Below are 227507 nucleotides of genomic sequence, written 5' to 3' on the forward strand. Positions count from 1 at the left end.
CCCGGAGTTCGAGGTGGTGGGGCAAGCCAGGGATGGCGAGCAAGCCCTGGCCCTGTGCGAGCAACTGCGCCCGGACCTGGCCATCCTCGATATCCGCATGCCCCTGCTCAACGGCCTGGGGGCCGCGCGCCTGCTGCAACAGCGCCAGCCCGAGGTCAAGGTGGTGATCTTCACCATGGACGACAGCCCCGATCACCTGGAAGCCGCCATGGCCGCCGGCGCCGTGGGCTACCTGCTCAAGGACGCCAGCCGCGAAGAGGTGCTCGACGCCCTGCAGCGCGTGGCCCGCGGCGAAGAGGCGCTCAACAGTGCGGTCAGCGCCCGCCTGCTGCGGCGCATGAGCGAGCGCGGCAACGGCCAGGCGCCCCAGGCTAAGGCCCTGACTGCCCGCGAGCGCCAGGTGCTGGGGCTGGTGGCCGGCGGCTTCAGCAACCGCGAGATCGGTGAAAAGCTGGGCATCACCACCGGCACCGCCAAGGCCCACGTGGAACGGGTGATCGGCAAGCTCGGCGCCGCCGATCGCACCCAGGCCGCGGTGCGCGGCATGGCCCTGGGGCTGGTGGCGCAACCTGCCGGACAGTGGCCGTGAACCTGCTCAGCGCCCGGCGCTGGGCCGACCTGCCGCTGCGGGGCAAGGCGCTGGTGGTGATCTCCCTGCCGCTGGTGATCCTGCTGCTGTCGCTGGTGCTGATCTACAGCACCGAGCGCCAGACCGCCCGCGCCGAGGAGGACGTGCGCCGGGTGCTGCTGGTGCAGGGCGATATCCAGGCGGTGCACACCCTCCTGGCCGAGGCCGCCGCCAGCGTGCGTGGCTACCTGCTGACCCGGCGCGAGGACTTTTTGCCCGCCTACCTCCAGGCCCGGCCGCAGATCGAGGCCGCGCTGCAACGCCTGGACCAGAATGTCCAGGACCCGCGCATGCGCGACTACCTGCAAACCATCACCCCGCTGATCCGCACCAAGCTCGACGGCCTGGTGGCCCTGCGCAACGGCAGCCGCGACGACGCCGCCACGGTGACCGCGATCCTGATCGACAACAAGCAGGTACTGGACGTGCTGCGCGAGCAGATCAGCGCCATGCGCGTGCGCGAGGATGCGCTGCTGGCCGAACGTAGCGCAGCCGCCGCGGCAACCCGCATGCGCCTGCTGTTCGCCACCTTGCTGGCCGCCGGCTGCGGGCTGTTCGGCGCCATCGTCGCGGTGCTGTTGCTGTCCCGGGGCATCGTCACCCGGGTGCAGCAGGTACAGGGCAATGCCCAGCGCCTGGCCCTGGGCCAGCCGCTGCGCCCGCAAGCGCCGGAACAGGATGAAATCGGCCAGTTGGGCACGCGCCTGGTGGAGGCCGGGCAACTGCTGGCCGAGCGCGAACGGGCCCTGCGCGACAACGAGGAACGCCTGCGGCTGATCATCGACGGGGTCAAGGACTACGGGATCTTCGCCCTGGACACCGCAGGCCGGGTTACCACCTGGAACGTCGGCGCGGAACGGATCAAGGGCTACAGCGAGCAGGAAATCATCGGCCGGCATTTCTCCCTGTTCTACCTGCCCGAAGAGTGCCCCCAGCACCCAGACATGGCCCTGCGCGAGGCCACCGCCCACGGCCACTACATGGAAGAGGCCTGGCGCTGTCGCAAGGACGGCAGCCGCTTCTGGGCCAGCGTGGTGATCACCGCGCAGTACGACGCCAGCGGCGCCCTGCGCGGTTTTTCCAAGATCACCCGGGACATCACCGATCGCCGCGCCGCGGAAATCGCCCTGGGCACCGCCCGCGAGGAAGCGGAAAGCGCCAGCCGCGCCAAGAGCGAATTCCTCTCGCGCATGAGCCACGAACTGCGCACGCCGCTGAACGCCATCCTCGGCTTCGCCCAACTGCTGGACATGGATTCCAATGCCGGCCAGCGGCCCCAGGTCGGGCATATCCTGCGGGCCGGGCAGCACCTGCTGGGGCTGATCAACGAGGTGCTGGACATTGCCCGTATCGAGGCCGGGCGCCTGCCGCTGAACGTCGAGCCCATGGCCCTGGCGGCGGTGCTGCACGAAGCCCTGACCCTGGTGTCACCCATGGCCGCGGACGCCGGCATCACCCTGGCGCCGCTGCCGGAACTGGCGGCGGACAGCGGCGTGATCGCCGACCGCCAGCGCCTGATCCAGGTGCTGCTCAACCTGCTGTCCAACGCCATCAAGTACAACCGCGCGGGTGGCCGGGTCAGCATCGACGTGGCGATCGAGGCATCGCGCCTGCGCCTGAGCGTGCTCGACACCGGGGCCGGCATCACCGCCGAGCGCCTGGAGCGCCTGTTCAAGCCCTTCGAACGCCTGGACGCCGACCCCAGGGTCGAAGGCACCGGCCTGGGGCTGGCCCTGAGCAGGAGCCTGCTGGAAATGATGGACGGCAGCCTGGGCGTACAGAGCACCCCGGGCAGCGGCAGTTGCTTCACCCTGGAGCTGCCCTTCGTGCGCCTGGCCGCTGCAGCCGCCGTGGCGCCCTGCAACGCCCCGGCGCTGAACGTGCCGGCGCCACTGCCCGCAAGCCGCTACCAGGGGAAGGTGCTGTGCATCGAAGACAACCTGCAAAGCCTGGCGCTGATCGAAACCCTGCTGCAACGGCGCCCGGGCATCCAACTGCTGTCGAGCATGCAAGGCCAGATGGGCCTGGACCTGGCCCGCCAGCACGCGCCGCAGATGATCCTGCTGGACGTCAGCCTGCCGGACCTGCCCGGCCTGGAGGTGCTGCAACGCCTGCGGGCCTCCAGCGCCACGGCCGACACCCCGATCCTGATGATCACCGCCGACGCCAGCGAACCGACCCGGCGCGCCCTGCTCGACGCCGGGGCCACGGCGATCCTGACCAAGCCCATCCACATCCCGGTGTTCTTCGCCCACCTCGATGCCTGTCTCCCGGAGTTCCTATGACTGCCGATCTGCGCATCCTCATCATCGATGACCAGCGCCCCAACCTCGACCTGATGGAACAGCTGCTGGCCCGCGAAGGGCTGCACAACGTCCTCAGCAGCACCCAGCCGCTGCGCAGCCTGGAGCTGTTCAACAGCTTCGAGCCGGACCTGGTGATCCTCGACCTGCACATGCCCGAGTTCGATGGCTTTGCCGTACTGGAACAGCTCAACCGACGGATCCCGGCCAACGACTACCTGCCGATCCTGGTACTCACCGCCGACGCCACCCGCGACACCCGCCTGCGGGCGCTGGCCCTGGGCGCCCGGGACTTCATCAGCAAACCCCTGGATGCCCTGGAAACCCTGCTGCGGATCTGGAACCTGCTGGAGACCCGGGCCCTGTACAAGACCCTGCGCACCCTGGTGCCGCCGGAGCGCATCGAACTGCTGCGCCCATCAAAGGCCTGACCTGCCGCGCCTGTCGCACCTGCCGCACCTGCCGCACCTGCCGCACCTGCCGCACCTGCCGCACCTGCCGCATCGTCGCACCCTGTAGCCGCTGCCGCAGGCTGCGAACGGCCCGAAGGGACGTAGGGTTCTTAAGATCGATAGAGGTTCGACGGGAGATCGTCAAGCAAGGTCCTGCGGACCTTTGCGCAGCTTCGCGGGCTCAGCAGCGGCTACAGGAATCGCGGGGGCTCAGAGGTCGCGGAAGAACTCGCCGGGCGTGGCATCGAACTGTTGGCGAAACGCGGCGATAAACGCCGAGGTCGAGTCATAGCCGCAGGCCAGGGCCACATCGGTGACCCGCTCGCCCTGCTCCAGCGGGGTCAGGGCGCCGAGCAGGCGCAAGCGTTGGCGCCAGGCGCGAAAGGTCAGCCCGGTGTCCTTGAGAAACAGGCGGCTGAGGGTCTTCTCCGTCACCCCGAGCTTCTGGCTCCACTGGCCCAGCGTCGTGGCCTGCTCCGGGTGCGCCTGCAGGCTGCGGTAGATCGCCCGCAGGCGCACGTCGTGGGGCAGCGGCAGCATCAGGTCCAGCTGCGGCGCGGCGGCCAACTGGTCCAGCAGCACCTGGGCCAGGCGCCCGTCGGCACTGTCCTCGACATACTCCACCGGCAATTCACTGAAGGCGCGGATCAACTCCCGCAGCAGGCTGCTGACCGCCAGCACCTGGCAGCTGTCTGGCGCCGCCCAGGTGGTAACGCTGCAATCGAGGTACAGGCTGCGCATCTCGGTGCGCGGCGAGCTGAACACCCGGTGCGGCACCCCGGCGGGAATCCACACCGCGCGCTGCGGCGGGGCGATAAAGCGCCCGCCGCTGGTCTGGATCTCCAGCACCCCGGCAATGGCGTAGGACAATTGCACCCACGGGTGGCTGTGGCGCCGGGTCAAGGCGCGATTGGGCAAGGATTCGGTGCGTCCGTACACCGGCCGCGGTAGGCTGGGCAGCCCGGGAATACTGCGCCGGACGATCTTTTCATGTCCTTTAGGCGGCATTAACTGGCTCCTTGGCGTTAGTCGGTAAAACGCAGCCACGTTAGAGTCGCCCCACTGCATTTGGCAACCCCCGGATGATCCCGCTATGACTCGCTCGCGTCTTTTGCCCGACAACTTCACCCTGACCCTGATCGGCGTGGTGCTACTGGCCAGTTTCCTGCCGGCCAGCGGCCAGGTGGCCATAGGTTTCGGCTGGCTGACCAACATCGCCATCGGCCTGCTGTTCTTCCTCCACGGCGCCAAGCTGTCGCGCGAGGCGATCATTGCCGGGGCCGGCCACTGGCGCCTGCACCTGTTGGTGTTCAGCCTGACCTTCATCCTCTTTCCCGTGTTGGGCCTGGCGCTCAAGCCGCTGCTGTCACCGCTGGTGGGCAACGACCTGTACATGGGCATGCTGTATCTGTGCGCCCTGCCGGCCACGGTGCAATCGGCGATCGCCTTCACCTCCCTGGCCCGGGGCAACATCCCGGCAGCCATCTGCAGCGCTGCGGCGTCGAGCCTGTTCGGGATCTTCCTCACCCCGCTCCTGGTCACCCTGCTGCTGAACGTGCACGGCGAAGGCGGCTCGACCCTGGACGCCATCCTCAAGATCAGCGTGCAGTTGCTGCTGCCCTTTATCGCCGGGCAGATCGCCCGACGCTGGATCGGCGCCTGGGTCGGGCGCAACAAGAACTGGCTGCGCTTCGTCGACCAGGGCTCGATCCTGCTGGTGGTCTACGGCGCCTTCAGCGAAGCGGTGAACGAAGGCATCTGGCACCAGATCCCGCTGTGGGAACTGGCCGGCCTGGTGGTGGCCTGCTGCATCCTCCTGGCCCTGGTGCTGCTGGCGTCGAGCTTTCTCGGCAAGCTGTTCGGCTTCGACCAGGAAGACCGCATCACCATCCTCTTCTGCGGCTCGAAAAAAAGCCTGGCCACCGGCGTGCCCATGGCCCAGGTGCTGTTCGCCGGCAGCACCATGGGCGTGCTGATTCTGCCCCTGATGCTGTTCCACCAGATCCAGCTGATGGTCTGCGCGGTGCTGGCCCAGCGCTACGCCAAGCGCCCGGAATCGGTGGCCGAGCTGATGGGGCAAGTCGACCCGTAACCTTGGCTGCCTGGCAGCGAGGATTGCGCAATGGCATGATGCCGCGGCGAAAATCATCAAGGACCGCTGATGTTTCCCCACCGAATTCATGCCCCGACCCGGGAAGACCTGACACTCAAGGTCCAGGCTCATCTGGAAGCCGACCCACAGGCCCGGGTCATCGTCCAGTTCGAGCGTGGCGCGCAATATGACGCGCAGCTGCTGAACTCACTCGACACCCTCTGCGCCCACTACGGCGAGCGCCTCAACGTGCGTTTCTACAGCCACTATCCGGGCAGCGCGTTTGACGGCCGGACCTTGCTCGCCCTGCCCAATGCCCACTCCCTGAGCCTGGATTGCCTGGACACGCTGGAACACTTCGAAACCATTGGCAGCCTGCACAAGCTCAAGGATTTCGCCCTGCAAGTCATCAGCGCCGACCTGCCGGGCCTCCTGGCCCTGCCCAACTTGAGGTGGTTGCGAACACTGCGCCTGTCCCTGGACAAAGGCCCGGCCATAGACCTCGCGCCCCTGGCCACCATGGCCGAGCTGCACACCCTGTCCCTCAGCGTGCAAAGCCATCACCTGGACGTACTGAGCCAGTGCCCGAGCATCAGCCACCTGGACCTGCACCGCATGCCGGCCAAGACGCCCCTGGGGATGGTCGCCGGCATGAGCGGCCTGCGCAGCCTCTCGGTGACCTTCGGCAGCCGCGAGCAGATGCCGGAGCTGCGCAACCCGCAGGTCAAGGAGCTGGAGATCATGCGGGTGCGCGGCCTCAATCGCCTGGACCTGGACGGCTTTCCACAGCTGGAAGCGCTGAAAATCGAGGACCAGGCGCAACTGAGCCAACTGGACCTTGGCGGAGCGTCGCAGTTGCGCAAGATGAGCCTGATCAACCTCAAGACCCTGGGGGAACTCAGCGGCCTGAAAACCTCGAACATCGCTGACCTGCGCATCATCAAGGCTCCTCAGCTGGATGCACTGACACTGATCGACAGCCAACTGCCGCCCAGCGTGCAGCACCTCAAGCTCATCAGTGGCAAACGCGCCGTAGACAAACAGCTCGACGCCCGGCAACAGCAGCTGGGCATTCCTGAACCCCGCGGCCCCTATTGACCCGCCCTTGTAGGCGCGAGCTTGCTCGCGAAGGACGTCAACGATAACGCGCACTGGCAGGGAAGCTGCGGCGCGTTGGAAATCATCGCGAGCAAGTTCGCTCCTACAGATTCACCGCCCCTTCCGTGATCACCCGCACCCGTGGCGCGCATCGGCACTCCACGGCTGTGCTAACGTTCGCCACCCCCAAAGCTTGAAACCCTGCCCCATGTCCATCACTGAAAATCTCCTGGCCTTCACCCTGGCCGCCACGCTGCTGACCCTGACCCCGGGCCTGGACACTGCCCTGGTGCTGCGCACCGCCACGGTGGAAGGCCGGCGGCAGGCGCTGCGCGCGGCGTTGGGCATCAATGCCGGCTGCCTGATCTGGGGCGCGGCTGTGGCCTTCGGCCTGGGGGCCTTGATCGCGGTGTCGGAACTGGCCTTCAACCTGTTGAAGTACTGCGGCGCCGCCTACCTCGCCTGGCTGGGACTGAACATGCTGCTGCGCCCGCGCCACTCGTTTGCTTCCACAGGCGCGAACAGCGACCCCGGCACCAACTGGTTTCTCAAGGGCATGCTGGGCAATGTGCTCAACCCCAAGGTGGGAGTGTTCTACGTGTCCTTTCTGCCGCAGTTCATTCCCCTGGGCCAGCCGTTGGTGGCCTGGACCTTCGGCCTGGTGAGCATTCACGTGGTGCTGGGGCTGGTCTGGTCGCTACTGCTGATCGCCGCCACCCGGCCCCTGGCCGGTGTGCTGCAGCGGGAAAAGGTGATCCAGTGGATGGACCGCACCACAGGGATGATCTTCGTACTGTTTGCCGCTCGATTGGCCTTGAGCAGGCGCTGAGAAGCCGCTCCCAGCCACTGCCAACGCCCCCGACAAACTCACGAGATCACGCCAAGGCCGCCACTCAGGCTTGCGCCTCGCTCCTAAACTGTTGCCACTGTTCCCAGCAGTCCTCGGCCACCAGATCGCGGTAACCCCGCTGGTTTTCCATGCTCAGCGCCACGGCCACCGGCAACGCGATACAGGCGGCGTTATCACGAATCTCCAGCACTTCGGCCTCGGTCAGGGGCGTGCCCTTGGCGCTTTCGGCATTCAGCAGCAACGCCACCAACGCGGGCACGAATACAAGGCAAAGCTGATCGGTCATGACTCACTTCCAGGGGCTAGGCAAAGGTCGAAAAGCCTACACAAATCGCACCCACGCAACCATCGAACGCGGCCGGGAGGTCCATTCACCCCTCAGCCAGCACCGCCCCCCGCTCCTCCAGCAGCTTCACAAAACTGCTCAAACTCTGGGACACGGTGCCGCGCCGCCAGACCAGCCAGGTGCGCAGGAAGCGAAAGCGTGGCGACAACGGCCAGACGCTGACCGTAGCGCAGCCGGGCATGCTTTCCAGCATGCTGCGGGGCATCAGCGCCAGCCCGGCGCCGGCGCTGACGCAGGCCAGCATGCCGTGGTAGGACTCCATTTCATGGATCTTGCCCGGCACCGCGGCGTCCTGGGTGAACCAGCTTTCGAAGTGATGACGGTAGGAGCAGTTGGCGCGAAAGGCGTAGATGCTTTCGCCGTTGACCTCCCGCGCCCGGGTAATCGGCGCATGGCCCAGCGGGGCGATCAGCACCATTTCCTCCTCGAACACCGGCAGCCCTTCCAGGGCCGGGTGGCGCACCGGGCCGTCGACGAAGGCGGCCACCAGGCGGCCAGACAGCACGCCGTCGATCATGGTCCCGGAGGGGCCGGTGGACAGGTCCAGTTCCACCTTGGCGTACTGCTGGTTGTAGGCCGCGAGCAGCGCCGGGATGCGCACCGCCGCCGTGCTTTCCAGCGAGCCCAGGGCGAACGGGCCCTGGGGTTCCTCGCCGGCCACGGTCAGACGCGCCTCGGCCACCAGGTCGAGAATGCGCCGGGCGTAGTCGAGGAAATTCCAGCCGGCGGGGGACAGGCGCATGCGGCTCTTCTCGCGGATAAACAGCTCCACCCCCAGGTCCTGCTCCAGTTGCTTGATCCTGGTGGTCAGGTTCGACGGCACCCGGTGGATCAGTTGCGCGGCGGCGCTGATGCTGCCCTGCTCGGCAACGGCCTTGAAAATTTCCAGCTGGACCAGATCCACAGCATTCTCCAAACGTGAACGACTTGCTCAATATTATTCAGTTTTCAGCAAATATCCAGCGCCGTAACCTGCTGCCATTCCCACCCGAGCAGGACGGTGCCATGAGCCTTGTTTCCAGCCACACCCACGCCTTGTCGATCAACCCCGCCACTGGCGAGCAGATCGGCGCCTACCCCTACCAGTCCGAGGCTGAGCAGGACGCCGCGCTGAGCCGTGCCGCCGCTGGTTTCGCCCAGTGGAAACGCCAGAGCATCGCCGAGCGCGCCAGCCGCCTGAACGCACTGGCCCAGGCCCTGCGGGACAACAGCGAGGCCATGGCGCGCATGATCAGCCTGGAAATGGGCAAGCCCCTGCCCCAGGCCCGGGGCGAAATCGAAAAATGCGCCCAGCTGTGCCTGTGGTACGCCGAGCACGGCCCGGCCATGCTGGCCCCGGAAGCGACCCTGGTGGAAAACAACAAGGCACGCATCGAGTACCGGCCACTGGGCCCGATCCTCGCGGTGATGCCGTGGAACTTCCCGATCTGGCAGGTGCTGCGCGGCGCGGTGCCGGCGCTGCTGGCGGGCAATACCTACGTGCTCAAGCACGCCCCGAACGTCATGGGCAGCGCCTACCTGCTGCTGGACGCCATGCAGCGCGCCGGTTTCCCTGAAGGGGTGTTTGAGGTGCTCAACGTCACCCCGGACGGCGTATCCAGCGCCATCGCCGACCGCCGCATCGCCGCCGTGACCCTCACCGGCAGCGTGCGCGCCGGCATCGCCATCGGCGCCCAGGCCGGCGCCGCGCTGAAGAAATGCGTACTGGAACTGGGCGGCTCCGATCCCTTTATCGTGCTTAACGACGCTGATCTGGACGAAGCGGTCAAGGCCGCGGTGATCGGCCGCTACCAGAACACCGGCCAGGTCTGCGCCGCCGCCAAGCGCCTGGTCATCGAGCAAGGGGTGGTCGCGGAGTTCACCCGCAAATTCGTCGAAGCCACCCGCGCCCTGGTCATGGGCGACCCGCTGGCCAGCGACACCTACCTCGGCCCCATGGCCCGCTTCGACCTGCGCGACGAACTGCACCAGCAAGTCCAGGCCACCCTGGCCGAAGGCGCCACCCTGCTGCTGGGCGGCGACAAGGTCGAAGGCGCCGGCAACTATTACCAACCCACGGTGCTGGCCAACGTCACCGAGCAGATGACCGCCTTCAGGCAGGAACTGTTCGGCCCGGTGGCCGCCATCATCAGCGCCCGGGATGCGCAGCACGCCCTGGAACTGGCCAACGACAGCGAGTTCGGCCTCACCGCCACGATCTTCACCCAGGACCTGGAACGGGCCCGGCAGATGACCGACGATCTGGAGACCGGCGGCGTGTTCATCAACGGCTACAGCGCCAGCGACCCCCGGGTGACCTTCGGCGGAGTGAAAAAAAGCGGCTTCGGGCGCGAGCTGTCGCACTTTGGCGTACGCGAATTCTGCAATGCGCAGACGGTGTGGCTGGATCGCCGTTGAGGCTCGGAGGCCACGTCATAGGCTGAACGACCCCGGTGAAAAGCGGACCTGGATCAGGTCCGCTTTTTAATCGGATTAGAGGCCGGTTCTGGTGCGAATCAGAACTTTTCTAATGAAAAAGCGCCGTTTTTTTCATTCTTTTAAGAATTTTCTTGAAGCAAGCAAGCCTGCCTCATTCTTATGATGCTGCTCTTTGGCATGACTCTGAGGTCCGCTATGTGCTCCTCCCTGCAAAAGTTCATCGTTCGTCTCCCAGGCGACCTGCACAACCAGCTCAAACACATTGCCAAACGAGAAAACCGCAGCATGAACAATGAAATCGTCGATCGCCTGGAAAAGTCCCTGGTCGTCGATGAAACCCGTGAGATGAATGAGAAACTCATCAGCCTGCTGCTGCGCAAGGTCGATTCCATGGAGGAGCGGATCAAGTGCCTGCAGATGGGCCACCCGGAGCCCGAGCAGGATTGCCCACCGCCGTGTTACGCAAGGACTTGAAGCGGCCATTCCCGCCACGCGCTCTTCTGCCTCTTCCGCCTTTACCCCCTCGCTGCAGCTTGTATGATGGCGCTTGCCCGACAGTACCCAGCGGCAACCGCCAGGCCCTGGCCTGATGCCCGCAGGGCTCCCCCGCTGTTCCTCACTACACACGCAGGTCGACGCTCCTAGCCTTCCCAGGAACCTCCCCCGGCTTCTGCCATGGGGCCGCGTCGCCTTCTAGGATTGTTCATGAGCCCGATTCACCCGACTGCCCCCGCGCGCACCTGCAGCTCAGCTTTGCCCCTCAACCGCCTGACCCTGGGCCTGCTGCTGGCCGGTAGCAGCGCCGTGGCCAACGCCGCGGGCACCCAGTTGCCGACCCAGACCGTCAGCGGCGAACAGCCCTACGGCTATCGCGTCGACAGCGCCTCGGTGGGTGGTTTCAGCGAAGCGCCCTTGCTGGATACCCCGGCCTCCATCAGCGTGATCAATGAAGACATGATCCTCGACCAGCAGGCCCGCCTGCTCAGCGACGTGCTGAAGAACGATGCCTCGGTGGGCCAGAGCTACGCGCCGGTGGGCTATTACGAAAACTTCGAGGTGCGCGGCTTCTCGCTGAATGCCGCCAGCAGCTACAAGATCAACAACCGCACCATCACCGGCGAGCAGAACGTCGCCCTGGAAAACAAGCAGCGGGTGGAATTGCTCAAGGGCCTTTCCGGCCTGCAAAGCGGGGTCAGCGAGCCGGGTGGCTTGATCAACTACGTGACCAAGCGGCCCACGGATATCCGCTCGGTCACCGTCTCCACCGACGATCGCGGCAGCGGTTACCTGGCCACCGACGTGGGCGGCTGGTTCGGCAGCGAACAACAGTTCGGCCTGCGCGCCAACCTGGCCCATGAAGACCTGCACTCCTACGTCGAGCACACCAACGGCCAGCGCGACTTCGCCTCCCTGGCCTTCGACTGGAACATCAGCCCCGATGCCCTGCTGCAACTGGACATCGAATACCAGAACAAGCAGCAGCGCTCGGCACCGGGCTATCAATTGCTGGGCGGCTCCAGCCTGCCCCACCACGCCTCGCCGAAAAAGCTCCTGGGACACCAGAGCGGCTCCAAGCCGGTGACCAATGAGTCGCTGAACATCGGCGGCAATTTCGAGTACCGCTTCAACGATGACTGGAAGGGCAACCTCAGTGCGTCGCGCAGCAAGGTGGTGATCGATGACTACAGTTCGTTTGCCTGGGGCGGCTGCACCACCGGCTGCATCAATGCCAACGGCAACTACTTCAGCCCCGAAGGCAACTACGACATCTACGACTTCCGCAGCCCCGACGACACCCGGCGCAACGATGAGGTGCAGGCGCTGCTCAATGGCCGCTTCGACGCAGCGGGCCTGGGCCATGAGTTGAGCGTGGGGACCAGTGCGTTTCGCCGTGTGGTGGACCGGCGCGAGTCCATCAATCAATGGATTGGCACGGGCAATATCCAGAGCGAGCCGGAGAACTTCAAGCGCTACGACGGCGCCCTCAACGACACCCACAAACGCCTCGACAGCCGCCAATACGGCCTGTTCCTCAGCGACCGCATCAGCTTCAACGAACAGTGGCAGACCGTTCTCGGCGGGCACGAAGTACGCCTCGACGAAGAGAGCTTCGACAAGGGCGGCGTGCGCGATCGCCACACCCAGCGCTATGTATTCCTGCCCCAGGCCGCGCTGATCTACAAACCGATCAACAACATTTCGCTGTACACCCAATACAGCAAGGGCCTGAGCCTGGGTGGCCAGGCCCCCTGGTTCGCCAGCAACAATGGCGAGACCCTCGCCCCCACCGTCTCCCGGCAGATCGAAGCCGGGATCAAGTACGACTGGCAACGCATGAGCTTTACCGCCGCCCTGTTCCAGATGCGCCAGGCCTACCAGTACTCGCGCCCCGATGCCTCCGGCGGTTTCACCTACGTCCAGCAGGGCCAGCAAAAGAACACCGGCCTGGAGCTCTCCGCCAACGGCTGGGCCACCCAGCGCCTGCAGATTGCCGCCAGCGTCGCGGCGATTCGCTCCCGGGTCGAAGGCACCGGCACCCCGGCCTACGAAGGCCACCAAACCCTCAACGTCCCCCGCCTGCGAGCCAGCCTGCAGGGCGACTACGCCCTGCCCTGGCTCGACGGCCTGGCCCTGCTGGGCGGCATGCAATACAGCGGCAGCCAATACGCCGACCGCCAGGGCAACGTCGCCACCGGCGCCTACGCCATCTTCAACATCGGCAGCCGCTACAGCACTCGAATTGATGGCTACGACACCGTGTTCCGCCTGACCGTGGACAACCTCTTCGACAAGCGCTACTGGCGCGACGCCGGGGAATACATGGGCGACGACTACCTGTTCCAGGGCGCGCCGTTGACGGCGCGGTTGAGTGCTTCGGTGAACTTCTAAGGCAGACGGCCCCTACGGGGTCGATCGCAGCCTGCGGCAGCGGCTACAACGCCCACGAAATCCCGGGCGTTGTGGCTTGCCGGAAAAACTGCAGCGCCGGCACAGGCCAGCCATCAAAATCTCGACAAACACACCTTGCGCGTCTCCCGCCCATCCTTGGCGACGAGTCGCCACGGACAGCGTCACTGAGCGCACAGCCTTACCGGCGTTCATATCGGCAACCGCCTTAAGCAAGTCCTCCTGAAACAACCGCATTTCCTGGCCCATGGCTACGACCTCTCTGCGTGGGATACGCCCTGGTATCGATCAGTACGTCCAGGGTTGCGCTGATGGTTATCCCACAGAACAGCAGCGCAATCAGCGCCTCCAGCCCGCCTTACAGAAAAGACAGACCCTTCCTACATCCACCGTAGGAGCCGGCTTGCCGGCGAAGACGTCCTCAAGCACGCCCTCGCCGGTAAAAAGCACACCCAACGATTGAGCAAACAAAAGGTCGGCCCGCCTCTTTCCAATGCCAGTGTAAAAGTCTCAATCGTCCAACACGCTGTTGGACAATTAGCGCTCCCCCACGCCCATGCAGGCCCACACCACAGAACGGCCGCTGGAGCACTACCGGGTGCTGACTTGGTCGCTTACTTGGTCGGTTTGTTGGGTGGCATGCCCAGGCCCCGGGAAAGATCAGCAGTCCAACCACCAGTTCAACAGCGTCTCGTCCTCATCGTCGTCGAGGTTTTTATAGACATTGGCGTAGTACCACTCAATCCCGGTTTGCTCGCGGAAGCGATCGAACACCGCATTGATACGGTCCATGCCATTCCTTGCAGGAACAGCGAATGACAGGCTCCCCTCGAACAGCCCATCCAGGGTTCCGCTCAGTTCACCAGCGACCTCGTTTTCAAGCGCACTGATCACCGTAGGATCAATGTAATCGGCATAGATCTGAATGCAGAAATTCCCGCCGCGCTTCAGCACTTGCGCCGGCGCATCGGGATTGCGGATGGAAACGATATCGCCCCGCGCCAGGTTTTGCGCCAGGCCCGGTGAGGAGAGCAACTCGTAAATATCCTCATCGATGCGCCGCGCCAGCAACTCCTCGCGAACGGCGCCATCGTCATCGGCCATGTACACCTGAATCAGCACAGGGGCTTGCTGGTCATCCATACGGGGCTCCACAGTTTCCACGTTCAACACCTGATCCTTGTTCTGTTACCCAGCGCTTCCATCCCCTGCCTCAGGGCAACGGCTCAAAGCGCCCACTGCCCGCATTCCACGCAAACCCCGGCAACTTGCAGTCCTGAAAGCCAATCCGCAGCTGCTCCCCCTCAGCCTGCACCTGCAAGGTATCCACCCCCAGGTTGCGACACCCCGGCGCCGCAACAGCGAGGCTCTGCAACAACTTGCCACTGGCCTTGTCCATCACCTCCACCGTCGTGATCCGCTGATCATTGCCCGGCATCGGCACCTGGAAATACCAGCGTTTGGTGGAAGCACTCTGCAACAGCGTGGTGACCGGCTGCGGCCACGAACGATCCGAATCCACCAGGCCCACCAGCTTCAGCGCAATGGGCAAGGTCTTGCCCGTGCGATAACTGGTCCAGGTGCCGCGCACCTGCTCCTGCTGGCGAGAGTTCAGCAAGTCATTGAACTGCAGACGTGCCACCGGCAAGCCCTGCTCGTCCAGCTCATCCATGGCCAGCGTCTTGTTGCTGTAGCTGAAGGTCGGCTTGAGGCGGATCGGCGTGCGATAGCGCTGATAGGCATAGGTGCCCTGGTAGACCGCATTCTGGCTGCCCAGGGTCAAGACAATCGCCTGCTTGCCCAAGGTCCCCTCATACACCCCATGGGACGCCTGCGCCGGCAACAGCCACAGCGCCAACACCAGCACCACCAGCCCCCGAGCAAGATCAAACCCGCGCATCAGAAACGCTCCTCGCCCGACGACAGATATTCCAGACGCTCAGGGCTGATCACCCGGTAATAATCCCAACGCCGAGTGCGCTGGTCGTAATTGATGAAGTCCTGCTTGCTGAATTCCATCTGGCCAATGGGGGAAAAGCGCAGATCACCGTCCGCCGCGAACTGCTCCATCTGCGGATGGCGCAGGTATTCCCGGCCTTCGCGGTTGAACAGGTAATACTGAGTGGGCGAACACCACTGCCGGCCATCCGCCTCCGTCAGGCGATAGCTCTGGGCCCGGAAATCCATGCGTGCCCCTTCCTGGAAATGGCCAAAGGTCAGGGTCTTGATGCCCACCGGCGACAGGCACCACTGCCCACGAATCTCCTGCACCTGCCTCCCGGTGTTACGACTGATCACCCGGATACTGTCCACCTGCCCGACCTCCTCCCCGGCCTTGCGCGCGGCATGCACACTGAAATAGAAATCCCGATCGAACACCGGCTGCAACAACTCCCCCTCAAACGCCTCCCGCTGACTGCCGCCAAAACGCGTCACCCGCTGCAACTGCAACGGCTGCTGCGTGCCCGTGCGCAAATCCACCAGACTGCCCTGCAACGCATCCGCCCCCTCGGCGAACGGCTGCAACGACACCGCCGTCGCCGGCAGGGTCGGGTTGTCCATGATGTTAATCAACAGCGCGGAGCCGGGATGGAAAGGGGTGGATTCCAACGCCATGGGCAGGCGCTCGGATTCGGAAAACCAGTAGCCGGACATACCGCCGCCGTATTGGGAATCGTAGGTGAGCGCCAGTTCAACCGGGGTGTCGCCGAGGGCGCCGCGGTAGGTGGTGGTGGGGTTGGCTTGGGCGGTTGGGGTGATTAGCCCGAGGCCGAGCAGGAGGGCTGGGGCAAGGAGGTGTGGCAGGTGACGCTGTTGGCCAGCCCTTGTTTGTGGACTGCTGCCAATGGGCTGGGTCATGCCTGCGTTCCTTGCGGTGGGGAAAAGGGGGGCAGGATAGCAAAATCGATTGAAGCTCAGATGGTTTTACCGAGGCCTGGCCAGAATCTGAAATGGTCCAACAGGCTGTTGGACAATTGCCGTGGGGCCACAATCTGCTGCTGATCACCAAGCTGAAAGGCCCATACAGCCAGTGTCAGGCACAGCGGATATGAACTCCCTGGAGAGTTCAGCCGGTCCTTACTCGCAATAGAGACCGCTCCTACAGAAGCGCCATTGTCCGGGATCTGCCCTGTCCCTATAGTTTTCTCGTTCGCTGAATTTTGTCAGCGACAGGGTTTCGCAGCCCAACAGAAAGATTCAAGCAACACAGTCACTGCCAACTCAGGCAAACTTCGCCTGCGTTTCGTTTATGGCAGCTGTGCGTGGGAGACCTTCGGGTCTGCCGGGTTTGTTTCTTTCCTCGGTCTGCGAACCCGCGTACAGCTGCCACCTAGTTGATTCGCAGCAACAGGTGGCGATTTTTCATTTTCTTGGAAGAAACGACACCATGAATACTCAAGATTTATCCGAACGATTTATTCCCATGACCCCAATCGCCAGCGATGGGCCGGTGCTGTTTGTCGACAGCCAGGCGCCGTTGATGGATTTGCATGCGTGTGCGAGTGAGCGCTTGGTGACTGCGCTCGACTTTCTGAATCTGATGGCCTGCATTACGTTGCGTGATGCGAGTGATAAGGACATGGGCACGGTGACCAATACCGCCAGGTTATTGCTGCAGGATGTGCGGGATGTGTTGGGGGTGATGGAGACAAGGGCGTTTAGCGAATGATTTAAACGCTAAGGAAGCCGGCCATAAGCCGGCTTTTTAATGCCTGAAAGCCAAGCACAATACGGGCCGCACATAAAACGCCATCTTTGCCCCACACCCAAACGCTGGGCTAGCCGCTGCTCAATATCGAATGAACATCTGCTTTCAATGAAGCGCGGGCCAGTGATGCCGTTCAAACACGCTAAGCATTCACCGGTCCGCGCCTGTGGCAGCAATGGTCTACACGGCTGTACCTGACAGCCTCACTCTCGAATCGTTACACTGCGCGCACTTTGTCAGGCCGGAGTTTTCCGGTTCGGCCATTGCCCACAATGTTGCTTGGGCAGTAAACCCTAATTCAGGTAATCCATAGTGATCACAGGCGCCATTAAATCCCAAGTTGACCAGATCTGGAATGCGTTCTGGAGCGGCGGTATTTCCAACCCCATGGAAGTCATCGAACAGATGACCTATCTGCTGTTTATCAAACGCCTCGACGAGTTGCAGACGGTTAAAGAGCGTAAGGCCGCACGTATCGGGCAGCCTATTGATAATCCGATTTTCAGCCCCAACCAGGCGCATTTGCGCTGGACGGCGTTCAAGGCACTGGGTGATCCGGCCAGTTTGTACACGCTGATTGCCGACGAAGTATTCCCTTTTATCAAGTCGCTGGGTGGAGAGGATGGCGAGTCCACCTACGCCGCGCATATGAAGGATGCGCGCTTTACCATCCCCAATCCGGCGTTGCTGGCCAAGGTGGTGGACATGCTCGACGCCATCCCCATGGAAGACCGCGACACCAAGGGCGACCTCTACGAATACATGCTCGGAAAAATCGCCAGTGCTGGGCAGAACGGTCAGTTCCGTACACCCCGGCACATCATCAAATTGATAGTCGAGATGATGGCGCCCAAACCGTCGGACACCATTTGTGACCCGGCCTGCGGCACCGCAGGTTTTCTGGTGGCGGCTGCCGAGTATCTCAATACTCACCACAGCCACGAGTTGTACCAGGACGCGGCCAGCACCAAGCGCTTTAACCACGACACTTTTCACGGCTTCGACTTCGACAGCACGATGCTGCGCGTCGGCTCGATGAACATGCTGCTGCACGGCGTGGAAAACCCGGCGATTGAAAACCGTGACTCGCTCAGCGAAGGCCATGCTGGCGTCGAAGGCCAATTCAGCTTGATTCTGGCCAACCCGCCGTTTGCCGGCAGCCTGGACTACGAGGCCTGCGCCAAGGATTTGCAGCAAATCGTTAAAACCAAAAAGACCGAGCTGTTGTTTCTCGCCCTGTTCCTGCGCCTTATGAAGGCCGGCGGCCGCGCGGCGGTGATCGTGCCGGACGGCGTACTGTTCGGCTCCAGCAAGGCGCACAAAACGCTGCGCAAGATGTTGGTGGAAGAACACAAGCTGGACGGCATCGTCTCCATGCCGTCGGGTGTGTTCCGCCCCTATGCCGGAGTGTCCACCGCCATTCTGCTATTCACCAAAACCAACTCCGGCGGCACCAACCACGTCTGGTTCTACAACATGCAGGCTGACGGCTTCTCGCTGGACGACAAGCGCAACGAGCTCGATGCGAGCAAGCACGAGTGCAACAACCTGCCCGACGTCCTCGACCGCTGGCACAAGCGAAACACCAGCGCCGGCCTCGACCGCTCCGCGCAAAGCTTTCTGGTGCCCAAGGCCGAGATCGTCGGCAACGACTATGACCTGTCGATCAACCGCTACAAGGAAGTGGTGTACGAGGAAGTGCAGCACGAAGCGCCACAGAAAATTCTGGCTGAATTAAAGACGCTGGAGGCGGAGATTATGCGAGGGATGGATGAGTTGGAGGGGATGTTGTCGTGACCTCAGCCAATTTCACTCGACTGGGCGATTTCGCCAAAGAGGTAAGCAGAAGGGCTGCTTCAGAGGCGAACCTTCCCGTTTACTCAGTAACTAAGCATCAAGGATTTGTTCCAAGCCTTGAATACTTCAGAAAGCAGGTGTTCAGTCGAGACACTAAAGGGTACAAGATGGTTGCTGCGGGTGAACTGGCCTATGCAACTATACATTTGGATGAGGGCTCTATTGGGGTTTGCCCTGAAGCCTCACTAATAAGTCCGATGTATACGGTATTTAGTGTCGACGAAACTAAAGCAAACGCTAACTACCTTGAGCGCTTTTTGAAGTCACCACAGGCTCTTTCAGCTTACCCAGCATTTGCGAAAGGATCTGTACACCGGCGGGCTGCAATTTCATTTGGTAGGCTTGCCGAGCTACCTGTTCCGCTCCCTGCACTCCCCGAACAACGCCGTATCGTGGCGATTCTGGACAAGGCCGACGCGCTGCGCGCCAAACGCCGCGAAGCCATCACCAAGCTCGATCAACTGCTGCAATCGGTATTTCTTGAGATGTTTGGCGACCCAGTGACGAATCCGAAGGGCTGGCGCATGGCCACTTGTGAAGACCTTTGTCGGACTCGAGATGATATTAAGTGTGGTCCATTTGGAACGCAGTTAGCTCAGGCAGAGTATCAAGCGAGCGAAGGTGTTCCTTTGTGGGGCATAAAACATGTGAATGTCAACTTTCAGGTGGCGACTCATGAGTATCTATCAGAGGAAAAAGCCTCAAAACTCTCTCAATACAGTATTGAGTCTGGTGATTTGGTCATGACGCGAAAAGGAACGGTAGGGAAATGTGCCATATATCCAGATGATGCACCTCCAGGAGTTATGCATTCTGATCTTTTACGTTTTCGAGTTGATAGAAAAATTTGCAATCCAATATTTCTGCGTGATCAATTCCGGATTAGCCCTTTGGTTAAAAGCCAGCTGGAGGTAATGAGTTCGGGGGCTATCATGCCAGGGATAAATGTATCGAAACTCAAAAAATTATCTGTTTTCGTTCCTGATATTGAGTTTCAGGAAACTTATGCGAAAGTGGTAACCAGAAGTATCAATGATCTTTCCACGTCTTGGGCAAAATCTATTGAGGCGACTGATCGTTTATTTTTCTCTCTGCAGCATCGAGCGTTTTCAGGGAAGTTATAAACTAGCCAGTAGGGTGGATCACGCTTCACCGGGGGGGCGTCACGGCGGATGAAAAAGGCGTCATCCACCCTACTAACTAGAATCCGCCACTAACCAGTGCTCCGGCACGCCAAGGAACAGGCAATCCAAATGGCTCAATTCTTCCCCTCCCGCACCACCTGCCGCTTCGACACCCCTGGCGAGCGCCGCCTCGCCGAGCGCCTGGAGAGGAAGCTCGAAGACGACTACCTGTGCTGGTTCAATATCCCGGTCGGGCCGAAAGCCCTGCAGCCCGACTTTGTCCTGCTGCATCCGTTGCGCGGGTTACTGGTACTGGAGGTCAAGGACTGGAAGCTCGATACCATTCAGAGCATGGATCGCAACCAAGCGAAAATTTATGCCGACGGGCTACTCAAAACGCTGAAGAACCCCATGCTGCAGGCACGGGCATATGCCATGGAAGTGGTGATGATGTTGCAGAGGGACCCAGCGCTGAAACAGCCCGCCGGTTCTCCATATGCTGGCAATCTGATCATGCCCTTCGGCTGGGGTGTGGTAATGACCGCGATTACCCGCAAGCAATTTGAGGGGACTAACCTGGCCGAGGTGCTGAACCCGCAACAGGTACTGTTTCAAGACGAAGTAACCGAGACAGTTGATCCCGAAGTCTTCCAACAAAGACTCTGGAATATGTTCCAGCATATTTTCCCTTGCCAGTTGAGCCTGCCCCAGATCGACCGCGTACGCTATCACCTGTACCCCGAGGTGCGGGTGAACGCGGTGCCTGGACAGTTCGGTTTGTTCGCAGAACAGCACGCTCCCCTCCCAACGTTAATCAAAGTCATGGACTTGCAGCAGGAGCAACTGGCGCGCTCGCTGGGTGAGGGCCATCGGGTGATTCACGGCGCTGCTGGTTCCGGCAAGACCATGATCCTCGGCTATCGCTGCGCGCACCTGGCGCAGGTGTCGAGTAAGCCGGTATTAGTGCTCTGTTACAACAAATCCCTGGCTGGCCGCTTGCAACAAGTACTGGCCGAGCGCGGCCTGAGCGATAAGGTCAAGGTGCGTAATTTTCATGCCTGGTGCTCGGACATGCTCACCGCTTTTAACGTCGATCGTCCGGCACAGAATTTGTCGATCAACGTGAAGATGGCGCAGATGGTTGAGAACACCATCGACGGTGTCGACCGCGGGCAAATTCCACGCGCTCAATACGCGGCGGTGCTGATCGACGAGGGCCATGACTTCCAGCCGGAATGGTTCAAGCTGGTGGTGCAGATGATCGACCCCGAGAGCAATTCGCTGCTGGTACTGTATGACGATGCACAGTCTATCTACCGCGGTAAGAGCGGGAAAAGTGGCATGGATTTCAGCTTCGCCAGCGTCGGTATTCAGGCACAGGGGCGCACTACCATCTTGCGATTGAACTACCGCAATACCGTTGAGGTGTTGTCGGTGGCACGAGCGTTTGCCATCGAGCTGCTGACCGCCCGCGATGCCGCTGAGGATGGCGTGCCAATTGTCGCGCCACAAAGCGCTGGCCGTCGGGGCGCGTTCCCCGAGCTGCTACGTTGTGAATCCGATTGGCAGGAATACAACTGCATCGTCGAACGCATCCGCGACGAGCAAGGTCGGGGCCGCGCGCTGGATGACATGGCAGTGATCTATCGCAGTACCGCCCAGGCCCAACGCATTGAACGGGCCTTGAGTGAGGCCGGTATCGCCTTTGCCTCGGGCCAATCGGCCAAGGGCCGTAGCGCGTTGTATGGCAGCGAAGATGCAGTCAAGATTGTCAGCATGCACTCTAGCAAGGGCCTTGAATTCGGCCTGGTGCTGATTCCCAGTCTGGGAGACATGCCGAAAAAGGGCGAAGACGAGGCCGACGAGGCACGCCTACTGTATGTGGCCATGACCCGTGCGATCGATCGGTTGGTAATGACCTACCGTGAACCATCCAGCTTTACCCGCAAAATTCAGGAATCAATCGGCAGCGTGCGCCAGCACCTTGACGAGATGGACTCACAGAAGGCAGCCGGTTGATATGAGCAACTTTGGATTTCTCATCCCCGAGTTTAAAGCACTGTTTGAGCCGGCCAAAGGCGCGGAGCAACTGGTGTATTCCGACCCGCGTGCCTGTTGCATGCGTACCCGCCATGCACTGGAGCAGGCGGTGCATTGGCTGTACGAGCATGACCGCGACCTGCGCATGCCTTACGACAACGGCCTTAATCTGCTGCTGACTCAGGTGGAGTTCGTTCGCCTGCTGCCCCCGCAAATTCATCAAAAGACGCGTTTGATTCAGAAGTTTGGCAATCAGGCGGTGCATTCCAATCAAGCGATTGGCTACAGCGATGCGATGAGGCTGGTACGCGAGCTGTTTCACGTGTTGTTCTGGCTGGCACGCACTTATACCCGCGCCAGCGACCCAAAAAGTATCGATGCTGCGTTTGACGAAAAACGTGTGCCTCAGCTCGTTAGCATGAATGAGGCCGTCGCCTTTACTCGTGCGGAACTGAAAAAGCAGGAAGCCAAATTCCAGGAGCAGATTGCAGCCCAACACGGCACCCTTGAAGCCCGCGAGGCGGCGATTGCCGAGCAAGCCGCAAGCCTAAGTGAGCGCGAGTCGCTGTTGGCGCGACTGGATGCCGAACTGGTCGCCACACGTGCGGCGCTGGCCCAGGCCAAGGCGACCAATATCGCTGTGCCAGATAACCATGATTACGATGAGGCCGACACCCGTCGTCTGTTTATCGATGTGTTGCTGCGTGAGGCCGGTTGGGAGTTGGGCAAAAACGCTGACGCCGAAGTGCCAGTGAGCGGCATGCCCAACGGGCAAGGCGAAGGTTTTGTCGATTACGTGCTGTGGGGTGCCAACGGCAAACCGTTGGCTGTGGTGGAGGCCAAGCGCAGCCTGAAAGACCCGGACGTGGGGCAGCAGCAAGCCAAGTTGTACGCCGATTGCCTGGAAGCCGAGAAGGGCCAGCGGCCGCTGATTTTCTACAGCAACGGTAACCACACCTGGCTGTGGGACGACCGCCGTGCGCCGCCACGCGAAGTACAGGGTTTTTATACCCGCGATGAGCTGGAGTTGGCGATTCAGCGGCGCAGCCTGCAAACCGACTTGCGCGAACTGCCGATCAATAGCGAGATTGTTGAGCGGGCGTATCAACACCGGGCGATTCGAGCGATGACCGAATCACTGAGTCAGGGCCGCCGTGCCGGCTTGCTAACCATGGCCACCGGCACTGGCAAGACGCGGATGTCGATTGCCTTGATCGAATTGTTGATGCGAAGCAACTGGGTTAAGCGCGTGCTGTTTCTCGCTGACCGGGTAGCCCTGGTAAAACAAGCCGCAAATGCCTTTAAGGAGTTCCTACCGGACTCCAGTCCGGTCAATCTGGTTACCGACAAGAACGGCCAGGGCCGGGTGTATTTGTGCACCTATCCGACCATGATGGGCTTGATCGAACAGATGGAGGGTGACCGTCGCAAATACGGCGTTGGCCACTTTGACCTGATTGTGATCGACGAGGCACACCGCAGTGTGTACCAGAAGTACGGCGCAATTTTCCGTTATTTCGACAGTTATCTAGTGGGCCTGACTGCCACTCCGCGTGATGAAGTCGATCGCGATACCTATCACCTGTTCGGCCTGGAAACCGGCGTACCGACCGATGCCTACGGTCTGAATGAGGCGGTGGATGACGGTTATCTAGTGCCACCCAAGGCATATTCGGTGCCGATCAAGTTTGTCCGCGAAGGCATCCGTTACAACCAGCTCAGCGATGATGAGAAAGCGCACTGGGAGTCGCTGGATTGGGGCGATTACAGTGCCGAAGGTGATGCACCTACCGAGGTGCTAGCGTCTGAGGTCAACAAGCAGCTATTCAACGAGCCAACCGTTGACCTGATGCTAAAACACTTGATGCAAAATGGCCTGACCGTGGAGGGTGGAGACAAGCTCGGCAAGACCATTATTTTTGCAGTGAACCAAAAGCACGCCGAATTTATCGCCCGGCGCTTCAATCATCATTACCCGCACTTTAATGGGGAGTTTGCGCGAGTTATCACCCATGCGGTGAGTTATGCGCAAACCTTGATTGATGACTTCAGCAGCAAGCTCAACAAGCTGCCGCAGATTGCCATCTCAGTGGATATGCTCGACACCGGAATTGATGTGCCCCAGGTTTTGAATTTGGTGTTCTTCAAGGCCGTCCGCTCAAAGGTTAAGTTTTTGCAGATGATTGGTCGCGGCACGCGACTGTGCCCGGATCTGTTTGCGCCGGGCGTGCACAAGCGCGAGTTCGCCATTTTCGATTTCTGCGCAAACTTCGAATACTTCAACGAAAACCCCAAGGGCGCACTGGGAGGTATGGCCGAGCCGTTGGGTAAGCGTTTGTTCAAAGCGCGGCTGGATTTGCTGTCGTTGTTAGCCCCGAAGGCCGTTCCCACGCCTGGTGATCTGACGGAAATCAGAGGCCAGTACGATGCCTTTGTCGAGCTGCGCACTGAGTTAACCAATGAGTTGCACGGCGAAGTCGCGACGATGAATAAAGACAACTTCATCGTCCGTACCGAGCTAGAGCACGTGACCCACTTTGCCGAGCGTGAAGTTTGGAATGCGCTGGATGATGCAGCGTTGAGTGATCTGCGCAGTCATGTCGCCGGCTTGCCAAGTGAGCGCGCTCCTGAGCACATCACCGCTAAGTTGTTCGATCTGCTGTGCCTGAATTTGCAGTTGGCATTACTTCGCTCGACCAGCGACTTCGTGACGTATCGTGACAAGGTGGTCGAGTTGGCCAGCCAGTTAGAAGTGATGGAGAGTATTCCGGCAGTGCATGCTGAAGTTGCGTTGCTTCAGGATGTGCAAACCGAAGAGTACTGGCAGGACATCCGCTTGCCGATGCTTGAGCAAATGCGGCGCAAGATGCGTGAGCTGATAAAGTTCATCGAACGCCGTCCGAGCAACCCCGTTTATAGCGTGCTGAGCGACGAGATTGGTGAAGCGACTGTAGTCAACCTTAAGGATTTCAATACCGGCATCAACCTGGAACAGTACAAGAAAAAGGTTGAAGCCTATATCCGTAGCAATGAGAACCATGTGGCCATCGCCAAGCTCAAGTTTAACCGGCCGCTAACGCCGAGCGATCTGAGCGAGCTGGAGCATTTTGTCTACGAGTCGGAACCGGTTCAGAGTCGCGAGCAGTTCGAGCAGTGCTACGGCACTGACCAACCGCTGACACTGCTGATCCGAGCATTGGTAGGCTTGGATCGCAATGCCGCAAAAGAGGCTTTCGGTCAATTCCTCGACGAGAACCGCTACAGCAGTCAGCAGATTCGGTTTGTTGAAATGATCATCGAGCGTCTAACCCGGCAGGGCGTGATGGACGCTGGTCAACTATATGAGCCGCCTTTTACCGCGCTGCACCACGAGGGATTAGACGGTGCGTTTGGCGATGCGGATGCCAATGCGATCATTTCCGTGATCGTTGCAATCAAACGCAGTGCAGCAGCTTAAAAGCTCAGAGCCATTCGTGGGCATGGAAGAGGAACGCACACTTCCATGCCAGGAGATACCTACCACCGTCGACATAATTCTTGTTGGCCGGACCTCATATCCACCCCCACTTTCCATCCAGTACCTGCCATCTGGCTAGAGCCTACCGAACAGACTAAGAAACTACGGGCCATATTTATCAAATGGATAAATCATTTAAAACCTATTCACACGCCCGCTTTCTCTAGCCCATCAAATTTCTTCCGACAGCGCCGCCGTCCAAACCCGCTTCAACGGCAACTCTGATTTGATCCCCTCATCCAGCCGGTCGTAATACATAAACAGCTGTTCCAGCAGATCGTCCTGGTTCCATAAGCGCAGGCGGAAGAAACTCGACGCCAGCTCTTTTTGTACATTCGAGCGATAACCACCCCACGCCACGAATAGCCCCTGACCAGCATTGAACTTACTCATCGCACCTAGCAGTTTGTCGACAGTTGGTCGATCAACCAAACCCGTGCCCGACTTCACTTCAACGCAGATGGCTTGCCCGCCAAAGCCCATCACGCCGTTACTGGCCAAAATATCAACGCCGCCATCGGCGCCTTCGGGGCTTTGCCAGACACTGAAGCCTTGTGCACGCAGTATCGCCGCCACCAGGGTGGTCAGCCGGTGCCCTTTAAAACGTCGCTCAATCAGTCGAACGATATGGTCTTTACCTGTACGTTCTAGATCCGTTTCGGCTTCTTCAACAGCCACCTCATCCGATGCAGTAGCGGTATCACACACCAACTGCTGCAACGTCTCGGGCTGCCAATTGTGGCTGGCCATGGAACGAATGCGTTCTTCTGCGTTATTACGCTGAATGCGGCAAATGGTCATAAACGCGCCGAAGCTGTAGAGCAGGTCTTGGGAGAAATTGGAACGAGGGATTGCTTCGCCAATCCACTCAACCGCTCGCCAATGAAAGAATGGATCAGGGCCAGCGCTGGAGAACTGATAGCCCTCGACAAGTTTGCCGATATAAACCACCGGCTGGGTTTTGAGCGGCAGTATGACCAAATCTCCAGCTTGCATACGTTGAGCGAAGGGCCAAATCTGGCTGCTCCAATTCTGCAGCGTTTTCGGCTTCGACTCTGGGTATCGTACCGACAACTCTGCCTGGACTTGTTCGCGACTCTTGAGGGTGCTCAAGTCGACATTCAGCCCATCCCACGTCACATAGACGCGGCGCTCGCTGATGAACTTGTCCTCAAACTCGCCTGCAGATCCTGCCCGGACCAGCCATACGGCCATTGGTGTTTCTCCCTGTTTGTTGTTCAGAGCCACTATCGAGCTGGTTCTTGCTAGCGCAACTAACCGATACGTATGTGCTCTTTGAGTCATCTAACTCGGCGGATGACCTTTGGTGCGTAGAGCTGATACCTGACGATTGGATCAAGTGCAAGGGTTGGATGGCGTTTTGTTGTCGCTCAATAGCGATTCCTCAGCTTGACTCAACTCGACTGGCGCAAGATCAGCACTCTATTTACAACTCCGCGTAAGGCTAGTCCCTTTCTATTGAGCGACTTTTCCTAGAGAATCCAACCCGCTTGCGCCTGATACTTCGGCTGGCTAGGCTCGGTTCATCACTGCATATCAGTGATCGGGTTTAGCAGCTCGATTCATCACATTGGGCGCATCGACGTCACCTGTTGGCAGAGTTTTTCTTCTGCTTTTTATGGTAGCTGTGCGCAGGGCACCTTCGGGTGCGCCGGTTTCCAATGTGACCGGTCTGCTAACCTGCGTACAGCTGCCACTCCTTCGTTTAGCAGCGATCGCTGGCAGCTCCATTCACATTGGAGATGCACCATGAAAAAGCTCGTTCCCGATCCGCCCCTGTCCTTACCTGGACAATTCAGAACCCCCGAACACGATATCGACACCCAGCGCATTCGCTTGGCCTTGGCGGCGAGTAACGCTGAGACTTCGATCCTGAGTAACCTGCAAGACACCGTGCCTACGTCCGTAGGTCATCAATCGATGTTCAGTGTCCGCCCCGGCATCAATGCCGAAGAAGCGTTGGTGCATGTGTCGTTGCTGCTGGACTGTGCGGTACAGGTCAGCGATGAAATCACCGAGCGCGCCAGCGGTGTGGAGCGTGGGTTGATTTGGTCGATGATCCATTCGGTAGAGATGGCTAGAGCGGTGGTGGATTCGTTGCTGGATGCCAATAGACCGGCAGAAAACATTCAGCAAAGCTGAGGAAGGAGAAAACGGGGTAAGGCGTGACTTACCCCGTTGCCATCTGACTGAAGCGCTAAACAGCTGCGACTAAAACTCAGTAACCGGCTTCTTTCTGATGCCGAAAGGCAAGTATGTAAACAGCATCGTCCGCACGCTCATACCGATAAAGCGCGACATAACCCGAATCACCGAACTCGATGATCAGCTCGCGCAGCTCCGGCAGTTCTGGAAAGGGACGACCGATTTCTGGGTCTTCCTCCAGTCGAGCGATTTGACGCTCAATCACTTGGGCAGCTCGTTGAGCGATCAGCGGGCCTTTCTCGACTAGAAACTGGCGACAACGCTCCAACCCTTGCGCAGCACCTTCGGTGAGCATCAATCGTGGCACTTAGGCAGCTCCGCCTCAGCCTCGGTACCCCAGGTATTGAGCCAGGCCCGAGTTTCTTCGCCGGTCAGATGCCGACCCGTTTCCTGATACGCCGCCCAAGACGCCAAGGCTTCTTGTTTGAAGCCCTCACGGGCTTCCTCGCGCTCGACGTACTGCGCTATTGCTTCGCGCATAATCCAGTGGGACGAACGTTGACGCAGTCCCGCCAGATGCTGAATGCGCTTTTTCAGCTCGTCATCAATCTTGATAGAAGTGGCCATTGCCGAACCCTTGTTATCTAAAGGTATTACCTTTCGATAAGGTATCAGGCACCCAACGCAGCTGTCCATGCGCCGAAGGCGCGGATAATGTCACGCAGCACTGGCCTGGGAGGACACGTGGGGAGACAGATATGTATTTAAAAATAAGCCTGATTTACCCCGTCCCCATCTAACTTCTGCTGCTCGCAAGAACAGGCTGTTCGACGATCAGGCGCTTGATATAGCGCTCAAACGCCTAACCACCAGCAGCTTCAGACCTGAACTGGCTGTCTGTTGAATAGAGCTCAGGCGGTCTTACGGCCGCCTTCGCTGGCAAGCCAGCTCCTACACGGGCCGGCGCCAACCTATGGCTGTGCGGTGTCAGCGAACGTTGCGATACAACATCAACCGCGCCCCCTCATGCATCCCCCGGGTCAACTCCAGCAACCGTTCAAACTCCTGCGGATGCTCCTGCGCCATATCCTCACGCGGAGTGTTTGATGCTAGGTCATGCAAGGTCGCGCCACTGCCGTCATGCTGCATATGCAATAGAAAATCCTTGGTCACGCCGCCAATCACCGGAAAGGTCCCTTCCCTCAATACCAGCGGCACCACCCGCTCCCCCTCCGGCGCTGGCTGCTGAATATCCCGCCCCATGGCGCCATTGGTGAAGGGCATCCCGGCCATGCCGGCCACGGTGGGCAGCAGGTCGGCGAGGCCGACGGCGTCTTCGATCACCTTGGGCTGTAGCATCCCCGGGGCATGAATCAGCAGCAGTACGTTGTTGCTTTCCAGCCCTAGCTGTCCCACTGCTGAACTCCCAAACCAGTTGGGAAAAGAATATCCTTACGACCTCTTACGCTGTTTCGAACAGCAAATCGGGAAACCTACGGACAGCTCCCGCATGCCCCCTGCACCTACCCGCAATCAATCCACCCCTGCTTGCAGCCGCGACGAGCTCGTTCTTGCCGTGAACCTGTATCTCCTTTACCGCGACGGTTTGCCCGGTAGGCACCAACCTGATTTGAAAGTGGATACCTGCCCATCCTGATCGCCTGACACCGACCATGCCCGCTTGGTGCTCCGGTGCTGGCTTTCCAGCAACCCATTAGAGAAATCCATATGAACCCCAATCCGACAATCGATAACGTATTACGCGTCGCGTTGGTTACAGGATCCACTTCCGGTATCGGCGCAGCCATTGCACGTGTACTAAGCCGGGCAGGCTATGCGGTGGTGCTCCACTCACGAAGTTCTGCGGATACAGGACGCGCTATGGCTGCCGAAATGAAGCAGGCTATTTACGTGCAAGCTGATCTTGCTGTCGAAGCTGACAGGGTCAGGCTTATTAACGAGGCGATCGCCGCGTGGGGGCAGCTCGACGTATTGGTCAATAACGCCGGTATTAGCAAAGTGATTCCCCACGGCGACCTTGCCTCGGCCAACTCGACGGTGTGGCACGAACTTAACGAGGTGAATGTCGTGGCGCCGTTCCACCTCGTCACATTGGCCGAGTCGGCATTGCGCGATGCCGCCCGTTGCCGACGAGCAGGTTGCGTCGTAAACATCAGTTCGCATGCTGGTATTCGTCCTAAAGGTGCATCGATTCCCTATGCGGTCAGCAAAGCCGCGCTTAATCACATGACCCGCTTGCTCGCGTTATCGCTGGGGCCAGACATTCGCGTAAACGCTGTGGCGCCTGGCTTGGTCGACACGCCTATGACCGCAGAGTGGACGGGTGCCCAAGAGTTGTGGCGAACTCGCGCCCCTATGCGCAGGGCCGCTAGCCCAGACGACATCGCAAAAGCTGTTGTCATGCTGGTCGAGTCGGACTACTTAACCGGCGAGATACTCCTCTCAGACGGCGGGTTGAATCTGACCTAGGTTTAGCGTGCTCCGGTGTACCAGGTGAGTAGCCGAGCCACTCTGTTTCACCGACTCGCCCAAAGGACGGACACCATAGCTTTCAGAGCGGGCTAAAGGACACCGGCGGGCGGATACCCTATCGATTCAAGTACCGCGGATGACCCAGGTTTATTTGAAGCAGAGGAAGGCAAAGTTCTCACTCGGGTGCATCGGGTACGGGAAAGAGACAAGAAAATCGTTAAGCGCAAATCAGAGTGGCTGGTTGGAAGCTTTGGTGGCGATCTTGCTGACACCTTCGCCGGCAAGCCGGCTCCTACAAACGCAATGACAATCAGGGAGACACACATGGCCATGCCGGAACGGCTGAAACCAACCCCCGCGACGCCAAAAATACGGGCGCTGATGAAGGACTTGCTCAAGCAGATCCTCGACCGGATCTGGGACAATCAGGAACGGGAAAGCCCCGAGATCAGTGCGCTGATCCAGCAGTGGAACAGCCACGCCGGCCGGCCTTTCGAGTTCCACGAATTTCGCGATATGCACAGCCATACCAGCGCGGCGAACTTTCTGCGCACCGCCTTTCATCAGGAACGCTACGTTGACGACCTGAGCTTCGCCGAGGCCTGCGCCGTGGCGGATTTCATCTGCCAGTGCGAAGGCACGGAGTCTGATACGGACTACGCCCTGAACCTCCTGGAAACCAACTTCCCCGAGGCCAATGCCTCGGACCTGATCTTCTGGCCCAACGAGTGGTTTGGCGATCAAGACCTGTTGCATATCGAGCTGAGTTCGGCGCAGATCATCGGTTATCTGATGGCGCAGTCTTCGCGGCAACTGCAGGACGCACCGCCGATCACCTTGCCCTACCCCATTCCACCGCAGCCATAGAGGCCCTCGGGCTGGCCAGCTGCATAAGCACCGCCGTGGCCAGCCACCGGTAAGGGCGTCCAGTTCGCCCCTCGTTCAGCCCTGATCGCCGCCGCCCACCGGCAGCACCGTGCCGGTGATATAGGAGGCTTCGTCGGAGGCCAGGAACAGGATCGCCGCCGCCTGCTCGTCAACGCTGCCGTAGCGGTGCATCAGGCTGCTATCCAGGGTCTGGTCGACGATCTGCTGGTACCAGGCCTGCTCTTCGGTACTGGGCTCGGCGCTGTTGCGCGGAATGCGCCGCGGCGGGGCTTCGGTGCCGCCGGGGGCGGTGGCGTTAACCCGCACTCCGCGGCCGGCGGTTTCAAAGGCCAGGCACGCAGTCAGTGCGTTGACGCCGCCCTTGGCCGCGCCGTAGGGCACGCGGTTGAGGCTGCGGGTGGCGATGGACGAGACGTTGACGATGGCGCCGCGGCCCTGCTCCAGCATCTGCGGCAAGGCGGCGTGGCAGCACCACAGGGTGGGGAACAATGAGCGGCGCACTTCGGCTTCGATCTGCGCCGGCTCGTAGTGCTCGAAAGGCTTGGCCCAGATGGTGCCGCCGACGTTGTTGATGAGGATGTCGAGGCGGCCGAAGTGGGCGATGGCGGCGGCCATGATGCGGCTGCATTCGCTGTACTGCTCCAGGTCGGCGGTCAGGGCCAGCACCGGGTAGCGGGGGCTGAGTGCAGTGGCCAGTTCGAAGACCAGTTCGGAGCGATCCACCAGCACCACGCGGGCGCCCTCTTCGGCCAGGCGTTCGGCAACGCGACGGCCGATGCCCTGGGCGGCACCGGTGACCAGGGCGACTTGGTTGTGGAAACGGTTCATGCAGACCTCGTGAATGCAAAAAGATGGGGAGAACGCCACCCGACGCAGGAGCCGGCTTGCCGGCGAAGGGGCCCTTGAGCCTTGCAGCGCCCTTGTCGACGCCTTCGCTGGCAAGCCAGCTCCTACAGCGGCGAGGCGCTCTTCAGGCGGCGCTGGCGGCGAACTTCTCGTAGTAGAAGTTCGCCGGGGCGATGCCCTGTTCGCGGATGAACTGGCTCACCGCCTCCACCATTGGCGGCGGCCCGCACAGGTAGACATCCACATCGCCCTGGTTGAGGTGCGCCGGTTCGATGTGCTGGGTCACGTAGCCCTTGCGCGGGTACTGGCTCTCGGGGTTGGCCACGCAGGCGCTGAAGCTGAACTGCGGGATGCGCGCGGCAAAGTCTTCCAGGCGCTCCAGTTCCACCAGGTCGAAGTCGTTGGTCACGCCGTAGATCAAATGCAACGGGTGCTCACTGCCCTGCTCGGCAATCTTCTCCAGCATCGCGGTGAACGGCGCCAGCCCGGTGCCACCGGCCAGCAACAGCAAGGGTCGGCGGATGTCCCGCAGGTAGAAGCTGCCCAGGGGCCCGGCCAGGCTCATGCTGTCGCCGGCTTTGGCGAGACGGGTGAGGAAGCTGCTCATCAGGCCGCCAGGCACGTTGCGAATCAGGAAACTGACCTCGCCATCACGCTGCAAGGAGCTGAAGGAATAGGCCCGGGTCTGCTCACTGCCGGGTACGCCGAGGTTGACGTATTGCCCCGGCAGGAACGCCAGTTGGCTCAGGGCCTCGCCCTTGATCGACAGGGCAATGGTGCTGTCAGACAGCTGGTGCACCGCGCTGATACTGGCCTGGAAAGTACCCTGCCCGGCGCGACAGACCTGGGACGAGGCCGGCACCCGCACCACGCAGTCGCTCAAGGCGCGCATCTGGCAGGTGAGGACAAAGCCCTGCTCGGCCTCATCGGCGCTCAGCGCGTCCTCGATGTAGTCCTCCCCCAGCTCGTAGCGCCCGGCTTCGGCCAGGCACTTGCAGGTGCCACAGGCGCCGTCGCGGCAGTCCAGGGGAATATTGATGCCCTGGCGGTAGGCGGCGTCGGCCACGGTTTCGCCCGGGTTGGCGTTGACGAAACGGGTGACGCCGTCTTCGAAATTGAGTGCGATTTGATGGCTCATGGCAGTCGCCTCAGAGGTGGTAGATATCGACGACCTGGCGAACGTAGTCGTTCTTCAGGATGACTTTCTTGGCCAGGATCAGCGGGTTTTCGCCGCGCAGGTCGAGGGTGTAGAAGCTGCAACCGAAGTAGCTGTCCACGGTCTTGTAGCGAAAGCTCAGGGTGTGCCAGTTGAAGCGCAGCTTGCACTGGCCGTCGCCCTGCTCCAGCAGCTCGATATTGCTCAGGTTGTGGGAGGTGCGGGTGTCGGGAATGCTGGCGCTGGAGCGCTCGGTCTTGATGCGGAACACCCGGTCTTCCAGGCCGCTGCGGTTGCCGTACCAGATCAGCGAGATTTCCCGCTGCGGGTCTTCGGTCAACTGGTCGCTGTCGTCCCAGGAGGGCATCCAGAAGGTCGCGTCCGGGGCGTAGAGCTCCAGCCAGCTGTCCCAGTCCTTGTCGTCCAGGTAGCGGGCTTCGCGGTACAGGAAATCGCGCACGGCGTCGTAGGAAATGGTCATTGCACGGCCTCCACGTCGATCCGGCGAGAGGCTTCAAGCTCCAGGGCCGCGAGCATGGTTTGCTGCCAGTACTTGTGCTGCATCACGAACAGGCCTTCGTCCTCGGTGCGCACCCCGCTGAGGATCGGTTGCAGGTCGATTTCTTTCGCTGCGTCGTCCGCCCCCTGGACCCAATGCTCGGCGCCGCGGGACATGTCGTTCCAGGCCGTGGTGCTGCCCTGGTAGCCGAGCTGGCAGGAGCGGAATTCCTCCAGGTCGTCCGGGGTGGCCATGCCGCTGACGTTGAAGAAGTCTTCGTACTGGCGGATGCGCCGGGCCCGGGCTTCGTCGCTCTCGCCCTTGGGCGCGATGCAGTAGATGGTGATTTCGGTGCGGTCCACGGAGATCGGCCGGGCGATGCGGATCTGCGAGCTGAACTGGTCCATCAGGTAGAGGTTCGGATACAGGCACAGGTTGCGCGAGTTCTCGATCATCCAGTCGGCGCGGGCCTGGCCAAAGTCCCGGGACAGCTCATCGCGACGCTCGTACAGCGGGCGGTCTTCGGGGTTGGACCAGCGGGTCCAGAGCAGCATGTGGCCCTTGTCGAACGAGTAGAAACCGCCGCCCTGCTTGGCCCAGGTGCCGGCGCTCATGGTGCGGATGTCTTCCCCGGCCTCGCGCTGCTTGCGCTGGTTCTGGGTGGCGGCGTAGTTCCAGTGCACCGAGCTGACGTGGTAGCCGTCGGCGCCGTTCTCGGCGGTGAGCTTCCAGTTGCCTTCGTAGATATAGCTGGAAGAGCCGCGCAGCACTTCCAGGCCGTCGGCGGACTGGTCGACGATCATGTCGATGATCTTCGCCGACTCCCCCAGGTGCTCGGTCAGAGGCAGCACGTCGGGGTTGAGGCTGCCGAACAGGAAGCCACGGTAGGACTCGAAGCGCGCGACGCGGGTCAGGTCGTGGGAGCCTTCGCAGTTGAAGCTGGCCGGGTAGCCGGCGGCGGCCGGGTCCTTGACCTTGAGCAGCTTGCCGGTGTTGTTGAAGGTCCAGCCGTGGAACGGGCAGGTGAAGGAGGCCTTGTTGCCGGTCTTGTGCCGGCAGAGCATGGCGCCGCGATGGCTGCAGGCGTTGATAAAGGCATTGAGCTCGCCGTTCTTGTTGCGCGCGATGAACACCGGCTGCCGGCCCATGGTGGTGCTGTAGTAGTCGTTGGGGTTGGGGATCTGGCTTTCGTGGGCCAGGTACAGCCAGTTGCCTTCGAAGATGTGCTGCATCTCCAGGTCGAACAGCCGGGGGTCGGTGAACATCTCCCGCTTGCAGCGGTAGACGCCCTGGTCGGGGTCTTCTTCAAGCAGGGAATGCAGGTATTCGGGTCGCAGGGACATGGCCGCCGCCTCCATTGTTTTTATTCAGGCAGGGCCATGCTAGGGCGGGCTTGGAACGGGCAATAGCCAATGCCTGCAGACCTGTATCCGTTTTCTGCAAAAGCGCCGACGTGGCCTGTGTAGGAGCCGGCTTGCCGGCGAAAAGGCCCTTGGATGGGGTGCTGAGCCTGCAGGCCTCTTCGCTGGCAAGCCAGCTCCTACAAGAGGCCGATGCCAGAGGATCAGTGCCGACGCTTGAGGGTGTCGGAGGGCAGTTCGCCGTATTGCTGGCGGTAGCTTTGGGCAAAACGCCCAAGGTGCAGGAAGCCGAAATCCAGGGCCAGTTCGGTGACGTTGCGCACCGGGCTGTGCGGGTCGCTGAGGCAGGCGTGCACCCGTTGCAGTTTCTGCTGGCGGATGTAGTTCTTCGGCGTGGTGCGGGCGTTGCGCTCGAACAGCGCGTACAGCGAGCGCAGGCTCATGCGCGCCTGTTGCGCCAGTTCTTCGCAGCCGATGTCGTGCTTGAGGTTGCGTTCGATGTAGTCGGCAATCCGTTCGAAGGTCGCCGCCGAGGCGCCCAGGGCACCGCGCTGCACGTTGGTCTGCATCAGCCCCAGCAGTTTGCCCACCAGGATGTGCGCGTAGTGCTCCTGGACCTTGGGCATGCTTTCCAGGGCTTCGGCTTCCTGGCACAGCAGGCTCAGCAAGGGCACGAAGCCTTCCAGTTCCTGCAGTTGGTAGCGCTGGCGCAGAAAGCGCACGCCCTGCCCCGGGTACTGCCAGCGCTGTTCCTGGCAGGCGTTTTCCACCAGGTGGGTGGGAATCTTGATGATGAATTTTTCGCAGTCGTCGGAATAGGTCAGGTCCACCGGGTCGTCGGGGTTGATTAGCAGCAGTTCCCCCGGGGCGAAGTAGTGCTCCTGGCCCGGGCCACGCCACCGGCAGTGGCCGCGCAGCAGCACTTGCAGGTGGTAGATGCTTGCCAGGGCCGGCGAGGTGACGCGCACGCTGGCGCCGTAGCTGAGGCTGCACAAGTCCAGGCTGGCCAGGGCTCGGTGGTTGAGGCTGGCCTGGGGTTGGCCGGCCCGAGGCAGACGGATGCAGTGGCTGCCCACGTGCTGATTGACGTAACCGGACACGGCATAGGGATCGGCTTGAACAAACACGCGGCTGCGTTCACTCAACAGATGCATTTGCATGATCGGGTCACTCTGATGGTTCTTATTGGGTCTGCGCTTCAGGCACGCAACGCAGTCTCGTCAGGCCCGGCATAACGGCAAAAGCCACGGGCACCTGGGTCGGTGCTCCGTGGCCGGGTCAAGCAGGGCCGGCGTTTCAGTCCTCCAGGGCACGCACCCGCTCGTGGCGCTGCTGCTCTTGCGGCTGGGCCGAAGACAGCAAGGTGAAGTCGAACTCGATCTCGGCAAAGCGCCCGCTGACCCCCAGGGCCTTGGCCCGAGCCTGGTCTTCGCTGAAGGTGATCTGGGCGATCAGCTCGTCGCGAGTGGCGTAGGCAAAGTCGTCGTGCAGGTACTGGTCGCCATCCAGGTTGATCTGGGTGGTCAGGTGGCGATGGTCATCGGCCGAGATGAAGAAGTGGATGTGCGCCGGGCGCTGGCCATGGCGGCCCAGTTGGTCCAGCAGTTGCTGGGTCGGACCATCCGGCGGGCAACCGTAGCCGGACGGCACGATGCTGCGAAAGCGGTAGCGGCCCTGGGCGTCGGTGACGATGCGCCGGCGCAGGTTGAACTCCGACTGGCTGCCGTCGAAGTAGGAATAGGTGCCGCCGGTGTTGGCGTGCCAGACATCGACGATGGCCCCGGCCAGTGGCTCGCCGGCGGTGTTGCGGACCTGCCCCTGCATGAACAGCACCACCCCCGGGTCGACGCCGTCGTCCAGGCGCGCTTCGCCCTGGCTCAGCGGTGCACCGGCCACGTACAGCGGGCCTTCGATGGTGCGCGGGGTGCCGCCGGTTTTGCCCACCTGTTCGTCGGCGGCGTCCATCAGCAGGTCCAGGTAATGCTCCAGGCCCAGGCCCGCGGCCAGTAGCCCGGCTTCCTGGCGGGCGCCGAGAACGTTGAGGTAGTTGACGGCCTTCCAGAACTCTTCCGGGGTGATCTCCAGGTCTTCGATGATGTTCACCGAATCCCGCAGGATGCGGTAGATGATGGCCTTGGCCCGGGGGTTGCCGCCCTCGGTGAACTGGCCGCTGGCTTCTTCAAGAAACTGCTGGGCGCTGGCAGTGTGGGAAATTCTGACGTTCATGATTAATCCTCATCTTGTACTTATTAGAGTGGTGAACGGGCTGGCACGGGCTCAGCGGTCATCCTCATGAATGGACGAAGGATGCCTGCACATGGCATCAACTTCGATGGCCATGTAGGGGTACAGCGGCAATTGCATCAGGGTGTCGTGCAATTCCTGCACGCTGTCGACGTCGAACACGCTGTAGTTGGCGTACAGCCCGGCGATGCGCCACAAGTGGCGCCACTTGCCTTCGGCCTGCAGGCGTTGGGCCAGGGCTTTCTCGTCGGCTTTCAGTTGCGCGGCGCGCTCGGGGTTCATGTCGACCGGCAGGTTCACGGTCATTTTCACGTGGAATAGCATGCAGCCCTCCTCAGGTGTGGTGCAGCACGGGGGTGGTTTTGTCGCGACGGAAGAACGCCAGGCGTTCTTCGTCCAGGCTCAGGCCAAGGCCCGGTGCCTTTGAGACATGCAGCTGGAAATCCCGATACAGCGGCGGCTCGGCGAGGATGTCCTCGGTCAGCAGCAGCGGGCCGAACAGCTCGGTGTCCCAGCTCAGTTTGTTCAGGGTCAGGAAGGCGTGGGCCGAGGCCAGGGTGCCGATGCCACCTTCGAGCATGGTGCCGCCGTACAGGCCGATGCCCGCCGCCTCGGCAATCGCCGCGGTGCGCAGGGTGGCGCGAGGACCGCCGTTCTTGGCGATCTTCAGGGCGAACACCGAGGCCGCCCCTTCCCGGGCCAGGTTGAAGGCGTCTTCCACGCACTCTATGGATTCGTCGGCCATGATCGGCGCCGGGCTGCTGGCATTCAGGCGCACCATGCCGGCGCGGTTGTTGCGCGAAATCGGTTGTTCGATCAGGTCGATGCCATTGCCGCCGAGGATGCGGCAGGCGCGCAGGGCCACGGCTTCGTCCCAGGCCTGGTTGACATCAACCCGCACGCTGGCGCTGTCGCCCAGGGCCTTCTTGATGGCGATCACGTGGGCCAGGTCACGGTCCACTTCACCGGCGCCGATCTTCAGCTTGAAGATGCGGTGGCGGCGCAGGTCGAGCATCTTCTGCGCTTCGGCGATGTCCTTGGCGGTGTCGCCGCTGGCCAGGGTCCAGGCCACTGGCAGGGCATCGCGCACCCGGCCGCCCAGCAGTTCGCTGACCGGCAGCCCGAGGCGCTTGCCCTGGGCGTCGAGCAAGGCGCTTTCGATACCGGATTTGGCGAAGGTGTTGCCGCGGATGCTCTGCTCCAGGCGCAGCATGGCGGCGTTGATGTTGCTGGCGTCCTGGCCGATCAGCAGCGGCGCGACGAAACGGTCGATATTGGTCTTGATGCTGTCCGGGCTTTCATTGCCATAGGCCAGGCCACCGATGGTGGTGGATTCGCCCAGGCCTTCGATGCCATCGGCGCAGCGCAGGCGGATCAGCACCAGGGTCTGGTTCTGCATGGTGTGCATGGCCAGCTTGTGGGGGCGGATGGTCGGCAGATCGACGATGATCGTCTCGATCGATTCAATGGCAGAAGCGTGCATTTCCATACCCATCAGGTTCTTGAAGTTCTGCCAGCGATTCTGTCCCGGCTTTTTCCGGGGTTCCAATATAGAATTGGTCTGGCTTGATACCTTTAAGGTATGTACTTCATCACTGGGGAGCTGTCATGGAACTGCGTCATCTGCGCTATTTCCAGGTGCTGGGGGAAACCCTCAATTTCACCCGTGCCGCCGAGCGCCTGCACATCGCCCAGCCGCCGTTGAGCCGGCAGATCCAGCAACTGGAAGACGAGTTGGGGGTGCTGCTGCTGGAGCGTGGCCGACCGCTGCGCCTGACCGCCGCCGGGCGGTTTTTCTATGAGCACTCCAACCGGGTGCTGGAGCAGTTGGGCAAGGTCTGCGACAACACCCGGCGCATCGGCCTGGGGCACAAGACCTGGCTGGGCATCGGCTTTGCCCCCTCGACCCTGTACGGTGTGCTGCCGCAACTGATCCGCCGCCTGCGCAGCAACGAGACCCTGGAGCTGGAACTGGGGCTGTCGGAAATGACCACTCTGCAACAGGTGGAAGCCTTGAAGGCCGGGCGCATCGACATCGGCTTCGGGCGTATCCACATCGACGATCCGGCCATCGTGCAGAAGGTGCTGACCGAAGACCGCCTGGTGGTCGCCCTGCCCGCCGGCCACCCGCTGCTGGGGCAACCGGTGAGCCTGGCGCAACTGGCGGACGAGCCTTTCGTGCTGTACCCGGCCAACCCGCGCCCGAGCTACGCCGACCATGTGATCGCGCTGTTCAACGCCCGCGGCCTGAACCTGAAGATCGCCCAGTGGACCAACGAACTGCAGACCGCCATCGGCCTGGTGGGCGCCGGCATCGGCATTACCCTGGTACCGGCCTCGGTGCAGGTGCTGCACCGTGACGACATCGGCTTCTGCCCGCTACTGGAGGCCGAGGCCACCTCGCCGATCATCCTCAGCCGCCGCATCGGCGAGCCCTCGCCGGGCCTCACCCACTGCCTGCACCTGATCGCCCAGTTGCGCAGCGAGATCGGCCGCGAACACCCCATTGTCAGCTGAAAGCACAACCGCCGGCCCCATCGAAAGACGGGCACCGGCGGCTCTCTTGCAGCTTGGAACGGGCGGCTGCCCTTAGAAGGTCAGGCCCACCTTGAAGCCATACTCGTTACGCTTGAGCTTGGTGTTGTCAGCCACCGGCGTATCTTCGTCCAGCTTGTATTCGGTGCGGGTGTAATAGACCCCGGCCATGACCGGCAGCGAGCCGTTCTGGTTCATCAAGAAATTCACCTCGGCGTAGGGGTTGGTGCGGTCTTTGAGGTCCACGGTGTCGCTGCCGACGTCATCCACCTTGAGCCGCGCCTTGCCGTTGATGGTGTGGCGCGCACCCAGCTCGACGCGCATGGTCAGGTCGTCGAACTGGTGGTTGTAGCCCAGGGCAGCCTTGGCGAAGGGCGACTTGTTGGTGAGCTTCATGTCGTAGTCGCCGGTGTCCGGCTCGTAGCGGGTCCAGGTGTAGCCCCCCCCCACCAGCACATCGACAAAGTTGCGTGCATCCAGGGCGGCGCGCCAGCCCAGGTCGAGGTCGGCCTGGCCTTCCTTGAGTTTGTTGTCGTGCTTCTTGCCGAACTTGGCCTCGACCCCGGCCTGGTAGATCAGGCCCGATTCGGCGGTCATCTTGTTGCCGAAGTTGTAGAACACACCCCCTTCACCCAGGTGCTCCTTGTCGCTTTCACTACCGCCTTCGAGCTTGAAGTCGTTGTAGCTACCGAGGATACCCAGGGTGGAAATCGGCCCGGTGGCCGGGGCGGCCATGGCGCTGCTGGAAAGGGCCAGCAAGGTGGCTGCAGAGGTGCTGGCCAGAAGGGTTGCGAATACCTTTGACATCGTGTGTAGATCTCCCTGTTTGAATAAGGCAAATGCTGCAGGAGCCTTTTCGAGGGAAGTCGAAAGCAAAAGGTTCTAATTATTTTTCACGTTTTTTTCACATCCCTGTGAAGCCTCGCCCCCGCGGGGGTTTTAGGCCTTACAATAGGGCGCTCAATACAGGGCGTAGTCTTTGGGGCAGTGCATGGAAGTATCGAGAGCCGGCCTGATCATCCGGCGCATTCTGGCTTATCTGGTCGACGGCCTGCTGGTACTGCTGCTGTGGTTTGTCCTGTGCCGACTGGCCGAACGCCTCCAATACCCGGATATGGAGCAATTCTCCACCTGGTGCCTGCTGGCCACCTGGTGCCTGTATTTTCCCCTCAACGAATACCTGTGGCGTGGCTACACCGCCGGCAAGGCTCTTTGCGGCCTGCAAGTGATCAATGGCATCGGCCAGCCCCCCTCGCTGTTGCAGGTATTGATCCGCTCGGCGACCCGCCCCTTCGAAGCGGCCATCAGCCCGGTAACCCTGCTGATCTGCTGCGAATCCAGCCGCGGCCAGCGCATCGGCGACCGGCTGGCGCGCACCTATGTCATCCCGCGCAAGGATCTGGCGCGGCTGCGTGGCTTGATGGCCGCTCAGCCGAACCTGCCTTGAGCATCCGGCGTAACCCATTCAGTCTTGCGCCCTGGCGTGGCGCTTTTTCCGGGAGTCTTCATGGCAATCGATCAACACCCGCATGAACAGGCCTTGGTCACGTTTCTCGAACAGCGCCCCGAGCTGCGCGAACAGCTGGACAACCTCAACCCCCTGGAAGCCCGGGCCCGGGGCGAAACCCCGGCGCAGTACCGCGCAGAACGCCTGCATGAAGCCTTCGAGGCCGAAGCCGAACGCCTGGGGCTGTTCGCCTGGGAACTGAGCCTGCAACTGACCGCTGCCAGCCCCGAGGAATTCCACGCCCAGCGCCTTGAAGTGCACCGGGAAGTGGCGGAGATGGCCGGCATGCCGTGGGACGAATACTGCACCCTGCACCACCTTGCCCCTCGGCCTTGACCCGCACGCGCCTCTAGCAGTCCCTGTTCAGGAGAACCGACGATGTTGCCTTCGACTTCCACGCAATCGGCCAGCGCAGCCCTGCAGCACACGCAGAAATGGCGCGGACGGGTCGGCCTCGGGCTGGTGGCCTGCCTTTCGGTGCTGGCGGGGATGACCGACGCCATCGGCTTCATGGCCACCGGGGATTTCGTTTCCTTCATGAGCGGCAACACCACCCGCATGGCCGTGGCCATCAGCGATGGCGAACCGGGCCTGGTACTGCGCCTGCTGCTCCTGGTGGCGACCTTTATCGTCGGTAACGCCCTGGGCGTGGTAGTCAGCCGCCTGGCCGGGCACCGTGCCCTGCCCTTGCTGCTGAGCATCGGCGCGTTGCTCTGCGCCTCTGCTGCCTGGCCTTTCGAGCAGCAACTGCCGGCCCTGCTGGCGGCCATCATTGCCATGGGCATGCTCAACGCCGCGGTGGAGGAAGTGAACGGCCTGCCCATCGGCCTGACCTACGTCACCGGCGCCCTCTCACGCTTTGGCCGCGGCCTGGGGCGCTGGATGCTCGGCGACCGACGCAACGGCTGGCGGGTGCAAATGGTGCCCTGGAGCGGCATGTTCGCCGGGGCGGTGCTGGGGGCCTTGCTGGAACAGCACCTGGGGCTCAAGGCACTGTATGTCAGCGGGTTGTTTGCCGTGCTGCTGGGTGTGGCGTCATTGAAGATCCCCCGCCGCTGGCAACTGGGCTACAAGAACCGCTGACATTGAGCATGGCTATCAGCTGAACAGGCCGCCGCTGTCGGTATCGATCACGATCGACGACAGGCTGATATGCCGCGGCCGGGTCAGGGCGAAGATCACGGCCTCCACCACATCACGGTTGGTGCCCTGCTCGCCCTTCTGCCGCGCCGGAATCTGCTGCCAGGCCTCATCCAGCGGCGAGACATCTTCCAGGTACGGCGGGTGCACGCACAGCGAGCGCACCGGCGTGCCCCGGAGCATTTGCCGCAAGCCATCGGCCAGGGCCAGTTGCCCGTGCTTGGCCGCGTAGAACGGCAGCGACACGCTATGCAGCGGAGCATTGGGCAAGCCGCTGATGGAGCCGATGGTGACGATGTCCGGGCGCTTGGAAGCCTTGAGCACCGGCAGCAGGCCCTGGGTCAGGAGGAAGGTGCCGCTCAGTGCGGCGTCGATCACCCCGGTGACTTCAGCGGCGCTGTGGGGCTGCTCGCTGGCCTCCAGCCACATGGCGCCGTTGTTGATCAGGATGTCCACTTGCGGGTGGCGGACGTGGATCTCAGCCAGGGCGGCCTTGACGCTGTCGCTGCTGGCCAGGTCCACCACCACCTGATCGGCGGGGCTGCCGGTACGCGACTCGATGGCCGCGCTGACCTGCGCCAGGGCCTCGGGGTTGCGCCCACAGAGAATCAGCTTGCAGCCCTGGTCTGCCAGGCTGATGGCCAGCGCGGCTCCCAAGCCCCTTCCGGCCCCCGTGACCACTACCACCGCCGAATTCAGATCCATTATCCCTTGCTCCTTGTCCCCGGTTAAATGAAGGCGCGAGTCTATCCCTCGCTTCGCGGTTTGGGGCCGGGCAAAGCTTTACCCGATATGTCCTGCATGCCTGGAACCAGAGCCCCAGGGGCGAAACGGGTTTAGCCGATGTTCGGAGAAAGCTTTATCATGGCCGCAGTTTTATCCATCGAGTCCGTCATGAAGTTCGCCATCGCCCTGTTCTCTGCCGCCCACGCGCCTTCCTCGCGCCGCGCCCTGCTGTTCGCCCAGGCGGCGCTGGCGGGCGGGCATGAGATTGTCCGGCTGTTTTTCTACCAGGACGGCGTCTACAACGCCGCCAACAGCATCGTCACGCCCCAGGACGAACAGGACCTGCCTCGGGAATGGCGCGAGTTTGTCGGCCAACATCAACTGGACGGCGTGGTGTGCATCGCCGCAGCCCTGCGCCGAGGTGTGTTGAATGCTGACGAAGCCCAGCGCTATCAGCGCACGTCGGTGAGCGTCGAAGCCCCCTGGGAGCTCTCGGGGCTCGGGCAATTGCATGACGCGGCACAGGCCGCCGACCGCCTGATCTGTTTTGGAGGGGCGTGACATGGCCAAATCCCTGTTGTTGATCAGCCGTCAGGCGCCGTGGTCCGGCCCCGGCGCCCGGGAAGCGCTGGATATCGTCCTGGCCGGCGGCGCCTTCGACCTGCCCATCGGCCTGCTGTTTCTCGATGATGGCGTGCTGCAACTGGCGCCCGGGCAACAGGCCTCGCTGCTGCGCCAGAAAGACCTGAGCGCCAACCTGCAGGCGCTGTCGCTGTTCGGCGTCGACGAACTGTTTGCCTGCAGCGCCAGCCTCGCTGCCCGCGGCCTCGACCCGGCGAGCTTGAGTCTTGACGATGTACAGCTGCTGGACGCCCCGGAACTGGCCGGGATCATCGACCGTTTTGACCAGGTGATTACCCTCTGATGTCGACCTTGCATGTGTTGTCCCACTCGCCCTTCACCGACACCCGCCTGAGCAGTTGCCTGCGCCTGCTGGGCAGCGCCGACGGCCTGCTGCTGTGCGGCGACGCCGCCTATGCCCTGCAACCGGGCAGCGCCATTTGCAGCGAACTGAGCACCCGTAGCGGCTTGAATCTGTACGTGCTGGAAGAAGACCTGAATGCCCGCGGCCTGCCCCTGCCGGCCTGGGCCCGCGCGGTGGACTACCCGGGCTTCGTCGAGCTGTCCCTTCAGCATGACAAGGTCAACACCTGGCTATGAATACCTTGACCGTGGGCGTTCGCGCCATCGAACTGGACAAGGACGGCTACCTGGTCAACCTCGACGACTGGTCCGCCGACGTGGCGCAAGCGCTGGCCGCCAACGAAGAGCTTGAGCTGAGCGCGGAACACTGGGAAATCCTCGAACTGCTCCAGGGCTTCTACAGGGAATTCCAGCTGTCCCCGGCCACCCGCCCGCTGATCAAGTACACCGCCCTCAAGCTGGGCCCGGACAAGGGCAACAGCCTGCACCTGAACCGACTGTTCAAAGGCACTCCCGCCAAACTTGCCGCCAAGCTGGCGGGCCTGCCCAAGCCGACCAACTGCCTATGAACGATTTCGCCCCCCTGCTCACCCAAACCCCGGAAGAACACCCTTTCGCCCAATTCGTGCGGATTCTCGGCAAGGGCAAGCGCGGCGCGCGCAACCTGACTCGCGAGGAAGCCCGGGAAGCCATGGGCATGCTGCTGGACGGCAAGGTCGAGGACACCCAACTGGGCGCCTTCCTCATGCTGCTGCGGCACAAGGAAGAAAGCCCGCAAGAGCTGGCGGGCTTCACCGAAGCCTTGCGCGAACGCCTGAACGCTCCGGCGATTGCCCTGGACCTCGACTGGCCGACCTACGCCGGCAAGAAGCGCCACCTGCCCTGGTACCTGCTGGCGGCCAAGTGTCTGGCACAGAACGGCGTGCGCATCCTGCTGCACGGCGGCGGCGCCCACACCGCCGGGCGCCTGTATACCGAACAATTGCTGGAGCCCCTGGGGATTCCCCTGTGCCGTGACTGGTCATCGGTCGGCAAGGCACTGGACCAGGGCAACCTGGCCTTCATGCCGCTAGGCGACTGGGCGCCACAGCTGCAACGGATGATCGACTTGCGCAACATCCTCGGCCTGCGCTCACCGATCCATTCCCTGGCGCGCATTCTCAATCCCCTGGGCGCCCGTTGCGGCCTGCAGAGCATCTTCCACCCCGGCTATCAGGCGGTGCACCGCGATGCCAGCGGCCTGTTGGGGGACAACGTCATCGTGATCAAGGGTGACGGCGGCGAGATCGAGATCAACCCGGACACCACCAGCCATCTGTACGGCAGCACGGGCGGCGTCAGTTGGGACGAGGAATGGCCGGCACTGTCGGCGCAACGCCATGTGAAACCGGCCAGCCTGGAACCCGAGCACCTCAAGGCGCTGTGGCGCGGCGATGTAGAAGACAGCTACCCGCAACTGGCCCTGCTGGCGACCATGGCCCTGGCCTTGCGCGGCTTGGGCACGCCGCGGGAGCAGGCCTTCGCGCTGGCCCAGCAGTATTGGGATGCCCGAGACAGATCGATTTAATCGATCAAAACCGCCCATGCTTTGCGCTTTTTGTTCGAACCCAGGGGCATAGACTGCACTCCAACGCAAAACAGCCGAGGAGCATTTCATGGGTCTGCTGATCGAAGGGCGCTGGCATGACCAGTGGTACGAAAGCGGCAAGGACGGCGCTTTCCAACGGGAACAGGCGCAACGTCGCAACTGGGTCACTGCCGATGGCCGCCCCGGGCCCAGCGGTGAAGGCGGCTTTGCCGCCGAGGCCGGGCGCTACCACCTCTATGTATCCCTGGCCTGCCCCTGGGCCCACCGCACGCTGATCCTGCGCAAGCTCAAGGGCCTGGAACAGTTGATCGACGTCTCGGTGGTCAGCTGGCTGATGCGCGAGAACGGCTGGACCTTCGACACCGCCTACGGCTCCAGCGGCGACCCCCTGGACCCCTTCGACTTCATGCACCAGCGCTACACCGCCGACACTGCGGACTACACCGGCCGCGTTACCGTACCGGTGCTGTGGGACAAACAACGCCAATGCATCGTCAGCAACGAATCGGCGGAGATCATCCGCATGTTCAACAGCGCCTTTGACGGCCTGACCGGCAACGCCCTGGACTTCTACCCGCAGCCGTTGCGCGCACGCATAGATGAACTCAACGCACGCATCTACCCCGCGCTGAACAATGGCGTGTATCGCGCCGGGTTTGCCACGTCACAAAAGGCCTATGAGTCGGCGTTCGATGATGTCTTTGCCGAGCTGGACGCTTTGGAAGCGTTGCTGGGTAAACAGCGCTACTTGGTCGGCGAGTACCTGACTGAAGCCGATGTGCGGCTGTTCACCACCCTGATCCGCTTCGACGCGGTGTACTACAGCCACTTCAAGTGCAACCTGCGGCGGATTGCCGATTACCCGAACCTGTCGAACTGGCTGCGGGAGCTGTACCAGTGGCCGGGGATTGCCCAGACCGTGGACTTTACCCACATCAAGGGGCACTACTACGCCAGCCACACCACCATCAATCCGACGGGGATTGTGCCGAAGGGGCCGTTACAGGACTTCAGCCGCGGCCATGATCGGCAGCGGTTGAGTGGGCAAGGGGTTTGGTGCAGGGGTTGAGGACGCTTTCGCCGGCAAGCCGGCTCCTACAACAGCGGGATGTGTAGGAGCCGGCTTGCCGGCGAAGCTTTTCAGACCTCGGACTGAGCGCCTTCGAACCAGGCCAGCTTCTCGCGTAGCTGGACCACTTCGCCGACGATCACCAGGGTCGGTGCGTGCACCTCATGCTCGGCCACCAGCGCAGGCAGGTTGCCCAGGGTGCCGGTGAAGACCCGCTGGTTGCTGGTGGTGCCCTGCTGAACCAGGGCCGCCGGGGTGTCGGCGCCGCGACCGTGCTTGATCAGTTGCTCGCAGATGGTCGGCAAGCCCACCAGGCCCATGTAGAACACCAGGGTCTGGGCCGGCGCCACCAAGTCGCTCCAGGGCAGGTTGCTGGTGCCGTCCTTGAGGTGACCGGTGACGAAGCGCACTGACTGGGCGTAGTCGCGGTGAGTCAGGGGAATCCCGGCATAGGCCGAGCAACCACTGGCCGCGGTAATCCCCGGCACCACCTGGAACGGAATGCCGTGGGCCGCCAGTTCTTCGATCTCTTCGCCGCCCCGACCAAAGATGAACGGATCACCGCCCTTCAGGCGCACCACCCGCTTGCCTTGCTGGGCCAGGGTCACCAGTTGCTGGTTGATCTGTTCCTGGGGCACGGCGTGATCGGCGCGACGCTTGCCGACATAGATGCGTTCGGCGTCGCGGCGGCACAGTTCGAGAATCGCCGGCGCCACCAGACGGTCGTAGAGCACCACGTCGGCCTGTTGCATCAAGCGCAGGGCGCGGAAGGTCAGCAGGTCCGGATCACCCGGGCCTGCCCCCACCAGATACACCTCGCCCGGCGCATGAGGCGCCTTGCCCGCAATCTTGGCCTGCAACAGACGTTCGGCTTCCGCCCCCTGCCCCGCCAGCTGGCGATCGGCGATGGGGCCCTGGAATACATCCTCCCAGAACGCCCGGCGCTGCTGCACATCCGGAAACAGGCCTTTGACCTGGGCGCGGAAACGCGCCGCCAGCCCGGCCAGTTGGCCGTAGGTGGAAGGAATCCAGGTTTCCAGCTTGGCCCGGATCAACCGCGCCAGCACCGGCGCATCGCCGCCACTGGAAACCGCGATGACCAGCGGTGAACGGTCGACGATGGCCGGGAAGATCACGCTGCACAGGGCCGGCGCGTCCACCACATTGACCGGCACGCAACGCCGATGGGCATCGGCGGAGACCTGGGCATTCAGGGATTCGTCATCGGTGGCGGCGATGATCAGGGTGCAGCCGTCGAGGTCCGCCTCGACATACCCGCGCGACAGGGACTCACCGCCGCTGGCGACGATCAGTTCCTGCAATTGCGCTTCTATTTCAGGTGCGACCACTCGCAGCTGCGCACCGGCATCGGCCAGCAGACGGGATTTGCGCAAGGCAATCTCCCCTCCGCCGACCACCAACACACGACTGCCGCGAAGGTTGTGAAACAGCGGCAGATATTCCATTTAGCCGATGACCTCAAGGCCACCCATGTACGGCTTCAGCACATCCGGCACACGGATCGAACCGTCGGCCTGCTGGTAGTTCTCCAGCACCGCCACCAGGGTGCGGCCCACGGCCAGGCCGGAACCGTTGAGGGTGTGCACCAGCTCAGGCTTGCCGGTTTCCGGGTTACGGAAGCGCGCCTGCATGCGGCGGGCCTGGAAGTCGCCACAGTTGGAGCACGAGGAGATCTCGCGGTACTTGTCTTGGCTCGGCACCCAGACTTCCAGGTCGTAGGTCTTGACCGCGCTGAAGCCCATGTCGCCGGTGCACAGGGCCAGTACGCGGTACGGCAGTTGCAGCAGTTGCAGGACTTTTTCAGCGTTGGCGGTCAGGCCTTCCAGGGCTTCCATGGAGGTCGACGGCTCGACCACTTGGACCATTTCGACCTTGTCGAACTGGTGCTGACGGATCATGCCGCGGGTATCGCGACCCGAAGCACCGGCCTCACTGCGAAAGCACGGCGTGTGGGCGACGAACTTCAGCGGCAGTTGCTTGGCGTCGAGAATCTCGCCAGCGACGATGTTGGTCAGGGACACTTCGGCGGTCGGGATCAGGTACAGATCGGCTTCGCCTTCGCGAGTGATCTTGAACAGGTCTTCCTCGAACTTCGGCAACTGGCTGGTGCCCACCAGCGCCGGAGCCTGCACCAGGTACGGGGTGTAGGCCTCTTCGTAGCCGTGCTCACCGGTGTGCAGGTTGATCATGAACTGCGCCAGGGCGCGGTGCAGACGGGCGATCGGGCCGCGCAACAGGGCAAAACGCGCGCCGGACAGCTTGGCGGCGGTTTCAAAGTCCAGCCAGCCGTGGGTTTCGCCCAGGGCCACGTGGTCCTTGATCGGGAAATCGAAGGCGGTCGGAGTGCCCCAGCGGCGCACTTCGACGTTGCCGTCTTCGTCTTCGCCCACCGGCACCGACTCGTGGGGCAGGTTGGGAATGCCGAACAGGATCGAATCCAGTTCGCTCTGGATGTTTTCCAGCTCCGCCTTGCCGGAGCTCAGCTCGTTCCCCATGCGCTCAACGTCGGCCATCAGCGGGGCGATGTCTTCGCCGCGTTGCTTGGCCTGGCCGATGGACTTGGAGCGCGCGTTACGTTCAGCCTGCAGTTGCTCGGTGCGGGTCTGCACGGTCTTGCGCTGTTCTTCCAGCGCTTCGATGCGTGCCACATCCAGGGCAAAGCCGCGGGATGCCAGACGATCCGCTACGTCCTGAAGGTTGCTACGTAACAGTTTGGAATCGAGCATGTCGTTCTCTCGTTTATCAAAGTTTGGTCAAGGACAGGCCGGCCCAGGTAGCAAGCAGCCCGCCGAATACACTCAGTGCCGCGTAGCCCAGGGCCAGCGCCACTTGTCCGCTTTCCAGCAGACGCACGGTATCCAGTGAAAAGGATGAAAAAGTCGTCAGGCCACCGAGGAAGCCCACTATCAATCCGGCACGCACTTCGATCGGCACTTCCGGACGGACCAGGAACAGCCCGTACAACACGCCGATCAGCAGGCAGCCCACGATATTAACGGCCAGCGTCGCGGTATAGAAGTGCCGCGGCCAATTGGCGTTGATCCAGTTGCCGGTGGCAAAGCGCAACAGGGTGCCAGCCACACCGCCGGCGGAGACTGCGAGGATCAGGGGGATCAAGGTTTTCTCCGCTGCAAGGGGCTGGCCCGGTCCAGGGCGGCCAGGTGCTTGAGCTTCTCGCCGATCTTCAGTTCCAGGCCACGGGGCACCGGTTGATAGAGCGGCAAGGGTTCGAGTTCTTCGGGGAAATAGTCTTCACCGGCGGCGTAGGCATCCGGCTCGTCATGGGCGTAGCGGTATTCGTCGCCATAGCCCAGTTGCTTCATCAGCTTGGTCGGGGCATTGCGCAGGTGGATCGGCACTTCCAGCGAGCCGTGCTCGGCAGCAGCGCGCATGGCGGCCTTGAAACCCATGTACACGGCGTTGCTCTTCGGCGCACAGGCCAGGTAGGTGATGGCCTGGGCCACTGCCAGCTCGCCTTCGGGGCTGCCCAGGCGCTCCTGCACATCCCAGGCCGCCAGGCACAGGCTCAGGGCCCGCGGGTCGGCGTTGCCGATGTCTTCGCTGGCCATGCGCACCACGCGCCGGGCCAGGTACAACGGGTCGCAGCCGCCGTCGAGCATGCGCGCGAACCAGTACAGGGCGCCGTCGGGATTGGAGCCGCGCACCGATTTGTGCAACGCGGAAATCTGGTCGTAGAAGGCTTCGCCACCCTTGTCGAAACGCCGGCGGGTATCGCCCAGCAGGCTTTGCAGCAGATCGACACTGATCTCGCCACCGTCTTCCGCCAGGTCCGAGGCGTTTTCCAGCAGGTTGAGCATGCGCCGGCCATCGCCATCGGCGGCCGACAGCAGCATCTGGAAGCCTTCATCGCTGAGGCTCAGCTGGCGCTTGCCCAGCCCCCGCTCCTCGGTCAGGGCGCGCTGTACCAGGGTGCCCAGGGCCGCTTCATCCAGGCTCTTGAGCACATAGACTCGCGCTCGGGAGAGCAAGGCGTTGTTGAGCTCGAAGGACGGGTTTTCCGTGGTGGCACCGATAAAGATCAGCGTGCCGTCTTCCACGTAGGGCAGGAAAGCATCCTGCTGGGACTTGTTGAAGCGATGCACTTCATCGACGAACAGAATGGTTCGCCGACCGTATTGCCCGGCCTGCTGCTTGGCGATTTCCACCGCCTGGCGGATCTCCTTGACCCCGGCCAGCACCGCCGAGACGGTTTCGAAGTGGGCGTCCGAGACTTCCGCCAACAGCCGCGCCAGGGTGGTCTTGCCGACCCCGGGCGGGCCCCAGAAGATCATCGAATGCAGTGCGCCCTGCTCCAGGGCCTCGCGCAGCGGCTTGCCCCGGGCCAACAGGTGCTGCTGGCCAACGTACTCGTCCAGGTTGGTCGCACGCAGGCGTGCGGCCAGTGGCTGGGCAATCGGGGCACTACGAAACAGGTCCATGGACTACCTTCGAAACCTCGCGGTTGCGGCTGCTTACTCTTGGATCACATCGGCACCCTTGGGGATGTCGAACTTGAACTTGGACGCCGGGATGGCTTCGTTGGCCTTGACCCCGGTGAACAGGATATTGGTGCGCTGGCCAACGCTGTCGATCAACTGCATGTCGTTGATCATGCCATTGCGAAACGACAGGCGCAGGCTGTCGAACAGCGTGTCGCGGGTTTTCGGCTTGAGGGTGAAATCCATCACGCCGCCGGCTTCCTTGGAGGTGATGTCGAAGCTTTCGCTGATCTTCGACACGTCACCGGAGAGCAACAGGGCCGGGGTCTGGGTCAGGCGCTGGTCAAGCTTCTTGATGGTCACCTGCTCCAGGTCCGGATCCCACAGGGAGACTTTCTGGCCGTCGGAGACCATCAGCTGTTCTTGTGGCGCATCGGTGTGCCAGTAGAACAGGCCCGGGCGCTGCAGGGACATCTCGCCGGCGGTTTCCTGCAACTGGGTGCCGCTGCCGTCCAGGGTCAGTTGGGAGAAACGCGCGGTCAGGGTCTGGGACTTTTCCAGCAACTGGGTCAGGCGCGCCACGTCTTTCGGGTCGGCGTGGGCCGATAAGGTGGTCACAGCCAATACCGGCAGCAGCAACATGCGAATCAGGCGCATGGAATTCCTCATTAATTGGATGGGTATACGAGCGGCGTGATTTCACGCCGCTGCAAGCGAAACAAGGATCAGTCGCGCGTCGGGCCCGGCGCCAGCACTTCGCGGGAGCCGTTGGTGTTCATCGCCGTCACCACCCCGGCCATTTCCATGGCTTCGATCATCCGGGCGGCGCGGTTGTAGCCAATCTTCAGCTTGCGCTGTACCGCCGAGATCGAGGCCCGGCGGCTTTCCAGGACGAACTGCACGGCTTCGTCGTAGAGCGCGTCGGCTTCCGGATCATCGCCGTCCCCCCCGCCGCTGCTGCCTTCGAAACCACTGCCCGCCTCTTCGACACCGTTGAGGATGTCGTCGTTGTATTCCGGCGCACCGCGCAGCTTCCAGGCCTCCACCACGCGGTGCACTTCATCATCGGAAACGAAGGCGCCGTGGACGCGGATCGGCAGGCTGGTGCCCGGCGGCATATAGAGCATGTCACCGTGGCCCAGCAATTGTTCGGCACCGCCCTGGTCGATGATGGTCCGCGAGTCGATCTTGCTCGACACCTGGAACGCCATGCGGGTCGGGATGTTGGCCTTGATCAGGCCGGTGATCACGTCCACCGATGGGCGCTGGGTGGCGAGGATCAGGTGGATACCGGCGGCACGGGCTTTCTGGGCGATACGGGCGATCAGTTCCTCAACCTTCTTGCCGACGATCATCATCATGTCGGCGAATTCGTCCACCACCACCACGATGGTCGGCAGCTTGGTCAGCAGCGGCGCTTCGTCGTGGATGCTTTCGCGGTTGTACAGCGGGTCGGCCAGCGGGGTACCGGCTTCAATCGCTTCCTTGACCTTGGCGTTGAAGCCCGAGAGGTTGCGCACGCCCATCTTGGCCATGAGCTTGTAGCGCCGCTCCATCTCAGCCACGCTCCAGCGCAGGGCGTTGGCCGCGTCCTTCATGTCGGTCACCACCGGGCACAGCAGATGCGGAATGCCCTCGTAGATCGACAGTTCGAGCATCTTCGGGTCGATCATGATCAGCTTGGCGTCTTCCGGGCCGGACTTGAACAGGATCGACAGGATCATCGCGTTGACCCCCACCGACTTACCGGAACCGGTGGTACCAGCCACCAGCAGGTGAGGCATTTTCGCAAGGTCAGTGATGATCGGCTTGCCGCCGATATCGTGGCCCAGGGCCAGGGTGACCGGGGATTTGAAGTTGTCGTATTCAGGGGTCGAGAGCACTTCGGAGAAGCGCACGATCTGCCGGTCTTCGTTGGGAATCTCGATGCCCACGGTGGTCTTGCCGGGAATCACTTCCACTACGCGAACACTGGTCACGGCTAGGGAACGCGCCAGGTCCTTGGCCAGGTTGGCGATCCGGCTGACTTTCACCCCCGCCGCCGGCTGGATTTCGTAACGGGTAATCACCGGCCCCGGGTGGATCGAATCCACCGAGACTTCGACGCCGAACTCCTTGAGCTTGATCTCCAGCAGGTGGCCGACTGCCGCCAGGGATTCGGGGGAATAGTTCAGCTGTTTCTTTTCTGCCGGGTCGAGGATCGAGATCGGTGGCAAGGTGCCTTCCACCGCGCTGTCGACGAACAACGGCACCTGTTTCTCTTTCTGCACGCGCTTGCTGGGCTCCGGCGCCTTGGTGGCGATCGGCGTGATCACTGGCGGCACCTGCTTTTCGCGCTCGGACATGTGCTTGCTCAGGGCCTGCTCGCGCTCGATAAGGCGCTCCTTGACCTTGGCCTGCTCGCGCTTGTCGGCCACGTTCGGGGTCACGACTTCATCGACCCGGGCATCCACTTCGCGCAGTTGCGCCACCAGTTGCTTGCGCTCCACGCGCGCATCCCACCAGCGGTTGGCGGCGCCCTGGAACAGTTCGAACAGGTCGAGGGTGATCTTGCCGGTCACGTCCATCACCTTGAACCACGACAGGTCGGTGAACACCGTCAGGCCGAACAGGAACAGGGCAATGAACATCAGGGTGCTGCCCTGCACGTTCAGGGCATTTTTGGCCAGGTCGCCCAGGCTTTCGCCCAGGGCACCTCCGGCACCGGCCGGCAGGCCCGTGGCGGCATGGAAATGGATATGGGCCAGCGCGGCGCCCGACAGCACCAGGAACACCAGGCCGATCAGCCGCCAGGAAAACAGCCAGCCGCTCCACTGCCAGGGCTCATGGCGCTGGCGGAAGATCTGGTAGGTCTTGATCGCCAACAGCAGCGGGAAGATATAGGCGAAGTAACCCAACACCATAAACAGGATATCGGCGCTGTAGGAACCGGCCGGGCCACCGAAGTTCTGCACGTCTTCAATCTTGCTGTTATGACTCCAGCCCGGATCATCTTTCCCATAGGTCAGAAGTGCCATCATCAAGAACAGGCACAGGGCGCCAATGGCGATCAACGCACCTTCCTTGAGCCGGTAGTGCAATTGTTGACGCCAGAGCGGAACAACAGGTTTAGGTGCTGCGGTGGATTTCTTCAAAACGCGTCTTTTCCTGCGCCAAGGGCGCGTCCAACGGGTGATTGACTACAAGATACTGCTCAATCCGAGCAGGTAAATAAAGTTGACCGGCGTAACTGGGGCTACTTTTAACACTCTGCCCCTTGCTTCTGAAACAGTGCAATTCTGAATAAACCCGGTACAGCGTCGTATTGTACGGGTTTGTTCACGCCATGCCACGTCGGAACCCTCCGACCAGCATAGTCAACGGCCTGTTACGCACTGTTCAATTGGAGCATGCATTCTCTTTTGTGACAAAGGCTTATGAGGTGTTTTTATGAACGATGCGAAGCATTCACGCCTGATCATTCTGGGCTCTGGCCCTGCCGGTTACAGCGCTGCCGTCTATGCCGCTCGGGCCAACCTCAAACCGACGGTGATCACCGGTTTGCAAGCCGGCGGCCAACTGACCACCACCACCGAAGTCGACAACTGGCCCGGCGATGTCGAAGGCCTGACCGGCCCGGTGCTGATGGAGCGGATGCAGAGACACGCCGAACGCTTCGACACCGAGATCGTCTATGACCACATCCACACCGCACAGTTGCAGCAGCGGCCGTTTATCCTCATCGGCGACAGCGGCACCTACAGTTGCGACGCGCTGATCATCGCCACCGGCGCCTCGGCGCAATACCTGGGCCTGCCCTCCGAAGAGACCTTTGCCGGCAAGGGGGTTTCCGCCTGCGCCACCTGCGATGGCTTCTTCTACCGCAATCAGGTGGTGGCCGTGGTGGGCGGCGGCAACACCGCCGTGGAGGAAGCACTGTACCTGTCGAACATCGCCAAAGAAGTGCACCTGGTGCATCGCCGCGACAAGCTGCGAGCCGAGAAGATTCTCCAGGACAAGCTGTTCGACAAGGCCACCAATGGCAATATCCGCCTGCACTGGAACCAGCACCTGGAGGAAGTGCTGGGCGATGCCAGCGGCGTGACGGGCGCCCGCCTCAAGGACAGCCACAGCGGAGAAACCAAGGATCTGGCACTGGCCGGGGTGTTTATCGCCATCGGCCACAAGCCCAATACCGATCTGTTCCAGGGCCAGCTGGAGATGCGCGACGGCTACCTGCTGGTGCGTGGCGGCAGCGAAGGCAATGCCACGGCCACCGGCATCCAGGGGGTATTTGCCGCCGGCGACGTGGCCGACCACGTCTATCGCCAGGCCATCACTTCGGCCGGCGCCGGCTGCATGGCAGCGCTGGATGCGGAAAAATTCCTCGACGACAACTAAGCCCTCGCCCTACGCTTGTGGCGGGCCCGCAATGGCTCGCCACCGCCCTCCCCTGCCGCAAGTCTGGATACCATGCTGACCTGGTTACAACGCAACACACTCGACTTCCCGCCGCTGGAAAAGGCCATGCGCGAGCCCAATGGCTTGCTGGCCGCAGGCGGAGACTTGTCTGCCGACCGCCTGATCCAGGCCTATCGTCACGGCTGCTTTCCCTGGTTTTCCGAGGGCCAGCCGATTCTCTGGTGGTCCCCCGATCCGCGCACGGTGTTATTCCCGGACGAACTGCATGTCTCCCGCAGCCTGGGCAAGCTGCTGCGCAAACAACGCTATCAGGTGACCTTCGATCAGGACTTTGCCGCAGTCATCAGCGCCTGTGCAGCGCCTCGCGCCTATGCCGACGGCACCTGGATCAGCGAAGCGATGCAACGTGCCTACCTGCAACTGCATCAACGCGGCTACGCCCATTCGGTGGAAGTCTGGGATCAGGGAGTGCTGGTGGGCGGCTTGTATGGACTGGCCATGGGGCAGCTGTTTTTCGGCGAGTCGATGTTCAGCCGCGCCGACAATGCCTCGAAATTCGGCTTTGCCACTCTGGTGGAACGCTTGAAGGCGTGGGGATTTGTGCTGATTGACTGCCAGATGCCCACCGAACACCTGCACAGCCTCGGCGCCCGATCCATTTCCCGGCCAGAATTCGCGAATTACCTGAAACACCACCTGGACCTGCCGAGCCGCGCCATATGGGTTTCCTAGGCGGGTTTGCCGGGGGTGGCTTACACTTAATTGCAAAGCTTATTCCGAGGGTTGACTCATGACCGAGTTGGCGCGCCTGAAGTTCTATGCCACCCAACCCCACTCTTGCAGCTACCTGCCCGACGAACAGGCGACCACTCTGTTCCTAGATCCCAGCCAGCCCATGGACGTGCATGTCTACGCGGATCTGTCGGAAATGGGCTTTCGGCGCAGCGGCGATCATCTGTATCGCCCCCACTGCCAGAACTGCAACGCCTGCGTGCCGGCGCGCATTCCTGCTACACAGTTCCTGCCCAGCCGCCAGCAAAAGCGCATTCTCAAACGCAACAGCGACCTGACCGTACACGCGGCCAAACCCTGCTTCAGTGAAGAGTATTTCGACCTCTACCAGCGCTACATCGAGCAACGCCACGCCGATGGCGACATGTTCCCCCCCAGCCGCGACCAGTTCTCGACCTTCCTGGTTCGAGACCTGCCCTTCTCGCGCTTCTACGAGTTCCGCCTGGACGGCCGCCTGCTGGCCGTGGCGGTCACCGACCTGCTGCCCAATGGCCTGTCGGCGGTCTACACCTTCTATGAACCCGACGAAGAGCGCCGCAGCCTCGGGCGCTTTGCGATCCTTTGGCAAATCGGCGAAACCCTGCGCCTGGGGCTGGATGCGGTGTACCTCGGCTACTGGATCAAGAACTGCAAAAAGATGAACTACAAGACCCAATATCGCCCCATAGAGCTGCTGGTTAACCAGAGATGGGTGATCCTCAACTAGAAGGTCTTGGCTTAAACCCCACTTTTCGGGCACAATGCACGCCGCTTTTGCCTGGCGCAGTTGCACCGGGCCATTCATTGGACACCGAGGGCTTTACTGCATGTCGAAAGAAGACAGCTTCGAAATGGAAGGCACTGTCGTCGACACCCTGCCCAACACCATGTTTCGTGTGGAGTTGGAAAATGGGCACGTCGTAACCGCGCATATTTCCGGCAAGATGCGCAAGAACTACATTCGTATTCTTACCGGTGACAAAGTGCGCGTCGAGCTGACGCCCTATGACTTGAGCAAAGGGCGCATCACTTACCGCGCTCGCTAAGCAAGTCAATACAAGACGCCCGGTTATGCCGGGCGTTTTTGTTCGTCTGCAAAAAACGTTTCAAACGCCAGATAGCACAAAGGCACCTCCCGGTGCCTTTGGCTGTACTGCTGCGTTATGCGGCGATCAAGCCATTTCCGCCGTGGTCTCGAAATCGAAGGTCAGCTCGCCATCCTTGATGTCGATGTGGACCACACCGCCATGGTCGGACAACTCGCCAAACAGGATCTCCTCGGCCAGGGGACGCTTGATCTTGTCCTGGATCAAGCGCGCCATCGGACGGGCGCCCATGGTCACGTCGTAACCACCGGCGGCCAGCCAGCTGCGAGCGGCATCGGTCACTTCCAGTTGCACGCGCTTGTCTTCCAGCTGCGCCTGAAGCTCGGTAAGGAACTTGTCCACCACGCTCTTGATCACTTCGTGGCTCAGGCGACCGAACTGGATAATGGTGTCCAGACGGTTGCGGAACTCCGGCGTGAAGCTCTTCTTGATCACTTCCATGGCATCGGACGAGTGATCCTGATGCGTGAAGCCGATGGAGGCTCGCGCCGCGGTTTCAGCACCGGCGTTGGTGGTCATGATGACGATCACATTGCGGAAATCCGCCTTGCGCCCGTTGTTGTCGGTCAGGGTCCCGTGGTCCATCACCTGCAGCAGCAGGTTGAAGACTTCCGGGTGGGCCTTCTCGATTTCATCGAGCAGCAATACGCAATGCGGCTGCTTGGTGATGGCCTCGGTCAGCAAGCCACCCTGGTCGAAACCGACATAGCCGGGAGGCGCACCAATCAAGCGCGAGACGGTGTGCCGCTCCATGTACTCGGACATGTCGAAGCGTACCAGCTCGATCCCCATGGCCTTGGCCAACTGCCGCGCCGCTTCGGTCTTGCCAACGCCGGTAGGCCCGGCGAACAGGAAGGAACCGACCGGTTTGTCCGGCGATTTCAGGCCCGCACGGGACAGCTTGATCGCGGTGGACAGCGAATCGATCGCCGCATCCTGGCCAAACACCGTCAGCTTGAGATCGCGCTCAAGATTGCGCAGCAGCTCTTTATCGGAACTGGTGACATGTTTTGGTGGAATCCGCGCGATTTTCGCCACGATGTCTTCGACCTGGGCCACTTCGATGCGCTTCACGCGCTTCTCCGCCGGCTGCAGGCGCTGATAGGCCCCTGCCTCGTCGATGACGTCGATGGCCTTGTCCGGCATATGCCGGTCATTGATATAGCGCGAGGCCAATTCTGCAGCGGCACGCAGGGCTTCATCACTGTATTCGATACTGTGATGCTGCTCGAAACGCCCCTTGAGGCCGCGCAGGATGCCAATGGTGTCTTCAACCGAGGGCTCGGACACATCGACTTTCTGGAAGCGCCGCGCCAAGGCCCGGTCCTTCTCGAAAATGCCACGGAACTCCTGGAAGGTAGTCGAGCCGATGCAACGGATATCACCCGAAGACAGCAACGGCTTGAGCAGGTTCGAGGCGTCCATCACCCCCCCAGAGGCCGCACCGGCACCGATGATGGTGTGGATTTCGTCGATGAACAGGATCGCCTGAGGGCGTTTTTTCAATTCGCCCAGCAGCGCCTTGAAGCGCTTCTCGAAATCGCCGCGGTATTTGGTACCGGCCAGCAACGCCCCGAGATCCAGCGAGTAGACGACGCTGTTGACCAGCAGGTCCGGCACTTGATTGTCGACGATGCGCTTGGCCAGGCCCTCGGCAATCGCGGTCTTGCCCACGCCTGCCTCACCCACCAGCAGCGGGTTGTTCTTGCGCCGGCGCGCCAGGATCTGCGCTACGCGCTCGACCTCCTGCTCGCGCCCTACCAACGGATCAATGCGCCCCTGACGGGCCAGCTCATTGAGGTTGCTGGCATAGGCATCCAGAGGATTGCCCGAAGAAGACGACTCACCACCCTCTTCGTCCTGCATATCCTGTTCACCTTCAGAATGATCGCCATGCCCGGGCACCTTGGAGATGCCATGGGCGATGTAGTTGACCACGTCGATACGGGCAACGCTCTGCTGTTTCAGCAGGAACACCGCCTGGCTCTCTTGCTCACTGAAGATTGCCACCAGCACATTGGCACCGGTGACTTCACGCTTGCCCGAGCTCTGTACGTGAAAGACAGCACGTTGCAATACACGCTGGAAACCCAGGGTTGGCTGAGTTTCGCGATCCTCGTCGTGCACGGGAATCAGCGGCGTGGTGGAGTCGATGAACTCCTGCAGGTCGTGCTTGAGTTTGTCGAGGTTTGCTCCGCAGGCACGTAAAACGGTGGCGGCGGCCTCATTATCCAAAAGAGCCAACAGGAGATGCTCGACGGTCATGAACTCATGACGCTTCGAACGGGCCTCCTTGAAGGCGAGATTGAGGGTGACTTCGAGCTCGCGGTTTAACATAGCTTCACCTCATACCCAAGTGGTCGGCGTTAACCGTCCTTCTCGATTTCACAGAGTAGCGGATGCTGGCTTTCCCGGGCGTACTGGTTGACCTGCATGGCCTTGGTCTCGGCGATGTCGCGGGTAAACAATCCACACACTGCCCGCCCTTCGGTATGGACGGCCAGCATGACCTTGGTCGCCAGCTCGCGATTCAGGTTAAAAAACATCTCGAGCACTTCGACGACGAAATCCATCGGCGTGTAGTCATCGTTGAACAAAACCACCTTGTACATCGGCGGCGCCTGGAGAGCAGGCTTAGCCTCCTGTACTGCCAAGCCAGCGGAATCGTCGTCGTGCAAGTCCGGGCGATCCTGATTGAATGTTAGTCGAATCTGGCTGATTGCATGCATGGAAAGAAAGGTTCGTCAGTTGTGCAAATACAGTGGTGGGGGCGCCCTGGAAGGATTTCAACTCCGACCGCCGGGTCAACTTGACTATCGGCAAAACGGTGTTACAACCAATAGGGCCCACATTGGGTAATAAACGTCCGCGGCGTCAACCTTTTTACCAAGCTTGGCGGCGGATGAACTGGATGATACTCCAGTGATGGAGTCTGTTGCAGAGGGATATGAGTATGGCTAGCGGTAAGGTCAAGTGGTTCAACAACGCCAAGGGTTATGGCTTTATTAATGAGGAGGGCAAGACTGACGATCTGTTTGCCCATTACTCGGCCATCGATATGGATGGCTACAAGACCTTGAAAGCCGGACAGGCTGTGAGCTTCGAGATCATCCAAGGGCCCAAGGGCCTGCATGCGATCAAAATCAGCGCGTTGAAGGTGCCCGGCGAAATCGTCACCGCCGAGGCCCAGCCCGAAAGTGCCCTGAGCTGATCCAACCAACATCCAGTCATAAAAAAACCGGCCGACTCAAGGGATTGAGTCGGCCGGTTTGCTTTGGTCACCGTACAGCTTACATGTGCGAGATCAGCGCATCGCCGAAGGCCGAGGAAGACAGCAGGGTTGCACCGTCCATCAGGCGTTCGAAGTCATAGGTCACGGTCTTGGCCGAGATTGCGCCATTGGTGCCCTTGATGATCAGGTCAGCCGCTTCGGTCCAGCCCATGTGGCGCAGCATCATCTCTGCGGAGAGGATCAACGAACCCGGGTTGACCTGGTCCTTGCCGGCATACTTGGGCGCGGTACCGTGGGTGGCTTCGAACATGGCCACGGTATCTGACAGGTTGGCGCCTGGTGCAATGCCGATGCCGCCCACTTCCGCCGCCAGGGCGTCGGACAGGTAGTCACCGTTGAGGTTGAGGGTCGCGATCACATCGTATTCGGCCGGGCGCAGCAGGATCTGCTGGAGCATGGCGTCGGCGATGGCATCCTTGACGATGACGTTCTTGCCGGTTTTCGGGTTCTTGAACTGCATCCAGGGACCGCCGTCCAGCAGGGTCGCGCCGAACTCTTCGGCAGCCACTTCGTAGGCCCATTCCTTGAAGGCACCTTCGGTGAACTTCATGATGTTGCCTTTGTGCACGATGGTCAGCGAGTCGCGGTCGTTATCCACTACATATTGCAGCGCCTTGCGCGCCAGACGCTTGGTGCCCTGCAGGGAAACCGGCTTGACGCCGATGCCGCAGTTTTCGTCGAAACGGATCTTGGTGACACCCATTTCCTCCTTGAGGAACTTGATGACCTTGGTGGCTTCTGCCGAGCCGGCTTTCCACTCGATGCCGGCGTAAATGTCTTCGGAGTTTTCACGGAAGATGGTCATGTCCACATCGCCAGGCTTTTTCACCGGGCTGGGCACGCCTTCGAACCAGCGCACAGGGCGCAGGCACACATAGAGATCGAGTTGCTGACGCAGGGCCACGTTCAGGGAACGGATGCCACCACCGACCGGAGTGGTCAGCGGGCCCTTGATGGAAACCACGTAATCCTTCACTGCGTCCAGGGTTTCCTGAGGAAGCCAGGTGTCCTGGTCGTACACTTGAGTCGCTTTTTCCCCGGCATACACTTCCATCCAGGAAATCTTGCGTTCGCCGCCGTAAGCCTTCTTAACCGCAGCATCGACAACCTTGATCATGACCGGGCTGATATCAACACCAATACCGTCGCCTTCGATGAAAGGAATAATCGGGTTGTTAGGAACATTGAGAGAATGGTCTGCGTTGACGGTGATTTTGTCGCCGACTGCTGGAACCTGAATCTTCTTGTATCCCATGCTGAACTCCGTTGTGTGGATTGAACATCTGGCTGCGTTCGAGCGTACCCCAGTTGAATCTGGACGGGAACCTCATGTTCCACCCATATGCCGTGAAAGCTGCACAGTTCGCGGCCTACAAGCCTGAAAGCAAAGGGAAAAGTGCCAAAGTAAAGCACCCCGAGCGACTCTACGCCTGCACCCTGCCTGCGACCTTTAGACCAATGGACGAGAACGGGCACCTATGAAGCATCGGCGTTTTGCTAGCTACCTATGTATAATGCCGCCGCTGACCACAGAGTCACGACGGCCGAACGCTCTGCTACCGAATAAAACAAGCCGAGAATGGCCGCCCAAAGCCGGGTTGTTACCGCAGCCCACCCGCTTGACGCTCGACTGATGCACCCAACATCACCGCGAAGAAACCTCGACATTCGGCTCATGGATGACCTTTGAACGAAAGCGCTTACCCGGCGCACCTCGAGTTTCTGCGCACGCTTTAGCAAAGAAGAGAGTTAATCCGAATATGCCCACCCGCTCGAAGATCATCTACACCTTCACCGACGAAGCCCCGGCCCTCGCCACCTATTCCCTGCTGCCTATCGTAGAAGCCTTCACCGCTTCGGCTGATATCGCCGTGGAAACCCGCGACATCTCCCTGGCCGGCCGCATCCTCGCCAGCTTCCCTGAGCAGTTGGGTACCAAAGCGGTGCCGGACCACCTTGCCGAACTGGGCGAGCTGGCGGTCACCCCGGAAGCCAACATCATCAAGCTGCCGAACATCAGCGCCTCGGTCCCGCAACTGCAAGCCGCGATCAAAGAGCTGCAGGCCCAGGGCTATGCACTGCCGGACTACCCAGAAACCGTCACCAGCGACGCCGACAAAGACGCCAAGGCCCGTTACGACAAGGTCAAGGGCAGCGCCGTGAACCCGGTCCTGCGTGAAGGCAACTCCGACCGCCGCGCCCCGCTGTCGGTGAAGAACTACGCGCGCAAGCACCCGCACAAGATGGGCGCCTGGGCCAAGGACTCCAAGTCCCACGTTGCCCACATGAGCAACGGCGACTTCTACGGCAGCGAAAAAGCGGCCCTGATCGAAGCAGCCGACAGCGTCAAGATCGAACTGATCGCCCAGGACGGCACTGCCACCGTCCTGAAGGAAAAGACCGCCGTGCAAGCCGGCGAGATCCTCGACTGCGCCGTAATGAGCAAAAAGGCCCTGCGTGCCTTCATCGCCGCCGAAATCGAAGACGCCAAGAAGCAAGGCGTACTGCTGTCGGTGCACCTCAAAGCCACCATGATGAAGGTCTCCGACCCGATCATGTTCGGCCAGATCGTTGCCGAGTTCTATCAGGATGCCCTGAGCAAGCACGCCACCGTGCTGCAGGAAATCGGCTTCAACCTGAACAACGGCATCGGCGACCTGTACGCCCGCATCAAGGCGCTGCCGGCCGACCAGCAAGCTGCGATCGAAGCCGACATCCAGGCCGTCTACGCAGCCCGCCCTGCCCTGGCCATGGTCAACTCCGACAAAGGCATCACCAACCTGCACGTGCCGAGCGACGTGATCGTCGACGCCTCGATGCCTGCCATGATCCGTGACTCCGGCAAGATGTGGGGCACCGACGGCCAGCTGCACGACACCAAGGCCGTGATCCCGGACCGTTGCTACGCCACCATCTACCAGGCCGTGATCGAAGACTGCAAAGCCAATGGCGCGTTCGATCCGACCACCATGGGCAGCGTGCCGAACGTTGGCCTGATGGCGAAAAAAGCCGAAGAATACGGTTCCCACGACAAGACTTTCGAAATCAAGGCTGACGGCGTGGTTCGCGTCACCGACAGCAAAGGCAGCCTGCTGCTGGAGCAGAAAGTCGAAGCCGGCGACATCTTCCGCATGTGCCAGACCAAAGACGCGCCGATCCAGGACTGGGTCAAACTGGCGGTCAACCGTGCTCGTGCCAGCAGCACTCCGGCCATTTTCTGGCTGGACCCGATGCGTGCCCACGACGGCGTGATGATCGAGAAAGTTCAGGCCTACCTGAAGGATCACGACACCAGCGACCTGGACATCCGCATCATGTCCCCGGTCGAAGCCATGAAGTTCACCCTGGCCCGCACCCGCGACGGCAAGGACACCATCTCGGTGACCGGCAACGTACTGCGCGACTACCTGACCGACCTGTTCCCGATCATGGAACTGGGCACCAGCGCCAAGATGCTGTCGATCGTGCCGCTGATGAACGGCGGCGGCCTGTTCGAAACCGGCGCCGGCGGTTCGGCTCCCAAGCACGTACAGCAGCTGCTGGAAGAGAACTTCCTGCGCTGGGACTCCCTGGGTGAGTTCCTGGCCCTGGCCGCCTCCCTGGAGCACCTGGGCAACACCTACAACAACCCGAAAGCCCTGGTGCTGGCCAAGACCCTGGACCAGGCGACCGGCCAGTTCCTCGACAACAACAAGTCGCCATCGCGCAAGGTCGGCAACATCGACAACCGCGGCAGCCACTTCTACCTGGCGCTGTACTGGGCTCAAGCCCTGGCCGCCCAGACCGAGGACGCCGCCCTGCAAGCGCAGTTCAGCACCCTGGCCAAGACCCTGACCGAGAACGAAGCGACCATCGTCGCCGAGCTCAACGCCGTACAGGGCAAGCCCGTGGACATCGGAGGCTACTACAGCGCCAACCCCGAACTGGTGAGCCAGGCCATGCGCCCGAGCGCCACCCTCAACGCAGCCATTGCTGCGCTGGTGTAAGCACGAGCGAACACACAAACCCCGGCCCCGTGCCGGGGTTTGTGCTTCTGGCGTCCGCAGCAACCGGCCTGTCGGCAAAACAGACAGCGCTCGCTTCGCCGGCAAGCCGGCTCCTACAATGCTCACCCTTTATAAAGGAGTGCCTTTATGGAATGGCAACCACATATTACTGTCGCCACCATCGTCGAGGACCAGGGCCGCTTCCTGTTCGTCGAGGAGTACTCGGGCGAACAGGCCGTGCTCAATCAGCCCGCCGGGCACCTGGATGCCAATGAAAGCCTGCTCCAGGCGGCCGTACGCGAAACCCTGGAGGAAACCGGCTGGGATGTGGAGTTGACCGGCGTGGTCGGCATCTACCTCTACACCGCCCCCAGCAACGGCGTGACCTACCAGCGCGTGTGCTTCGCCGCCAAGCCACTGCGCCATCATCCGGACTATCAGTTGGATGACGGCATCATCGGCCCGCGCTGGCTGAGCCGCGAGCAACTGCTGGAGCAACGGGCCAACTGGCGCAGCGAGCTGATCCTGCAGTGCCTGGACGATTACCTGGATGGCCAGTTGCACAGCCTGGCACTGATCCGACCAATGCTTTAACCGCAGTTTTAGCCTTGCAGGCCTCAGCCTGTTAGAATCGCGTCCTTTTTCAAGACACCCGTTGAATTCCTATGCGTGATCCAGCCCCTTCTGATAACCAAAAGAAGCGCGTCATTGTCGGCATGTCCGGCGGCGTGGATTCTTCCGTTTCCGCCCTCCTGCTGATGGAGCAGGGTTACCAGGTGGAAGGCCTGTTCATGAAGAACTGGGAGGAAGACGACGGAACCGAATACTGCACCGCCATGGACGACCTGGCCGACGCCCAGGCCGTGTGCGACAAGATTGGCATCAAGCTGCACACCGCCAACTTCGCCGCCGAATACTGGGACAACGTGTTCGAGCACTTCCTGGCCGAATACAAGGCCGGCCGCACGCCGAACCCGGATATCCTCTGCAACCGCGAAATCAAGTTCAAGGCCTTCCTCGACTACGCCATGATGCTCGGCGCCGACCTGATCGCCACCGGCCACTATGTGCGCCGCCGTGACATCGATGGCCGCACCGAACTGCTCAAGGGCCTGGACCCGAACAAGGACCAGAGCTACTTCCTCCACGCCGTTGGCGGCGAGCAGATCGCCAAGACCCTGTTCCCGGTAGGCGAGCTGGAAAAGCCCGAAGTGCGCGCCATTGCCGAAAAACACGACCTGGCCACGGCGAAGAAGAAAGACTCTACCGGCATCTGCTTTATCGGCGAGCGGCGCTTCAGCGACTTCCTCAAGCAATACCTGCCGGCCCAGCCCGGCGAGATCAAGACCACCGAAGGTGAAGTCATCGGCCGCCATCACGGCTTGATGTACCACACCATTGGCCAGCGCCAGGGTCTGGGCATCGGCGGCCTGAAAGACGCCGGCGAAGAGCCGTGGTACGTGCTGATCAAGGACCTGGAGCACAACGAGCTGATCGTGGGCCAGGGCAATGATCACCCCTGGCTGTTCTCCCGTGCCCTGCTGGCCTCCGACATCTATTGGGTCAACCCCATCGACCTGAGCCAGCCGCGGCGCCTGACCGCCAAGGTACGCTACCGCCAGAGCGACCAGCCCTGCACCCTGGAAAAGACCGCCAACGGCTACCGCGCCACCTTCGACGACCCACAGCGCGCCGTCACTCCCGGCCAGTCCGTGGTGTTCTACGACGGCGAGATCTGCCTCGGTGGCGGCGTGATCGAAGTGGCCGAACCCTGGAGCAGCAAGGACGCCCGTCCATGAGCCCGATTCAGGAGCAATTGACGGCGCTGGGTGGTGTTTTCCTCGCAGCGGTGCTTGTGGACCGCATCGCCAAGACCGGCCAGGTCAGCGAAGCGGCCCTGAGCTGCATGCTCGGCAGCCTGCTGATCCGCGACCCGAAAGACACCCTGGAAGTCTACGGCGGCGACGACATCAACCTGCGCGAGGGTTACCGGGCCCTGATCGGCGCTCTGGAGCGCGACCCCAGCACCCTGCAGCGCGAACCACTGCGCTACGCTTTGTCGATGCTCGGCCTGGAGCGCCAGCTGGCCAAGCGCGACGACCTGCTGGAGACCATCGGCAAACGCCTGCCGCAGATCCAGTCCCAGGTCGAACATTTCGGTCCAGCCCACGAAAACGTCATCGCCGCGTGCGGCGGGCTGTACCAGGACACCCTGAGCACCCTGCGCCAGCGCATTCAGGTGCACGGCGACATGCGCAATCTGCAGCAGCCCAGCAATGCCTCGAAGATCCGCGCCCTGCTGCTGGCCGGCATTCGTTCCGCACGCCTGTGGCGACAGCTGGGCGGCCATCGCTGGCAACTGGTGATCAGCCGGCGCAAATTGCTCAAAGAGCTTTATCCGTTGATGCGCAGCAGCTGAGCTGCGCCTGATTTTTCAAGAGCTGCGCGTAAGACGCTGGTCAGTTGGCAACGGACCGGCGGATATTTTCATGTATGATACGCGCCCCATTTCGTTGCCCGACTGTCCGAGAACACCCCATGCAGCTCTCTTCGCTCACTGCGGTTTCCCCTGTTGACGGCCGCTACGCCGGCAAAACCCAGGCCCTGCGCCCCATTTTCAGCGAATACGGCCTGATCCGTGCTCGCGTCCTCGTTGAAGTGCGCTGGCTCCAGCGCCTGGCCGCCCACAGCGCCATCAGCGAAGTGCCGGCGTTCTCCGCCGAAGCCAACGCCGTGCTCAATGCCCTGGCAGAGAATTTCTCCCTGGAGCACGCCGAGCGCGTCAAAGAGATCGAGCGCACCACCAACCACGACGTCAAGGCCATCGAGTACCTGCTCAAGGAACAAGCCGCCAAGCTGCCTGAGCTGGCCAACGTCAGTGAGTTCATCCACTTCGCCTGCACCAGCGAGGACATCAACAACCTGTCCCACGCCCTGATGCTGCGCGAAGGCCGTGATGAAGTGATGCTGCCGCTGATGCGCCAGACCGCCAACGCCATCCGCGAGCTGGCGATCCGTTTCGCCGAAGTGCCGATGCTCTCGCGCACCCACGGCCAGCCGGCCTCGCCGACCACCCTGGGCAAGGAGCTGGCCAACGTCGTGTACCGCCTGGAGCGCCAGATCGCCCAGGTCGCCGCCGTGCCCCTGCTGGGCAAGATCAACGGCGCCGTGGGCAACTACAACGCCCACCTCTCGGCCTACCCGGACATCGACTGGGAAGCCAACGCCCGCGCCTTCATCGAAGACGAGCTGGGCCTGGCCTTCAACCCCTACACCACGCAGATCGAGCCGCACGACTACATCGCCGAGCTGTTCGATGCCATTGCGCGCTTCAACACCATCCTGATCGACTTCGATCGCGATATCTGGGGCTACATCTCCCTGGGCTACTTCAAGCAGCGCACCATTGCCGGCGAAATCGGTTCCTCGACCATGCCGCACAAGGTCAACCCGATCGACTTCGAAAACTCCGAAGGCAACCTGGGCATCGCCAACGCACTGTTCCAGCACCTGGCAAGCAAACTGCCGATCTCCCGCTGGCAGCGCGACCTGACTGACTCCACCGTGCTGCGCAACCTGGGCGTGGGCTTTGCTCACAGCGTGATTGCCTACGAGGCCAGCCTCAAAGGCATCAGCAAACTGGAGCTCAACGCGCAGAAAATCGCCGAAGACCTGGACGCCTGCTGGGAAGTCCTGGCCGAGCCAATCCAGACCGTGATGCGCCGCTACAACATCGAAAACCCCTACGAAAAGCTCAAGGAACTGACGCGCGGCAAGGGCATCAGCCCAGAAGCGCTGCAGACTTTCATCGACGGGCTGGACATGCCCGCCGCGGCCAAGGCCGAGCTGAAACAGCTCACCCCGGCCAGCTACATCGGTAATGCTGCAGCCCAGGCCAAGCGCATCTGACCGATTGCTCGACCTTTTGACGCCCGGCCGCGCCGGGCGTTTTTATTCCTGCTAGAAAAGTACACTTTTTCAATAGGTTACACATGAATCCTGATATTCCTCTTCAACTTCTGGGCGGCATCACTGCACGGGAATTTCTGCGTGACTACTGGCAGAAGAAACCCCTGCTGATCCGTCAGGCCCTGCCTGACTTCGAAAGCCCGATCGAACCTGACGAACTGGCCGGCCTGGCCCTGGAAGAAGAAGTCGAATCGCGCCTGGTGATCGAAAACGGCGAGCGCCCATGGGAACTGCGCCGCGGCCCCTTCGCCGAAGACGAGTTCAGCAAGCTGCCGGAACGCGACTGGACCCTGCTGGTCCAGGCCGTGGACCAGTTCGTCCCGGAAGTCGCCGAGTTGCTGGAGCACTTCCGCTTCCTGCCGAGCTGGCGCATCGATGACGTGATGATCAGCTTCGCCGCACCTGGCGGTAACGTCGGCCCGCACTTCGACAACTACGACGTGTTCCTGCTGCAAGGCTTTGGTAAGCGCAACTGGAAGATCGGCCAGATGTGCGACTCCGAAAGCCCGCTGCTGCAGCACGCAGACCTGCGCATCCTCGCCGAATTCGAAGAAACCGAAAGCTGGGTCCTGGAGCCCGGCGACATGCTCTATCTGCCACCGCGCCTGGCCCACTATGGCGTTGCGGTGAATGATTGCATGACCTATTCGGTCGGTTTCCGCGCCCCGAGCGCCGCCGAAGTCCTGACCCACTTCACCGACTTCCTCGGCCAGTTCCTGCCGGACGAAGACCGCTACACCGACGCCGACGTGCAGCCGGCCAGCGACCCGCACCAGATCCAGCAGGACGCCCTCGACCGGCTCAAGGGCCTGCTGGCCGAGCACATGAGCGATGAACGCCTGCTGCTGACCTGGTTCGGCCAGTTCATGACCGAACCACGCTACCCGGAACTGGTGACCGGACCCGAACTGGAAGAAGAAGACCTGCTGGGCAGCCTGGAACAGGGCGCGATCCTGATCCGCAACCCGAGCGCGCGCCTGGCCTGGTCGGAAGTGGATGAAGACCTGCTACTGTTCGCCAGCGGCCAAAGCCGTCTGCTTCCCGGTAAGCTGCGCGAACTGCTGAAAATGATTTGCGCCGCCGATGCCCTGCATATCGACAACCTCGGCCAGTGGCTGGCGGATGACGATGGGCGCGGCCTGTTGTGTGAACTGGTCAAGCAAGGGAGCCTGGGGTTTGCCGATGAATAAGATTCACGTACGTGTCGCAGACTGGCAAAAGGACAACGCCGAGATCCGGCGCATCCGTGAAGCCGTATTCATTGCCGAGCAATCGGTGCCGCCCGAACTGGAGTGGGATGCCGACGACGACAGCGCCGTGCACTTCCTGGCCTTCGAGGGCGACTTCCCCATCGGCACCGCGCGCCTGCTGCCCGACGGCCATGTGGGCCGGGTTTCGGTGCTCAAGGACTGGCGCGGCCTGAAGGTTGGCGACGCACTGATGCGCGCGGTGATCGATGAAGCCGAAAAGCGCGGCCTGAAGCAGCAGATGCTCAGCGCCCAGGTCCAGGCCACGGCGTTCTATGAGCGCCTGGGCTTCTCCATCGTCAGCGAGGAGTTCCTCGAAGCGGGCATTCCCCACGTCGACATGGTTCGCAGCGCCTGACCGACACGCCGCTCGCGGCAACGGCCAGCTAAAACGCCCCGCCATCCCTCCTCCGGCAACTAAGCTGGAGACCAGGATGCCGGGGCGTTTTGCCGTGCGCGATTCAACTTGCCCCACCCAAAGCCGACAAAGTGTCAAACTCAAGGCTTTACGCCAGCTACTCGCGGAGATAACGGATATGTCCCTACGCACCCTGCTCACGACGCTGCTGCTGACCTTCAGCTGTTCGGTCATGGCCGCCACCGAGATCGTGCCCCTCAACAACCGCACCAGTGCCGACCTGCTGCCGGTGGCGCAGAACTTCCTCGGCAAGGACGGCAAGGTCAGCGCCTATGGCAACCAGCTGATCGTCAACGCCGAGCCGGGCAAGATCGCCGAACTGCGAGCCTTTATCGCCCAACTGGACACCGCGGCCAAACGCCTGCTGATCACCGTCGACACCAACGAAAACAACCTTCAGGACAACCAGGGCTATTCGGTCAACGGCGTACCGCAGACGCGGATCATCAACCGCAGCACCGAGAGCCGCGACGGCGGTATCCAGCAGATCCAGGCCAGCGAAGGCGTGCCAGCGCTGATCCAGGTCGGCCAGAGCGTGCCGTTGACCACCACCCAGACCGACCCCTACGGGCGCCTGCAGAACCAGACCCAGTACCGCAACGTCACCCAGGGCTTCTATGTCACCGCCAGCGTTACCGGTGAAACCGTGCACCTGAGCATCAGCACCAACCGTGACCGCATGAGCCAGGAACGTCCCGATGTAGTGAACGTGCAAAGCACCGACACAACTGTCAGCGGACGCCTGGGTGAATGGATCACCCTGGCCGGAGTCAATCGCCAGACCCAGGCCGATAAACAGGGCCCGGGCCGCAGCTACTCGACTCAAGGCCGGGACGACATGACCTTGCGGGTCAAGGTCGATGCCTTGGACTAAAGCACCAAAAACTGACTGATTAGTCGTATTAGACCAAAGATGTAGTGCCGCAAAAAAAGCACTACAAAACATTTGACGAGCCAAAAAACCGCGGGCATGATGGCCTCGCTCCCGCTAATCAGGGGCCCTGGCAAGGGCCTTCGGATCGCCGCTCTAACCTACCCACCTGAGCCGATTCGTGTCTGTACCGCCCACAAGGTGTGTTTGACGAGATTGCGACTGGAACGAAGTTGTCCCGAGGGACGGAAGCGTAATTAGGTAGATCGGCAACACACTGATGGAACGCACCAAGGCCCACGACGCCGGCATGCGCCCCGCAGCTCGCCTTCACCTGCTCACTTTCCCCTCGAGCCCATCGTTCACCCGTCGCCATCCCCGCCAGACCCGACTTGACCGCCATAAGCTTCCTGGTCAGCGAGCAGCCTTTTACGCAGCGTTATGACGCGTGATCGGCGGAGCCGGAATTCTCCAACCAAGAACGACTTTTTACACAAGACGCGACGAGGTTTATCTCCATGGCACTGACACGCGAACAGCAAATTGCAGCCCTTGAAAAAGACTGGGCTGAAAACCCGCGCTGGAAAGGCGTGACTCGCACCTACTCCGCTGCCGACGTGGTCCGTCTGCGTGGCTCGGTTCAACCCGAGCACACCCTGGCACGCATGGGCGCCGAGAAGCTCTGGAACCTGGTCACCCAAGGTGCCAAGCCGTCCTTCCGTCCTGATAAAGATTTCGTCAACTGCATGGGCGCCCTGACCGGCGGCCAGGCTGTACAACAGGTTAAAGCCGGTATCCAGGCGATCTACCTGTCGGGCTGGCAAGTAGCTGCGGACAACAACTCCGCCGAATCCATGTACCCCGACCAGTCGCTGTACCCGGTGGACTCGGTTCCAACCGTGGTCAAGCGCATCAACAACTCGTTCCGTCGCGCCGACCAGATCCAGTGGAAAGCCGGCAAGAACCCGGGCGACGACGGCTACATCGACTACTTCGCACCGATCGTGGCCGACGCTGAAGCCGGTTTTGGCGGCGTACTGAACGCCTACGAGCTGATGAAGAGCATGATCGAAGCAGGCGCCGCCGGCGTTCACTTCGAAGACCAGCTGGCTTCCGTGAAGAAGTGCGGCCACATGGGCGGCAAGGTACTGGTGCCAACCCAGGAAGCCGTACAGAAGCTGACCGCTGCCCGTCTGGCGGCCGACGTTGCCGGCGTACCGACCATCATCCTGGCCCGTACCGACGCCAACGCTGCTGACCTGCTGACTTCGGACTGCGACCCGTACGACCAGCCATTCGTGACTGGCACCCGCACCCAGGAAGGCTTCTACAAAGTGAAAGCCGGCCTGGACCAGGCAATCGCCCGCGGCCTGGCTTACGCTCCGTACGCCGACCTGATCTGGTGCGAAACCGCCAAGCCAGACCTGGACGAAGCCCGTCGCTTCGCCGAGGCGATCAAGAAGGAATACCCGGACCAGATCCTGTCGTACAACTGCTCGCCTTCCTTCAACTGGAAGAAGAACCTGGACGACGCGACCATCGCCAAGTTCCAGCGCGAACTGTCCGCCATGGGCTACAAGCACCAGTTCATCACCCTGGCCGGCATCCACAACATGTGGCACAGCATGTTCAACCTGGCGCACGACTACGCCCGCAACGACATGACCGCCTACGTGAAACTGCAAGAGCAAGAGTTCGCTGACGCCGCCAAGGGCTACACCTTCGTGGCTCACCAGCAGGAAGTGGGCACCGGCTACTTCGACGACATGACCACCGTGATCCAGGGTGGCTCGTCCTCGGTAACCGCGCTGACCGGCTCCACCGAAGAAGAACAGTTCCACTGATTTAGGCCTCACGGCTTGATCGAGCGGCCAATGCAGACCCGGTAAAAACAACTGCATTGCTGTACAGCTGACGCCCCGACTGGTTCGGGGCGTTTTTTTTGCCCACTCCTCTTGTAGGAGCCGGCTTGCCGGCGAACCTCTACCCTGCGCGCCCTCCTCAAAAGCCTCGCCATGCCCGCCCCTGCAAAAAAGCTGGCCAAATATTGATCCAGGGCGGTGTTAGCAAGGGCGAAAGAGGTTAAAAGGTGCGCCCCTGCTACTTGCAGTAACAGGGATATAACAAGCAACTTTCCCACTCCCCGAAGGAAAGCAGATTAAAACAGCCTCTAAACAATATTGATTATCATTTAGCAGTTGTAACTTTCGTTACAGCCGCTACAAAACATAATTAACAAAACCTCCCCTAATGCCCGCAGGCCGCGGCTTACGGGGCTACCGGGGTGAGCTATGTCCTTATTACGATAAACAATTTCGCTTTAGAAATTTTACTTGCCCGGTGTTTAGCCATAAAATCAGCGCGATTGATTGCGCTGCGACATATCGTCACTGCTTTATTTCTTTATCAAGCTCAGAGACTCTTGCTCTCTGTTAAGGATTACCAGCATGCCCGAAGCGACAGGACTCATGGCCCACAACTGGGGCTTTGCCATTTTCCTTCTGGGCGTTGTCGGCCTTTGCGCCTTCATGCTCGGCGTCTCCAGCCTCCTCGGGTCAAAAGCCTGGGGCCGCAGCAAAAACGAACCGTTCGAGTCCGGCATGCTACCTACCGGTGGCGCCCGCTTGCGGCTCTCAGCCAAATTCTATCTGGTCGCGATGCTCTTCGTGATCTTCGATATCGAAGCCCTCTTTCTCTTTGCCTGGTCTGTGTCCGTCCGCGAAAGCGGCTGGACCGGATTCGTCGAAGCTCTCGTTTTCATAGCAATTCTGTTGGCAGGTCTTGTCTACCTTTGGCGGGTGGGGGCTCTTGACTGGGCTCCGGAAGGTCGTCGTAAGCGGCAGGCGAAGCTAAAACAATGAGGCTTTGGCGATGCAATACAATCTCACCCGGATCGACCCCGATGCTCCTAACGATCAGTATCCGATCGGCGAACGGGAAACCGTTTCCGATCCGTTAGAGGATCAGGTCCACAAAAACATCTTCATGGGCAAGCTCGAAGACGTGCTGAGCGGCGCGGTCAACTGGGGGCGTAAGAACTCCCTGTGGCCGTACAACTTCGGCCTGTCCTGCTGCTACGTGGAAATGACCACCGCCTTCACGGCGCCCCACGACATCGCGCGCTTTGGCGCCGAGGTTATCCGGGCATCGCCGCGTCAGGCGGACTTCATGGTTATCGCCGGGACCTGCTTCATCAAGATGGCGCCGATCATCCAGCGTCTCTATGAGCAAATGCTCGAGCCGAAATGGGTTATCTCCATGGGTTCGTGCGCCAACTCCGGCGGCATGTACGACATCTACTCGGTAGTCCAGGGGGTGGACAAGTTCCTGCCCGTGGACGTCTACGTACCTGGCTGCCCGCCCCGCCCCGAAGCGTTCCTGCAAGGCCTGATGCTCTTGCAGGAATCCATTGGCCAGGAGCGTCGCCCACTTTCCTGGGTCGTCGGCGACCAAGGCGTGTATCGCGCCGAGATGCCGTCGCAAAAGGAACAGCGCCGCGAACAGCGTATACAGGTCACCAACCTGCGCAGCCCTGACGAAGTCTGATCCAGTTCTGTTCTTACAAAGAAACGAACCTGGCTTCACTCTTTACGTTGACCGAAAGCGATAAAAAACCATGACTACAGGCAGTGCTCTGTACATCCCGCCTTATAAGGCTGACGACCAGGATGTGGTCGTCGAACTCAATAACCGTTTTGGCCCTGAGGCGTTCACCGCCCAAGCCACCCGCACCGGCATGCCGGTGCTGTGGGTTACCCGCTCCAAGCTCGTTGAAGTCCTGACCTTCCTGCGCAACCTGCCCAAGCCGTACGTCATGCTCTACGACCTGCACGGCGTGGACGAGCGCCTGCGCACCAAGCGCCAGGGCCTGCCAGGTGCCGACTTCAGCGTGTTCTACCACTTGCTGTCGATCGAACGTAACAGCGACGTGATGATCAAGGTGGCCTTGTCCGAAGGCGACCTCAGCCTGCCCACCGTGACCGGTATCTGGCCTAACGCCAACTGGTACGAGCGTGAAGTCTGGGACATGTTCGGCATCGACTTTGCCGGCCACCCTCACCTCTCGCGGATCATGATGCCGCCGACCTGGGAAGGTCACCCGCTGCGCAAGGACTTCCCGGCCCGCGCCACCGAGTTCGACCCGTTCAGCCTGAACCTGGCCAAGCAGCAGCTGGAAGAAGAAGCCGCGCGCTTCCGTCCGGAAGACTGGGGCATGAAGCGTTCCGGTGCCAACGAGGACTACATGTTCCTCAACCTGGGCCCGAACCACCCTTCGGCCCACGGTGCCTTCCGCATCATCCTGCAGCTGGACGGTGAAGAGATCGTCGACTGCGTACCGGACATCGGCTACCACCACCGTGGTGCCGAGAAGATGGCCGAGCGTCAGTCCTGGCACAGCTTCATCCCTTACACCGACCGTATCGACTACCTCGGCGGGGTGATGAACAACCTGCCGTACGTGCTTTCGGTCGAGAAACTGGCCGGCATCAAGGTGCCGGAGAAGGTCGACGTCATCCGCATCATGATGGCCGAGTTCTTCCGGATCACCAGCCACCTGCTGTTCCTGGGTACCTACATCCAGGACGTCGGCGCCATGACCCCGGTGTTCTTCACCTTTACCGACCGTCAGCGCGCCTACACCGTGATCGAAGCCATCACCGGTTTCCGCCTGCACCCGGCCTGGTACCGCATCGGTGGCGTCGCCCACGACCTGCCGCGTGGCTGGGAAAAGCTAGTCAAGGACTTCGTCGAATGGCTGCCCAAGCGCCTCGACGAATACACCAAGGCTGCCCTGCAGAACAGCATCCTCAAGGGTCGGACCATCGGCGTTGCCGCCTACAACACCAAGGAAGCCCTGGAGTGGGGCGTCACCGGTGCCGGCCTGCGCTCCACCGGTTGCGATTTCGACCTGCGCAAGGCCCGTCCGTACTCCGGCTACGAGAACTTCGAGTTCGAAGTCCCGCTGGCCGCCAACGGTGACGCCTATGACCGCTGCATGGTTCGCGTCGAGGAAATGCGCCAGAGCATCAAGATCATCGACCAGTGCCTGCGCAACATGCCGGAAGGCCCGTACAAGGCGGATCACCCGCTGACCACGCCGCCACCCAAAGAGCGCACCCTGCAGCACATCGAAACCTTGATCACGCACTTCCTGCAAGTTTCGTGGGGCCCGGTGATGCCGGCCAACGAATCCTTCCAGATGATCGAAGCGACCAAGGGCATCAACAGTTATTACCTGACGAGCGATGGCGGCACCATGAGCTACCGCACCCGGATCCGTACCCCAAGCTTCGCCCACCTGCAGCAGATCCCTTCGGTGATCCGCGGCAGCATGGTCGCGGACTTGATCGCGTACCTGGGTAGTATCGACTTCGTTATGGCCGACGTGGACCGCTAAGCATGAACAGCACGCTTATCCAGACAGACCGTTTCGCCCTGAGCGAAACCGAGCGCTCGGCCATCGAGCACGAGAAGCATCACTACGAAGACCCGCGCGCGGCGTCCATCGAAGCCCTGAAGATCGTCCAGAAGGAACGTGGCTGGGTGCCTGACGGCGCGGTCTACGCCATCGGCGAGATCCTCGGCATTCCTGCCAGCGACGTTGAAGGCGTGGCGACGTTCTACAGCCAGATCTTCCGCCAGCCAGTGGGCCGCCACATCATTCGCGTCTGCGACAGCATGGTCTGCTACATCGGCGGCCACGAGTCCGTGGTCAGCCAGATCCAGAGCGAGCTGGGCATCGGCCTCGGCCAGACCACCGCCGACGGCCGCTTCACCCTGCTGCCGGTGTGCTGCCTGGGCAACTGCGACAAGGCACCGGCGCTGATGATCGACGACGACACTTTCGGCGACGTGCAGCCTGCTGGCGTGGCCAAACTGTTGGAGGGCTACGTATGACCCTGACCTCTTTCGGTCCTGCGAACCGCATTGCGCGCACCGCAGAAACCCACCCCTTGACCTGGCGCCTGCGCGACGACGGCGAGCCGGTCTGGTTCGACGAGTACCAGGCCAAGAACGGTTACGCGGCGGCCCGCAAGGCCTTCGCCGACCTGTCCCAGGACGACATCGTGCAGACCGTCAAGGATGCCGGCCTCAAGGGTCGCGGCGGTGCGGGCTTCCCCACCGGTGTGAAGTGGGGCCTGATGCCCAAAGACGAATCCATGAACATCCGCTACCTGCTGTGCAACGCGGACGAAATGGAGCCCAACACCTGGAAAGACCGCATGCTGATGGAGCAACTGCCCCATCTGCTGATCGAAGGCATGCTGATCAGTGCCCGCGCACTGAAAACCTACCGCGGCTACATCTTCCTGCGGGGCGAGTACACCACCGCCGCCAAGCACCTGCGTCGAGCCGTGGAAGAAGCCAAGGCCGCAGGCCTTCTGGGCAAGAACATCCTGGGCAGCGGCTTCGATTTCGAGCTGTTCGTCCACACCGGCGCCGGGCGTTACATCTGCGGTGAAGAAACCGCACTGATCAACTCCCTGGAAGGCCGTCGCGCCAACCCACGCTCCAAGCCGCCCTTCCCTGCCGCCGTGGGCGTGTGGGGCAAGCCGACCTGCGTGAACAACGTCGAGACCCTGTGCAACGTGCCGGCGATCATCGGCGACGGCGTGGAATGGTACAAATCCCTGGCCCGCGAAGGCAGCGAAGACCACGGCACCAAGCTGATGGGCTTCTCCGGCAAAGTGAAGAACCCCGGCCTGTGGGAGCTGCCCTTCGGCGTGACCGCGCGCGAGCTGTTCGAAGACTACGCCGGCGGCATGCGTGACGGCTTCAAGCTCAAGTGCTGGCAGCCAGGCGGCGCCGGTACCGGCTTCCTGTTGCCCGAGCACCTGGACGCCCAGATGTATGCCGGCGGCATCGCCAAAGTGGGCACCCGCATGGGTACCGGCCTGGCCATGGCGGTGGACGACAGCATCAACATGGTGTCCCTGCTGCGCAACATGGAGCAGTTCTTCGCCCGCGAGTCCTGCGGCTTCTGCACCCCGTGCCGCGACGGCCTGCCCTGGAGCGTCAAGCTGCTGATGGCCCTGGAAAAAGGCCAGGGCCAGCAAGGGGACATCGAGACCCTGCTGGGCCTGGTGGGTTTCCTCGGCCCAGGCAAGACCTTCTGTGCTCACGCACCGGGTGCCGTGGAGCCTTTGGGCAGCGCCATCAAGTATTTCCGTCCAGAGTTCGAAGCCGGCATCGCGCCCACCAGCGCCGCCGTCCCGCCTCTGGCCCGACCGATCGTAGTCGGCGCGTAACGCTTAAATGAGGGCGCCGGGTCCGTGCCCTGCGCTCGACGTGCGATGACGCCGTAAACGGCTGTGTTGATTCGCACGCATAACAAGATTCCATTAGCCACGCCCGCTGACACCGGGCCAACGAAGAACTTTGAACCATGGCCACTATCCACGTAGACGGCAAAGCGCTCGAAGTCGATGGGGCGGACAACCTGTTACAGGCTTGTCTGTCACTAGGCCTCGACATCCCTTATTTCTGCTGGCACCCCGCTCTCGGTAGCGTCGGTGCCTGTCGCCAGTGCGCGGTCAAGCAGTACACCGACGAGAACGACACCCGTGGTCGCATCGTCATGTCCTGCATGACCCCGGCCACCGACAACACCTGGATCTCCATCGACGATGAAGAATCCAAGGCGTTCCGCGCCAGTGTCGTCGAGTGGCTGATGACCAACCACCCCCACGACTGCCCGGTCTGTGAGGAAGGCGGTCACTGCCACCTGCAGGACATGACGGTGATGACCGGCCACAACGAGCGCCGTTATCGCTTCACCAAGCGTACCCACCAGAACCAGGACCTCGGCCCGTTCATTTCCCACGAGATGAACCGCTGCATTGCCTGTTATCGCTGTGTGCGCTTCTACAAGGACTACGCCGGCGGCACCGACCTAGGCGTCTACGGCGCCCACGACAACGTTTACTTCGGTCGCGTTGAAGACGGCACCCTGGAAAGCGAGTTCTCCGGCAACCTCACCGAGGTCTGCCCGACCGGTGTGTTCACCGACAAGACTCACTCCGAACGCTACAACCGCAAGTGGGACATGCAGTTCTCGCCGAGCATCTGCCATGGCTGCTCCAGCGGTTGCAACATCTCCCCGGGTGAGCGCTACGGCGAGCTGCGCCGCATCGAGAACCGTTACAACGGTTCGGTGAACCAGTATTTCCTCTGCGACCGTGGCCGCTTCGGCTATGGCTACGTCAACCGCAAGGACCGTCCACGCCAGCCACGCCTGGCCGATGGCACCAAGCTGACCCTGGACCAGGCACTGGATCAGGCCGCAGACCTGCTGCGCGGCCGTAACATCGTCGGTATCGGTTCGCCCCGCGCCAGCCTGGAAAGCAACTACGCGTTGCAGGAACTGGTCGGTGCCGAGCACTTCTACTCCGGTATCGAAGCCTCCGAGCTGGAGCGCATCCGCCTGGTTCTGCAGGTTCTGAACGACAGCCCGCTGCCGGTTCCGAACATGCGCGACATCGAAGACCACGACGCCGTCTTCGTTCTCGGTGAAGACTTGACCCAGACCGCCGCACGCATGGCCCTGGCCCTGCGCCAGTCGGTCAAGGGCAAGGCCGAGGAAATGGCCGATGCCATGCGCGTCCAGCCTTGGCTCGACGCTGCGGTGAAGAACATCGGCCAGCACGCGCTGAACCCGCTGTTCATCGCCAGCCTGGCTGAAACCAAGCTCGACGACGTGGCCGAGGAGTGTGTACACGCAGCTCCAGACGACCTGGCGCGCATCGGTTTTGCCGTGGCCCATGCCATCGACGCCAGCGCCCCTGCCGTGGAAGGCCTGGACAGCGAAGCCCTGGAACTGGCCAAGCGCATTGCCGACGCCCTGTTGGCGGCCAAGCGCCCGCTGATCATTTCCGGTACCTCCCTGGGCTCCAAGGCGCTGATCGAAGCCGCGGCCAACATTGCCAAGGCCCTGAAGCTGCGCGACAAAGCCGGCTCCATCAGCCTGGTGGTGCCAGAGGCCAACAGCCTCGGCCTGGCCATGCTCGGCGGCGAATCCGTGGACGCCGCCCTGCAGGCGGTGATCGACGGCCGTGCCGACGCCATCGTGGTACTGGAAAACGACCTGTACACCCGCACCGACGCGGCCAAGGTGGATGCAGCGCTGAACGCGGCGAAGGTGGTGATCGTTGCCGATCATCAACAAACCGCTACCGTCGAGCGCGCGCACCTGGTGCTGTCGGCGGCGAGCTTTGCCGAAGGCGACGGTACCCTGGTCAGCCAGGAAGGTCGCGCCCAGCGCTTCTTCCAGGTCTTCGATCCGACCTACCTGGACGCCAGCATCATGGTCCACGAAGGCTGGCGCTGGTTGCACGCCCTGCGCAGCACCCTGTTGAACAAGCCGGTGGACTGGACCCAACTGGACCACGTGACCGCTGCCTGCGCCGCGAGCACCCCGCAACTGGCCAGCATCGTCGATGCCGCACCTTCCGCAGCATTCCGTATCAAAGGCCTGAAACTGGCGCGCGAACCGCTGCGCTACAGTGGCCGTACCGCCATGCGCGCCAACCAGAGCGTGCACGAGCCACGTACCCCGCAAGATCCGGATACCGCCTTCGCCTACTCCATGGAAGGTTACTCGGGCTCCGTCGAACCGCGCTCGCAAGTGCCGTTCGCCTGGTCTCCGGGCTGGAACTCGCCACAGGCCTGGAACAAGTTCCAGGACGAAGTCGGTGGCCACCTGCGCGCCGGTGACCCGGGCACTCGCCTGATCGAAACCCAGGGCGACCGCCTCAACTGGTTCGCCAGCGTGCCGCGAGCCTTCTCCCCGGCCCCGGGCACCTGGCAGGCCGTGCCGTTCTACCACCTGTTCGGCAGCGAGGAAAACTCTTCGAAAGCCGCTCCAGTGCAGGAGCGCATCCCGGCTCCGTACGTTGCTCTGGCCAAATCCGAAGCGGATCGCCTGGGTGTCAACGACGGTGCCCTGCTCGCGGTGAATGTGGCTGGCCAGACCCTGCGTCTGCCGCTGCGCATCAACGAAGAGCTGGGTGCTGGCCTGATAGGCCTGCCTGCCGGCCTGGCGGGCATTCCTCCGGCGATCGCTGGCATTTCCGTTGATGGTCTGCAGGAGGCGGCACAATGAGTTGGTTTACCCCTGAAGTGATCGACGTGATCCTGACGGTCGTCAAGGCCATCGTCATCCTGCTGGCCGTAGTGATCGCCGGGGCGCTGCTGAGCTTCGTCGAACGTCGCCTGTTGGGCTGGTGGCAGGACCGTTACGGTCCGAACCGTGTTGGCCCGTTCGGCATGTTCCAGATCGCTGCCGACATGCTGAAGATGTTCTTCAAGGAAGACTGGACTCCACCGTTTGCCGACAAGGTGATCTTCACACTGGCACCGGTGGTGGCCATGTCCGCCCTGCTGATCGCCTTCGCGATCATCCCGATCACCCCGACCTGGGGCGTAGCGGATCTGAACATCGGCCTGCTGTTCTTCTTCGCCATGGCCGGTCTGTCGGTCTACGCGGTACTGTTCGCCGGCTGGTCGAGCAACAACAAGTTCGCCCTGCTCGGCAGCTTGCGTGCCTCGGCGCAGACCGTGTCCTACGAAGTGTTCATGGGCCTGGCCCTGATGGGCATCGTGGTACAGGTCGGCTCGTTCAACATGCGCGACATCGTCGAGTACCAGGCGCAGAACCTGTGGTTCATCATTCCGCAGTTCTTCGGCTTCTGTACCTTCTTCATCGCTGGCGTGGCGGTGACTCACCGTCACCCCTTCGACCAGCCGGAAGCGGAGCAGGAACTGGCCGACGGCTACCACATTGAATACGCCGGTATGAAATGGGGCATGTTCTTCGTCGGTGAATACATCGGCATCATCCTGATCTCGGCGCTGCTGGTCACCTTGTTCTTCGGTGGCTGGCACGGTCCGTTCGGCATCCTGCCGCAACTGTCCTTCGTCTGGTTCGCACTGAAGACCGCGTTCTTCATCATGCTGTTCATCCTGCTGCGCGCTTCCATCCCGCGTCCGCGTTATGACCAGGTGATGGACTTCAGCTGGAAATTCTGCCTGCCACTGACCCTGATCAATTTGCTGATAACCGCTGCGGTTGTGTTGTGGAACACACCTGCGGTTGCGGTTCAGTGAGGATTTGACCCATGTTCAAATATATTGGCGACATCGTTAAGGGTACTGGTACCCAGTTGCGCAGCCTGGTCATGGTCTTCGGCCATGGCTTTCGCAAGCGCGACACCTTGCAATACCCGGAAGAGCCGGTCTACCTGCCTCCACGCTACCGCGGCCGCATCGTCCTGACCCGCGACCCCGATGGCGAAGAGCGTTGCGTAGCCTGCAACCTGTGCGCCGTGGCCTGCCCCGTGGGTTGCATCTCGCTGCAGAAAGCTGAAACCGAAGACGGTCGCTGGTACCCGGACTTCTTCCGCATCAACTTCTCGCGCTGCATTTTCTGTGGCCTCTGCGAGGAAGCCTGCCCGACCACCGCGATCCAGCTGACACCGGATTTCGAGATGGCCGAGTTCAAACGTCAGGACCTGGTTTACGAGAAAGAAGATCTGCTGATCTCCGGTCCCGGAAAGAACCCTGATTACAACTTCTATCGTGTTGCAGGTATGGCCATTGCCGGTAAGCCAAAAGGCTCCGCGCAAAACGAAGCCGAGCCGATCAACGTGAAGAGCTTGCTGCCTTAAGGAAGAACGATGGAATTCGCTTTCTATTTCGCATCAGGTGTTGCCGTTGTTTCCACGCTACGCGTGGTCACCAACACCAACCCTGTGCACGCCCTGCTCTACCTGATCATTTCGTTGATCGCCGTGGCCATGACCTTCTTCAGCCTTGGCGCGCCGTTCGCCGGCGCCCTGGAAGTGATCGCCTACGCCGGCGCCATCATGGTGCTGTTCGTGTTCGTGGTGATGATGCTGAACCTCGGCCCGGCCGCGGCTCAGCAAGAGCGCATCTGGCTCACGCCCGGCATCTGGATCGGCCCGGTCATCCTGGCCGCGCTGCTGCTGGCTGAACTGCTGTACGTACTGTTCAGCCATCAGAGCGGTGCCGGTATCGGTCAAACCACCGTCAGCGCCAAGGCCGTGGGCATCAGCCTGTTCGGCCCTTACCTGCTGGTGGTCGAACTCGCCTCGATGCTGCTGCTTGCCGCGGCCGTCACGGCGTTCCACTTGGGCCGCAACGAGGCGAAGGAGTAATACGATGCCTACTATCTCTCTCGGTACTATCCCGATGGAACATGGCCTGGCGGTTGCCGGCATCCTGTTCTGCCTCGGTCTGGTCGGCCTGATGGTCCGCCGTAACATCCTCTTCGTGTTGATGAGCCTGGAAGTGATGATGAACGCCTCTGCACTGGCCTTCATCGTTGCGGGCGCCCGCTGGGCGCAGCCGGATGGACAAGTGATGTTCATCCTGGTGATCAGCCTGGCAGCCGCCGAGGCCAGTATCGGCCTGGCGATTCTGCTGCAGCTGTACCGCCGCTTCCACACTCTCGATATCGATGCAGCCAGCGAGATGCGCGGATGAACCTTCTCTTTCTGACTTTCGTATTCCCCCTGATCGGTTTCCTGCTGCTGTCGTTCTCCCGTGGACGCCTCTCGGAAAACCTCTCGGCCCTGATCGGTGTCGGCTCCATTGGCCTGTCGGCCATCGTTGCTGCCTACGTGATCTGGCAATTCAACGTCGCACCGCCAGAGGGTGGCCACTACACCCAGGTGCTGTGGCAGTGGATGTCGGTGGACGGTTTCGCGCCGAACTTCGCCCTGTACCTGGATGGCCTGTCCGTGACCATGCTGGGTGTAGTAGTGGGCGTGGGCTTCTTGATCCACTTGTTCGCGTCCTGGTACATGCGTGGTGAAGCCGGCTACTCACGCTTCTTCGCCTACACCAACCTGTTTATCGCCAGCATGCTGTTCCTGGTGCTGGGCGATAACCTGTTGTTCCTGTACTTCGGCTGGGAAGGCGTGGGCCTGTGCTCCTACCTGTTGATCGGTTTCTACTACAGCAACCGCAACAACGGTAACGCCGCACTCAAGGCCTTCATCGTTACCCGTATCGGCGACGTATTCATGGCCATCGGCCTGTTCATCCTGTTCCAACAGGTGGGCACGCTGAACGTCCAGGAACTGCTGGTGCTGGCCCCGCAGAAATTCCAGGCCGGCGACTTCTGGATCACCCTGGCAACCCTGATGCTGCTGGGTGGCGCCGTGGGTAAATCTGCCCAGTTGCCACTGCAGACCTGGCTGGCGGACGCGATGGCCGGCCCGACCCCGGTTTCGGCACTGATCCACGCCGCAACCATGGTGACCGCCGGCGTCTACCTGATCGCCCGTACCCACGGCCTGTTCACCCTGGCGCCGGAAATCCTGCACCTGGTGGGCCTGGTCGGCGGCGTGACCCTGGTACTGGCCGGTTTCGCCGCGCTGGTGCAGACCGACATCAAGCGGATCCTCGCCTACTCCACCATGAGCCAGATCGGCTACATGTTCCTGGCCCTGGGCGTTGGCGCCTGGGACGGCGCGATCTTCCACCTGATGACCCACGCCTTCTTCAAGGCCCTGCTGTTCCTTGCTTCCGGTGCGGTGATCGTTGCCTGCCACCACGAGCAGAACATCTTCAAGATGGGCGGCCTGTGGAAGAAACTGCCCCTGGCCTACGCCAGCTTCATCGTCGGCGGCGCGGCCCTGGCGGCCCTGCCTCTGGTGACCGCAGGCTTCTACTCCAAGGACGAGATCCTCTGGGAAGCCTTCGCCAGCGGCAACCATGGCCTGCTGTACGCCGGCCTGGTGGGTGCGTTCATGACCTCGCTGTACACCTTCCGCCTGATCTTCATCACCTTCCACGGTGAAGCCAAGACCGAAGCCCACGCCGGCCACGGGATCTCCCACTGGCTGCCGCTGGTGGTACTGATCGTGCTGTCCACCGGGATCGGCGCGATGATCACCCCGCCCCTGCATGGCGTGCTGCCGCAAAGCGTCGGCCATGCCGGTGGCGAAGCCAAGCACAGCCTGGAAATCGCCTCGGGCGCCATCGCCCTGGCCGGTATCCTGCTGGCCGCCCTGTTGTTCCTTGGCAAGCGTCGCGTTGTGACCGCCATCGCCAACAGCGGCATCGGGCGTCTGCTCTCGGCCTGGTGGTTCGCCGCCTGGGGCTTCGACTGGATCTACGACAAACTGTTCGTCAAGCCATACCTGGCCATCAGCCACGTACTGCGCAAGGACCCGCTCGATCAGACCATCGGTTTGATCCCGCGTATGGCCAAAGGGGGGCACAACTCCCTGAGCCGTACCGAGACCGGTCAACTGCGTTGGTACGCCGCCTCGATGGCAGCCGGTGCCGTGCTGGTCATCGGCGCCATTGTGTTGGTAGCGGTCTGATATGAACCTTGCGAACTTGCGAAAGGAATTGAGCCCGTCATGATTCTGCCTTGGCTAATCCTGATCCCCTTCATCGGCGGCCTGCTGTGCTGGCTGGGTGAGCGCTTCGGCGCCACCCTCCCCCGCTGGATTGCGCTGTTGACCATGACCCTGGAACTCGCCCTCGGCCTCTGGCTGTGGGCCCACGGTAACTATTCATATGCTCCGGCGCCTGGCGTCGATCCTACTTGGGCCATCGAGTTCAAGCACCAGTGGATCGAGCGCTTTGGCATCAACGTGCACCTGGCCCTCGACGGCCTGTCGCTGTTGATGGTGCTGCTGACCGGTCTGCTGGGTATCCTCTCGGTACTCTGCTCCTGGAAAGAGATCCAGCGCCATGTGGGCTTCTTCCACCTGAACCTGATGTGGATCCTGGGCGGTGTGGTCGGCGTGTTCCTCGCGCTGGACCTGTTCATGTTCTTCTTCTTCTGGGAAATGATGCTGGTGCCGATGTACTTCCTCATCGCGCTCTGGGGTCACAGCTCGGCAGACGGCAAGAAAACCCGGATCTACGCAGCGACCAAGTTCTTCATCTTCACTCAGGCTTCCGGCCTGATCATGCTGGTGGCGATCCTGGGCCTCGTACTGGTCAACTTCAACAACACCGGGGTCATCACCTTCGATTACGCCCAGTTGCTGAAGACCAAGATGTCCACCGCCACCGAGTACATCCTGATGCTCGGCTTCTTCATCGCCTTCGCGGTGAAGCTGCCGGTGGTGCCGTTCCACTCCTGGCTGCCTGACGCTCACGCCCAGGCACCGACTGCCGGTTCCGTGGACCTGGCGGGCATCCTGCTGAAGACCGCGGCCTATGGCTTGCTGCGTTTCGCCCTGCCGCTGTTCCCCAACGCCTCGGCAGAGTTCGCACCGATCGCCATGACCCTGGGTCTGATCGGGATCTTCTACGGTGCCTTCCTGGCCTTCGCCCAGACCGACATCAAGCGCCTGATCGCCTTCTCCAGCGTTTCCCACATGGGCTTCGTGCTGATCGGCATCTACTCCGGCAGCCAGCAAGCCCTGCAGGGCGCGGTGATCCAGATGCTGGCCCACGGTGTTTCGGCAGCCGCGCTGTTTATCCTCAGCGGCCAGCTGTACGAGCGCACCCATACCCGCGACATGCGTGAAATGGGCGGTCTGTGGTCGCGTATCGCCTACCTGCCGGCCATCAGCCTGTTCTTCGCAGCCGCCTCCCTGGGCCTGCCGGGCACCGGCAACTTCGTCGGCGAGTTCCTGATCCTGATCGGCACCTTCGTCAGCGCTCCATGGATCACCGCGATCGCGACTTCGGGCCTGGTGTTCGGCTCGGTCTACTCGCTGATCATGATCCACCGTGCCTACTTCGGCCCGTCCAAGTCGGACGCGGTGCTGCACGGCATGGATGCTCGAGAACTGATCATGGTGCTGGGGCTGGCGGTACTGCTGATCTACATCGGCGTGTACCCGCAACCGTTCCTCGATACCTCTGCCGCCACCATGCATGGCGTGCAGCAATGGCTCAGCACCGCCTTCACTCAACTCGCTTCGGCCCGGTAAGAGCGCTATGGACTTTACGATTCAACACTTTATAGCCCTGGCGCCGCTGCTGATCACCAGCGCCACTCTTGTGGTGGTGATGCTGGCGATCGCCTGGCGGCGCAACCACGCCCAGACCTTCCTGCTGTCGGTGGCCGGTCTGAACCTGGCATTGCTGTCGATCTTCCCGGTGCTGAAAGTGGCACCCCTGGCGGTCACCCCGCTGTTGCAGATCGACCAGTTCGCCTGCCTGTACATGGCCCTGATCCTGGTGGCCACCCTGGCCTGCGTCACCCTGGCCCACGCCTACCTCGGCGATGGCAGCAGCGGTTACCCGGGCAACCGAGAAGAGCTGTACCTGCTGATCCTGCTGGCCGCCGCTGGTGGCCTGGTGCTGGTCAGCGCGCAGAACCTGGCCGGCCTGTTCATCGGCCTGGAGCTGCTCTCGGTACCGGTCTACGGCCTGGTGGCCTATGCCTTCTTCAACAAGCGCTCCCTGGAAGCCGGCATCAAGTACATGGTGCTGTCAGCCGCCGGTTCGGGCTTCCTGTTGTTCGGCATGGCCTTGCTCTACGCAGAAGCCGGTAGCCTGAGCTTCAGCGGCATCGGTCAGGCCCTGGCCGCCACTGGGCTGCCAAGCCCGCTGGCGCAACTGGGCCTGGGCATGATGCTGATCGGCCTGGCCTTCAAACTGTCGCTGGTACCTTTCCACCTGTGGACTCCGGACGTCTACGAAGGCGCCCCGGCCCCGGTCGCCGCCTTCCTGGCCACCGCCAGCAAGGTGGCGGTGTTCGCGGTACTGGTGCGTCTGTTCCAGCTGTCGCCAGTGGCCAGCAGCGGTGTCCTGAGCAACGTGCTGACCGTGATCGCCATTGCCTCGATCCTGGTGGGCAACCTGTTGGCGCTGACCCAGAGCAACCTCAAGCGTCTGCTGGGTTACTCGTCCATCGCCCACTTCGGTTACCTGCTGATCGCCCTGGTGGCGAGCAAGGGCCTGGCCATGGAAGCCATCGGCGTGTACCTGGTCACCTACGTGATCACCAGCCTTGGCGCCTTCGGCGTGATCACCCTGATGTCCTCGCCGTACAAAGGCCGTGACGCTGACGCACTGTACGAGTACCGCGGCCTGTTCTGGCGCCGTCCGTACCTGACCGCCGTGCTCACCGTGATGATGCTGTCCCTGGCCGGTATCCCGCTGACCGCGGGCTTCATCGGCAAGTTCTACATCATCGCTACCGGTGTCGAAGCGCACCAATGGTGGCTGGTCGGTTCCCTGGTCATGGGCAGCGCCATCGGCGTCTTCTACTACCTGCGAGTGATGGTCACCCTGTACCTGATCGAGCCGAACCTGCGTCGCGTCGATGCCCAACTGCACTGGGAACAGAAAGCCGGTGGCGTCATGCTGCTGGCCATCGCGGTCCTGGCGTTCTTCCTCGGCGTATACCCACAGCCGCTGCTGACCCTGGTCCAGCATTCGGGCCTGGCAGGTTGATCGCTTAAGCTTCAGCGCAACACACAGAACGGCACCTTCGGGTGCCGTTTTGCATTTCAGGGCCCTGCCCTCCCCTCTTCCCAGCAAAACTCGGAATCGCCCTTCCTGCCACGTCGGCCCGGTCCGACATTCAGCCCGCTGCCGCAGGCATAGACTGCTGCCAGATCAAACGCGGCGCCCAGCGGGCCTTGACCAAAGCTGTATCTCCATCCACTCTATACGCAGGAAGCGTATGAAATGAATGCTCTGTTTATTGAACTACCGGCATTTGCGCGATACCGAAATGGCTTCCTTGACGACGAATTGTTCTGCGAACTGCAGATCGAGTTGCTGCGCCACCCGCACGCGGGTGTTCTGATTCAGGGCACTGGCGGCTTGCGCAAGATGCGTTTCATCGATGAGCGACGCAACAAGGGCAGGCGTGGCGGGCTGAGGGTGATTTATTACTGGTGGTCCGGAGGAGCACAGTTCTGGCTCTTCACCCTGTTCGACAAGGAGCAGATGGACGACCTGCTACCGCAGCAGCGACAACAGCTCAAACAACTGCTGGAACGTGAAATCGAGGCCAGAAGACATGACCAAACGTGACATCTTTTCCGAACTGGTTGAAGGCATCGACGCCCTCACCCAGGAGCGCCAGGGCAAGATCACCCTGCGCAGCCATAAAGTGAAACTCGACAAGCTGCCCCCCATCACCGCCGCCGAGGTGATGAACATCCGCCAGCAACTCAACCTCTCGCGCTCGGTATTCGCCATGTACCTGCGCACCAACACCCGCACCCTGGAGAACTGGGAACAGGGCCGCGCCATACCCAACGCCCAGGCCACGACCTTGATACGCCTGGTGGAGCGCTACCCCGATACAGTGGAGCGCCTCGCCTCGCTGGCCTGATCCGGCACTGTTCGAAGGGCAACAAAAAACCCGCGCCAGGCGGGTTTCTTGTTGTAGAGAACGCAGGCTCAGTCAGCCAGGCGCCAGGTCGTACCGCCCTTGCCATCTTCCAGGATCACGCCCATGGCGGTGATCTGGTCGCGGATCCGATCGGACTCTGCCCAATCCTTGTTGGCACGGGCCGCCAGGCGGGCCTGGATCAGCGCCTCGACTTCTGCCGCATCGACCCGACCTTCGGCACCGGCCTGCAGGAAGTCGTCGGCCTCCAGTTGCAGCACGCCCAGCACACTGGCCAGCTCCTTCAAGCGGGCTGCCAGACCGGCCGCCGCATCGATATCGCTCTCACGCAGGCGGTTGATCTCGCGCACCATCTCGAACAGCACGGCACAGGCTTCCGGAGTACCGAAGTCGTCGTTCATCACCTGGGTGAAACGCTCGACGAAGGCTTCGCCACCGGCCGGCGCCACTTTCGGCAGGCCCTTGAGCGCATGGTAGAAACGCTCCAGCGCGCCCTTGGCGTCCTTGAGGTTGTCTTCCGAGTAGTTGATGGCGCTGCGGTAGTGGCTGGCCACCAGCAGGTAACGCACCACTTCCGGATGGTACTTGTCGAGCACGTCGCGAATGGTGAAGAAGTTGTTCAAGGACTTGGACATCTTCTCGCCATTGATGCGGATCATGCCGCAGTGCATCCAGGCGTTGGCGTAGGTCTTGCCGGTAGCCGCTTCGCTCTGGGCGATCTCGTTCTCGTGGTGCGGGAACTCCAGGTCGCTGCCGCCGCCATGAATGTCGAAGGTCTCGCCCAGGCAGCAGGTGGACATCACCGAGCACTCGATGTGCCAGCCCGGACGACCGTCACCCCAAGGCGATGGCCAGCTCGGCTCACCCGGCTTGGCGGCTTTCCACAAGACGAAGTCCAGCGGGTCCTGTTTCGACTCGTCGACTTCGATCCGCGCGCCGATGCGCAGGTCTTCGATCTTCTTGCGCGACAGCTTGCCGTAGCCCATAAACTTGCCGACGCGGTAGTACACGTCGCCATTGCCCGGAGCGTAGGCGTAGCCCTTGTCGATCAGGGTCTGGATCATCGCGTGCATGCCGGGGATATGGTCGGTGGCGCGCGGTTCCATGTCCGGCTTCTTGATGTTCAGCCGCGCCTCGTCCTCGTGCATCGCCGCGATCATGCGCTCGGTCAGGGCCTCGAAGGCCTCGCCGTTCTCATTGGCACGATTGATGATTTTGTCGTCGATATCGGTGATGTTGCGCACATAGGTCAAGTCATACCCGCTGAAACGCAGCCAGCGGGTAATCAGGTCGAATGCCACCATGCTGCGGCCATGGCCCAGGTGGCAGTAGTCGTACACGGTCATGCCGCACACGTACATGCGCACCTTGTTGCCATCCAGCGGCTTGAAGACTTCTTTGCTCTTGGTGAGCGTGTTGTAGATCGTTAGCACGTTAGTTCCTTGACTGAATCACTGACCCCAGGAGTCGCGCAGGGTCACGGTACGGTTGAATACCGGAGCACCTGGTTTCGAGTCCTTGATATCCGCGCAGAAGTAGCCTTCGCGCTCGAACTGGAAACGGTCTTCCGGCTGTGCGTTGCCCAACGAGGGTTCAGCACGACAACCAGTGAGCACTTGCAGGGAGTCAGGGTTGATGTTGTCCAGGAAACTCGCGCTGTCTTCGGCCTTCTCCGGGTTCGGAGAGCGGAACAGGCGATCGTACAGGCGCACTTCGCACTCGACGCTGGCGGCAGCCGGCACCCAGTGAACCACGCCCTTGACCTTGCGGCCTTCAGGGTTCTTGCCCAGGGTGTCCGGATCGTAGGAGCAACGCAGCTCGACGATGTTGCCCTCGGCGTCCTTGATCGCTTCATCGGCACGGATCACGTAGCTGCCACGCAGGCGCACTTCGCCGTTAGGCTCCAGGCGCTTGTAGCCTTTGGGCGGCTCTTCCATGAAGTCGTCATGGTCGATGTAGATTTCACGGGCGAACGGCAGCTGGCGCATGCCGAGTTCTTCTTTCTGCGGATGACGCGGCAGTTCGAGGTTCTCGACCTGGTCTTCCGGGTAGTTGGTGATCACGACTTTCAACGGACGCAGCACGCACATGGCGCGGGGTGCGTTCTGGTCCAGATCCTGACGGATGCTGAATTCCAGCATGCCGTAATCAACCACGCCGTCGGAGCGGTTGGTGCCAACCATCTCGCAGAAATTGCGGATCGACGCCGGGGTGTAGCCGCGGCGGCGGAAGCCCGACAGGGTCGACATGCGCGGGTCGTCCCAACCATTCACGTGCTTCTCGTCCACCAGTTGCTTGAGCTTGCGCTTGCTGGTGATGGTGTAGTTCAGGTTCAGGCGGCTGAACTCGTACTGGCGCGGGTGCGCGGGCACCGGCAGGTGCTCGAGGAACCACTCGTACAGCGGACGGTGGCTTTCGAACTCCAGGGTGCAGATCGAGTGGGTGATGCCTTCGATGGCGTCCGACTGGCCGTGGGTGAAGTCGTAGTTGGGGTAGATGCACCACTTGTCACCAGTCTGATGGTGATGGGCGTGGCGAATGCGATACATGATCGGGTCGCGCAGGTTCATGTTCGGCGAGGCCATGTCGATCTTGGCCCGCAGTACCCGCGCACCATCCGGGAACTCACCGGCGCGCATGCGAGCGAACCAGTCCAGGTTCTCTTCTACCGAACGCTCGCGGAACGGGCTGTTCTTGCCTGGCTCGGTGAGGCTGCCGCGGTATTCCTTGGCCTGGTCAGGGGTCAGGTCGCAGACATAGGCCTTGCCCGCCTTGATCAGTTCCACGGCCCAGTCGTGCAACTGGTCGAAGTACTGCGAGGCATAACGCACTTCGCCGGACCACTCAAAACCCAGCCACTTGACGTCGCTTTCAATGGCGTCGATGTATTCCTGGTCTTCCTTGGCCGGGTTGGTGTCGTCGAAACGCAGGTGCGTGACGCCACCGAATTCCTGGGCCAGACCGAAGTTCACGCAGATCGACTTGGCGTGACCGATGTGCAGGTAACCATTGGGCTCCGGAGGGAAGCGGGTCACGATCTGTGTGTGCTTACCCGAGTCCAGGTCCGCCTGGATGATCGGGCGCAGGAAGTTGACCGGTACGGCCGGTCCAGTCTTGGAATTCGAGGTAGGGTCGACAGTGGGCTTGCTCATAGGATCCTTGAACGTACAAGTGCGCGGCCAGGTGCGGCCTGATAAATCAAAACGGATATCATAGCCGATGCTGTCAAGTGCCTGACAGAGCGCAGCTTTAAAACTGCGGCTATTAATGGCACCCAAGTGAAAAAACAGCCTCGAAATTCGTGGCGGTCACGCTAAACTGCGCTCCTTGGCTGCAGGATGGCCAAATCGGTGCGGACCCCATGCGTGCCCCGCCACCCAGGATTTTCTTGAAAACGCTTCTCCTTATAAAGAGTACCGACCATGACCCAAGTCAAACTGACCACCAACCACGGCGAGATCGTGCTGGAACTGAACGCCGAGAAAGCCCCGTTGACCGTGGCCAACTTCGTCGAATACGTGAAAGCCGGTCACTATGAAAACACCGTTTTTCACCGCGTCATCGGTAACTTCATGATCCAGGGCGGCGGCTTCGAACCTGGCATGAAAGAAAAGAAAGACAAGCGTCCAAGCATCCAGAACGAAGCTGACAACGGCCTTTCCAACGACAAGTACACCGTTGCCATGGCCCGCACCATGGAGCCGCATTCGGCTTCCGCGCAGTTCTTCATCAACGTTGCCGACAACAGCTTCCTCAACCACAGCGGCAAGACCGTGCAGGGCTGGGGCTACGCCGTATTCGGCAAAGTGATCGCCGGCACCGAAGTGGTCGACAAGATCAAGGGCGTGGCCACCACCATGAAGTCCGGCCACCAGGACGTACCCGCAGACGACGTGATCATCGAGAAAGCCGAGATCATTGAGTGATACTGCTGATTTCAGATCTGCATCTGGAAGAGGAGCGCCCGGACATCACCCGGGCGTTTCTGGAATTACTCGGTGGGCGCGCCCGCGCCGCCGAGGCGCTGTACATCCTCGGGGACTTTTTCGAGGTATGGATCGGCGACGATGCCATGACCCCCTACCAGCTTTCCATTTGCCAGGCATTGCGCGAGCTCAGCGACAGCGGCACGCAGATCTTCCTGATGCATGGCAATCGCGACTTCATGCTCGGCAAGGCCTTCTGCAAGGCGGCCGGCGCCACCCTGCTCAAGGATCCCAGCGTCGTCGACTTCTACGGCGAGCCGGTATTGCTGATGCACGGTGACAGCCTGTGCACCCGTGACGAAGCCTACATGCGTATGCGCCGCTACCTGCGCAACCCGCTGAGCCTGTGGATTCTGCGCCACCTGCCCCTGGGCACCCGGCGCAAGCTGGCGCGCAAGCTGCGCAACGAAAGCCGGGCCCAGACCCGCATGAAGGCCAACGACATTGTCGATGTGACCCCGGACCAGGTACCGCAGGTCATGCAGGAACACGGGGTGCGCACCCTGGTTCATGGCCACACCCATCGCCCGGCGATCCACAAGCTGCAGATCGGCGAACAAGCCGCCAAGCGCATTGTGCTGGGGGACTGGGACCGTCAGGGCTGGGCGCTGCAGGTGGATGAGCAGGGTTTCCAACTGGCGGCGTTCGATTTCGTACCGACGCAACTGGCGCTGCCCGGTTCGCCCTGAACGGACGCCCTCGCTGCCGCAGGAGCCGGCTTGCCGGCGAAGGGGCCAGCAAGCCTTGCATGGCCCTGTCGGACGCCTTCCCTGGCAAGCCCGCTCCTACAACAAATGCCCTACCGTAAGAGCCGGCTTGCCGGCGAAGGGGCCAACAAGCCTTGCATGGCCCTTTCGGACGCCAGCGCCTGCGACGAAAGGCATCAATGCCCCGCCGCGGCTGGGCCGGCCTTGGCAGCGAATGGCGGCTTGGCCAGCCAGACCAGCAGAATCAGGCCCATGAAGCCCCAGCCCAGCAAGGTGAAGTAGTCCACGGTCGAGAGCATGTATGCCTGGCTGGTCAGGACTTGATCCAGCTGCGCGTAAGCCTTGGTGCTCGCGCCTCCGAGATTGCTCAGCGCATCCCGGGTGACCGGGTCGAAGATGCTCATGCTTTCGCTCATGTAAGCGTGATGCTGGTCTGCCCGGCGAATCCAGATCCAGGTGGTCAGCGACGCCGCAAAACTGCCCCCCAGAGTCCGCAGGAAGGTTGCCAGGCCAGCGCCGTCGGCGATCTGGTGCGGGGGCAGGTCGGACATCAGGATGCTCAGGGTCGGCATGAAGAACAGCGCCACGCCGATGCCCATGAACAGTTGCACCAGGGCGATGTGCTGGAAGTCCACTTCATTGGTGAAACCGGCACGCATGAAGCAGCTCAGGCCAATGGCCAGGAATGCCAGCCCGGCCAGCAGGCGCAGGTCGAACTTGTTCGCGTACTTGCCGACAAAGGGTGACAACAGCACCGGCAGGATGCCGATCGGTGCCACCGCCAGCCCCGCCCATGTCGCGGTGTAGCCCATCTGGGTCTGCAACCATTGCGGCAGGATCAGGTTAATACCGAAGAATCCGGCGTAGCCCAGCACCAGCACTATCGTGCCAATGCGGAAGTTGCGGTGCGCGAACAGCCGCAGGTTGACCACCGGATGCTGGTCGGTCATTTCCCAGATGATGAACACCGCCAGCGCGATCACCGAAATCGCCGCACCGATGATGATGAAGTTCGACTCGAACCAGTCCAGGTCATTGCCCTTGTCGAGGATCACCTGCAACGCGCCGACGCCAATGACCAGCGAAATCAGCCCCACGTAGTCCATCGGCTGACGGCTGGTGACCACCGGGCGCTTGGCCAGCTGCGAACGCACCACCATCACCGCAAAAATGCCGATCGGAACGTTGATGAAGAAAATCCACGGCCAGCTGTAACTGTCGGTGATCCAGCCGCCAAGAATGGGACCAGCAATCGGCGCCACCACCGTGACCATTGCCAGCAATGCCAGGGCCATGCCGCGCCTGGCGGGTGGATAAACGGCGATCAACAGGGTTTGCGTCATCGGGTACAACGGCCCGGCCACCAGGCCTTGCAGCACACGAAAGCCGATCAGCTCAGGCATCGAGGTCGAGATGCCGCAGAGAAACGAGGCCAGCACAAACAGCATCGTCGCCCAGAGAAACAGTTTTACCTCGCCAAAGCGCCGGCTGAGCCAGCCGGTCAGCGGCAACGCAATCGCATTGCTCACGGCGAACGAGGTAATCACCCACGTGCCCTGCTCCGAACTCACACCAAGGTTGCCGGAAATGGTCGGCAACGCCACGTTGGCGATGGTGGTGTCGAGCACCTGCATGAAGGTCGCCAGCGACAGGCCGATGGTGCTGAGCAACAGGCTGGGCGGCGTGAAAGAAGCGTTATTGCTCATCGCGAATCCTTTGGAACCGGGGTGGCGCTGCGCCCCTGTGGGGCGAGCATGCTCGCACCCACAGGGTCAGTGGCGAATCAGCGTTGCGCGGTTTTGCTGACCACAGCGCTGTTGTCATGGATCAGCTGAGCGATCATCGCGTCGGCTTCGGCCAACTGCCGGTCGTAGACGTTGGTACTGAACGAGGCCTTTTGCTGCGGTTGCTGCGCCAGTACCGGGCCGCTCTGGTCATGCAGGTTCACTTCAACATTGGTCGACAGCCCAACCCGCAGTGGGTGCTTGGCCAGCTCTTCGGCATTGATGTGAATCCGCACCGGCACACGCTGCACGATCTTGATCCAGTTGCCGGTGGCGTTTTGCGCGGGCAACAGAGCAAACGCGCTGCCGGTGCCGGCGCCGAGGCTGTCGACGGTGCCACTGTATTTCACGCTGCTGCCGTAGATGTCGGACTCGATGTCCACGGGCTGGCCGATGCGCATGTCACGCAGTTGGGTTTCCTTGAAGTTGGCATCGATCCACAGTTGATCCAGCGGGATCACCGCCATCAACGCCGTACCCGGTTGCACTCGCTGGCCGAGCTGCACGGTGCGTTTGGCAACGTAACCGGTGACCGGCGCGATCAGGGTGCTGCGCGCATTGGTCAGGTAGGCCTGGCGCAGATCCGCAGCCGCCGACATCACGTCCGGGTGCGACGAGACCACGGTGTCATCGACCAGCGCACTGGTGGTTTTCAACTGCTGCTTGGCGTTGGCCAGGGCGTTTTGCGCCGAGGTCAGGTCGTCGCGGGCGTGGGACAGTTCTTCCTGGGAAATCGCGCCGCCAGCGGCAAGGTTTTTCCGGCGGTTGAAGTTGTCCTGAGCCTTCTGCACTTCGGCCTGTTGCGCGTTGACCTGGGCTTTCATGCCGTCGACATTGCTGTACAGGCCGCGAACCTGACGCACGGTACGCGCCAGTTTCGCCTGGGCACTTTGCAGACCGACTTCGGCATCGTTGGGGTCGAAGTTGATCAGCACCTGACCTTCGTGGACCAGGTCACCATCGTCAGCGCCGATGCTGACCACGGTACCGGTCACCAGCGGAGTGATTTCAACGACGTTGCCGTTGACGTAGGCGTCATCGGTGCTCTCATTCCAGCGCCCGATGAATTCGTGATAAGCCCAGACACCGGCACCGGTGAGGGCCACAACGATGGCCAGCACCAGCAGCATCACTTTGCGCTTGCGCGGATTGCCGGTGTCTTGCGAGTTGTCTTGAGCTTGGGTGTTTTCGGCAGTGGCCATGACAAATACCTGAATTAGTTGTGCGGCGTGGCTGGAATGGCGTTGGCTGCGCTCAGGGTCTCGCCCTGAAAGCCCCCGCCCAGCGCTTGCATCAGTTGAATCGACAGATCGATCTGCTCGGCATTGAGGTTGGCCAACTGACGTTGGGCCTGCAGCAGTTGCTGCTCGATGCTGAGCACGTCCAGGTAGTTGCCGATGCCGGAACCGTAACGCTGGACCACGGTGTTATAGGAATCCTGAGCAATATCGGTGGCGTGCTGTTGCGCGCCGATTTGCCGGCCGATGTCACGCAACTGGTTGATCGTGTCGCTGACATCACCCAGCGCTTTCACCAGGCTTTTGTTGTACTGCGCCACCGCCAGATCGTAATCGGCGTCACGCGAATCGAGGTTGGCGCGCAGGCGCCCGCCATCGAAGATGGGTAGCGAAATGGTCGGGGCGATGCTGAAGAAGCGACTGGCCGAACCAAACATTGCGTCACCCAACAAGGATTCGGCACCGGCGGACGCCGTAAGGTTCAGGTTGGGATAGAAGCGGGTTTTCGCCGAATCAATGTCTTTGCTCGCGGCCTCTACACGCCAGCGGGCGGCAACCAGGTCCGGGCGACGGCCAAGCAGCTCAGCCGGAAGAACCGAGGGCACTGCCACGGCGCTGGCTTGCAATACTTTGGGCCGGGCGATTTCACTGCCGCGATCCGGGCCTTTGCCGAGCAGCACGGCCAGGGCGATTTTCGCACTGCTCAGACGTTTTTCGGCGTCGATCAGGCTGGCTTCGGAACTGGCTTCCAGACTCTGGGTTTGCTGGAGCTGGTACTGGCTGTCGATCCCGGCGCTCAAGCGACGCTGGCTCAGATCGAGCATTTGCCTGGTGCGCTTGAGGTCGTCGCTGGCCAGGTCATAGACGATGTGCGCCTGCCCCAGATCGCTGTAGGCCCGGGCCACATCGGCGGCGAGGGTCAATTGCGCGGCCTGACGGTCGACTTCAGCAGCACGGGCCTGGCCGAGTGCGGCTTCCCAGGCATCACGCTGGCCGCCCCACAGGTCGAAGTTGTAATTGAAGCCGGCGCTGATGTTACGCACGGTGGCGTAGGCATCGCCCTGCCCCAGCGGATCCTGATCCTTGGCCAGGCGCGAACGGCTGATGCCGGCGCTGGCGTCGAGGGTCGGATAGCGTTCGGCATCGGCGGCATACGCGGCGGCGCTGGCCTGATGGGCACGGGCGGCGGCGATCTGCATGTCCGGGCTGTCGCGCAGGGCTTCGCGGATCAGACCGTCGAGCTGTGGATCGCCGAGGCTGGTCCACCAGTCGCTTTTCGGCCATGCCGCAGGCGACAGGGTCACACCGTTGAGGGATTGGCCGGCCTTCAGGCTTTTCGCGTCGAGATTTTTGCCTTGGGTATCGAGGCCGCTGTAATTGGCGCATCCGGCAAGGATCATCGCCGACAGCACCAGCGTCAGGCTGCTGCGCAAGGTTTTACTGCTCATTGTGTTCACCTAAGCGCTGGATGGTGATCGGGTCACCGGCGGCCAGCAGGATTTTCTTGAGGATGTATTCCAGGGTCTTCAACTCGTCCGGGGAGATCGCGCCAGCCAGTTCATTCATCGCGTCGGCGCCGATCTGCGGCAGCCGATCCGTCAACTGCTGGCCCTGTTCGGTCAGGGTCAGTTGCACTTGGCGGCGATCACCTTCACTGCGTTGGCGAGCCAGGAAGCCCTTCTGCTCCAGACGATCGAGCATGCGTGTCATCGAACCGCTGTCCAGCGAAAGGTGCCGGCACAGCTCGGCCGGGGTATCGACGCCGAACTGGGCCATGATGATCAACACTTTGAACTGCGCGGCAGTGATGCCGTGGGGTTCCATGTGGGTGTCGATGATCCGGTCCTTGAGCAATGCGGCGCGGCCCAGCAACAGGCCGAGATGGCAGGTTTTGAATTCGTCCGGGGTGAAATGCTTCATGTGCTCACCTAATAACTGCCTAGGCAGTGAATATATGTCGAGATATTACTGCCTAGGCAGCGAATGTCAACGCAATAGTTAGGTTGCTTTGTAATTAGTTGACCAATGGACTGGGTCTTTATCTTGAACAGGCGGGCGTCATCACCAACCCGCTGACGATTAGTAGTCTTCATGCCTCTGCCTGCCGTCTGTGAATCAACGGGATTGCCCTATTCCACGATGACTTCGACAAAGGCCATGGCTCACACGTGCACCCGGCATCCCCCCCCCCTTCAGCGAGTTGAAGATCGACCGCATACAGGTGCACGACTGCAGCGCCAACGAGGAACTGACGCAGGCGCCGACCTGCATTGTCCGGCTCGGTCCCCCGTTGGTCTAACGGTGGTGACGGGAAGCTTGGAGACCGCGCAAGAACTTGATCTGTTGCGTAAAATCGACTGCACTCAGATTCAGGGTTTCCTGATCTTTCACGCCATATCTTCGGATCAATTCCAGCCGTTGCTGTCCCATGGCGGGCCGACAAACGCGTATGGATTGGCAAGCGGGTGTCGAGGCCCGTCACTTGCCATCGTGGTCACTGTGTCCAACGGCTCTCTCATCACTGCTACCCAGGTCCTCTAATGCCACATCCCAATGCCCTTCTGGAGAAACTCGCCAGCAGTTCCTCGCGCCTGAACAAGAGCCTGCTGGTGCTCGGAGCCCTGTTGTTGCTGTTGCTGGGCATCAGCTATGTGGGGGTGACGCGCATGATCGAAGAGCGGCGCGAAACCTTGCAGTTTCACTTCGCTCGGCTGATGGAGAATGTCCACGAACAGGAAGTGTTCCTGCAGGATATCGCCCGGGAAAGCGTCAAGAGCGAACGGCTGCCCAGTCTCATGTTGCCACCCTACTCACAAAAACCCCTGCCCGATGAAGGGCCGAACATTTACGAGGGCCGCGGCCTGCCGTTTTCGCTGCCCTATAGCTTGAAGATCAATACGGACAGGATTGCCCCCAGCCAATACCCGAAGATCTTTGCGCTGGGTACCCATTTGGCGGCCTATTACAGTGCGTTCTGGTCGGCCTCGCACTATCAGTCGCCCCAAGTCGCCCTGATCAATGGCCCCGACAATTTTGACCTTGCCGTACCCTCCACCGGGCGTTTGCGCGGTCCGGGACGGGTACCAATGCCTATGGGCGATCTGATCGATGCGATGACCCGCTTGAACAAGCGCCTGCGCGGGCAGAACTCGCCATTGCCAGATTTTCAGGTGCACTGGGAACCCTATGTCTCTTCCAATGACGACAAGAGCGCCCCCACCCTGCTGGCGTACGTGAGTATCAACCTGGCGAAAACCGCATTGACCGTCGAGGGCGCCGATACCTGGGTGGTGCTGGGCTCGCTGATGAACCTGTCTCAGGTCAACAACATCGAGCGGTTGATGCAGTGGTCGATCTACGATGACTTCACCTTGATCACCCCTCGTGGCGTGGTATTGACCGGAGCTCTGAAACCCGGCGAGGTGCTGGATGAAGGGGTGAACTTCAACCGCGACGGCCTGGTGTTCAAACTGAGCAGCCCCGGGGAGCATCACTGGACGGCGATCTACTTCATCAGCCTGCGCAGCTTCCTCGATTACGCGCTGTGGCCATTGCTTGGCCTGGTCGCGCTGGTGCTTGCGCTGCTCGGTTGCAGTCGGGCGATCAATCGCTGGTACCAGGCCCGGGTCATCCTGCCCGCGCAGAGCGCCCACGCCAGCATCGCTGAAAGCGAGGCATTCAGCCGCACGGTGATCGATACGGCGCCGACCGGCCTGTGCGTGATTCGCCGCAGCGATCACCAGGTGCTGCTGGAAAACCAGCGCGCCCAGCAATGGCACGACAACGGCCAACTGATGAGCTTGCTCACGCCCCTTACGGGCCCCGGTCATGCCGATCTTGAAATCAATGGGCGCCACTTGCATGTTGCCTTCGTGCCCACCCGCTATCAGGGCCAGGACGCCTGGTTATGTGCGTTGCATGACGTGACCCGGCATGTCGAAGATGCAGCGGCGCTGGAAGAGGCGCGCCAGGCCGCCGACTCGGCAAACCAGGCCAAAAGCCGTTTCCTCGCCACCATGAGCCACGAGATCCGTACTCCCCTGTACGGCGTGCTGGGAACTCTGGAGCTGCTTGGCCTGACCTCGCTCGCCCCGCGCCAGCAGGATTACCTGCACACCATCCAGCGCTCCTCCGCCACGTTGTTCCAACTGGTCAGCGATGTACTGGATGTGTCGAAAATCGAAGCCGGACAGATGACCCTCGAACTTGAGGATTTCTGCCCGCTGGAGCTGACCGAAGACACCGTGCGCACCTACAGCGCCTTCGCCCGATCCAAGGGCCTGCTGCTCTATGCCTGCATCGACCCGGCGCTGCCGGACCGGTTGCGCGGTGACCCGATACGGATTCGCCAGATCCTCAACAACTTGCTGAGCAACGCCATCAAGTTCACCGATAACGGTCGCGTGGTGCTGCGGGTTCAGTTGCTGGAAAGCGACGACGGCCGTGCCCATGTGCAATGGCAAGTCAGCGATTCGGGAAAGGGGATTACCCAGGCGCAACAACAGCAACTGTTCGACCCTTTCTATCAGGTCAACGACGCCAACGCGCAAGCCGGTGCCGGATTGGGACTGGCCATTTGCAAATGGCTGTGCGAGTTGATGGCGGGCCAGTTGAACGTGGTCAGCGAGCCCGGGCTCGGCAGCAGTTTCATCCTTCAACTCTCGCTGGAACACGCACCCGGTGAGCTGGCCGATTGCCCTGTGTTCGGCCCCGGCAGCGCCGCCGTCTATGTGCGTGCAAAGGTCGCTGAACAGGCCCAACACCTGATGGCCTGGCTCAAGCGTTTTGGCCTCGACTGCCACCCGCTGACGGCCGGTACACCAGTGTCATCGGCACTGCTGGTAGAGCTTTGCTCGCTGGCCAATACCGCGGCCTGGCCGGGTCCGAAGGTCGTCGCCACGGCGGATGGCCCCAACCCTTCGCAATTACGCGGTACCGTCCGAGAAGTCGACGCCCATGATGTCCGCGCGATCGCCTGGGCGATTTACCAGGCCCAGCACGGCGCTCGCACCGACAGCCAACCTTCGTCGCCGGATACCCCCCGGCAGTTGAATCTGCAAGTGCTGGTGGCGGAAGACAATGTGATCAACTCGGCGATCATAAAGGAGCAACTGGAAGTGCTGGGCTGCTCGGTGGTCGTCGCGGCCAATGGCGAGCTTGCCCTGGCGCAGTGGTCGCCCGGACGTTTCGATCTGCTGCTGACCGACGTCAATATGCCGGTCATGAACGGCTACCAATTGACCACGGCGTTGCGACAACTGGATCAGGCCTTGCCGATTATCGGCGTCACCGCCAACGCCTTGCGCGAAGAAGGCGAGCGCTGCGCTAGCGTCGGCATGAACGCCTGGATGGTCAAGCCGCTGAACCTCGCCACCCTGCGCGCGCACCTGGGAAGACATTGCAAAATCGCCCTACCGGCGACCAGCGTTGCGCCTCTAAAGCTGTCACCGAACATGCGCGAACTCTTTGTCACGACGCTACGCCAGGACATGCAGGTCACGCTGACGGCACTGGACAACGCCGATGCCCATCGCGTGGCGCAACAGCTGCACAGCATGGCCGGTGCATTGGGTGCGGTACAGCTCGAGGAACTGGCCACAACCTTCGTCGAGCTGGAGTGTCGCCTGAACGGCATGAGCGTGACCAGCGCCCTGGACCTGGAGGTGCGCCAGAATCTGGCTCGATTGAAAGACCTGCTGGACACCCTTGAATAATTTCAATGCGGATAATCAGCCATGGAAACCCTCAAGGTTGCCATTGCCAATGACCACCCCATCGTCCTGGGGGGGTACGAGAGCTGGTTGAGCGTGGCCAATGCTTGCGCGCTGATGGAATACCTGACGCGGCACTTCCCCAACGTGCTGGTGCTGGCGCTGACGATAAGTTCCAACCCGCTGAGCCTGACGCGCCTGCAAGAGATCGTGGCAAGCCGGTGCGCAGCAGTGCCGAGCGTTTTACTCACCTGTTGCTAAAGGAACATAAAATAGTGCGTTGATTTGTTCCGGGAGTGGGAGTCAGCAACAATTGACTTAAGAGCGAAAAGATAACAAGCATTCAAAAAACTCTTGCCACGAGCAAACTTGGCGCCAACAGCAACCATACACTTCTGGATTACTAACATAACTAGAAAAAACTCAAACCAATAGACAACTACATTCCAGCTGCAATTAACTTCTAGGAATCGTCTGATGTACCACCAAAAAATCGCGTTATATCGTGTTGTTGTTTTAAACCTAACCACTGGAAAACAACATGAAAAAGCTAACTCGCGCACTTCTCGCCCTTTCAATCATCGCCGCCGCTGGCAATGCCTTGGCAGAGGAGCCCGTTACTCCCCCCGTTACTACACCCGCTAACCCCATCCAGGCCGGTAGTGGCACTATCAACTTCACCGGCACCATCAACAATGACGCCTGCTCCGTTGAGGGTGCTGGCAAGGGTAAAACCATCGCGGTCGAAATGGGCGAAGTGTCGATCAAAGACATGGGCACTCCCAGCGCGCCTAAAGGCAACGGCACACTGAACGTCGAAAACTTCAGCATGAAGATCAACTGCAACGCCGGTACTAAGGTCGCAATGATCTTCAAACCAACCTCGGGCGCAGGTTCGGGTCTCGTGTCCGGTACCAAGGTGCTTCGTCTGATTGACGGTCTGGGGGCTGCGAAAGGTATCGGCATTGCGCTGCTTGACTCCAATGGCGAGGTGATCGACCTCCGCACGGCAAGCACCGCAAAGATCGAAAACTCTCTGCAAGACAGCAACGCCACCCTCAAATTCTCCGCAGCCTACGTAACCACCGGCACTCCGGCACAGGCTGTTGCCGGTCGTGGCGACGCCACCCTACCGTTCACGCTGCAATACGAATAATCCGCGCGAACACACAAGCCCGGTGCGGGGCCGGTCGGCCCCGCATCCTCATTCACTTGCGCGGTAGCCCTCATGTTTTATCGTCACTCACTATCCTTTTGTGCAGGCCTGCTGAGCCTGTTCATGGTCAATCAGGCCATGGCCGGAATTTCCTTGAGCAGCACCCGGCTGATTTTCGACGGCCAGCACAAGGAGGCCGGAATCACCGTGCGCAACAGCGGTGAAGACGTGTTGATCCAGTCGTGGATCGACACCGACTCCAGCGAAACCGCAGCAGTACCCTTTGCCGTCACGCCGCCACTGGTGCGCGTCAGCGGCGACGAACAGCAAATATTGCGGGTGATCTACGAAGGCACGGGCATGCCATCCGACCGCGAGTCGGTGGTGTGGCTCAATGTGCAAGAGATCCCTCAAGCGGCGAAATCCAAGAACACCTTGCAACTGGCCGTGCGTCAGCGCATCAAGGTGTTCTTCCGCCCGGCAGGCCTGAAAAACAACGCCTATCTGGCACCGAGCGAACTGACCTGGCGCCTGACAGAACAAGCCGGCAAGCACCTGTTGGTGGTGAATAACCCTGGCCGGTATCACGTGTCGATTGCCGAAATCACACTTCAATCCGGCACCGTCAGTGAGCAACCCGTTGAATCAATGATGATTGCCCCCGGCGAGCAAAAAAGCTTCCCCCTTAAACAACTTCACAACGCCAATACAGCCCGTCTTTTATTCAAAAGCATTAATGATTATGGCGCACAAGATCGTTATGGAGCACAAATTTCCAACAGTGCCGATATCCGAGCCAGTTTGAATAAACAAACCCCATAACTTAAGCGCCGCTGTGACGGCTGAACTTCCACTGTATTTCTCTTCGCTCCGTTAGTTCGTATCGGAGGTGATATGGGGTTCCTGTATGTTTTTACTCAAGCGCGACAGATGGGCGCCATTTTCGATTGTTCTTTTATTCAGCACCACCTGCGTAGCCGATGACGATGAACAGTTCAATACCTCGTTTCTCCTAGGCGCACCATCTTCTGTGGATCTGCAACCATTGCTCGCCAGCAGTCGTGTGCTGCCCGGCATCTATCGGGTGGACCTGTACGGCAACGAAACGCTGGTCGGCCGCCGCGACATCGATTTTCGTCGCCCTCCCGGCACGAGCAAGGTCGAGGCCTGCCTGACTCTGGAAATAGTGCAGCAACTGGGGGTCGACATCGGCAAGCTGCAAGCCAGCGGCAAACTGAGCAGCGATGATCCCGATGCCTGCCTGGACTTGCCCGCCTTGATCGATCACGCCAGCGTGCGTTACGACGTACCCCGTCTGCGCTTGATCGTCAGTGTTCCGCAACGCGCCATGGTGCGTGGCCGACGTGGTTATGTCGACTCGGCCCTATGGGACGAAGGCGTTCCCGCCGCATTCATCAACTATCAGTTGAGCAGCAGCCGCAACGGCACTCGGGGTGAAAATACCCTGTCCAACAACATCGGCCTGCGCAACGGCATCAACCTCGGCGCCTGGCGCTTGCGTAACGAATCGAACTTCAGCAGCAGCACCGGCCGCCCCAGCACATTCGAAAGTAACCGCAGCTATCTGCAACATGACGTGACTGCCCTGAAGGGCCAGTTCAGCGCCGGGGATATTTTTTCAGATGCCGACCTGTTCGACAGCGTGCGCTATCGCGGCCTGAAACTGGCGTCCGACGACGGCATGCGTGCCGACAGCGAGCGCGGTTATGCGCCAATCATTCGCGGCATTGCGCAGTCCAGCGCCACCGTGGAGATTCGCCAGGACAGCTACCTCCTCTACACCGCCAACGTGCCGCCGGGGCCATTCGAGATCAGCGATATCTACCCCAGCGGCTCCAACGGCGACCTGGAAGTGACGATTATCGAAGCCGATGGCCGCCGCCGGGTGACGGTGCAGGCATTTTCCAGCCTGCCGATCATGGTCCGTGAGGGCCAGTTGAAGTACAGCGTCTCGGCCGGCCGGTACAACAGCAACAGCGTTGACCAGAAGTCACCGCAATTTGTCAGCAGCACCCTGGCATACGGCATCAGCAGTAACTTGTCCGGGATCGTCGGGGTGCAGGCCTCGGAAAACTTCAAGGCGCTGTCCGTGGGGACTGGCCGCAATACAACTATCGGTGCCGTCTCGCTGGACTTGACCCACTCCATGAGCAGCACTTTCGGCAAAACCATCACCGGCAACAGCCTGCGCGCGCTGTATGCGAAGACGTTCACCGGCACCGACACCAACTTCACCCTCGCCGCCTATCGCTACTCGACCGAGGGCTATCGCACCCTCACCGAGCACGTCGAGGAACTGAGCGACGACGGTCAGAAGCGTATCGGCAACTCGAAAACCCGTACCGACCTGACCGTCAACCAGAGCCTGGGCCGAAACCAGCGATACGGCAGCGCCTACATCAACGCCAGCGACCAGCGTTACTGGGGACGCGGGGGCTCGCAAAGCCTGTCGGCGGGTTACAGCAACTATTGGGGCGATGTGAGCTACAACCTCGGCGCCACCTACTCCAAGGATGTCGGCAACTACGGGCCGGCGAACAATGACACACTGGTGAACCTGTCCATATCGTTCCCGCTGGGCTCCAAGCCTCGTGCACCCCGCGCCTTCGTCTCGGCCAGCACGCAGAAATCCAGCGATACCACGCAAATGGGCATCAACGGCTATCTGGCGCAAGACAGCGACACCTATTACTCAGTGCAAGCCGGCAACAGCAGCAACGGCGGCAGCTCCGGCTCAGTCAACCTCAGCACCCGCACCTCATTTATGGATATCAGCGCCGGTTACAGCCAGGGGCGCGGTTACAACGCGCAAAACCTTAACCTGTCGGGTTCGATCGTCGGCCATGCCGGCGGAATCAACCTGGGACAAACCGTGGGCGAAACGTTCGCGCTGGCGCAAGTCGAAGGCGCAGAAGGGGTGAAAGGGGTGAAAATCGGCAGCTTCTCCGGAGCCAGGACCGGCAGCAACGGCTTCGCCGTGATCCCCAATGCGCAGCCCTATCGCGTGAACTGGATCAACCTCGACACTCGAGACCTGGGCGCCGATATCGAGATCGACAGTGGGACCCGGCAAGTGGTGCCACGTCGTGGTGCCGTGGTGCTGGCGCGTTACACCAGCAAGACCGGACGGCGGGTGCAGTTTGCGCTGTTCGACGCCAAGCACCAGCCGATTCCGTTTGGCGCGTCGCTCGAGGACAGCACTGGCAAACAGTTGGCGATCTCTGACCCTGGTGGCAAGGCTCTGGCACTGGTTGAAGCCGACACCGGTACCCTGACTATCCACTGGCAGGGCCAGAGGTGTGAAGCGCCTTATGCCTTGCCCGAACGCGACAAGGCGCTGAACTATGAGCGGGCGAACCTGGTGTGCCGCCCCTGATTCCTCAGAAATCGCGCTTGTAAAAGATATCCAGGGAGCTGGCGAAACCGCTCGCCGCTTCCAGATAGACCTTCTTGCTCAGCTTGTAACGCAGAGCGATGGTACTGGCGGGCTCAAAGACCCCGACGCCATAGCGCAGGCTGAGCCTTTCGGAAATGGCGCCGCTGGCCACCACGCTGGTGTTGTTGCCGCTGCCCTGGGTATCGAGTTGGAAGTCTTGAATGCCCAGGTTCTTGGCAATGCCGCCGGTCAGCTCCGAGCTGCCCATCAGCCCCAGCCCGAGAGCCGCCTGGGCCAACATGTTGTTGTCTTCACCGGTGGACGTCAGCGGGCGCCCCAGAACCAGATAGGACAGCGCCTGTTCCTGGCTCATGGCCGGCTCCGAAAATATCTGCGTCGCCGGTTGCTCGGCGCTGCCGCTCAGGCGGATGCCGGCAATCACATCGTCAGTCTGGCGCACGGCCTCGATGTCCAGGTAAGGCTGGTCGATGGGGCCGGCAAACAGCAGCCGCGCACGACGCACGGTCAAGCGCTGGCCGTAGGCCCGATAGCGGCCGTCGTTGAGCCACAGCTCACCGCGGGTATCCATATTGTCACCAATGTGCACGTGCCCCTGCAGGTTGGCAGTCAGGCCGAAACCGCTGAAGGCCAGCTTGTCCTGGCCCACCTCCACATCGATGTTCATAGCCATGGCCATGGGCTTTTTGCCGTCGTCGGTCTGCTGGCCGACGATCACCGTGTCGTCGGAGACCTTGACCGTCGAGGGCGGCAATTCGCGCACGGTGATCTGGCCCTTGGGGATCAGCACCTTGCCGGCAATCGCCAGCTTTTCCTCCTGCAGCGAGATCTTCAGGTCCGGCGCCACCTCCAGCGCCGCATAGGGCTCCACCGTCACCGGCAGTTGGGTGCCCTTGAGACTCAGGTCCACCAATAGCGCCCGACCCCAAGCGATGTTGCCATTGAGGCTGCCCTGTCCGGCCTTGCCGCTTTTCCAGCCACCGTTGAGCTGCACGCTCTCGCCAGCGATCTGCGCGCTCAGTTGCAGGTCTTCAAGGCTGATGGGCAACTCGGAGCCGGACACCTCGCCCCCGGACAACTGCACGTTGCCGTTGACCTGAGGCGCCAGCAGGCCGCCAGACAAACGACCGCTGCCATTGAGGCTGCCGCTGAGCTTTTCCACCATGGGCACGAACGGCCGCGCCACGGACAGATCCAGGCCGCTGAGGCGGAAATCACCGGACAGCGGTTTGCTTTTCGGCAAGGGATTGATCTGCGCCTGGAGCATCAGCTCACCCAGTTTGCCGCCGTCGAACTGCAACTGCGTGTCGATGCGCCTCGGGGTGAGGCGGGTATTGAGCTTCAATGCCTGATAGGGGAAATCCAGCCACTGGTCCTTTTCCTTGACCCGCAGGGTACCACCGCTGGCGTCCAGCATGATCTGGCCCTGGGGCCCGCTGGCCGGCAAGTCCAGTTGCACATCGGCATTGAGCATGCCCTTCCAGGCGAAATCCTTGGGCAACCACTGCGCCAGGCTGTCGAGGGGAAAACGCTTGAGGTGATAACGCAGTTTCGGGTCCGGCATCAGCCGCTGGTCTTCACCGCACAGGCTGGCATCGCCGCTGGCCCAGCAGTGGGCACCGAAGTTCAGCGTGCCGTTGGCCAGCCGCTCAATCCGGGCCGGGCTCTGCAGCTTCCAGTCCTGGCCTCCGGTCTGTACATCACCGCTGGCCAGGCGCCCGCGCCAGCTGCCCTGGTCCAGGGCGCCATCCAGGCCCAGGGCCAGTTTCAACAGCGGTCCTTGCAGGTCCAGTTGCAGTTTCTGTTTCTTGATGTCGCCCTGTCCGGCCAGGGTCAGGGTCCCCAACTGCGTGTCGCCCAATTGAATCCCGCTGCCCTTGAGGTCCACCTGGGCCTTTTGCGCGCCATCCAGGGTGGCGTCCAACTTGAGGTTCTGCAGGCGGTTTTCGGCAAAGGCCAGTTGCTGCCCAGCCAGGTCCAGCTTGCCCTGTGGCGCCTTGAGAGTGCCGGCCAGGTCCAGCCGACCGTTGAGCTGCCCACGCAACTCGGGCCAGAGCTGACCCAGACGGGGCATCTTGATATCCAGCTGGCCGGCGATCTTCTGTTGCAGGCTGCCGGCGCCGTTGATCCGGTTGTCTCCCAGGCGGATGTCCAGCGCGCCCAGGGTCCATTGCTCGTCCGCTCCGTCGGCCTTGGCCTGGAGAACCGCCGGCTGTCCGCGCAAGCGTCCCTTGAGGTCGAGGTTGGCATTGAGCTTGAGTTGCTGGTTCTTCATTTCGCCCTGGCTGCGCAGGGGGCCGGCCAGGGTTCCGGGCAGCTCCGCCACCCAGTACGCGGGGTTGATGGCCGACAGATCCAGGGCAGTATCCCAGGCAATGCCGTCAGCGAACTGCAGGTTCAGGTGGCCCTCGGCCTTGCCCTGGCCCGCCGCCAGCTTGAACTGCGGCAGATAGATTTTCGTCAGGTCGCCGCTGAACGGGCTGCTCAGGCTGAACGCGCCTGCCGGGCCGTCCAGGTCCCCCTTGAAGTTGCCCAGGTAGTTACCGTCACGGTAAGCCACTTCGGCTTCAAAACTGCGGACCCGCACCGCCGGCTCGTCAATCAGCGGATACAGACGGTGCCAGGGGAAGTCCAACCAGGCCAGCTTGGCCTCGGCGGCAAAACCTTCGCTCCAGTCCAGTTGCCCACTGAGCTTGAGGTGTTGCTTGTCGTTGGCGCTCAGGTCCAGGGCGGCAATTTGTGCGCCCTTGGCGTCGACCTTGCCTTGCAGCAACAGGGCCACCGGGCCCTGCTCCGCCGGCAGGCTGGCCTTGCCGGCGAGCTGGTAGCCGCTTTTCAGGTCGCCCTTGCCAGTCAGCTCCAGCTGATCCAGTTGCAGGGTGTCCGGCAGATCGGCGCTGGCCTTGAACCCATCGGCAGTGATTCGCACCTGGGCTGGCAGGTTCTCCACCAGGGGCTGTACCTGGCCACTCAATTGCCCTTGCAGGTAGCCACGGCTGTCGGCATTGAGCTGCAGAGTCTTGAGCAGGTCGCCTTCAACCTTCAACGCCAGGGACCAGGGGCCACCGCCGGGAGCGGGCAAGCCGAGGTTGCCCTGGGCGGTCAGGGGCCAGTCGCCACTGGGTTGCAGCAGCCCGGAAAGGTCCAAACTCAGGTCATCGCGCTTTAGGTGCAAAGAGTCGATCTGCAGGCCTTGGGCAGTCCAGTGCGCCGCCAGCTGCAGGGTCTTGAGTTCTTCACTGCCATTGAACAGCAGGCTGCCCACACGCACTTGCCCCAACTCGATGGCCAACGGCAGCTTCAGTTCCGGCAGGCTGATGGGCTCCGAACTGGTTTCGGTTTCGCCGCTCGGAGGGAACAGCAGGCTGACCTGATCGGCTTCCAACTGCTCGATGCACAGGGTCATGCGCAGCAGGCAGCCGGGCGACCAGGTGAACTGCACGGCATTGAGCTCGACCCGGTTGCCCTCCTGTTGCCAGAGCAGATGATCGGCGCTCCAGTGCCCGCCAAGGCGGCCCTCGAAATTGTCCAGGGTCAGCCCCGGCACTCGCGCCAGGGCCCAGCGGCTGCCAGCCTGGGTTCCGAGTACGCTGGCCACGGCCAGAATGATCAGGATCACCAGCGCAACAATCGCCAGCAGCGTTATCTTCAAACCACGCTTCAAAGCTCTGGCCCCATGGAAAAGTGCAAGCGGATGCCGCCATCGTCATTCATCGCGTGGGCCAGGTCGACCCGGATCGGTCCCACTGGCGAAACCCAGCGTACGCCGACGCCCACCCCGGTCTTGAGGTTAGGCAGCTCCAGCTTGTTGAAAGAGTTGCCCTGGTCGACAAAGGTCGCGATCCGCCATTTCTCGGCGATCGAATACTGGTACTCGACGCTACCGGCCACCATGTAGCGGCCGCCGATGCGATCGCCTTCGGAGTTTTCCGGTGACAGGGTCTGATAGTCGTAGCCCCGAACGCTCTGGTCGCCACCGGCAAAGAAGCGCAAGGACGGCGGAATCGACTTGTAGCCATTGGTGGCACTGCCACCGAACTGCACTCGCCCGAGAAAGCGGTGATTGTCCCAGACCGTGGTCAGGCCCTTGAGCAGCACCGTGCCATACAGCAGGTTGGTGTCGGAACCGACCCCTTCCTTGGCCAGCTTGGTGTCGAACTGAATGCGATAGCCGTTATGCGGGTCGATGCGATTGTCGCTGCGCAGGTAGGAATAAGTCAGGCCAGGCATCAGCAGATTACTCAGGCCCGAGTCGTCCCCGAGGCGATATTCCTCTCGCTGATACTTCAGCGACAGCACCCGCTGCCAGCCGCTGGGCAACTTGCTGTGCCACTCGGGACCGATGGTGAGCAACTTACTCAGGGTATCGGTGCCGGCAATCTCTTCATTCTGGTAACCACCGGCGAACCGCAGCTTGTCGGTCAGAGGCGGGTCCAGGGGAATGTCGTACCACAGGCCGACGTTCTGCCGCGGGGCAGAAACTTCCGCCTCCCAGCCGTAACTGTGGCCCTGGGGGTTGACCCAGTGCCGGGTCCAGTTGGCCTTGACCCGCGGCCCCACGTCGGTGGAATAGCCGAGGCCGAGGCCCATGGTCCGGGGCTTGCGGGTTTCCAGCTGGACCGCCACCGGAATCACCTCGTGCTCGGCGGCAGTAGGCGCGGCGTCCACCCGCACGCCCTCGAAGTAGCCGCTCGACTGCAGGGCCTGGTTGAGTTCGGCAATCAGTTCGGAGTCGTAGGGCGCGCCGGCCTTGAACGGCACCATGCGCCGCAACAGGTCTTCATCGAACAGGGAGTCGCCGCTAAAGCTGACCTTGCCCAGCGCGTAGCGCGGGCCACTGTCATAGACCAGGTCGATGTCCGCGACACCTGCCTGGGGGTCCACCGACAGTTTCTGCTGGGTAAAGCGCCCGCTGAAAAAGCCATAGCGCGAAGCCTGGTTCTGGATCAGGCGCTTGGCGTCTTCGTAATGGCCATGATTGAGCACGGCACCAGGCTTGAGCTGGTCGCCGTCGGGAAGGCGAAACGACTTGAGGGAGGCCGCCGGGCCTTCGACCCGGACTGTCACGTTGCGCAGGTGCACCGGTTCGCCGGGGTCGATCCGCAACGTCAGGCGCGGTTTGTCACCGCCACGCACCTCACTCTGGATATGCGGTTGGTAGTAGCCCAGGGCCTGGGCGGCTTTCTTCGCCTGCTCCTCGGCGCCCCGGCTGAACCGCAGCAAGGCTTCTTCATCGCGATCGCCGACACTGCCAATGTAACCCTCCACATTGGCCTTCAACTCGTCATTGGCGGGCTTGACCCTGACATCCAATTCGCTCTGCGCCAGCGCCGCACAGCTTGTGAACAACAGCAAAAAGCCGCTGGTAAATCTTCCTGGAAACTTCATAGGCGCGGATGCTATCACGAGCTTGGGAGGGCGATAGAGCGCTCAGGTGCACGGAAAGTTCTATATCAGGCTGTTGCTCTTTGTAAGTGCTGCGGGTTGGGGTGAAAAAATACGTGCTCACGCACCGGCCCCACCGCAATCTCACCGATCTCTTCATAGCCCTGACGCTTGTAGAACTCCAGGTAACGCGGATTCCCGGTGTCCAGCACCACACCCTGGGAATGCTCGTCCACGGCGCACCAGTTATGCACCGCCGCCAGCAATTGCTCGCCGAAATGCTGGCCCTGAAACTGCGGATGTACCCCCAGCAGCGGCAGCACATGCACCGCATCATTGGGCAGGCAGGCCTGCACCGCCTGGTGATACTCCAGATAGCGCTGGGTGCAGCGAAACCCGGTGCTGAGCACCATGCGCAGGCGCCAGGCCCAACTTTCGGTGATGCCCAGGCGCCGTTGCGGCGGCGCGATCAGGGCGATACCGATCAGCCGGTCATTGACTAGCAGGCCGATGGCCGGCAGGTCCTGAAGAAAATGCTGCTTCACCAATTCGCGCACTGTGGCTCGTACCCGCTGTTCGTAGCCGGGGCGATCGGCTTCGAAAATGAAGCCGAAGGTCGGCTCATGGCGGTAGGCCTGGTACAGCAGCGACCGCGCTTCGCGGGAATAGCCGCTGTCGAGCTGGTGAATATCGGCGATGACATTGGAGGAATCAGGCATGACGGTCACTCTCCCCTGGACCCGGCTCAAATGGCCGCGTTCTTGTTAGTACGAGCCCTGCGCGCCGCTGATCGTTCCCGCGCCCCTGGGACATTAGCAGCGCATCCGCCGCGCCGCCACGCTGGCCGGCCCGGGCGTTGTCGGCTAGCATCGCTGTTTTGCCAGGACCGCCGACCATGAAAATCGTCTCGTTCAATATCAACGGGCTGCGTGCCCGCCCCCATCAGCTGGCGGCGCTGATCGACAAACACCAGCCGGACGTGATCGGCCTGCAGGAAACCAAGGTCGCCGACGAACAGTTCCCCCTTGCCGACATCCAGGCCCTGGGCTACCACGTGCATTACCACGGCCAGAAAGGCCATTACGGCGTAGCCCTGCTCTCGCGCCAGGCACCGTTGGCCCTGCATAAAGGCTTTGAAGGTGACGACGAAGACGCCCAGCGGCGCTTTATCTGGGGCACCTTCGCCGATGCCAACGGCACCCCGGTGACCATCATGAACGGCTACTTCCCCCAGGGCGAAAGCCGCGACCATCCCACCAAATTCCCGGCCAAAGAGCGCTTCTACCAGGATCTGCAGCACCTGCTGGAAAGCCGTTTCAGCAATGACCAGCCCCTGGTGGTGATGGGCGATGTGAACATTTCCCCGGAAGATTGCGACATTGGCATCGGCGCCGAGAACGCCAAGCGCTGGCTGAAGACCGGCAAATGCAGCTTCCTGCCGGAAGAGCGCGAGTGGATGGCCCGCCTGAAGAACTGGGGCCTGGTGGACAGCTTTCGTCACCTGAACCCCGAGGTGAACGACCGCTTCAGCTGGTTCGACTACCGCAGCCGCGGCTTCGAGGATGAGCCCAAGCGCGGCCTGCGCATCGACCTGATCATGGCTTCCCAGGGGTTGTTGCCACGGGTCAAGGACGCTGGGGTCGACTATGAACTGCGAGGCATGGAAAAACCTTCGGACCACGCGCCGATCTGGCTCGAACTGGGCTGATCGACAGGCACAAAAAAGCCCATCTGCCGATGGGCTTTTTTTTGCGGTTACAGCTGTATGTGCTCGATCCGCTCCGTGGTACCGGCACTGGCGATAGCGCTGATGGCGCTCTCGAGGGTGGCTTCCGAATCGTACAAGTGGCTGACCAGAATCACTTCCTTACCGGACTTGAGCTTGAAAAAAGGTTTGCCGCCCGACGAAATTTTCTTGACGTAGCGTTCCGGGGAAGCGCAGTGTGCGCGGAACAGTCCGAGAGCCGCCTCGGCACTGTCCCGGCAAGGGTAGCGGTCGCTTTGAAGCATGGTCTGCGCCTCCTTTGTCTTCAGCAAGAATCTGCATGCACCACTGCCATACTGCTTCAGCTCGAACCAGGCACTCATTTGTAACTCCTTTGCACACTACGAAATAGCAGCTCAACACTGCCGAGGCATCCGCGGGGATGACGCGTTGGCAGTCGCCCCAATCCCCGCCAGACAAAGTTGCCCACTCTACGCGCCGTTCCGGGGCTGGTCTTTAGGACAAATCTCAAAAAATCTAGAGAAAACAGCTATTTATGATGTAGGACTTTCGCCATTTCTCTGCAAATAGCCCCGTCCGTCACATCCCTGTCACCTCCCTGACTTAATGTCCCCAGCACTTACCTCCTCCCTCTATATAGAAGGCCAGTGCCGCCATGCCCCGCGCTTCCACCGTCAGCGAACGAGATATCTGGTGCCGGACTATCAGCCTGTTTCTGATCGGTTTCGTTTGCTACGCCCTGCCCTGGTCGGTATTCGCCGCCCTGCCCCCAGCCCCGGACAATACGCCCGTCCTGCGCATCCAAGGCTCCAATACCATCGGCGCCCGGCTGGGCCCGGCCCTGGTCAAGGGCCTGATGGAAGAACAGGGCCTGCGCGATATCAGGATCACCGCCAGTGGCAAAGACAATGAACAACAGGTGGTGGGGCAAACCGCCCAGGGCCGAGCGGTGCGGGTGGAAGTGGCCGCCCACGGTTCGAGTACCGGCTTTGCCGCTCTGAAAACCGCTCGGGCCGACCTGGCCGCCGCTTCACGGCCGATCAAGGACAGCGAGCTGGTGGACCTTGAAAGCCTGGGAGACCTGAAAAGCCCCAGCGCCGAACAGGTGATCGCCATCGACGGGCTGGCAATCATCCTGCATCCGCACAACCCGCTGAACCAACTGAACACCGAGCAACTGGCCCGGCTGTTCAGCGGCGAAGCCAAGACCTGGGAAGAACTGGGTGGCATTGGCGGCGCGGTACATCTCTATGCCCGGGATGACCAGTCCGGCACCTACGACACCTTTAAGGAACTGGTACTCAGCCGTCGCGGCAAGGCCCTGAGCCCCGGCGCAAAACGTTTTGAATCCAGCGAGCAGTTGTCCGACGCAGTCAGCCATGACCCCCAGGGCATAGGTTTCATCGGTCTGCCCTATGTGCGCCAGGCCAAGGCGGTGGCCATTATCGACGGCGACTCACAGCCGATGCTGCCGCTCAACAGCCTGATCGCCACCGAGGATTACCCGCTGTCACGGCGCCTGTACCTGTACCTGCCGCCCAATGGGCAGAACCCCTGGGCCGATGCCCTGGTGAGCTTTGCCCAGGGCAGCAAGGGCCAGGCCATCGTCGCCGCCAACGGCTTTATCGCCCAGACCGTGCAGGCCATGCGCGTCGCTCCCGGCCCGCAGATGCCGGAGGCTTATCAGGCGCTCACCCGCCAGGCACAGCGCCTGACGGTCAACTTTCGTTTTGAGGAAGGCAGCGCCAGCCTGGACAACAAGGCCCGCCAGGACCTCAATCGGGTACTGGATTACCTGCGCCAGCACGGCAAGATGAACCGCCAGGTGACCCTGGCCGGCTTCGGTGACGCCAAGAACGATCCGGCCCGCGCGGCCCTGCTGTCCAAACTGCGGGCCATGGCGGTGCGTCGGGAACTGGTGAAGAGCGGCGTGGTGTTTCGCGAGATTCGCGGCTTTGGCGCCGAGCTGCCGGTAGCGGCTAACAGTGCCGACGAAGGACGGATCAAGAACCGCCGCGTGGAGGTCTGGGTGTACTGAACTCACAGCGACCGGCCTTTCGACAGGCCGGACGCATCGCCCTCAATGCCCGCTGCGCATCAGCTCTTTGGGTACATACTTGCCGATTTCATACTTGCCGATCGCCGCGCGGTGCACCTCATCCGGGCCGTCGGCCAGGCGCAAGGTGCGCTGCATCGCATACATGTAGGCCAGCGGGAAGTCGTTGGAGACCCCGGCCCCGCCGTGGATCTGGATCGCCCGGTCGATCACCCGCAGGGCCACGTTCGGCGCCACGACCTTGATCTGGGCAATCTCGCTCTTGGCCACCTTGTTGCCCACGGTGTCCATCATGTACGCGGCCTTCAGCGTCAGCAGCCGGGCCATGTCGATCTCCATTCGCGAGTCGGCGATCTTGTCGATGTTGCCTCCCAGGCGCGCCAGCGGCTTGCCAAAGGCAGTACGGTTCACCGAACGCTTGCACATCAGTTCCAGCGCCCGCTCCGCCATGCCGATGGAACGCATGCAGTGGTGGATCCGGCCCGGGCCAAGGCGGCCCTGGGCAATCTCGAAACCACGGCCCTCACCCAGCAGCACGTTCTCGTAAGGCACCCGGACATTGTCGAACAGCACTTCGGCGTGGCCATGGGGCGCGTCGTCGTAGCCGAACACCGGCAACGGGCGAACAATCTTCACCCCGGGGGTATCCACCGGCACTAGGATCATCGAGTGCTGTTGATGGCGCGGCGCATCCGGGTTGCTCAGGCCCATGAATACCAGGATCTTGCAGCGTGGGTCGCAGGCGCCCGAGGTCCACCATTTCTTGCCGTTGATCAGCCACTGGTCGCCGTCGCGTACCGCACGGGCCGCCATGTTGGTGGCATCGGAGGACGCCACGTCCGGCTCGGTCATGGCGAACGCGGAACGGATCTCGCCGCGCAGCAATGGCTCCAGCCAGCGCTGTTTCTGCTCTTCGTTGGCGTAGCGCACCAGCACTTCCATGTTGCCGGTATCCGGTGCCGAGCAGTTGAAGGGTTCCGGGCCCAACAACGACCGTCCCATGATTTCCGCCAGCGGCGCGTACTCAAGGTTGGTCAGGCCTGCCCCCAACTCCGACTCAGGCAGAAACAAATTCCATAGCCCGGCCTCCTTGGCCTTGAGTTTCAGCTCTTCCATGATGGCGGTCGGCTGCCAGCGATCGCCTTCGGCAACCTGACGCTCGAAGACCGCTTCAGCCGGATAAACATAGGCATCCATGAACGCGGTGACACGCTCACGCAGTTCCTGAACCTTGGGGGAATAGGCGAATTCCATGGGCAGCTCTACCTTTGTGACGATCGGGTGTTGGAGGACTGAAATCGATGCTAGATCAGCTACGAAAATTTACCTAGCCTATTCTCGGCGTGTATTAACATTCATCACCGATATATGATCGGCTGATCCGACAGGCTTCCGAGCCCTCCCACAGGCCCTAACAATAAGAGTGCAGCGCAATGAATCTGAGCAAGGTCGATCTCAACCTCTTCATCGTTTTCGATGCGATCTACACCGAAGCCAACCTGACCCGTGCCGGGCAGATCGTCGGCATCACCCAACCGGCGGTATCCAACGCCCTGGCACGCCTGCGCGAGACCTTCAACGACCCGCTCTTCGTGCGTACCGCCCAGGGCATGGTGCCCACACCCATGGCGCAGAACATCATCGGGCCAGTGCGCAATGCCCTGTCGCTGCTGCGGGTTTCGGTCCAGGAAAGTCGCATTTTCAACCCCCTGCAAGCGGTCAAGACCTACCGCATCAGCATGACCGACCTCACCGAAGCGGTGATCCTGCCACCGCTGTTCCAGCGCCTGCGGCGCCTGGCGCCGGCGGTGATCATCGAAAGCTTTCTCTCCAAGCGTCGGGAAACCACCAAGGAGCTGGCAGCCGGGCGCCTGGACTTTGCCGTCGACGCACCGCTCAATACCGACCCCCAGGTGCGTCACGTCAAGCTGATGGAAGACCGCTATGTGTGCGCCATGCGCAAGGGCCACCCGCTGGCGGGCAAGGAAAAATTCAGCCTGGACGATTACCTGTCCCTGACCCACATCCATATCTCCAGCCGCCGCAGCGGCCTCGGGCATGTCGACCTGGCCCTGGGCAAGATGGGTATCCAGCGCAAGATCGCCCTGCGCTCCCAGCATTACCTGATGGCTTCCCAGGTGCTGCAACAGACTGACATGGTGATGACCGTACCGGAGCGCTTTGCCCGTCGCCATGAACTGCACGCGTTCAACCTGCCGGTCAATGACGTCCCGCCGGTGGAAACCCACCTGTACTGGCACGAGAGCACCGACCAGGACCCGGCCAACCGCTGGATGCGCGAGCAGATGATCGAGCTCTGCCAGCAGGTCACGGCTTACGAAAAGAAGCTCGACCAGCAGACCGCCTGAGCCCTTTCGCCGGCAAGCCCTCACTGCAGGAGCCGGCTTGCCGGCGAACGGGATCGGCTCGGACTGCTTGACGTATACGTCAACCTGCCTTTAGCTTAGCGCCAAGCCCCCTCTTGAGCGCCTCCATGAGCAGCCAGACCTACAGCATTTCCGACCTCGCCCGCGAGCTCGACATCACCACCCGGGCCATCCGCTTCTATGAAGAGCAGGGCCTGCTCGCTCCCGAACGTCGTGGCCAGGAGCGCATCTATTCGCCCCGGGACAAGGTCAGCCTGAAACTTATCCTACGGGGCAAGCGCATCGGCTTTTCCCTGGCCGAGTGCCGCGAACTGATCGAGCTCTACGACCCGAGCAGCGGCAACCTGAAGCAGCTGCACAGCATGCTGGCGAAAATCGCCGAGCGTCGCGAACAGCTCGAACAGCAGTTGCTCGACATCGAACAGATGAAGCTGGAACTGGACACCGCCGAAGAGCGCTGCACCCAGGCGCTGGAACAGACCATCCTGAACCAGAAAAGCACCGCCCGATAATCATCGGCACACCTGCGCCCGGGCGCCGGTATCCGCTACTCCCTATAAGAAGGTGAACCTGTATGTCACTCCCCAGCCATGTACGCCTGATCGAAGTCGGCCCCCGCGACGGCCTGCAGAACGAAGCCCAGCCCATCAGCGTCGAAGACAAGGTGCAATTGGTCGATGCCCTCACCGCCGCCGGCCTGGGCTACATAGAAGTCGGTAGTTTCGTGTCACCCAAATGGGTGCCGCAGATGGCCGGTTCAGCCGAGGTCTTCGCCCGTATCCAGCGCAAGCCCGGGGTTGTCTATGGCGCACTGGCGCCCAACCTGCGGGGTTTCGAAGATGCCCTGGCGGCGGGGGTCAAGGAAGTGGCGGTGTTCGCCGCGGCCTCGCAAGCCTTCTCCCAGCGCAACATCAACTGCTCCATCAGCGAAAGCCTGGAGCGTTTCGTGCCGATCATGGACGCGGCCAAGCAGCACGGCATCAGCGTGCGCGGTTACGTATCGTGCGTGCTGGGCTGCCCTTATGAAGGTGAAGTGGCCCCGGAACAAGTGGCCATGGTCGCCCGCGAGCTGCATGACATGGGCTGTTACGAGGTCTCTCTGGGCGACACCATTGGTACCGGCACCGCCGGTGCCACCCGGCGCATGTTCGAGGTGGTGGGCGCCCAGGTACCACGGGAAAAACTCGCCGGGCACTTCCACGACACCTACGGCCAGGCCCTGGCCAATGTCTACGCCAGCCTGCTGGAAGGCATCGCGGTGTTCGACAGCTCGATCGCCGGCCTCGGCGGCTGCCCCTATGCCAAGGGCGCCAGCGGAAACGTCGCCACCGAAGACGTGCTCTACCTGCTCAATGGCCTGGGCATCCATACCGGTATCGACATGGACCGCCTGATCGACGCCGGCCGGCAGATCTGTAACGTGCTGGGGCGCCCCACCGGCTCCCGCGTGGCCAAGGCGCGTAACGCCAGCTGAGGCATTGTGCGGCCGGGTGTTACCGGCCACTCCGATCTGGGGCGGGAACGAGTAACACGGAAACAGTTTGTCGAATTTGTTGCGGTACAGATTGTCCTACAAAATTATCAAGCCATTGATTTTAAAAGACTTTAAAAAGTTGGCACGGCTTCTGCTATCTCTATGGCATAACAAGAATAAAAAGCAGCAAACCTAATAAAAATAAGACGTAACGACTCTGAGATAACAAAAACAACACGGCAGAGACGCAGCTAACAGATTTTTTTGGAGAGGATGCACTGTGCAGGAGGGCTTGCAAGAGCCACCCGCAACCGGTCAGAGAACAATAAAACTACCCTGAGGTAGCTCCCGAACTGGTTGGATCGCCCTGGCGACACATTGAATCAGCGCTCAAAAAAATACGTTTGCTCTTGATCCCGGATGGGGATCGCCAAAAACAGCAGTAAAGGGCAACGGTTGCCAAAAACAACAATAGACCGCCCCTCAATAATAAAAAAAGAGCACGCAACGACAAAATTAAAGGGGAGCTTCGGCTCCCCTTTGTGCTTTCTGCGATCCCTCTTTGCTGCCCATAAAGCGTGCACCGGCGCCGATGCACGCTCCATCCGGGTTCACCCCTTGTTCATGCGCTCACGCAGCTCCTCGATGCTGATTTCGCGCATGCGGAACTTCTGGATCTTACCGGTCACGGTCATGGGAAACTCTTCAACGAACTTGAAGTAACGCGGCGTCTTGAAGTGCGCGATGCGCTCCTTGCACCAGGTCTGCAGCTCCAGCTCATTGGCCGAATGGCCGGGGTGGAACTTGATCCAGGCGACGATCTCCTCGCCGTACCTGTCGCAGGGGATGCCGATTACCTGCACATCGGCCACCGCAGGATGGGTGAAGAAGAACTCTTCCAGCTCTCGCGGATAAATGTTCTCGCCACCGCGAATGATCATGTCCTTGTTGCGCCCGGCAATGCACACATACCCCTGCTGGTTCATGGTGGCCAGGTCACCGGTGTGCATCCAGCCGGCCTGATCAATGGATTCACGGGTGCCCTCCGGGTTGTTCCAGTAACCGAGCATGACGCTGTAGCCCCGGGTGCACAGCTCACCGATGGTGCCGCGGGGCACCACATTGCCGGCCTCGTCGATGATCTTGCTCTCCAGGTGCGGCTGGGTCCGGCCCACGGTGGTCACCCGCAGTTCCAGGTCGTCGTCCGGCCCGGTCTGCAGCGACACCGGGCTGGTTTCGGTCATTCCGTAGGCGATCTGCACTTCGCTCATGTGCATTTCGCTGATCACCCGGCGCATCACCTCGATCGGGCAGGTGGCCCCGGCCATGATCCCGGTCCGCAGGCTCGACAGGTCGAACTCGCTGCGGCGGGGCTGATCGAGCACTGCGATAAACATCGTGGGTACGCCGTACAGGCCGGTGGCGCGCTCTTCGACCACCGCGGTCAAGGTCAGCAGCGGGTCAAAGGCGTCATTGGGATAGATCATGGTGGTGCCGTGGGTGATGCACCCCAGGTTGCCCATGACCATGCCGAAGCAGTGGTACAGCGGCACCGGGATCACCAGCCGGTCGGCAGCAGTCAGGCCCAGGCTCTCCCCCACCATGTAACCGTTGTTGAGGATGTTGTAGTGGCTCAGGGTCGCGCCCTTGGGGAAACCGGTGGTGCCGGAGGTGTACTGGATATTCACCGGCTGATCGAAATCCAGGCTGTCCTGGCGCGCCTGCAACTGCTCGGCCGTGGCCCCCGCCCCCAGCGCCGATAGCTGCGACCAGGGCAGGAAACCCGACGGCGGCTGCGCATCCAGGCTGATCACCCCGCGCAGATCGGGTAACCGCTCGCTGTGCAATTGGCCGATGGACTGTTGCGCCAGCTCGGGCACCAGGCCCTGGAGCATGCCGTGGTAATCGGACGTCTTGAAGGCTCCAGCGCAGATCAGCCACTGGCAGCCGGACTGCCTGAGCACATACTCCAGCTCGGAACTGCGGTAGGCCGGATTGATGTTCACCAGAATCGCGCCGATCTTGGCGCTGGCGAACTGGGCGATGCACCACTGGGCGCAGTTGGGGGCCCAGATACCCAGGCGATCGCCGGTCTTGAGCCCCAGGGCCAGCAGCGCCCGGGCATGCAGGTCGACCGCCTCGCGCAGTTGCTGCCAGGTGTAGCGCAGCTGCTGGTGGCGCACCACCAGAGCCTCACCCTGGGGATAGGCGGCGACGGTGTTATCGAAAGCCTGGCCGATGGTCAACGCCAGCAGCGGCTGGTCTTGCGTACCACGGGTGTAACTGCGATCCGGCTGGAAACCCGAGTGTTCCATGACGACCCCTATTGTCTTTATTAGTGGGTGTGCAGGAGCCAGGCGAAAGGTGCAAAACAGCCTGGCTCCAATCGAAAGCCTCGCTACTCTGGCGCAAGTTGACGTTTACGTAAAGGGCGATTGACAGCCACCGGTCGCAGGTTTACGTTAACGTAAAGGTGAGAGCCAGGCCGCGCCGCTCTCGACATCCTGTTCCCTCAATAAAAACAAGTTTGAAGGTGCCCCGCCATGAGTTACCCGACCCTGAACTTCGCCCTCGGTGAAACCATCGACATGCTGCGCCAACAGGTCCAGGCCTTCGTCAAGGCGGAGCTGGCACCCCGGGCAGCGCAGATCGATGTCGACAACCTGTTCCCCGCCGACATGTGGCGCAAATTCGGCGACATGGGCCTCTTGGGCATCACCGTAGCGGAAGAATACGGTGGCGCCGGCCTGGGTTACCTGGCGCATGTGGTGGCCATGGAGGAGATCAGCCGCGGCTCGGCCTCGGTGGCGCTGTCCTACGGCGCGCACTCCAACCTCTGCGTGAACCAGATCAACCGCAACGGCAACCACGAACAGAAGAGCAAATACCTGCCCAAGCTGATCAGCGGCGAACACATCGGCGCCCTGGCCATGAGCGAACCCAATGCCGGCTCCGACGTGGTGTCGATGAAGCTGCGGGCCGACAAACGCGGCGACCATTTCGTGCTCAACGGCAGCAAGACCTGGATCACCAACGGCCCCGACGCCAACACCTATGTGATCTACGCCAAGACCGACCTGGAGAAAGGCCCCCACGGCATCACCGCGTTCATCGTCGAGCGCGACTGGAAAGGCTTCAGCCGCAGCAACAAGTTCGACAAGCTGGGCATGCGCGGCTCCAACACCTGCGAGCTGTTCTTCGATGACGTGGAAGTGCCGGAGGAAAACATCCTCGGCGTGCTCAATGGTGGCGTCAAAGTGCTGATGAGCGGCCTCGACTACGAGCGCGTGGTGCTCTCCGGCGGCCCCACCGGGATCATGCAGGCCTGCATGGACCTGGTGGTGCCCTACATCCACGACCGCAAGCAGTTCGGCCAGAGCATCGGCGAATTCCAGCTGATCCAGGGCAAGATCGCCGACATGTACACCCAGCTCAACGCCAGCCGCGCCTACCTGTATGCGGTGGCCCAAGCCTGCGAGCGCGGCGAAACCACCCGCAAGGATGCCGCCGGAGTGATCCTCTACAGCGCCGAGCGCGCGACCCAGATGGCCCTCGACGCAATCCAGATCCTCGGCGGCAACGGCTACATCAATGAATTCCCCGCCGGCCGCCTGCTGCGCGACGCCAAGCTCTACGAGATCGGCGCCGGCACCAGCGAGATCCGCCGCATGCTGATCGGTCGCGAACTGTTCAACGAAACCCGCTAACGGAGCTGTCCATGGCTATCTTGCATACCCAGCTCAACCCGCGCTCAGCGGAGTTCGTGGCCAACAGCGAGGCGATGCTGGCCCAGGTCGACGCCTTGCACAGCCTGCTCGCCCAGGTCCAGCAAGGCGGCGGCGCCAAGGCCCAGGAGCGCCACACTTCGCGGGGCAAGCTGCTGCCCCGCGAGCGCATCAACCGCCTGCTCGACCCCGGCTCGCCGTTCCTGGAAATCAGCGCCCTGGCCGCCTATGAGGTCTACGGCGAAGACGTACCCGCCGCAGGCGTGATTGCCGGTATCGGCCGGGTGGAAGGCGTCGAATGCATGATCGTGGCCAACGACGCCACGGTGAAAGGCGGTTCCTATTACCCGCTGACGGTGAAAAAGCACCTGCGGGCGCAGACCATCGCCCAGCAGAACCGCCTGCCGTGCATCTACCTGGTGGACTCCGGCGGCGCCAACCTGCCGCGCCAGGATGAAGTGTTCCCGGACCGCGAGCACTTCGGGCGGATCTTCTTCAACCAGGCCAACATGAGCGCTCAGGGCATCCCGCAGATCGCCGTGGTGATGGGCTCCTGCACCGCCGGGGGTGCCTATGTTCCGGCCATGGCCGACGAAGCCATCATGGTCCGTGAACAAGCCACTATCTTTCTCGCCGGCCCGCCCCTGGTGAAAGCCGCTACCGGCGAAGTGGTAAGTGCCGAGGACCTGGGCGGCGCCGATGTGCATTGCAAGATTTCCGGGGTCGCCGACCACTATGCCGAGAGCGACGAACACGCCCTGGCCCTGGCCCGGCGCAGCGTGGCCAACCTCAACTGGCATAAACAGGGCCAATTGCAACAACGCACGCCGATCGCTCCGCTGTATGCCCGCGACGAACTCTATGGCGTGGTCCCGGCCGATCCCAAGCAGCCGTTCGATGTACGTGAAGTCATCGCCCGGCTGGTGGACGGTTCGGTATTCGATGAGTTCAAGGCCCTGTTCGGCACCACCCTGGTCTGCGGCTTCGCCCACCTGCACGGCTACCCGGTGGCCATCCTCGCCAACAACGGCATCCTCTTCGCCGAAGCCGCGCAAAAAGGCGCGCACTTCATCGAACTGGCCTGCCAGCGCGGGATTCCGCTGCTGTTCCTGCAGAACATCACCGGTTTCATGGTGGGGCAGAAATATGAGGCTGGCGGCATCGCCAAGCACGGCGCCAAGCTGGTGACCGCAGTGGCCTGCGCCCAGGTACCGAAGTTCACGGTGATCATCGGCGGCAGTTTCGGTGCCGGCAACTACGGCATGTGCGGCCGGGCCTATGACCCGCGCTTCCTGTGGATGTGGCCCAACGCGCGCATCGGCGTGATGGGGGCCGAGCAGGCCGCCGGAGTCCTGGTGCAGGTCAAGCGCGAACAGGCCGAGCGCGGCGGGCAAAGCTTCGACGCCGCCCAGGAAGCCCAGATCAAGCAGCCGATCCTCGACCAGTACGAGCATCAAGGGCATCCCTACTACTCCAGCGCGCGGCTCTGGGATGACGGCGTCATCGACCCGGCGCAAACCCGTGACGTACTGGCCCTGGCCCTGTCTGCGGCCCTCAACGCCCCCATCGAACAGAGCCGCTTCGGCGTGTTCCGCATGTAATCCTGCGCGAGAAGAACATGAGCGACTTCAATACCCTGGAACTGCTGCGTGACCCTCGAGGCTTCGCCACCCTGTGGCTCAGCCGCGAAGACAAGAACAACGCCTTCAACGCCGAAATGATCCGTGAACTGATCCTCGCCCTGGATCAGGTGCAGGGCGACCCGAGCCTGCGCTTCCTGCTGCTGCGCGGGCGCGGCCGGCATTTCAGCGCCGGCGCCGACCTGGCCTGGATGCAGCAATCGGCCGAGCTCGACTACCACACCAACCTCGACGACGCCCGGGAACTGGCGGAGCTGATGTACAACCTGGCCAAGCTGAAGATCCCGACCCTGGCGGTGGTGCAAGGCGCGGCCTTTGGCGGGGCCCTGGGCCTGATCAGTTGCTGCGACATGGCCATTGGCAGTGACGAGGCGCAGTTCTGCCTCTCCGAAGTGCGCATCGGCCTGGCACCAGCGGTCATCAGCCCGTTCGTGGTCCAGGCCATCGGCGAACGCGCTGCCCGCCGCTATGCCCTCACCGCCGAACGCTTTGGCGGCCAGCGGGCGCGGGAAATCGGTCTCCTGGCAGAAAGCTATCCCGCCGCAGAGCTGGATCAACAGGTCCAGCAGTGGGTCGACAATCTGCTGCTCAACAGTCCCCAGGCGATGCGCGCCAGCAAGGACCTGCTGCGGGAAGTGGGCAACGGCGCGTTGACCACCGCCCTGCGTCGCTATTGCGAAAACGCCATCGCCCGCATCCGGGTCAGCGCCGAAGGCCAGGAAGGCCTGCGGGCATTCCTGGAAAAACGCCCGCCCAGCTGGCAGTCCGAGACCACGTCCAAGGAGTCCCGTTGATGAGCGCCCCTGTTCTAGACACCCTGCTGGTGGCCAACCGCGGCGAGATCGCCTGCCGGGTGATGCGCACCGCCAAGGCCCTGGGCCTGACCACCGTGGCCGTGCACAGCGCTACCGACCGCGACGCCCGGCACAGCCGTGAAGCGGATATCCGCGTGGACCTGGGCGGCAGCAAGGCTGCCGACAGCTACCTGCAGATCGACAAGCTGATTGCCGCCGCCCGGGCCAGCGGCGCACAGGCCATCCATCCCGGGTATGGGTTTCTCTCGGAGAACGCCGGTTTTGCCCGAGCCATCGAAGCCGCCGGGCTGATTTTCCTCGGCCCGCCTGCCGCGGCCATCGACGCCATGGGCAGCAAGTCGGCAGCCAAGGCGCTGATGGAAACCGCCGGGGTGCCCCTGGTTCCGGGTTACCACGGTGAAGCCCAGGACCTGGAAACCTTCCGCAATGCCGCCGAACGCATCGGCTACCCGGTGCTGCTCAAGGCCACCGCGGGCGGTGGCGGCAAGGGCATGAAAGTCGTCGAGGACGTCAGCCAACTGGCCGAAGCCCTGGCCTCGGCCCAGCGCGAAGCCCAGTCGTCCTTCGGCGATTCGCGGATGCTGGTGGAAAAGTACCTGCTCAAGCCACGGCACGTGGAGATCCAGGTGTTTGCCGACCAGCACGGCAACTGCCTGTACCTCAACGAACGCGACTGTTCGATCCAGCGCCGCCACCAGAAAGTGGTCGAGGAAGCTCCGGCCCCGGGCCTCAGCCCCGAACTGCGCAAGGCCATGGGCGAAGCCGCGGTGCGCGCGGCCCAGGCCATTGGCTACGTGGGCGCCGGCACCGTGGAGTTTCTCCTGGATGCCCGTGGCGAATTCTTCTTCATGGAGATGAACACCCGATTGCAGGTGGAACACCCGGTCACCGAGGCCATCACCGGCCTGGACCTGGTGGCCTGGCAGATCCGCGTGGCCCGCGGCGAAACACTGCCCATCAGCCAGGAGCAGGTGCCACTGCGCGGGCATGCGATCGAAGTACGGCTGTATGCCGAAGACCCGGCCAACGACTTTCTTCCGGCCACCGGGCGCCTGGAGCTGTACCGCGAATCGGTTGCCGGCCCCGGTCGGCGGGTGGACAGCGGTGTCGAGGAAGGCGACAGCGTTTCGCCCTTCTACGACCCGATGCTGGGCAAGCTCATTGCCTGGGGCGAAGACCGCGAGCAGGCGCGCCTGCGGTTGCTGAGCATGCTCGACGAGTTCGTCATCGGTGGCCTGAAGACCAACCTGGCGTTTCTGCGGCGCATCATTGCCCACCCGGCCTTTGCCGAAGCGCAGCTGGATACCGGCTTTATCCCTCGCTATCAGGAGCAGTTGCTGCCAGCCGCAGGCGAGCTGAGTGCAGACTTCTGGCAAGCGGCCGCCCACGCCTACAGCCAGAGCCAGCCGCCACGCACACGAAGCGATGATCCCGACTCGCCATGGTCCGCCATCAACGGCTGGCGCAACGGCCTGCCAGCGCAAACCAGCCTGCACCTGAGCTGCGCCGGCCAGGATCAGGCCATCAGCCTTGGCGCTCGCACTGCGGCCTTTGAGCTGCAGGGCGAGCACCTATGGACAGAGCAACAGGGACTGCGCCGCGAGCACCGGGCCATCCGCCGCGGCGACACCCTGTACCTGAACTGGCAGGGCGACACACATGCCGTCAGCGCCTATGACCCGATTGCCGCGGCCGAAGCCAGCCATAGCCAGCAAGGCGGGCTGACTGCGCCGATGAATGGCAGCATCGTTCGGATATTGGTCAGCCCGGGGCAAAGCGTCGAGGCCGGTACGCAATTGGTGGTGCTGGAAGCCATGAAGATGGAGCACAGCATTCGTGCACCCCAGGCCGGGGTCATCAAGGCGCTGTATTGCCAGGAAGGCGAAATGGTCAGCGAAGGCAGTGCATTGGTGGAGTTGGAATAACTCCCAAGTAAGAAAGCCCCTTTCTGTTTGCAGGAAGGGGCTTCTAGGGAAAGTTAAAACTTCGCAGTAGCTTGTACGACTACACCAATAATCCGGCACTTGTCGCTGTAGAGCATCTTCGGATAAGTAGGATTGAGCGGAACCAGGTAACGCAAACCACCCTCTTGCACCAACTTGCGGAAGATCGCCTCGTCACTACCAGGACACTGTACAACCACCAACTTCCCGGGTTCGGCGCCAATCGCCGGGTCCACCAGGATCAGCATGTCCTGGCTGATGCTCAGACCGCTGGGAGCGATCATCGCGTCGCCGACCACCACCAGCCAGAATGCCGCGCCCCGGGCCTGATAGTCGGAAAGCTCGTAGCGCTCCGGCACGTAAGCAGGCTGCCCGTCTTCGCGAACCTCGCCGGCCACCCGCCAATCGCTCACCGGGTAACGGAAGTACGGGTTGTACTTGTTGAGCAGCGCAGGCCCGTCTGCCAGGGGCTCGCCATCGTCTCCTAGCAAGGGTTTCTCGCGGACCACCAGGGCCACTTCGAGAAAGCCCATGCCGATCTCTTCCAGCACCCGGTTCATGTCTTCGATCTTCGGTTGGCGGCGCTTGCTCAACCAGTGACCGATACCCCCTTGAGACATGCCCAGGCGCTCGGCGAGCTTTTCCTGTGTGACCTTGCGGCCTTTCATGTTGGCTTTGACCAACTCGATCCATTTGTCCATGGGCCGAACAATACGTTGTGTATTTCCAGCCTCAACACACAACTTGTAGTATTTGAAATCCCGTCACAATTACAATGTGTATTAACATCGACCTACCCCTATTTCCTTTCTCAGACAGGGCAGAACACTTCATGAACACAAGCAGCAAGGACGTGCCGGAACTCGATACAGAGACCACATTAAGCTCACTCAAGGACAGCCAGGCTGCCCGACGCGCAATGGACTATTACTTGAAGCCGGCCATTACCGAGTCAGACAAGGAAGAGAAGTTCTTCGAAATCAGGCGCAGCCTGAGCAGCGAGGAAGCCATGATCCACGCTTCCGACCTGCTGCGCTGTGCAGCGGCCACCGCCTACGATGCAGCGGACAATCTGCGGGGAGCCAATCGCGACCTGGCGTTTTCAGTGGTGCACATGATCGATCTGGCCAAGGCCCTGGTGGACAAATCACTGGAAAGCCAGCGCGTTGAATCGAACTGAAGCCCTGCGTACGGCTGGACGTGAAGCCAGCGACGGGAAAAAATGGAAGTGGAAAAATATTTTCCGGAAGGCGGGGAAAAACATTTGACTTGCAAATGATAATGATTATTATTGCAAGCAACTGGTCGCGAGATCAGTCGATAGCCCAAAGGACCTTAGGTCGGACCTTTGGATTATCTCCTCATCAGGCTAATCACGGTTTTTGACCCGGCTTTTTGCCGGGTCTTTTTTTTTGCCAGTTTTTCTGGCTTGGCTTCAGGCTAATGAAGACTGTAGGTGTCGCAAAAAATAATGGCGGCGATGATAGCAAAAGAATGTCCTTTTGCAAGCAAACGCCCGTCGTAAAAGCCTCGCAAATCAAAAAGTAGCGCTTGAGAATCAATCGCATAGCCACTAAGCTTCGTCTGCGTCAAGGACGACGCCCCCCTTCTTTTACCCCCCCTTCTGTGTAGAGTAGCGCTCATAACAATCCTGATAAGGAATCGATTATGACCGTGGGCAATCACACTTCTTTTGATATTTGCGCTGATTTCGACAGTGGCAACATCGACGTACTGGATATCAGCAACCCGTTGCAGGCACTGCTGGCCATCCGCCCGGATACCCGCAGCCCGCACTTCCAGTGGTTTCATTTCAAGGTCAGCGGCCTGCATGTCGGCCAGGAACACTGGTTTCGCCTGACCAACGCCAGCCAGTCCTCCTACAACAAAGCCTGGACCGGCTACCAGGCAGTGGCCTCCTACGACCATGTGAACTGGTTTCGCGTACCGACGATCTTCGAAGGCGACGCCTTGCGCTTCAACCTGGAAGCCACCCAGACCCATGCCTGGTTCGCCTACTTCGAACCCTACAGCCGTGGCCGCCACGACTGGCTGATCGACCAGGCCCTGACCAAGGCCGGCACCGAGTTGCTGGCCGTGGGTAAAAGCGTCGAAGGCCGGGACATCCAGTTGCTGCGCAAAGGCAGCGGCGCGCCAGGCCAACGCAAGATCTGGATCATCGCCCAGCAGCATCCCGGTGAGCACATGGCCGAATGGTTCATGGAGGGCGTGATCGAGCGCCTGTTCCGTCACGATGATGCGGAGCTCAACGCGCTACTGGCCAAGGCCGACCTGTACCTGGTGCCGAACATGAACCCCGACGGCGCATTCCACGGCCACCTGCGCACCAACGCCCAGGGCCAGGACCTGAACCGTGCCTGGCAGACCGCCAGCCAGGAACTCAGCCCGGAAGTGCTGTTCGTCCAGAAGCAAATGGAACAATACGGCGTCGACCTGTTTCTCGATGTGCACGGCGATGAAGAGATTCCCCACGTGTTCACCGCCGGCTGCGAAGGCAACCCGGGCTACACCCCGCGACTGGAGAAGCTCGAGGAGCATTTCCGCAGCCACCTGAAACGCCAGACCCGGGACTTCCAGACCACCCACGGCTACACCCGGGACAAACCCGGCCAGGCCAACATGGCCCTGGCTTGCAATGCCGTCGGGGAAAAGTACGACTGCCTGGCCCTGACCCTGGAAATGCCCTTCAAGGACCACGATGACAACCCCAACCCGCTCACCGGCTGGTCGGGCAAACGCTCCATGCAACTGGGCAAGGATGTGCTGAGCACCCTGGCCGACCTGGTGGATCACCTGCGCTGAACCCGACTGAGGGCTGCGCCCCCCGTTGCGCAGCCCTCAGTCACCCTTCCCGACCGGCACCCGCCGGCAATCCTCCGGCCCCAGCAAGCGCCCGTCCGCCGAGCGCAGTTCCAGCGCGCGCAACGGCTGCCCGGTCTGCCGGTCGACCATCCGTGAATGCGCTTCCCCTTCCTGGTAGAAAAACGCTTCGCCCCATTGGCGCAAGCCGATGATCAGGGGAAACAGCCCCCTGCCCTTTTCCGTCAGCACGTACTCCTGGTAGGCACTGCCATCGGACGCCGGGACAACCTCGAACACCCCATGTTCCACCAGGGTCCGCAGGCGTGTGGCCAGGATGTTCTTGGCCATGCCGAGGTTGCGCTGGAACTCGCCAAAACGGCGGATTCCGTCAAAGGCATCCCGCACGATCAGCAGCGACCACCAGTCGCCAATGGCGTCCAGTGAGCGGGCAACCGGGCACTCGGCATCTTGCAGGCTGGTGCGCTTGACCATGTAGGGCATTCTCCGATCAGGCCAAAGGAAAGTGGTTGCAATATAAAACCACGATCTTTACCGTACAACTGGTTTCATTATGAAACCAAAACTCGGAGCCCAACATGTCAGCCAATTCTTCCCCTCATGCCTCGCCTGCTCTTTCCACCAAAGTGGTGCTGCTGTTCGCCATCGCCTGCGGTCTGGCGGTGGGTAACGTCTACTACGCCCAGCCACTGCTGGATGCCATGGCTCATACCTTCGACCTGGCGCCGGCCACCGTGGGCATCGTCATCACCCTGACCCAGGTCGGCTATGGCCTGGGCCTGCTGTTGCTGGTGCCCCTGGGGGACCTGTACAACCGGCGACGGCTGATCGTGACCCAGACCCTGCTCTCGGTGCTGGCCCTGCTCACCGTGGCCCTGGCCCCGAGCAGCGCCTGGCTGCTGCTGGGCATGGCCTGCATCGGCCTGCTGGCGGTGGTAACCCAGGTACTGGTGGCCTACGCCGCCAACCTGGCCCCGGCAGAGCAACGTGGCCGAACCGTGGGCATGGTCACCAGCGGCGTGGTGGTTGGCATCCTGCTGGCCCGTACCGTGGCCGGGACCATGGCCGACCTGGCGGGCTGGCGTTCGGTCTATCTGTTATCCGCCGGGCTGACCCTGGTGGTGGCCCTGGCCCTGTGGAAAACCCTGCCTACCCGCGAGCAACCCAAGGCCACCCAGGGTTACGGGCAATTGCTCGGTTCGCTGCTGCAACTGTTCAGGGAGGAAAAAGTGCTGCGGGACCGGGCGGTGCTGGCGATGCTGATCTTCGCCGCCGGCACCGTGCTGTGGACGCCATTGGTGTTGCCATTGAGTGCCCCGCCACTGTCCTTGTCCCACACCGAGATCGGCCTGTTCGGCCTCGCCGGCGCGGCAGGCGCCCTGGGCGCGGCACGGGCCGGGCACCTGGCCGACCGCGGCCTGGCGCAGTGGACCAGCGGCCTGGCACTGGGCCTGATGCTGCTGTCCTGGCTGCCCATTGCCTTCACTCAATCGTCCCTGTGGGCCCTGCTGTTCGGGGTAATCAGCTTCGACCTGGGCCTGCAGGCCGTGCACGTCACCAGCCAGAGCCTGATCTACAGCGTGCGCCCCGAGGCGCAGAGCCGACTGGCCGCCGGCTACATGCTGTTCTATTCCCTGGGCAGCGCCGCAGGCTCCATCGCCGCCACCGCCACCTATGCCTGGGCCGGCTGGACCGGGGTCTGCCTGCTGGGGGCCGGGATCAACGGCGTGGCGCTGATCTACTGGCTGTGGAGCCTGGCCCCGGGCAAAGCCGCGGCCAGGGTTCGTTGCGCCACTTGAGCCCGGCGCCGCCGGGTTCAATCAACCGCGGCCGCGCAACATGCTCTGCAGCACACCATCGCGACGTACCCAGCCATGGAACAGCGCCGCGGCCAGATGCAGCAGCACGGTGAAAAACAGCAGGTACGCCAGATAACCATGGGCCTTGCGCAACACCGCAAACAGCTGGGCATTGGCCGGCAGGATCGCCGGCAGTTGCAGCGAACTGCCGAGCATCACCGGGTCGCCGGCCGCCGAGATCATGCCCCAGCCCAGCAGCGGCAGGCTCAGCATCAAGGCGTACAGCAGCACATGGGAGGCCTTGGCCGCCAGCACCTGCCAGCCCGGCAGGTCTGCCGGCAACGGCGGTTGTCGGGTGTAGAAACGCACCCAGAGCCGCACCAGCACCAACAGCAGGATGGCGATCCCCAGGGGCTTGTGCAGGTGGATCAGCCATTCATGACGCGCGGAAACCGAGGCCACCATGCCGGCGCCGATGAACAGCATGGCGATGATCAGTAATGCCATCAGCCAGTGCAGCAGGCGCGCCAGGGGAGCGAAATGTCGAGGTTGGCTATTCATGGACGTGGCTCCTGGGCGCCGGGCAATTGGCTGACTTCGCTGGTGCGACGCAGGTAGGAACTGGCGTAGGCCGCAGAGCGCGCTGCCAGCAGGGGGTCGTCGGACGCCTGGATGCCGCTGGGCAGGATCAGCGGGTCGTAATTGATGTCCCGACACTCGCCGCTGTTCTGCGCCTGGGTGCTTTGCAGCACCAGGGTCCCGGCGTTGATTACCGGCCGCTGCGCCGGCCAGGCCTTGCTGGCGTCATCCGTGGGGTCGCCGGGCGCCGCCAGGGTGATCTGCAAGCGCCAGCGCAGCGGCCCTTGGGCCAGGCGCCGAACCAGGTCCTGCTCCAGGTAGTCGGCGCCTTGCGGGGCACTGCCTGCATCAGGCCCATCCCGGGTCTCGGGCACTACCCCCCAGCGCACTGCCTGGCGCTTGCCGCGGCCATCCACCAGGTAGAAGGCATTGATCCCGTTGTAGCTTTCACTGGCATAGCTGGCCGAAGGTTTGGCGCCCTTGACCCATTGCAGGAACGGCGTCGCCTCGGGATGGCTGGCGAAGAATGCCGGCACTTTGCTCGGGTCCGGCTTGCCCGTGGCCGGATCAGGGGAGCCGGCCTGTTGCAACTGATAGAAGGCTTCGGGAGTGCCCACCGGGAACACCGGCATGCTGTTCATTCCGGTCCGCCACTGCTGGCCGTTGGCCTGGAGGAAACGCAGCGCCAGGCTGCGGATCGGTACGCTGCTGTCCGGCGCATAGGGGTTGCCACTGGGCAGGGCAAAGCGCCCCACCACCGGCGTGCGTGCCTCATTGAACACCTGCGCCGTGGAGTAGGCCCGGGCCTCGCCGCTGCTTTCAAAGTAGCCGATGACGCACACCCCCTTGGCATGGTTGCGGCGATACCCCGGGTGCACGCCATTGTTGGTTTCCAGCACATCCACCAGGGCCTTGGGGGTCAGGCGACCGGGATCGAGGCTGCCATGCACATAGGCCAGAGCCCCCGCAGCGACGGCCACCACCAGGGCGATTGCCCCCAGGCGCAGGGTCAGGCTGACGGGCCCCAGGGGTGGGCGGTCGGGCTTTGATGAAGGATCAACCATGGGACATCTCCAATACGCATAGCCATGAGGGCAAGGACCTGTCAGACGCAGCTCGCCCAGGGTTATTCCACGACCGGTATTTATTTTCCTGCGGCTGGAATAACCTGCTGTGCGGCGCGTCTTCCTAGCCTCAAGCCTAGTGACTGGCCCAGCATCCGCAGGATTTCATGAACGATCTCGACCAACAGCTACGCCCGCTGATTCCAAGGCTGCGCCGCTTTGCCCTGTCCCTGACGCGCCAGCCCAGCAGCGCCGACGATCTGGTGCAGGCCTGCCTGGAACGCGCCCTCGCCGGATGGACCGAGAAACGCCCCGAAGGCGACCTGCGGGCCTGGCTGTTCGCCATCCTCTACCGGCAGTTCCTCGATGCCCACCGGCGTTCCCGACGCTACGCGCGGATGCTGGAGTTCTTCACCGGCCGTGACGACAGCCAGCCCTCGGTGGAGCGCACGGTGATGGCGCAATCGACCCTGGAAGCCTTCGACCGCCTGAATGCCGAACAGCGCGCCCTGCTGCTCTGGGTGTCGGTGGAAGGCTTGAGCTACAAGGAGATCGCCGAGATTCTCCAGGTGCCCACCGGCACCGTGATGTCGCGCCTGTCCCGGGCCCGCCAGGCCCTGCGCCAACTCAGCGACGGCGAAATCAGCAGCCCTTCTCTACGGATACTCAAATGATCAGCCTGCCCCCCAGCGACAGCGACTTGCACGCTTATGTCGACCACCAACTCAGTGAGCAGGACCGCCGGTTGCTGGAACACTACCTGGCCAGCCACCCGCGGGTCGCGGCCCGGGTCCAGGCCTGGCAGCAGGACGCCCAGCACCTGCGGGCGGCCCTGGGTGGTGCCCTGCTGCAGCCGGCCAACCCGGCGCTGGACCCTGTGCAGATCCGCGCGCGCCTGAAGCAACGTAGCCTGCGCCGCCTGGCCAGTGCCGCGGTGCTCCTGGTGGCGGTGGGCGTGGGCGGCCTGAGCGGCTGGCAGGCGCGGGAACTGACCCTGGCCGGCAACAGCGTGCTGCCCATGACCGACGCCCTGCAGGCCTATCGTCTGTTTGCCGAGCAGGGCATGCTTCCCGCGGACTTCAAGGTACAGGGCAATCAGAGCATGCAGGCCTGGCTGGACCGCTACTTCACCCAGGCCAGCCCATTGCCGGATCTGCAGGGGGCCGGGTTCAGGGCCGTCAGCGGGCGCCTGCTGAGCACCGAGCAAGGCCCGGCGGCCATGGTGCTGTACGAGGATCGCGAGGGGCGCAAGGTCAGCTTCTACATCCGCCCGCCAGGGCCGCAGAACAAGCTGCTGCCCCCGGGCAGCCGCCGCGAGGGCCCGTTGCAGGCGCAGTACTGGTCCGGCCAGGGCTACAACTACGCCATGGTCGGCCCGGCGGAAATTCCCCTGTAGCCCTCAGAAGCCCACGTCCAGCACCACGTTGTCGATATAGGTGCCGGCCGGCGGGGTGCTCTGGTCGGTGTAGATCCTGGCGTTGTAGTTGAAGATCTGGCTGCCGGTGCCCAGGCCGTTGCCGGGGTTCACCTCGGCATCGGTGCTGGAGCGCCGGGCACTGCCGACACTGCCCCAGCGGGTGCTACCGGCACTCTTGAAGATGTCGTAGGCCAGGTAGTTGCTGCCGGAAATCATCTGCCTGCGCCCCCCCGCACTCACCGGGTGCTGGCCGTCGCTCAGGCCCACGGTGTAGGCACTGCCCTTGGTGCAGGCCAGGTTGATGGTCTGCCCGGTCACCGTCGCGAAGGCGCTGATCACCGGCGCGCTGCCGAAACTGATGTTCGGCGCAGTGATCACGCAATCGTTGGACACCGTCATGTTCACGGTCAGGCTCTGGGTACCGCTGCCGACATCCCGGCCCAGACAGATCCCCAGGGCGCCGATTCCGGAGCAATAGTTCCAGCTCCAGAAAATGCTCAGGTTCTCGGTATAGACCCCCGCCGCCACGTTGCTGCCGGTGAGGGTACCCAGGTAGATGGGCACCGTCTTGGCCACGGTCGGGCTGCCCAGCAGGCCCAGCAGGTCGATAATGGAATTGCGGGCGAAGTCGAACTGCACCCCGCGGGTGATCGGATAGCTGGTGCTGTTGTTGGCGTACAGGGTGTAGCTGATGACGTCGCCGGTAGGTCCCACCATGCCGCTGGTGGTGGAGGTGATGGTGGCGTAGAAATGATCGTTGCTGGCCAGAATGCTCAGCAGCGAGCCGGTACAGCTCAGCCCGGCATTGGTGGTGGAGGCCGGCTGCGAGGTGGTGCGCACCAGGATCGAGCTGACGGTACCGAAGCCTGCCGGCGCGGTCGGGACCGTCGTGCACAGTGCCTGGGCCGTGCACGACAGCACGCTCGCCAGCAGCCCCAGTATTGCCTGTCGCCATCCCTTGCCCGCATTCACACGCCACGCTCCTTGATCCGGTGATACCGCCGTTACTGACAGACCAGCGGGCCGATCAACGGCACCTGCTGCTGTTGCATGTCGATGTCGAACTGCGCCCGGCAGGTCTTGCCGTCGGCCAGTTCCACGTACAGGGTGTTTTGGGCCGCGAGGTTTTCCAGATAGACCAGCCCATCCCAGCCGACCACCGTCCGCGCCCCGCTCTGCTCATGGGTGACGTTGCTGCCCAGGGGCAGCTCGCGCTGCTGGGCGTCCACCAGCACCACGCTGGCGGCGATGATCCGGGTCAGCGGAAACTCCAGCAGGTAGCCGCTGCCACGCCGCACCGCCACCCGCTGCTCGACATTCGGGCTCTGCACGTTGGCCGGCAGGTTCAGCGGATCGATCTCGTACTTGCCGCGGTAATAGGCGCTGCTCCAGGGCACCAGCAGATGGCCGTTCTTGTCGGTCTGGCCCACCAGCTGGTTTTCATAGCGCACCGGGATGTCCTTGTAGCCGTCGGTACTGACCACCACGAAGGCGTCGTCGATCTGGTTGGCGGCGAACACCTGGCGGTCCATCCATACCAGTGAACCGCTGGCATCGGCCCAGCGGGTCTCGGCATCGCTGGTGCCATAGACCCCGGCCTGCAGGCGCACCGACTGCAGGCGCCAGGTCACATCGGCCTGGCGATAGTCGGCGCCACTGCCGGTGGCGTAGCCAAGGTTGTAGCCAACCCCGCCTTCGATCGGCACCGAGCGGCTGAAGTTGACCCGCTGGCGGTTTTCCCCGGTCTTGCTGCGCTCGTTGCTCAGGCTCAGGCTGCCGTGCAGGTCGAAGGGGATCACCAGTTGTGCCTGCATGGCCCAGTGGCTGTCGCCGATCTCGCGGTTGGCCGACAGGTAGAAGCTGCTGCTGTGCCACAGCGGCTTGCTCCAGGTCAGGTTCAACAGCCGGGTACGGGTCGAGTCGGCGGCGCGCACGTCGAAATAACCGGCGCCCAGGCTGCCGAAGCGCTCCAGGTTGAGGCTCAGGGTCAGTTGCTCGCTACGCTGGCTGAGGCTGGTGTAGGGGCTGTCGACAACCGTCAGGTCGGCGTACTGATCACGCCGCTGCACCCGCTGGTAGGCGACGCTGTAGCGCTGGCTGCTGTACTGATAGCCAAGGCTCAACTGCTGGCCGCCGTCGCCGTCGAAACGGCTCTGGCTGACGGCGGTATTGATCACCCCGAACTGCCCCAGCCGCAGGTTGCCGCCGACCCCGCCCAGGGTCAGGGAGTCCGAGGCTTCGGCATGGCCTTCCAGGGTCAGGCTATCGCTCAGGCCGTAGCGCAGGCTGCCGGAAGTCACCCCCGGGCCATAGCCGAAGTCGCGCAGGGTATAGTCCCGGCGCAAGGTGCCCGCGGCCACCGAGAAGTCCGTCAGGCCCTTTTGCAGTAAGGTGCTGGTGACGTAGAACGGCACCGTGGTGGACACCTGCCGGCCAAGGGCATCGGTGGTGACCACCACCGCTTCGCCGGCGCCGTTGATGAAGGGAATGTTGGTCAAGGTGTAGGGGCCGGGCTGCAGGTCGGCGCTGCTGGATTTGTAGCCGTTGATGAACAGGTCCACCGAGGACGGCACCGCTGCTTCCCCGGCGAACTGCGGCAAGGGATAGGTCACCAGGTCCGGACGCACCGAGAAATCCCGGGACAGTTGCACCCCGCCCAGGCGCACCGAGTTGCTCCAGGGCAAGGCGCCACTGATCAGGTCGCCGGCCTCGTAAGTCAGCAGGCGTTCATCGTCGGAAAAACGCCAGGTGGTGTCATAGCGTCGGTAACCGTTGTTCAGGGAGCTGTTCCCAACCCCCGACAGGGTCTGGCGGTACTGCCCGGTGTTGGACAGCGTGCCCCAGGAGTCGAACAGCCGCACCTCGTTCCAGGCCGCCAGGTAGGTGCCGCCGTCATCGGTGTCGTTGAGGTACAGGTCGTAGTTGAGCAACCCGCCGAAGCTGCTCAGGGCCGGGGTCCGTGGGTAGGCCTGGCGGCTGCCGATGAATTGCTCCGGCAGCCAGTCGGGCGGCACGTCCAGCAGCAGCCGCTGGCCCTGGCTGTCGTAGTCGCTGTGCAGGCCCGGCAGGCTGTCCAGGTCGACCTCGGCGCCCAGCCCCTCAGGCAGCTTGATCCCGGTTTCACGCAGGGTTTGCGCCGACAGAAACAGCCGGCCGGAGCGCTGCTCCACGGCCACCACCTTCCCTGTGTTCATCTGATTGATCACCAGTTCCAGAAACAGCTGTGCATCGGCCATCGACTCCAGGCTGCTGGGCGGCGGCGGCAGTTCACCCGCCGGTACCTCTGCGGCCAGCATCAGGCTACACAGGCCGGTCACCAGCCCTTGCCACCTGCGAAAACGCCGAGCCGGGTCCTGGCTCATTACGGGCTCAAGTCCATCTATGGACATCTCCATCCCGGGGCGGATGCGCCACCGCGCTCACATCCGTCCGTACCTCTCCCCACCGGCCATCCGACTGGCGGCCGCGTTGCGCCTGAGGCTCAGTGCGTAGGCGCCAGGTCCTGTACCTGCGGTGCTCCATTGACCCGCAGTTGCAGGGTCGACTCGGCCGCCAGGGTTTCCGGCACCGGCCAGCGCATCACCGCCCCGGGCAACACATAGCCCAGCAGCCCTGGCGCCACGGGCCGGGCCTGCCCGCCCTGCTTGAAAGCCACATCGGTCAGGCGGGCGTGCACCGCACCCTGGTTGCGCAGCTCGAAAAACGTCTTGCCGTCCACTGCCACCTTGCGCCAGCTCAGGTCCGGCACGCCGGCGCCCTTGGGATTGCGTGGACGGGAGGTGTCTTCCTTGCTCCACAGCCCGGCGCCATAGGCGAACAAAGGCACCGAGTAGCGCATCTGGAAGCGGATCGCTGCCGCACTCTTGGCATCCCCTTCCGGGGTGATGGGCTTGGCCGAGGGAATCTCGTCGATGATGATCCGGTACGCCAGCTCCTGCCCCGGTGGCACCTCGCGGGTTCGGGTCAGGCGTACCAGCTGCTTCTGCCCCGGCTCGATCTTCGCCACCGGCGGGCTGCCGATGACATCGCGCTGGTTCTGGTACTGGTCGGCAAAGCCGCTCTGGCTCCAGGCAAACACCCGGATCTGCAGGTTGGCGGTCTCGGTACCTCGGTTCTCCAGCCACAGCGCGCTGGCCTGCTGATCGGCCTCCAGTACCGGGTCGATCGGCCAGATCAGCACCGAACTGGCGGCCTGGACCCTGGGTACAACTGCCAACAGCCCCGCCAGGATCAGATAACCGGTCCCCCGCATGCCCTGCAAAGATAAATGCATACTGCTACTCCTTGTCCGCCTGCCGGCTGGTTATGAATGCGCCCCATCACCACGACAGCTGCACCTGCAGCACATCGCTGTACGTCCCCCCAGGCTGATTGCCCGGCAACTGCACCTGCCCGTAGATCGGCAGGCTGATGTTATTGGCATCGCTGTAGGCCACGGCCACGCTCTGGCCTATCCCCAGGCTCTGGCTGTAGCCCGCATCGCGAAACAACTGATAGGCCACCCGTGCACTGCCGCTATTGAGCTGCATGTGCCGGCCGCTGCTGTTGTACTGGCCTCCGTCCACCGTCATGTTCAGGGTCACCCCCGGCGTGCACTGCAACTGCACGCCCCCGGTGAGCGCCACTCTGACCGTGCTGGTGGACAGCGCCGACTGGCTGCCGAAGGCCAGGCTGCCGTAGTTGCTGACGCCCCCCACCACCAGGCACCCGGCGGTGATGGTGGCGCTGACCTGGAAGCTCTGGCTGGTGGCCGCAGCGATCCACCCCGGCCAGGCACTCGCGCAGGCCAGGAGCAGCAGCGCACAAGCGTGGCTGGCCATGGCATCAGAAGGTCAGTTGCACGGACACCGTATCGGTGTAGGTGCCGGCCGGTAGCCCCGCCTTGCCCGCCGCCTTGCCATAGAGGTTCACGGTTTGCGCCACCCCGGTGCTTGGCGCCAGGTTGATCACGCCGTTGATCGCGACGATCTGCGAATGCCCGGAGTCGGTGTACAGGTCATAGGGCACATAGTTGGCCACCCCGTCGAACAGGGCCCGGGTGCCACCGGTGGACTTGCCGTCATTGGCGCCGCCCTGGATGGTCAGGGTCGGCGTGGTGCCGGTGGAGCATAGGATCGACAGCGCGCCGCCACCGCCGCCCAGCACTTGGCCGGTGGCAGTGGTGAACAGGCTGTTGGTGGTGCCGAAGTTCAGGGCACCGAAGTTCAGCCCGGTGCTGCCGCCGACGCCGTTGACCTGGCAACTGCTGGTGAGGATCAGGGTCGAGCTGATCTGCCCGGTGACCGTGGTGGCGGCATTGGCCGTTGAAGCCATGACCAGCCCCAACAGAGGCCAGCCGATTCTGGATACAAGCGCGTGCATGATGTGTGTCCTCTCATGGTTTACCAATCCAGCGTGATGGTCAGGGTGTCGGTGTAGAGCCCTGCCGGAACCGCGCGGGTATTCGCGACCACAGAGCCGAACACCGGGATGGGAATCCGTCTGCCGCTGCTCACTGCGAAATTGCGCTGCTGGCCGATGCTGTAGCTGTCGCTACCGGATGCATCGACGAACAATCGATAGGGGATGGTCTGGCGGCCATTGCTCAAGCGCCGGGTCGTGCCGTCGCCGTTGAGGCCGCCATTGATGGTCACGGTGAAGCCGGTGACCGAGGAGTTGCAGGCCACCTGCAGCTGGCCCTCGGCGCTGTTGGTGAGGCTGGCCTTGATCGGCGCGACCCAGGTCGGGCCCTGCTGGCCGAAGTTGAGCATGCCCGGGTCGCCGATCGGGCTGGCAGATGGATCGCCGCCGCTGCTGACCTGGCAGGCAGCGGTAATCACCAGGCGTGCCTGGATCTGCCCGCTGATTGCCGCCTGGGCGTCATCCGCCAACAGGCACAACGAGCCCAGGGCGACAATCGTCCAGGTCCTGCCTTTCATTGCAGCCATCCCAGTTCCATCAGGACTCCCACATGGGCCGTTCACCATGAACCGCCCTCCCTGCTCTGCCCCGTTACTGATGGCAGCATTCATGCCCCGGCCCTACCAGGTCAGGGTCACTTTCAATACATCGGAATAACCGCCGGCCCGGGGGATCTCGGCCAAAGGTTCGATACGCCCGTACAAGGGCAGGTCCACCGTGCCGGAATCCGGCACCCGGCCACTGACCGGTACATTCACCGGCAGCGGAATCCGCCGGGCCGGGTCCTGGTAGAGGCGATAAGGAATGGGTTTGCCGGCCCGGGTGTTGCTGGCCAGGTAGCGCACTTCGCCGACACCACCGTGCAGGCCGCCGTCGATGCGCATCTGATAGGGGGTATCGGGGTTGCATTCCAGACGCGGCTGGCGGCTGCCCGGCAGCGCCGCCGACAAGGGCCCGGCCGGATCGTCCAGGCGCGCGGTGCTGCCGAAGTCCAGGGTACCGAGCTGTTCGATCCCCGCTTCGCGCTGCTGGCCGACCAACTGGCAGCCACGCAGCACATCGACCCGGACCTGCACCTGCAAGTCCGCGGCCCCTGCTGTCGCGCTGAGCAATGCGCTCATCACTGCCACACCCTTATATCCATTCAAGGCCTCAATCCTTATGAGGAGCATTCGCTGAAGTCAGGTTAGCAACCCGCGGGGAAACCGCCAGTTAGCGTATTAATTGCTCACGGCATGAGCGCTGCGCCGGGACGGCTGCAGCCATGCCTTTTCGAGATGACTGGTCGGGGCATTTTCTATTGGTTAAATTATCGCGCCGCTCTTAAGGTGAGCGGCCTGGAACCATCGGGGTAATCAACATTGGCCGCTTTACCGCCAAAATCTGCACAGGCTCGATCTCCCTGGCGTCGCCTGTTCGCCAGGCCTGCCCGCCGCCCGAGCGCCGCTGGCGCGCTGATCCATGACTACTTTCGCCATAAGGCCCTGGACCTGGGCTACACCCTGAGCCATGGCCAGTTGCAGGTGATCGAGCGCATGGGGCAACTGGCCGACGCCCTGGAGCAGGCCGCCCCGCAGGCGCCGAGCCTGTACCTGTATGGCGCCGTGGGGCGGGGCAAGAGCTGGCTGCTGGACGGCTTCTTCCGCGCCCTGCCCATCGCCGAGAAACAGCGCCTGCATTTCCATGACTTCTTCGCCCAACTGCACCAGGGCATGTTTCGCCACCAGCAGCAGGCCGATGCCCTGGAAACCACCCTGGACGAGCTGCTCCGCCAGTGCCGGGTACTGTGTTTCGATGAGTTCCATGTCCACGACATCGGCGACGCCATGCTCATCACCCGGCTGTTCAAGGCCCTGTTCAAGCGCGGCATCGTGCTGCTGGTGACCTCCAACTACGCCCCCGAAGGCCTGCTGCCCAACCCGCTGTACCATGCCCGCTTCAAACCGGTGATCGAACTGATCAACGCGCGCATGCAGGTCATGGAAGTCGGCGGTGCCGAGGATTACCGGACCCACGCGCAAACCCACGAGCAACAGGCCTTTACCCGGGGGCAGTATCTCTGGCCCGGCACCGCGGCCCAGCGCCAGGCGCTCAAGCTGCCCGAACGCCATGCCCCGGCAACGCTGCTGCAGGTCGGCAGCCGCCAGCTGACCACCCGCCAGCGCCAGCAGCGCAGCATCCGCTTCGAATTCAACGACCTGTGCCAGCAGCCCACGGCAGTCATGGACTACCTGGAACTGAGCCGCCAGTTCGACACCTGGATCATCGATGAACTGCCGCCACTGGCGGAGTGCTCGATCGCCGCCCAGCAGCGCTTCATCAATCTGATCGACGTGCTCTACGACCAGGACAAGCGCCTGCTGCTGATCGGCCAGCGCCCGCTGGCCGAAAGCCTGGGCGGCCACGCCATCGACCTGGCCCGCACCCGCAGCCGCCTCGGGCAATTGCAGGAAATCGGCCCCGAGCACCCGCTTGAGCAGGTAGCCACATGAGTTCGATCAGCTTTTGCGAGCTGGTGTGCCTGCACCTGCAAGATTCAACCCTCCAGCACTCCCGGCTATTTGGCCTGGAGAGTTTCTCGGCAGCCGAACTGGCGGCCAAAGGCTATGAGCGGGTCGGCGAGCCCCAGGACTTTCACCAGTATGAAAAAAGCTGCACGACGCGCTACCACCAGCGAACCCTGGAGGTGCTGTTCAAGTGCTACTTCCTTGACCGGCAACGGGTCGGCAGTGGCTTCAACCTGGCCCCCGGGGCCCGCCTGACGTCGGTGCTCAAGTACAGGAAACGCCTTGCAGCCCAGCAAAACCTGCCCCCTTCACAGTTGGCGTTCCATTTCTCGGACGACAAGCAGGAAGGCGCGGTGATTCTGGATGACCGGCACGTCATGCGTTTCAACCAATGGAGCCGCCAGGGCGCCTACCTGCTTGCAACCCTGGAGAGCGACTTCGACCTGGAAAGCCCGCTGGGCAGAGCCGCCACCGGATCGGTAAAAAATACCCTGGAGCACCACAGCCTGGAGTCGATGCTGGCTGAAGCCGGGAACTCCAGGCACCCCGCGGCATTTCGCCGGCTGGCTGGAGCACTGCAAGATGCAAGCATTTGACCGCAAAGAGATTTACCGACTGGCAGAGGCGCTCTTGCGCGCCATTGAACATGCCCAGCCGACGGCATTGGCGGCAGTTGGCGTGAGCCCGGCCATTTATGCAGAAATCCTCGAAGAGCTGGACAGCTCGGGAGAACAGGCCGGCGACCTGGCCCTTGCGCCCTATGACCGGGCATTCCAGCCGGACCGCAGCGGCCGGGTCGCCCTGGACCTTTACCCGCTGGGCACCGAGCCATCGACCATGAGAGTGGCCTGCCAGCTGTGGTCCAAAGGCCGCAAGACCGACCTGACCCTGATTGCCGACTACGTTCAGGGAGCGGGCGCGTTGGCCTTCAGGCTGCTGGAAACCCAATAGCCCCCATCCCATGGCCGCTCAGGCAGCAGAAACCGCCGAACTGCTTTATTCTGCCCGCCTTTTTCTTCTTTCGAGTGTTGACGCTGTTCATGGATACCCTTGCTCAACTGCGGGCTGGCCAACTGGCCGGCATCAAGCGCCTGGACCTGTCCTGCGGGCTGACCGAGTTCCCCCGGGAAATCTTCGATCTGGCCGACTCCCTGGAGATCCTCAACCTCAGTGGCAACGCCCTGAGCAGCCTGCCCGAGGACCTGCACCGGCTCACTCGCCTGCGCATCCTGTTCTGCTCGGACAACCGGTTCAGTGAAGTACCGGCCTGCCTCGGCCAATGCCTGCAACTGAGCATGATCGGCTTCAAGGCCAACCGCATCGAGCGGGTGCCGGCCGCCGCCCTGCCACCGCAACTGCGCTGGCTGATCCTCACCGATAACCGCATCGCTGAGCTGCCGGAAGAACTGGGCCAGCGCCCGCTGCTGCAAAAACTCATGCTCGCCGGCAACCGCCTGACCCGCCTGCCCGAAAGTCTGGGCCAGTGCCACCGCCTGGAACTGCTGCGGATTGCCGCCAACCGCCTGACCGAGCTGCCGCCGTTCCTCCTGGCCCTGCCGCGCCTGACCTGGCTGGCCTACGCCGGCAATCCGCTGGAGTCGGAAGCCGACGCCACGGCGCTGGCATCCACGCCAAGCATCCCCTGGAGCGAACTGACCCTGGAACAGCGCCTGGGCGAAGGCGCCTCGGGGGTGATTCACCAGGCGCAGTGGCAGCCCGCCGGGCAACCGCCGCGAGCGGTGGCGGTCAAGCTGTACAAGGGCGAGATGACCAGCGACGGCTCGCCGCTGCATGAAATGAACGCCTGTATCAGCGCCGGGCTGCACCCGAACCTGATCCGCGTCGAAGGCCGCATCCTCGACCACCCCCAGGGCCAGAACGGCCTGGTGATGCAGTTGATCGACAAAAGTTTTGCCAACCTTGCAGCGCTGCCCAGCCTGGATTCCTGCTCCCGGGATATCTACCCGGACGACGCCCGCTTCAACGCCGACGTAACCCTGGGCATTGCCCGCGGCATCGCCTCGGTGGGCGCGCACCTGCACGCCCAGGGCATCACCCATGGCGACCTCTATGGCCACAACTCCTTGTGGAACGCCCAAGGCGACTGCCTGCTGGGGGATTTTGGCGCAGCGTCCTTCCATGCCCAGGACGACACCGTGCAAAGCCGGGCGCTGCAACGCCTGGAAGTGCGGGCCTTCGGTATCTTGCTGGAGGAATTGCTGGAGCGCGGGGATGGCTCGCTGAGCCTGGAGCAGCGGCAGAAACTGGCGGCGCTGGTGCAGCGCTGCTGCCAGCCGGAGGTACTGGCGCGACCGGGCTTTACCCAGGTCTGCGAGGAATTGGCGGGGCTTTAAAACAGCTTCGCCGGCCAGCCGGCTCCTACAAAGGTATGCAGGAGCGGGCTGGCCGGCGAATCGCCTTAGCCTGCCAGGCCGACGAACATGTCCTGCACGTCGTCATGGTTGTCCAGGCCTTCGAGGAACGCCTCGACTTCAGCCATCTGCTCATCGCTCAGGCCGCTGACCGGGTTCTTCGGCTGGTAGCCAAGCTTGGCCGAAAGCACGGTGAAACCTTGCTCGGGCAGGGCTTTCTGTACCGCATCCAGGTCCGCAGGCTCGGTCAGGAACAGGGTCGCGCCCTCTTCGCCCGGCTCGAAGTCCTGGGCTCCAGCCTCGATGGCGGCCAGTTCCGGATCGGCGTCCGGACTGTCCGGCGAGGCCTCGATCATGCCCACGTGGTTGAAATCCCAGGACACCGAACCCGAAGCGCCCAGTTGGCCCTTGCGGAACGCCACGCGGATTTCCGCCACGGTACGGTTGATGTTGTCGGTCACGCATTCAACGATCAGGGGTACCTGGTGCGGGGCAAAACCTTCGTAGGTCACGCGGTGGTACTGCACGGTCTCGCCCAGCTGGCCCGAGCCTTTCTTGATGGCACGCTCCAGGGTCTCGCGGGGCATCGAAGCCTTTTTCGCCTGTTCCACCACCAGCCGCAGGTGGGCGTTGGTGGCGGTGTCGGCGCCGTTACGTGCGGCGATGGTGATCTCTTTGACCAGCTTGCCGAAAATCTTGCCCTTGGCATTGGCTGCCGCTTCTTTGTGTTTAACCTTCCACTGTGCGCCCATTACTCACTCTCTTGATCTATGGCGTCGAGTTGGATTTGGCCGACGCGATGGGCAAGTTTATACGTCCTCAAGGCCCTGATCGACCAAAAAGTCAGTGGCCGGCAGGCTTCAGCCCTTGTCGGCCTTGCCGGCCGCCGCAGCGAAACGCGCCAGGCGCACATCCAGGTGCCGCGGCCGGCGCCCGTGGTCCTCGGCCCGTTCCTTGCGGCGGATGGCGTTGCGCACCACCAGCGAACCCAGGTAGCGGATCGGCTCCGGCGGGAAGTAGCCCAGGGGGCCATTGACCAGCGGCGAGCGAGTCCAGGGGTTGTCCAGCCCCTGCACCAGGGAGGCGAGGATCTGCCCGCCCATATGGCAGGGGCCGACGCCGCTGCCGGAATACCCGAAACCGTAGAACACATTGCCCGCGCGGCTCATCTGGCCGAAGAACGGCAAGCCGGTCACCGAGCGATCCGACGGGCCATTCCAGGTGGCCGCCACCGGCACGTCGGCAAAGGCCGGGAAGAACTGCCCCAGGCTGCGCTTGAGCAAGCCGGCGTAGGGCGACGGCTGGTCGAACACCGGCAGCATCCGCCCGCCATAGGCGAAGGTGTTGCCGCCCTTGCCGAGCATGATCCGACCGTCCGGGGTGTTGTGGTAGTAGTGCACGAAGATCCGCGAATCCAGCACCGTCACGCCGCTGGTCAGGCCGATCTGCTGCAGCAGTTGGGGCCGCGGCTCGGTGATCAGCATGTCGCTGGAAACAATCGCCACGCTGCGCTCGAATTGCGGGAAGGCTCGGGCCATCCAGGCATTCATCGCCAGTACCACGCGCTCGGCGCGGATCTGCCCCAGGGGCGTGCGCAACAGCGCCGGGCGCCCCTCCTCCAGCCCGGTCATGGCGGTGTTCTCATGAATCCTCACGCCCAGTTGCAGGGCCACCCGGCGCAGCCCGCGCACCAGCAGGCCCGGCTGTACGCTGGCCGCCGCCGGCGAATACCAGCCCTCCAGATGCTGGCTGGAACCGGCCATGCGCTGCACGTCGGCCAGGGGTCGCTTGTCGAAGGAGTTGATGCCGCGGCGCTCCAGCGCAGCGATCACGCCATCGGTGGAGCCGACCTGGGCCGGGTTGGTGGCCGTGTACAAAGTGCCGTCGAGACGGTACTGGGCATCCACCCCGTAACGCTCGCAGAAGGCGCCGATGGCATAGATGCTCTGCTCGGACTCCTTGACCAGGCGCACGGCCTCCTCGACACCGAACAGCCGCTCCAGGGTGAAGTACTTGGCCGACCAGGACAGCGCGCAGCCGCCGTTGCGCCCACTGGCACCGGCGCCGCAGATATCCGCCTCGATCAGCAGCACGTCCAGCCCGGGGTGCTGCTCCTTGAGCATGATGGCGGTCCACAGCCCGGTGTAGCCGCCGCCGACAATCGCCACCTGGCAGGTGGTATCGCCCGCCAGTGGCGGGCACGCCGGTGAGGGTTGCTGTTGCAGGGCCTGTTCCAGCCAGAAAGGTCGCATGGTGAGTCTCCAGGTAAAAAACGGCGAGTGGGTTCGCTGACAAGCCTGCCCCTACAAGCCTTCGTAGGAGCCGGTTTGCCGGCGAAGAGGCCCGAAAGTCAGGTACGCAGCGGTTTGATCAGCAAAGGTCCATTGGGAACGAGTGCGCGCACCGGCTCGAGCCCTTGGGGCCGGCTGTTCCAGTACGGCACCAGCACCAGGGCCGAGACCAGGGCGCAGGCGGCAAACACGATGAACACCGTGACCGTGTCGAAGTAACCCGGCAGCAGGCCACCCAGCACCGCGCCCACCGAGCCGCAGCCATTGACGAAACCGGCCGCGGTGGCCCCGGCCTTGGCCGAGCCGAAGTCGATGGCTGCAGCGCCACAGATCATCGAGTCCGGCCGTACAGGGTCAGGCCCATGAAAAACAGCAGGGCCATCACCAGCACGACGCTGCCGGTATGCAGAGCGCCCATGAACAGCGCCAGGGACAGGGTCAGCGCCAGCAGGCTGATGACACAGGCCGGCATGCGCCGGGCGCCGAACAGCTTGTCCGAGGCCAGGCCGATCATCACCGGCCCCAACAGCCCGGCCAGCTCGAAGCTGGTGGGCACGATCGCCGCCCCCACCTTGCCCACCGAGGGCATCTGTTCGTAGACGATCACCGGCCCCCACAGCAGGATCGCGTAGCGCGCCGGCTTGAGCAGGAAGTACGACAGCCCGAGGATCAGCACCGTGCGGTTGCGCAGGATCTCGCGCAGCGGTTCCCAGACGCTCATGCGCCGTTCGGCGGCGTCTTCTTCGGCGCTCTGCGGGGGCAATGGCTCCACGGCCGGCAGGCCCACGTCCTCCGGGGTATTGCGCTGGAAGATGAAGAACAGCACCGCGGTCAGGCCCACCACCACCGCACTGGAAATGAACGCCGCGTGCCAGGTGCCGATCAGCGTATAGGCCCACCAGCCGGCAAAGGGCGAGGCCACCAGGCCGCCGAAGGCGTAGCAGGAACTCCACAGCCCCAGCACCCTGCCGCGCTGCCCGGCGGGAAAGAAACTGCCGATGTTCTTGCACAGCCCCGACCAGCCCGTGGACTGCGCCAGCCCCTGGACCAGCATGCAGGTGGCGAACACCGGCAAGGTGGCGAAGCTGCCCATGACCAGCGCCGCAGCGGCGGAGATCAGCAAGCCGCCCAGCACCACCACCCGCGGGCCGAAGCGGTCGGCGAAGATGCCCCAGGTGAACTGCCCCACGGCGTAGGCCGCCAGGTAGATGGCGTCGAGGTTGGCCATGGCCATCTTGTCGAGGGTGAAGTCGGGATCGTCGGCGATCCCCAGCTTGGCGACGGAAAAGGCTTTGCGGGTGAAGTAGAACGCCGCGTAGGCGATCCAGGTGATGGCGAAAATCTGCACGCGCCAACGTTTGATGGTGCCGATCTGCTTGTTCATTGTGGTTCTGACCTCAGGGTGAGTGTGCCGGCAGGATGCGAAGCAAACGCCTGTGTTTTTTATTCTTGAGCACTGCAGCAGGGCCCTCGCGGCGGGCGCTGCTGGTCAGATGAGTCCTGTTGCCGGCCCGTTTCGGGGACCGAAGCTGCACACACAGGCCTCAGGGCCCGGTGCCGGTCGACCGACCGGTCACTGGGCTTGCAGGGATGGAAGCAATTACTGACTAATAAATGAAATCGATTTATCGTATTTCAAATATAAGCTCAGCTTGTAAGAGGTTTGGCCCATGTCGGTTTCCCACGCCCAATTGAAAGCCTTCCACGCCGTGGCGGTGCACGGCAGCTTCACCCGGGCGGCCGAACGCCTGTACCTGACGCAGCCGGCGATTTCCGACCAGGTGCGCAAGCTCGAAGAGCGCTTCGGGGTACTGTTGTTTCATCGCAACAAGCGCTCGGTGCGCCTGACCGACCTGGGCGAGCGCCTGCTGGCCATCACCCAGCGCCTGTTCGTGGTGGAAGCCGAAGCCAAGGAGCTGCTGCAGGAGTCCCGGGCCTTGCAGACCGGCAGCCTGGTACTGGCGGTGGATGCCCCGGTGCATGTGCTGCCGCAGATCGCCCGGTTCTGCGAGCTGTACCCCGGGATCAATGTGAAGATCGAAACCGGCAACACCGATGAATCGCTGCTGCGCCTGTTCAATTACCAGGCCGACCTGGCTCTGCTGGGGCGGGCCGTGGACGACGAGCGCCTGCTGTCTCTGACCCTGCGCAACGACCCGATGGTGGCGTTCGTCTCCCGTCACCACCCCTGGGCCGGCCGCCAGTCCATCTGCCTCGCCGACCTGGACGACACGCCCCTGGTGCTGCGGGAGGTCGGTTCGGTAACCCGCCAGACCCTGGAAGAGGAAATGAACCGCGCCGGCCTGCGCATCCGCCCGACCATCCAGGTGGAAGGTCGCGAAGCCGCGCGCGAAGCGGTGGTGGTGGGCATTGGCGTGGGGGTGGTCTCGGCGGCGGAGTTCGGCGCCGACGCCCGGGTCTGCGCCCTGCCGATCGTCGACTGCCAGCGGCGCCTGACCGAAACCCTGGTGTGCCTGCGCGAACAGAGTTCGCGACGGATCGTCGCCACCTTCCTCGACCTGGTACGCGAAAGCCTGGCCTCCCCCACCGCCCTGTAGGAGCCGGCTTGCCGGCGAAGGCAATCTCCCAGGCACCACTACCGTAGGAGCCGGCTTGCCGGCGAAGGCGATCCCCCAGACACCGAGACCGCAGGAGCCTGGCTTACCGGCGAAGGCGATCTCTCGGGCCTCTTCGCTGGCAAGCCAGCTCCTACAAGAGTGGAGGTGGGCTCAGGCTGGAGCCAGGGCGAAAAACGCCTGAATCAGGCGCAGGTCCCGGCGCCGCTCCACGCAGCCGATCATGTGCCGGTTGACCAGCCCCGCACCGCGGATCGGCACCGTGCGCACCCGCGGGTCGTGGCCAACCTCCACCGAACTGACAATGCCCGCCCCCAGGTGCGCCGCCACCGCCTCGGTCACCGCTTCGCGGCTGTCCAGCTCCAGCAGCACCCGGGGCTGGACCTGGGCCAGCCCACAGGCCTCATCGAACGTCCGGCGGGTGATCGAACCCGGTTCGCGCAGCACCATGATCACCTGGTCCAACTGCTCGATGGCGACGCCCTCGGCCAGTTCCAGCCAAGGGTGCCCATCGGGCACCAGGGCACAGATCCGCGACTCGCCCAGGCTTTGCAGGTGCAGGCCCTTGCGCGGCTCGACCTCGGTCAGCACCGCCACGTCGGCATGCTCGGACAACAGCGCCGCCAGGGTTTCCTGGGCATTGCCCAGGCGCAGGTTGACCGTCACCCCCGGGTAGCGCGCCCGCAGGCTGGCCAGCATCGGCATGACCAGATGGGGGCCGTCCGCTGCCACTTCCAGGCGCCCGGTGAGCAATTGCCGGTTGGCCTCGAGCATGGCCTGGGCCTCTTCCGCCAGGCCGAACATGGCCCGGGTAATGGCCGCCAGCTTGATGCCCTCTTCGGTCAGTTCCACCCGGCGCGCAGTGCGCCGCAGCAAGGTGATCTGGTAATGCTCTTCCAGGGCCTTGATATGCCCGGTGACCGCCGGCTGGCTGATGAACAGCCGCCCGGCGGCCCGGGTAAAGCTGCCTTCCCGGGCCACGGCATCGAATGCGCGGAGTTGAAACAGGTTCATAGCTATCGGCCTCACTGATGGCTGGCATAACAACAAACAATTTGATTGATGACAAGGCAAACTGCAATTTAGTCCCCGTAGCGTCATCCCCACCTTTTCGAGGACACAGCATGAGCATCGCCGAGCCAATCCTGCTTACCCCCGGCCCCCTGACCACCTCCGCCCGCACCCGCCAGGCAATGCTGGTGGACTGGGGTTCGTGGGATGACCGCTTCAACCAGCTGACCGCCAGCCTGTGCCAACAACTGCTGGCCATCATCCAGGGCGCCGACAGCCATCACTGCGTGCCCCTGCAAGGCAGTGGCACCTTCGCCGTGGAAGCGGCCATCGGCACCCTGGTGCCCCGCGACGGCAAGGTCCTGGTGCTGATCAACGGTGCCTACGGCAAGCGCCTGGCGAAGATCTGCGAAGTGCTCGGCCGGGATTTCAGCACCTTCGAAACCGCCGAGGACCAGCCCACCACGGCCGCGGATGTCGAGCGCCTGCTCCAGGCCGACAGCAGCATCAGCCACGTGGCGCTGATCCACTGCGAAACCAGCACCGGCATCCTCAACCCGCTGCCGGAAATCGCCCAGGTGGTGGCCAGCCATGGCAAGCGCCTGATCATCGACGCCATGAGTTCCTTCGGCGCGCTACCCATCGATGCCCGGGAAATCCCCTTCGATGCGCTGATCGCCGCCTCCGGCAAATGCCTGGAAGGCGTGCCCGGCATGGGCTTTGTCTTCGCTGCCAAGGCGTCCCTGGCCCAGGCCGGCGGCAATGCCCATTCCCTGGCCATGGACCTGCACGACCAGCACAGCTACATGGCCAAGACCGGCCAGTGGCGTTTCACCCCGCCGACCCACGTGGTCGCCGCGCTGCATGAAGCCCTGCTGCAATACGCCGAGGAAGGTGGCCTGCCGGCGCGCCACGCCCGCTACGCCGACAACTGCCAGACCCTGCTCGATGGCATGGGCGAACTGGGCCTGCGCAGTTTTCTGCCGGAAGCGATCCAGGCGCCGATCATAGTCACCTTCCACGCCCCGAAAGATCCCCGCTACCAGTTCAAGGATTTCTACGAGCGGGTCAAGGCCAAGGGTTTCATCCTCTACCCGGGCAAGCTGACCCAGGTCGAAACCTTCCGCGTGGGCTGCATCGGCCATGTCGACCGCCGCGGCATGCAGGCTGCCGTCGCCGCCATCGCCGAGGTGCTGCGGGAGATGGAAGTCCTCGACATCTGACTCCCCACCGAGCCTGTAGGAGCGAGCTTGCTCGCGAATCAGGCGACGCGATACCGAACCTTTTTCGCGAGCAAGCTCGCTCCTACACAGGCATCGAAACCATGAACTACAGCAACCCTTCTCAACTGCAAGCGGCGATCCTCGACTGGGCCGGCACCGTGGTCGACTTCGGCTCCTTTGCCCCGACCCAGATCTTTGTCGAAGCCTTCGCCGAGTTCGATGTGCAGGTGTCCATCGAAGAAGCCCGCGGCCCCATGGGCATGGGCAAGTGGGACCACATCCGCACCCTGTGCGACCTGCCGGAGGTGGCCGAGCGCTATCGCAAGGTCTTCGGCCGCACCCCGACTGACGCCGATGTGACCGCCATCTACGAACGCTTCATGCCGTTGCAGATCGAGAAGATCGCCGAGCACTCGGCGCTGATCCCCGGCGCCCTGGAGGTGATCGCCAAGCTGCGTGAACAGGGGATCAAGATCGGCTCCTGCTCCGGCTACCCCAAGCAGGTGATGGACAAGGTGGTAGCCCTGGCCGCCACCAACGGCTACACCGCCGACCACGTGGTGGCCACCGACGAAGTGCCCAACGGTCGCCCATGGCCAGCCCAGGCCCTGGCCAACGTGATCGCCCTGGGCATCGACGACGTGGCCGCCTGCGTGAAGATCGACGACACCGTACCGGGCATTCTCGAAGGCCGCCGCGCCGGCATGTGGACCGTGGCGCTGACCTGCTCGGGCAATGCCCTGGGCCTGACCTACGAAGGCTACCGGGCCCTGGCCAGCGACACCCTGGCCAGCGAGCGCAAGCGCATCCACAAGCTGTTCGAGGCTTCGCGCCCGCACTACCTGATCGACACCATCGCCGACCTGCCCCAGGTGATCGCCGACATCAACCAGCGCCTGGCCCGGGGGGAAATGCCCCAGGGCAACTGATTCAGGCACGGGGCAATATTAAAAAACGGCGGTGCCTTCGGGGCCGCCGTTTTTTCATACCCGCCCACCGCCCCGGCGCTACACAGGGGTGCGATAAAAGCCGCTACAGCTTCAGGCAGACCGGCATAAAGCGGATTACAGTTAAAGCACTCCGTCGCTCAAGAACGGAGGCTTCAGACCTGATGACCGAGGATGTCCCGTATGCCCTGGAAAAACACTGAGTCTCGCTACAGCACCATGACGATCGCCCTGCACTGGTTGATGCTGGTGCTACTGGCCGTGGTTTACGCCTGTATCGAATTTCGCGGCATCTTCCCCAAAGGCAGCGGTGGTCGCACGCTGATTGTCGAAGCCCACTTCATGCTCGGCCTGACAGTGTTTGCGCTGGTCTGGCTGCGCCTGTTCGCTCGTGCCCAGGGCGTAGCACCGAAGATCCTGCCCACCCCGCCCCACTGGCAACGGCTGCTGTCGACCCTGATGCACTGGGCGCTGTACCTGTTCATGATCGCCATGCCGATCCTCGGCTGGCTGACCACCAGCGCCAAGGGCCATCAGGTGATGTTCTACGGCCTCGACCTACCGCTGCTGCTGGCCGAGAACAAGCCACTGGCCAAGCAGCTCCAGGGCTGGCACGAACTGCTGGGTACGGTCGGCTACTGGCTGATCGGGCTGCACGCCCTGGCCGGGCTCTATCACCACTACGTGATGCGCGACAACACTCTGCAACGCATGTGGCGCAAGCGCGGTCAGGCCTGAGCCAACAGCCCGCGGCGGCCCTGCAGGCCGCCGGTATGCACAAAGATCAACCGGCAACCCGGGGCGAAACGCCCGGCCTGGACCTGTTCCTGCAAAGCCAGCAGGGCCTTGCCGGTGTACAAGGGTTCAAGCGGTAGAGTGCATTGTTGTTCAGTGAGCCGGATAAACCCGCTTAACACTTCATCGACCTTGGCAAAACCGCCGCGGCTGCTGTCCAGCAGCTGATAACCGCCGCAGCCCTGCCCGGCCTCTTGCAAGATCCCCTCGACCTGCTGCGCCACCCCGTGATCCTCGGGGACCGCCAGGGCGCCATAGACCGGATGCGCTCCGGCCTCCGCCAGCACCAGCCCGGCCAGGGTGGTGCCGGTGCCCGCGGCCAGCCACCAGCCGTGATAGTCGCTCCAGCCCAGGGCGGGCAACTGTTTTTGCACCTGTTCGCGCAACACGCGGCAGCCTGAAGCGCCCGCCAGCCCGCCTCCGCCCTCCGGCACCGGGTGCAGCCCGGGGTAGCGCGCCTGCCACTCGGCCCAGAAGCCGGGCGCGTGGCGCTCCCGGTAACCGGCGTAGCCCAGCCAGTGCAGGTGCATGCCAAACGCTTGCAGGTCGAGGACCGTCGGGGTGTCTTGCGGATGGCCGCGCAACAGCCCGACCGTGGGAAAGGCAAAACGCCGACCGGCGGCGGCCAGCGCATGCAGATGATTGGAGTGGGCGCCCCCCAGACTGATAACCCCTTGAGCGCCCAGGCTGCGGGCCGTCACCAGGTGCTCGGTGAGCTTGAACCACTTGTTGCCGCTGATCAGCGGATCGATCAGGTCCAGGCGCAATACCGCCACCTCGACCCCGGCCCGCGACAGCCAGTCCAGCTCCAGCCGTTGCAGCGGGGCGTGGGGTAACCAGTCGAAGGATTCGGGGAAGGACATCGGCAGCGGGGGTTCGGGAAAGAAGCTGCGCAGTCTATCAGCTCCAGGCCCAGGCTCATCCTTGTAGCCGCTGCCGCAGGCTGCGAACGGGTTCGCAGAACCCGCAAGACAGGCAACCGCGCTCGCTGGTTGCAGCGCGATTGCCCGCTGGGCGAGGCCTGCGGCCTCGTGCCCAGCCTGCGGCAGCGGCTACAGGACGGCAGGCCGTTACAGCTCGGCCGCCAGACGCGAACCCTGGTTGATGGCGCGCTTGGCGTCCAGTTCGGCGGCCACATCGGCACCACCGATCAGGTGCACGTTCTGCCCTGCCGCCACCAGGCCGTCCTGCAGTTCACGCAGCGGATCCTGGCCGGCACAGATGACGATGTTGTCCACCGGCAGCACCTGGGGTTCGCCGGCCTCACCGATACGGATATGCAAGCCGGCATCGTCGATCTTCAGGTACTCGACGCTGTTGAGCATCTGCACCTGCTTGTTCTTCAGACCGGTGCGATGGATCCAGCCGGTGGTCTTGCCCAGGCCGTCGCCGACCTTGGTCTTCTTGCGCTGCAAGAGGAACACCTGCCGCGCTGGTGCATGGGGCTCGGGCTTGATCCCGGCCACGCCGCCACGGGCCTGGAGCTGGGTGTCGATGCCCCATTCCTTCCAGAACGCCTGGCGATCCTGGCTGGTGGCCACACCCTGGTGCACGAGGAATTCGGAAACATCGAAGCCGATGCCGCCGGCACCGATCACTGCCACGCTCTTGCCCACCGGCTTGCGCTCCAGCAGCACGTCCAGGTAGCTGAGGACCTTGGCGTGCTCCACCCCGGGAATCGCCGGCACGCGAGGGGCAATGCCGGTGGCCAGGATGATTTCGTCAAAGCCGCCGGCCACCAGTTGCTGCACATCGACGCGGGTGTTGAGGCACAGCTCGACATGGCTGGTCTGCAACTTGCGCTTGAAGTAGCGCAGGGTCTCGAAGAACTCTTCCTTGCCCGGCACTCGCTTGGCGATGTTGAACTGGCCGCCGATCTCGCTGGCGGAATCGAACAGGGTCACCTGATGCCCACGCTCGGCGGCCACGGTAGCGGCGGACAGGCCCGCCGGGCCGGCACCGACCACGGCGATCTTCTTGATCTGCTTGACCGGCAGGTAGTTCAGCTCGGTCTCGTGGCAGGCGCGCGGGTTGACCAGGCAACTGGTGAGCTTGCCGCCGAAGGTGTGGTCCAGGCACGCCTGGTTGCAGCCGATGCAGGTATTGATTTCGTCAGCGCGGCCTTCGGCGGCCTTGTTGACGAAGTCCGGGTCGGCCAGGAATGGCCGCGCCATGGAGACCATGTCGGCATCGCCCTCGGCGAGGATCTGCTCGGCGACTTCCGGGGTGTTGATGCGGTTGGTGGTGATCAGGGGAATGCTCACCGAACCGCGCAGCTTGGCCGTCACCTTGCTGAATGCGGCACGCGGCACCTTGGTGGCGATGGTGGGGATCCGCGCTTCGTGCCAGCCGATCCCGGTGTTGATCAGGGTGGCGCCGGCCTGCTCGATGGCCTGGGCCAGTTGCACGATCTCTTCCCAGGTGCTGCCGCCTTCCACCAGGTCGAGCATCGACAGGCGGAAGATGATGATGAAGTTCGGGCCCACCGCCTCACGTACCCGGCGGACGATTTCCACCGGCAGGCGCATGCGGTTTTCATAGCTGCCGCCCCAACGATCGGTGCGGTGGTTGGTGTGGGCGGCCAGGAACTGATTAATGAAATAACCTTCCGAGCCCATGATCTCGACACCGTCGTACTCGGCCTTCTGGGCCAGGGTCGAGCAGGTGACGAAATCGCGGATCTGCTTCTCGATGCCTTCCTCGTCCAGCTCCTTTGGCTTGAACGGGTTGATCGGTGCCTGGATGGCGCTAGGAGCCACCTGCTTGGGGCTGTAGGCATAACGCCCGGCGTGAAGGATCTGCATGCAGATCTTACCGCCCGCCTCGTGCACCGCACGGGTCACGATCTGGTGCTTGAGTGCCTCTTCTTCGGTGGTCAGCTTGGCGGCCCCGGAATACACCCCGCCCTCATCGTTGGGGCCGATGCCGCCGGTGACCATCAGGCCCACGCCGCCCCGTGCACGCTCGGCAAAGTACGCCGCCATGCGCTCGAAGCCGCCGGGCTTTTCTTCCAGACCGGTGTGCATCGACCCCATCAGGGTGCGGTTGCGCAGGGTGGTGAAACCCAGGTCGAGGGGGGCCAGCAAATGCGGGTAAGGTGCTCCAGCCATGGTGTCACTCCAGATCGGGCAATCACGGAAAAATGCGGAAGCTCTGCGGCTTCCATCAGTAGTGCTGCACAGACTAAGAGCAGAACATCGGGCACTCAATGACCGTAACTGACAACTTAATGATCAGAACGCACACCCTTTTACCATCCCCCCTTCCTCTTAAAGTGCCGCGTAGGCCAGCGCGGCCAGTTGCTGCGGACGGGGATCGATCATGGTGTGCCGGCCCGAGGTGGTGGTGACAAAGCCGAAGCTCACCTCGCGTTCGGGGTCGGCAAAACTGATCGGGCCGCCCAGGCCGATATGACCGAAAGTCTCGGGCCCCATGCCGAGGGAGGCAGCCGGATCGGCCGGTTGCTCCATCATGCAGCCCAGGCCATAGCGCATGGGGCGTCGCCAGATGCGATCCATGTCATTGCTGTGCTCACGGGTGAACTCACTCAACAGGTCAGGCCCGATCAGGCGGCCCCCCAGCAATGCGCTGTAAAAGCCGGCCAGGCCATGGGCGGTGCTGTGGCCGTTGACCCCCGGCTGCCGATAGGCCCACCAGCGGGGGTCGCAGGTGCGCCGGGGGACCATGCCCGGGTTGGTAAAGGCCAGGGTCGCGACATGCTCCGGCTCGGCAATGATCACCTTGCGCAGGTCCTCCGAGTAGTAGTCGCCCACCCGCCCCTCGGCGGCATCGAAATGCGCGATACGCTCAAAATCCTGTTCCTCGACCCCCAGGTAAACCTCCAGGTCATGGGGCCGGGTGATCCGCTCGTGGATGAAGGTGCAAGGCTCTCGACCGTCGACCCGGCGAATCAACTCACCGATGACCCAGCCAAAGATAGTGGTGGCATACCCCAACCCGGTTCCTGGCTGCCACCACAATGGCTCGGCAGCCAGGATCTCAACCATGTGCTCCCAGTCATACATCATGGCGTTGTGATTGGGCCCGCGCAGCGCCGGTATGCCGGAGGTGTGGGTCATGACCTGGCGCACGGTGACCCGCCCCTTGCCACCCTGGGCAAACTCGGGCCAGTAGCGGGCCACCGGCGCGTCGAGCTCCAGCTTGCCCTCCTCCACCAGCATCAGGGCAGCCACTGCGGCCAAGGGCTTGATGGTGCAGAAGGTATTGGCCAGGGTGCCGTGGTGCCACGGCTTGTTGCCCTCCAGGTCCGCCACGCCGGCCCACAGGTCGACCACGGTCTGGCCGCCGACCTGCACACAGAGCCCGGCGCCGCGCTCCTGGGGATCATCGAACATTGCCTCGAAGGCGTGCAGCACGGCTTCGAAACCCTTCGCACATGTTCCTTGCGCTTCCATTCTCAAAACTCCCATCCATCGTCATGCCGCCCTGGCGAGAGTCGGCCAGGGTCAGCATGAGTTAAAAACCGAAACCAAGAGGCCGGTTGCATTCGTCAACGGCAATGCAAACCTGTGATAACAAGAACAATAGAGGTGCAAAAGACCTTCAGCCTCTGGACTGAAAGTGGACCGTATCCAACTTGAAACGATTTGCCCGCTTGTAGGTACCGAAGTCATTGAAACGAACTCCGGCCTTCGCCATGACTTCATGGGCATAGGGCGCCGTCATCTGTCGAAGATAAAAAGGATCTTTCACGACAAAATGATGAATACTGTGAGTACTGCCAAAGTTGAAACAGAACAACTGGAACGGCCACAGCAGCCAATGGTTCATTACTTGGGTTTGTTGTAGAGCATTGCGTGGCGCAACATCGCCGTAATAATGCATATTGGAACTGATGAAATACAGGCAGAACTGTCGAATCATATTCGGCGCAACAATAATGACCACTGCACAATCGATCACGTTCATCACTTGCAGCACTAACGGCGAACTTGGTGGCGGTACTCCTGCCAGGCCGCCCAGCCAGGTAGACAAGTGATAACCCAGGAACACATACCAACTGCCCCAGTACAGGAGCCCGAAGGGGGTATTGAGGCGAATGATCCTGGCCAGCAGTTTCATTTTCTGCCGCCAGCCCGGCGCGCAGACCGCATTCACAAAGCCGAACAGGAAGCCATCCATCAGCTTCAGCAGCCTGAGAATGCCCCAGGGGTTGCCGCTAGTGGTGATCCAGGCCTCGACATCGGTGGCGGTTCCGGACTCCTTGTGATGATGAAAGTGCAGGCCGCGCCTGAGCCAGGGGCTGGGCATTCCCGGGCGCGTCAGCCAGCACAACAGCATCATGAAGTTATGGGCCAGAGGCTGTTTCCGGAAATACAGACGGTGAATCAGGTCATGTTCAAGTTCATGAATGATCGAGGTCGACAGCGCGTTTACCAAGATGCACAACCACGCGGGCATGATGCCCTTCACATACAACACACCAGTCACCACCATAACTGTCACCGAAACAGCCATGGCACTTGCACCCAGGGCGTTCTGATAGTTCAGGACAGGATAGCGTCTGCGTAGCTCGTTACCATGCTCGGTAATTTGGTGGGTGACTTCTTCGATCTTTTGCTGGTCAGTTACGGAACGACCGCAATCAAGTTCCTTTTCTATGGAGTTCATCACTTCATCCTTTGAAGAAAATGAGTGGAGGCGAACTTCAATAGAAAGACATACTTCGATAGCAAAACAACCAATTGGGCCGAAACAGCGGCTACAACTGATAAGTGGCCCCCTGGACCGCTGGTTTTTTTAATAACTGTTATGAATGACCCAGCAGTCCACTTTGGAACTATTAGTTCGCCACTACTGAGCCTCTTCGGATAAGTCCCGAAGAACTTTCAAGATTGCTTCATTGTCGAACAACCCATCAACGTGCAAAACCTGAAGCTTCGACGAAAGTAGGGGCAACTGCACTAAACCTGACGCGCTCGATGCAGGACCGCAGCAACCTGCCAGCCCTCTCCCCCCTGAGGCGACATCGCAGGCGCAGCCCAGGGAAAAGCCCGAGACGCCACGGAAAATGACCCATTTCATGCAAAAAACCGCTCTAACACACTGTTTTCCTGTACCTTTGGTCCAAATATCCGAGAAATGTCACGATCCAGCACACGGCCGCTGACTGTTTTCCCATGCGCAAACTTCTCTACATCACCCTCACCCTGGCCCTGCTTGCCGCCATCACCAGCTACGCCATCTGGACCCGTGATCGTCCAGGGGCGCACTACCTGTCGGACCTGCGTATCCAGCTCGCGGTGGACCAGGGTGTGCCTGCCGACCACGGCAACCTGCTGGCAATCCAGCCCGAGCTGTTCCCCACCGACTACCAGAGCATCGAGCGCCTGCATCGCAAGCTTGCGGCCTACATGCAGCAAGCCCGTGAAAAGGGCCTGGTCAATGACAAGACCATCGTCGTGCTGCCCGAGCATGTCGGTACCTGGCTGATGGTCAGTGGTGAAAAGAATGAGCTGTATCAGGCCACCTCTCTGAAAGAGGCAATGAACTGGCTGGCGGTGAGCAACCCGCTGCCGTTTCTCAAGGCGCTGATCAGCGCCAGGGGTGATAGCCGCCTGGACGATGCGTACCTGCGCATGAAGGCCAAGAGGATGGCTCGGGACTATCAGTCGCTGTTCGGTGGCCTGGCCAAGGAGTTTCATGTGACCCTGGTGGCCGGCAGCATCATTCTTCCAGAACCCAGTGTCAGCCAGGGCAACCTGCAGATCGGCAGCGGCGCCCTGTACAACAGCAGCCTGGTGTTTGGCAGCGATGGCCTGCCCATGGGCCAGCCCCAGCGGCAGATCTACCCGACCTATGCCGAAAGCGGCTACGTGAAGGGCGATGCCGACAAAGCGCTGGAGGTTATCGACACCCCGGCCGGGCGCCTCGGTGTGCTGATCGGCAGCGACAGCTGGTACCCCGACAACTACCGCAAGCTCAATGACCAGCACGCCCAACTGGTGGCGGTCCCGGCCTTTGTCATGGGCCGTGATGGCTGGGACAAACCCTGGCGCGGATACAAGAGCATCGCCACCCCCAGCGAAGTCAGCCTCAAGCCCGAGGAAGTCAGCGAGGGGGAGGCCTGGCATCGCCTGACTCTGACTGCGCGTGCACCCAGCAGCCTGGCCAGCGCCGGGGTCAGCGTGTTCCTGCGCGGCCAGTTCTGGGGCCAACGTAGCAGTGGCCAGAGTTTCATCAACAGCAACGGCCAGACCTTTGCCGACGACGGCAACCGCGGCGCCCGCCTGCTGAACATCTGGTTGTAGGCCAATGAAAACCCCACCGATGCGCCTGGGCGACTTGTCGGTGGGCTTCGTCCATAGCCTGGTGGACGCGGTCCTCAGCTACGGGCAGGACCCCACCCCCCTGCTGGAACAGTACGCCCTGGACGCCGCGCGCCTGGGCGAAGCCGGAGCGCGGCTGTCAATCCCGCGCTACATGCGCCTGGGCCACGGGGCGATCCAGCTGACCGGAGACCCGGCCCTGGGCTTGCGCATGGGCCGCCTAAGCCGGCTGAGCCAGGTCGGCCTGGCCGGAGTGACCGCAGCCCAGGCCCCCACCGTGCGCGAAGCCGCCCGCTGCCTGATCCGCTTCGAAGCTCTGTATGGCTCCAACTATCGCGGCCAGTCGAGCTTTCACGAGGATGCCAGCGGCGCCTGGCTGTGCTTCTACTCCATCAGCCCGTACAACGCCTACAACCGCTTCGTGGTGGACTCGATCATCTCCGGCTGGCTGCAGCAGTTGTCCAGCGTCGCCGACCAGGCGATCCACGCCGAACAGATCGATATCGAATTCCAGCGCCCGGATTACCACGAGGCCTATGCGGTGCTCGGCCCCACGCCTATCCAGTTCGGCGCCGAACAGAACCAGCTGCGCCTGAGCCAGGCCAGCCTGGGCCTGCGCAACCCGCAGCATTGCCCGAGCACCTGGCGGCATCTGGTGCAGTTGTGCGAGAGAGAACTGGAACAACTGACCCGCACCCGCAGCCTGCGCGAACGCATCATTCAGATGCTGGGGCCGTTGCTCAATGGCGGCCGCGAGCCGGACCTGGAAGAAGTGGCGATGCGCCTGAAGCTGCCGACCTGGACCCTGCGGCGCAAGCTGGCGGAAGAAGGGACGCAGTTCCGGGCGATTCTCAATGACACCCGCCGCGACCTGGCCATGACCTACATTCGCGATACTGAACTGGCGTTCGGGGAGATAGCCTATCTGCTGGGCTTTGCCTCAGCCGAGGCGTTTCAACGGGCCTTCAAGCGCTGGAATGGCCAGACCCCCGGGGATTTTCGCCGCAGTCACCGACAACTCGGCTAGAGAAACGGTAAAAAAAAACGCCATCGGCGTTACAGCTCGGTGGCGTCTTCTGCAGGCTCCAGAGGATCCAGCTCGAAAGCCTGATACTCCAGCAGTTCCTCTTGGTATTCGTCCATGGCGGACTCCTTTTTCCGTTGTTGAAAAACCTTGTTCAATAGCCCTGTGCCTAATGACCATCGGGATCAGCATAAAGTGCCGGGATGACAGAAAAAATACTACCCCCCAGGTCAGGATTTCTATCATTAAAACGTAACAGCCCGTGAGGAATTTAACCCTCGAACACAGATGCAACTGCAATGATTGCAATTGCAATCATATTTGCCGATCCGTTAGGGTAGCCGCTCTCCCCCCTTGCGGACGGCGCCGAGCATGAACCCATCCTCACTTTTCCCCACTCGCCACCAGGCCCTCGCGCAACAGGCGGCCCAGGCCTGCCTGGACCTGCTCAGGAGCGCCCGCCCCCCTGGCGGTTCGCCACTCAACACCGTGCTGGAGATGGCCAATACCCTGGAGCTGGACCGGCACACCGCACGCCAGTCCTTTGTGGTGCGCAGCCACGGTGCACCACAAAGGAGTACCCGGATCAGCGCCTGGCCATTGTGGTTCTCCACCGATAGCGCGGAAAAACCCCTGCTCTATCTGCACCGCTGCAGTTCTTCGGCGCAGTTGTGCGCGGTCAGCGCCGAGACCGCGGCGCGGGGCATCCTGTGCAACGACAGTGAGACCCAAGCCTCCCCATGGCCCAAGGGTGCCGACCCGTCACTGGCGTTGTGGCTGGCCCACAACCCACACTGCCTGCCATTCGACCCGGCCACTGGCGCAGAGGCCGAGGCGATTGTCCTGGAGGCCCTGCAACGCCTGTATATCGAGGGCCAGCCAGGCTTCTACTACCTGGCCCTGCATGACCATGAGCTGCAACTGGAACTGACGCCCGAGCAACGGCAAGCCGCATTGCAGGGCATGTACAAGGTGACGGACATCACTGCCCACCCAGCGGCGGGGCGCGTGCGCCTGCTGGGCGCCGGCCGGGCGTTTGCCCAGGTCAGGGCCGCGGCGGATCTGCTGCAGCGTGATTGGAAGGTGGCCAGCCAGCTCTGGAGTTGCCCCAGCTACACCCGCCTGGCGCGGGAAGCGGCTACGGCGCAGCATTGGAATCGCCTGCATCCTGGGCAGGAGAAGCGCGGCTCACACCTGCAGCGCTGCCTGGCGGATGACTCGGCGCCCGTGATTGCAGTGACTGGCTACGGCCAGGCGGTGGCCGAACAGCTACGCCCTCACCTCAAGGCCGAGCTGGTGGCCCTGGGCACCGACTCCTTCGATGCCGCCCGCGACCCGCGACGCGGCCACTGCCCCGAGGCTCGCTGGATCGCCGTGCTGGCACTCAAGAGCCTGGCAGACGCTGGGCAATTGCCCATGCAATGCGTGGAACAGGCCATGGCGACCTATGGCCTGCCCTGACGGTGCCGGGCTCAGCCCCTGGAGCCTGTGTCGCCACCGTTGGCCGCCGCCCTGGCCAGGGTCGCGGTGCGTTCCAGGGCATCGGCAAAGGCGTGTTTCTGCTCGCTGTCCAGTTGCGAGAGAAACAGCTCGGCCACTGTCGCCTCGTAGATTTTCCACATCTTCTTGCGCAGCTTGCGCCCTTCGTCGGTGATGCTGACAAAGGCCGCGCGACCATCGCCCTCACAGCGCGAGCGCTGCACCAGGCCGTCTTTTTCCAGGCGGTCCACCAGGCGTGTGAGGTTGTAGCGCTCGATGGCCAGCACATCGGCCAATTCGTGCATGCGCCGAGTACCTTCGGCGCCGCTTTCCAGGCCCCAGAGGGCGTCGTACCAGGCATACGCCGGCAAGCCGGCCTGGGACAGGCGGCGCTCGATTTCGCGAATCACCGTCCGGTGAGCCCTGACAAAACGGAACCAGACATCGGGCTCTTTTGAAGACATGCCACACCATCCGAAGGTTTGAAGAAGGGTTGCAATAGTAGCGCATGCCGGGATAGATTCGGCCATGTAGTTGCAATTGCAATTACTTTTCTCAGCGCCGAGTACCTTCCGATTCCACAAGAATCCACGCGCTGGAACCCCGCCCAACACGGAGCCAGGTATGACCCAGAACAACAGTGCAACCCTCGATAACGATCCCCAGGAAACCCGCGAATGGCTCGACTCTCTGGAGTCGGTGCTGACGGTGGAAGGTCGCCCGCGGGCCCATTACCTGATCGACCAGTTGCTGGATTTCGACGTGGCACGCCACGGCGACTTCCATGGCCGGGTGACCACGCCCTATATCAACACCATTGCCCCCGAGCGGCAGCTGCCCTACCCCGGCGACCTGGAAACCGAGCGCAAGCTCAACGCGATGATCCGCTGGAACGCCATGGCCATGGTGCTGCGCGCCGGCAAGCATTCGGGCGTGGGCGGCCACATCGCCACCTATGCTTCGGCAGCCGTGCTCTACGACGTGGGTTTCGATCATTTCTTCCGCGGCCGCAGCGACAGCTTCGACGGTGACATGGTGTACATCCAGGGCCACTCCTCCCCAGGCATCTACGGCCGCGCCTACCTGGAAGGCCGGATCAGCGCCGCCCAGCTCGACAACTTCCGCCGCGAGGCCGACGGCCAGGGCATTTCCTCCTATCCGCACCCCAGGCTGATGCCGGACTTCTGGCAGTTCCCCACTGTTTCCATGGGCCTGGGGCCGATCACCGCGGCCTACCAGGCGCGTTTCATGCGCTACCTGGAACTGCGCGGTCTCAAGCAGCACCAGGGGCGCAAGGTCTGGGCCTTCCTCGGCGACGGCGAAATGGACCAGCCCGAATCCCTGGCGGCGATTTCCCTGGCCGGGCGGGAGAAACTCGACAACCTGATCTTCGTCGTCAACTGCAACCTGCAACGCCTCGATGGCCCGGTACGGGGCAACGCCAAGGTCATCCAGGAGTTCGAAAGCCTGTACCGCGCCGCCGGCTGGAACGTGATCAAGGTGATCTGGGGCAGCGGCTGGGACGCGCTGCTGGAGAAGGACCGCAGCGGCCTGCTGCGCCAGCGCATGATGGAGTGCGTGGATGGCGACTATCAGAACTACAAGTCGCAAAACGGCGCCTATGTGCGCGAGCATTTCTTCGGCAAGTATCCGCAATTGCTGGAGCTGGTGGCCGACCTCTCGGACGAGCAAATCTGGAAGCTCTCCCGGGGCGGCCACGACCCGCTCAAGGTCTACAACGCCTATGCCGCCGCAGTACGCCACAGCGGCCGGCCCACGGTGATCCTGGCGAAAACCGTCAAGGGCTTCGGCATGGGCGAGGCCGGCGAAGGCCAGAATATCAACCACCAGTTGAAGAAGATGGGGGCCGAGGCAGTGAAGGCCTTCCGTGATCGCTTCGAACTGCCGGTCAGCGATGAGCAACTGGCTGAAATGCCCTACCTCAAGCCCGCGGCGGACAGTACGGAAGGCCGTTACTTCGCAGCCTGTCGCAGCCGCCTGGGGGGCTATGTACCGGCTCGCTACAACGACTGCGCACCGCTGCAGATCCCGGCCCTGGAAGCCTTCGCCACCCAGCTCAAGGACACCGGCGACCGGGCGATCTCCACCACCATGGCCTTCGTGCGCATTCTCGGCACCCTGCTCAAGGACCCGCAGATCGGCAAGCGGGTGGTGCCGATCGTGCCTGACGAGTCGCGTACCTTCGGCATGGAAAGCCTGTTCCGCCAGATCGGCATCCACTCGGCGGTGGGCCAGCTCTATACCCCACAGGATGCCGGGCAACTGAGCTACTACAAGGAGAGCAAGGACGGCCAGATCATGCAGGAGGGCCTGAACGAATCCGGGGCGATTTCCTCATGGATCGCCGCCAGTACCTCCTACAGCAACCACCAGGTCATGACCCTGCCCTTCTACATCTTCTATTCGATGTTCGGCTTCCAAAGGATCGGTGACCTGGCCTGGGCCGCCGGCGATGCGCGGGCCCGGGGCTTCCTGCTGGGCGCCACTTCCGGGCGCACCACGCTGATGGGCGAAGGCCTGCAGCACGACGACGGCCACAGCCATATCCTCGCCTCGGTGATCCCCTGCTGCATCTCCTACGACCCGACCTTCGCCTATGAACTGGCGGTGATCATCCATGAAGGCATGCAGCGCATGTATGTGCAGCAGGAGGATGTGTATTACTACATCACCCTGCTCAACGAAAACTACCCGCAACCGGCCATGCCCGAAGGTGCTCGCGAAGGCATTCTCAAGGGCTTGTACCGCTTCAGCTCAAGCACCGCCCAGGGCGCCAAAGCCCCGCGGGTGCAACTGATGGGCAGCGGCTCGATCCTGCGCGAGGTGATCGCCGCCGGGCAGCTGCTGGAGAAGGACTTCGGGGTGCAGAGCGACATCTGGAGTGCCACCAGCCTCACCGAACTGCGCCGCCAGGGCCTGGCGGCGGAGCGCTGGAACCTGCTGCATCCGCAGCAGCCTCGGCGAGCGGCCTATGTCGAGCAATGCCTGGAAGGCCATCAAGGCCCGCTGGTAGTGGCCACCGACTACATGAAGCTGTTCGCCGACCAGATCCGCCCCTTCGTCGAGGGTCGGCGCTTCGTCGCCCTGGGCACCGACGGCTTCGGCCAGTCCGATACCCGGGAAAACCTGCGGCAGTTGTTCGAGGTGGACCGGCATTTCATCGCCCTGGCGGCGTTGAAAGCCCTGGCCGATGACGGGGAGATACCCTACAGCCAGGTCGGCGAAGCCTTGAGCCGGTATCAGATCGACGCTGAAAAAGTCGACCCCAGCTCGGTCTAGGAGCCTTAGTGCCCGCTGCTCGGAAGGGCCGGAATCGGCTCGCTGGGCGGCGGCAGGTTGCTGGCCGGTGGCGGCGTGACGGTTTGCGTGGCGGGCGCTGGCTCGCTGCTGGCTGCCGGCACTATCGGCGCCGCCTCGGCCGGAGGAGCCAGGGGTTGCGAGAGCGCAGGCTCAGGCTCGGTGGCGGGTGCCGGCGCGGCCACAGGGGCAGGCTCGACCACTGGCTGCGCCTTGGGCTCGGGCTTGGCTGGCGCCTCGGGCTTGTTCTCGGGAACCCCGAGGTCGGCCTTGGGTTTCTCTTCGATATGCGCCGCCTTCTTCGCTTCCTGGGGCAGGAACAACTCCACCAGGGCGAAATAGCGGTCATAGAACTTGGCCGAGGACACGGTTTCGCTGGCCACCTTGACCATCGAATCATCGGTAGAGCCGATCGGCATCGACACCGAGCCCAACACGCCCACGCCGAGGCTGGCCGAGTTGTTCACCTTCTTCAGCGCATAGCGGTCCTGCAGGGCGTTGGCGAACATCGTCGAACGCTGGTCGCCGCTGCCGTCCTGGGCACAAACCACGTTGAAGCTGATTTCCAGGTGGGTCTCACCGGTCTGCTGGAAGCTCTTGTGGCCGCTGACCAGCTTCGGATCGTTGCTGGTGATGATGTAGCCCTGGCTGAGCAGGGCACGCCGCGCGGCCTCACAGGAGGCGGCATCGCTCACCGGGTAATTGCGCGAAAACGTGCCGGAATCATCGAAGCTTTCGTGCTCGTAGATGGCGGTCTTGTGCGACGAACAGCCGGCCACCGCAGACAGCAGCAACACCCCGGCCGTGGCGCGCAGATGAAATGATTTAAACATCGAGAATCCTGAGGAAAACGCTCCGGCGCGTATTGTGCAACAGATCAGCGTCCCGCAGCGCGGGTAATTGGTGCCTTAAATTTCTCATCAGTTTACTGACCACTGTTTGCCGGAAAAAGTCGCTCGCTCAAGTGCTCGATCAACACCCGCAGCTTGGCCGCTGCATGCCGGCTCGAAGGCCACAACACCCAGAAGGCGCCGTTGTGCTCCAGGTATGGGTCGAGCACGGTTTGCAACTCGCCACGGCGCACCGCGGCCTGGACCATGAAGTCCGGCAGGCAGGCAATGCCCAGCCCGCTGCGCGCCGCGTGCTCCACTGCCTCGATGGAGCTGCTGGTCAGGCGAGTGGGCAGCACCGGCTCCGACGCATCCGCTTGAACCTTGAAGGGCCAGGCCTCGAGCTTGCCGGTGTGGTGAAAGGTATGCCGCAGGCAGGAATGACTGCGCAATTCCTGCGGGGTCTGCGGCACGCCGCGCTGCTGGAAATAGCCGGGGCTGCCCACTAGCACCATGCGAAAGCGCCCCAGCTGCCGGGCCAGCAACCGCGAGTCCTTGGGGTTGCCGGTGCGCACTACCAGGTCGAAACCCTCTTCCACCACATCCACCATGCGATCGGAGAGGTCGATATCCAGCTCGATCTGCGGATAGCGTTGCATGAACTCGGCCAGTACCGGCATCAACAACCCATGGACCTGCGGCGCGCTGACCCGCAGCTTGCCCACCGGCGCGCTGGAAGAGTCACATAGCTGGAACTCCGCCACCTCGACTTCGGCGGCGATCCTGCGGCAGCGTTCGAGGAATCCGGCGCCTTCGGCGGTGAGGCTGATGCTGCGGGTGGTGCGATGAAACAGACGAGTCTCCAGGCGCTCCTCCAGACGGGCGATACTTTTGCCAACCGCCGAAGAAGAGACTCCCAGAAGGCGCCCCGCTTCGGTGAAGCTGCGGGTTTCCGCCACCTGCATAAACACCGGGATACTGCCGAGCCAGTCCATCGCGTCGCTCCGAAATTAAGGACACCTGTGTCCGATAAGTTCGGAACCTTAGCCTATTTTTCCGCCATGAACAGCGCCCTACCCTAGGCCCCTCACTTCCGAACCCACCCATCGGGGCCTTTCCATGAGCAATTGCGTCAATGCCTGCGAACCCTTGCAAGTACCTGCCACAACCCACGAACGCCTACCTGTCGGCGGTCTGCTGGCCCTGGCAACTGCCGGGTTCATCACCCTGATGACCGAAACCCTGCCCGCCGGCCTGCTACCGCAGATGAGTGCCGACCTGGGCGTGTCTGCAGCGCTGATCGGCCAACTGGTGACCGTCTACGCCCTGGGCTCACTGCTGGCGGCCATTCCGCTGATCCTCCTCACCCAAGGCTGGCGCCGCCGGCCCCTACTGCTGATCGCCATCGGCGGTTTCGCCGTGGTCAACAGCATCACGGCCCTCTCCACCGAATACAGCCTGATCCTGGTGGCGCGCTTCTTTGCCGGAGTCTTCGCCGGCTTGCTCTGGGCCCTAGTGGCAGGTTATGCCAGCCGCATGGTGGCGCCACACTTGCAGGGGCGGGCGATTACCCTGGCCATGCTCGGCGCGCCGCTGGCGCTGTCGGTGGGCATGCCCGCCGGGACCTGGCTGGGCGCCCTGCTGGGCTGGCGCATGAGTTTCGCCGTGATGACTGTGCTGACCCTGGGCCTGATCGGCTGGGTACTGGTGCAAGTGCCGGATTTCCCCGGGCTGCGGGCGCAGAAGCGCCTGTCGCTGAGTCGTGTCCTGACCCTGCCGGGGATCCGGCCGGTGCTGTTCGTGACCTTCGCCTATGTGCTGGGCCACAACATTCTCTACACCTACATCGCGCCTTTTCTTGAGCCGGCCGGGCTTGGCGGGGAAATCGAGCGGGTGTTGCTAGTGTTCGGCCTGGCCGCCTTGCTGAGCATCTGGCTGGTGGGCCTGCTGATCGACCACTGGCTGCGTGAGCTGGTACTGGCCAGCTGTCTGCTGTTTATCGGCTCGACCCTGCTGCTGGGCCTGCTCGGCGACCGGCCACTGGCAATCTATGGGGCAATCGCTATCTGGGGGCTGTCCTTTGGCGGCATGGCCACCTTGCTGCAGACTGCGCTGGCCAAGGCCGCTGGAGAGCACGCCGATACCGCGCAGTCGATGCTGGTGACCTTGTGGAACCTGGCAATCGCCGGTGGCGGCCTAGGCGGCGCATTGCTGCTGCAGGGGCCGGGCGTGGCCACCTTCCCCTGGGTGATTACCGCCCTGTTGCTGGTGACCTTGCTGGTGGCGATGAACGCCCGGCGCCAGGGCTTCCCTGCCCGAGCTTAAAATCCGGCGCCCGGCTCGGGTGGCCGGGGCTCCAGCACCAGGGCTCGTGAAAGAATGACTAGCCTTGCGAAGCAGGGTTCGCCGGCAAGGCGCCCTCTACCTTCGCCCCTGCACTGGAGCGGGCTTTACGGCTGCGTACCAGCGGCCAGAACAACTCTTGCGTCCAGCTCACGGGTACCAAGTGTTCGATGCCATAGGCAACGGGCCGGCGCCGAGTGATCTTCGCCGTACCAAACAGCACATCCCAGAGGAACAGTAGGTTGCCGAAGTTGCCCTTGTAATGGGTCACACCATCCTCGGCGCTCAGGCCGTGGTGCGCCGAATGGGTGGACGGCGTAGAAAAGACCCGCTCCAGCAACCACATCAGCGGCCGCAGAAAACCGATGCGGTACAGCTTGTCATCCCAGGCCACACTGCTGTGAGCGGCGAAGATCACCGTCATCTTGAGAATCAGGTAACCGTAGTAGACCGGAGCCAGCCCCAGATAAATCAGTACTCCCGAGAACCAGATGCCGGGCATCAGCAGGTAATAGAAGCTGTTGTTGCGGTAGACGATGCGAATGCTCATGTAGGGCGCCGAATGGTGCGCGCGATGCAACGCGTACAGCGCCGGTACGCGGTGGGTCAAGCGGTGCCACCAGTACTGGGTCATGTCATCGAAGACCAGGAACAGCAGCAGGCCGAGTACCCAGGGGATCTGTGCCAGTGCTCCCTTTGCTTCGGGTAGCGATAGCTGCATGAGCGCGCCGCTGGCCCACATCACCAGGGGAAAGGTCACACCGAGCAACAGGCTTGAGCCCACCGCCTCGATCAACACATCACGGCGCTGGCCGCGAGGTTGGCCAAAGGCCGAACAGGTGATTTCCAGGAGGATGAAAAACACAAAGATCGCCGAAACGATCAGCAGCGGGTTGTTGGTCAGCAGGTCGTGGTTCATGGCATTCTCGCTCTTATCCTTGTGGGCATCGCCCCACCATTAGAGATCAGCAAGGCAGCCCGCTCTATGCGCGAACTGGACAGAATTCCGCGAGATCCGGCCAAGGGCATGACCCCGCGTTTCCATCGCGGGCGCCTGGGTGAAGTCCTGCAACGCTTTCTCGATGACCAGAACACCGGCCCCCAGCAGGACTACAACCTGCTGCAGCTGGAGCAGCTGTGGCGCGCCGCGGCAGCGCTGGAGCCGGCCATCGGCCTCAAGCTGTTCGAACGCTTCACCCCCCAGGACTGGCACGTGATCGCCCACGCCAGCCTGTACTGTCCGGATGTCGCCGCGTCCATGGCGTTCTGGGTGCGCTACGCGCCCTTGGGTTCGGATACCGACCGGGTACAGCTGGTGGCGGATACCCGGGGGGCCGGTGTCGAGGTTGATATCGACACATCGGCGCCACTCGGCCGCTACCTGATCGAGCACTATGGCGTCATGTCCATCACTCAGTTGCGCCGTGGCACCGGCCTTGCGGTGCAGCCGGTACTGGCCTGCTTCAGCCATCCACGCCCGGCCTATCACGCGCAGTACCATCACTGGTTCGGCGAGCGGATCGAATTCGATTGCCCGGCCAACCGTTTCTACTTCGACCCGCAAACCCTGCAACTGCCGCTGCAAACCCGCCACGCCGGCATGCTGGAACTGCTGAGCGAGGAGCTGGATCGACGGGTGGCCCTGCACCGGCGACAGAGCGGTTGGGCCGCCAAGGTGGCAGCGGCTTGTCGCCGGGCCCTGGCCGCCGGCCACTCACCAACCCTGGAAAGCCTTTGCGCGCAACTGCATCAAACCCCGCGAACGCTTCGGCGACGCCTGGAGGAACAGGGGTTGAGCTTTCGCGAATTGCTCGACCAGACCCGCGCCGAGCTGGAAATGCACCTGCAACTGCAAGGCGAATCCCGGGCCCAGATTGCCCTGCAGTTGGGCTACAACGATCAGGCGGCCTACCTGCATGCACGCAAACGCTGGAAGAACGCCCTTGGCTGAAGTTTTTTCCAGCCCAAAAAAAGACCCCGGCATTGCGGCCGGGGTCTTTTCAACACTGTGGGTCAGACATCAGTAACGCTTGATGTCCGCCTGGTTTTCCAGCTGCTTGCGGTAGGCGGCAAAGTCTTGCTGCCCTACCCGCGAGGCCAGGAAGCGACGGTATTGAGCCTTCTCTTCCTCGGTCGGCGCAGCGGCTTCGTTGACACCATTGAGCTGCAGCACCAACAGGTTGCCATTAGGCAGGGTCACGCTGGTGAAGGTCGGTTTGTCCTTGGACTCAGGCTTGGTCATGCGGAACAGCGCCTGCAGCACGGTCGGATCGATCCCCTCCTGGCCACGGGTCACGGCGTGCGCGACTTTCCAGTCCTGGCCATCCACCGGCTTGTTCAGCGCGGTCTTGCCGTCACGCAGGCTGGTGATCAGCTCTTCAGCCTTGGTCTTGGCCGCGGCACTGGCGTGCTCTTTGGCCAATTGCGTGCGAATGGCACTGGCAACGCTTTCCAGTGGCAGTTGCTCAGGTTTGCGGTGTTCCTTGGCACGCAGCACTACCACGGTTTCCGGGTCCAGTTCGATGGCGGTGCTATTGGCACCCTCATCGAGGACTTCGGTGCTGAACGCCGCTTGTACCACGGCGCGGTTGGCTGCGATGCCGTCACCACCTTCACGGCCGAATGGCGCGGAAGTGTGGACAGTCAGCTTCAGGTCCTGGGCCGGTTGTGCCAGATCGGACGCTTCGAACGACGAGTCTTCCAGTTGCTTGGTGGCCTCGACGAAACGCTGCTCGACCTGCTGGGTCTTCAGATCCCGGGTCAGCTTGCCCTTGAGGCTGGCGAAGCTTGGCACTTCCGGCGCTTCGACACCCAGCAGCTTGATCAGGTGGAAACCGAAGTCGGTACGTACCGGCGCCGATACCTGGTCCTTGTTCAAGGCGTACAGGGCTTTCTCGAAGGTTGGATCATAGACGCCAGGACCTGCGAAACCCAGGTCGCCGCCGTTGCTGGCCGAACCCGGGTCCTGGGAGAACTCCTTGGCCAATGCCTCGAAGCTTTCGCCCTTGGCCAGACGTGCCTGGATCTCTTCGATCTTGGCCTTGGCCTGGGCCTCATTCACCTTGTCATTGACTTCGATGAGGATGTGCGCGGCGCGGCGTTGCTCGGACAGGTTGGCAATTTCCTTCTGATACAGCGCTTGCAGGTCCTCGTCCTTGACGCTGACCTGATCGAAGAAGGCGGCCTTCTTCAATTCGATGTAATCAATCACCACCTGGTCCGGAGTCATGAACTCCTTGGCGTGCTGGTCGTAGTACGCCTTGACCTCGTCGTCGGTCAGCTTGACCGCTGCCGGGTCGGCCTTGATGGTCAGGGAAGCGAAATCACGGGTCTGCTTTTCCAGACGGGCGAATGCCAGCACCTGGGCGTCGGTGACAAAACCGCTGCCTGCCAGACCGGCGCGTACCTGGCCGATCAGCATTTCCTGAGTCAGCATCTGGCGAAATTGCAGGCGGGTGTAACCCAGTTGACGGATCACCTGGTCGAAACGCTCGGGGCTGAACTTGCCATCAACCTGGAACTCCGGCGTTTGCAGAATGACCTGGTCCAGCGCACCTTCGGAGAACGCGAACTTGGAATCCTGCGCACCTTGCAGCAACAGCTTGCGATCGATCAGCCCTTTGAGAGCAGCTTCGCGCAGCATCTTCTCGTCCAGCAGGGAGGCATCGAAGTCTTTGCCCAGCTGCTGCATCAACTGACGACGTTGCATGTCGACGGCCTGGCTCAACTCGTTCTGAGTGATTTCCTCACCGTTGACCTTGGCCGCGTCCTGATTGTGGGTAGTGGCCTTGAAAATGGCATCGAATCCCGTCAACGCCAACAACGCGACGATAACCCCGATGATGGTTTTGGCAATCCAGCCTTGTGAATTGTCCCTGATATTCTGCAGCATGCGTCCCCCAGAAACGGTTGTACTTCAATTTGAGCAACCGTGGAGCGTGGGTAGAGTCCGGATAGAAGAAAGGCGCATCCGAGGATGCGCCTTCTCGTAACTGGCGGAGCGGACGAAGGTTAAACCCGCGACCCTCGGCGTGAACCGGTGGTAGACCGGTTGACTAGCGCCCCGCTGCCAGATCAGGCATGACCCCGACCCGGATGGGCAAAGACCCTGAAGAAACTTAGTTAACGGCTTCTTTCAGTGCTTTACCGGCTTTGAAACCTGGCTTTTTAGCAGCAGCGATTTCCAGAGTCTTACCGGTCTGTGGGTTACGACCGATACGCGCTGGACGATCAGTTACGGAGAAAGTACCGAAACCAACCAGCACCACAGAGTCACCGGCCTTCAGAGCGCCAGTAACGGATTCGATTACTGCGTCCAGCGCACGGCCAGCAGCAGCTTTCGGGAGATCAGCAGATGCAGCGATAGCATCAATCAGTTCCGACTTGTTCACTCTAAGTCCCCTTATATATCTATGAGTATGATTCTAAGTTTTTTGGTGAAAGCAAAAACGAGTGCTGAATGGCCTACAGACACTTAAGAGCCGCTTTATAACAAGGGCTCTAAAAAGCTGTCAAGGAAGCCCCCCAGGCTAATGCGTACTAATGCGTGCTAATTCTTTCCTTAGAGTCAGACTCGCGTTTTTCGTCCTTTGCGACTATCTCGGGAGCCACATCCGGCAAGGGCTCCGGCGCGTATTGCAGCGCAATTTGCAGGACTTCGTCAATCCATTTAACCGGTTTAATCTGCAGATCCTGCTTGATATTGTCAGGAATTTCTTTCAAATCGCGAACATTCTCTTCCGGAATGATCACTGTCTTGATTCCACCCCGATGAGCGGCGAGTAATTTCTCTTTCAACCCGCCGATAGCCAATACCTGACCACGCAGAGTGATCTCGCCCGTCATTGCCACATCAGCCCGCACCGGAATACCGGTCAGCGCCGAAACCAGCGCCGTGCACATGCCTACACCCGCGCTGGGGCCGTCTTTCGGGGTCGCCCCTTCAGGCATGTGGATGTGGGTGTCGCGCTTCTCGTGGAAGTCCAGGGGAATGCCCAGGCTCTTGGCCCGGCTGCGCACCACGGTCAGTGCCGCAGTGATCGACTCGACCATCACATCGCCCAGGGAACCGGTCTTGATCAACTGGCCCTTGCCCGGAACCACAGCGGCTTCGATGGTCAGCAGTTCACCGCCCACTTGAGTCCATGCCAACCCGGTCACCTGACCGATCTGGTCTTGCTGCTCGGCCAGGCCGTAGCGGAATTTGCGCACGCCGAGGAAGTGCTCCAGCAGGTCGGAAGTGACCTTCACCGAGAAGCGTTTTTCCATCGCATGCTCTTTCACCGCCTTGCGGCAGACCTTGGCAATCTGCCGCTCCAGACCGCGTACACCGGCCTCGCGGGTGTAGTAGCGAATGATGTCGCGGATCGCATCCGGCTCGAATTCCAGCTCGCCCTTTTTCAGGCCGTTGGCCTGAATCTGCTTGGGCGAGAGGTACTTGACCGCGATGTTGATCTTCTCGTCCTCGGTGTAGCCAGGCAGACGAATCACCTCCATCCGGTCCAGCAAGGCCGGCGGGATATTCATCGAGTTGGAGGTGCAGAGGAACATCACATCGGACAAGTCGTAATCGACTTCCAGATAGTGATCGTTGAAATTATGGTTCTGCTCGGGGTCCAGCACCTCGAGCAATGCCGAGGCCGGGTCACCGCGCATATCGCTGCCCATCTTGTCGATTTCGTCGAGCAAGAACAGTGGGTTGCGCACCCCCACTTTTGTCATCTTTTGAATCAATCTTCCTGGCATCGAACCGATGTAAGTCCGACGATGCCCACGAATCTCCGCCTCATCACGCACGCCACCCAGGGCCATGCGTACGAACTTGCGGTTGGTAGCGTTGGCGATCGACTCCGCCAGGGAGGTCTTACCCACCCCAGGAGGCCCCACCAGACACAGTACCGGGCCACGAATCTTTTTCACCCGCTTCTGTACGGCGAGGTATTCGAGAATCCGTTCCTTGACCTCTTCCAGGCCATAGTGGTCGGCATCGAGAATATCTTCGGCACGTGCCAGATCGAGACGAACCTTGCTCTGTGCCTTCCACGGCACCTGAACCAGCCAGTCGATATAAGAGCGGACCACAGTAGCCTCGGCAGACATCGGCGACATCTGCTTGAGCTTGTTCAGTTCGGCCTGAGCCTTGGTCATCGCGTCTTTTGGCAGGCCTGCGGCATCGATACGCTTTTTCAGCTCCTCGATTTCGTTGTGCCCTTCGTCGCCATCACCCAGTTCTTTCTGAATGGCCTTCATCTGCTCATTCAGGTAGTACTCGCGCTGGCTGCGCTCCATTTGCTTCTTGACGCGACCACGGATGCGCTTTTCCACTTGCAGCAGATCGATCTCGGCGTCCAGCAATGCCAGGACATGCTCGACCCGAGCGGACAGATCGATGATCTCGAGGATTTCCTGCTTCTGCTCGATCTTCAACGCCATGTGCGCAGCCATGGTATCCACCAGGCGGCTTGGTTCATCGATGCTATTGAGGGACGACAGCACCTCTGCAGGGACTTTCTTGCCCAGTTGCACGTACTGCTCGAACTGGGACAGCAGACTGCGAACAAACACTTCCGACTCACGGTCAGGAGCATCGACTTCGTCAATCAGGGAGACTTCGGCACGGCAATGGCCATCAACTTCGCTGAAGCGCTCAACAGCACCACGCTGTTCGCCTTCAACCAATACCTTGACGGTGCCATCGGGCAATTTGAGCAACTGCAAGACAGTCGCAATGGTACCTACGCGATAGAGTGCATCTTCACCGGGATCGTCATCAGCAGGGTTTCTCTGCGCCAGCAAGAGAATCTGCTTGTCGCCCGTCATCGCTGCCTCGAGGGCTTCGATCGACTTCTCGCGCCCCACGAACAGCGGGATAACCATGTGCGGATAAACCACAACATCACGCAATGGCAGGAGAGGCAATTCGATGGTTGTCTTCATGATTTCGCCTCTACGGCGGCCGTAAGGCCGTAAACAGATGGAAGTAAGCTTGAAACCAAGATGGGGGCTGCCTGGAAAAAAAACAAGCTCAAAGACAGCACTTTAAGGCGCTAAAAACAAAGGGGCCCGAAGGCCCCTTCTTTCATTCCAACAGCGCGACGCTTACGCGTCTGGCGCTGCCTTGGCCGTCGGCTCACTGTTCTCATAGATGTACAGTGGCTGGGACTTGCCTTCAATAACGCTTTCGTCGATCACTACTTTACTCACCTCGGACTGCGAGGGGATTTCATACATAGTGTCGAGCAGAACACCTTCAAGAATGGAGCGCAGGCCACGAGCACCGGTCTTGCGTTCAAGGGCTCGCTTGGCGACGGACTTCAAGGCATCGGTACGGAACTCCAGGTCAACACCTTCCATCTCGAACAACTTGGCGTACTGCTTGGTCAAGGCGTTCTTCGGTTCGGTGAGGATCTGAATCAATGCCGCTTCGTCCAACTCATCCAAGGTCGCCAGGACTGGCAAACGACCGACGAATTCCGGGATCAGACCGAACTTGACCAGATCGTCAGGCTCGACTTCACGCAGGGATTCACCGACTTTCTTGCCTTCTTCCTTGCTGCGAACTTCTGCGTTGAAACCGATGCCGCCCTTGGTGGAACGGTTTTGAATAACCTTTTCCAGACCCGAGAACGCACCACCACAGATGAACAGGATGTTACGGGTATCGACCTGCAGGAATTCCTGCTGCGGATGCTTGCGACCACCTTGCGGCGGAACAGAGGCAACCGTGCCTTCAATCAACTTCAACAGGGCTTGCTGAACGCCTTCGCCGGAAACATCCCGGGTAATCGAAGGGTTGTCAGACTTGCGGGAAATCTTGTCGATCTCATCGATGTAGACAATGCCCATCTGGGCCTTCTCTACGTCGTAGTCGCACTTCTGCAGCAACTTCTGAATGATGTTCTCGACGTCTTCCCCCACATAACCGGCTTCGGTCAGGGTAGTGGCATCGGCGATGGTGAAAGGTACATTCAACAGGCGAGCCAGGGTTTCGGCCAACAGCGTCTTACCCGAACCTGTAGGGCCGATCAGCAAGATGTTGCTCTTGCCAAGTTCGACGTCGTCACTCTTCTTGTCACGCTGGTTCAGACGCTTGTAGTGGTTGTACACCGCTACTGCTAGAACCTTTTTTGCACGCTCCTGACCAATCACGTACTGATCAAGGATGCCGCTGATTTCTTTAGGCGAAGGCAATTTATGCGCGCTGCTCTCGGCCTGTGCTTCCTGCACCTCCTCACGGATGATGTCATTGCACAGGTCGACGCACTCGTCGCAGATAAAGACCGAGGGGCCGGCAATCAATTTGCGCACTTCATGCTGGCTTTTGCCACAGAAGGAGCAATAAAGCAGTTTGCCGTTGTCCTCGCCGTTGCGGGTGTCAGTCATTCGTTCGATCCAAATCCGATAGGCTTGCAACACAAGATGAAGGCTATTGCGGGCTTTTTCAAGCCCGCCACTGATCGGAACAACCGACCATGCCTATTTTGAGCTGCTTATTTTAAGCGGGGCGCTGGTTGATTACTTCGTCGATCAACCCGTACTCACGCGCAGCTTCGGCGCTCATGAAGTTATCGCGATTGGTATCGCGCTCGATTTCTTCCAGGGTGCGCCCGCTATGCTTGGCCATCAGCGTGTTGAGACGCTCACGGATGAAGAGGATTTCCTTGGCATGGATTTCAATATCCGATGCCTGGCCCTGGAAACCGCCCAGTGGCTGGTGAATCATCACTCGGGAGTTTGGCAGGCAGAAACGCTTGCCTGGGGCACCAGCTGTCAGCAAGAACGCGCCCATGCTGCATGCCTGGCCAATACAAGTGGTTGAAACGTTAGGCTTGATGAACTGCATGGTGTCGTAGATCGACATGCCAGCTGTCACCGAACCGCCCGGGGAGTTGATATAGAGATGGATGTCCTTGTCCGGGTTTTCCGCTTCAAGGAACAGCAGTTGCGCACAGATCAGGTTGGCCATGTAATCCTCTACAGGACCCACCAGAAAGATCACTCGCTCCTTTAGGAGGCGCGAGTAGATGTCGTAGGCGCGCTCGCCACGAGCGGACTGCTCGACAACCATCGGGACCAGGCCGCCTGCGGCCTGGATATCAGAGTTCTGCTGAATATACGAATTACGGAACATGCTCTGCAGTCACTCCCAAATAGTCACGTCTTGAATACGCATAAGCCAGCGCGAAGGCTGGCTTATGGTGTGTGCTTCGAACGAGAAGAAAATCAGTCGGCTTGAGGTGCTTCTACCGGCTTGACCGCTTCTTCGTAGGAGACCGATTTGTCGGTCACGCTAGCTTTCTGCAGAACAGTATCCACAACTTGTTCTTCCAGCACAACCGAACGAACTTCGTTCAATTGCTGCTCGTTCTTGTAGTACCAGGACACGACCTGCTCAGGCTCCTGATAAGCCGAAGCCATTTCCTGGATCAGCTCGCGAACGCGGTCTTCATCAGGCTTCAGATCGAACTGCTTAACAACCTCGGCAACGATCAGACCCAGTACCACGCGACGCTTGGCCTGCTCTTCGAACAGCTCGGCTGGCAGTTGATCCGGCTTGATATTGCCACCGAATTGCTGGACAGCTTGAACGCGCAGACGGTTAACTTCGTTATCCAGCAGCGCCTTCGGCACTTCGATCGGGTTGGAGGCCAGCAGACCGTCCATGACCTGATTCTTCACTTTGGACTTGATGGCCTGACGCAGTTCGCGCTCCATGTTCTTGCGAACTTCAGCGCGGAAACCTTCCAGACCTGCTTCCTTGATACCGAACTGAGCGAAGAACTCCTCGGTCAGCTCTGGCAGCTTAGGCTCGGAAACGCTGTTGACAGTCACAGTGAACTCGGCGGCCTTGTTGGCCAGATCCAGGTTCTGATAGTTCTCAGGGAAGGTCAGATTCAGGACGCGCTCTTCACCCGCCTTGGCGCCTACCAGGCCTTCTTCGAAGCCAGGAATCATGCGACCCGAGCCCAGCACCAGCTGGGTACCCTTGGCCGAACCGCCAGCGAAGACTTCACCGTCGACCTTGCCAACGAAATCGATGTTCAGTTGATCGTCGTTCTGCGCAGCACGATCGGCCACTTCAAAACGCACGTTCTGCTTGCGCAGGATTTCCAGCATGTTATCCAGGTCGGCATCAGCCACATCAGCGCTCAGGCGCTCAACGGCGATGTTTTCGAAACCGGCAACAGTGAACTCTGGGAACACTTCAAAAGTGGCAACGTACTCCAGGTCCTTGCCCTTCTCCAGCACTTTAGGCTCGACCGAAGGAGCGCCGGCAGGGTTCAGTTTCTGCTCGACAACGGCTTCATAGAAGGAAGCCTGGATCACATCACCTACTGCTTCTTGACGCGCATCAGCCTCATAACGCTGACGGATCACGCTCATTGGAACCTTGCCAGGACGGAAGCCTGGAATCTTGGCCTTTTGGGCAGTCTGCTGCAGACGCTTGTTGACCTGGCTCTCGATGCGCTCAGCCGGCACGGTGATGCTCATGCGGCGCTCAAGAGCAGAAGTATTTTCAACAGAAACTTGCATGGATATTCCTCGTTGCACAGACGTTAGCCGGCCGTTTTCCGACCCCAGAATCAAGGGCATGCATTCTAGAGGGTCAAACTCAAGAAGTCACCCTACTGAAAACGGGTAAAAAACCGCCGGCAATGTGAAGGCGGGGACAAAGGATTGAGCCTCGCCATGAGAGCAAATATTGCGAACCAAACCAGGGCCTCTACTTCAACCCTTCTATATATAGAAGGAGTCGTTCAGCACACCCCTGAAAAACGCCAGCCAATAGCTGAAACCCGGAACCTTCAACGACCAAAGGACAACATTCTGCCACTCAACCAGCTCATCGGATGCAGCCACTTAGAGGTATCGAATCCAGAAACGAAAACGGCGCAGCCCTTTTCAGGTGCTGCGCCGTCATCTGCTATTAACTAGCTACTTTATTGGTGCGGACGAAGAGACTCGAACTCTTACACCTTGCGGCGCTGGAACCTAAATCCAGTGTGTCTACCAATTCCACCACGTCCGCTTAACAAGCTTTTAAAGCAAAGGCGCCAGACTATTAATCTGGCGCCTTCTTCGAATATGGGGTGGACGATGGGGATCGAACCCACGACAACAGGAGTCACAATCCTGTGCTCTACCAACTGAGCTACGCCCACCATATTGCGTTACTTGTGCCAAAGCTGCCTAATGGCGCACCCGGCAGGACTCGAACCTGCGACCATCCGCTTAGAAGGCGGATGCTCTATCCAGCTGAGCTACGGGCGCCTTATTAATCTGTATTCTTTAACGATTACAAACTAATTGCTTTCAGTCGTTACGAGTTAAACAACAACTCTGCCCGACCTTCTTAACCAGTGCTAGGCTGTGCCCGACAAGTGCGACGAATGTTATAGACGGTCCGTTAGGTCGTCAACTCTTTTTTGAAAAAAATTCATTTAATTAAAGGGCTTAGGGGAATTTGCAGACCAAGCGCCTTTGCCCTCACGTTCCGACATGCGAGAATGCGTTCTCTTTTTCTCACCCTCTCGATGGTTAATCACGCGTCATGACTGCACAACTAATCGACGGCAAGGCGATCGCCGCTAGCCTGCGCCAGCAGATCGCCAAACGCGTCGCCGAGCGTCGCCAGCAAGGCCTGCGTACTCCAGGCCTCGCGGTGATTCTGGTCGGCAGCGACCCGGCCTCTCAAGTTTATGTCTCGCACAAGCGTAAAGACTGCGAAGAGGTCGGCTTCCTTTCCCAAGCCTATGACTTGCCCGCCAACACCACTCAAGAGGACCTGGCCGGCTTGATCGACCGCCTCAACGATGACCCGAACATCGATGGCGTCCTGCTGCAGTTGCCGCTTCCCGAGCACCTGGACGCTTCTCTATTACTGGAGCGTATTCGCCCGGACAAAGACGTGGACGGTTTTCATCCTTATAACGTCGGTCGCCTGGCCCAGCGCATTCCACTGCTGCGCCCTTGCACCCCCAAGGGCATCATGACCCTTCTGGAAAGCACTGGTGCCGATCTGTACGGCATGGATGCAGTGGTTGTCGGCGCTTCCAATATCGTTGGTCGCCCGATGGCCATGGAGTTGCTGCTGGCCGGTTGCACCGTGACTGTGACTCACCGCTTCACCAAGGATCTGGCTGGTCATGTCGGCCGTGCCGACCTGGTAGTCGTAGCCGCCGGCAAGCCGGGCCTGGTCAAGGGCGAGTGGATCAAGGAAGGCGCAATCGTCATCGACGTTGGCATCAATCGCCAGGACGACGGCAAGCTGGTGGGTGATGTGGTGTATGAAACCGCCCTGCCCCGCGCCGGCTGGATCACTCCAGTACCTGGTGGCGTCGGCCCCATGACCCGCGCCTGCCTGCTGGAAAACACGCTGTACGCAGCCGAATCGCTGCACAGCTGAGTTTGCTGCCCCGCAACAGAAAACCCGCCGATGGCGGGTTTTTTTATTCTGAAATTAAAGGCCACCCGGGCTCTTTATCACCCCTGACTCTTAGCCCACGCCCATTGCTGCGCAAAGCCCTACCGTTCAGGAAAAAAACGTGTTTTTTCTTTATTTTTAAGGGCTTTCGGCTGACCGTGGAAGAACAATCGACAGTTCTTCAGCCATACTCATAAAATGTAACGTTTTTCCCAGAAAGCCCGTTAGCCAACGGCATATCCATTCTTTATCGAGTCCGCCCGCGTGAAAATTCGTCTCTCCATTCTCAGCTTGTTGTTTGCTGTGTCCGGCACACTGATCGCCCACAGCGTCGACGCCAGCGAAACCACCGCGGCGCCAAGAGACACTTCACAATTGCATATCGCATCCGGCAGCGCCCTGCTGCTGGATCTGCAGACCAACAAAGTCATCTATTCCAGCAACCCGGACGTGATAGTCCCCATCGCCTCGGTGACCAAGCTGATGACCGCCATGGTGGTCCTGGACGCCAAGCTGCCCCTGGACGAATACATCTCCATGAGCATCAGCGACACCCCGGAAATGAAAGGGGTGTTCTCCCGGGTCAAGCTCAACAGTGAGCTGAGCCGCCGGGACACACTGCTGATCGCCCTGATGTCTTCGGAAAACCGTGCTGCCGCCAGCCTGGCCCATCACTACCCGGGCGGCTACGCGGCGTTCATCGCAGCAATGAACGCCAAGGCCAAGTCCCTGGGCATGACCCACACCCGCTACGTGGAGCCTACAGGCCTGTCGATCCACAACGTTTCCACCGCCCGTGACCTGAGCAAGTTGCTGGTGGCTTCGCGCAAGTACCCGCTGCTCAGCGAACTGAGTACCACCAAGGAAAAGACCGTAGCCTTTCGCAAGCCCAACTACACCCTGGGCTTCCGTAATACCGACCATCTGGTGAACAAGGAAAAATGGGACATCAAGATCACCAAGACCGGCTTTACCAACCAGGCCGGCCACTGCCTGGTGCTGGTCACCAGCATGGGTAATCGCCCGGTAGCGCTGGTGATTCTTGATGCCTTCGGCAAATACACCCACTTCGCCGATGCCAGCCGCATCCGCAATTGGGTCGAAACCGGTAAGAGCGGCTCGGTACCGGACGTCGCCCTGCGCTACAAAGCGGACAAGAACCTAAAGAACCGTCAGGTCGCCGCTCCCCAGGCCTCACACTGATACCCGGCAAAAAACAACGGCGCCCTCAGGCGCCGTTGTTGTCTGTAGCACACTCAATGATTGTCGAGTGCCTTGCTCGCCCGGGCTGCCGCCTGCTCCTGGCCGGCCTGGGCCAATTCATTGACGGCTTTCAACCAACGCTGGCGATCCACCTTGGCCGGCAACTGGTTGGGGGCCTGGATCAGTACCGCAAAGCTGCCGGCACTCTTCCAGGATGACTCGAACTCGCTGAAGCTCATCAGTTGCCGACGGCTTTTCGCCCCACGCAACAGCACTGTCTGCTTGTCGCGGTTATAGCCGGCCAGCACGGCATAGCGCGGCTCAGCCCAGAATGTCGAACCCTCGGTAAAGCGCACCAGCACCGGGTAACCCGCCGCCACCTGCGTCAGCAGAGCCGACAATTGGTTATCCAGGGGATAGACGACCATGCCGTATTCACGCGCCAGGTTCTGCATGTTCTGCTGCAACTGCGCCTCGGCACCCGGCAGATGCAATGGCTTGTCCAGCAGACCGGGCGTGATCACCACGCCTTGCTGCGACAGCATGCTGGCCAGTGCACCTGGGCCGCTCTGGTACATCTGGCCACGGAAAGACGGCACGCTGTTGAGTTCGACACGTTCCGGCAGGCGCTGGATGTCAGGCTGCACGCTACCGGCACAACCGGCCAGGGCCAAGACACAGGCGCCGGCCAGCAGCGCCACTCGAAACCGAGAAAATACCCGCACCATCTTTGCTCTCTATTCAGACACCGGGCGACCCGCCTCCGGCTGGGGCCCTGATAATAGGGCGCCCGCGGGCAAGGGTATAGCGTTAGGCGCCAGTTAATTGAAAACCATAGAGCGAAGTGTTCGAAGACTCTCGACTATTGGTCAATAGCTTGAAACACACAGGCTACTAGACTGTCGATTGTTAAGAGTGTGTGCCCCGCATGGGGCATAAAGGAGGCACTTATGAGCCTGACAACGACCATCCTGATGCTGATCCTCGGCTGGCTGGCGGTAGCCGCCGCTATGCTCTGGGGCGTGCTGCGCATCACCCGCCGCCACCATCATCAGCCCCGGCAAGCAGCCCCCGCCATCAAGGCTGGAAAGAGCGCCCGGCGTCCTGCCGCTGCCCACTGATCAAGGTTTGCCCTACCCCTGAAACAAAGCGGCCGCCTGACTCCAAGGAGTACAAGCGGCCGCCAGTCATGGCTGCGGATCAAGCGTCGCTATGGGCCGCCTGACGCTTCTGCCGGGCCCGGCGGGCCAGCATGTTGAGACTCTCAATGGCCGCCGAGAAGGCCATCGCCGCATACACATAACCCTTGGGCACATGGGCACCGAAACCTTCGGCGATCAGGGTCATGCCGATCATGATCAAGAAGCCCAGGGCCAGCATCACCACGGTCGGGTTGTCATTGATGAACTTGGCCAGCGGTTCGGCCGCCAGCAGCATCACCAGCACCGACACCACCACGGCAATGATCATGATCGGCAAATGCTCGGTCATGCCGACTGCAGTAATGATGCTGTCGATGGAGAACACCATGTCCAGTAACAATATCTGACCGATCGCTGCGGCAAAGCCGATCGCCACGCCCGGAGTCTCATTCTTAGCCTGCTCAGGTTCAGGGTCCATGCTGTGGTGGATTTCCGTGGTGGCTTTCCACACCAGGAAGAGGCCACCGGCAATCAGGATCATGTCCTTCCAGGAGAAACTCTGCCCCATCACTTCAATCACCGGCTCAGTGAGCTGGACGATGAACGCAATGGTACTGAGCAGCGCCAGGCGCAGGATCAAGGCCATGCCGATACCGATGCGCCGTGCCTTGGCCCGGTGCTTTTGCGGCAACTTGTTGGTGAGGATGGAGATAAAGATCAGGTTATCGATGCCAAGCACGATCTCCATCACCACCAGGGTGGCCAGGGCGACCCAGGCGGTGGGGCTTGCAGCGAGCTGTAAAAGGTAATCCATGGGTCAATCCTGACTCGGTTGTATGAAAGATCAGATTTCCTGGGACGCAGGCGCTGGTTTCTTCTCGCTGTCGTCCTCTGGCTTTTCCTTGCCGGTCACGCTCTGAGTCGCATCGCTGAGCGCCTGTTCTGCCGCTTTGTGGGTATCGTCGATGGCCTGCTTGGCGGACTCCGCCGCCTTGCCCAGCATCTGCTGCGCGCTTTTTTCCGCCTGGTCACAACCCGCCAGGGTCAGCATAGACAGGGCCAGCAGCGACGCTGCGCCCAAGGTTTTGAAAGACATGCCGTATTCCTCGATAGAACGGACGGGACCAAGTAGGGCCCCGGCGGTAGCGAGGCATTCTAAGGAGAGTGATACTTCAGGAAAATTCGTTTTTTTTGCAGTTATACTTCGCTTTTTACGAACTGAATGTGCCCATGCTCAACTACCGCCAGCTGCATTATTTCTGGGTTGTGGCCAAGACCGGCAGCATCGTCCGCGCCTGCGACCAGTTGAACCTGACCCCGCAAACCATCAGCGGCCAGATCAGCCTGCTGGAACAGACTTACGGCATCGAATTGTTTCGCCGGGTTGGCCGCCAGTTGGAGCTGACCGAAGCCGGACGCCAGGCCCTGCCCTACGCCGAGCAGATGTTCCAGCTCGGGGGCGAGCTGGAAGCCATGCTCCGCGCCCGCCCCGACGAACAGCAGATCCAGTTCCGGGTCGGCGTGGCGGATGTGGTGCCCAAGTCCATCGTCTATCGCCTGATCGCCCCGACCATGGAGCTCAGCGAGCCGATCCGCCTGACCTGCCGCGAAGACAAGCTCGAACGCCTGCTGGCGGACCTGGCCATCCAGCGCCTGGACCTGGTGATTTCCGACAGCCCGATGCCCTCGCACCTGGACATCAAGGGCTACAGCCAGAAGCTCGGGGAATGCGGCATCAGTTTCTTCGCCACCGAGGAGCTGGCGCGGCGGCACGGCGCTGACTTCCCCCGGGGCCTGCACGGCGCGCCACTGCTGATTCCCGGGCAGGAAACCGTGGTCCGCAGCCGCCTGCTGCGCTGGTTCGCCGAGCAACAGTTGCAGCCACGAATCATCGGTGAATTCGACGACAGCGCCCTGATGCAGGCCTTTGGCCAATCCGGCAGTGGAATCTTCATCGCCCCCAGCGTGATTGCCGACGAGGTCATGCAACAGTACGGAGTGCAACTGATTGGCCAGACCGATGCCGTGGCCGAGTCGTTCTACGCCATTTCCGTGGAGCGCAAGGTCAAGCACCCCGGCATCGTGGCCATTACCGAAGGGGCGCGACGGGAATTGTTCACGCCCCTCAATCTCTGATCAGGAAGCGCAGGCACTCGGCGCTTTGAGCTTCATCAGCAGCAGCGCCAGGGCGATCGACAGCAGAATGAAACCCGAGGCCGCGAACCCCAGGCTGCCCAGGCCCAGGGTATCGATCACCCGGCCGCCGACCATTGCCCCCAGGCCAATGCCCAGGTTGGCCCCGGCAATGTTCAACGAAGCGGCGAAGGCCGGCGCCTGGGGGGCCGCCTTGATCAAGCGCACATGGCTCACCAGAAACATCGCCGCCTGCGTCACGCCCCAGATGGCCATGGCCGCTGCCAGCCCCAGGGTCGAATGAATGCTCGGCACCAGGGCTACCATGCCGCCGATCATCAGTGCGCAGAACACCATGGAGGCGATCAGCGGGTGACGGTCCACCGCCCGGCCGCCCAGGGAATTGCCGATCAGGCCCACCGCGCCAAAGCCCATAAGGCACCAGCCCACCAGCGCACCGTCGAACCCGGCCAGGCGCTCGAGTATGTCCGCCAGGTAGGTGTAGGCGGTGAACATGCCGCTAAATACCAGGATCGACAGCAGCACATGCCCTTGCATCAGCGGGCTGCGCAGGATGCGAAACTGCGCCCGCAGGCTCACCTGCTCGTTGTGCTGGCGGGTTTGCGGCAGGTAGATAAACAGCAACAGGGCCTTGGCGAACGCCACCACCGCGAGGATGCCGAAGGCGCTGCGCCAGCCGAACGCATCGGCAATCAGGGTGCCCACGGGAATCCCGAACACCGTGGCGCAGACAATGCCGAAGCCGATCTTGGCAATCGCCCGCCCGGCGTAGTCCGGGCCGACGATGTCCACCGCCGTCTCGCTGGCCAGGGCCCAGAACACCGGCAACCCCAGGGCCGGCACCAGCCGCGCCAGGGACATCACCCAGATGTTCGGCGCCAGCGCCGCCAGGGTATTGGCCAGGCCGAACATCACCAGCACGCTGATAAACAGCTTCTTGCGGGGAAAACGCGCGAAGTAGGCGGTCAGAAATGGCCCGAAGGCAGCCACGGTAAAGGCGAACAGGGTCACCAGCAGCCCGGCCTGGGACACGCTGACCTGCAGGTCGCGGGCAATCGACGGCAACAGGCCGACGATGATGAACTCCGTGGTCAGCACGGTAAAACCGGCGGCCGACAACAGCAGGATGGGCAACAGCATGCAGAACTCCAGAAACAGCGACAGCAGCGACAGCCCGAAGGGCCCGCTGACTGGATAGAAAAAGGGGATGGCGAATCTTAACAGAGTGCGCCCGGCTCCGGGTAACCACCGCGTGCACGGCTCTGCAAGGGGCAAGTGGCAGATCGTCACATCGACGCGGTAACCCCGGCCTGCTGTGATAAAGTCCGCCCCCTGCTGAAAACAGGCCCTGTCGAGTTCGTCTACCCTTCAAACGTCTCGATCGCCCGTCGCCTTTTCAGACTGCGTCTGTGCCTGGCGGTTCAACCACCGGCGCCGGCGACCGGCAGGCTCCGCACATTAAAAAAAACAGAGATACCGCTATGAGCGCATCACCCCCTTCCTTTCTGCATTCCCTCAAACGCCTGAGCCTGGTCACGCAGATCGTTATCGGCCTGATCGCCGGTATCGCCCTGGCACTCCTGGCACCGGAGGTGGCGAAATCCACCACCTTTATCGGCAAAGTATTCGTCTCGGCGCTCAAGGCCGTGGCCCCGATCCTGGTGTTCGTGCTGGTGATGGCCTCCATCGCCAACCACAAGCACGGCCAGGAAACCCATATCCGGCCGATCCTGGTGCTCTACCTGCTCGGTACCTTCGCCGCCGCCGTGGTCGCGGTGATCGCCAGCAGCCTGTTTCCTTCCGCCCTGGTGCTGTCGACCCACGACGTGGCCATCAGCGCGCCCGGCGGGATCACCGAGGTGCTGCAAAGCCTGCTGCTGAGCGTGGTGGACAACCCGGTCAGCGCCCTGATGAACGCCAACTTCATCGGCATCCTGGCCTGGGCCATTGGCATGGGCGTGGCCATCCGTCATGCCGGCGAGACCACCCGCACCGTGCTCGATGACCTGTCCAACGGGGTCACTGTCATCGTGCGCGTGGTGATCCGCTTCGCGCCCCTGGGGATCTTCGGCCTGGTGGCCTCGACCCTGGCCACCTCGGGCTTCAACGCCCTGCTCGGCTACCTGCACCTGCTGGCGGTCCTGATCGGCTGCATGCTGTTCGTGGCCCTGGTGATGAACCCGCTGATCGTGTTCTGGAAGATTCGCCGCAACCCCTTCCCGCTGGTGCTGACCTGCCTGCGCGAAAGTGGCATCACCGCCTTCTTCACCCGCAGCTCGGCGGCCAACATTCCAGTCAACCTGGAACTGAGCAAGCGCCTGGGCCTGCATGAAGACACCTACTCGGTGTCGATCCCGCTGGGCGCCACCATCAACATGGCCGGCGCGGCAATCACCATTACCGTGCTGACCCTGGCCGCCGTGCACACCCTCGGTATCGCCGTCGACCTGCCCACCGCCGTGCTGCTCAGCGTGGTCGCGGCCATCTGCGCCTGCGGTGCTTCCGGCGTGGCCGGCGGCTCGCTGCTGCTGATTCCCCTGGCTTGCAGCCTGTTCGGCATTCCCAGCGAAATCGCCATGCAGGTGGTGGCCGTAGGCTTCATCATCGGCGTGCTGCAGGATTCGGCGGAAACCGCGCTGAACTCCTCCACCGACGTACTCTTCACCGCCGCCGCGTGCATGGCCCAGGAAGACAAGGCGCAAGCCGCCTGATCCAACGGCCACAAAAAAGCCCGGCCAGGGTCAACCTGGCCGGGCTTTTTTGTGCGCTACGAGAACCTCGTAGCCAAACGCCTTAGAACGCGCCCATGTAGTCGCGCTTGCCCACTTCCACACCGTTATGACGCAGGATCGCGTAGGTGGTGGTGACGTGGAAGAAGAACTGCGGCAGGCCGTAGGTCAGCAGGTAGGACTGGCCGCTGAAGCGCTTCTCTTTCGGGGTGCCCGGACGGGTCACGATCTCGATGCCTTCCTTGCCATCGATCTGCGCCGGCTGGATGCCGTCGATAAAGGCCAGGACCTTGGCGATCAGCGCCTGCAGGTCGGCGAAGGTGGTTTCAGTGTCGTCGTACTTGGGCAGCTCGACTTCGGCCAGGCGCGCCGATACGCCCTTGGCGAAGTCCACGGCGATCTGCACCTGGCGCACCAGCGGGAACATGTCCGGGTACAGGCGCGCCTGCAGCAGGGCGTTGGGCTCGATGTTCTTCGCCGTGGCGTGGGCTTCGGCCTTGTGCAGCACGTCGCTCAAGGCATTGAGCATTTGCTTGAAGACAGGAACGGAAGCGGCGTACAGGGAAATAGTCATGACAGTCTCGACAGGGAATGGCGGGAATACAGCGAGCAGCGATTATAGCCACAGCACGCCAGCACGGGGCCTTTATCCGCAGCGCTCCTGGCGATACACGCTGGGGGCCACGCCGAACCAGCGCTTGAAGCTCTGGGAAAAACTCGACAGGTCACTGAAGCCAAGCCTTTCGGCAACCTGGGACAGGCTCAGCCGCGGATTGCCCAGCAACTCCAGGGCCCGGGCGCCTCGATGCCCGGCCAGTACCTGCCGATAGCAGGTGCCCTCCTCCTGCAAGCGTCGCTTCAAGGTCCGCACGCTGGTGCACAGCAGCCGGGCCATGGCCGGCAAGTCCGGTACGCTTGCCGCCGGCAGGGCATCCAGGTGCTGGCGGACCAGCGCGGCCACCCCCTGATGGGCCTGTCGCCGCTCCAGCAACTGCGCGCACATCTGCTCGCACATGGCCACCGTCAGCGGGTTGGCCTGGGGCAAGGGCCGTTGCAGGAAACGCCGGTCGAAGGCCAGGGTATTGGCGTCGGCCCGATAGTCGGCGGGCACCCCGAGAATCTGCGCCGGCTCGTCCCCTTCCAGCTCAGGGCTGACACTGCGACCGAAACGCAGCAGGCGAAAATCCGCACCGACTATTTCCTGCATCAGCGTCGCGGCGGCCGCCATGTCCCGCTGTAACAGGAACTGCGCCAACAAGGGGTCCGCCACCCGAGGCTCGGCAAAGGTCAGCACCCCGAGCCCCGGCTCCAGCCGGTAGCCGATCTCGGCAAAGGCATAGGTCAGCGGCAGGAAGCGCAAGGCCAGGGCCAGGGCATCCGCCGGGGTGGCGCTGCTGATCAGGCCGTAGCCGAACAGGCCATAGGTGGAAAAGTGATAACGCGCACCCACTGCATACCCCAGGCCCCGGGGCTGGCCGAGCAGCGCCAGCAGGTTACTGGCCAGGCGCAACTCCTGGGCTGCCGACAGCAGGCTGTTGGGGTTCTGCAACTGCTCCCGGGACAACCCGCAACCGGCCAGCAACCGTGCTGGCGCCAAGCCCTTTTCGCAGCCGAAACCGAGCAGCAGCAAGGCACTGGACGGTCCCCGGGTGAACGATTGAGTGCTCATGGGCGCGGCTCGTGAAGAAAGGTGTTGGCCCAAATACTAAAGCACTTGTCCCGTTACAGCATGGGGTCCACGGTTTATTCCCCGCATGCTTCACTGATCGGGGCTGCGCTGCAGAAACAAGGAAGTGGCCCCGGGAGCATCAACCCTGCGCCGCACAACAATAACAACGAGGTCGTCATGCCCGAATTCGCACCTGCTACACACCCCACCCCCGACTCGGCCACACCGCTGGAGGCCATCATCATCGGCAGCGGCTTTGGCGGCCTGGGCATGGCCATTGCCCTGCACAAGGCGGGCGTGCACCGCTTCCTCATTCTTGAAAAAGGCCAGGACGTGGGCGGCGTCTGGCGCGACAACAGCTACCCCGGCGCTGCCTGCGACGTGCCCTCGCACCTGTATTCGTTTTCCTTCGAACCCAACCCGCACTGGTCCCGGGTGTTCGCGCCCCAGGCAGAAATCCATGGTTACCTGCAACATTGTGCCGACGTCTATGAGCTCAAACCCCATATCCGCTTCGGCGCCGAGGTGCGCCATGCCGAATTCGATACCGCCAATGCCTGCTGGCATGTCACCTGCGCCGATGGCCAGCGCCATGCCGCCCGCCTGCTGATCAGCGCCACCGGCCAGTTGAGCCGCCCGGCCCTGCCCGACCTGCCGGGCATGGCCAGCTTCCGCGGCCGGATCTTCCACTCCGCCCACTGGGATCATGACTATCCCCTGGCGGGCAAGCGGGTGGCCGTGATCGGCACCGGAGCCTCGGCCATCCAGTTCGTCCCGGAGGTTGCCAGGCAGGTGGCCGAACTCAAGGTCTTCCAACGCTCACCGGCCTACATCATGCCCAAGGCCGACCGCCCCTACAGTGCCGAGGAAAAGCAGCGCTTGCTGCGTCAACCCTGGAAGATGAAGCTGGTGCGTGCGGCCCACTACCTGCACTTCGAATCCCGGGCGCTGGGCTTCACGCGCCTGCAGGGCCTGACCAAGTGGGTGGTCGGTGGCCCGTTCAAGAAGCTGCTGCACACCTCGGTCGCCAGCCCCGAACTGCGCCGCCAGATGACCCCGGACTACCCCATCGGCTGCAAGCGCATCCTGCTGTCCAACGACTACCTCAAGACCTTCGACCAGCCCCATGTACACCTGCTGACCCGAGGCATCCGGAAGATCACCGAGCACGGCATCGAAACCCTGGACGGCGAGGAACACGCCGTGGACGCGATCATCTATGGCACCGGTTTCGCCGCCACCGAGTTCCTCTCGCCCATGCGCATCACCGGACGCGACGGGCTCGACCTGAACCAGGCCTGGCAAGGTGGCGCGGCGGCCTACCTGGGCATCAGCGTGCCGGGGTTTCCCAACTTCTTCATGCTCTACGGGCCCAACACCAACCTGGGCCACAATTCCATCATCCATATGCTGGAAAGCCAGATTTCCCACGTCATGCAGGCCCGCCAGGCCCTGCTGGACAGCGGCGCCAGCCATGTGGAAGTGGACGAGCAGCGCCACCAGCGCTTTCAACTGGGCATCCAGCGCCGCCTGGCCACTTCGGTGTGGAGCGGCTGCAAGAGCTGGTATGTCGACGAACGGGGGCACAACAGCACCAACTGGCCAGGCTTTACCTGGTCCTACCGCTGGCTGGCGCGCTATGCCGGGCTGGCGGCCTATCGCCTGTCCAGCCCGCTGGACACCCAATCCCCAGCCTGCGAAGGGCAACGCATAGCCGCCCCCCGGGACTGGTTGGAGCGGGCCAACGCAGCCTTCCTGCGGGTTTTCCTGCGGGTCAGTTTCAGGGCCTTGATCGGCCCGCCCCGAGCCCTGGCCAGCCAGCGCAAGATCGTCGACCTGTTGTCATGGCTGATGCCCGGCTGCCTGGGCGTGAACCGCCGGAGCATGCAGCTGGACGGGCTCTCGTTGCAGATTGTCGAACCCGGAACCAGGGCGCCCAAGGGGGTGATTCTCTACCTGCACGGTGGCGCCTTCTGCCTGGGCAGCCCGCGCTCTCACTACAGCGTCACCAGCCGCCTGGCCAGGGACAGCGGCTGCGCGGTGTGGGTGCCGGACTACCGGCTGGCCCCGGAACACCCCTACCCCGCCGCGCTGGAGGATTGCCTGGCCTGCTATGACGCGATCCGCGCCCAGCTTTGCCCGGCGGACAAGCTGCTGATTGCCGGCGATTCCGCCGGCGGCGCCCTGGTGCTGGCCCTGGCCCTGGCCCTGAAGGAGCGTGGTAACGGGATTGCCGCCGGGCTGATGCTGCTGTCGCCGGTCACCGATCCGGACCTGGGCAGCGCCAGCATGCAATCGCGCCAGGAGGCCGACCCGATGATCCGCCGCGACTGGCTGGAGCAAGCCCTCAAGGCCTACGCAGCGCCCGTTCAAGCACTGAGCCACCGCCCCCTGGAAGCAGACCTGCGCGGCCTGCCACCGATGCTGATCCAGGTAGGCGACCAGGAACTGCTGCTGTCCGACTCCACGCGCCTGGCCGAGCGCGCCAGGCAGTCCGGGGTGGCTTGCCAGTTGGAAATCCACCAGGGCCGCTGGCACGTGTTCCAGTTGCAGGCGTTCTACCTGCGCTCGGCGAGAAACGCCCTGCTGGGCCTCGCCCGGTTTGCCCGCCAGTGCCTGGAGACCGCGGGCCAAACCCCGCAGGCAGCCGACTCACCCCGTACGACACAGCCTGCAACAGATCCGCAACCCAGCTGAACCGGCCGCCCTCGCCCAAAACATGGTGGCGGGGGCGCCCCGGTCAACCGGTGCCGGCGCGGGCCGCGCCAAGTTCTGATGGCAAGATCCGGGTTCTGGAGGTAAAACAGAGCCCCTCGAAAGTGGCCGACCCGGCCACGCAGAAACCTCGGACGCTGTTCCAGCGCCCGGTGGCGTTTTTTTCACGATCCATCCATCAGTGACCAAGGGACCAGCACTTATGAGCAGCGAGCACGACACACCCGGTGAAGCACTGCGCTTGAGCAGTACCGATATCCGCATCCTGGGTTCGTTGATCGAAAAGCAGGCCACCAGCCCGGAAACCTATCCCCTGACCCTCAACGCCCTGGTGATTGCCTGCAATCAGAAAACCAGCCGCGAACCGGTGATGAACCTGACCCAGGGCCAGGTCGGGCAAAGCCTGCGTGCCCTCGAAGCCCAGGGCTTCACCCGCCTGGTGATGGGCAGCCGCGCCGACCGCTGGGAACAGCGCCTGGACAAGGCCCTGGAACTGGTGCCGGCGCAACTGATCCTGTGCGGCCTGATGTTCCTGCGTGGCCCGCAGACGGTCAACGAACTGCTGACCCGTAGCGGGCGCATGCATGATTTCGAAGACAGCGAACAGGTCCTGCACCAGCTCGAACGCCTGATTGCCCGGGGCCTGGCCCTGCACATTCCGCGGCAGGCCGGCCAGCGCGAAGACCGTTATACCCACGCCCTGGGTGACCCGGCGGACATCGAGGCAATCCTCGCCGCCCGCAGCAACCCGGTTGAGCGCAGCGCCGGCGGCGCGGTTTCAGTGGAACGCATCGAAGAACTGGAAGCGCGGATCGCTGCCCTGGAAGAGCGCCTGGCCCAACTCGAAGGCTGAGCCCCGGAGCCGCTGCCGCAGGCTGCGATCGACCTCGAAGGGGGCTTCAGGGCCCTGCTGGCCCTGCGGGCCTTGTCGCGGCCTGCGGCAGCGGCGACAGGGTTTCGGGCTCAGGGGCGGGCGAAGGCCACGGCCTTCTGGAACTGCTCTTCGCTCGGGCGCACCCCGGTATAAAGCACGAACTGCTCCAGCGCCTGGATGGCAATCACTTCCAGCCCGGTGATGGTCTGCTTGCCCTCGGCCCGGGCCCGCAGGATCAACGGCGTCTCCGGCGGCACCGCCACTACATCGAACACCGTCTGCGCCGCCTTTATCGCCTCGGCGTCGAACGCCAGCTGCTGCGCCTCTGGCCCGCCGCTCATGCCGATCGGGGTGACGTTGATCAGCATCTGCGGCCGCAGGCTGCCCAACTCGGCCTGCCACTCATAACCCAGGGAGCTGGCCAGGGCGCGCCCGGCCACTTCGTTGCGGGCCACGATCACCCCGTTGGCATAACCACCATCACGCAAGGCACTGGCCACGGCCTTGGCCATGCCGCCGCTGCCGCGCAGGGCAAAGCTCGACTCTCGAGGCACCCCGTGGCCCGCCAGCAATTGCGCCACGGCGATGTAGTCGGTGTTGTAGGCCTTGAGATGGCCGTTGGTGTTGACGATGGTATTGATCGAGGCAATGGCCCGGGCCGAGGCATCCAGCTCATCCACCAGGGCGATGCAGTCTTCCTTGAACGGCATGGACACCCCGCAACCGCGGATGCCCAGCGCCCGGATCCCGGCGACGGCGCCGGGCAGGTCCTGGCTGCTGAAGGCCTTGTAGTAGAAATTGAGACCCAACTGCTCATACAGGTGGTTGTGAAAACGCAGGCCGAAATTCCCCGGGCGCCCGGACAAGGACATGCACAACTGAGTGTCTTTGTTGGGGTTCATTTGCATATCAGTTTCCTCGCTCGGCACTTTCAGATGGACGGGATTGGTCTGGCGCGCCGCTTGGCCTGATCATATCGGCGCGTGTTCACCGGCCTTCGCCACCGCCCAGGGATGACGGTAAAGAGACCGGTACAGACCTTACACAATATTTACTCAGCGGCTGTGCAGATTTCGCAGGAACCGCTGTCTTAGAAGTATCCCCGCGTCAGTTCTTGAGTCTGGTGCAGACCATAAACGCTGGGGTTGAACCGAGGAATGACCATGATCTCCAAAATCCCCAAGATAGCCTTGCTCATTGGTGCACTCGCTGTCGCAGGCCAGGCTTCAGCCCACGGTGGTGGTGGCTGGGTCGGGCCCGCCGCCTTGGGTGCTGTTGTCGGCGCTGCCGTAGTGGGTTCGGTGATCGCCAACCAGGATCGCCCGGTCTATGTGCAGCAAGCGCCGGTGTATGTCCAACCGCAGCCGGTCTATGCCGCACCGCCACCACCGGTCTACTACCAGCCGGCACCGGTCTATGTGCAGCAACCGGTCTACTACCGCCCGGCACCGGTGTACTACGGGCCACCTCGCGGTTACTACGGCCACCCGCATTACTATTACGGCCCGGGTCCCGGCCGCTGGTAAGCACTGGCAGAATCAAACAACAGGCCCCGCCCCCAAAGCGGGGCTTGTTGCATTTTGCCACTATCCGAATGTCTGAATAATTCTCAAGCATGTCGTGACTGGAACAGTATTTGCGTTTAAATCCGGCAATAGTGTACTGATCCCACGGCTGCGGTGAGCGACATGCGACTGTCATGTTTGTGTCATTCAAGGACGACAAGATCGACACAGTCCGCTCGCCACAGGCCCATAACAACAAGGACGAATCCATGCCCACGCAAAACCCGCACCGCGTCGCCGGCCTCTGCACCTCCAGCCGGGTGTACGACGCCCTGACCGAACTCAAGCACCTGGAAGGCCACCGCAGCGCCAAGTTCCTCTCGCTGCTGGCCCAGAACCTGGTGCGCAAGGGCCTGCTCAACGAGCAGGAAGTGCTGCACATGCTCGACCAGGTGGTGGACTGAACTGCCGGCTGCGGTAGCACCGGCATCAATGTCCACTATCAGATTGGGTGATTTTTCGTAGCACTTCGGGCTTTGTAAGGTAACCCCCTCAGATCGAGGAGGTTGTCATGCCCAAGATTCAGATCATGTCCGTCATTGGCAGCGCGGTCCCCGCATCGCTCAGGGAACTGGGGTTGCTGGCTTGCTGGTACCTGGTGCGCGACGGCGAGATGGTCAGCGGCCCGCTGACCTCCCTGCCCGCCGCCCAGACCCTGTCCCGGCAACTGGCGCTGCGCATCGTCCAGCCCTAGGGCAACTGCACCCGGGGCCGGGTCTCGACGAACAGGGCCCAGCTGGACATGAACAGCGCGGCAATCAGGGGCCCGATGACAAAGCCGTTGAGGCCGAAGATCGCCAGCCCTCCCAGGGTCGAGATCAGGATCAGGTAGTCCGGCATCTTGGTGTCCTTGCCCACCAGGATCGGCCGCAGCAGGTTGTCCACCAGGCCGATCACGAACACCCCGAACAGCCCCAGCACCACCCCTTGCCAGATCGCTCCGCTGATCAGGAAGTAGGCCGCCACCGGCCCCCAGACAATCCCCGCCCCCACGGCCGGCAACAGTGACAGGAACGCCATCAGCACCGCCCAGAGCAAGGCGCTGGGAATGTCGAGGAACCAGAAGATCAAGCCCCCCAGGGCGCCCTGGGTCACCGCCACCAGCACATTGCCCTTGACCGTGGCCCGCACCACTCGGTTGAACTTCAATTGCAGGCGGCGCTTCTGGTATTCCGCCAGGGGCACGGCGGTGCGGATCTTGCGCACCAGCTCCGGGCCGTCGCGCAGAAAGAAGAACAGCAGGTAGAGCATGATGAAGAAGCTCACCACGAACTCGAAGGTGCCCTGGCCGAAGCTGAAAGCCTGGGTCGCCAGGTACTGGCTGCCCTGCATCGCGCTCTTGACCACCTTCTCCTGCAGCCCCTTGAGTTCGCCCAGGCCGAAGCGGTCCAGCAGGTGCTGGAAGTACGGCGGCAGGCTGTGCTTGAACTGAGCCAGGTAGGCGGCGATATCCAGCTGGCCGCTTTCGATTTTCTTGTACAGCTCGGCCCCCTCCTGCACCAGCAGCACGCTGGTGATGATCACCGGCAGAATCGCGATCACCAGGCAGATCAACAGGGTGCACAGGGACGTCAAGTTGCGCTGCCAGCCGAAGCGGGCCTGCAGCCGACGCTGCAAGGGGGCGAAGACAATGCCCAGGATCACTGCCCAGAACAGCGCACCGTAGAACGGCAGCAGAATCCAGATAAAGGCCAGGGTCACCAGTGCCAGCAACAGCAGCAGGCTTTTGTTTTGCAGGTTGGTTTGGTTCATCTACAGGTCCAGGTCTGTCACGCGGAAAATCAGCGTCCTGAGGCTTAGTCCCCGGCCGCGGCGCCGAGTGCCGTTTTTTCTGCTGTCGGCATAGATCCAGATCAATGAATACCCTAGCGCACTGGCTTACCCTCGCGACCTTTTGCGACCGACAGCCCCATGACGCTCCTCGCCAAACCCGAACTCCTGGCCCCCGCCGGCACCCTGAAGAACATGCGCTACGCCTTCGCCTATGGCGCCGACGCGGTGTACGCCGGCCAGCCGCGCTACAGCCTGCGGGTACGCAACAACGAATTCGACCATGCCAACCTGGCCCTCGGCATCCGCGAGGCCCAGGCCCAGGGCAAGCGCTTCTACGTGGTGGTCAACATCGCCCCACACAATGCCAAGCTCAAGACCTTCCTCAAGGACCTGGCGCCGGTGATCGAGATGGCCCCGGATGCGCTGATCATGTCCGACCCGGGGCTGATCATGCTGGTACGCCGGCACTTCCCGCAGATGCCGATCCACCTCTCGGTGCAGGCCAACACGGTGAACTGGGCCAGCGTCGAGTTCTGGCTGCAGCAGGGCCTGACCCGGATCATCCTGTCCCGGGAACTGTCCCTGGAGGAGATCGAGGAAATCCGCCAGCAGGTGCCGGGCATGGAGCTGGAAGTCTTCGTCCACGGGGCGCTGTGCATGGCCTACTCCGGGCGTTGCCTGCTGTCGGGCTACATGAACAAGCGCGATGCCAACCAGGGCACTTGCACCAATGCCTGCCGCTGGAAATACAGCGCCCAGACGGCCACCGAGAATGCCGTGGGCGACATCGTGCAGAGCTACCAGCCGGAGCCGACCCTGGGCCTGGGCGCCCCCACCGACCAGGTGTTCCTGCTGCAGGAAGCCAATCGCCCGGGCGAGCTGATGCCGGCCTTCGAAGACGAGCACGGCACCTACATCATGAACGCCAAGGACCTGCGGGCGGTGCAGCACGTGGAGCGCCTGACTCGCATGGGCGTGCACTCGCTGAAGATCGAGGGGCGCACCAAGTCGCACTTCTATTGCGCACGCACCACCCAGGTCTATCGCCGGGCCATCGACGATGCCGTCGCTGGCCGCGAGTTCGACCGCCAGTTGATGAGCGATCTGGAGTCCCTGGCCCAGCGCGGCTACACCGAGGGTTTCCTGCGCCGGCATGTGCATGACGAGTATCAGAACTACCAGAACGGCAGCTCGGTGTCGGAGCGCCAGCAGTTCGTCGGTGAACTGACCGGCGAACGCCGCGACCGCCTGGCCGAAGTGAAGGTGAAAAACCGTTTCGCCCTGGGCGATCACATGGAACTGATGACCCCTCGGGGCAACTTCCACTTCGACCTGCACCAGTTGCAGAACGCCAAGGGCGAAGCCATCGAAGTGGCGCCAGGTGACGGCCATACGGTGTACCTGCCGATCCCTGATCAGGTGGACCTGCGCTTTGGCCTGCTGATGCGCGATATCAGCGCCTGAGCCGTGCAGTTAACACCCTGATGTAGCTGCTGACGGGGGCGGTGGGACCTTCTGATGGGCTGCCAAAAGACCGCCACGCAAGGCCCTTCGGGCCTTTTCGCAGCCTCGCAGGCTTGGCAGCGGCTACACCAGCCCCGGCGCCCCTCAGATACGGAATTGTCCCACCAGCCGCCCCAGGCGCTGGCCCAGGTCCGCCAGGCTGCGGGAAGTCTGGGCGCCGCGCTGGGTTTCATCGGCCACACTGTCCACCGCCACGGCAATCTGGTGCACGCTGCGATTGATCTCCTCAGCCACCGCAGTCTGTTCTTCCGCCGCACTGGCAATCTGCGCGTTCATCGAATTGATGGTGCCGATCAACTGGGCCATGGTGTCCAGCGACGCCCCGGCTTCGTTGGCCTTCACCGAGGTGCCGTCGCCGGCATCGCTGGAACGGCGCATGGCGTCCACCGCCACCCGGGTGCCCTGCTGCAGGCGGTCGATCATGCCCTGGATTTCCTGAGTGCTCTGCTGGGTGCGGCTGGCCAGGGCCCGTACTTCGTCGGCCACCACCGCAAAACCGCGCCCGGCCTCCCCGGCCCGAGCGGCTTCGATGGCGGCGTTCAGGGCCAGCAGGTTGGTCTGCTCGGCGATCGAGCGGATCACGTCCAGCACGCTGACAATCGACGTCACGTCCTGCTGCAGGCTGTCCAGGGAAGTGCCGCTGTTGCGGATATCGCTGACCAGCGCATGGATCTGCTGGATGCTGCCATCCACCACGCGCTTGGCCGCCTGGCCCTCTTCATCGGTCTGCTGGGCGGCAACGGCTGCGCCCTGGGCACTGCGGGCCACCTCATGGGCCGCGGAAGACATTTCGTTGATCGCCGTGGCCACCTGATCGGTCTCGTGGCGCTGGCGCTCCATGGCCTGTTCCGAACGCTGGGCCTGATCCGAGACCTGGGTCACCAGCTCGGTGAGCTGGCCGGTCATCTCGGTGATCTGCCGCACCAGGCCATGGATCTTGTCGACAAAGCGGTTGAACGAGCCGGCCAACTGCCCCAGTTCGTCCTGGCTGGTAATGGCCAGGCGCCGGGTCAGGTCGCCCTCGCCGGCGGCGATATCGTCGAGGTTGGCTTTCATCAGGTTCAGCGGGCGCAGCATGGTGTTGGCCACCAGCATGCCCAGGGCGGCGATCACCACCAGCACCACCGCGGCGATCCCGAGGATGCTCAGGACCATGCCTTCCATGCGCTGGTTGACGCTGCTCTGCACTGCGGCGACCTGGGCGTCGATGCCATCGAGGTTGACCGAGGTGCCCAGCACCATGTCCCACTTGGGCAGGTACTCGGTGTAGCCCAGCTTGGGCACCAGCACGTCGCTGCCCGGCTGGGTCGAGCTGTATTGCACGTAGTGGCTGCCGTCCTTGCCGACCCGCACCAGCTCGCGGTTGACGTACACACCATTGGGGTCGCGGTTGTCCTTGAAGCTCTTGCCCACGCCGTCCGGGCTGTTGCCCTTGAACAGGCGCACAGTCTCGGAGTCGTAGCCGAAGAAGTAGCCGTCCTTGCCATAGCTGATGTTGGACAGCAGCTTGACCACTTCGGCCCGGGCGGCCTGATCGCCCTGTGCCGCCGCATCGTAGAGCGGCTTGACGGTAGTCAGCGCGACTTCCACATAACTCTGCAGGGTGGCCTTGGCTTCAGTCAGCAGCCGGTTGCGGGTTTCCTCGACTTCCTTCTGCGCCTGCTGGCGCAGCATGAGCACGGTGCTCAGGCTGATCACCAGGGCGAACAGTAGTACCGGGAGTACTGCCAGGGACAGGACTTTGGCCTTCAGGCTCAAGCGCATAGGGGGCTCCCTCTTGGTTTTTTATTGGCGTGATATGCCGTTAACGGCACGCCCAAAAAAAAGTTGAGCCTGAACCCTTAGGAGCCGGCTGCCGGCGAAGGGGCCCTCGAGCCTTGCACCGACCTTGACGATGCCTTCGCTGGCAAGCCAGCTCCTACGACACCCCAGGCTTCTACGAGAGCGAGATCATCAGAGGACCATGGCCGCCACCCAGCCGAAGGCCAGCAACGGCAGGTTGTAGTGCAGGAAGGTCGGGACCACGGTGTCCCAGATATGGTGGTGCTGGCCATCGATGTTCAGGCCCGAGGTCGGCCCCAGGGTCGAGTCCGAGGCCGGCGAGCCCGCATCCCCCAGCGCCCCGGCGGTGCCCACGATGCAGACGATGGCCAGCGGGCTGAAGCCCAGTTGCACACACAAAGGCACGAAGATCGCCGCGAGGATCGGCACCGTGGAGAACGACGAGCCGATGCCCATGGTCACCAGCAGGCCCACCAGCAGCATCAGCAAGGCGCCCACGCCCTTGCTGTGGCCGATCCAGGCCGCCGAGGCCTGGACCAGGGAATTGACCTCGCCGGTGGCCTTCATCACTTCGGCGAACCCCGAGGCGGCGATCATGATGAAGCCGATCATGGCCATCATCTTCATGCCTTCGGTGAACAGCTCGTCGGTCTCGCGCCAGCGCACGATGCCCGACACCGAGAAAATCAGAAAACCGCACAAGGCACCGATAATCATCGAGTCCAGCAGCAGCTGGATCACGAACGCCGCAACTATGGCCGCCGCGGCCACCAGCAGGGTCCGCGGGTTGTAATGCACCGCCACCTGCTCGACCTTCTCGATGCGGTCCAGGTCATAGACGCGCTTCTTGCGGTAGCTGAAGAACGCCAGCAGCAAGCCGCAAAGCATGCCCAGGGCGGGAATGCCCATGGCGTGGGTGACGTTGACCTGGCTGATATCGACGCCGCTGCGGGCCACGTTGGCCAGGAGGATTTCGTTGAGGAAGATGTTGCCGAAACCCACCGGCAGGAACATGTAGGGGGTGATCAGGCCGAAGGTGATCACACAGGCGATCAGCCGGCGATCCAACTGCAGCTTGGTCAGCACATAAAGCAGCGGCGGCACCAGCAGCGGAATGAAGGCAATGTGGATCGGCAGGATGTTCTGCGAGGCAATCGCCACCACCCACAGCAGGCCGATCAGCAGCCACTTGACCTGGCCGCCGCCGTTGGCGTCCTGCCGGTCCACCAGCAGCAGGATCTTGTCCGCCAACGCGTGGGCCAGCCCGGATTTGGCAATCGCCACGGCGAAAGCACCGAGCAAGGCGTAGGACATGGCCACGGTGGCACCGCCCCCCAGGCCGCTATTGAAGGCCTTGAGCGTGGCCTCGATGCCCAGGCCGCCGGCCAGGCCGCCCACCAGGGCGCCAATGATCAGGGCGATCACTACATGCACGCGGGACAGGCTGAGCACCAGCATTACGCCAACCGCGGCAATTACTGCGTTAATCATCGTTACCTCATTACTGCGCCGCTAAAAATGGCGCAAAAGCCTGTGACCGACCGGAAGGCAGCGGGCTGCCGACATCGAAATGAAAGAGGTTCTTATTAGGGGGGCGCACTTTGCAGCAGCCGACCCGGCTTGTCAAAACCCCGCACCCCGCCGCCCGCAGGAGCGAGCTTGCTGGTAAAGCCCCCAAGACCAACCCCGTACCCGTGGCAAGGGAGCTTGCTCGCACCGGGCTGCACAGCAGCCCCAGCGCCTCGCGGTTTATTTCGAACAAGCGTTTAAAGAACACCGTTGGCCGGCCGCTACAGTGCAAAGTCTCAGATATTTATCGAATAAAGGACGTCTCCATGTCGCTCAGACAACTTTCCATCCAATGGAAAATCACCTTGCTGGCCGGACTCTGCCTGTTGGGCATCGTGTCGCTGTTGGTGGGGCTTTCGCTGTATCGCATGGAGCACAGCTCCGAGCTGGTGAAGGCCTCGAGCATGGAGATGCTCAACGAAACCGCCCAGGCGCGGATCGAGGCCCAGGGTGAAGTCCAGGCACTGGGCATTCGCCAGCAATTCATGGACGCCTATCAATACGGCCACGGCTTCTCGCGCCAGGTGCTGTTCCTGCGGGAACAGGCCGAGAAACGCTTCCTCGACGCCTTCGACCTGCGCGAGGACCTGACCCGCCAGGTCAAGTCGGCGCTGCAGGCCAACCCCGACCTGCTGGGCCTGTCCCTGGTGTTCGAAGCCAACGCCCTGGACGGCAAGGACGAGTTGTTCGGCGGCCAGAGCGAACTGGGCAGCAACGAAAAGGGCCGCTTCGCCCTGTACTGGTCACAACCCACCCCGGGCAAGCTGACTTCCATGTCACTGCCCGAAAGCGACATGAGCGACACCCGCACCGGCCCCAGCGGCCAGCCGGCCAACGCCTGGTTCACCTGCCCGCGCAGCACCCTCAAGCCCTGCGTGATCGAACCCTACTTCTATGACATCGACGGCCAGAAGGTGCTGATGACCAGCATCGTCTTCCCGCTGATGGTGGACGGCAAAGTCATCGCTTCGCTGTCGGTGGACATCAACCTCAACAGCCTCCAGGCCATCAGCCAGAGCGCCAGCAAGCGCCTCTATGCCGGACAGACCAACGTCAGCATCCTGAGCCCGGTGGGCCTGCTGGCCGGCTACAGCCCGGACGCCAGCAAGCTCAGCCAGCGCCTGGACAGCGTTGACACCACCAACGGCGCCGAGCTGATCCGCCTGCTGGCCAACAGCACCCAGACCCAGAGCCTGCACAGCAACCGTGAACTCAAGGTGCTGGCGCCCTTCACCCCGATCCCCGGTGGCAAGGCCTGGGGCGTACTGCTGGATGTGCCGGAAAAAGTCCTGGTAGGCCCGGCCGAAGCCCTGAAAAGCGAGCTGGATGCGCGCAACAACAGCGGCACCCTGATCGAGCTCGGCCTGGGCCTGCTGGCCGCGGTGGTGGGCCTGCTGCTGGTGTGGCTGATGGCCCGCAGCGTGACCCGGCCGATCCTCGGCGTGGCCCACATGCTCGAAGACATCGCCAGCGGCGAAGGCGACCTGACCCGACGCCTGGCCTACGACAAGCAGGACGAACTGGGCCAACTGGCCGGCTGGTTCAACCGCTTCCTGGACAAGCTGCAGCCGATCATCGCCGAGGTAAAACGCTCGGTGCAGGACGCTCGCGGCACCGCCGACCAGTCTTCGGCCATCGCCACCCAGACCAGCGCCGGCATGGAGCAGCAGTATCGCCAGGTGGATCAGGTGGCCACCGCTTCCCATGAAATGAGCGCCACCGCCCAGGACGTGGCCCGCAGCGCGGCCCAGGCCGCCCAGGCCGCGCGGGATGCCGACCAGGCCACCCGCCAGGGCCTGAACGTGATCGACCACACCACCCGCAGCATCGACTTGCTGGCCGCCGACATGAGCACCGCCATGACCCAGGTCGAAGGCCTGGCCGCCAACAGCGAGCAGATCGGTTCGGTGCTGGAAGTGATCCGCGCCATCGCCGAGCAGACCAACCTGCTGGCCTTGAACGCGGCCATCGAAGCCGCTCGCGCCGGGGAAGCCGGCCGCGGCTTCGCGGTGGTGGCCGATGAGGTGCGCAACCTGGCCCAGCGCACCCAGGAGTCGGTGGAAGAAACCCGCCAGGTGATCGAGCAACTGCAGAACGGCACGCGGGAGGTGGTGGGTTCGATGAACAACAGCCATCGCCAGGCCCAGGGCAGCGTCGAACAAGTGGGCCAGGCGGTCACCGCCCTGCGCCAGATCGGCGATGCGGTAACCGTGATCAGCGACATGAACCTGCAGATTGCCAGCGCCGCCGAACAGCAGAGCGCGGTGGCCGAAGAGATCAACAGCAACGTGGCGACCATTCGCGATGTCACCGAATCGCTGTCGGAGCAGGCCAATGAATCGGCGCGGGTCAGCCAGTCGCTCAACAGCCTGGCCAACCAGCAACAGAGCCTGATGGACCAGTTCCGCGTCTGATCTGTAGCCGCTGCCGCAGGCTGCGAACGGTCGGGGCGGCATTGCGTCGCAGGGACGCAACGCTTCAGAGAGCGCCAGGGTTCGAACGCTTGATCGACAGCCGCCACGGGCGCCGAACCTGGCGCCCGGCAAGTTCAGCGCCTGGGCAGCTCGATCTCTACCCGCAAACCGCCCCACTCGCTCTCCCCCAGGTTCAGGGTTCCACCGCAGGCATCGACAATGTCGCGCACGATGCCCAGGCCCAGCCCATGGCCGTGGGTCTGTTCATCCAGGCGCGTGCCCCGGCCGAATACCTCATCGCGCCGCGCTTCGGGAATGCCCGGGCCGTCGTCGTCCACCGCCAGGCAGAAGCCCTGCGGCCGCTCTTGCACGCTCAGGCGCACCTGGGCATCCGCCCATTTGCAAGCGTTGTCCAGCAGGTTGCCCAAGAGCTCCAGCAGGTCTTCCCGGTCCCAGGGCAGGCGCAGCCCCGGTGGCGCCTGGTAGCTCAGTTCCAGGTGCTGGCCATGGATCATGTTCAAGGTCGCCAGGAGCCCCGGCAGTTCGGCATCGCACTCGAACAGCACCCCGGGCAGCGCATCCCCCGCCAGCCGCGCGCGGTTGAGTTCGCGATTGAGGCGCTGCTGCACCTGCTCCAACTGTTCCTGGAGCATCCTGCGCACCTCGGGGTGGCCGTCGAGCCTGGGGCTCGACGCCAGGCTCAGGAGCACTGCCAGCGGGGTCTTCAAGGCATGGCCCAGGTTGCCCAGGGCATTGCGAGAGCGATTGAGGCTGTCTTCGGTATGGGCCAGCAGGTGGTTGATCTGCGCCACCAAAGGCTCCAGTTCCACCGGCACCTGGGCATCCAGTTGCGAACGCTGACCCTGTTGCAACTGGGCGATCTGCTCGCGGGCGGTTTCCAGCGGGCGCAAGGCGCGGCGCACGGTCAGGCGTTGCAGCAGCAGGATCAGCAGCAGCCCGGCCAGCCCCAGCCCGAGGCCGACCTGGCGCATGCGCTGGAAGCTTTCACGCACCGGGGTGTAGTCCTGGGCCACGCTGATGGCGATCGACTGCCCGAGACGCTTGTAGTCGCTGCGCAGCACCAGCAGTTGCTGGCCCTCCGGCCCCAGTTGCAGGTTGCCCTGCAGGCCGGCGCGCTCCAGTTGCGGCAGTTCCTGGTCCCACAGCGAGCGCGAGCGCCAGTGCACATCGGCAAAATCGATACGGAAATAGTGCCCGGAAAACGGCCGCTGGTAGGCCGGCGACAGACGTCGTTCATCCAGCTGCAGCCCCTGAGGGCCGCGCACCAGGGCCAGCAGCAGGCTCTCGCTGTCGTTGCGCAGGCCGGCTTCCAGGTAGCGTTGCAGGCCCACCTCGAACAGCCAGAGGCTGGTCTGCGCCAGCACCAGCCCGACCACCACCATCACCGTGATCAGGCCCAGGCTCAGGCGGCGCTGGATCGATCTCACGAAGTGGTTCCGCCGAACAGATAACCCTGGCCGCGGCGGGTTTCGATCACACTGCGGCCCAGCTTGCGCCGCAGGTGGTTGACGTGAACTTCGAGGACGTTGGAGTCGCGCTCGGTTTCACCGTCGTAGAGGTGTTCGGCCAGGTGGCTTTTGGACAGGATCTGCTGCGGGTGCAGCATGAAATAGCGCAACAGGCGGAACTCGGCGGCGGTCAGCAAGACATCCTGGCCGTCGCGGACCACACATTGCCGGCCCTCGTCCAGGTGCAGCCCGGCGGCCTGCAGGGTCTGCTGGTTGGCCTGGCCATGGGAGCGGCGCAGCAGGGCCTGGACCCGCAGGTGCAGCTCTTCGGGATGGAACGGTTTGCTCAGGTAATCGTCGGCGCCGGCCTTGAGCCCCTCGATGCGCTCGGCCCAGGAGCCGCGGGCGGTGAGGACCAGCACCGGCGTTGCCAGGCCATCGGCGCGCCACTTTCGCAGCACCTCCAGGCCCGGCACCCCGGGCAGGCCGAGGTCGAGGATGATCAGGTCATAGGGTTCGCTGGCGCCCTGGTACAGCGCGTCGCGGCCGTCGGCCAGCCAGTCCACGGCGTAGCCCTGGCGGTTCAGGCCTTCAAGCAGTTCATCGGCCAGGGATACGTGGTCTTCCACCACAAGCAGGCGCATCAGTCGTCTTCCTCATCTTTCAACAAGCGCCCGGTGGCGGCTTCCAGGTCCAGCTCGCGAACCACCCCGTCCACGGTCAACAGCTCGACTTCATAGATGTACACATCGTGCTTTTCTTCCAGCTCGGCCTCCAGCAGCTTGGCCCCGGGGTAACGGTCCATGGCCTGCTTGAGCAGTTGCTCCAGGGGCAGGATCACCCCTTGCTGGCGCAGGCGCAGGGCCTCGTCCTGGTCCAGGTCGCGGGCCATGGCCAGGGAGCAGAACAGCAGCAGCGCCAGGGCTGCACGGCTGCCAGCGGTGCGCAGAGTGCGGTTCATTAGGTGTCCTGATGATCCTTGAGTACCTGGCCGCTCACGGCGTCCAGTTCCAGGTCCCATTCCAACCCCTGCGGGTCGCGCAGTTCAACCTGGTAGATGTACTTGCCGTACTCTTCTTCCAGCTCGGTTTCACTGATGCTCGCCCCAGGATGCCGGGACAGGGCCGTGGCATTGAGTTTTTCAAAGGACACAATGGTACCAGCGTCGCGCAGTCTCAGGGCTTCGTCCGGCCCCAGGTCGCGGGCGTGGGCCAGGCTGGCGGTCAGGGCGACAAGGCTGGCGCCGAACAGCGCGGCAAGGGTCTTCATGGCAGTTCTCCAAAGTCGGTGGCCAAAGGCCGATGCCGCAGACCATACCCAAGGCAACTTAATTGAAACTGAATGGCCAGCATGGGCCTGACACAGGTTTCACTCGGCCCGCAGCCCCAGGTGTCTCTATACTCGGCAGCTGATTCAAGAGTGAGCCCGGTATGACCGCCATCCATATCAAGTTTCCCGCCCTGACCCTCAAGGCCGGCCCCCGCGCCCTGGCCCGCATCCGCCAGCAAGGCCTGCACCCCCGTGAAGTCGGCACCTTGCCCGGCGCCGCTGGCGGCCCCAAGGCCCTGGGCATCCAGGGCCTGGACCTGGCGCTGTTCGGTGAATGGCTGCCATCAGCGCCCCGGGAACGCTCGCTGATCGGCGCCTCGGTGGGTTCCTGGCGCTTCGCCAGCGCCTGCCTGCCGGACGCCGCCGAAGGCATCCGCCGCCTCGGCCAGTTGTACAACGCCCAGAGCTTTGCCAAGGGCGTGACCATGGCGCAGATCAGCCAGAGCTCCCGGCGCATGCTCGAGGACCTGCTGGAGGGCCGCGATGCCTCGATCCTCGACAACCCTCACTACCGGCTGAACATCATGGTGGTCAAAAGCCACGGCCTGCTCGCCGACGACCATCGCGGGCGCCTCGGCCTGGGGCTGTCCTCGGTGATCGCCGACAATCTGCGGGGCCGCGCGCGCCTGGCCCGGCACTTCGAGCGCCTGGTGCTGCACGACCCGCGCCAGGCCCCGCCCTTGCACGCCCTGGAAGACTTCCCTTCGCGCTTCGTGCCCCTGGACCGCGGCAACCTGCGCCAGGCGCTGCTGGCCTCGGGCTCGATCCCCATGGTCATGCAGGGCGTGCGCGAACTGCCCGGCGCCGGGGCCGGCACCTTCCGCGACGGCGGCCTGCTGGACTACCACCTGGACCTGCCCTACAGCGGCAGCGACATCGTGCTCTACCCACACTTCACCGATCGGGTGATCCCCGGCTGGTTCGACAAGACCCTGCCCTGGCGCCGGGCCAGCCCGGAGCGCCTGCGGGACGTCTTGCTGCTGGCGCCGTCGAAGGAATACCTGGCGCGCCTGCCCTACGGCAAGTTGCCGGACCGCAACGACTTCAAGCGCTTTATGGGCGACGATGCCAGCCGGCAGAAATACTGGCGCAGCGCCATGGACGAAAGCCGGCGCCTGGGGGACGAGTTCCTCGAACTGGCCGCACAGAACCGCCTCGGCGAGCGCCTGCAGAGCCTCTAGAGAAGGCCCGCCGCTGCGCACTGACCCTTTAGTCAGGGTTTTTCCGCAAGCGCCGGGGCAAGCTGATAAACTCGCCGCCTGCCTCAACTCGCCCCCGGGCGATAGCCATCTGACAGAGCTGACCGACACTGTGGAAATCTTCAAAGAATTTACCTTCGAATCCGCCCACCGCCTGCCTTTCGTGCCCGAGGGCCACAAGTGCGGCCGCCTCCATGGCCACTCGTTCAAGGTGGCGATCCACCTCAGTGGCGAGGTCGACGCACACACCGGCTGGATCCGCGACTTCTCGGAAATCAAGGCGATCTTCAAGCCGCTGTACGAGCGCCTGGACCACAACTACCTGAACGACATTCCCGGCCTGGAAAACCCCACCAGCGAAGTCCTGGCCAAATGGATCTGGAATGAGCTCAAGCCCCTGCTGCCGGAGCTGAGTGCGATCCGCATCCACGAAACCTGCACCAGCGGCTGCATCTACCGCGGCGAATAAGCCCGCCGAAGAAACCACCCCACGGGGTGGTTTTTTTATGCCTATGATTGCCCCACCCCGCCGTTACCCGAGCACTCGCGCCCATGCCGCCGACCATTCGCCCCGCTGCCCTGCCCGACCTCGCCGCCATCGAAGGCATCGCCAAGCGCGCCTATGCGCCCTATATCGCGCGGATCGGCCGGGAACCGGCGCCCATGCTCGAAGACTATTCGTGCCTGGTGCTGGCCCGGCAGGTCTGGGTCCTGGAGGAGCAGCAGGCAATCGCCGGTTTCGTTGTCCTGCTGGACGCCCATCAAGCCCTGCTGCTGGACAACCTGGCGGTCCACCCCGAGGCCCAGGGCCGGGGCCATGGCCGGCAACTGCTGGCCTTTGCCGAACAACAGGCCGCGGCCGCCGGTCACAGTTGCGTGCGCCTGTACACCAACGCAGCCATGAGCGAGAACATCGCCCTGTACAGCCGCCACGGCTACGTGGAAACCCACCGCGCCGTGGAGCACGGCCTGCACCGGGTGTACATGAGCAAGCCACTGGACTGAACCCAGGAGCCCTCTCCATGCCCCCCCGTATCTACCTCGCCGGCTTCGATGTGTTTCGCGCCGACGCCCCGGCCCATGGCGAATACCTCAAGCAACTGTGTAGCGCCCAGGGCCTGCACGGCCTGTTTCCCCTGGATAACCAGGCGCCACCTCGCCTCACGCCAGAAGCCACCGCGCAGTGGATCTACCGGCAGAACCTGCAGATGATCCGCGACTGCGATGCATTGCTGGCCAACCTGAATGACTTTCGCGGCCTGGAGCCGGATTCCGGCACCGCCTTCGAAGTGGGCGCAGCGGTCGCCCTGGGCAAACCGGTGTGGGCCTACTTCGAAGGCCCCGCCACCCTGCGCCGGCAGGTGCCCCACGACGCCGCCGGGCGCGACGCCCAGGGCTTTGCGGTGGAGGACTTCAACCTGCCGCGCAACCTGATGCTGGCCTGCAGCTGGAGCGGCCGCAGCAGCAGCGTGGAAGCCGCCATCTCCGACCTCGGACACTGGCTGAGCGCTTCCCCTCCATCGGGCTGAGATAGCCGGCAACGTCACTTTCTGCCGAAAACGACCACCCCGGACAAAAGCCTTGTCTTGTCGCGAAAGCCGATGTTATGTTTCTAACACGAGATACAAAAATGAAACACAAATAACATTTCCAGCGAACGCCCGGCGAGATGGTCATGGACAAGAACAGTTTCCAAGTCACCCTGGAACAGCAGTTTGCAAGCCTGACGCCCACCGGCAAGCGCATCGCTACCTATCTGTTGGCCAACCTCCAGCAACTGCCCTTCGAGACCGCTGACAGCATCGCCCAGCAAGCCGGCACCACCGGCATTTCCGTGGGGCGCTTCCTGCGTTCGTTGGGCTACCGCAACCTGGATGACGTCAAGCAAGGCCTGCGCGGCGATGCCCCGGCCTCCTGGCTGATCACCGACCGGCTTGGCGCGTTTCGCAGCGAGGCCCATCAGGACGATGCCCTGGAGCGCTCGATGCATCGTGAGATCGAGGCCATCCAGCATGTCTATGGCCTGGCCCGCAGCCAGCACTTCGCCGCCATCGTGCAACAGATCGTCGAGGCCGACGCGGTGTTCATCATCGGCATCCAGTCGACCCGGGGCATCCTCAACGCCTTCCACAGCCACCTGGAATACATCCGGCCCAAGGTCTACTACGTGGACGGGCTTTCAGGCATCTACGCCGAGACCCTGAACTCCGGCTTTGCCAAGCCCTACGCGATCATCTCCGACTTTCGCGCCTACTCCAGCATCACCCAGACCTTCTGCGAAGTGGCCAATGCCAACGCCCTGCCCCTGGCCCTGGTCACCGACCTGCAGTGCCCCTGGGCCCGGGACTACCCGCTGGACCTGCTGCAACTGAAAACCGATGTCGGCCAGTTCTGGGATTCCCTCGCGCCCCTGACCTGCCTGTTCAACCTGATGGTGTCCGCCGTGGCCGAGGGCTATGGCGAGCGCCTGGACCAGCGCCTGGCCAAGAACCGACAGTTGCAGGAAGCCTTCGGCCAGTTCGAGTCCTGACCTTCAAGCGTTAACCCAGATGGAGTGAGTGAGTGAACAACAGCCCCCTTGTCGAAATCGACGCCCAGCGCCATCAGCTTCAGATCGACCTGATCTACGCCAGCGCCGACAACCTGGCCGGCCAGGTGATCTATCGCAACGCCCGCTGCCTGCTGCACAAGGACGCCGCCGCCTGCCTGTACAAGGCCAGCCAGCTGGCGCGCATGGCCGGCCTGGGCCTGCGCATCTACGACGCCTACCGCCCGGCCTACGCCCAGCACCTGCTGTGGCAGGCCCTGCCCAACCCGGACTACGTGCGCGACCCGCGCCTGGGCTCGCACCACACCCGGGGCGTGGCCGTGGACCTGACCCTGGTGGATGAAACCGGCGAGCCGCTGGACATGGGCACCGCCTTCGACGCCATGGAGCCCAAGTCGCACCAGTTCTACAGCGACCTGCCGCCCCAGGTGCAGCGCAACCGCCTGATGCTGCTGGGGATCATGCTCAGCGCCGGCTTCGAGGCGATCCCCACCGAGTGGTGGCACTACGAGCTGCCCAACGCCGAGGACTTTCCCCTGATCCAGGAGCACGACCAGCCCTTCGAACACTGATTTCCCGTTCCCCACCGGCCACAACAACAGGCAGCTAACTGCCCCAAGCCGGTCCTACTGCAACACTGCTTCAGCAACAACTGCCCGGTTATAGCTTTTATAAAAAACCTGACGAACTTCCCAACATCGAATGATCAAGGAAACCGGCATGACCCCTAACCGCAATCACCCTGATGTGCGTCTGTCCACCCGTGTCGCCCTGTCCCTGCTGTGCGCCGCCCTGAGCCTGGGCGCGTGGCAGGCAGCCAGCGCCGCCGCGCCCAAGGACACCCTGATGATCGGCAAGGCCGCCGACCCGCAGACCCTCGACCCCGCCGTGACCATCGACAACAACGACTGGGCCGTGACCTACCCGGCCTACCAGAAGCTGGTGACCTACAAGGTCGAGAACGGCAAGGGCAGCACCGAAGTCCAGGGCGACCTGGCCGAGAGCTGGAGCACCTCCGCCGACAACCTGACCTGGGATTTCAAGCTCAAGCCGGGCAACAAGTTCGACGACGGCAAGCCGGTGGACGCCGCCGCGGTGAAGTTCTCCTTCGACCGCCTGATGCAGCTCAAGCAAGGCCCGTCCGGCGCCTTCCCGGATGACATGAGCGTGGCCGTGGTCGACCCGCTGACCGTGCGCTTCACCCTGAAGAAACCCTACGCGCCCTTCCTCTACACCCTGGCCCACAACGGCGGCGGCATCATCAACCCGGACGTGGCCAACAAGGGCGAGGACGTCAACGCCTACCTCTCGACCCACACCGCCGGCTCCGGGGCCTTCCGCCTGAGCAACTGGCAGAAGGGCCAGGCGCTGACGCTGGAACCCAACAGCTATTACGCCGGCCCCAAGCCGAGCCTGAACAAGGTGGTGATCAAGATCATCAGCGAGGCCTCGGTGCGCCGCCTGCAACTGGAACGCGGCGACCTGGACATCATCGAGGACATGCCCGAAGACCAGCTCGGCACCCTGGCCGGCAAGCCAGGCATCGTGATCCAGACCTTCCCCTCGCTGCGGGTCAACTACCTGTACCTGAACAACAAGCGTGCGCCCCTGGACAACGTCGAAGCGCGCCAGGCACTGGTCCAGGCCATCGACTACAAGGGCATCGTCGACGGCATCCTCAAGGGCCAGGCCAAGCTGATGAACGGGCCGATCCCCGACGGCATGTGGGCCCACGACCCGAGCCTGCCGCTGATGCAGCAGAACCTCGACGGCGCCAAGGCCAGCCTGGCCAAGGTCCCGCAGAAAATCAGCAACCTGACCTACCTCTACTCGGACAAGGACGCCAACTGGGAGTCCATCGGCCTGACCCTGCAAGCGGGCCTGGCGCCCCTGGGCATCAACCTGAAGATGGAGAAGCTGGCCAACGCCACCATGCGTGAACGGGTGGGCAAGGGCGACTACGACGTGGCCATCGGCTCCTGGAGCCCGGACTTCGCCGACCCCTACATGTTCATGAACTTCTGGTTCGACTCCAGCCTGCAGGGCTTGCCGGGCAACCGCTCGTTCTACAGCAACCCCGAGGTGGACAGCCTGATCCGCGAGGCGGCGGCCACCAACGACACCGCCAAGCGCATCGAGCTGTACCAGAAGGCGCAGAAGATCGTCCTCAAGGACAACGTCTACGCCTACCTGTACCAGAAGAACTACAGCCTGCCGATGCGCGATTCGGTGAAGGGCTACGTGTTCCACCCGATGCTGGAACAGGTGTTCAACATCGCCGAAATCAGCAAGTAGGACCGGCCCTGCGTTCCCCGTCGCCGCCCCCTGAAACGGGGTGGCGCCGGGTTGCCGTGTCCCCGGCGAGGGGCCGTCGTGCCCCCTGCCGTTCGTCAAGCGTTAACGAGGTTGCCTCATGGCCTTCCTGAATATGTTGCGCAAACGCCTGCTCGGCCTGTTGCTGGTCGTGGTCGGGGTTTCGCTGATTACCTTCACCATCTCGCACCTGATTCCCGGTGACCCGGCGCGGCTGATCGCCGGCGACCGGGCCAGCGATGCCATCGTGCAGAACATCCGCCACCAGCTGGGCCTGGACCTGCCGCTGTACCAGCAGTACGGGCGCTACATGCTCGACCTGCTGCACGGCGACCTGGGCACCTCGATCCGCACCAGCCGCCCGGTGCTGGAGGACCTGCAGAGCTTCTTCCCGGCAACCCTGGAGCTGGCCCTGGCCGCCCTGCTGCTATCGGTGCTGGTGGGGGTGCCGCTGGGGGTGCTGTCGGCGGTCTATCACAACCGCTTCATCGACCAGATCGCCCGCACCCTGGCGGTCACCGGCATTTCCACCCCGGCGTTCTGGCTGGGGCTGGGGCTGATCGTGCTGTTCTACGGCCACCTCGGCTGGCTGCCCGGCAGCGGGCGCCTGGACGAAGGCCTGGAGCCGCCGCCCACGGTCAGCGGCTTCTACCTGATCGACTCGCTGCTGGCCGGGGACATCCCGCTGTTCCTCAATGCCCTGCAGCACCTGATCCTCCCGGCAGTGACCCTGGGCTTCGTCAACCTCGGGGTGGTGGCGCGGCAGATCCGCTCGGCCATGCTCGACCAACTGGGCGAGGACTACATCCGCACCGCCCGGGCCTACGGCCTGTCGCGCTGGGCGGTGATCCTGCGCCACGCCCTGCCCAACGCCCTGATCCCCTCGGTGACGGTGCTTGGCCTGACCCTGGGCGATTTGCTGTACGGCGCGGTGCTGACCGAGACGGTATTCGCCTGGCCGGGCATGGGCGCCTACGTGGTGAAGTCGATCCAGGCCCTGGATTTCCCGGCGGTGATGGGCTTCGCGATCCTGGTGTCGTTCATTTATGTGCTGCTGAACATGGCGATCGACCTGCTGTACCGGGTGATCGATCCGCGCATTGGCGAGGTAAGTTGAGATGTCCGCTCCCTTGAACATTCCCCTGCCACAACCCACCGCCCAGGCCAGCGGCTGGCGCACCCGCCTGGCCTACCTGGGCTACCGCGTGCGGCAAAGCCCGCTGACCATCGCCGGGCTGTGCATGACCCTGCTGGTGCTGCTGTGCATGGCCTTCGCCCCCTGGCTGTCGAGCCATGATCCCAATGCCCTGAACCTGGCCCAACGCCTGGCCGCTCCCAGCGCCAGCCACTGGTTCGGCACCGACGAAGTGGGCCGCGACCTGTTCAGCCGGGTGCTCCATGGCAGCCGCCAGTCGGTGGGCGTGGGCCTGTTCGTGGCCTTCGCCTCGTGCCTGGCCGGGGGCCTGTTGGGCTGCCTGTCGGGGATCATCGGCGGGCGCTTCGACAGCCTGATCATGCGCCTGATGGACATCATGCTCTCGGTGCCGTCGCTGGTGCTGATCATGGCCCTGGCCGCCGCCCTGGGCCCGAGCCTGTTCAACGCCATGCTGGCGATCACCCTGGTGCGCATTCCGTTCTATGTGCGCCTGGCCCGGGGCCAGGCCCTGAGCATCCGCCAGATGGGCTACGTCAAGGCGGCGCAGACCTACGGCGCCGGGCGCTGGCACATCGTCAGCTGGCACGTGGGGCGCAACGCCATGCCGCCGCTGCTGGTGCAACTGAGCCTGGACATCGGCAGCGCCATCCTCATGGCCTCGGCCCTGGGCTTCATTGGCCTGGGTGCGCAGCAGCCCACCGCCGAATGGGGAGCGATGGTGGCCACCGGGCGCAACTTCATCCTCGACAACTGGTGGTACTCGACCTTTCCCGGGCTGGCGATCCTGTTCACCGCCACCGGTTTCAACTTGCTGGGTGACGGCATCCGTGACCTGCTCGATCCACGGCAACAGGGGAAATGACCATGAGCTCATCCGCCGTTCTCAACATCGACAACCTGAGCCTGGAATTCCCCGCCTACCGCAGCAATGTGCAGGCCCTCAACGGCGTGTCGCTGCACGTCAACCCGGGGGAAATCGTCGGCGTGGTCGGCGAATCCGGCTCGGGCAAGTCGGTGACCGCCATGCTCAGCCTGCGGCTGCTGCCCGAGCGCAGCTACCACATCACCTCCGGCAGCCTGAGCCTGCTGGGCCGCGACATGCTCGCCACCCCGGAAAAACAGCTGCTGCAGATCCGCGGCCGCGATGCGGCGATGATCTTCCAGGAGCCGATGACCGCCCTCAACCCGACCCGGCGCATCGGCCGGCAGATGCTCGACGTGATCATCCATCACCAGCGCCTGAGCCAGGACGAGGCCCGGGCCAAGGCCATCGACCTGCTGCGCGACATGCACATCGCCGACCCCGAGCAGGTGCTGCAGGCCTACCCCTTCGAGCTGTCCGGCGGCATGCGCCAGCGGGTGATGATCGCCCTGGCGTTTTCCTGCGACCCGCAGTTGCTAATCGCCGATGAACCCACCACCGCCCTGGACGTCACCGTGCAGCGCCAGGTCCTGCTGTTGCTGCGCGAGAAGGCCCGGCAACGGGGCACCGCGATCCTCCTGATCACCCACGACATGGCGGTGGTCTCGCAGTTCTGCGACCGGGTCTATGTGATGTACACCGGCGCCGTGGTGGAGCAAGGCAGTACTGCCCAGGTCATGCTCGACCCGAAACACCCTTACACCCGCGGCCTGCTCAGCGGCCTGCCGGAGCAAGTGCGCCCCGGCGAGCCGCTGCTGACCATTCCCGGGCAAGTGCCGAACCTCGCCCATCTGCCCGGCGGCTGCACCTTCCGCGAGCGCTGCAGCCAGGCCATGGCGGTGTGTGCCCAGCGGCCGCCGCTGCATTCGATCAACGCCAGCCAGCAGCACAAGAGCGCCTGCTGGCTGGCTGCCCCGGAGTCCGCCCAATGAATGCTTCGCAACCCCGGGCCGGCAGCGAGCCGCTGCTGCGCCTCAACGATGTACAGGTGCGCTTTCCCCTGAGCAACGACTGGCTGGGCCGGCCCCGGGCCTTTGCCCACGCCCTCAACGGCATCGACCTGGAACTGCGCCCCGGGGAAACCCTGGGCATCGTCGGCGAATCCGGCTGCGGCAAGAGCACCCTGGCGCAACTGCTCATGGGCCTGGTCAAGCCCAGCAGCGGCGACCTGCGCTGGGCCTACGCCAGCGACCGCGAGCGCCACAGCCACGTGCAGATCGTGTTCCAGGACCCGCAATCGTCCCTCGACCCGCGCCTGCCGATCTGGAAGATCATCACCGAGCCGCTGTTCGCCCTGGGCAACACCCCGGCCGCGCAGATGCGCGAGATCGCCGCCAAGGTGGCGCAGCAGGTGGGCATTCGCGGCGAATACCTGGAGCGCTACCCGCACCAGTTTTCCGGTGGCCAGCGCCAGCGCATCGCCATTGCCCGGGCCCTGGCGTCGAACCCGGACATCATCGTCCTCGACGAACCGACCTCGGCCCTGGACATCTCGGTGCAGGCGCAGATCCTCAACCTGCTGGCAGACCTGCAACGCAGCCGCGGCCTGACCTTTGTGCTGATCTCCCACAACGTTTCGGTGGTGCGACACATGGCCGACCGGGTGGCGGTGATGTACCTGGGACAGATCGTCGAACTGGGCAGCGCCGAACAGGTGCTGGAGCGCCCGCGCCACCCCTATACCCAACTGCTGCTGGATGCCGTGCCACGCCTCGGTGCGCCGCTGGCGGATAGCCAGCTCTCGGCGCCCACCGAACTGCCGGGCAACCGCAAGCTGCCCTCCGGGTGTTTCTTCTTCGACCGCTGCAGCCGCCGCGGCCCGGGCTGCGAGCTGCCGCAACAACTGCTGGGCGATGCGACGCAGCAAGTGCGTTGCCATCGGCAACAGCTCACCGGGTGATCCCACCGCGCCACGCCGCCGGCCACGGCGTGGCGCTTGCTCCCTGCGCGCCAAGGGCTTAAAACAAGCGCCTTCTCTCTGACGTTGCAGGAACCTCTCTCATGGAAAGCAGCTGGCTGACCCACGCCAAACGCCTGCAAGCCATCGCCTCCACCGGCCTGCATTTTTGCCGCGACGTGCATGATCGCGAGCGCTACCAGGAAGTCGCCGAGATCGCCCACGACATGCTCGCGCAACTGGGCAACGTGCCCCTGGAACGCATCAACGAACTGGTCTCGGACTTCGCCCAGCGCTACTCGACGCCGATGGTGGAAGTGCGCGGCGCGCTGATCGAGGACGGCAAGATCCTCCTGGTGCGCGAGCAGCACGACGGCCTCTGGGCCCTGCCCGGGGGCTACGCCGATGTGGGCCTGTCGGCGGCGCAGAACATCATCAAGGAAATCCACGAAGAAGCCGGGCTGCAGGTTTCGGTGCGCCAGCTGTACGGCCTGCGGCACAAGGCCAAGGGGCCCTACAAGCCCGATCACCGGGACTTCTACAAGCTCTACTTCCTCTGCGAACGGCAAGACGCCGAGGCCCCGATGGCCGGCAGCGAAACCAGCGACGCGGCGTTCTTCGCCCCGGACCAGTTGCCGCCGCTGTCCCAGGGACGCACCGTGGAACGGGATATCCAGGAGGCCTTCGACTTCCACGAAGGCCGGCGCAGCGTGGCCCTCTTCGACTGAGCGTGACGGCGCCGTTGTAAAGCACCCTTGACATGAAAAAGCGCCCCGCCTAATGTAAAGGACACTTTACTAAAAGGAGATCGCCCATGGGCACCAAACGCTATTTCAGGGAATTCGGCCTGGCCTTGCTGGCCTACATCGCCTGCGTGCTGCTGAGCAGCCACTGGCTGGCGGACATGAACCCGGGCCCGGGCAAGATCGCCCTGGCCCTGGTGCCGGTGATCCCCATGGTGGCCATGGCCCTGGCGGTGGTGCGCCAGTTGCGACGCATGGACGAACTGGCCCGGCGCATCCAGCTCGAAGCCCTGGGCCTGTCCTTTGTCTGCACCGCGCTGATCACCTTCAGCTACGGCTTCCTGGAAACCGCCGGCCTGCCCCGGCTCTCGATGTTCTACGTATGGCCCGTGATGGGCCTGGTCTGGGCCCTAGCCACGGTGGCCGGCGTGCGGCGCTACCGATGAACAACCAACTGCGCGAACTGCGCACCCGGCAAGGCTGGTCCCAGGCCGAACTGGCCACCCGCCTCGAGGTGTCACGGCAGACGGTGAATGCCATCGAGACCGGGCGCTACGACCCCAGCCTGCCCCTGGCGTTCAAGATTGCCCGGGCTTTCGATATGCCCATCGAAAGCATTTTCAGCCCCGACGAGGACTGAACCGCCGGTGAACCAATCTGGCCCAAGGGTGCACCGCTTTCGCCCCCGGGCCACAGGCACCCGGTGCAGGGGCACGGGCATCGGCTATAACTGCTGGGGCGCCCGGCCCTGCCGTCAAGGATTGGCACGGCGCCTGCAACAGCGTGGCATCACTGCGACCAGGGACAGGCCCATGACCCAGCACGAACCCGGCAACGACTACCCCTTGAGCGAAGTTCCGCCGCACGCCCGCAAGGGCCTGGCCTCCATGGCCATGGTGCTGCTGGGCTTCACCTTCTTCACCGCCACCATGTTCGCCGGCGGCAAGCTGGGGGTGGCCTTCGACTTCACCACCCTGCTGGTGGTGATCCTCGTCGGTAACCTGCTGCTGGGGATCTACGCCGCCAGCCTCGGCTACATCGCCTTCAAGAGCGGGCTGAACACGGTGCTGATGGGGCGCTTCTGCTTCGGCGAACGGGGCAGCAAGCTCAGCGACCTGATCCTGGGTTTCACCCAGATCGGCTGGTACGCCTGGGGCACCGCCACCGCCGCGGTGGTGCTGGGCAAGTATTTCCAGCTGGATCCGGGTGCGGTACTGGGGCTGATGCTGCTGTTCGGCATGGCCTTCTGCGCCACCGCCTACATCGGTTATCGCGGCCTGGAGATCCTGTCCTGGATCGCGGTGCCGGCCATGGGCCTGCTGTTGCTGCTGTCGATGTGGGTGGCCACCCGGCAGATCGGCGGCCTCGACGGTTTGCTGGGGGTCACGCCAAGCGCCAGCCTGGACCTCTCCAGCGCCATCACCCTGGTGTTCGGCACCTTCGTCAGCGGCGCCACCCAGGCCACCAACTGGACCCGTTTTTCCCGCTCGGCGCGGGTGGCGGTGAGCGCCAGCCTGATCGGTTTCTTTATCGGCAACGGCCTGATGGTGCTGATCGGTGCCTACGGCGCCATCGTCTACCAGCAGCCGGACGTGGTCGAAGTGCTGCTGCTACAGGGTTTTGCCATGGCGGCCATGGCCATGCTGCTGTTGAACATCTGGAGCACCCAGGACAACACCATCTACAACTTCGCCGTGGCCGGCTGCAACCTGTTGCGCACCGACCGGCGCAAGACCGTGACCCTGGTGGGCGCGCTGATCGGCACCCTGCTGGCGATGCTCGGCATGTACGACCTGCTGGTGCCCTACCTGATCCTGCTGGGCACGGTGATTCCGCCGATTGGCGGGGTGATCATGGCGGACTTCTTCTACCGCTGGCGCGGCCGCTACCCGCGCCTGGCCGACAGCCAGTTGCCCGCCTGGAACTGGCCGGGCCTGGCCGCCTATGGCCTGGGCACCCTGGCGGCCTTCTGCTCGCCCTGGGTCGCTCCGCTGGTAGGCATCGGCGTGGCCAGCCTGAGCTATGTCCTGCTCAGCGCCTGGCTCCGCGCCCGCACCAGCGCCACCCTCGACGCCCGGGCCTGAACCCGGGCCTTGCCCTCCCGGCGCGTTCCGGGTCTATCATGACCCGCCCCGAACCACCTGCCTGCTTCGACCGGTACCGGTTGAAGCACAGCCCAATGACCGAGGGACAAGGGCCGCCGCCCGGATCCCACGGCTGAACCGCTGATTGCCCGACCCGAGGAACCGCTCCGATGCTGATCACCAACGCCCGCCTGCGCCACCGTGAAGGCCTGCACCAACTGCACCTGGAAAACGGCCGCATCGCCCGCATCGTCCAGCAGGGCCCGGACGCCCCCACCGCCGCGCCGGCCTTCGGCCCCGAGCACCTGGATGCCGGCGGCAACCTGGTGGTGCCGCCCTTCGTCGAACCGCACATTCACCTGGACGCCACCCTCACCGCGGGCGAGCCGCGCTGGAACATGAGCGGCACCCTGTTCGAAGGCATCGAGTGCTGGGGCGAACGCAAGGCCACCATCACCGCCGAAGACACCCGCGCCCGCGCCCACAAGACCATCCGCGCCCTGGCCGCCCACGGCATCCAGCATGTACGCACCCATGTCGACGTCACCGACCCGGACCTCACCGCCCTCAAGGCCATGCTCGAAGTGCGCGAGCAAAGCGCGCACCTGATCGACCTGCAGATCGTCGCCTTCCCCCAGGAAGGCATCGAATCGTTCCGCAACGGCCGCGAACTGATGGAAGAGGCCATTGGCCTGGGTGCCGACGTGGTGGGCGGCATTCCGCACTTCGAATACACCCGCGATCAGGGCGTGAGCTCGGTGAAGTTCCTCATGGACCTGGCCGAGCGCAGCGGGTGCCTGGTGGACGTGCACTGCGACGAAACCGATGACCCGCATTCGCGTTTTCTTGAAGTGCTGGCCGAAGAAGCGCGCAGCCGGGGCATGGGCTCCCGGGTCACCGCCAGCCACACCACCGCCATGGGCTCTTATGACAACGCCTACTGCGCCAAGCTGTTCCGCCTGCTGGGGCATTCGGGCATCAGCTTCGTCTCCTGCCCCACCGAAAGCATCCACCTGCAGGGGCGCTTCGACAGCTTCCCGAAACGCCGCGGCGTGACCCGGGTCAAGGAGCTGCTGGATGCCGGAATGAACGTCTGCTTCGGCCAGGACTCGATCGTCGACCCCTGGTACCCCCTGGGTAACGGCAACATCCTGCGAGTGCTGGAAGCCGGCCTGCACATCTGCCACATGCTCGGCTACAGCAACCTGCAGAGCGCCCTCGACCTGGTCACCGACAACAGCGCCAAGGCCCTGGCCCTGGGCGAAGGCTACGGCCTTGAGGAAGGTCGGCCGGCGAACCTGCTGATCCTCTCGGCCGACAGCGATTACGAAATGATCCGCAGCCAGGGCCTGCCGCTGTACTCGATCCGCCACGGCCAGGTGCTGATGCAGCGGCAGATGGCCCAGGTGCAACTGGCCGGCGTCTGACGGTGGCGATGCTTATTTGACCCGAAACGGCTGGGCCGCCATGAACGCCACCGGCAACAGCGGCAGGGCGAGGATCATCAGTACACCGTCTGCGGTGACGGTAACCGGCGTCAGCAGCACCTGGCCAACCTTGCTCTTCTCCCGGTACGCCGAGAAGTTCAGGGTGTAGGTGCTGTTCAACGCGTTGGCCTGATAGACGCTGATATCCCGCTTGGACTCAAAGCGGCTGCCGCGAATGGCATAACGGTGCAACAAGGCGTTCTGCGACGTCGCCACGACGAAGCCCAAAGCCTTGGCTTCATCGATCTGCTGGGCGTCAAGCTGGTCCAGCCCGGGAATCCTCAGGACCAGCTCACCCTCCAGGTTCTGCCACGCATTGACGAGGATCTGCGAAAACTCGGCCTGCATTCTTCCATGCAGGCCCGACTTGATGGCCTGTAGCAACTCCGGATCGACCATCACGAAGTAGTGGTACTTCTTGCCCAGGATGACAAAGCTCTTCGCGTCCGCCGTGAGATAGAACTGGCTGACGGTTTCCGTATAGACCTCATTGCTGGCTCGGCTTTCGTACAGCTTGCTGGTCAGACAACCACCAAGACTGCCAGCGACCGCAGCCCCCAGGGCCATAACCGTGCCTTTGAGCAAAGCTCGGCGGGGCCTTCCTTTTTGCATGTCGAGTCCTTTACGTAAATGTGGGCTGTATCGAGAGACGAGCCGCGACTGCCGCCACGCTATAGAAACTCCAGCCGTTTTGCACTCTGCCACCGCAACTCCGACGTCCTCACTCAGCCAGTGCCAGCGCCGTGCCGAACAGGCTCACCCGGGTTAACACCCCGTCGGTCTCTTGCAACATCAACGGCGCAGTGCCGCCCGGCATCAGTACTTCGACCCGCCCGGCCTGGACCCAGCCAACCCGCCAGGCCGCGCAAGCCACGGCGCTGGCACTGGTGCCCGAGGACGCAGTCGGCCCCTCTCCTCGTTCGAACACCCGGGCAACGATGCGCTGCGCCGACTGCCGCGCCGCCCATTGCAGGTTGACCCCCGCCGGGCACGGCTCGCCGTGGCCCAGGGGCAGGGCAAAGGCGATGGCGGTCAACCCCTCGGCCAGGGGCGCCTGGAGCATCTGCGGGTTGTCCGGCAAGGCATCGGCATCCTCCACCAGGGTCACGCAGTGAGGATTGCCGATGCGCACGAACTGGCTGTGTTCCCACAGCGGATTCAGCGCCTGCAAGGGCGCCACCCGGCTTAGCTCGCAGCCGTCGAGGGTCACCGCCTCGACCCCCATCGCCGCCACCGCCTCGGGGCCGAACGAGGGCTGGCCCAGGTCCAGCCAGAAGCCCGCCTGCCCCGCCACTTGTGCCGGCTCCACCACCGTGGCCACCGGGGACACGCCCGCACCCTGGTCATGGTGCACCTGCAGGCGTGTCGATCCTTCAGGCGCCAGCAGCCCTTGCTCGGTCAGGGCCTGGGAAAAGATCGTCAGGCCATTGCCACTGCGCTCGGCCAGGGTGCCGTCGGTGTTGACGATCAGCAGATCGAAAGGCGCCGCGTCCTGGAACGGCCCCACCAGCAAACCATCGCTGCGGTGGGCCTTGGCCCCGGGCGGGCGAGTGCCCGGGGCCCAGTCGCACAAGGCGGCGATGGCCTGTTCGGTCCACAGGCGCCGGTCCCGAGCCGCCTGGGCCGCGGTGGTGGGCAAGGCGACCCCCAGGCGGCGCAACGCCGCGGGAGCCACCACGCCATACAGATTGCCTCGTGCATCGTAGAACGCCGCCATCACACCGCCTCCAGAAAAAACCGAGCCGCTGACATTACGGAGAATGCAGCGGCTCGGCCAGAGGGCAATGCCGGTTCAGGGGGCCAGGGCGGCAATCGCCTCGATTTCGAACAGCATGCCGTCCAGGGCCAACCGCGGCACCGGGATCAGGGTGCAGACCGGGGTCGGTGCCGGCCCCCACAGTGCCTTCAGCTGGTTGCCAAAGATCGCCAGGCGCTCATGGCTGTGGTCGACGATCAGCACCGTGAGCTTGGCCACCTGGCCAACCTCGGCACCGGCGCTGGCCAGGGCGACCTGCAGGTTGGCCAGGGCCTGGCGCACCTGGCTGGCAAAATCCGCCGACAACTGGCCGTCGGCGGTCTCGCCGCCCTGCCCGGCGACAAACACCAGCCGTGCACCGGCGGCCACTTGGGCCACATGGGAGTAGCCATTGGTGCTGGGGTCATACAGCCCGGCCGGGTTGGACAGTGCCAGGACGGTGGTGGAAGAAGGTTGGGTGGACATGCTGAGCTCCTGAAGAAAACCCCTCCGCCAGGTCAGCGGATGGGCAAGGCCATGGGGCGGATCGGCGCCGCATCCGCGCCCCGCAGTTTGAGTGAAGCGCCGATAAAAGCGAACTGGTAGACCTGGTCCCGGGCCAGCCCTTCCAGGTTCACCAGTTCCAGGATCGGCGCGCCCTGCATCGCCAGCAGGTAGGTGTGCAGCGGCAGGTAGTTGCCCTGCACCTCGGTGGGGAAGGTTTCAAAGCTCAGGTTGTCGGCCCCCACCACCATGGCGCCGCCCTCTTCCACCAGGAACTTCGCTGCGTCCAGGCTCAGGCCCGGCGGGTTGGCCATGTAGCGCTGGGCATTGTCGTAGTCGCGCATGCGCCCGGTGCGGATCAGCACCACGTCGCCCTTCTCCAGGGCCACTTTCTGCCGGGCCAGGGCCTGCTGCAGGTCGGCGCGGGTGACCCGGTAGCTGTCCGCCAGTTGCTCCAGGCCCTTGGCCGCGGCGACGTCGATCAGCACCCCGCGGGCAATGATCGGCGGCAGTTTTTCCGCCCCCGTGACGTTCCAGCCGCGGTCCCCCAGGTGCTGGTCGGCGCGGTAGCCGTTCCAGATCTTGCCGTTGAGGCCGAAGTGGTTCAGGGCATCGATATGGGTGCCCATGTGGGCGTACATCGACACAGCCGAACCGCTGTAGCTGACGTGCTGGTTCATCGGTTCGCCGACCTGCATCGGGTCGGCGATCACGTTGCCGTGGGGGGTGTGGGTCATCCACATCTGGTACGGCGGATCGCCTGCGGCCTGCCAGCTGGGCATGCCGACGAAATAGTCCACCGCCAGGTCGTAGGCCTGCTCGCCACTGACCCGGGCCATGATCGCCGCCCGCGACTGGGGGGTGATCAGGTTCAGGCGGCCGATCTCGTCCCTGGGCCCCCAGGGGCTGATACCCACCTCGGGCCGGGCCGCCGTGGCGGCGTGGCACAAGCCACTGAGC

Annotated in this window: 207 protein-coding genes, 3 tRNA genes and 2 pseudogenes (2 of these 212 cut by a window edge); 119 read left to right on the forward strand and 93 right to left on the reverse strand. The window is 62.5% G+C overall.

Annotated features, from left to right (window positions below; all coding sequences use genetic code 11):
• The 3 genes in view from ABCR88_RS21275 to ABCR88_RS21285 are tightly spaced (each overlapping or abutting the next) and all read left to right on the forward strand, a layout consistent with a single transcriptional unit that may run on beyond the window.
• On the forward strand, nucleotides 1-589 hold the 3' portion of the coding sequence (locus ABCR88_RS21275) for a response regulator transcription factor (protein WP_350403481.1). The gene continues 80 nt to the left of window position 1, outside the view; 589 of the gene's 669 nt are visible here — the last part of the coding sequence; its start codon lies beyond the left edge, outside the window; the stop codon is at nucleotides 587-589.
• Complete coding sequence (locus ABCR88_RS21280) at nucleotides 586-2913, forward strand: ATP-binding protein (RefSeq protein ID WP_350403482.1); 2328 nt, start codon at nucleotides 586-588, stop codon at nucleotides 2911-2913. Before ABCR88_RS21275 ends, ABCR88_RS21280 begins: the two co-directional genes overlap by 4 nt.
• Nucleotides 2910-3362: a response regulator gene (locus ABCR88_RS21285; RefSeq protein ID WP_041118995.1), complete on the forward strand. Its 453-nt coding sequence runs from the start codon at nucleotides 2910-2912 to the stop codon at nucleotides 3360-3362. The genes ABCR88_RS21280 and ABCR88_RS21285 overlap by 4 nt, the downstream gene beginning before the upstream one ends.
• Nucleotides 3363-3593: 231 nt before the next feature.
• Here the strand turns inward: ABCR88_RS21285 and ABCR88_RS21290 are convergent, their stop codons facing one another.
• Nucleotides 3594-4391 (reverse strand): helix-turn-helix transcriptional regulator, encoded by a 798-nt coding sequence (locus ABCR88_RS21290; RefSeq protein ID WP_015636234.1) that lies wholly within the window; start codon nucleotides 4389-4391, stop codon nucleotides 3594-3596.
• An 85-nt stretch (nucleotides 4392-4476) separates the two neighbouring features.
• Here ABCR88_RS21290 and ABCR88_RS21295 point away from each other — a divergent pair, with 85 nt between their 5' ends.
• The 3 genes from ABCR88_RS21295 (at nucleotide 4477) to ABCR88_RS21305 (ending at nucleotide 7402) form a co-directional block, all read left to right on the forward strand.
• Nucleotides 4477-5475 carry a bile acid:sodium symporter family protein gene (locus tag ABCR88_RS21295; RefSeq protein WP_041118996.1) on the forward strand — a complete coding sequence of 333 codons (999 nt, stop codon included), beginning with the start codon at nucleotides 4477-4479 and terminating at the stop codon, nucleotides 5473-5475.
• Between the two features lie 69 nt (nucleotides 5476-5544).
• The gene (locus ABCR88_RS21300; protein ID WP_350403486.1) at nucleotides 5545-6573 is read left to right on the forward strand and encodes a hypothetical protein; all 1029 of its coding nucleotides are present in this window, start codon (nucleotides 5545-5547) and stop codon (nucleotides 6571-6573) included.
• Between the two features lie 208 nt (nucleotides 6574-6781).
• Nucleotides 6782-7402 carry a LysE family translocator gene (locus ABCR88_RS21305; protein ID WP_041118999.1) on the forward strand — a complete coding sequence of 207 codons (621 nt, stop codon included), beginning with the start codon at nucleotides 6782-6784 and terminating at the stop codon, nucleotides 7400-7402.
• Between the two features lie 64 nt (nucleotides 7403-7466).
• On the opposite strand, the gene ABCR88_RS21310 is transcribed toward ABCR88_RS21305, so the two are convergent.
• Nucleotides 7467-7709 (reverse strand): hypothetical protein, encoded by a 243-nt coding sequence (locus ABCR88_RS21310; RefSeq protein WP_041119000.1) that lies wholly within the window; start codon nucleotides 7707-7709, stop codon nucleotides 7467-7469.
• Nucleotides 7710-7794: 85 nt separating this feature from the next.
• Nucleotides 7795-8673, reverse strand: a complete 879-nt coding sequence (locus ABCR88_RS21315; RefSeq protein WP_041119002.1) for a LysR family transcriptional regulator — start codon at nucleotides 8671-8673, stop codon at nucleotides 7795-7797.
• 101 nt (nucleotides 8674-8774) lie between these two features.
• Between ABCR88_RS21315 and ABCR88_RS21320 the strand changes: the two genes are divergently transcribed.
• The 3 genes from ABCR88_RS21320 to ABCR88_RS21330 all read left to right on the forward strand — a co-directional run bounded on the left by ABCR88_RS21320 (nucleotide 8775) and on the right by ABCR88_RS21330 (nucleotide 13076).
• Nucleotides 8775-10166: an aldehyde dehydrogenase family protein gene (locus ABCR88_RS21320; protein WP_350403489.1), complete on the forward strand. Its 1392-nt coding sequence runs from the start codon at nucleotides 8775-8777 to the stop codon at nucleotides 10164-10166.
• Between the two features lie 216 nt (nucleotides 10167-10382).
• Nucleotides 10383-10661, forward strand: a complete 279-nt coding sequence (locus ABCR88_RS21325; protein WP_015636244.1) for an Arc family DNA-binding protein — start codon at nucleotides 10383-10385, stop codon at nucleotides 10659-10661.
• 231 nt (nucleotides 10662-10892) lie between these two features.
• Entirely contained in the window at nucleotides 10893-13076 is a 2184-nt protein-coding gene (locus ABCR88_RS21330) for a TonB-dependent siderophore receptor (RefSeq protein WP_350403492.1), read from the forward strand.
• A gap of 678 nt (nucleotides 13077-13754) precedes the next feature.
• On the opposite strand, the gene ABCR88_RS21335 is transcribed toward ABCR88_RS21330, so the two are convergent.
• The 3 genes from ABCR88_RS21335 to ABCR88_RS21345 all read right to left on the reverse strand — a co-directional run bounded on the left by ABCR88_RS21335 (nucleotide 13755) and on the right by ABCR88_RS21345 (nucleotide 15953).
• A complete protein-coding gene (locus tag ABCR88_RS21335; protein WP_350403494.1) occupies nucleotides 13755-14237 on the reverse strand; it encodes a DUF4265 domain-containing protein in 483 nt (160 codons plus the stop codon).
• Nucleotides 14238-14307: 70 nt separating this feature from the next.
• Nucleotides 14308-14994 carry a hypothetical protein gene (locus tag ABCR88_RS21340; RefSeq protein WP_350403496.1) on the reverse strand — a complete coding sequence of 229 codons (687 nt, stop codon included), beginning with the start codon at nucleotides 14992-14994 and terminating at the stop codon, nucleotides 14308-14310.
• Nucleotides 14994-15953 carry a hypothetical protein gene (locus ABCR88_RS21345; RefSeq protein WP_350403499.1) on the reverse strand — a complete coding sequence of 320 codons (960 nt, stop codon included), beginning with the start codon at nucleotides 15951-15953 and terminating at the stop codon, nucleotides 14994-14996. The genes ABCR88_RS21340 and ABCR88_RS21345 overlap by 1 nt, the downstream gene beginning before the upstream one ends.
• A 529-nt stretch (nucleotides 15954-16482) precedes the next feature.
• On the opposite strand from ABCR88_RS21345, the gene ABCR88_RS21350 reads away from it, so the two are divergent.
• The 5 genes from ABCR88_RS21350 (at nucleotide 16483) to ABCR88_RS21370 (ending at nucleotide 25281) form a co-directional block, all read left to right on the forward strand.
• The gene (locus ABCR88_RS21350; RefSeq protein ID WP_350403501.1) at nucleotides 16483-16764 is read left to right on the forward strand and encodes a fructose-bisphosphate aldolase; all 282 of its coding nucleotides are present in this window, start codon (nucleotides 16483-16485) and stop codon (nucleotides 16762-16764) included.
• Nucleotides 16765-17115: 351 nt separating this feature from the next.
• Nucleotides 17116-18600, forward strand: a complete 1485-nt coding sequence (locus ABCR88_RS21355; protein ID WP_338807458.1) for a class I SAM-dependent DNA methyltransferase — start codon at nucleotides 17116-17118, stop codon at nucleotides 18598-18600.
• On the forward strand, nucleotides 18597-19784 hold the full coding sequence (locus tag ABCR88_RS21360; RefSeq protein ID WP_338807457.1) for a restriction endonuclease subunit S: 1188 nt from the start codon (nucleotides 18597-18599) through the stop codon (nucleotides 19782-19784). The genes ABCR88_RS21355 and ABCR88_RS21360 overlap by 4 nt, the downstream gene beginning before the upstream one ends.
• 129 nt (nucleotides 19785-19913) lie before the next feature.
• Nucleotides 19914-21803, forward strand: coding sequence for a 3'-5' exonuclease (locus tag ABCR88_RS21365; protein WP_350403503.1), 1890 nt, complete (start codon nucleotides 19914-19916; stop codon nucleotides 21801-21803).
• A 1-nt stretch (nucleotide 21804) separates the two neighbouring features.
• Nucleotides 21805-25281 carry a DEAD/DEAH box helicase family protein gene (locus ABCR88_RS21370; protein WP_350403506.1) on the forward strand — a complete coding sequence of 1159 codons (3477 nt, stop codon included), beginning with the start codon at nucleotides 21805-21807 and terminating at the stop codon, nucleotides 25279-25281.
• Nucleotides 25282-25512: 231 nt separating this feature from the next.
• On the opposite strand, the gene ABCR88_RS21375 is transcribed toward ABCR88_RS21370, so the two are convergent.
• Nucleotides 25513-26556, reverse strand: a complete 1044-nt coding sequence (locus ABCR88_RS21375) for a restriction endonuclease (protein ID WP_350403507.1) — start codon at nucleotides 26554-26556, stop codon at nucleotides 25513-25515.
• A 555-nt stretch (nucleotides 26557-27111) separates the two neighbouring features.
• Between ABCR88_RS21375 and ABCR88_RS21380 the strand changes: the two genes are divergently transcribed.
• Nucleotides 27112-27504: a DUF3077 domain-containing protein gene (locus ABCR88_RS21380; protein WP_350403510.1), complete on the forward strand. Its 393-nt coding sequence runs from the start codon at nucleotides 27112-27114 to the stop codon at nucleotides 27502-27504.
• A 76-nt stretch (nucleotides 27505-27580) separates the two neighbouring features.
• On the opposite strand, the gene ABCR88_RS21385 is transcribed toward ABCR88_RS21380, so the two are convergent.
• The 3 genes and pseudogenes from ABCR88_RS21385 to ABCR88_RS21395 all read right to left on the reverse strand — a co-directional run.
• On the reverse strand, nucleotides 27581-27862 hold the full coding sequence (locus ABCR88_RS21385) for a type II toxin-antitoxin system RelE/ParE family toxin (protein ID WP_350403511.1): 282 nt from the start codon (nucleotides 27860-27862) through the stop codon (nucleotides 27581-27583).
• Nucleotides 27862-28134, reverse strand: coding sequence for a CopG family ribbon-helix-helix protein (locus ABCR88_RS21390; RefSeq protein ID WP_102864761.1), 273 nt, complete (start codon nucleotides 28132-28134; stop codon nucleotides 27862-27864). The genes ABCR88_RS21385 and ABCR88_RS21390 overlap by 1 nt, the downstream gene beginning before the upstream one ends.
• Nucleotides 28135-28494: 360 nt before the next feature.
• Nucleotides 28495-28917 (reverse strand): annotated as a pseudogene (locus ABCR88_RS21395) (sulfatase); the annotation flags it as partial.
• Between the two features lie 318 nt (nucleotides 28918-29235).
• Between ABCR88_RS21395 and ABCR88_RS21400 the strand changes: the two are divergent.
• Nucleotides 29236-29997: an SDR family oxidoreductase gene (locus ABCR88_RS21400; protein ID WP_350403512.1), complete on the forward strand. Its 762-nt coding sequence runs from the start codon at nucleotides 29236-29238 to the stop codon at nucleotides 29995-29997.
• A 327-nt stretch (nucleotides 29998-30324) separates the two neighbouring features.
• Nucleotides 30325-30867 carry a hypothetical protein gene (locus ABCR88_RS21405; RefSeq protein ID WP_350403513.1) on the forward strand — a complete coding sequence of 181 codons (543 nt, stop codon included), beginning with the start codon at nucleotides 30325-30327 and terminating at the stop codon, nucleotides 30865-30867.
• A 75-nt stretch (nucleotides 30868-30942) separates the two neighbouring features.
• Here ABCR88_RS21405 and ABCR88_RS21410 read toward each other — a convergent pair whose 3' ends face one another.
• The 8 genes from ABCR88_RS21410 to ABCR88_RS21445 all read right to left on the reverse strand — a co-directional run bounded on the left by ABCR88_RS21410 (nucleotide 30943) and on the right by ABCR88_RS21445 (nucleotide 38477).
• Nucleotides 30943-31716, reverse strand: coding sequence for a 1,6-dihydroxycyclohexa-2,4-diene-1-carboxylate dehydrogenase (locus tag ABCR88_RS21410; protein ID WP_350403515.1), 774 nt, complete (start codon nucleotides 31714-31716; stop codon nucleotides 30943-30945).
• A 142-nt stretch (nucleotides 31717-31858) separates the two neighbouring features.
• Nucleotides 31859-32872, reverse strand: a complete 1014-nt coding sequence (gene benC, locus ABCR88_RS21415) for a benzoate 1,2-dioxygenase electron transfer component BenC (protein ID WP_350403516.1) — start codon at nucleotides 32870-32872, stop codon at nucleotides 31859-31861.
• 10 nt (nucleotides 32873-32882) lie between these two features.
• Nucleotides 32883-33371, reverse strand: coding sequence for a benzoate 1,2-dioxygenase small subunit (benB, locus tag ABCR88_RS21420; protein WP_011062145.1), 489 nt, complete (start codon nucleotides 33369-33371; stop codon nucleotides 32883-32885).
• On the reverse strand, nucleotides 33368-34732 hold the full coding sequence (gene benA, locus ABCR88_RS21425) for a benzoate 1,2-dioxygenase large subunit (RefSeq protein WP_350403517.1): 1365 nt from the start codon (nucleotides 34730-34732) through the stop codon (nucleotides 33368-33370). Before benA ends, benB begins: the two co-directional genes overlap by 4 nt.
• A gap of 221 nt (nucleotides 34733-34953) precedes the next feature.
• Nucleotides 34954-35910 (reverse strand): AraC family transcriptional regulator, encoded by a 957-nt coding sequence (locus ABCR88_RS21430; protein ID WP_350403518.1) that lies wholly within the window; start codon nucleotides 35908-35910, stop codon nucleotides 34954-34956.
• Between the two features lie 136 nt (nucleotides 35911-36046).
• A complete protein-coding gene (gene catA, locus ABCR88_RS21435) occupies nucleotides 36047-36976 on the reverse strand; it encodes a catechol 1,2-dioxygenase (RefSeq protein WP_350403519.1) in 930 nt (309 codons plus the stop codon).
• 51 nt (nucleotides 36977-37027) lie between these two features.
• Nucleotides 37028-37318: a muconolactone Delta-isomerase gene (gene catC / locus ABCR88_RS21440; RefSeq protein WP_011062149.1), complete on the reverse strand. Its 291-nt coding sequence runs from the start codon at nucleotides 37316-37318 to the stop codon at nucleotides 37028-37030.
• 10 nt (nucleotides 37319-37328) lie between these two features.
• Nucleotides 37329-38477 (reverse strand): muconate cycloisomerase family protein, encoded by a 1149-nt coding sequence (locus ABCR88_RS21445; RefSeq protein WP_350403520.1) that lies wholly within the window; start codon nucleotides 38475-38477, stop codon nucleotides 37329-37331.
• A gap of 125 nt (nucleotides 38478-38602) precedes the next feature.
• On the opposite strand from ABCR88_RS21445, the gene ABCR88_RS21450 reads away from it, so the two are divergent.
• Nucleotides 38603-39511: a LysR family transcriptional regulator gene (locus tag ABCR88_RS21450; protein ID WP_350403521.1), complete on the forward strand. Its 909-nt coding sequence runs from the start codon at nucleotides 38603-38605 to the stop codon at nucleotides 39509-39511.
• 72 nt (nucleotides 39512-39583) lie between these two features.
• Here the strand turns inward: ABCR88_RS21450 and ABCR88_RS21455 are convergent, their stop codons facing one another.
• Entirely contained in the window at nucleotides 39584-40336 is a 753-nt protein-coding gene (locus ABCR88_RS21455; protein ID WP_011062152.1) for an outer membrane beta-barrel protein, read from the reverse strand.
• Between the two features lie 184 nt (nucleotides 40337-40520).
• Between ABCR88_RS21455 and ABCR88_RS21460 the strand changes: the two genes are divergently transcribed.
• The 3 genes from ABCR88_RS21460 to ABCR88_RS21470 are packed head-to-tail and all read left to right on the forward strand — an operon-like array spanning nucleotide 40521 to nucleotide 42119.
• Nucleotides 40521-40976, forward strand: a complete 456-nt coding sequence (locus ABCR88_RS21460) for an RDD family protein (protein ID WP_125062744.1) — start codon at nucleotides 40521-40523, stop codon at nucleotides 40974-40976.
• A gap of 60 nt (nucleotides 40977-41036) precedes the next feature.
• Nucleotides 41037-41372, forward strand: a complete 336-nt coding sequence (locus ABCR88_RS21465; RefSeq protein WP_041119034.1) for a DUF6388 family protein — start codon at nucleotides 41037-41039, stop codon at nucleotides 41370-41372.
• Between the two features lie 42 nt (nucleotides 41373-41414).
• Nucleotides 41415-42119: a YoaK family protein gene (locus ABCR88_RS21470; protein ID WP_041119036.1), complete on the forward strand. Its 705-nt coding sequence runs from the start codon at nucleotides 41415-41417 to the stop codon at nucleotides 42117-42119.
• A gap of 15 nt (nucleotides 42120-42134) precedes the next feature.
• Here ABCR88_RS21470 and ABCR88_RS21475 read toward each other — a convergent pair whose 3' ends face one another.
• A complete protein-coding gene (locus tag ABCR88_RS21475; protein ID WP_220803054.1) occupies nucleotides 42135-42881 on the reverse strand; it encodes an SDR family oxidoreductase in 747 nt (248 codons plus the stop codon).
• A 189-nt stretch (nucleotides 42882-43070) separates the two neighbouring features.
• Between ABCR88_RS21475 and tusD the strand changes: the two genes are divergently transcribed.
• The 6 genes from tusD to ABCR88_RS21505 all read left to right on the forward strand — a co-directional run bounded on the left by tusD (nucleotide 43071) and on the right by ABCR88_RS21505 (nucleotide 46543).
• Nucleotides 43071-43463 (forward strand): sulfurtransferase complex subunit TusD, encoded by a 393-nt coding sequence (gene tusD, locus ABCR88_RS21480; protein WP_236185249.1) that lies wholly within the window; start codon nucleotides 43071-43073, stop codon nucleotides 43461-43463.
• 1 nt (nucleotide 43464) lies between these two features.
• The gene (gene tusC / locus ABCR88_RS21485) at nucleotides 43465-43827 is read left to right on the forward strand and encodes a sulfurtransferase complex subunit TusC (protein WP_015636278.1); all 363 of its coding nucleotides are present in this window, start codon (nucleotides 43465-43467) and stop codon (nucleotides 43825-43827) included.
• Nucleotides 43827-44123, forward strand: coding sequence for a sulfurtransferase complex subunit TusB (gene tusB / locus ABCR88_RS21490; protein WP_015636279.1), 297 nt, complete (start codon nucleotides 43827-43829; stop codon nucleotides 44121-44123). The genes tusC and tusB overlap by 1 nt, the downstream gene beginning before the upstream one ends.
• Nucleotides 44120-44455 carry a TusE/DsrC/DsvC family sulfur relay protein gene (locus ABCR88_RS21495; RefSeq protein WP_015636280.1) on the forward strand — a complete coding sequence of 112 codons (336 nt, stop codon included), beginning with the start codon at nucleotides 44120-44122 and terminating at the stop codon, nucleotides 44453-44455. Before tusB ends, ABCR88_RS21495 begins: the two co-directional genes overlap by 4 nt.
• Complete coding sequence (locus tag ABCR88_RS21500; RefSeq protein WP_041119042.1) at nucleotides 44452-45453, forward strand: glycosyl transferase family protein; 1002 nt, start codon at nucleotides 44452-44454, stop codon at nucleotides 45451-45453. Before ABCR88_RS21495 ends, ABCR88_RS21500 begins: the two co-directional genes overlap by 4 nt.
• Nucleotides 45454-45541: 88 nt before the next feature.
• On the forward strand, nucleotides 45542-46543 hold the full coding sequence (locus tag ABCR88_RS21505) for a glutathione S-transferase family protein (protein WP_350022958.1): 1002 nt from the start codon (nucleotides 45542-45544) through the stop codon (nucleotides 46541-46543).
• 71 nt (nucleotides 46544-46614) lie between these two features.
• Here the strand turns inward: ABCR88_RS21505 and cysG are convergent, their stop codons facing one another.
• From cysG to ABCR88_RS21535, 6 genes are all read right to left on the reverse strand, one after another.
• Nucleotides 46615-48009 carry a siroheme synthase CysG gene (gene cysG, locus ABCR88_RS21510; RefSeq protein ID WP_041119046.1) on the reverse strand — a complete coding sequence of 465 codons (1395 nt, stop codon included), beginning with the start codon at nucleotides 48007-48009 and terminating at the stop codon, nucleotides 46615-46617.
• Nucleotides 48010-49290 carry a serine--tRNA ligase gene (gene serS, locus ABCR88_RS21515; RefSeq protein ID WP_011062164.1) on the reverse strand — a complete coding sequence of 427 codons (1281 nt, stop codon included), beginning with the start codon at nucleotides 49288-49290 and terminating at the stop codon, nucleotides 48010-48012. It abuts the gene before it with no gap.
• 16 nt (nucleotides 49291-49306) lie between these two features.
• Nucleotides 49307-49681: a fluoride efflux transporter CrcB gene (crcB, locus tag ABCR88_RS21520; RefSeq protein ID WP_011062165.1), complete on the reverse strand. Its 375-nt coding sequence runs from the start codon at nucleotides 49679-49681 to the stop codon at nucleotides 49307-49309.
• Nucleotides 49678-51003, reverse strand: coding sequence for a replication-associated recombination protein A (locus ABCR88_RS21525; RefSeq protein ID WP_011062166.1), 1326 nt, complete (start codon nucleotides 51001-51003; stop codon nucleotides 49678-49680). Before ABCR88_RS21525 ends, crcB begins: the two co-directional genes overlap by 4 nt.
• Before the next feature lie 33 nt (nucleotides 51004-51036).
• A complete protein-coding gene (lolA, locus tag ABCR88_RS21530; protein ID WP_011062167.1) occupies nucleotides 51037-51660 on the reverse strand; it encodes an outer membrane lipoprotein chaperone LolA in 624 nt (207 codons plus the stop codon).
• Nucleotides 51661-51728: 68 nt separating this feature from the next.
• Nucleotides 51729-54137 (reverse strand): DNA translocase FtsK, encoded by a 2409-nt coding sequence (locus ABCR88_RS21535; RefSeq protein WP_015636285.1) that lies wholly within the window; start codon nucleotides 54135-54137, stop codon nucleotides 51729-51731.
• A gap of 295 nt (nucleotides 54138-54432) precedes the next feature.
• On the opposite strand from ABCR88_RS21535, the gene trxB reads away from it, so the two are divergent.
• The 4 genes from trxB (at nucleotide 54433) to infA (ending at nucleotide 57221) form a co-directional block, all read left to right on the forward strand.
• Nucleotides 54433-55383 (forward strand): thioredoxin-disulfide reductase, encoded by a 951-nt coding sequence (gene trxB, locus ABCR88_RS21540; RefSeq protein ID WP_232643442.1) that lies wholly within the window; start codon nucleotides 54433-54435, stop codon nucleotides 55381-55383.
• 72 nt (nucleotides 55384-55455) lie between these two features.
• Nucleotides 55456-56136, forward strand: coding sequence for a leucyl/phenylalanyl-tRNA--protein transferase (aat, locus tag ABCR88_RS21545; protein WP_015636287.1), 681 nt, complete (start codon nucleotides 55456-55458; stop codon nucleotides 56134-56136).
• A gap of 58 nt (nucleotides 56137-56194) precedes the next feature.
• The gene (locus ABCR88_RS21550; protein WP_015636288.1) at nucleotides 56195-56902 is read left to right on the forward strand and encodes an arginyltransferase; all 708 of its coding nucleotides are present in this window, start codon (nucleotides 56195-56197) and stop codon (nucleotides 56900-56902) included.
• A 100-nt stretch (nucleotides 56903-57002) separates the two neighbouring features.
• On the forward strand, nucleotides 57003-57221 hold the full coding sequence (infA, locus tag ABCR88_RS21555; RefSeq protein ID WP_002553999.1) for a translation initiation factor IF-1: 219 nt from the start codon (nucleotides 57003-57005) through the stop codon (nucleotides 57219-57221).
• 126 nt (nucleotides 57222-57347) lie between these two features.
• Here infA and clpA read toward each other — a convergent pair whose 3' ends face one another.
• Nucleotides 57348-59618 carry an ATP-dependent Clp protease ATP-binding subunit ClpA gene (clpA, locus tag ABCR88_RS21560; protein ID WP_011062172.1) on the reverse strand — a complete coding sequence of 757 codons (2271 nt, stop codon included), beginning with the start codon at nucleotides 59616-59618 and terminating at the stop codon, nucleotides 57348-57350.
• A 29-nt stretch (nucleotides 59619-59647) separates the two neighbouring features.
• Nucleotides 59648-60010, reverse strand: coding sequence for an ATP-dependent Clp protease adapter ClpS (gene clpS / locus ABCR88_RS21565; RefSeq protein WP_011062173.1), 363 nt, complete (start codon nucleotides 60008-60010; stop codon nucleotides 59648-59650).
• Nucleotides 60011-60228: 218 nt separating this feature from the next.
• On the opposite strand from clpS, the gene cspD reads away from it, so the two are divergent.
• A complete protein-coding gene (cspD, locus tag ABCR88_RS21570) occupies nucleotides 60229-60492 on the forward strand; it encodes a cold shock domain-containing protein CspD (protein WP_019092905.1) in 264 nt (87 codons plus the stop codon).
• 79 nt (nucleotides 60493-60571) lie between these two features.
• On the opposite strand, the gene icd is transcribed toward cspD, so the two are convergent.
• On the reverse strand, nucleotides 60572-61828 hold the full coding sequence (gene icd, locus ABCR88_RS21575) for an NADP-dependent isocitrate dehydrogenase (protein ID WP_011062175.1): 1257 nt from the start codon (nucleotides 61826-61828) through the stop codon (nucleotides 60572-60574).
• Between the two features lie 505 nt (nucleotides 61829-62333).
• Between icd and ABCR88_RS21580 the strand changes: the two genes are divergently transcribed.
• The 24 genes from ABCR88_RS21580 to ABCR88_RS21695 all read left to right on the forward strand — a co-directional run bounded on the left by ABCR88_RS21580 (nucleotide 62334) and on the right by ABCR88_RS21695 (nucleotide 89353).
• Nucleotides 62334-64559, forward strand: a complete 2226-nt coding sequence (locus tag ABCR88_RS21580) for an NADP-dependent isocitrate dehydrogenase (protein ID WP_350403534.1) — start codon at nucleotides 62334-62336, stop codon at nucleotides 64557-64559.
• 147 nt (nucleotides 64560-64706) lie between these two features.
• Complete coding sequence (locus ABCR88_RS21585; RefSeq protein ID WP_015636290.1) at nucleotides 64707-65153, forward strand: NUDIX hydrolase; 447 nt, start codon at nucleotides 64707-64709, stop codon at nucleotides 65151-65153.
• 71 nt (nucleotides 65154-65224) lie between these two features.
• On the forward strand, nucleotides 65225-66358 hold the full coding sequence (mnmA, locus tag ABCR88_RS21590; RefSeq protein ID WP_015636291.1) for a tRNA 2-thiouridine(34) synthase MnmA: 1134 nt from the start codon (nucleotides 65225-65227) through the stop codon (nucleotides 66356-66358).
• Nucleotides 66355-66978 carry a high frequency lysogenization protein HflD gene (gene hflD / locus ABCR88_RS21595; protein ID WP_011062179.1) on the forward strand — a complete coding sequence of 208 codons (624 nt, stop codon included), beginning with the start codon at nucleotides 66355-66357 and terminating at the stop codon, nucleotides 66976-66978. Before mnmA ends, hflD begins: the two co-directional genes overlap by 4 nt.
• 119 nt (nucleotides 66979-67097) lie before the next feature.
• Complete coding sequence (purB, locus tag ABCR88_RS21600) at nucleotides 67098-68468, forward strand: adenylosuccinate lyase (protein WP_019092906.1); 1371 nt, start codon at nucleotides 67098-67100, stop codon at nucleotides 68466-68468.
• An 83-nt stretch (nucleotides 68469-68551) separates the two neighbouring features.
• Nucleotides 68552-69718 (forward strand): cupin domain-containing protein, encoded by a 1167-nt coding sequence (locus ABCR88_RS21605; RefSeq protein WP_015636294.1) that lies wholly within the window; start codon nucleotides 68552-68554, stop codon nucleotides 69716-69718.
• On the forward strand, nucleotides 69711-70133 hold the full coding sequence (locus ABCR88_RS21610) for a GNAT family N-acetyltransferase (protein WP_041119052.1): 423 nt from the start codon (nucleotides 69711-69713) through the stop codon (nucleotides 70131-70133). Before ABCR88_RS21605 ends, ABCR88_RS21610 begins: the two co-directional genes overlap by 8 nt.
• Before the next feature lie 178 nt (nucleotides 70134-70311).
• Nucleotides 70312-71067 (forward strand): secretin N-terminal domain-containing protein, encoded by a 756-nt coding sequence (locus ABCR88_RS21615; protein ID WP_011062183.1) that lies wholly within the window; start codon nucleotides 70312-70314, stop codon nucleotides 71065-71067.
• 515 nt (nucleotides 71068-71582) lie between these two features.
• A complete protein-coding gene (gene aceA, locus ABCR88_RS21620) occupies nucleotides 71583-72908 on the forward strand; it encodes an isocitrate lyase (protein WP_011062184.1) in 1326 nt (441 codons plus the stop codon).
• 603 nt (nucleotides 72909-73511) lie between these two features.
• Nucleotides 73512-73925, forward strand: coding sequence for an NADH-quinone oxidoreductase subunit A (locus ABCR88_RS21625; RefSeq protein ID WP_011062185.1), 414 nt, complete (start codon nucleotides 73512-73514; stop codon nucleotides 73923-73925).
• 10 nt (nucleotides 73926-73935) lie between these two features.
• Nucleotides 73936-74610 (forward strand): NADH-quinone oxidoreductase subunit B, encoded by a 675-nt coding sequence (locus ABCR88_RS21630; protein ID WP_011062186.1) that lies wholly within the window; start codon nucleotides 73936-73938, stop codon nucleotides 74608-74610.
• Nucleotides 74611-74680: 70 nt separating this feature from the next.
• Nucleotides 74681-76462 (forward strand): NADH-quinone oxidoreductase subunit C/D, encoded by a 1782-nt coding sequence (nuoC, locus tag ABCR88_RS21635; RefSeq protein WP_011062187.1) that lies wholly within the window; start codon nucleotides 74681-74683, stop codon nucleotides 76460-76462.
• Between the two features lie 2 nt (nucleotides 76463-76464).
• Entirely contained in the window at nucleotides 76465-76962 is a 498-nt protein-coding gene (nuoE, locus tag ABCR88_RS21640) for an NADH-quinone oxidoreductase subunit NuoE (protein ID WP_350403535.1), read from the forward strand.
• Nucleotides 76959-78314: an NADH-quinone oxidoreductase subunit NuoF gene (gene nuoF, locus ABCR88_RS21645; RefSeq protein ID WP_011062189.1), complete on the forward strand. Its 1356-nt coding sequence runs from the start codon at nucleotides 76959-76961 to the stop codon at nucleotides 78312-78314. Before nuoE ends, nuoF begins: the two co-directional genes overlap by 4 nt.
• 137 nt (nucleotides 78315-78451) lie before the next feature.
• Nucleotides 78452-81166, forward strand: coding sequence for an NADH-quinone oxidoreductase subunit NuoG (nuoG, locus tag ABCR88_RS21650; protein WP_350022961.1), 2715 nt, complete (start codon nucleotides 78452-78454; stop codon nucleotides 81164-81166).
• The gene (gene nuoH / locus ABCR88_RS21655) at nucleotides 81163-82170 is read left to right on the forward strand and encodes an NADH-quinone oxidoreductase subunit NuoH (RefSeq protein ID WP_011062191.1); all 1008 of its coding nucleotides are present in this window, start codon (nucleotides 81163-81165) and stop codon (nucleotides 82168-82170) included. Before nuoG ends, nuoH begins: the two co-directional genes overlap by 4 nt.
• Before the next feature lie 11 nt (nucleotides 82171-82181).
• Nucleotides 82182-82730 carry an NADH-quinone oxidoreductase subunit NuoI gene (nuoI, locus tag ABCR88_RS21660; protein ID WP_003223795.1) on the forward strand — a complete coding sequence of 183 codons (549 nt, stop codon included), beginning with the start codon at nucleotides 82182-82184 and terminating at the stop codon, nucleotides 82728-82730.
• A 9-nt stretch (nucleotides 82731-82739) separates the two neighbouring features.
• Complete coding sequence (gene nuoJ / locus ABCR88_RS21665) at nucleotides 82740-83240, forward strand: NADH-quinone oxidoreductase subunit J (RefSeq protein WP_011062192.1); 501 nt, start codon at nucleotides 82740-82742, stop codon at nucleotides 83238-83240.
• Between the two features lie 4 nt (nucleotides 83241-83244).
• A complete protein-coding gene (nuoK, locus tag ABCR88_RS21670) occupies nucleotides 83245-83568 on the forward strand; it encodes an NADH-quinone oxidoreductase subunit NuoK (protein WP_011062193.1) in 324 nt (107 codons plus the stop codon).
• A complete protein-coding gene (gene nuoL / locus ABCR88_RS21675; protein ID WP_232643448.1) occupies nucleotides 83565-85418 on the forward strand; it encodes an NADH-quinone oxidoreductase subunit L in 1854 nt (617 codons plus the stop codon). Before nuoK ends, nuoL begins: the two co-directional genes overlap by 4 nt.
• A 39-nt stretch (nucleotides 85419-85457) precedes the next feature.
• Nucleotides 85458-86990 (forward strand): NADH-quinone oxidoreductase subunit M, encoded by a 1533-nt coding sequence (nuoM, locus tag ABCR88_RS21680; RefSeq protein WP_016965722.1) that lies wholly within the window; start codon nucleotides 85458-85460, stop codon nucleotides 86988-86990.
• Nucleotides 86991-86997: 7 nt separating this feature from the next.
• The gene (nuoN, locus tag ABCR88_RS21685; RefSeq protein ID WP_015636299.1) at nucleotides 86998-88461 is read left to right on the forward strand and encodes an NADH-quinone oxidoreductase subunit NuoN; all 1464 of its coding nucleotides are present in this window, start codon (nucleotides 86998-87000) and stop codon (nucleotides 88459-88461) included.
• A 237-nt stretch (nucleotides 88462-88698) separates the two neighbouring features.
• Complete coding sequence (locus tag ABCR88_RS21690) at nucleotides 88699-89049, forward strand: toxin (protein ID WP_350403536.1); 351 nt, start codon at nucleotides 88699-88701, stop codon at nucleotides 89047-89049.
• The gene (locus ABCR88_RS21695) at nucleotides 89036-89353 is read left to right on the forward strand and encodes a transcriptional regulator (RefSeq protein ID WP_053152691.1); all 318 of its coding nucleotides are present in this window, start codon (nucleotides 89036-89038) and stop codon (nucleotides 89351-89353) included. Before ABCR88_RS21690 ends, ABCR88_RS21695 begins: the two co-directional genes overlap by 14 nt.
• A 68-nt stretch (nucleotides 89354-89421) precedes the next feature.
• Here ABCR88_RS21695 and cysS read toward each other — a convergent pair whose 3' ends face one another.
• Together cysS and ABCR88_RS21705 are read right to left on the reverse strand one after the other, a co-directional pair.
• Nucleotides 89422-90804 (reverse strand): cysteine--tRNA ligase, encoded by a 1383-nt coding sequence (gene cysS, locus ABCR88_RS21700; protein WP_053159449.1) that lies wholly within the window; start codon nucleotides 90802-90804, stop codon nucleotides 89422-89424.
• A gap of 18 nt (nucleotides 90805-90822) precedes the next feature.
• On the reverse strand, nucleotides 90823-92523 hold the full coding sequence (locus ABCR88_RS21705; protein WP_174395733.1) for a glutamine--tRNA ligase/YqeY domain fusion protein: 1701 nt from the start codon (nucleotides 92521-92523) through the stop codon (nucleotides 90823-90825).
• A 270-nt stretch (nucleotides 92524-92793) separates the two neighbouring features.
• Here ABCR88_RS21705 and ABCR88_RS21710 point away from each other — a divergent pair, with 270 nt between their 5' ends.
• Nucleotides 92794-93297 carry a peptidylprolyl isomerase gene (locus tag ABCR88_RS21710; RefSeq protein WP_011062201.1) on the forward strand — a complete coding sequence of 168 codons (504 nt, stop codon included), beginning with the start codon at nucleotides 92794-92796 and terminating at the stop codon, nucleotides 93295-93297.
• On the forward strand, nucleotides 93294-94046 hold the full coding sequence (locus tag ABCR88_RS21715) for a UDP-2,3-diacylglucosamine diphosphatase (RefSeq protein ID WP_011062202.1): 753 nt from the start codon (nucleotides 93294-93296) through the stop codon (nucleotides 94044-94046). The genes ABCR88_RS21710 and ABCR88_RS21715 overlap by 4 nt, the downstream gene beginning before the upstream one ends.
• 194 nt (nucleotides 94047-94240) lie before the next feature.
• Here ABCR88_RS21715 and ABCR88_RS21720 read toward each other — a convergent pair whose 3' ends face one another.
• From ABCR88_RS21720 to ABCR88_RS21735, 4 genes are all read right to left on the reverse strand, one after another.
• On the reverse strand, nucleotides 94241-95770 hold the full coding sequence (locus ABCR88_RS21720) for a DHA2 family efflux MFS transporter permease subunit (RefSeq protein WP_011062203.1): 1530 nt from the start codon (nucleotides 95768-95770) through the stop codon (nucleotides 94241-94243).
• Between the two features lie 77 nt (nucleotides 95771-95847).
• Nucleotides 95848-97050, reverse strand: a complete 1203-nt coding sequence (locus tag ABCR88_RS21725) for an HlyD family efflux transporter periplasmic adaptor subunit (RefSeq protein ID WP_011062204.1) — start codon at nucleotides 97048-97050, stop codon at nucleotides 95848-95850.
• 14 nt (nucleotides 97051-97064) lie between these two features.
• Nucleotides 97065-98534 carry an efflux transporter outer membrane subunit gene (locus tag ABCR88_RS21730; RefSeq protein ID WP_011062205.1) on the reverse strand — a complete coding sequence of 490 codons (1470 nt, stop codon included), beginning with the start codon at nucleotides 98532-98534 and terminating at the stop codon, nucleotides 97065-97067.
• The gene (locus tag ABCR88_RS21735; protein WP_011062206.1) at nucleotides 98524-99006 is read right to left on the reverse strand and encodes a MarR family transcriptional regulator; all 483 of its coding nucleotides are present in this window, start codon (nucleotides 99004-99006) and stop codon (nucleotides 98524-98526) included. Before ABCR88_RS21735 ends, ABCR88_RS21730 begins: the two co-directional genes overlap by 11 nt.
• 620 nt (nucleotides 99007-99626) lie before the next feature.
• Between ABCR88_RS21735 and ABCR88_RS21740 the strand changes: the two genes are divergently transcribed.
• The 5 genes from ABCR88_RS21740 to ABCR88_RS21760 all read left to right on the forward strand — a co-directional run bounded on the left by ABCR88_RS21740 (nucleotide 99627) and on the right by ABCR88_RS21760 (nucleotide 107350).
• The gene (locus tag ABCR88_RS21740; RefSeq protein WP_350403539.1) at nucleotides 99627-102800 is read left to right on the forward strand and encodes an ATP-binding protein; all 3174 of its coding nucleotides are present in this window, start codon (nucleotides 99627-99629) and stop codon (nucleotides 102798-102800) included.
• Between the two features lie 21 nt (nucleotides 102801-102821).
• Nucleotides 102822-103058, forward strand: coding sequence for a hypothetical protein (locus ABCR88_RS21745; protein ID WP_350403540.1), 237 nt, complete (start codon nucleotides 102822-102824; stop codon nucleotides 103056-103058).
• A 280-nt stretch (nucleotides 103059-103338) separates the two neighbouring features.
• Nucleotides 103339-103953 carry a fimbrial protein gene (locus tag ABCR88_RS21750; RefSeq protein ID WP_041119070.1) on the forward strand — a complete coding sequence of 205 codons (615 nt, stop codon included), beginning with the start codon at nucleotides 103339-103341 and terminating at the stop codon, nucleotides 103951-103953.
• Nucleotides 103954-104025: 72 nt separating this feature from the next.
• A complete protein-coding gene (locus ABCR88_RS21755) occupies nucleotides 104026-104775 on the forward strand; it encodes a molecular chaperone (RefSeq protein ID WP_041119072.1) in 750 nt (249 codons plus the stop codon).
• Nucleotides 104776-104860: 85 nt separating this feature from the next.
• Nucleotides 104861-107350 carry a fimbria/pilus outer membrane usher protein gene (locus ABCR88_RS21760; RefSeq protein WP_350403541.1) on the forward strand — a complete coding sequence of 830 codons (2490 nt, stop codon included), beginning with the start codon at nucleotides 104861-104863 and terminating at the stop codon, nucleotides 107348-107350.
• A gap of 4 nt (nucleotides 107351-107354) precedes the next feature.
• On the opposite strand, the gene ABCR88_RS21765 is transcribed toward ABCR88_RS21760, so the two are convergent.
• The 3 genes from ABCR88_RS21765 to ABCR88_RS21775 form a co-directional block, all read right to left on the reverse strand.
• Complete coding sequence (locus ABCR88_RS21765; protein ID WP_350403542.1) at nucleotides 107355-111032, reverse strand: translocation/assembly module TamB domain-containing protein; 3678 nt, start codon at nucleotides 111030-111032, stop codon at nucleotides 107355-107357.
• Nucleotides 111029-112756 (reverse strand): autotransporter assembly complex family protein, encoded by a 1728-nt coding sequence (locus ABCR88_RS21770; protein WP_015636311.1) that lies wholly within the window; start codon nucleotides 112754-112756, stop codon nucleotides 111029-111031. The genes ABCR88_RS21765 and ABCR88_RS21770 overlap by 4 nt, the downstream gene beginning before the upstream one ends.
• Before the next feature lie 65 nt (nucleotides 112757-112821).
• Entirely contained in the window at nucleotides 112822-113472 is a 651-nt protein-coding gene (locus ABCR88_RS21775; protein ID WP_011062214.1) for a GNAT family N-acetyltransferase, read from the reverse strand.
• A gap of 176 nt (nucleotides 113473-113648) precedes the next feature.
• Here ABCR88_RS21775 and xthA point away from each other — a divergent pair, with 176 nt between their 5' ends.
• Entirely contained in the window at nucleotides 113649-114461 is an 813-nt protein-coding gene (xthA, locus tag ABCR88_RS21780; RefSeq protein ID WP_011062215.1) for an exodeoxyribonuclease III, read from the forward strand.
• A 47-nt stretch (nucleotides 114462-114508) separates the two neighbouring features.
• On the opposite strand, the gene ABCR88_RS21785 is transcribed toward xthA, so the two are convergent.
• Complete coding sequence (locus ABCR88_RS21785) at nucleotides 114509-114841, reverse strand: DUF1508 domain-containing protein (protein ID WP_350403545.1); 333 nt, start codon at nucleotides 114839-114841, stop codon at nucleotides 114509-114511.
• 293 nt (nucleotides 114842-115134) lie between these two features.
• On the opposite strand from ABCR88_RS21785, the gene ABCR88_RS21790 reads away from it, so the two are divergent.
• On the forward strand, nucleotides 115135-116517 hold the full coding sequence (locus ABCR88_RS21790) for a phosphate ABC transporter substrate-binding/OmpA family protein (RefSeq protein ID WP_236185158.1): 1383 nt from the start codon (nucleotides 115135-115137) through the stop codon (nucleotides 116515-116517).
• A gap of 42 nt (nucleotides 116518-116559) precedes the next feature.
• Here the strand turns inward: ABCR88_RS21790 and ABCR88_RS21795 are convergent, their stop codons facing one another.
• Nucleotides 116560-117789 carry an acyl-CoA dehydrogenase gene (locus ABCR88_RS21795; protein ID WP_015636313.1) on the reverse strand — a complete coding sequence of 410 codons (1230 nt, stop codon included), beginning with the start codon at nucleotides 117787-117789 and terminating at the stop codon, nucleotides 116560-116562.
• A 179-nt stretch (nucleotides 117790-117968) separates the two neighbouring features.
• On the opposite strand from ABCR88_RS21795, the gene ABCR88_RS21800 reads away from it, so the two are divergent.
• The 3 genes from ABCR88_RS21800 (at nucleotide 117969) to ABCR88_RS21810 (ending at nucleotide 120396) form a co-directional block, all read left to right on the forward strand.
• Nucleotides 117969-118904: a LysR family transcriptional regulator gene (locus ABCR88_RS21800; protein WP_011062219.1), complete on the forward strand. Its 936-nt coding sequence runs from the start codon at nucleotides 117969-117971 to the stop codon at nucleotides 118902-118904.
• A 125-nt stretch (nucleotides 118905-119029) separates the two neighbouring features.
• Nucleotides 119030-119434 (forward strand): MerR family DNA-binding transcriptional regulator, encoded by a 405-nt coding sequence (locus tag ABCR88_RS21805; RefSeq protein WP_011062220.1) that lies wholly within the window; start codon nucleotides 119030-119032, stop codon nucleotides 119432-119434.
• A gap of 62 nt (nucleotides 119435-119496) precedes the next feature.
• Nucleotides 119497-120396, forward strand: coding sequence for a hydroxymethylglutaryl-CoA lyase (locus ABCR88_RS21810; RefSeq protein ID WP_047337304.1), 900 nt, complete (start codon nucleotides 119497-119499; stop codon nucleotides 120394-120396).
• A gap of 383 nt (nucleotides 120397-120779) precedes the next feature.
• Here ABCR88_RS21810 and ABCR88_RS21815 read toward each other — a convergent pair whose 3' ends face one another.
• Together ABCR88_RS21815 and ABCR88_RS21820 are read right to left on the reverse strand one after the other, a co-directional pair.
• Nucleotides 120780-121001, reverse strand: a complete 222-nt coding sequence (locus ABCR88_RS21815) for a hypothetical protein (RefSeq protein ID WP_125062762.1) — start codon at nucleotides 120999-121001, stop codon at nucleotides 120780-120782.
• Between the two features lie 6 nt (nucleotides 121002-121007).
• Nucleotides 121008-122711: an AMP-binding protein gene (locus ABCR88_RS21820; protein WP_350022970.1), complete on the reverse strand. Its 1704-nt coding sequence runs from the start codon at nucleotides 122709-122711 to the stop codon at nucleotides 121008-121010.
• A gap of 228 nt (nucleotides 122712-122939) precedes the next feature.
• Here ABCR88_RS21820 and ABCR88_RS21825 point away from each other — a divergent pair, with 228 nt between their 5' ends.
• Genes ABCR88_RS21825 through ABCR88_RS21840 form a run of 4 tightly spaced genes read left to right on the forward strand, consistent with a single transcriptional unit; the run spans nucleotide 122940 to nucleotide 128501 of the window.
• Nucleotides 122940-124103 carry an isovaleryl-CoA dehydrogenase gene (locus tag ABCR88_RS21825; protein ID WP_015636316.1) on the forward strand — a complete coding sequence of 388 codons (1164 nt, stop codon included), beginning with the start codon at nucleotides 122940-122942 and terminating at the stop codon, nucleotides 124101-124103.
• A gap of 11 nt (nucleotides 124104-124114) precedes the next feature.
• Nucleotides 124115-125722, forward strand: a complete 1608-nt coding sequence (locus ABCR88_RS21830) for a carboxyl transferase domain-containing protein (protein ID WP_015636317.1) — start codon at nucleotides 124115-124117, stop codon at nucleotides 125720-125722.
• A gap of 17 nt (nucleotides 125723-125739) precedes the next feature.
• Entirely contained in the window at nucleotides 125740-126555 is an 816-nt protein-coding gene (locus tag ABCR88_RS21835; protein ID WP_011062225.1) for a gamma-carboxygeranoyl-CoA hydratase, read from the forward strand.
• On the forward strand, nucleotides 126555-128501 hold the full coding sequence (locus tag ABCR88_RS21840) for an acetyl/propionyl/methylcrotonyl-CoA carboxylase subunit alpha (protein ID WP_350403548.1): 1947 nt from the start codon (nucleotides 126555-126557) through the stop codon (nucleotides 128499-128501). Before ABCR88_RS21835 ends, ABCR88_RS21840 begins: the two co-directional genes overlap by 1 nt.
• Before the next feature lie 53 nt (nucleotides 128502-128554).
• On the opposite strand, the gene ABCR88_RS21845 is transcribed toward ABCR88_RS21840, so the two are convergent.
• Nucleotides 128555-129220 (reverse strand): LexA family transcriptional regulator, encoded by a 666-nt coding sequence (locus ABCR88_RS21845; RefSeq protein ID WP_011062227.1) that lies wholly within the window; start codon nucleotides 129218-129220, stop codon nucleotides 128555-128557.
• A gap of 131 nt (nucleotides 129221-129351) precedes the next feature.
• Between ABCR88_RS21845 and ABCR88_RS21850 the strand changes: the two genes are divergently transcribed.
• Together ABCR88_RS21850 and ABCR88_RS21855 are read left to right on the forward strand one after the other, a co-directional pair.
• A complete protein-coding gene (locus ABCR88_RS21850) occupies nucleotides 129352-129699 on the forward strand; it encodes a DUF3077 domain-containing protein (RefSeq protein WP_015636319.1) in 348 nt (115 codons plus the stop codon).
• Nucleotides 129700-130187: 488 nt separating this feature from the next.
• A complete protein-coding gene (locus tag ABCR88_RS21855) occupies nucleotides 130188-131342 on the forward strand; it encodes a M14-type cytosolic carboxypeptidase (protein ID WP_041119093.1) in 1155 nt (384 codons plus the stop codon).
• A 36-nt stretch (nucleotides 131343-131378) separates the two neighbouring features.
• Here the strand turns inward: ABCR88_RS21855 and ABCR88_RS21860 are convergent, their stop codons facing one another.
• Complete coding sequence (locus ABCR88_RS21860; protein ID WP_210671845.1) at nucleotides 131379-131834, reverse strand: helix-turn-helix domain-containing protein; 456 nt, start codon at nucleotides 131832-131834, stop codon at nucleotides 131379-131381.
• A 104-nt stretch (nucleotides 131835-131938) separates the two neighbouring features.
• Here ABCR88_RS21860 and ABCR88_RS21865 point away from each other — a divergent pair, with 104 nt between their 5' ends.
• Nucleotides 131939-133159 carry an MFS transporter gene (locus ABCR88_RS21865; RefSeq protein ID WP_053152715.1) on the forward strand — a complete coding sequence of 407 codons (1221 nt, stop codon included), beginning with the start codon at nucleotides 131939-131941 and terminating at the stop codon, nucleotides 133157-133159.
• A gap of 21 nt (nucleotides 133160-133180) precedes the next feature.
• Here ABCR88_RS21865 and ABCR88_RS21870 read toward each other — a convergent pair whose 3' ends face one another.
• Together ABCR88_RS21870 and ABCR88_RS21875 are read right to left on the reverse strand one after the other, a co-directional pair.
• A complete protein-coding gene (locus tag ABCR88_RS21870) occupies nucleotides 133181-133720 on the reverse strand; it encodes a cytochrome b (RefSeq protein ID WP_011062232.1) in 540 nt (179 codons plus the stop codon).
• A complete protein-coding gene (locus ABCR88_RS21875) occupies nucleotides 133717-134802 on the reverse strand; it encodes a catalase family peroxidase (RefSeq protein WP_350022971.1) in 1086 nt (361 codons plus the stop codon). Before ABCR88_RS21875 ends, ABCR88_RS21870 begins: the two co-directional genes overlap by 4 nt.
• A 167-nt stretch (nucleotides 134803-134969) precedes the next feature.
• On the opposite strand from ABCR88_RS21875, the gene ABCR88_RS21880 reads away from it, so the two are divergent.
• Together ABCR88_RS21880 and ABCR88_RS21885 are read left to right on the forward strand one after the other, a co-directional pair.
• Nucleotides 134970-135476, forward strand: coding sequence for an RNA polymerase sigma factor (locus ABCR88_RS21880; protein ID WP_011062234.1), 507 nt, complete (start codon nucleotides 134970-134972; stop codon nucleotides 135474-135476).
• Complete coding sequence (locus tag ABCR88_RS21885) at nucleotides 135473-136198, forward strand: anti-sigma factor (RefSeq protein ID WP_350022972.1); 726 nt, start codon at nucleotides 135473-135475, stop codon at nucleotides 136196-136198. Before ABCR88_RS21880 ends, ABCR88_RS21885 begins: the two co-directional genes overlap by 4 nt.
• 3 nt (nucleotides 136199-136201) lie before the next feature.
• Here ABCR88_RS21885 and ABCR88_RS21890 read toward each other — a convergent pair whose 3' ends face one another.
• From ABCR88_RS21890 to ABCR88_RS21920, 7 genes are all read right to left on the reverse strand, one after another.
• On the reverse strand, nucleotides 136202-137191 hold the full coding sequence (locus ABCR88_RS21890) for a spore coat U domain-containing protein (RefSeq protein ID WP_350022973.1): 990 nt from the start codon (nucleotides 137189-137191) through the stop codon (nucleotides 136202-136204).
• Between the two features lie 32 nt (nucleotides 137192-137223).
• Nucleotides 137224-139581: a fimbria/pilus outer membrane usher protein gene (locus ABCR88_RS21895; RefSeq protein ID WP_350403553.1), complete on the reverse strand. Its 2358-nt coding sequence runs from the start codon at nucleotides 139579-139581 to the stop codon at nucleotides 137224-137226.
• Nucleotides 139582-139700: 119 nt separating this feature from the next.
• Nucleotides 139701-140471, reverse strand: a complete 771-nt coding sequence (locus ABCR88_RS21900) for a molecular chaperone (protein ID WP_350404912.1) — start codon at nucleotides 140469-140471, stop codon at nucleotides 139701-139703.
• A 67-nt stretch (nucleotides 140472-140538) separates the two neighbouring features.
• A complete protein-coding gene (locus tag ABCR88_RS21905; RefSeq protein ID WP_015636326.1) occupies nucleotides 140539-141039 on the reverse strand; it encodes a spore coat U domain-containing protein in 501 nt (166 codons plus the stop codon).
• Nucleotides 141040-141043: 4 nt separating this feature from the next.
• Complete coding sequence (locus tag ABCR88_RS21910) at nucleotides 141044-141580, reverse strand: spore coat protein U domain-containing protein (protein ID WP_232643471.1); 537 nt, start codon at nucleotides 141578-141580, stop codon at nucleotides 141044-141046.
• A 20-nt stretch (nucleotides 141581-141600) separates the two neighbouring features.
• Nucleotides 141601-142137 carry a spore coat U domain-containing protein gene (locus tag ABCR88_RS21915; protein ID WP_011062241.1) on the reverse strand — a complete coding sequence of 179 codons (537 nt, stop codon included), beginning with the start codon at nucleotides 142135-142137 and terminating at the stop codon, nucleotides 141601-141603.
• Nucleotides 142138-142239: 102 nt separating this feature from the next.
• Nucleotides 142240-142740 carry a spore coat U domain-containing protein gene (locus tag ABCR88_RS21920; protein ID WP_015636329.1) on the reverse strand — a complete coding sequence of 167 codons (501 nt, stop codon included), beginning with the start codon at nucleotides 142738-142740 and terminating at the stop codon, nucleotides 142240-142242.
• Nucleotides 142741-142980: 240 nt separating this feature from the next.
• Here ABCR88_RS21920 and zapE point away from each other — a divergent pair, with 240 nt between their 5' ends.
• From zapE to ABCR88_RS21940, 4 genes are all read left to right on the forward strand, one after another.
• The gene (zapE, locus tag ABCR88_RS21925; protein WP_236185144.1) at nucleotides 142981-144111 is read left to right on the forward strand and encodes a cell division protein ZapE; all 1131 of its coding nucleotides are present in this window, start codon (nucleotides 142981-142983) and stop codon (nucleotides 144109-144111) included.
• Nucleotides 144108-144722 carry a hypothetical protein gene (locus ABCR88_RS21930; RefSeq protein WP_077934507.1) on the forward strand — a complete coding sequence of 205 codons (615 nt, stop codon included), beginning with the start codon at nucleotides 144108-144110 and terminating at the stop codon, nucleotides 144720-144722. Before zapE ends, ABCR88_RS21930 begins: the two co-directional genes overlap by 4 nt.
• Nucleotides 144709-145077 carry a hypothetical protein gene (locus ABCR88_RS21935; protein WP_350022978.1) on the forward strand — a complete coding sequence of 123 codons (369 nt, stop codon included), beginning with the start codon at nucleotides 144709-144711 and terminating at the stop codon, nucleotides 145075-145077. The genes ABCR88_RS21930 and ABCR88_RS21935 overlap by 14 nt, the downstream gene beginning before the upstream one ends.
• Nucleotides 145078-145166: 89 nt before the next feature.
• The gene (locus ABCR88_RS21940; protein WP_072444557.1) at nucleotides 145167-146480 is read left to right on the forward strand and encodes a leucine-rich repeat-containing protein kinase family protein; all 1314 of its coding nucleotides are present in this window, start codon (nucleotides 145167-145169) and stop codon (nucleotides 146478-146480) included.
• A 65-nt stretch (nucleotides 146481-146545) separates the two neighbouring features.
• Here the strand turns inward: ABCR88_RS21940 and ABCR88_RS21945 are convergent, their stop codons facing one another.
• The 3 genes and pseudogenes from ABCR88_RS21945 to ABCR88_RS21955 form a co-directional block, all read right to left on the reverse strand.
• The gene (locus ABCR88_RS21945; protein ID WP_011062247.1) at nucleotides 146546-147250 is read right to left on the reverse strand and encodes a YebC/PmpR family DNA-binding transcriptional regulator; all 705 of its coding nucleotides are present in this window, start codon (nucleotides 147248-147250) and stop codon (nucleotides 146546-146548) included.
• A gap of 108 nt (nucleotides 147251-147358) precedes the next feature.
• Nucleotides 147359-148750 (reverse strand): FAD-dependent oxidoreductase, encoded by a 1392-nt coding sequence (locus ABCR88_RS21950; protein WP_350022979.1) that lies wholly within the window; start codon nucleotides 148748-148750, stop codon nucleotides 147359-147361.
• A 98-nt stretch (nucleotides 148751-148848) separates the two neighbouring features.
• Nucleotides 148849-150173, reverse strand: a pseudogene (locus ABCR88_RS21955) (MFS transporter).
• Nucleotides 150174-150459: 286 nt separating this feature from the next.
• On the opposite strand from ABCR88_RS21955, the gene ABCR88_RS21960 reads away from it, so the two are divergent.
• Nucleotides 150460-151347, forward strand: a complete 888-nt coding sequence (locus ABCR88_RS21960; RefSeq protein WP_011062250.1) for a LysR substrate-binding domain-containing protein — start codon at nucleotides 150460-150462, stop codon at nucleotides 151345-151347.
• Nucleotides 151348-151518: 171 nt separating this feature from the next.
• On the opposite strand, the gene ABCR88_RS21965 is transcribed toward ABCR88_RS21960, so the two are convergent.
• Complete coding sequence (locus ABCR88_RS21965) at nucleotides 151519-152379, reverse strand: LysR substrate-binding domain-containing protein (RefSeq protein ID WP_161466494.1); 861 nt, start codon at nucleotides 152377-152379, stop codon at nucleotides 151519-151521.
• Between the two features lie 110 nt (nucleotides 152380-152489).
• Between ABCR88_RS21965 and ABCR88_RS21970 the strand changes: the two genes are divergently transcribed.
• The 3 genes from ABCR88_RS21970 to ABCR88_RS21980 all read left to right on the forward strand — a co-directional run bounded on the left by ABCR88_RS21970 (nucleotide 152490) and on the right by ABCR88_RS21980 (nucleotide 155284).
• Nucleotides 152490-153599, forward strand: coding sequence for a 2-aminoethylphosphonate--pyruvate transaminase (locus ABCR88_RS21970; protein ID WP_041119121.1), 1110 nt, complete (start codon nucleotides 152490-152492; stop codon nucleotides 153597-153599).
• 101 nt (nucleotides 153600-153700) lie between these two features.
• The gene (gene phnX / locus ABCR88_RS21975; RefSeq protein WP_047287945.1) at nucleotides 153701-154528 is read left to right on the forward strand and encodes a phosphonoacetaldehyde hydrolase; all 828 of its coding nucleotides are present in this window, start codon (nucleotides 153701-153703) and stop codon (nucleotides 154526-154528) included.
• 201 nt (nucleotides 154529-154729) lie between these two features.
• A complete protein-coding gene (locus ABCR88_RS21980) occupies nucleotides 154730-155284 on the forward strand; it encodes a cytochrome b (RefSeq protein ID WP_011062254.1) in 555 nt (184 codons plus the stop codon).
• Here the strand turns inward: ABCR88_RS21980 and ABCR88_RS21985 are convergent.
• The 4 genes from ABCR88_RS21985 to ABCR88_RS22000 all read right to left on the reverse strand — a co-directional run bounded on the left by ABCR88_RS21985 (nucleotide 155275) and on the right by ABCR88_RS22000 (nucleotide 160972).
• Nucleotides 155275-156204 carry a 1-aminocyclopropane-1-carboxylate deaminase gene (locus ABCR88_RS21985; protein ID WP_350403554.1) on the reverse strand — a complete coding sequence of 310 codons (930 nt, stop codon included), beginning with the start codon at nucleotides 156202-156204 and terminating at the stop codon, nucleotides 155275-155277. The genes ABCR88_RS21980 and ABCR88_RS21985 overlap by 10 nt on opposite strands.
• Before the next feature lie 207 nt (nucleotides 156205-156411).
• Complete coding sequence (locus tag ABCR88_RS21990; RefSeq protein ID WP_011062256.1) at nucleotides 156412-158451, reverse strand: NADPH-dependent 2,4-dienoyl-CoA reductase; 2040 nt, start codon at nucleotides 158449-158451, stop codon at nucleotides 156412-156414.
• A gap of 159 nt (nucleotides 158452-158610) precedes the next feature.
• Entirely contained in the window at nucleotides 158611-159756 is a 1146-nt protein-coding gene (locus ABCR88_RS21995; RefSeq protein WP_011062257.1) for an EstA family serine hydrolase, read from the reverse strand.
• Nucleotides 159757-159904: 148 nt separating this feature from the next.
• Nucleotides 159905-160972, reverse strand: coding sequence for a fatty acid desaturase (locus tag ABCR88_RS22000; RefSeq protein ID WP_350403555.1), 1068 nt, complete (start codon nucleotides 160970-160972; stop codon nucleotides 159905-159907).
• A 509-nt stretch (nucleotides 160973-161481) separates the two neighbouring features.
• Between ABCR88_RS22000 and ABCR88_RS22005 the strand changes: the two genes are divergently transcribed.
• Together ABCR88_RS22005 and ABCR88_RS22010 are read left to right on the forward strand one after the other, a co-directional pair.
• Nucleotides 161482-162612 carry a carbon-nitrogen hydrolase family protein gene (locus ABCR88_RS22005; RefSeq protein ID WP_350403556.1) on the forward strand — a complete coding sequence of 377 codons (1131 nt, stop codon included), beginning with the start codon at nucleotides 161482-161484 and terminating at the stop codon, nucleotides 162610-162612.
• Between the two features lie 4 nt (nucleotides 162613-162616).
• Nucleotides 162617-163657, forward strand: a complete 1041-nt coding sequence (locus ABCR88_RS22010; protein ID WP_041119131.1) for an AraC family transcriptional regulator — start codon at nucleotides 162617-162619, stop codon at nucleotides 163655-163657.
• Between the two features lie 29 nt (nucleotides 163658-163686).
• Here the strand turns inward: ABCR88_RS22010 and ABCR88_RS22015 are convergent, their stop codons facing one another.
• Entirely contained in the window at nucleotides 163687-163812 is a 126-nt protein-coding gene (locus ABCR88_RS22015; RefSeq protein WP_011062261.1) for a hypothetical protein, read from the reverse strand.
• 214 nt (nucleotides 163813-164026) lie between these two features.
• Here ABCR88_RS22015 and ABCR88_RS22020 point away from each other — a divergent pair, with 214 nt between their 5' ends.
• Nucleotides 164027-165115 (forward strand): hypothetical protein, encoded by a 1089-nt coding sequence (locus tag ABCR88_RS22020; protein WP_041119133.1) that lies wholly within the window; start codon nucleotides 164027-164029, stop codon nucleotides 165113-165115.
• 11 nt (nucleotides 165116-165126) lie between these two features.
• On the opposite strand, the gene ABCR88_RS22025 is transcribed toward ABCR88_RS22020, so the two are convergent.
• Nucleotides 165127-165597, reverse strand: coding sequence for a MarR family transcriptional regulator (locus tag ABCR88_RS22025; RefSeq protein WP_041119135.1), 471 nt, complete (start codon nucleotides 165595-165597; stop codon nucleotides 165127-165129).
• A 160-nt stretch (nucleotides 165598-165757) separates the two neighbouring features.
• On the opposite strand from ABCR88_RS22025, the gene aceE reads away from it, so the two are divergent.
• Nucleotides 165758-168433 carry a pyruvate dehydrogenase (acetyl-transferring), homodimeric type gene (gene aceE, locus ABCR88_RS22030; protein ID WP_350022983.1) on the forward strand — a complete coding sequence of 892 codons (2676 nt, stop codon included), beginning with the start codon at nucleotides 165758-165760 and terminating at the stop codon, nucleotides 168431-168433.
• Nucleotides 168434-168438: 5 nt separating this feature from the next.
• On the opposite strand, the gene ABCR88_RS22035 is transcribed toward aceE, so the two are convergent.
• Entirely contained in the window at nucleotides 168439-169284 is an 846-nt protein-coding gene (locus ABCR88_RS22035) for a DUF2242 domain-containing protein (RefSeq protein WP_350403557.1), read from the reverse strand.
• Between the two features lie 92 nt (nucleotides 169285-169376).
• Complete coding sequence (locus tag ABCR88_RS22040; protein WP_325985009.1) at nucleotides 169377-170276, reverse strand: LysR family transcriptional regulator; 900 nt, start codon at nucleotides 170274-170276, stop codon at nucleotides 169377-169379.
• Nucleotides 170277-170400: 124 nt separating this feature from the next.
• Between ABCR88_RS22040 and ABCR88_RS22045 the strand changes: the two genes are divergently transcribed.
• Complete coding sequence (locus tag ABCR88_RS22045) at nucleotides 170401-171606, forward strand: MFS transporter (protein WP_350403558.1); 1206 nt, start codon at nucleotides 170401-170403, stop codon at nucleotides 171604-171606.
• Nucleotides 171607-171664: 58 nt separating this feature from the next.
• Here ABCR88_RS22045 and ABCR88_RS22050 read toward each other — a convergent pair whose 3' ends face one another.
• Nucleotides 171665-172543: a sterol desaturase family protein gene (locus ABCR88_RS22050; RefSeq protein ID WP_350403559.1), complete on the reverse strand. Its 879-nt coding sequence runs from the start codon at nucleotides 172541-172543 to the stop codon at nucleotides 171665-171667.
• 66 nt (nucleotides 172544-172609) lie between these two features.
• On the opposite strand from ABCR88_RS22050, the gene ABCR88_RS22055 reads away from it, so the two are divergent.
• Nucleotides 172610-173575, forward strand: coding sequence for an AraC family transcriptional regulator ligand-binding domain-containing protein (locus tag ABCR88_RS22055; RefSeq protein ID WP_236203525.1), 966 nt, complete (start codon nucleotides 172610-172612; stop codon nucleotides 173573-173575).
• 69 nt (nucleotides 173576-173644) lie between these two features.
• Here ABCR88_RS22055 and ABCR88_RS22060 read toward each other — a convergent pair whose 3' ends face one another.
• From ABCR88_RS22060 to ABCR88_RS22100, 9 genes are all read right to left on the reverse strand, one after another.
• On the reverse strand, nucleotides 173645-175516 hold the full coding sequence (locus ABCR88_RS22060; protein ID WP_041119145.1) for a SurA N-terminal domain-containing protein: 1872 nt from the start codon (nucleotides 175514-175516) through the stop codon (nucleotides 173645-173647).
• A 226-nt stretch (nucleotides 175517-175742) separates the two neighbouring features.
• Nucleotides 175743-176015: an HU family DNA-binding protein gene (locus ABCR88_RS22065; protein ID WP_011062271.1), complete on the reverse strand. Its 273-nt coding sequence runs from the start codon at nucleotides 176013-176015 to the stop codon at nucleotides 175743-175745.
• 148 nt (nucleotides 176016-176163) lie between these two features.
• The gene (lon, locus tag ABCR88_RS22070) at nucleotides 176164-178560 is read right to left on the reverse strand and encodes an endopeptidase La (RefSeq protein ID WP_011062272.1); all 2397 of its coding nucleotides are present in this window, start codon (nucleotides 178558-178560) and stop codon (nucleotides 176164-176166) included.
• Between the two features lie 162 nt (nucleotides 178561-178722).
• Nucleotides 178723-180006 (reverse strand): ATP-dependent Clp protease ATP-binding subunit ClpX, encoded by a 1284-nt coding sequence (clpX, locus tag ABCR88_RS22075; protein WP_011062273.1) that lies wholly within the window; start codon nucleotides 180004-180006, stop codon nucleotides 178723-178725.
• A 112-nt stretch (nucleotides 180007-180118) separates the two neighbouring features.
• Nucleotides 180119-180754, reverse strand: a complete 636-nt coding sequence (gene clpP, locus ABCR88_RS22080; RefSeq protein ID WP_011062274.1) for an ATP-dependent Clp endopeptidase proteolytic subunit ClpP — start codon at nucleotides 180752-180754, stop codon at nucleotides 180119-180121.
• A gap of 92 nt (nucleotides 180755-180846) precedes the next feature.
• Nucleotides 180847-182157, reverse strand: a complete 1311-nt coding sequence (gene tig, locus ABCR88_RS22085; protein WP_011062275.1) for a trigger factor — start codon at nucleotides 182155-182157, stop codon at nucleotides 180847-180849.
• 411 nt (nucleotides 182158-182568) lie between these two features.
• Nucleotides 182569-182653 (reverse strand) — tRNA-Leu (locus ABCR88_RS22090).
• A 57-nt stretch (nucleotides 182654-182710) separates the two neighbouring features.
• Nucleotides 182711-182786 (reverse strand) — tRNA-His (locus ABCR88_RS22095).
• Between the two features lie 32 nt (nucleotides 182787-182818).
• Nucleotides 182819-182895 (reverse strand) — tRNA-Arg (locus ABCR88_RS22100).
• 280 nt (nucleotides 182896-183175) lie between these two features.
• Here ABCR88_RS22100 and folD point away from each other — a divergent pair.
• Together folD and pbpG are read left to right on the forward strand one after the other, a co-directional pair.
• Nucleotides 183176-184030 carry a bifunctional methylenetetrahydrofolate dehydrogenase/methenyltetrahydrofolate cyclohydrolase FolD gene (folD, locus tag ABCR88_RS22105; protein ID WP_011062276.1) on the forward strand — a complete coding sequence of 285 codons (855 nt, stop codon included), beginning with the start codon at nucleotides 183176-183178 and terminating at the stop codon, nucleotides 184028-184030.
• Between the two features lie 282 nt (nucleotides 184031-184312).
• The gene (gene pbpG, locus ABCR88_RS22110; protein WP_041119148.1) at nucleotides 184313-185251 is read left to right on the forward strand and encodes a D-alanyl-D-alanine endopeptidase; all 939 of its coding nucleotides are present in this window, start codon (nucleotides 184313-184315) and stop codon (nucleotides 185249-185251) included.
• Nucleotides 185252-185304: 53 nt separating this feature from the next.
• Here the strand turns inward: pbpG and ABCR88_RS22115 are convergent, their stop codons facing one another.
• Complete coding sequence (locus tag ABCR88_RS22115; RefSeq protein WP_041119150.1) at nucleotides 185305-185979, reverse strand: peptidase C39 family protein; 675 nt, start codon at nucleotides 185977-185979, stop codon at nucleotides 185305-185307.
• 222 nt (nucleotides 185980-186201) lie between these two features.
• Here ABCR88_RS22115 and ABCR88_RS22120 point away from each other — a divergent pair, with 222 nt between their 5' ends.
• Nucleotides 186202-186372 (forward strand): hypothetical protein, encoded by a 171-nt coding sequence (locus tag ABCR88_RS22120; protein ID WP_011062279.1) that lies wholly within the window; start codon nucleotides 186202-186204, stop codon nucleotides 186370-186372.
• 79 nt (nucleotides 186373-186451) lie between these two features.
• Here the strand turns inward: ABCR88_RS22120 and ABCR88_RS22125 are convergent, their stop codons facing one another.
• Nucleotides 186452-187207: a TerC family protein gene (locus tag ABCR88_RS22125; RefSeq protein WP_011062280.1), complete on the reverse strand. Its 756-nt coding sequence runs from the start codon at nucleotides 187205-187207 to the stop codon at nucleotides 186452-186454.
• A gap of 30 nt (nucleotides 187208-187237) precedes the next feature.
• Nucleotides 187238-187489: a hypothetical protein gene (locus ABCR88_RS22130; protein WP_011062281.1), complete on the reverse strand. Its 252-nt coding sequence runs from the start codon at nucleotides 187487-187489 to the stop codon at nucleotides 187238-187240.
• A 134-nt stretch (nucleotides 187490-187623) separates the two neighbouring features.
• Between ABCR88_RS22130 and nhaR the strand changes: the two genes are divergently transcribed.
• Nucleotides 187624-188529: a transcriptional activator NhaR gene (gene nhaR, locus ABCR88_RS22135; RefSeq protein WP_019092849.1), complete on the forward strand. Its 906-nt coding sequence runs from the start codon at nucleotides 187624-187626 to the stop codon at nucleotides 188527-188529.
• Here the strand turns inward: nhaR and ABCR88_RS22140 are convergent, their stop codons facing one another.
• A complete protein-coding gene (locus ABCR88_RS22140) occupies nucleotides 188530-189687 on the reverse strand; it encodes an MFS transporter (protein ID WP_019092848.1) in 1158 nt (385 codons plus the stop codon).
• A 341-nt stretch (nucleotides 189688-190028) separates the two neighbouring features.
• Here ABCR88_RS22140 and sstT point away from each other — a divergent pair, with 341 nt between their 5' ends.
• Entirely contained in the window at nucleotides 190029-191258 is a 1230-nt protein-coding gene (sstT, locus tag ABCR88_RS22145) for a serine/threonine transporter SstT (protein ID WP_011062284.1), read from the forward strand.
• Nucleotides 191259-191340: 82 nt separating this feature from the next.
• Here sstT and ABCR88_RS22150 read toward each other — a convergent pair whose 3' ends face one another.
• Together ABCR88_RS22150 and ABCR88_RS22155 are read right to left on the reverse strand one after the other, a co-directional pair.
• Nucleotides 191341-191850 (reverse strand): DUF1993 domain-containing protein, encoded by a 510-nt coding sequence (locus ABCR88_RS22150; protein ID WP_011062285.1) that lies wholly within the window; start codon nucleotides 191848-191850, stop codon nucleotides 191341-191343.
• A 72-nt stretch (nucleotides 191851-191922) separates the two neighbouring features.
• Nucleotides 191923-192945, reverse strand: coding sequence for an AraC family transcriptional regulator (locus ABCR88_RS22155; protein WP_011062286.1), 1023 nt, complete (start codon nucleotides 192943-192945; stop codon nucleotides 191923-191925).
• A gap of 177 nt (nucleotides 192946-193122) precedes the next feature.
• Here ABCR88_RS22155 and ABCR88_RS22160 point away from each other — a divergent pair, with 177 nt between their 5' ends.
• Both ABCR88_RS22160 and ABCR88_RS22165 read left to right on the forward strand, forming a co-directional pair.
• On the forward strand, nucleotides 193123-195642 hold the full coding sequence (locus ABCR88_RS22160) for an alpha/beta hydrolase fold domain-containing protein (protein ID WP_350403560.1): 2520 nt from the start codon (nucleotides 193123-193125) through the stop codon (nucleotides 195640-195642).
• 220 nt (nucleotides 195643-195862) lie between these two features.
• Nucleotides 195863-196513, forward strand: a complete 651-nt coding sequence (locus tag ABCR88_RS22165) for a DUF480 domain-containing protein (RefSeq protein ID WP_019092845.1) — start codon at nucleotides 195863-195865, stop codon at nucleotides 196511-196513.
• Between the two features lie 110 nt (nucleotides 196514-196623).
• Here ABCR88_RS22165 and ABCR88_RS22170 read toward each other — a convergent pair whose 3' ends face one another.
• Nucleotides 196624-197442, reverse strand: coding sequence for a shikimate 5-dehydrogenase (locus tag ABCR88_RS22170; protein ID WP_325985017.1), 819 nt, complete (start codon nucleotides 197440-197442; stop codon nucleotides 196624-196626).
• A gap of 249 nt (nucleotides 197443-197691) precedes the next feature.
• Here ABCR88_RS22170 and ABCR88_RS22175 point away from each other — a divergent pair, with 249 nt between their 5' ends.
• The 3 genes from ABCR88_RS22175 to ABCR88_RS22185 all read left to right on the forward strand — a co-directional run bounded on the left by ABCR88_RS22175 (nucleotide 197692) and on the right by ABCR88_RS22185 (nucleotide 198793).
• Nucleotides 197692-198060, forward strand: coding sequence for a hypothetical protein (locus ABCR88_RS22175; RefSeq protein WP_015636359.1), 369 nt, complete (start codon nucleotides 197692-197694; stop codon nucleotides 198058-198060).
• A 248-nt stretch (nucleotides 198061-198308) separates the two neighbouring features.
• Nucleotides 198309-198503 (forward strand): hypothetical protein, encoded by a 195-nt coding sequence (locus tag ABCR88_RS22180; protein WP_011062291.1) that lies wholly within the window; start codon nucleotides 198309-198311, stop codon nucleotides 198501-198503.
• A 107-nt stretch (nucleotides 198504-198610) separates the two neighbouring features.
• Entirely contained in the window at nucleotides 198611-198793 is a 183-nt protein-coding gene (locus tag ABCR88_RS22185) for a hypothetical protein (RefSeq protein ID WP_011062292.1), read from the forward strand.
• Here the strand turns inward: ABCR88_RS22185 and ABCR88_RS22190 are convergent.
• Nucleotides 198790-199851 carry an AI-2E family transporter gene (locus ABCR88_RS22190; protein ID WP_011062293.1) on the reverse strand — a complete coding sequence of 354 codons (1062 nt, stop codon included), beginning with the start codon at nucleotides 199849-199851 and terminating at the stop codon, nucleotides 198790-198792. The genes ABCR88_RS22185 and ABCR88_RS22190 overlap by 4 nt on opposite strands.
• A gap of 159 nt (nucleotides 199852-200010) precedes the next feature.
• On the opposite strand from ABCR88_RS22190, the gene yegQ reads away from it, so the two are divergent.
• Nucleotides 200011-201336 carry a tRNA 5-hydroxyuridine modification protein YegQ gene (yegQ, locus tag ABCR88_RS22195; protein ID WP_350403561.1) on the forward strand — a complete coding sequence of 442 codons (1326 nt, stop codon included), beginning with the start codon at nucleotides 200011-200013 and terminating at the stop codon, nucleotides 201334-201336.
• 144 nt (nucleotides 201337-201480) lie between these two features.
• Here yegQ and ABCR88_RS22200 read toward each other — a convergent pair whose 3' ends face one another.
• Both ABCR88_RS22200 and ABCR88_RS22205 read right to left on the reverse strand, forming a co-directional pair.
• Complete coding sequence (locus ABCR88_RS22200) at nucleotides 201481-203160, reverse strand: methyl-accepting chemotaxis protein (protein ID WP_011062295.1); 1680 nt, start codon at nucleotides 203158-203160, stop codon at nucleotides 201481-201483.
• A 189-nt stretch (nucleotides 203161-203349) separates the two neighbouring features.
• The gene (locus ABCR88_RS22205; protein WP_171820762.1) at nucleotides 203350-204666 is read right to left on the reverse strand and encodes a Na+/H+ antiporter NhaC family protein; all 1317 of its coding nucleotides are present in this window, start codon (nucleotides 204664-204666) and stop codon (nucleotides 203350-203352) included.
• Between the two features lie 347 nt (nucleotides 204667-205013).
• Here ABCR88_RS22205 and ABCR88_RS22210 point away from each other — a divergent pair, with 347 nt between their 5' ends.
• A complete protein-coding gene (locus ABCR88_RS22210; RefSeq protein WP_041119163.1) occupies nucleotides 205014-207161 on the forward strand; it encodes a methyl-accepting chemotaxis protein in 2148 nt (715 codons plus the stop codon).
• Between the two features lie 134 nt (nucleotides 207162-207295).
• Here the strand turns inward: ABCR88_RS22210 and ABCR88_RS22215 are convergent, their stop codons facing one another.
• The 4 genes from ABCR88_RS22215 to ABCR88_RS22230 are packed head-to-tail and all read right to left on the reverse strand — an operon-like array spanning nucleotide 207296 to nucleotide 209899.
• The gene (locus ABCR88_RS22215) at nucleotides 207296-208609 is read right to left on the reverse strand and encodes a sensor histidine kinase (RefSeq protein ID WP_232643492.1); all 1314 of its coding nucleotides are present in this window, start codon (nucleotides 208607-208609) and stop codon (nucleotides 207296-207298) included.
• Nucleotides 208606-209274, reverse strand: coding sequence for a response regulator transcription factor (locus tag ABCR88_RS22220; protein WP_041119167.1), 669 nt, complete (start codon nucleotides 209272-209274; stop codon nucleotides 208606-208608). The genes ABCR88_RS22215 and ABCR88_RS22220 overlap by 4 nt, the downstream gene beginning before the upstream one ends.
• The gene (locus tag ABCR88_RS22225) at nucleotides 209274-209591 is read right to left on the reverse strand and encodes a PepSY domain-containing protein (protein WP_011062300.1); all 318 of its coding nucleotides are present in this window, start codon (nucleotides 209589-209591) and stop codon (nucleotides 209274-209276) included. Before ABCR88_RS22225 ends, ABCR88_RS22220 begins: the two co-directional genes overlap by 1 nt.
• The gene (locus ABCR88_RS22230; RefSeq protein WP_011062301.1) at nucleotides 209591-209899 is read right to left on the reverse strand and encodes a PepSY domain-containing protein; all 309 of its coding nucleotides are present in this window, start codon (nucleotides 209897-209899) and stop codon (nucleotides 209591-209593) included. Before ABCR88_RS22230 ends, ABCR88_RS22225 begins: the two co-directional genes overlap by 1 nt.
• A gap of 161 nt (nucleotides 209900-210060) precedes the next feature.
• On the opposite strand from ABCR88_RS22230, the gene ABCR88_RS22235 reads away from it, so the two are divergent.
• From ABCR88_RS22235 to codA, 16 genes are all read left to right on the forward strand, one after another.
• Nucleotides 210061-211140 carry a patatin-like phospholipase family protein gene (locus ABCR88_RS22235; protein WP_041119169.1) on the forward strand — a complete coding sequence of 360 codons (1080 nt, stop codon included), beginning with the start codon at nucleotides 210061-210063 and terminating at the stop codon, nucleotides 211138-211140.
• Nucleotides 211141-211270: 130 nt separating this feature from the next.
• Nucleotides 211271-211627 (forward strand): 6-carboxytetrahydropterin synthase QueD, encoded by a 357-nt coding sequence (queD, locus tag ABCR88_RS22240; RefSeq protein ID WP_011062303.1) that lies wholly within the window; start codon nucleotides 211271-211273, stop codon nucleotides 211625-211627.
• A gap of 83 nt (nucleotides 211628-211710) precedes the next feature.
• Entirely contained in the window at nucleotides 211711-212163 is a 453-nt protein-coding gene (locus ABCR88_RS22245) for a GNAT family N-acetyltransferase (RefSeq protein ID WP_170866348.1), read from the forward strand.
• Nucleotides 212164-212180: 17 nt separating this feature from the next.
• Entirely contained in the window at nucleotides 212181-212687 is a 507-nt protein-coding gene (locus tag ABCR88_RS22250; protein ID WP_041119173.1) for a nucleoside 2-deoxyribosyltransferase, read from the forward strand.
• 140 nt (nucleotides 212688-212827) lie between these two features.
• A complete protein-coding gene (locus tag ABCR88_RS22255) occupies nucleotides 212828-213688 on the forward strand; it encodes a MurR/RpiR family transcriptional regulator (RefSeq protein WP_123430449.1) in 861 nt (286 codons plus the stop codon).
• A gap of 32 nt (nucleotides 213689-213720) precedes the next feature.
• A complete protein-coding gene (gene ddpX / locus ABCR88_RS22260; RefSeq protein WP_015636370.1) occupies nucleotides 213721-214278 on the forward strand; it encodes a D-alanyl-D-alanine dipeptidase in 558 nt (185 codons plus the stop codon).
• A gap of 148 nt (nucleotides 214279-214426) precedes the next feature.
• Nucleotides 214427-216001 carry an ABC transporter substrate-binding protein gene (locus ABCR88_RS22265; protein ID WP_019095855.1) on the forward strand — a complete coding sequence of 525 codons (1575 nt, stop codon included), beginning with the start codon at nucleotides 214427-214429 and terminating at the stop codon, nucleotides 215999-216001.
• Between the two features lie 118 nt (nucleotides 216002-216119).
• Nucleotides 216120-217136 (forward strand): ABC transporter permease, encoded by a 1017-nt coding sequence (locus ABCR88_RS22270; RefSeq protein WP_011062309.1) that lies wholly within the window; start codon nucleotides 216120-216122, stop codon nucleotides 217134-217136.
• 1 nt (nucleotide 217137) lies between these two features.
• Nucleotides 217138-218037 (forward strand): D,D-dipeptide ABC transporter permease, encoded by a 900-nt coding sequence (gene ddpC, locus ABCR88_RS22275; protein ID WP_350403562.1) that lies wholly within the window; start codon nucleotides 217138-217140, stop codon nucleotides 218035-218037.
• The gene (locus ABCR88_RS22280) at nucleotides 218034-219029 is read left to right on the forward strand and encodes an ABC transporter ATP-binding protein (RefSeq protein WP_041119177.1); all 996 of its coding nucleotides are present in this window, start codon (nucleotides 218034-218036) and stop codon (nucleotides 219027-219029) included. Before ddpC ends, ABCR88_RS22280 begins: the two co-directional genes overlap by 4 nt.
• Nucleotides 219026-219997: an oligopeptide/dipeptide ABC transporter ATP-binding protein gene (locus ABCR88_RS22285; RefSeq protein ID WP_041119179.1), complete on the forward strand. Its 972-nt coding sequence runs from the start codon at nucleotides 219026-219028 to the stop codon at nucleotides 219995-219997. Before ABCR88_RS22280 ends, ABCR88_RS22285 begins: the two co-directional genes overlap by 4 nt.
• Nucleotides 219998-220098: 101 nt before the next feature.
• A complete protein-coding gene (locus tag ABCR88_RS22290) occupies nucleotides 220099-220722 on the forward strand; it encodes an NUDIX hydrolase (RefSeq protein ID WP_041119181.1) in 624 nt (207 codons plus the stop codon).
• Nucleotides 220723-220808: 86 nt separating this feature from the next.
• On the forward strand, nucleotides 220809-221183 hold the full coding sequence (locus ABCR88_RS22295) for a hypothetical protein (protein ID WP_011062314.1): 375 nt from the start codon (nucleotides 220809-220811) through the stop codon (nucleotides 221181-221183).
• Nucleotides 221180-221377 (forward strand): helix-turn-helix transcriptional regulator, encoded by a 198-nt coding sequence (locus ABCR88_RS22300; RefSeq protein WP_041119183.1) that lies wholly within the window; start codon nucleotides 221180-221182, stop codon nucleotides 221375-221377. Before ABCR88_RS22295 ends, ABCR88_RS22300 begins: the two co-directional genes overlap by 4 nt.
• Before the next feature lie 172 nt (nucleotides 221378-221549).
• Nucleotides 221550-222821, forward strand: coding sequence for a cytosine permease (gene codB, locus ABCR88_RS22305; RefSeq protein ID WP_041119185.1), 1272 nt, complete (start codon nucleotides 221550-221552; stop codon nucleotides 222819-222821).
• Between the two features lie 170 nt (nucleotides 222822-222991).
• Complete coding sequence (gene codA / locus ABCR88_RS22310; RefSeq protein ID WP_041119187.1) at nucleotides 222992-224248, forward strand: cytosine deaminase; 1257 nt, start codon at nucleotides 222992-222994, stop codon at nucleotides 224246-224248.
• Nucleotides 224249-224260: 12 nt separating this feature from the next.
• Here codA and ABCR88_RS22315 read toward each other — a convergent pair whose 3' ends face one another.
• The 4 genes from ABCR88_RS22315 to ABCR88_RS22330 form a co-directional block, all read right to left on the reverse strand.
• The gene (locus ABCR88_RS22315; RefSeq protein ID WP_232512065.1) at nucleotides 224261-224875 is read right to left on the reverse strand and encodes a hypothetical protein; all 615 of its coding nucleotides are present in this window, start codon (nucleotides 224873-224875) and stop codon (nucleotides 224261-224263) included.
• Between the two features lie 154 nt (nucleotides 224876-225029).
• Nucleotides 225030-226025, reverse strand: a complete 996-nt coding sequence (locus tag ABCR88_RS22320) for a DeoR family transcriptional regulator (protein ID WP_041119191.1) — start codon at nucleotides 226023-226025, stop codon at nucleotides 225030-225032.
• A gap of 75 nt (nucleotides 226026-226100) precedes the next feature.
• Nucleotides 226101-226529 carry a RidA family protein gene (locus ABCR88_RS22325; RefSeq protein ID WP_325985024.1) on the reverse strand — a complete coding sequence of 143 codons (429 nt, stop codon included), beginning with the start codon at nucleotides 226527-226529 and terminating at the stop codon, nucleotides 226101-226103.
• A 32-nt stretch (nucleotides 226530-226561) separates the two neighbouring features.
• Nucleotides 226562-227507 carry the 3' portion of a cyclase family protein gene (locus ABCR88_RS22330; RefSeq protein ID WP_350403563.1) on the reverse strand. It continues 53 nt past the right edge of the window, so the window shows 946 of its 999 coding nt (coding positions 54-999); its start codon lies off the right edge, out of view; the stop codon is at nucleotides 226562-226564.

It is taken from the genome of Pseudomonas sp. W17 (assembly GCF_040268305.1).
Taxonomy (GTDB): Bacteria; Pseudomonadota; Gammaproteobacteria; order Pseudomonadales; family Pseudomonadaceae; genus Aquipseudomonas; species Aquipseudomonas protegens.

Coding starts and splice junctions, on each gene's coding strand:
- ABCR88_RS21285 (WP_041118995.1), top strand. CDS start 2,910: ATGACTGCCGATCTGCGCATCCTCATCATCGATGACCAGCGCCCCAAC.
- ABCR88_RS21290 (WP_015636234.1), bottom strand. CDS start 4,391: ATGCCGCCTAAAGGACATGAAAAGATCGTCCGGCGCAGTATTCCCGGG.
- ABCR88_RS21295 (WP_041118996.1), top strand. CDS start 4,477: ATGACTCGCTCGCGTCTTTTGCCCGACAACTTCACCCTGACCCTGATC.
- ABCR88_RS21300 (WP_350403486.1), top strand. CDS start 5,545: ATGTTTCCCCACCGAATTCATGCCCCGACCCGGGAAGACCTGACACTC.
- ABCR88_RS21305 (WP_041118999.1), top strand. CDS start 6,782: ATGTCCATCACTGAAAATCTCCTGGCCTTCACCCTGGCCGCCACGCTG.
- ABCR88_RS21310 (WP_041119000.1), bottom strand. CDS start 7,709: ATGACCGATCAGCTTTGCCTTGTATTCGTGCCCGCGTTGGTGGCGTTG.
- ABCR88_RS21320 (WP_350403489.1), top strand. CDS start 8,775: ATGAGCCTTGTTTCCAGCCACACCCACGCCTTGTCGATCAACCCCGCC.
- ABCR88_RS21325 (WP_015636244.1), top strand. CDS start 10,383: ATGTGCTCCTCCCTGCAAAAGTTCATCGTTCGTCTCCCAGGCGACCTG.
- ABCR88_RS21330 (WP_350403492.1), top strand. CDS start 10,893: ATGAGCCCGATTCACCCGACTGCCCCCGCGCGCACCTGCAGCTCAGCT.
- ABCR88_RS21335 (WP_350403494.1), bottom strand. CDS start 14,237: ATGGATGACCAGCAAGCCCCTGTGCTGATTCAGGTGTACATGGCCGAT.
- ABCR88_RS21340 (WP_350403496.1), bottom strand. CDS start 14,994: ATGCGCGGGTTTGATCTTGCTCGGGGGCTGGTGGTGCTGGTGTTGGCG.
- ABCR88_RS21345 (WP_350403499.1), bottom strand. CDS start 15,953: ATGACCCAGCCCATTGGCAGCAGTCCACAAACAAGGGCTGGCCAACAG.
- ABCR88_RS21350 (WP_350403501.1), top strand. CDS start 16,483: ATGAATACTCAAGATTTATCCGAACGATTTATTCCCATGACCCCAATC.
- ABCR88_RS21365 (WP_350403503.1), top strand. CDS start 19,914: ATGGCTCAATTCTTCCCCTCCCGCACCACCTGCCGCTTCGACACCCCT.
- ABCR88_RS21370 (WP_350403506.1), top strand. CDS start 21,805: ATGAGCAACTTTGGATTTCTCATCCCCGAGTTTAAAGCACTGTTTGAG.
- ABCR88_RS21375 (WP_350403507.1), bottom strand. CDS start 26,556: ATGGCCGTATGGCTGGTCCGGGCAGGATCTGCAGGCGAGTTTGAGGAC.
- ABCR88_RS21380 (WP_350403510.1), top strand. CDS start 27,112: ATGAAAAAGCTCGTTCCCGATCCGCCCCTGTCCTTACCTGGACAATTC.
- ABCR88_RS21385 (WP_350403511.1), bottom strand. CDS start 27,862: ATGCTCACCGAAGGTGCTGCGCAAGGGTTGGAGCGTTGTCGCCAGTTT.
- ABCR88_RS21390 (WP_102864761.1), bottom strand. CDS start 28,134: ATGGCCACTTCTATCAAGATTGATGACGAGCTGAAAAAGCGCATTCAG.
- ABCR88_RS21400 (WP_350403512.1), top strand. CDS start 29,236: ATGAACCCCAATCCGACAATCGATAACGTATTACGCGTCGCGTTGGTT.
- ABCR88_RS21405 (WP_350403513.1), top strand. CDS start 30,325: ATGGCCATGCCGGAACGGCTGAAACCAACCCCCGCGACGCCAAAAATA.
- ABCR88_RS21410 (WP_350403515.1), bottom strand. CDS start 31,716: ATGAACCGTTTCCACAACCAAGTCGCCCTGGTCACCGGTGCCGCCCAG.
- benC (WP_350403516.1), bottom strand. CDS start 32,872: ATGAGCCATCAAATCGCACTCAATTTCGAAGACGGCGTCACCCGTTTC.
- benB (WP_011062145.1), bottom strand. CDS start 33,371: ATGACCATTTCCTACGACGCCGTGCGCGATTTCCTGTACCGCGAAGCC.
- benA (WP_350403517.1), bottom strand. CDS start 34,732: ATGTCCCTGCGACCCGAATACCTGCATTCCCTGCTTGAAGAAGACCCC.
- ABCR88_RS21430 (WP_350403518.1), bottom strand. CDS start 35,910: ATGCAAATGCATCTGTTGAGTGAACGCAGCCGCGTGTTTGTTCAAGCC.
- catA (WP_350403519.1), bottom strand. CDS start 36,976: ATGAACGTCAGAATTTCCCACACTGCCAGCGCCCAGCAGTTTCTTGAA.
- catC (WP_011062149.1), bottom strand. CDS start 37,318: ATGCTATTCCACGTGAAAATGACCGTGAACCTGCCGGTCGACATGAAC.
- ABCR88_RS21445 (WP_350403520.1), bottom strand. CDS start 38,477: ATGCACGCTTCTGCCATTGAATCGATCGAGACGATCATCGTCGATCTG.
- ABCR88_RS21450 (WP_350403521.1), top strand. CDS start 38,603: ATGGAACTGCGTCATCTGCGCTATTTCCAGGTGCTGGGGGAAACCCTC.
- ABCR88_RS21455 (WP_011062152.1), bottom strand. CDS start 40,336: ATGTCAAAGGTATTCGCAACCCTTCTGGCCAGCACCTCTGCAGCCACC.
- ABCR88_RS21460 (WP_125062744.1), top strand. CDS start 40,521: ATGGAAGTATCGAGAGCCGGCCTGATCATCCGGCGCATTCTGGCTTAT.
- ABCR88_RS21465 (WP_041119034.1), top strand. CDS start 41,037: ATGGCAATCGATCAACACCCGCATGAACAGGCCTTGGTCACGTTTCTC.
- ABCR88_RS21470 (WP_041119036.1), top strand. CDS start 41,415: ATGTTGCCTTCGACTTCCACGCAATCGGCCAGCGCAGCCCTGCAGCAC.
- ABCR88_RS21475 (WP_220803054.1), bottom strand. CDS start 42,881: ATGGATCTGAATTCGGCGGTGGTAGTGGTCACGGGGGCCGGAAGGGGC.
- tusD (WP_236185249.1), top strand. CDS start 43,071: ATGAAGTTCGCCATCGCCCTGTTCTCTGCCGCCCACGCGCCTTCCTCG.
- tusC (WP_015636278.1), top strand. CDS start 43,465: ATGGCCAAATCCCTGTTGTTGATCAGCCGTCAGGCGCCGTGGTCCGGC.
- tusB (WP_015636279.1), top strand. CDS start 43,827: ATGTCGACCTTGCATGTGTTGTCCCACTCGCCCTTCACCGACACCCGC.
- ABCR88_RS21495 (WP_015636280.1), top strand. CDS start 44,120: ATGAATACCTTGACCGTGGGCGTTCGCGCCATCGAACTGGACAAGGAC.
- ABCR88_RS21500 (WP_041119042.1), top strand. CDS start 44,452: ATGAACGATTTCGCCCCCCTGCTCACCCAAACCCCGGAAGAACACCCT.
- ABCR88_RS21505 (WP_350022958.1), top strand. CDS start 45,542: ATGGGTCTGCTGATCGAAGGGCGCTGGCATGACCAGTGGTACGAAAGC.
- cysG (WP_041119046.1), bottom strand. CDS start 48,009: ATGGAATATCTGCCGCTGTTTCACAACCTTCGCGGCAGTCGTGTGTTG.
- serS (WP_011062164.1), bottom strand. CDS start 49,290: ATGCTCGATTCCAAACTGTTACGTAGCAACCTTCAGGACGTAGCGGAT.
- ABCR88_RS21525 (WP_011062166.1), bottom strand. CDS start 51,003: ATGGACCTGTTTCGTAGTGCCCCGATTGCCCAGCCACTGGCCGCACGC.
- lolA (WP_011062167.1), bottom strand. CDS start 51,660: ATGCGCCTGATTCGCATGTTGCTGCTGCCGGTATTGGCTGTGACCACC.
- trxB (WP_232643442.1), top strand. CDS start 54,433: ATGAACGATGCGAAGCATTCACGCCTGATCATTCTGGGCTCTGGCCCT.
- aat (WP_015636287.1), top strand. CDS start 55,456: ATGCTGACCTGGTTACAACGCAACACACTCGACTTCCCGCCGCTGGAA.
- ABCR88_RS21550 (WP_015636288.1), top strand. CDS start 56,195: ATGACCGAGTTGGCGCGCCTGAAGTTCTATGCCACCCAACCCCACTCT.
- infA (WP_002553999.1), top strand. CDS start 57,003: ATGTCGAAAGAAGACAGCTTCGAAATGGAAGGCACTGTCGTCGACACC.
- clpA (WP_011062172.1), bottom strand. CDS start 59,618: ATGTTAAACCGCGAGCTCGAAGTCACCCTCAATCTCGCCTTCAAGGAG.
- clpS (WP_011062173.1), bottom strand. CDS start 60,010: ATGCATGCAATCAGCCAGATTCGACTAACATTCAATCAGGATCGCCCG.
- cspD (WP_019092905.1), top strand. CDS start 60,229: ATGAGTATGGCTAGCGGTAAGGTCAAGTGGTTCAACAACGCCAAGGGT.
- icd (WP_011062175.1), bottom strand. CDS start 61,828: ATGGGATACAAGAAGATTCAGGTTCCAGCAGTCGGCGACAAAATCACC.
- ABCR88_RS21580 (WP_350403534.1), top strand. CDS start 62,334: ATGCCCACCCGCTCGAAGATCATCTACACCTTCACCGACGAAGCCCCG.
- ABCR88_RS21585 (WP_015636290.1), top strand. CDS start 64,707: ATGGAATGGCAACCACATATTACTGTCGCCACCATCGTCGAGGACCAG.
- mnmA (WP_015636291.1), top strand. CDS start 65,225: ATGCGTGATCCAGCCCCTTCTGATAACCAAAAGAAGCGCGTCATTGTC.
- hflD (WP_011062179.1), top strand. CDS start 66,355: ATGAGCCCGATTCAGGAGCAATTGACGGCGCTGGGTGGTGTTTTCCTC.
- purB (WP_019092906.1), top strand. CDS start 67,098: ATGCAGCTCTCTTCGCTCACTGCGGTTTCCCCTGTTGACGGCCGCTAC.
- ABCR88_RS21605 (WP_015636294.1), top strand. CDS start 68,552: ATGAATCCTGATATTCCTCTTCAACTTCTGGGCGGCATCACTGCACGG.
- ABCR88_RS21610 (WP_041119052.1), top strand. CDS start 69,711: ATGAATAAGATTCACGTACGTGTCGCAGACTGGCAAAAGGACAACGCC.
- ABCR88_RS21615 (WP_011062183.1), top strand. CDS start 70,312: ATGTCCCTACGCACCCTGCTCACGACGCTGCTGCTGACCTTCAGCTGT.
- aceA (WP_011062184.1), top strand. CDS start 71,583: ATGGCACTGACACGCGAACAGCAAATTGCAGCCCTTGAAAAAGACTGG.
- ABCR88_RS21625 (WP_011062185.1), top strand. CDS start 73,512: ATGCCCGAAGCGACAGGACTCATGGCCCACAACTGGGGCTTTGCCATT.
- ABCR88_RS21630 (WP_011062186.1), top strand. CDS start 73,936: ATGCAATACAATCTCACCCGGATCGACCCCGATGCTCCTAACGATCAG.
- nuoC (WP_011062187.1), top strand. CDS start 74,681: ATGACTACAGGCAGTGCTCTGTACATCCCGCCTTATAAGGCTGACGAC.
- nuoE (WP_350403535.1), top strand. CDS start 76,465: ATGAACAGCACGCTTATCCAGACAGACCGTTTCGCCCTGAGCGAAACC.
- nuoF (WP_011062189.1), top strand. CDS start 76,959: ATGACCCTGACCTCTTTCGGTCCTGCGAACCGCATTGCGCGCACCGCA.
- nuoG (WP_350022961.1), top strand. CDS start 78,452: ATGGCCACTATCCACGTAGACGGCAAAGCGCTCGAAGTCGATGGGGCG.
- nuoH (WP_011062191.1), top strand. CDS start 81,163: ATGAGTTGGTTTACCCCTGAAGTGATCGACGTGATCCTGACGGTCGTC.
- nuoI (WP_003223795.1), top strand. CDS start 82,182: ATGTTCAAATATATTGGCGACATCGTTAAGGGTACTGGTACCCAGTTG.
- nuoJ (WP_011062192.1), top strand. CDS start 82,740: ATGGAATTCGCTTTCTATTTCGCATCAGGTGTTGCCGTTGTTTCCACG.
- nuoK (WP_011062193.1), top strand. CDS start 83,245: ATGCCTACTATCTCTCTCGGTACTATCCCGATGGAACATGGCCTGGCG.
- nuoL (WP_232643448.1), top strand. CDS start 83,565: ATGAACCTTCTCTTTCTGACTTTCGTATTCCCCCTGATCGGTTTCCTG.
- nuoM (WP_016965722.1), top strand. CDS start 85,458: ATGATTCTGCCTTGGCTAATCCTGATCCCCTTCATCGGCGGCCTGCTG.
- nuoN (WP_015636299.1), top strand. CDS start 86,998: ATGGACTTTACGATTCAACACTTTATAGCCCTGGCGCCGCTGCTGATC.
- ABCR88_RS21690 (WP_350403536.1), top strand. CDS start 88,699: ATGAATGCTCTGTTTATTGAACTACCGGCATTTGCGCGATACCGAAAT.
- ABCR88_RS21695 (WP_053152691.1), top strand. CDS start 89,036: ATGACCAAACGTGACATCTTTTCCGAACTGGTTGAAGGCATCGACGCC.
- ABCR88_RS21705 (WP_174395733.1), bottom strand. CDS start 92,523: ATGAGCAAGCCCACTGTCGACCCTACCTCGAATTCCAAGACTGGACCG.
- ABCR88_RS21710 (WP_011062201.1), top strand. CDS start 92,794: ATGACCCAAGTCAAACTGACCACCAACCACGGCGAGATCGTGCTGGAA.
- ABCR88_RS21720 (WP_011062203.1), bottom strand. CDS start 95,770: ATGAGCAATAACGCTTCTTTCACGCCGCCCAGCCTGTTGCTCAGCACC.
- ABCR88_RS21725 (WP_011062204.1), bottom strand. CDS start 97,050: ATGGCCACTGCCGAAAACACCCAAGCTCAAGACAACTCGCAAGACACC.
- ABCR88_RS21730 (WP_011062205.1), bottom strand. CDS start 98,534: ATGAGCAGTAAAACCTTGCGCAGCAGCCTGACGCTGGTGCTGTCGGCG.
- ABCR88_RS21735 (WP_011062206.1), bottom strand. CDS start 99,006: ATGAAGCATTTCACCCCGGACGAATTCAAAACCTGCCATCTCGGCCTG.
- ABCR88_RS21740 (WP_350403539.1), top strand. CDS start 99,627: ATGCCACATCCCAATGCCCTTCTGGAGAAACTCGCCAGCAGTTCCTCG.
- ABCR88_RS21745 (WP_350403540.1), top strand. CDS start 102,822: ATGGAAACCCTCAAGGTTGCCATTGCCAATGACCACCCCATCGTCCTG.
- ABCR88_RS21750 (WP_041119070.1), top strand. CDS start 103,339: ATGAAAAAGCTAACTCGCGCACTTCTCGCCCTTTCAATCATCGCCGCC.
- ABCR88_RS21755 (WP_041119072.1), top strand. CDS start 104,026: ATGTTTTATCGTCACTCACTATCCTTTTGTGCAGGCCTGCTGAGCCTG.
- ABCR88_RS21760 (WP_350403541.1), top strand. CDS start 104,861: ATGTTTTTACTCAAGCGCGACAGATGGGCGCCATTTTCGATTGTTCTT.
- ABCR88_RS21770 (WP_015636311.1), bottom strand. CDS start 112,756: ATGAAGTTTCCAGGAAGATTTACCAGCGGCTTTTTGCTGTTGTTCACA.
- ABCR88_RS21775 (WP_011062214.1), bottom strand. CDS start 113,472: ATGCCTGATTCCTCCAATGTCATCGCCGATATTCACCAGCTCGACAGC.
- xthA (WP_011062215.1), top strand. CDS start 113,649: ATGAAAATCGTCTCGTTCAATATCAACGGGCTGCGTGCCCGCCCCCAT.
- ABCR88_RS21785 (WP_350403545.1), bottom strand. CDS start 114,841: ATGAGTGCCTGGTTCGAGCTGAAGCAGTATGGCAGTGGTGCATGCAGA.
- ABCR88_RS21790 (WP_236185158.1), top strand. CDS start 115,135: ATGCCCCGCGCTTCCACCGTCAGCGAACGAGATATCTGGTGCCGGACT.
- ABCR88_RS21795 (WP_015636313.1), bottom strand. CDS start 117,789: ATGGAATTCGCCTATTCCCCCAAGGTTCAGGAACTGCGTGAGCGTGTC.
- ABCR88_RS21800 (WP_011062219.1), top strand. CDS start 117,969: ATGAATCTGAGCAAGGTCGATCTCAACCTCTTCATCGTTTTCGATGCG.
- ABCR88_RS21805 (WP_011062220.1), top strand. CDS start 119,030: ATGAGCAGCCAGACCTACAGCATTTCCGACCTCGCCCGCGAGCTCGAC.
- ABCR88_RS21810 (WP_047337304.1), top strand. CDS start 119,497: ATGTCACTCCCCAGCCATGTACGCCTGATCGAAGTCGGCCCCCGCGAC.
- ABCR88_RS21815 (WP_125062762.1), bottom strand. CDS start 121,001: ATGGAGCGTGCATCGGCGCCGGTGCACGCTTTATGGGCAGCAAAGAGG.
- ABCR88_RS21820 (WP_350022970.1), bottom strand. CDS start 122,711: ATGGAACACTCGGGTTTCCAGCCGGATCGCAGTTACACCCGTGGTACG.
- ABCR88_RS21825 (WP_015636316.1), top strand. CDS start 122,940: ATGAGTTACCCGACCCTGAACTTCGCCCTCGGTGAAACCATCGACATG.
- ABCR88_RS21830 (WP_015636317.1), top strand. CDS start 124,115: ATGGCTATCTTGCATACCCAGCTCAACCCGCGCTCAGCGGAGTTCGTG.
- ABCR88_RS21835 (WP_011062225.1), top strand. CDS start 125,740: ATGAGCGACTTCAATACCCTGGAACTGCTGCGTGACCCTCGAGGCTTC.
- ABCR88_RS21840 (WP_350403548.1), top strand. CDS start 126,555: ATGAGCGCCCCTGTTCTAGACACCCTGCTGGTGGCCAACCGCGGCGAG.
- ABCR88_RS21845 (WP_011062227.1), bottom strand. CDS start 129,220: ATGGACAAATGGATCGAGTTGGTCAAAGCCAACATGAAAGGCCGCAAG.
- ABCR88_RS21850 (WP_015636319.1), top strand. CDS start 129,352: ATGAACACAAGCAGCAAGGACGTGCCGGAACTCGATACAGAGACCACA.
- ABCR88_RS21855 (WP_041119093.1), top strand. CDS start 130,188: ATGACCGTGGGCAATCACACTTCTTTTGATATTTGCGCTGATTTCGAC.
- ABCR88_RS21860 (WP_210671845.1), bottom strand. CDS start 131,834: ATGGTCAAGCGCACCAGCCTGCAAGATGCCGAGTGCCCGGTTGCCCGC.
- ABCR88_RS21865 (WP_053152715.1), top strand. CDS start 131,939: ATGTCAGCCAATTCTTCCCCTCATGCCTCGCCTGCTCTTTCCACCAAA.
- ABCR88_RS21870 (WP_011062232.1), bottom strand. CDS start 133,720: ATGAATAGCCAACCTCGACATTTCGCTCCCCTGGCGCGCCTGCTGCAC.
- ABCR88_RS21875 (WP_350022971.1), bottom strand. CDS start 134,802: ATGGTTGATCCTTCATCAAAGCCCGACCGCCCACCCCTGGGGCCCGTC.
- ABCR88_RS21880 (WP_011062234.1), top strand. CDS start 134,970: ATGAACGATCTCGACCAACAGCTACGCCCGCTGATTCCAAGGCTGCGC.
- ABCR88_RS21885 (WP_350022972.1), top strand. CDS start 135,473: ATGATCAGCCTGCCCCCCAGCGACAGCGACTTGCACGCTTATGTCGAC.
- ABCR88_RS21895 (WP_350403553.1), bottom strand. CDS start 139,581: ATGAGCCAGGACCCGGCTCGGCGTTTTCGCAGGTGGCAAGGGCTGGTG.
- ABCR88_RS21900 (WP_350404912.1), bottom strand. CDS start 140,471: ATGCGGGGGACCGGTTATCTGATCCTGGCGGGGCTGTTGGCAGTTGTA.
- ABCR88_RS21905 (WP_015636326.1), bottom strand. CDS start 141,039: ATGGCCAGCCACGCTTGTGCGCTGCTGCTCCTGGCCTGCGCGAGTGCC.
- ABCR88_RS21910 (WP_232643471.1), bottom strand. CDS start 141,580: ATGCACGCGCTTGTATCCAGAATCGGCTGGCCTCTGTTGGGGCTGGTC.
- ABCR88_RS21915 (WP_011062241.1), bottom strand. CDS start 142,137: ATGAAAGGCAGGACCTGGACGATTGTCGCCCTGGGCTCGTTGTGCCTG.
- ABCR88_RS21920 (WP_015636329.1), bottom strand. CDS start 142,740: ATGAGCGCATTGCTCAGCGCGACAGCAGGGGCCGCGGACTTGCAGGTG.
- ABCR88_RS21930 (WP_077934507.1), top strand. CDS start 144,108: ATGAGTTCGATCAGCTTTTGCGAGCTGGTGTGCCTGCACCTGCAAGAT.
- ABCR88_RS21935 (WP_350022978.1), top strand. CDS start 144,709: ATGCAAGCATTTGACCGCAAAGAGATTTACCGACTGGCAGAGGCGCTC.
- ABCR88_RS21940 (WP_072444557.1), top strand. CDS start 145,167: ATGGATACCCTTGCTCAACTGCGGGCTGGCCAACTGGCCGGCATCAAG.
- ABCR88_RS21945 (WP_011062247.1), bottom strand. CDS start 147,250: ATGGGCGCACAGTGGAAGGTTAAACACAAAGAAGCGGCAGCCAATGCC.
- ABCR88_RS21950 (WP_350022979.1), bottom strand. CDS start 148,750: ATGCGACCTTTCTGGCTGGAACAGGCCCTGCAACAGCAACCCTCACCG.
- ABCR88_RS21960 (WP_011062250.1), top strand. CDS start 150,460: ATGTCGGTTTCCCACGCCCAATTGAAAGCCTTCCACGCCGTGGCGGTG.
- ABCR88_RS21965 (WP_161466494.1), bottom strand. CDS start 152,379: ATGAACCTGTTTCAACTCCGCGCATTCGATGCCGTGGCCCGGGAAGGC.
- ABCR88_RS21970 (WP_041119121.1), top strand. CDS start 152,490: ATGAGCATCGCCGAGCCAATCCTGCTTACCCCCGGCCCCCTGACCACC.
- phnX (WP_047287945.1), top strand. CDS start 153,701: ATGAACTACAGCAACCCTTCTCAACTGCAAGCGGCGATCCTCGACTGG.
- ABCR88_RS21980 (WP_011062254.1), top strand. CDS start 154,730: ATGCCCTGGAAAAACACTGAGTCTCGCTACAGCACCATGACGATCGCC.
- ABCR88_RS21985 (WP_350403554.1), bottom strand. CDS start 156,204: ATGTCCTTCCCCGAATCCTTCGACTGGTTACCCCACGCCCCGCTGCAA.
- ABCR88_RS21990 (WP_011062256.1), bottom strand. CDS start 158,451: ATGGCTGGAGCACCTTACCCGCATTTGCTGGCCCCCCTCGACCTGGGT.
- ABCR88_RS21995 (WP_011062257.1), bottom strand. CDS start 159,756: ATGGAAGCGCAAGGAACATGTGCGAAGGGTTTCGAAGCCGTGCTGCAC.
- ABCR88_RS22000 (WP_350403555.1), bottom strand. CDS start 160,972: ATGAACTCCATAGAAAAGGAACTTGATTGCGGTCGTTCCGTAACTGAC.
- ABCR88_RS22005 (WP_350403556.1), top strand. CDS start 161,482: ATGCGCAAACTTCTCTACATCACCCTCACCCTGGCCCTGCTTGCCGCC.
- ABCR88_RS22010 (WP_041119131.1), top strand. CDS start 162,617: ATGAAAACCCCACCGATGCGCCTGGGCGACTTGTCGGTGGGCTTCGTC.
- ABCR88_RS22020 (WP_041119133.1), top strand. CDS start 164,027: ATGAACCCATCCTCACTTTTCCCCACTCGCCACCAGGCCCTCGCGCAA.
- ABCR88_RS22025 (WP_041119135.1), bottom strand. CDS start 165,597: ATGTCTTCAAAAGAGCCCGATGTCTGGTTCCGTTTTGTCAGGGCTCAC.
- aceE (WP_350022983.1), top strand. CDS start 165,758: ATGACCCAGAACAACAGTGCAACCCTCGATAACGATCCCCAGGAAACC.
- ABCR88_RS22035 (WP_350403557.1), bottom strand. CDS start 169,284: ATGTTTAAATCATTTCATCTGCGCGCCACGGCCGGGGTGTTGCTGCTG.
- ABCR88_RS22040 (WP_325985009.1), bottom strand. CDS start 170,276: ATGGACTGGCTCGGCAGTATCCCGGTGTTTATGCAGGTGGCGGAAACC.
- ABCR88_RS22045 (WP_350403558.1), top strand. CDS start 170,401: ATGAGCAATTGCGTCAATGCCTGCGAACCCTTGCAAGTACCTGCCACA.
- ABCR88_RS22050 (WP_350403559.1), bottom strand. CDS start 172,543: ATGAACCACGACCTGCTGACCAACAACCCGCTGCTGATCGTTTCGGCG.
- ABCR88_RS22055 (WP_236203525.1), top strand. CDS start 172,610: ATGCGCGAACTGGACAGAATTCCGCGAGATCCGGCCAAGGGCATGACC.
- ABCR88_RS22060 (WP_041119145.1), bottom strand. CDS start 175,516: ATGCTGCAGAATATCAGGGACAATTCACAAGGCTGGATTGCCAAAACC.
- lon (WP_011062272.1), bottom strand. CDS start 178,560: ATGAAGACAACCATCGAATTGCCTCTCCTGCCATTGCGTGATGTTGTG.
- clpX (WP_011062273.1), bottom strand. CDS start 180,006: ATGACTGACACCCGCAACGGCGAGGACAACGGCAAACTGCTTTATTGC.
- clpP (WP_011062274.1), bottom strand. CDS start 180,754: ATGTTCCGTAATTCGTATATTCAGCAGAACTCTGATATCCAGGCCGCA.
- tig (WP_011062275.1), bottom strand. CDS start 182,157: ATGCAAGTTTCTGTTGAAAATACTTCTGCTCTTGAGCGCCGCATGAGC.
- folD (WP_011062276.1), top strand. CDS start 183,176: ATGACTGCACAACTAATCGACGGCAAGGCGATCGCCGCTAGCCTGCGC.
- ABCR88_RS22115 (WP_041119150.1), bottom strand. CDS start 185,979: ATGGTGCGGGTATTTTCTCGGTTTCGAGTGGCGCTGCTGGCCGGCGCC.
- ABCR88_RS22120 (WP_011062279.1), top strand. CDS start 186,202: ATGAGCCTGACAACGACCATCCTGATGCTGATCCTCGGCTGGCTGGCG.
- ABCR88_RS22125 (WP_011062280.1), bottom strand. CDS start 187,207: ATGGATTACCTTTTACAGCTCGCTGCAAGCCCCACCGCCTGGGTCGCC.
- ABCR88_RS22130 (WP_011062281.1), bottom strand. CDS start 187,489: ATGTCTTTCAAAACCTTGGGCGCAGCGTCGCTGCTGGCCCTGTCTATG.
- nhaR (WP_019092849.1), top strand. CDS start 187,624: ATGCTCAACTACCGCCAGCTGCATTATTTCTGGGTTGTGGCCAAGACC.
- ABCR88_RS22140 (WP_019092848.1), bottom strand. CDS start 189,687: ATGCTGTTGCCCATCCTGCTGTTGTCGGCCGCCGGTTTTACCGTGCTG.
- sstT (WP_011062284.1), top strand. CDS start 190,029: ATGAGCGCATCACCCCCTTCCTTTCTGCATTCCCTCAAACGCCTGAGC.
- ABCR88_RS22150 (WP_011062285.1), bottom strand. CDS start 191,850: ATGACTATTTCCCTGTACGCCGCTTCCGTTCCTGTCTTCAAGCAAATG.
- ABCR88_RS22155 (WP_011062286.1), bottom strand. CDS start 192,945: ATGAGCACTCAATCGTTCACCCGGGGACCGTCCAGTGCCTTGCTGCTG.
- ABCR88_RS22160 (WP_350403560.1), top strand. CDS start 193,123: ATGCCCGAATTCGCACCTGCTACACACCCCACCCCCGACTCGGCCACA.
- ABCR88_RS22165 (WP_019092845.1), top strand. CDS start 195,863: ATGAGCAGCGAGCACGACACACCCGGTGAAGCACTGCGCTTGAGCAGT.
- ABCR88_RS22170 (WP_325985017.1), bottom strand. CDS start 197,442: ATGCAAATGAACCCCAACAAAGACACTCAGTTGTGCATGTCCTTGTCC.
- ABCR88_RS22175 (WP_015636359.1), top strand. CDS start 197,692: ATGACCATGATCTCCAAAATCCCCAAGATAGCCTTGCTCATTGGTGCA.
- ABCR88_RS22180 (WP_011062291.1), top strand. CDS start 198,309: ATGCCCACGCAAAACCCGCACCGCGTCGCCGGCCTCTGCACCTCCAGC.
- ABCR88_RS22185 (WP_011062292.1), top strand. CDS start 198,611: ATGCCCAAGATTCAGATCATGTCCGTCATTGGCAGCGCGGTCCCCGCA.
- ABCR88_RS22190 (WP_011062293.1), bottom strand. CDS start 199,851: ATGAACCAAACCAACCTGCAAAACAAAAGCCTGCTGCTGTTGCTGGCA.
- yegQ (WP_350403561.1), top strand. CDS start 200,011: ATGACGCTCCTCGCCAAACCCGAACTCCTGGCCCCCGCCGGCACCCTG.
- ABCR88_RS22200 (WP_011062295.1), bottom strand. CDS start 203,160: ATGCGCTTGAGCCTGAAGGCCAAAGTCCTGTCCCTGGCAGTACTCCCG.
- ABCR88_RS22210 (WP_041119163.1), top strand. CDS start 205,014: ATGTCGCTCAGACAACTTTCCATCCAATGGAAAATCACCTTGCTGGCC.
- ABCR88_RS22220 (WP_041119167.1), bottom strand. CDS start 209,274: ATGCGCCTGCTTGTGGTGGAAGACCACGTATCCCTGGCCGATGAACTG.
- ABCR88_RS22225 (WP_011062300.1), bottom strand. CDS start 209,591: ATGAACCGCACTCTGCGCACCGCTGGCAGCCGTGCAGCCCTGGCGCTG.
- ABCR88_RS22230 (WP_011062301.1), bottom strand. CDS start 209,899: ATGAAGACCCTTGCCGCGCTGTTCGGCGCCAGCCTTGTCGCCCTGACC.
- ABCR88_RS22235 (WP_041119169.1), top strand. CDS start 210,061: ATGACCGCCATCCATATCAAGTTTCCCGCCCTGACCCTCAAGGCCGGC.
- ABCR88_RS22245 (WP_170866348.1), top strand. CDS start 211,711: ATGCCGCCGACCATTCGCCCCGCTGCCCTGCCCGACCTCGCCGCCATC.
- ABCR88_RS22250 (WP_041119173.1), top strand. CDS start 212,181: ATGCCCCCCCGTATCTACCTCGCCGGCTTCGATGTGTTTCGCGCCGAC.
- ABCR88_RS22255 (WP_123430449.1), top strand. CDS start 212,828: ATGGTCATGGACAAGAACAGTTTCCAAGTCACCCTGGAACAGCAGTTT.
- ABCR88_RS22265 (WP_019095855.1), top strand. CDS start 214,427: ATGACCCCTAACCGCAATCACCCTGATGTGCGTCTGTCCACCCGTGTC.
- ABCR88_RS22270 (WP_011062309.1), top strand. CDS start 216,120: ATGGCCTTCCTGAATATGTTGCGCAAACGCCTGCTCGGCCTGTTGCTG.
- ddpC (WP_350403562.1), top strand. CDS start 217,138: ATGTCCGCTCCCTTGAACATTCCCCTGCCACAACCCACCGCCCAGGCC.
- ABCR88_RS22280 (WP_041119177.1), top strand. CDS start 218,034: ATGACCATGAGCTCATCCGCCGTTCTCAACATCGACAACCTGAGCCTG.
- ABCR88_RS22285 (WP_041119179.1), top strand. CDS start 219,026: ATGAATGCTTCGCAACCCCGGGCCGGCAGCGAGCCGCTGCTGCGCCTC.
- ABCR88_RS22290 (WP_041119181.1), top strand. CDS start 220,099: ATGGAAAGCAGCTGGCTGACCCACGCCAAACGCCTGCAAGCCATCGCC.
- ABCR88_RS22295 (WP_011062314.1), top strand. CDS start 220,809: ATGGGCACCAAACGCTATTTCAGGGAATTCGGCCTGGCCTTGCTGGCC.
- ABCR88_RS22300 (WP_041119183.1), top strand. CDS start 221,180: ATGAACAACCAACTGCGCGAACTGCGCACCCGGCAAGGCTGGTCCCAG.
- codB (WP_041119185.1), top strand. CDS start 221,550: ATGACCCAGCACGAACCCGGCAACGACTACCCCTTGAGCGAAGTTCCG.
- codA (WP_041119187.1), top strand. CDS start 222,992: ATGCTGATCACCAACGCCCGCCTGCGCCACCGTGAAGGCCTGCACCAA.
- ABCR88_RS22315 (WP_232512065.1), bottom strand. CDS start 224,875: ATGGCCCTGGGGGCTGCGGTCGCTGGCAGTCTTGGTGGTTGTCTGACC.
- ABCR88_RS22320 (WP_041119191.1), bottom strand. CDS start 226,025: ATGGCGGCGTTCTACGATGCACGAGGCAATCTGTATGGCGTGGTGGCT.
- ABCR88_RS22325 (WP_325985024.1), bottom strand. CDS start 226,529: ATGTCCACCCAACCTTCTTCCACCACCGTCCTGGCACTGTCCAACCCG.